At 61.9% G+C, this 230686-nt stretch carries 210 protein-coding genes, 3 tRNA genes, 3 pseudogenes and 2 riboswitches (1 of these 218 cut by a window edge); of the genes and pseudogenes, 128 read left to right on the forward strand and 88 right to left on the reverse strand.

What is annotated here, in order from left to right:
• Positions 1-142: 142 nt before the first annotated feature.
• The 18 genes from R4P64_RS15705 to R4P64_RS15790 all read left to right on the forward strand — a co-directional run bounded on the left by R4P64_RS15705 (position 143) and on the right by R4P64_RS15790 (position 18117).
• Positions 143-1039: a hypothetical protein gene (locus R4P64_RS15705; RefSeq protein WP_230590016.1), complete on the forward strand. Its 897-nt coding sequence runs from the start codon at positions 143-145 to the stop codon at positions 1037-1039.
• Entirely contained in the window at positions 1036-2019 is a 984-nt protein-coding gene (locus R4P64_RS15710) for an HAD-IIA family hydrolase (RefSeq protein ID WP_045067875.1), read from the forward strand. Before R4P64_RS15705 ends, R4P64_RS15710 begins: the two co-directional genes overlap by 4 nt.
• Positions 2020-2094: 75 nt before the next feature.
• Positions 2095-2337: a hypothetical protein gene (locus tag R4P64_RS15715; RefSeq protein WP_033231881.1), complete on the forward strand. Its 243-nt coding sequence runs from the start codon at positions 2095-2097 to the stop codon at positions 2335-2337.
• A 1-nt stretch (position 2338) separates the two neighbouring features.
• Positions 2339-3169 carry a TlyA family RNA methyltransferase gene (locus tag R4P64_RS15720; protein ID WP_045067874.1) on the forward strand — a complete coding sequence of 277 codons (831 nt, stop codon included), beginning with the start codon at positions 2339-2341 and terminating at the stop codon, positions 3167-3169.
• Positions 3166-4113, forward strand: a complete 948-nt coding sequence (locus tag R4P64_RS15725; RefSeq protein WP_317821640.1) for an NAD kinase — start codon at positions 3166-3168, stop codon at positions 4111-4113. Before R4P64_RS15720 ends, R4P64_RS15725 begins: the two co-directional genes overlap by 4 nt.
• Positions 4114-4116: 3 nt before the next feature.
• Positions 4117-5892 carry a DNA repair protein RecN gene (recN, locus tag R4P64_RS15730; RefSeq protein WP_045067873.1) on the forward strand — a complete coding sequence of 592 codons (1776 nt, stop codon included), beginning with the start codon at positions 4117-4119 and terminating at the stop codon, positions 5890-5892.
• A gap of 88 nt (positions 5893-5980) precedes the next feature.
• Positions 5981-7165 (forward strand): putative cytokinetic ring protein SteA, encoded by a 1185-nt coding sequence (steA, locus tag R4P64_RS15735; protein WP_033232172.1) that lies wholly within the window; start codon positions 5981-5983, stop codon positions 7163-7165.
• Positions 7162-8109, forward strand: a complete 948-nt coding sequence (locus R4P64_RS15740) for a copper transporter (RefSeq protein WP_033231885.1) — start codon at positions 7162-7164, stop codon at positions 8107-8109. The genes steA and R4P64_RS15740 overlap by 4 nt, the downstream gene beginning before the upstream one ends.
• 143 nt (positions 8110-8252) lie before the next feature.
• Positions 8253-10013, forward strand: a complete 1761-nt coding sequence (locus R4P64_RS15745) for a CTP synthase (protein ID WP_045067871.1) — start codon at positions 8253-8255, stop codon at positions 10011-10013.
• 7 nt (positions 10014-10020) lie between these two features.
• Complete coding sequence (locus R4P64_RS15750; RefSeq protein WP_317821644.1) at positions 10021-10653, forward strand: NUDIX hydrolase; 633 nt, start codon at positions 10021-10023, stop codon at positions 10651-10653.
• 1 nt (position 10654) lies between these two features.
• Complete coding sequence (gene xerD, locus R4P64_RS15755; protein ID WP_033231888.1) at positions 10655-11578, forward strand: site-specific tyrosine recombinase XerD; 924 nt, start codon at positions 10655-10657, stop codon at positions 11576-11578.
• 277 nt (positions 11579-11855) lie between these two features.
• Positions 11856-12734 (forward strand): ParA family protein, encoded by an 879-nt coding sequence (locus R4P64_RS15760; RefSeq protein WP_374700925.1) that lies wholly within the window; start codon positions 11856-11858, stop codon positions 12732-12734.
• Positions 12734-13549 carry a segregation and condensation protein A gene (locus tag R4P64_RS15765; RefSeq protein WP_051730308.1) on the forward strand — a complete coding sequence of 272 codons (816 nt, stop codon included), beginning with the start codon at positions 12734-12736 and terminating at the stop codon, positions 13547-13549. The genes R4P64_RS15760 and R4P64_RS15765 overlap by 1 nt, the downstream gene beginning before the upstream one ends.
• Entirely contained in the window at positions 13546-14253 is a 708-nt protein-coding gene (scpB, locus tag R4P64_RS15770; protein WP_033231890.1) for an SMC-Scp complex subunit ScpB, read from the forward strand. Before R4P64_RS15765 ends, scpB begins: the two co-directional genes overlap by 4 nt.
• A 79-nt stretch (positions 14254-14332) precedes the next feature.
• Positions 14333-15826: a pseudouridine synthase gene (locus tag R4P64_RS15775; protein ID WP_317821651.1), complete on the forward strand. Its 1494-nt coding sequence runs from the start codon at positions 14333-14335 to the stop codon at positions 15824-15826.
• Between the two features lie 11 nt (positions 15827-15837).
• Positions 15838-16518: a (d)CMP kinase gene (gene cmk, locus R4P64_RS15780; RefSeq protein ID WP_317822068.1), complete on the forward strand. Its 681-nt coding sequence runs from the start codon at positions 15838-15840 to the stop codon at positions 16516-16518.
• Complete coding sequence (gene der, locus R4P64_RS15785; RefSeq protein WP_033231894.1) at positions 16515-17942, forward strand: ribosome biogenesis GTPase Der; 1428 nt, start codon at positions 16515-16517, stop codon at positions 17940-17942. Before cmk ends, der begins: the two co-directional genes overlap by 4 nt.
• A 101-nt stretch (positions 17943-18043) precedes the next feature.
• A tRNA-Pro gene (locus R4P64_RS15790) sits at positions 18044-18117 on the forward strand.
• 84 nt (positions 18118-18201) lie between these two features.
• Here R4P64_RS15790 and R4P64_RS15795 read toward each other — a convergent pair.
• Positions 18202-19032 carry a class II glutamine amidotransferase gene (locus R4P64_RS15795; protein ID WP_317821654.1) on the reverse strand — a complete coding sequence of 277 codons (831 nt, stop codon included), beginning with the start codon at positions 19030-19032 and terminating at the stop codon, positions 18202-18204.
• Positions 19033-19165: 133 nt separating this feature from the next.
• On the opposite strand from R4P64_RS15795, the gene R4P64_RS15800 reads away from it, so the two are divergent.
• The 3 genes from R4P64_RS15800 to R4P64_RS15810 all read left to right on the forward strand — a co-directional run bounded on the left by R4P64_RS15800 (position 19166) and on the right by R4P64_RS15810 (position 23419).
• Entirely contained in the window at positions 19166-22441 is a 3276-nt protein-coding gene (locus R4P64_RS15800) for a protein kinase domain-containing protein (protein ID WP_317821656.1), read from the forward strand.
• A 114-nt stretch (positions 22442-22555) separates the two neighbouring features.
• Entirely contained in the window at positions 22556-22999 is a 444-nt protein-coding gene (locus R4P64_RS15805) for a DUF6389 family protein (RefSeq protein ID WP_116103424.1), read from the forward strand.
• A gap of 21 nt (positions 23000-23020) precedes the next feature.
• Positions 23021-23419, forward strand: coding sequence for a hypothetical protein (locus tag R4P64_RS15810; protein WP_033231896.1), 399 nt, complete (start codon positions 23021-23023; stop codon positions 23417-23419).
• A 94-nt stretch (positions 23420-23513) separates the two neighbouring features.
• Here R4P64_RS15810 and R4P64_RS15815 read toward each other — a convergent pair whose 3' ends face one another.
• The 4 genes from R4P64_RS15815 to R4P64_RS15830 all read right to left on the reverse strand — a co-directional run bounded on the left by R4P64_RS15815 (position 23514) and on the right by R4P64_RS15830 (position 26457).
• Positions 23514-23969, reverse strand: coding sequence for a hypothetical protein (locus R4P64_RS15815; RefSeq protein ID WP_411742685.1), 456 nt, complete (start codon positions 23967-23969; stop codon positions 23514-23516).
• Between the two features lie 176 nt (positions 23970-24145).
• On the reverse strand, positions 24146-24856 hold the full coding sequence (locus R4P64_RS15820; RefSeq protein ID WP_317821660.1) for a GAF and ANTAR domain-containing protein: 711 nt from the start codon (positions 24854-24856) through the stop codon (positions 24146-24148).
• Positions 24857-24985: 129 nt separating this feature from the next.
• Positions 24986-25315: a hypothetical protein gene (locus R4P64_RS15825; protein WP_051730309.1), complete on the reverse strand. Its 330-nt coding sequence runs from the start codon at positions 25313-25315 to the stop codon at positions 24986-24988.
• Positions 25312-26457: an alkane 1-monooxygenase gene (locus R4P64_RS15830; RefSeq protein ID WP_095886384.1), complete on the reverse strand. Its 1146-nt coding sequence runs from the start codon at positions 26455-26457 to the stop codon at positions 25312-25314. The genes R4P64_RS15825 and R4P64_RS15830 overlap by 4 nt, the downstream gene beginning before the upstream one ends.
• 804 nt (positions 26458-27261) lie before the next feature.
• Here R4P64_RS15830 and R4P64_RS15835 point away from each other — a divergent pair.
• Positions 27262-27573, forward strand: a complete 312-nt coding sequence (locus tag R4P64_RS15835) for a MerR family transcriptional regulator (RefSeq protein ID WP_033231898.1) — start codon at positions 27262-27264, stop codon at positions 27571-27573.
• Positions 27574-27709: 136 nt separating this feature from the next.
• Here R4P64_RS15835 and R4P64_RS15840 read toward each other — a convergent pair whose 3' ends face one another.
• Complete coding sequence (locus R4P64_RS15840) at positions 27710-27931, reverse strand: CDGSH iron-sulfur domain-containing protein (protein WP_116103480.1); 222 nt, start codon at positions 27929-27931, stop codon at positions 27710-27712.
• A 5-nt stretch (positions 27932-27936) separates the two neighbouring features.
• On the reverse strand, positions 27937-28608 hold the full coding sequence (locus tag R4P64_RS15845) for a HemK2/MTQ2 family protein methyltransferase (protein ID WP_172935587.1): 672 nt from the start codon (positions 28606-28608) through the stop codon (positions 27937-27939).
• 301 nt (positions 28609-28909) lie between these two features.
• On the opposite strand from R4P64_RS15845, the gene R4P64_RS15850 reads away from it, so the two are divergent.
• Complete coding sequence (locus R4P64_RS15850; RefSeq protein WP_095886383.1) at positions 28910-29266, forward strand: hypothetical protein; 357 nt, start codon at positions 28910-28912, stop codon at positions 29264-29266.
• 38 nt (positions 29267-29304) lie between these two features.
• Here R4P64_RS15850 and R4P64_RS15855 read toward each other — a convergent pair whose 3' ends face one another.
• Positions 29305-30804, reverse strand: coding sequence for a UDP-N-acetylmuramoyl-L-alanyl-D-glutamate--2,6-diaminopimelate ligase (locus R4P64_RS15855; protein WP_411742680.1), 1500 nt, complete (start codon positions 30802-30804; stop codon positions 29305-29307).
• 358 nt (positions 30805-31162) lie between these two features.
• On the opposite strand from R4P64_RS15855, the gene R4P64_RS15860 reads away from it, so the two are divergent.
• From R4P64_RS15860 to pepN, 5 genes are all read left to right on the forward strand, one after another.
• Entirely contained in the window at positions 31163-31876 is a 714-nt protein-coding gene (locus tag R4P64_RS15860) for a hypothetical protein (RefSeq protein ID WP_317544171.1), read from the forward strand.
• Positions 31873-32493, forward strand: a complete 621-nt coding sequence (locus R4P64_RS15865) for a class F sortase (RefSeq protein ID WP_317544169.1) — start codon at positions 31873-31875, stop codon at positions 32491-32493. The genes R4P64_RS15860 and R4P64_RS15865 overlap by 4 nt, the downstream gene beginning before the upstream one ends.
• Positions 32494-32581: 88 nt before the next feature.
• Complete coding sequence (locus R4P64_RS15870) at positions 32582-33892, forward strand: DUF1254 domain-containing protein (RefSeq protein ID WP_317821669.1); 1311 nt, start codon at positions 32582-32584, stop codon at positions 33890-33892.
• A gap of 97 nt (positions 33893-33989) precedes the next feature.
• On the forward strand, positions 33990-34790 hold the full coding sequence (gene thiD / locus R4P64_RS15875) for a bifunctional hydroxymethylpyrimidine kinase/phosphomethylpyrimidine kinase (RefSeq protein WP_317821671.1): 801 nt from the start codon (positions 33990-33992) through the stop codon (positions 34788-34790).
• Positions 34791-34828: 38 nt separating this feature from the next.
• On the forward strand, positions 34829-37315 hold the full coding sequence (gene pepN / locus R4P64_RS15880) for an aminopeptidase N (protein ID WP_317821673.1): 2487 nt from the start codon (positions 34829-34831) through the stop codon (positions 37313-37315).
• Between the two features lies 1 nt (position 37316).
• Here the strand turns inward: pepN and R4P64_RS15885 are convergent, their stop codons facing one another.
• Entirely contained in the window at positions 37317-39533 is a 2217-nt protein-coding gene (locus tag R4P64_RS15885) for a DUF2254 domain-containing protein (protein WP_317821675.1), read from the reverse strand.
• 101 nt (positions 39534-39634) lie between these two features.
• Between R4P64_RS15885 and R4P64_RS15890 the strand changes: the two genes are divergently transcribed.
• The 11 genes from R4P64_RS15890 to gcvP all read left to right on the forward strand — a co-directional run bounded on the left by R4P64_RS15890 (position 39635) and on the right by gcvP (position 49633).
• Entirely contained in the window at positions 39635-40249 is a 615-nt protein-coding gene (locus R4P64_RS15890) for an NUDIX hydrolase (RefSeq protein WP_033231907.1), read from the forward strand.
• A 212-nt stretch (positions 40250-40461) separates the two neighbouring features.
• A complete protein-coding gene (locus tag R4P64_RS15895) occupies positions 40462-40995 on the forward strand; it encodes a CDP-alcohol phosphatidyltransferase family protein (RefSeq protein WP_371851319.1) in 534 nt (177 codons plus the stop codon).
• Positions 40992-41858, forward strand: coding sequence for a DUF881 domain-containing protein (locus R4P64_RS15900; protein ID WP_092807691.1), 867 nt, complete (start codon positions 40992-40994; stop codon positions 41856-41858). Before R4P64_RS15895 ends, R4P64_RS15900 begins: the two co-directional genes overlap by 4 nt.
• 14 nt (positions 41859-41872) lie before the next feature.
• Entirely contained in the window at positions 41873-42223 is a 351-nt protein-coding gene (locus R4P64_RS15905; protein ID WP_033231909.1) for a small basic family protein, read from the forward strand.
• Between the two features lie 3 nt (positions 42224-42226).
• A complete protein-coding gene (locus tag R4P64_RS15910) occupies positions 42227-42979 on the forward strand; it encodes a DUF881 domain-containing protein (protein WP_317821678.1) in 753 nt (250 codons plus the stop codon).
• A gap of 46 nt (positions 42980-43025) precedes the next feature.
• Positions 43026-43430 carry a glycine cleavage system protein GcvH gene (gcvH, locus tag R4P64_RS15915; RefSeq protein WP_033231911.1) on the forward strand — a complete coding sequence of 135 codons (405 nt, stop codon included), beginning with the start codon at positions 43026-43028 and terminating at the stop codon, positions 43428-43430.
• Between the two features lie 199 nt (positions 43431-43629).
• The gene (garA, locus tag R4P64_RS15920) at positions 43630-44121 is read left to right on the forward strand and encodes a glycogen accumulation regulator GarA (protein ID WP_033231912.1); all 492 of its coding nucleotides are present in this window, start codon (positions 43630-43632) and stop codon (positions 44119-44121) included.
• A complete protein-coding gene (locus R4P64_RS15925) occupies positions 44121-44858 on the forward strand; it encodes a MerR family transcriptional regulator (RefSeq protein ID WP_033231913.1) in 738 nt (245 codons plus the stop codon). Before garA ends, R4P64_RS15925 begins: the two co-directional genes overlap by 1 nt.
• 89 nt (positions 44859-44947) lie before the next feature.
• Complete coding sequence (locus R4P64_RS15930; RefSeq protein WP_033231914.1) at positions 44948-45421, forward strand: bifunctional nuclease family protein; 474 nt, start codon at positions 44948-44950, stop codon at positions 45419-45421.
• A 407-nt stretch (positions 45422-45828) separates the two neighbouring features.
• On the forward strand, positions 45829-46380 hold the full coding sequence (locus R4P64_RS15935) for a MerR family transcriptional regulator (protein WP_230590041.1): 552 nt from the start codon (positions 45829-45831) through the stop codon (positions 46378-46380).
• A gap of 213 nt (positions 46381-46593) precedes the next feature.
• Positions 46594-46722: riboswitch (glycine riboswitch) on the forward strand.
• Between the two features lie 52 nt (positions 46723-46774).
• Positions 46775-49633, forward strand: a complete 2859-nt coding sequence (gene gcvP / locus R4P64_RS15940; protein ID WP_317544155.1) for an aminomethyl-transferring glycine dehydrogenase — start codon at positions 46775-46777, stop codon at positions 49631-49633.
• A 22-nt stretch (positions 49634-49655) separates the two neighbouring features.
• Here gcvP and R4P64_RS15945 read toward each other — a convergent pair whose 3' ends face one another.
• The 9 genes from R4P64_RS15945 to R4P64_RS15985 form a co-directional block, all read right to left on the reverse strand.
• Positions 49656-50801, reverse strand: a complete 1146-nt coding sequence (locus tag R4P64_RS15945) for a metallophosphoesterase (protein WP_317821682.1) — start codon at positions 50799-50801, stop codon at positions 49656-49658.
• On the reverse strand, positions 50801-52462 hold the full coding sequence (locus R4P64_RS15950) for a hypothetical protein (RefSeq protein WP_317821684.1): 1662 nt from the start codon (positions 52460-52462) through the stop codon (positions 50801-50803). The genes R4P64_RS15945 and R4P64_RS15950 overlap by 1 nt, the downstream gene beginning before the upstream one ends.
• A gap of 131 nt (positions 52463-52593) precedes the next feature.
• Positions 52594-54777, reverse strand: coding sequence for a malate synthase G (locus R4P64_RS15955; protein WP_045067852.1), 2184 nt, complete (start codon positions 54775-54777; stop codon positions 52594-52596).
• A gap of 106 nt (positions 54778-54883) precedes the next feature.
• On the reverse strand, positions 54884-56176 hold the full coding sequence (locus R4P64_RS15960) for a saccharopine dehydrogenase family protein (RefSeq protein ID WP_045067851.1): 1293 nt from the start codon (positions 56174-56176) through the stop codon (positions 54884-54886).
• A 44-nt stretch (positions 56177-56220) separates the two neighbouring features.
• The gene (locus tag R4P64_RS15965) at positions 56221-56634 is read right to left on the reverse strand and encodes a universal stress protein (RefSeq protein ID WP_033232182.1); all 414 of its coding nucleotides are present in this window, start codon (positions 56632-56634) and stop codon (positions 56221-56223) included.
• 144 nt (positions 56635-56778) lie between these two features.
• A complete protein-coding gene (locus R4P64_RS15970; RefSeq protein ID WP_084702887.1) occupies positions 56779-58221 on the reverse strand; it encodes an SDR family oxidoreductase in 1443 nt (480 codons plus the stop codon).
• Between the two features lie 181 nt (positions 58222-58402).
• Positions 58403-58488, reverse strand: a tRNA-Leu gene (locus R4P64_RS15975).
• A gap of 97 nt (positions 58489-58585) precedes the next feature.
• Positions 58586-59107, reverse strand: coding sequence for a hypothetical protein (locus R4P64_RS15980; RefSeq protein ID WP_072782541.1), 522 nt, complete (start codon positions 59105-59107; stop codon positions 58586-58588).
• Positions 59108-59212: 105 nt separating this feature from the next.
• Positions 59213-59298: transfer RNA gene (locus R4P64_RS15985), tRNA-Leu, on the reverse strand.
• Positions 59299-59415: 117 nt separating this feature from the next.
• Between R4P64_RS15985 and R4P64_RS15990 the strand changes: the two genes are divergently transcribed.
• Entirely contained in the window at positions 59416-60768 is a 1353-nt protein-coding gene (locus tag R4P64_RS15990; protein ID WP_045067849.1) for a M20/M25/M40 family metallo-hydrolase, read from the forward strand.
• 43 nt (positions 60769-60811) lie between these two features.
• Positions 60812-61348 carry a YbhB/YbcL family Raf kinase inhibitor-like protein gene (locus R4P64_RS15995; RefSeq protein WP_045067848.1) on the forward strand — a complete coding sequence of 179 codons (537 nt, stop codon included), beginning with the start codon at positions 60812-60814 and terminating at the stop codon, positions 61346-61348.
• A gap of 51 nt (positions 61349-61399) precedes the next feature.
• Here the strand turns inward: R4P64_RS15995 and R4P64_RS16000 are convergent, their stop codons facing one another.
• Genes R4P64_RS16000 through R4P64_RS16010 form a run of 3 tightly spaced genes read right to left on the reverse strand, consistent with a single transcriptional unit; the run spans position 61400 to position 63812 of the window.
• A complete protein-coding gene (locus R4P64_RS16000; RefSeq protein ID WP_317821689.1) occupies positions 61400-62470 on the reverse strand; it encodes a quinone-dependent dihydroorotate dehydrogenase in 1071 nt (356 codons plus the stop codon).
• Between the two features lie 44 nt (positions 62471-62514).
• Positions 62515-62784: a DUF5703 family protein gene (locus R4P64_RS16005; RefSeq protein ID WP_033231923.1), complete on the reverse strand. Its 270-nt coding sequence runs from the start codon at positions 62782-62784 to the stop codon at positions 62515-62517.
• A 2-nt stretch (positions 62785-62786) separates the two neighbouring features.
• On the reverse strand, positions 62787-63812 hold the full coding sequence (locus tag R4P64_RS16010) for a hypothetical protein (RefSeq protein ID WP_317821691.1): 1026 nt from the start codon (positions 63810-63812) through the stop codon (positions 62787-62789).
• A 187-nt stretch (positions 63813-63999) separates the two neighbouring features.
• Between R4P64_RS16010 and R4P64_RS16015 the strand changes: the two genes are divergently transcribed.
• On the forward strand, positions 64000-64401 hold the full coding sequence (locus R4P64_RS16015; RefSeq protein WP_033232184.1) for a hypothetical protein: 402 nt from the start codon (positions 64000-64002) through the stop codon (positions 64399-64401).
• On the opposite strand, the gene R4P64_RS16020 is transcribed toward R4P64_RS16015, so the two are convergent.
• The 5 genes from R4P64_RS16020 to R4P64_RS16040 all read right to left on the reverse strand — a co-directional run bounded on the left by R4P64_RS16020 (position 64382) and on the right by R4P64_RS16040 (position 69074).
• Positions 64382-65275: a heme ABC transporter ATP-binding protein gene (locus R4P64_RS16020; protein ID WP_051730311.1), complete on the reverse strand. Its 894-nt coding sequence runs from the start codon at positions 65273-65275 to the stop codon at positions 64382-64384. The genes R4P64_RS16015 and R4P64_RS16020 overlap by 20 nt on opposite strands.
• Complete coding sequence (locus R4P64_RS16025; RefSeq protein ID WP_033231925.1) at positions 65272-66357, reverse strand: FecCD family ABC transporter permease; 1086 nt, start codon at positions 66355-66357, stop codon at positions 65272-65274. Before R4P64_RS16025 ends, R4P64_RS16020 begins: the two co-directional genes overlap by 4 nt.
• Positions 66354-67364 (reverse strand): hemin ABC transporter substrate-binding protein, encoded by a 1011-nt coding sequence (locus R4P64_RS16030; protein WP_317821694.1) that lies wholly within the window; start codon positions 67362-67364, stop codon positions 66354-66356. Before R4P64_RS16030 ends, R4P64_RS16025 begins: the two co-directional genes overlap by 4 nt.
• Positions 67361-68044 carry a heme oxygenase (biliverdin-producing) gene (locus R4P64_RS16035; RefSeq protein ID WP_045067844.1) on the reverse strand — a complete coding sequence of 228 codons (684 nt, stop codon included), beginning with the start codon at positions 68042-68044 and terminating at the stop codon, positions 67361-67363. The genes R4P64_RS16030 and R4P64_RS16035 overlap by 4 nt, the downstream gene beginning before the upstream one ends.
• Before the next feature lie 94 nt (positions 68045-68138).
• Positions 68139-69074, reverse strand: coding sequence for an aldo/keto reductase (locus tag R4P64_RS16040; protein ID WP_033231928.1), 936 nt, complete (start codon positions 69072-69074; stop codon positions 68139-68141).
• A gap of 242 nt (positions 69075-69316) precedes the next feature.
• On the opposite strand from R4P64_RS16040, the gene R4P64_RS16045 reads away from it, so the two are divergent.
• The 4 genes from R4P64_RS16045 to R4P64_RS16060 are packed head-to-tail and all read left to right on the forward strand — an operon-like array spanning position 69317 to position 72380.
• Positions 69317-70162, forward strand: coding sequence for an undecaprenyl-diphosphate phosphatase (locus R4P64_RS16045; protein ID WP_317544140.1), 846 nt, complete (start codon positions 69317-69319; stop codon positions 70160-70162).
• 58 nt (positions 70163-70220) lie between these two features.
• Positions 70221-70916, forward strand: a complete 696-nt coding sequence (locus tag R4P64_RS16050; protein WP_033231929.1) for a histidine phosphatase family protein — start codon at positions 70221-70223, stop codon at positions 70914-70916.
• Positions 70917-70970: 54 nt separating this feature from the next.
• On the forward strand, positions 70971-71570 hold the full coding sequence (locus tag R4P64_RS16055; protein WP_033231930.1) for a DUF3090 domain-containing protein: 600 nt from the start codon (positions 70971-70973) through the stop codon (positions 71568-71570).
• Positions 71571-71573: 3 nt separating this feature from the next.
• Positions 71574-72380: an SCO1664 family protein gene (locus R4P64_RS16060; protein WP_233365588.1), complete on the forward strand. Its 807-nt coding sequence runs from the start codon at positions 71574-71576 to the stop codon at positions 72378-72380.
• Here the strand turns inward: R4P64_RS16060 and R4P64_RS16065 are convergent.
• Positions 72377-72820: a MarR family winged helix-turn-helix transcriptional regulator gene (locus tag R4P64_RS16065; protein WP_317544135.1), complete on the reverse strand. Its 444-nt coding sequence runs from the start codon at positions 72818-72820 to the stop codon at positions 72377-72379. The two genes, R4P64_RS16060 and R4P64_RS16065, sit on opposite strands and share 4 nt — an antisense overlap.
• Before the next feature lie 87 nt (positions 72821-72907).
• Between R4P64_RS16065 and R4P64_RS16070 the strand changes: the two genes are divergently transcribed.
• Both R4P64_RS16070 and mshC read left to right on the forward strand, forming a co-directional pair.
• Entirely contained in the window at positions 72908-75037 is a 2130-nt protein-coding gene (locus R4P64_RS16070; protein WP_317821698.1) for an MMPL family transporter, read from the forward strand.
• Between the two features lie 10 nt (positions 75038-75047).
• Positions 75048-76289: a cysteine--1-D-myo-inosityl 2-amino-2-deoxy-alpha-D-glucopyranoside ligase gene (gene mshC, locus R4P64_RS16075; protein WP_045067841.1), complete on the forward strand. Its 1242-nt coding sequence runs from the start codon at positions 75048-75050 to the stop codon at positions 76287-76289.
• A 57-nt stretch (positions 76290-76346) separates the two neighbouring features.
• Here mshC and R4P64_RS16080 read toward each other — a convergent pair whose 3' ends face one another.
• The 7 genes from R4P64_RS16080 to R4P64_RS16110 all read right to left on the reverse strand — a co-directional run bounded on the left by R4P64_RS16080 (position 76347) and on the right by R4P64_RS16110 (position 87355).
• A complete protein-coding gene (locus R4P64_RS16080; RefSeq protein ID WP_095887865.1) occupies positions 76347-76751 on the reverse strand; it encodes a hypothetical protein in 405 nt (134 codons plus the stop codon).
• A 104-nt stretch (positions 76752-76855) separates the two neighbouring features.
• Complete coding sequence (locus tag R4P64_RS16085) at positions 76856-81031, reverse strand: TIGR02680 family protein (protein ID WP_317821701.1); 4176 nt, start codon at positions 81029-81031, stop codon at positions 76856-76858.
• Positions 81028-82458, reverse strand: coding sequence for a DUF2398 family protein (locus R4P64_RS16090; RefSeq protein WP_317544126.1), 1431 nt, complete (start codon positions 82456-82458; stop codon positions 81028-81030). The genes R4P64_RS16085 and R4P64_RS16090 overlap by 4 nt, the downstream gene beginning before the upstream one ends.
• A complete protein-coding gene (locus R4P64_RS16095) occupies positions 82455-83963 on the reverse strand; it encodes a TIGR02677 family protein (protein ID WP_411742681.1) in 1509 nt (502 codons plus the stop codon). The genes R4P64_RS16090 and R4P64_RS16095 overlap by 4 nt, the downstream gene beginning before the upstream one ends.
• Before the next feature lie 33 nt (positions 83964-83996).
• Entirely contained in the window at positions 83997-85082 is a 1086-nt protein-coding gene (locus R4P64_RS16100; protein ID WP_317821705.1) for a helix-turn-helix domain-containing protein, read from the reverse strand.
• 147 nt (positions 85083-85229) lie between these two features.
• Positions 85230-86411: an MFS transporter gene (locus R4P64_RS16105; RefSeq protein ID WP_411742682.1), complete on the reverse strand. Its 1182-nt coding sequence runs from the start codon at positions 86409-86411 to the stop codon at positions 85230-85232.
• A complete protein-coding gene (locus R4P64_RS16110; protein ID WP_033231939.1) occupies positions 86408-87355 on the reverse strand; it encodes a PAC2 family protein in 948 nt (315 codons plus the stop codon). The genes R4P64_RS16105 and R4P64_RS16110 overlap by 4 nt, the downstream gene beginning before the upstream one ends.
• A 51-nt stretch (positions 87356-87406) precedes the next feature.
• On the opposite strand from R4P64_RS16110, the gene metH reads away from it, so the two are divergent.
• From metH to R4P64_RS16165, 11 genes are all read left to right on the forward strand, one after another.
• The gene (gene metH, locus R4P64_RS16115) at positions 87407-90976 is read left to right on the forward strand and encodes a methionine synthase (RefSeq protein WP_045067836.1); all 3570 of its coding nucleotides are present in this window, start codon (positions 87407-87409) and stop codon (positions 90974-90976) included.
• Entirely contained in the window at positions 90969-91667 is a 699-nt protein-coding gene (locus tag R4P64_RS16120) for an HAD family phosphatase (RefSeq protein ID WP_317821707.1), read from the forward strand. The genes metH and R4P64_RS16120 overlap by 8 nt, the downstream gene beginning before the upstream one ends.
• 15 nt (positions 91668-91682) lie before the next feature.
• Positions 91683-92543 carry a rhodanese-related sulfurtransferase gene (locus R4P64_RS16125; protein WP_045067834.1) on the forward strand — a complete coding sequence of 287 codons (861 nt, stop codon included), beginning with the start codon at positions 91683-91685 and terminating at the stop codon, positions 92541-92543.
• A 4-nt stretch (positions 92544-92547) separates the two neighbouring features.
• Entirely contained in the window at positions 92548-93462 is a 915-nt protein-coding gene (locus tag R4P64_RS16130; protein WP_317821709.1) for a pseudouridine synthase, read from the forward strand.
• Between the two features lie 58 nt (positions 93463-93520).
• On the forward strand, positions 93521-93784 hold the full coding sequence (locus tag R4P64_RS16135; RefSeq protein WP_003944933.1) for a phosphoribosyl-ATP diphosphatase: 264 nt from the start codon (positions 93521-93523) through the stop codon (positions 93782-93784).
• Positions 93785-93856: 72 nt separating this feature from the next.
• Entirely contained in the window at positions 93857-94708 is an 852-nt protein-coding gene (hisG, locus tag R4P64_RS16140; RefSeq protein WP_033231943.1) for an ATP phosphoribosyltransferase, read from the forward strand.
• A gap of 994 nt (positions 94709-95702) precedes the next feature.
• Complete coding sequence (locus R4P64_RS16145; protein WP_033231944.1) at positions 95703-96497, forward strand: MHYT domain-containing protein; 795 nt, start codon at positions 95703-95705, stop codon at positions 96495-96497.
• Positions 96498-96837: 340 nt separating this feature from the next.
• Positions 96838-99630: an ATP-binding protein gene (locus tag R4P64_RS16150; protein ID WP_317821713.1), complete on the forward strand. Its 2793-nt coding sequence runs from the start codon at positions 96838-96840 to the stop codon at positions 99628-99630.
• Positions 99627-100043, forward strand: a complete 417-nt coding sequence (locus R4P64_RS16155) for a roadblock/LC7 domain-containing protein (RefSeq protein WP_033231946.1) — start codon at positions 99627-99629, stop codon at positions 100041-100043. The genes R4P64_RS16150 and R4P64_RS16155 overlap by 4 nt, the downstream gene beginning before the upstream one ends.
• 5 nt (positions 100044-100048) lie before the next feature.
• Positions 100049-100423, forward strand: coding sequence for a DUF742 domain-containing protein (locus R4P64_RS16160; protein ID WP_033231947.1), 375 nt, complete (start codon positions 100049-100051; stop codon positions 100421-100423).
• Positions 100404-100991, forward strand: a complete 588-nt coding sequence (locus R4P64_RS16165; RefSeq protein ID WP_317821716.1) for an ATP/GTP-binding protein — start codon at positions 100404-100406, stop codon at positions 100989-100991. Before R4P64_RS16160 ends, R4P64_RS16165 begins: the two co-directional genes overlap by 20 nt.
• Before the next feature lie 208 nt (positions 100992-101199).
• Here R4P64_RS16165 and R4P64_RS16170 read toward each other — a convergent pair whose 3' ends face one another.
• Complete coding sequence (locus tag R4P64_RS16170) at positions 101200-102009, reverse strand: thioesterase family protein (protein WP_317821718.1); 810 nt, start codon at positions 102007-102009, stop codon at positions 101200-101202.
• Positions 102009-102899 (reverse strand): RecB family exonuclease, encoded by an 891-nt coding sequence (locus R4P64_RS16175; RefSeq protein WP_106939799.1) that lies wholly within the window; start codon positions 102897-102899, stop codon positions 102009-102011. Before R4P64_RS16175 ends, R4P64_RS16170 begins: the two co-directional genes overlap by 1 nt.
• Positions 102900-102986: 87 nt before the next feature.
• Between R4P64_RS16175 and R4P64_RS16180 the strand changes: the two genes are divergently transcribed.
• A complete protein-coding gene (locus R4P64_RS16180; RefSeq protein WP_317821720.1) occupies positions 102987-104000 on the forward strand; it encodes a tRNA (adenine-N1)-methyltransferase in 1014 nt (337 codons plus the stop codon).
• 71 nt (positions 104001-104071) lie between these two features.
• Here R4P64_RS16180 and R4P64_RS16185 read toward each other — a convergent pair whose 3' ends face one another.
• Entirely contained in the window at positions 104072-104590 is a 519-nt protein-coding gene (locus R4P64_RS16185; protein ID WP_172935570.1) for a hypothetical protein, read from the reverse strand.
• A gap of 192 nt (positions 104591-104782) precedes the next feature.
• Here R4P64_RS16185 and arc point away from each other — a divergent pair, with 192 nt between their 5' ends.
• A complete protein-coding gene (arc, locus tag R4P64_RS16190) occupies positions 104783-106558 on the forward strand; it encodes a proteasome ATPase (protein WP_033231951.1) in 1776 nt (591 codons plus the stop codon).
• A 169-nt stretch (positions 106559-106727) separates the two neighbouring features.
• Here the strand turns inward: arc and R4P64_RS16195 are convergent, their stop codons facing one another.
• Positions 106728-107300, reverse strand: coding sequence for an NUDIX hydrolase (locus tag R4P64_RS16195; protein ID WP_033231952.1), 573 nt, complete (start codon positions 107298-107300; stop codon positions 106728-106730).
• A 57-nt stretch (positions 107301-107357) separates the two neighbouring features.
• On the opposite strand from R4P64_RS16195, the gene dop reads away from it, so the two are divergent.
• From dop to prcA, 4 genes are all read left to right on the forward strand, one after another.
• Positions 107358-108857: a depupylase/deamidase Dop gene (gene dop, locus R4P64_RS16200; protein ID WP_033231953.1), complete on the forward strand. Its 1500-nt coding sequence runs from the start codon at positions 107358-107360 to the stop codon at positions 108855-108857.
• 144 nt (positions 108858-109001) lie between these two features.
• Positions 109002-109196: a ubiquitin-like protein Pup gene (locus R4P64_RS16205; RefSeq protein ID WP_033231954.1), complete on the forward strand. Its 195-nt coding sequence runs from the start codon at positions 109002-109004 to the stop codon at positions 109194-109196.
• A complete protein-coding gene (prcB, locus tag R4P64_RS16210; protein ID WP_317821725.1) occupies positions 109193-110071 on the forward strand; it encodes a proteasome subunit beta in 879 nt (292 codons plus the stop codon). Before R4P64_RS16205 ends, prcB begins: the two co-directional genes overlap by 4 nt.
• Positions 110068-110856: a proteasome subunit alpha gene (gene prcA, locus R4P64_RS16215; RefSeq protein WP_116103385.1), complete on the forward strand. Its 789-nt coding sequence runs from the start codon at positions 110068-110070 to the stop codon at positions 110854-110856. The genes prcB and prcA overlap by 4 nt, the downstream gene beginning before the upstream one ends.
• A gap of 10 nt (positions 110857-110866) precedes the next feature.
• On the opposite strand, the gene R4P64_RS16220 is transcribed toward prcA, so the two are convergent.
• Positions 110867-112288, reverse strand: coding sequence for a phosphatase PAP2 family protein (locus R4P64_RS16220; protein WP_317822074.1), 1422 nt, complete (start codon positions 112286-112288; stop codon positions 110867-110869).
• Positions 112289-112431: 143 nt separating this feature from the next.
• On the opposite strand from R4P64_RS16220, the gene pafA reads away from it, so the two are divergent.
• The 7 genes from pafA (at position 112432) to R4P64_RS16255 (ending at position 121017) form a co-directional block, all read left to right on the forward strand.
• Complete coding sequence (gene pafA / locus R4P64_RS16225; RefSeq protein ID WP_181317503.1) at positions 112432-113790, forward strand: Pup--protein ligase; 1359 nt, start codon at positions 112432-112434, stop codon at positions 113788-113790.
• A gap of 43 nt (positions 113791-113833) precedes the next feature.
• The gene (locus R4P64_RS16230; protein ID WP_033231959.1) at positions 113834-114844 is read left to right on the forward strand and encodes a helix-turn-helix transcriptional regulator; all 1011 of its coding nucleotides are present in this window, start codon (positions 113834-113836) and stop codon (positions 114842-114844) included.
• Positions 114844-115821 (forward strand): helix-turn-helix transcriptional regulator, encoded by a 978-nt coding sequence (locus R4P64_RS16235; RefSeq protein WP_033231960.1) that lies wholly within the window; start codon positions 114844-114846, stop codon positions 115819-115821. Before R4P64_RS16230 ends, R4P64_RS16235 begins: the two co-directional genes overlap by 1 nt.
• A 123-nt stretch (positions 115822-115944) precedes the next feature.
• On the forward strand, positions 115945-116211 hold the full coding sequence (gene tatA / locus R4P64_RS16240) for a Sec-independent protein translocase subunit TatA (RefSeq protein WP_033231961.1): 267 nt from the start codon (positions 115945-115947) through the stop codon (positions 116209-116211).
• A gap of 89 nt (positions 116212-116300) precedes the next feature.
• Positions 116301-117332 (forward strand): twin-arginine translocase subunit TatC, encoded by a 1032-nt coding sequence (tatC, locus tag R4P64_RS16245; RefSeq protein WP_033231962.1) that lies wholly within the window; start codon positions 116301-116303, stop codon positions 117330-117332.
• A gap of 85 nt (positions 117333-117417) precedes the next feature.
• Complete coding sequence (locus tag R4P64_RS16250) at positions 117418-120144, forward strand: RNA helicase (protein WP_317821731.1); 2727 nt, start codon at positions 117418-117420, stop codon at positions 120142-120144.
• Positions 120145-120249: 105 nt separating this feature from the next.
• Entirely contained in the window at positions 120250-121017 is a 768-nt protein-coding gene (locus R4P64_RS16255; protein WP_033232191.1) for a DUF4333 domain-containing protein, read from the forward strand.
• 4 nt (positions 121018-121021) lie between these two features.
• Here the strand turns inward: R4P64_RS16255 and R4P64_RS16260 are convergent, their stop codons facing one another.
• Positions 121022-121987, reverse strand: a complete 966-nt coding sequence (locus R4P64_RS16260) for a 5'-3' exonuclease (RefSeq protein WP_033231964.1) — start codon at positions 121985-121987, stop codon at positions 121022-121024.
• Between the two features lie 37 nt (positions 121988-122024).
• Here R4P64_RS16260 and R4P64_RS16265 point away from each other — a divergent pair, with 37 nt between their 5' ends.
• Positions 122025-123158 (forward strand): M24 family metallopeptidase, encoded by a 1134-nt coding sequence (locus R4P64_RS16265; RefSeq protein WP_141485642.1) that lies wholly within the window; start codon positions 122025-122027, stop codon positions 123156-123158.
• Here the strand turns inward: R4P64_RS16265 and R4P64_RS16270 are convergent.
• Positions 123155-123586, reverse strand: a complete 432-nt coding sequence (locus R4P64_RS16270; protein ID WP_116103382.1) for a PPOX class F420-dependent oxidoreductase — start codon at positions 123584-123586, stop codon at positions 123155-123157. The genes R4P64_RS16265 and R4P64_RS16270 overlap by 4 nt on opposite strands.
• 30 nt (positions 123587-123616) lie before the next feature.
• On the opposite strand from R4P64_RS16270, the gene R4P64_RS16275 reads away from it, so the two are divergent.
• The 7 genes from R4P64_RS16275 (at position 123617) to R4P64_RS16305 (ending at position 129541) form a co-directional block, all read left to right on the forward strand.
• Positions 123617-124378: an SDR family NAD(P)-dependent oxidoreductase gene (locus tag R4P64_RS16275; protein ID WP_317821735.1), complete on the forward strand. Its 762-nt coding sequence runs from the start codon at positions 123617-123619 to the stop codon at positions 124376-124378.
• Positions 124375-125652, forward strand: coding sequence for a precorrin-6y C5,15-methyltransferase (decarboxylating) subunit CbiE (gene cbiE, locus R4P64_RS16280; RefSeq protein ID WP_317821737.1), 1278 nt, complete (start codon positions 124375-124377; stop codon positions 125650-125652). Before R4P64_RS16275 ends, cbiE begins: the two co-directional genes overlap by 4 nt.
• Entirely contained in the window at positions 125649-126398 is a 750-nt protein-coding gene (cobM, locus tag R4P64_RS16285; protein ID WP_092807761.1) for a precorrin-4 C(11)-methyltransferase, read from the forward strand. Before cbiE ends, cobM begins: the two co-directional genes overlap by 4 nt.
• A gap of 2 nt (positions 126399-126400) precedes the next feature.
• Positions 126401-127156, forward strand: coding sequence for a cobalt-precorrin-6A reductase (locus tag R4P64_RS16290; RefSeq protein ID WP_317544086.1), 756 nt, complete (start codon positions 126401-126403; stop codon positions 127154-127156).
• Positions 127157-127319: 163 nt separating this feature from the next.
• Positions 127320-128222: a HAMP domain-containing protein gene (locus R4P64_RS16295; RefSeq protein ID WP_257013015.1), complete on the forward strand. Its 903-nt coding sequence runs from the start codon at positions 127320-127322 to the stop codon at positions 128220-128222.
• A 155-nt stretch (positions 128223-128377) separates the two neighbouring features.
• Positions 128378-129019, forward strand: coding sequence for a ScbR family autoregulator-binding transcription factor (locus R4P64_RS16300; protein ID WP_033231970.1), 642 nt, complete (start codon positions 128378-128380; stop codon positions 129017-129019).
• Between the two features lie 18 nt (positions 129020-129037).
• Positions 129038-129541, forward strand: coding sequence for a DUF1990 domain-containing protein (locus R4P64_RS16305; RefSeq protein WP_317821741.1), 504 nt, complete (start codon positions 129038-129040; stop codon positions 129539-129541).
• Positions 129542-129566: 25 nt separating this feature from the next.
• On the opposite strand, the gene cobJ is transcribed toward R4P64_RS16305, so the two are convergent.
• From cobJ to cobG, 3 genes are read right to left on the reverse strand one after another with little or no spacing between them, the layout of a single operon-like run.
• Positions 129567-131051 carry a precorrin-3B C(17)-methyltransferase gene (gene cobJ / locus R4P64_RS16310; protein ID WP_317821743.1) on the reverse strand — a complete coding sequence of 495 codons (1485 nt, stop codon included), beginning with the start codon at positions 131049-131051 and terminating at the stop codon, positions 129567-129569.
• On the reverse strand, positions 131048-131674 hold the full coding sequence (locus R4P64_RS16315; RefSeq protein ID WP_317821745.1) for a precorrin-8X methylmutase: 627 nt from the start codon (positions 131672-131674) through the stop codon (positions 131048-131050). The genes cobJ and R4P64_RS16315 overlap by 4 nt, the downstream gene beginning before the upstream one ends.
• A gap of 19 nt (positions 131675-131693) precedes the next feature.
• Complete coding sequence (gene cobG, locus R4P64_RS16320; RefSeq protein ID WP_317821746.1) at positions 131694-132836, reverse strand: precorrin-3B synthase; 1143 nt, start codon at positions 132834-132836, stop codon at positions 131694-131696.
• A gap of 74 nt (positions 132837-132910) precedes the next feature.
• Positions 132911-132994: riboswitch (cobalamin riboswitch) on the forward strand.
• A gap of 63 nt (positions 132995-133057) precedes the next feature.
• Here cobG and cobN point away from each other — a divergent pair.
• Both cobN and R4P64_RS16330 read left to right on the forward strand, forming a co-directional pair.
• The gene (cobN, locus tag R4P64_RS16325) at positions 133058-136678 is read left to right on the forward strand and encodes a cobaltochelatase subunit CobN (protein WP_317821747.1); all 3621 of its coding nucleotides are present in this window, start codon (positions 133058-133060) and stop codon (positions 136676-136678) included.
• Positions 136679-136717: 39 nt separating this feature from the next.
• On the forward strand, positions 136718-137518 hold the full coding sequence (locus tag R4P64_RS16330; protein WP_141485652.1) for a hypothetical protein: 801 nt from the start codon (positions 136718-136720) through the stop codon (positions 137516-137518).
• A gap of 6 nt (positions 137519-137524) precedes the next feature.
• Here R4P64_RS16330 and R4P64_RS16335 read toward each other — a convergent pair whose 3' ends face one another.
• The gene (locus tag R4P64_RS16335; RefSeq protein ID WP_317821748.1) at positions 137525-139159 is read right to left on the reverse strand and encodes a GMC oxidoreductase; all 1635 of its coding nucleotides are present in this window, start codon (positions 139157-139159) and stop codon (positions 137525-137527) included.
• 191 nt (positions 139160-139350) lie between these two features.
• Between R4P64_RS16335 and R4P64_RS16340 the strand changes: the two genes are divergently transcribed.
• The 3 genes from R4P64_RS16340 to R4P64_RS16350 all read left to right on the forward strand — a co-directional run bounded on the left by R4P64_RS16340 (position 139351) and on the right by R4P64_RS16350 (position 143262).
• Complete coding sequence (locus R4P64_RS16340; RefSeq protein WP_092807777.1) at positions 139351-139731, forward strand: PPOX class F420-dependent oxidoreductase; 381 nt, start codon at positions 139351-139353, stop codon at positions 139729-139731.
• Positions 139732-139975: 244 nt separating this feature from the next.
• Positions 139976-141385: an aldehyde dehydrogenase family protein gene (locus R4P64_RS16345; RefSeq protein WP_317821749.1), complete on the forward strand. Its 1410-nt coding sequence runs from the start codon at positions 139976-139978 to the stop codon at positions 141383-141385.
• Positions 141386-141432: 47 nt separating this feature from the next.
• A complete protein-coding gene (locus R4P64_RS16350) occupies positions 141433-143262 on the forward strand; it encodes an AMP-dependent synthetase/ligase (protein WP_411742686.1) in 1830 nt (609 codons plus the stop codon).
• Here the strand turns inward: R4P64_RS16350 and R4P64_RS16355 are convergent, their stop codons facing one another.
• The 3 genes from R4P64_RS16355 to R4P64_RS16365 all read right to left on the reverse strand — a co-directional run bounded on the left by R4P64_RS16355 (position 143263) and on the right by R4P64_RS16365 (position 148540).
• Positions 143263-144117, reverse strand: coding sequence for a DUF1206 domain-containing protein (locus R4P64_RS16355; RefSeq protein ID WP_116103364.1), 855 nt, complete (start codon positions 144115-144117; stop codon positions 143263-143265).
• A 13-nt stretch (positions 144118-144130) separates the two neighbouring features.
• Positions 144131-147355 (reverse strand): HAD-IA family hydrolase, encoded by a 3225-nt coding sequence (locus tag R4P64_RS16360; RefSeq protein WP_317821751.1) that lies wholly within the window; start codon positions 147353-147355, stop codon positions 144131-144133.
• Positions 147356-148066: 711 nt separating this feature from the next.
• Positions 148067-148540: a carboxymuconolactone decarboxylase family protein gene (locus R4P64_RS16365; RefSeq protein ID WP_317821752.1), complete on the reverse strand. Its 474-nt coding sequence runs from the start codon at positions 148538-148540 to the stop codon at positions 148067-148069.
• Positions 148541-148711: 171 nt separating this feature from the next.
• Between R4P64_RS16365 and R4P64_RS16370 the strand changes: the two genes are divergently transcribed.
• On the forward strand, positions 148712-149266 hold the full coding sequence (locus R4P64_RS16370) for a hypothetical protein (protein ID WP_317821754.1): 555 nt from the start codon (positions 148712-148714) through the stop codon (positions 149264-149266).
• A gap of 7 nt (positions 149267-149273) precedes the next feature.
• Here R4P64_RS16370 and R4P64_RS16375 read toward each other — a convergent pair whose 3' ends face one another.
• From R4P64_RS16375 to R4P64_RS16385, 3 genes are all read right to left on the reverse strand, one after another.
• On the reverse strand, positions 149274-150146 hold the full coding sequence (locus tag R4P64_RS16375) for a TIGR03620 family F420-dependent LLM class oxidoreductase (protein ID WP_317821756.1): 873 nt from the start codon (positions 150144-150146) through the stop codon (positions 149274-149276).
• 654 nt (positions 150147-150800) lie between these two features.
• On the reverse strand, positions 150801-150950 hold the full coding sequence (locus R4P64_RS16380) for a hypothetical protein (protein ID WP_179300728.1): 150 nt from the start codon (positions 150948-150950) through the stop codon (positions 150801-150803).
• A gap of 4 nt (positions 150951-150954) precedes the next feature.
• On the reverse strand, positions 150955-151446 hold the full coding sequence (locus tag R4P64_RS16385) for a hypothetical protein (protein WP_095886341.1): 492 nt from the start codon (positions 151444-151446) through the stop codon (positions 150955-150957).
• A gap of 278 nt (positions 151447-151724) precedes the next feature.
• Here R4P64_RS16385 and R4P64_RS16390 point away from each other — a divergent pair, with 278 nt between their 5' ends.
• Together R4P64_RS16390 and R4P64_RS16395 are read left to right on the forward strand one after the other, a co-directional pair.
• A complete protein-coding gene (locus tag R4P64_RS16390; protein ID WP_045067809.1) occupies positions 151725-152519 on the forward strand; it encodes a PD40 domain-containing protein in 795 nt (264 codons plus the stop codon).
• A gap of 141 nt (positions 152520-152660) precedes the next feature.
• Complete coding sequence (locus R4P64_RS16395) at positions 152661-154151, forward strand: hypothetical protein (protein WP_317821760.1); 1491 nt, start codon at positions 152661-152663, stop codon at positions 154149-154151.
• 390 nt (positions 154152-154541) lie between these two features.
• On the opposite strand, the gene R4P64_RS16400 is transcribed toward R4P64_RS16395, so the two are convergent.
• From R4P64_RS16400 to R4P64_RS16410, 3 genes are read right to left on the reverse strand one after another with little or no spacing between them, the layout of a single operon-like run.
• Positions 154542-155903 (reverse strand): metallopeptidase TldD-related protein, encoded by a 1362-nt coding sequence (locus tag R4P64_RS16400; protein WP_317821762.1) that lies wholly within the window; start codon positions 155901-155903, stop codon positions 154542-154544.
• Positions 155900-157426, reverse strand: coding sequence for a TldD/PmbA family protein (locus R4P64_RS16405; protein ID WP_317821763.1), 1527 nt, complete (start codon positions 157424-157426; stop codon positions 155900-155902). Before R4P64_RS16405 ends, R4P64_RS16400 begins: the two co-directional genes overlap by 4 nt.
• Positions 157427-157430: 4 nt before the next feature.
• Positions 157431-158171: a TSUP family transporter gene (locus tag R4P64_RS16410; protein ID WP_267951586.1), complete on the reverse strand. Its 741-nt coding sequence runs from the start codon at positions 158169-158171 to the stop codon at positions 157431-157433.
• A gap of 87 nt (positions 158172-158258) precedes the next feature.
• On the opposite strand from R4P64_RS16410, the gene R4P64_RS16415 reads away from it, so the two are divergent.
• The 8 genes from R4P64_RS16415 to R4P64_RS16450 all read left to right on the forward strand — a co-directional run bounded on the left by R4P64_RS16415 (position 158259) and on the right by R4P64_RS16450 (position 164968).
• Positions 158259-159422, forward strand: a complete 1164-nt coding sequence (locus R4P64_RS16415) for a sensor histidine kinase (RefSeq protein WP_317544043.1) — start codon at positions 158259-158261, stop codon at positions 159420-159422.
• 285 nt (positions 159423-159707) lie between these two features.
• On the forward strand, positions 159708-161135 hold the full coding sequence (locus R4P64_RS16420; protein WP_051730317.1) for an aromatic ring-hydroxylating oxygenase subunit alpha: 1428 nt from the start codon (positions 159708-159710) through the stop codon (positions 161133-161135).
• A gap of 3 nt (positions 161136-161138) precedes the next feature.
• Positions 161139-161726 (forward strand): 3-phenylpropionate/cinnamic acid dioxygenase subunit beta, encoded by a 588-nt coding sequence (locus R4P64_RS16425; protein WP_095886337.1) that lies wholly within the window; start codon positions 161139-161141, stop codon positions 161724-161726.
• Entirely contained in the window at positions 161723-162034 is a 312-nt protein-coding gene (locus R4P64_RS16430; protein ID WP_317821768.1) for a hypothetical protein, read from the forward strand. The genes R4P64_RS16425 and R4P64_RS16430 overlap by 4 nt, the downstream gene beginning before the upstream one ends.
• Entirely contained in the window at positions 162031-162813 is a 783-nt protein-coding gene (gene hcaB / locus R4P64_RS16435) for a 3-(cis-5,6-dihydroxycyclohexa-1,3-dien-1-yl)propanoate dehydrogenase (RefSeq protein WP_092807799.1), read from the forward strand. Before R4P64_RS16430 ends, hcaB begins: the two co-directional genes overlap by 4 nt.
• A 39-nt stretch (positions 162814-162852) precedes the next feature.
• Entirely contained in the window at positions 162853-163050 is a 198-nt protein-coding gene (locus tag R4P64_RS16440; RefSeq protein ID WP_033231992.1) for a ferredoxin, read from the forward strand.
• Positions 163047-164249: an NAD(P)/FAD-dependent oxidoreductase gene (locus R4P64_RS16445; protein ID WP_317821771.1), complete on the forward strand. Its 1203-nt coding sequence runs from the start codon at positions 163047-163049 to the stop codon at positions 164247-164249. Before R4P64_RS16440 ends, R4P64_RS16445 begins: the two co-directional genes overlap by 4 nt.
• Positions 164249-164968, forward strand: coding sequence for a class II aldolase/adducin family protein (locus R4P64_RS16450; protein WP_220376721.1), 720 nt, complete (start codon positions 164249-164251; stop codon positions 164966-164968). Before R4P64_RS16445 ends, R4P64_RS16450 begins: the two co-directional genes overlap by 1 nt.
• A 99-nt stretch (positions 164969-165067) precedes the next feature.
• Here R4P64_RS16450 and R4P64_RS16455 read toward each other — a convergent pair whose 3' ends face one another.
• The 7 genes from R4P64_RS16455 to R4P64_RS16485 form a co-directional block, all read right to left on the reverse strand.
• Complete coding sequence (locus R4P64_RS16455) at positions 165068-165628, reverse strand: VOC family protein (RefSeq protein ID WP_317821774.1); 561 nt, start codon at positions 165626-165628, stop codon at positions 165068-165070.
• A gap of 68 nt (positions 165629-165696) precedes the next feature.
• Entirely contained in the window at positions 165697-166164 is a 468-nt protein-coding gene (locus R4P64_RS16460) for a nuclear transport factor 2 family protein (RefSeq protein ID WP_233364948.1), read from the reverse strand.
• The gene (locus R4P64_RS16465; protein ID WP_317821777.1) at positions 166161-167312 is read right to left on the reverse strand and encodes a CaiB/BaiF CoA-transferase family protein; all 1152 of its coding nucleotides are present in this window, start codon (positions 167310-167312) and stop codon (positions 166161-166163) included. Before R4P64_RS16465 ends, R4P64_RS16460 begins: the two co-directional genes overlap by 4 nt.
• Positions 167309-167911 (reverse strand): NADPH-dependent FMN reductase, encoded by a 603-nt coding sequence (locus R4P64_RS16470; protein ID WP_317821778.1) that lies wholly within the window; start codon positions 167909-167911, stop codon positions 167309-167311. The genes R4P64_RS16465 and R4P64_RS16470 overlap by 4 nt, the downstream gene beginning before the upstream one ends.
• A gap of 27 nt (positions 167912-167938) precedes the next feature.
• The gene (locus tag R4P64_RS16475; RefSeq protein ID WP_317821779.1) at positions 167939-169111 is read right to left on the reverse strand and encodes an acyl-CoA dehydrogenase family protein; all 1173 of its coding nucleotides are present in this window, start codon (positions 169109-169111) and stop codon (positions 167939-167941) included.
• Positions 169112-169119: 8 nt separating this feature from the next.
• The gene (locus R4P64_RS16480) at positions 169120-170229 is read right to left on the reverse strand and encodes an acyl-CoA dehydrogenase family protein (protein WP_287162248.1); all 1110 of its coding nucleotides are present in this window, start codon (positions 170227-170229) and stop codon (positions 169120-169122) included.
• Between the two features lie 10 nt (positions 170230-170239).
• Positions 170240-171244: an LLM class F420-dependent oxidoreductase gene (locus tag R4P64_RS16485; protein WP_317821781.1), complete on the reverse strand. Its 1005-nt coding sequence runs from the start codon at positions 171242-171244 to the stop codon at positions 170240-170242.
• A 331-nt stretch (positions 171245-171575) separates the two neighbouring features.
• On the opposite strand from R4P64_RS16485, the gene R4P64_RS16490 reads away from it, so the two are divergent.
• The 6 genes from R4P64_RS16490 (at position 171576) to R4P64_RS16515 (ending at position 179324) form a co-directional block, all read left to right on the forward strand.
• A complete protein-coding gene (locus R4P64_RS16490) occupies positions 171576-172394 on the forward strand; it encodes an enoyl-CoA hydratase/isomerase family protein (protein WP_233364943.1) in 819 nt (272 codons plus the stop codon).
• Positions 172395-172404: 10 nt separating this feature from the next.
• A complete protein-coding gene (locus R4P64_RS16495) occupies positions 172405-174027 on the forward strand; it encodes a hypothetical protein (RefSeq protein ID WP_317821784.1) in 1623 nt (540 codons plus the stop codon).
• An 18-nt stretch (positions 174028-174045) separates the two neighbouring features.
• Positions 174046-175587 carry a class I adenylate-forming enzyme family protein gene (locus tag R4P64_RS16500; protein ID WP_116103334.1) on the forward strand — a complete coding sequence of 514 codons (1542 nt, stop codon included), beginning with the start codon at positions 174046-174048 and terminating at the stop codon, positions 175585-175587.
• A complete protein-coding gene (locus R4P64_RS16505) occupies positions 175584-176498 on the forward strand; it encodes a VOC family protein (protein WP_116103333.1) in 915 nt (304 codons plus the stop codon). The genes R4P64_RS16500 and R4P64_RS16505 overlap by 4 nt, the downstream gene beginning before the upstream one ends.
• Positions 176499-176543: 45 nt before the next feature.
• On the forward strand, positions 176544-177647 hold the full coding sequence (locus R4P64_RS16510; RefSeq protein WP_116103470.1) for an alpha/beta hydrolase family protein: 1104 nt from the start codon (positions 176544-176546) through the stop codon (positions 177645-177647).
• Between the two features lie 96 nt (positions 177648-177743).
• Positions 177744-179324, forward strand: a complete 1581-nt coding sequence (locus tag R4P64_RS16515; RefSeq protein WP_317821786.1) for an ABC transporter substrate-binding protein — start codon at positions 177744-177746, stop codon at positions 179322-179324.
• A 201-nt stretch (positions 179325-179525) separates the two neighbouring features.
• On the opposite strand, the gene R4P64_RS16520 is transcribed toward R4P64_RS16515, so the two are convergent.
• From R4P64_RS16520 to R4P64_RS16535, 4 genes are read right to left on the reverse strand one after another with little or no spacing between them, the layout of a single operon-like run.
• Positions 179526-180449, reverse strand: a complete 924-nt coding sequence (locus R4P64_RS16520; RefSeq protein WP_317821788.1) for an ABC transporter permease — start codon at positions 180447-180449, stop codon at positions 179526-179528.
• Between the two features lie 13 nt (positions 180450-180462).
• Positions 180463-181404, reverse strand: a complete 942-nt coding sequence (locus tag R4P64_RS16525) for an ABC transporter permease (protein ID WP_116103328.1) — start codon at positions 181402-181404, stop codon at positions 180463-180465.
• Positions 181404-182261 carry an ABC transporter ATP-binding protein gene (locus R4P64_RS16530; protein ID WP_317821791.1) on the reverse strand — a complete coding sequence of 286 codons (858 nt, stop codon included), beginning with the start codon at positions 182259-182261 and terminating at the stop codon, positions 181404-181406. Before R4P64_RS16530 ends, R4P64_RS16525 begins: the two co-directional genes overlap by 1 nt.
• Positions 182258-183298, reverse strand: coding sequence for an ABC transporter ATP-binding protein (locus R4P64_RS16535; protein WP_233364936.1), 1041 nt, complete (start codon positions 183296-183298; stop codon positions 182258-182260). Before R4P64_RS16535 ends, R4P64_RS16530 begins: the two co-directional genes overlap by 4 nt.
• 805 nt (positions 183299-184103) lie before the next feature.
• On the opposite strand from R4P64_RS16535, the gene R4P64_RS16540 reads away from it, so the two are divergent.
• From R4P64_RS16540 to R4P64_RS16580, 9 genes are all read left to right on the forward strand, one after another.
• Entirely contained in the window at positions 184104-185351 is a 1248-nt protein-coding gene (locus R4P64_RS16540) for an ABC transporter substrate-binding protein (RefSeq protein WP_181933055.1), read from the forward strand.
• 93 nt (positions 185352-185444) lie between these two features.
• The gene (locus tag R4P64_RS16545) at positions 185445-186326 is read left to right on the forward strand and encodes a branched-chain amino acid ABC transporter permease (RefSeq protein ID WP_317821794.1); all 882 of its coding nucleotides are present in this window, start codon (positions 185445-185447) and stop codon (positions 186324-186326) included.
• 3 nt (positions 186327-186329) lie between these two features.
• A complete protein-coding gene (locus tag R4P64_RS16550) occupies positions 186330-187454 on the forward strand; it encodes a branched-chain amino acid ABC transporter permease (RefSeq protein WP_317821796.1) in 1125 nt (374 codons plus the stop codon).
• On the forward strand, positions 187451-188254 hold the full coding sequence (locus R4P64_RS16555; protein ID WP_317821798.1) for an ABC transporter ATP-binding protein: 804 nt from the start codon (positions 187451-187453) through the stop codon (positions 188252-188254). The genes R4P64_RS16550 and R4P64_RS16555 overlap by 4 nt, the downstream gene beginning before the upstream one ends.
• Positions 188247-189023: an ABC transporter ATP-binding protein gene (locus R4P64_RS16560; RefSeq protein WP_151531432.1), complete on the forward strand. Its 777-nt coding sequence runs from the start codon at positions 188247-188249 to the stop codon at positions 189021-189023. Before R4P64_RS16555 ends, R4P64_RS16560 begins: the two co-directional genes overlap by 8 nt.
• Positions 189023-189595, forward strand: a complete 573-nt coding sequence (locus R4P64_RS16565; protein WP_172935546.1) for an NADPH-dependent FMN reductase — start codon at positions 189023-189025, stop codon at positions 189593-189595. Before R4P64_RS16560 ends, R4P64_RS16565 begins: the two co-directional genes overlap by 1 nt.
• Before the next feature lie 2 nt (positions 189596-189597).
• On the forward strand, positions 189598-190740 hold the full coding sequence (locus R4P64_RS16570) for an alpha/beta hydrolase (RefSeq protein ID WP_116103320.1): 1143 nt from the start codon (positions 189598-189600) through the stop codon (positions 190738-190740).
• 14 nt (positions 190741-190754) lie between these two features.
• A complete protein-coding gene (locus R4P64_RS16575; protein WP_317822076.1) occupies positions 190755-192320 on the forward strand; it encodes a long-chain-fatty-acid--CoA ligase in 1566 nt (521 codons plus the stop codon).
• On the forward strand, positions 192317-193096 hold the full coding sequence (locus R4P64_RS16580) for an IclR family transcriptional regulator (RefSeq protein WP_033232001.1): 780 nt from the start codon (positions 192317-192319) through the stop codon (positions 193094-193096). The genes R4P64_RS16575 and R4P64_RS16580 overlap by 4 nt, the downstream gene beginning before the upstream one ends.
• Before the next feature lie 160 nt (positions 193097-193256).
• On the opposite strand, the gene R4P64_RS16585 is transcribed toward R4P64_RS16580, so the two are convergent.
• From R4P64_RS16585 to R4P64_RS16600, 4 genes are all read right to left on the reverse strand, one after another.
• Positions 193257-194729, reverse strand: coding sequence for an ABC transporter substrate-binding protein (locus R4P64_RS16585; protein ID WP_317821801.1), 1473 nt, complete (start codon positions 194727-194729; stop codon positions 193257-193259).
• Between the two features lie 116 nt (positions 194730-194845).
• Complete coding sequence (locus tag R4P64_RS16590; protein WP_095886327.1) at positions 194846-195214, reverse strand: nuclear transport factor 2 family protein; 369 nt, start codon at positions 195212-195214, stop codon at positions 194846-194848.
• Positions 195211-195780 (reverse strand): VOC family protein, encoded by a 570-nt coding sequence (locus R4P64_RS16595; protein ID WP_151531434.1) that lies wholly within the window; start codon positions 195778-195780, stop codon positions 195211-195213. Before R4P64_RS16595 ends, R4P64_RS16590 begins: the two co-directional genes overlap by 4 nt.
• Before the next feature lie 167 nt (positions 195781-195947).
• The gene (locus R4P64_RS16600) at positions 195948-196316 is read right to left on the reverse strand and encodes a ketosteroid isomerase (RefSeq protein WP_317821803.1); all 369 of its coding nucleotides are present in this window, start codon (positions 196314-196316) and stop codon (positions 195948-195950) included.
• 309 nt (positions 196317-196625) lie between these two features.
• On the opposite strand from R4P64_RS16600, the gene R4P64_RS16605 reads away from it, so the two are divergent.
• The 3 genes from R4P64_RS16605 (at position 196626) to R4P64_RS16615 (ending at position 200405) form a co-directional block, all read left to right on the forward strand.
• Complete coding sequence (locus R4P64_RS16605) at positions 196626-197420, forward strand: TetR family transcriptional regulator (protein WP_045068136.1); 795 nt, start codon at positions 196626-196628, stop codon at positions 197418-197420.
• A 280-nt stretch (positions 197421-197700) separates the two neighbouring features.
• Positions 197701-199359, forward strand: a complete 1659-nt coding sequence (locus R4P64_RS16610) for a long-chain-fatty-acid--CoA ligase (RefSeq protein WP_317821806.1) — start codon at positions 197701-197703, stop codon at positions 199357-199359.
• Positions 199360-199547: 188 nt separating this feature from the next.
• On the forward strand, positions 199548-200405 hold the full coding sequence (locus R4P64_RS16615; protein WP_317821808.1) for an aspartate/glutamate racemase family protein: 858 nt from the start codon (positions 199548-199550) through the stop codon (positions 200403-200405).
• 631 nt (positions 200406-201036) lie between these two features.
• Here the strand turns inward: R4P64_RS16615 and R4P64_RS16620 are convergent.
• Positions 201037-201975, reverse strand: a complete 939-nt coding sequence (locus R4P64_RS16620; RefSeq protein WP_045067785.1) for an SMP-30/gluconolactonase/LRE family protein — start codon at positions 201973-201975, stop codon at positions 201037-201039.
• 56 nt (positions 201976-202031) lie between these two features.
• Positions 202032-203567 carry a long-chain fatty acid--CoA ligase gene (locus tag R4P64_RS16625; protein ID WP_317821811.1) on the reverse strand — a complete coding sequence of 512 codons (1536 nt, stop codon included), beginning with the start codon at positions 203565-203567 and terminating at the stop codon, positions 202032-202034.
• A 347-nt stretch (positions 203568-203914) separates the two neighbouring features.
• On the opposite strand from R4P64_RS16625, the gene R4P64_RS16630 reads away from it, so the two are divergent.
• Positions 203915-204799, forward strand: a complete 885-nt coding sequence (locus R4P64_RS16630; RefSeq protein WP_317821813.1) for a hydroxymethylglutaryl-CoA lyase — start codon at positions 203915-203917, stop codon at positions 204797-204799.
• Here R4P64_RS16630 and R4P64_RS16635 read toward each other — a convergent pair.
• On the reverse strand, positions 204725-205498 hold the full coding sequence (locus R4P64_RS16635; protein ID WP_052683547.1) for a GntR family transcriptional regulator: 774 nt from the start codon (positions 205496-205498) through the stop codon (positions 204725-204727). The genes R4P64_RS16630 and R4P64_RS16635 overlap by 75 nt on opposite strands.
• Positions 205499-205631: 133 nt before the next feature.
• On the opposite strand from R4P64_RS16635, the gene R4P64_RS16640 reads away from it, so the two are divergent.
• Positions 205632-206846 carry a CaiB/BaiF CoA-transferase family protein gene (locus tag R4P64_RS16640; protein ID WP_317821817.1) on the forward strand — a complete coding sequence of 405 codons (1215 nt, stop codon included), beginning with the start codon at positions 205632-205634 and terminating at the stop codon, positions 206844-206846.
• An 84-nt stretch (positions 206847-206930) separates the two neighbouring features.
• Here the strand turns inward: R4P64_RS16640 and R4P64_RS16645 are convergent, their stop codons facing one another.
• From R4P64_RS16645 to R4P64_RS16665, 6 genes and pseudogenes are all read right to left on the reverse strand, one after another.
• Positions 206931-207095 carry a hypothetical protein gene (locus R4P64_RS16645; protein ID WP_317821819.1) on the reverse strand — a complete coding sequence of 55 codons (165 nt, stop codon included), beginning with the start codon at positions 207093-207095 and terminating at the stop codon, positions 206931-206933.
• Positions 207096-207101: 6 nt separating this feature from the next.
• Positions 207102-207218, reverse strand: a pseudogene (locus R4P64_RS34010) (hypothetical protein); the annotation flags it as partial.
• Positions 207215-207775, reverse strand: coding sequence for a TerD family protein (locus tag R4P64_RS16650; RefSeq protein ID WP_317821821.1), 561 nt, complete (start codon positions 207773-207775; stop codon positions 207215-207217). The pseudogene R4P64_RS34010 and the gene R4P64_RS16650, both read right to left, overlap by 4 nt.
• A gap of 102 nt (positions 207776-207877) precedes the next feature.
• Positions 207878-208174, reverse strand: a complete 297-nt coding sequence (locus R4P64_RS16655) for a putative quinol monooxygenase (RefSeq protein ID WP_317821823.1) — start codon at positions 208172-208174, stop codon at positions 207878-207880.
• Positions 208175-208218: 44 nt separating this feature from the next.
• On the reverse strand, positions 208219-208857 hold the full coding sequence (locus R4P64_RS16660; RefSeq protein ID WP_317821824.1) for a carboxymuconolactone decarboxylase family protein: 639 nt from the start codon (positions 208855-208857) through the stop codon (positions 208219-208221).
• 21 nt (positions 208858-208878) lie between these two features.
• Positions 208879-209445 (reverse strand): VOC family protein, encoded by a 567-nt coding sequence (locus tag R4P64_RS16665; RefSeq protein ID WP_033232013.1) that lies wholly within the window; start codon positions 209443-209445, stop codon positions 208879-208881.
• A gap of 201 nt (positions 209446-209646) precedes the next feature.
• Between R4P64_RS16665 and R4P64_RS16670 the strand changes: the two genes are divergently transcribed.
• The 4 genes from R4P64_RS16670 to R4P64_RS16685 all read left to right on the forward strand — a co-directional run bounded on the left by R4P64_RS16670 (position 209647) and on the right by R4P64_RS16685 (position 213341).
• A complete protein-coding gene (locus tag R4P64_RS16670; protein WP_317821826.1) occupies positions 209647-210033 on the forward strand; it encodes a nuclear transport factor 2 family protein in 387 nt (128 codons plus the stop codon).
• Positions 210030-211214 (forward strand): acyl-CoA dehydrogenase family protein, encoded by a 1185-nt coding sequence (locus tag R4P64_RS16675; protein WP_179300724.1) that lies wholly within the window; start codon positions 210030-210032, stop codon positions 211212-211214. The genes R4P64_RS16670 and R4P64_RS16675 overlap by 4 nt, the downstream gene beginning before the upstream one ends.
• Positions 211205-212581 (forward strand): phosphotransferase family protein, encoded by a 1377-nt coding sequence (locus R4P64_RS16680; protein WP_317821827.1) that lies wholly within the window; start codon positions 211205-211207, stop codon positions 212579-212581. The genes R4P64_RS16675 and R4P64_RS16680 overlap by 10 nt, the downstream gene beginning before the upstream one ends.
• 118 nt (positions 212582-212699) lie before the next feature.
• A complete protein-coding gene (locus tag R4P64_RS16685; RefSeq protein ID WP_095886317.1) occupies positions 212700-213341 on the forward strand; it encodes a TetR/AcrR family transcriptional regulator in 642 nt (213 codons plus the stop codon).
• Positions 213342-213454: 113 nt separating this feature from the next.
• On the opposite strand, the gene R4P64_RS16690 is transcribed toward R4P64_RS16685, so the two are convergent.
• Both R4P64_RS16690 and R4P64_RS16695 read right to left on the reverse strand, forming a co-directional pair.
• Positions 213455-214612 carry an acyl-CoA dehydrogenase family protein gene (locus R4P64_RS16690; RefSeq protein ID WP_033232017.1) on the reverse strand — a complete coding sequence of 386 codons (1158 nt, stop codon included), beginning with the start codon at positions 214610-214612 and terminating at the stop codon, positions 213455-213457.
• A gap of 418 nt (positions 214613-215030) precedes the next feature.
• A pseudogene (locus tag R4P64_RS16695) lies at positions 215031-215357 on the reverse strand (transglycosylase family protein); the annotation flags it as partial.
• 870 nt (positions 215358-216227) lie between these two features.
• Between R4P64_RS16695 and R4P64_RS16700 the strand changes: the two are divergent.
• Together R4P64_RS16700 and R4P64_RS16705 are read left to right on the forward strand one after the other, a co-directional pair.
• Positions 216228-216650 (forward strand): hypothetical protein, encoded by a 423-nt coding sequence (locus R4P64_RS16700; protein WP_317821831.1) that lies wholly within the window; start codon positions 216228-216230, stop codon positions 216648-216650.
• Positions 216651-216915: 265 nt separating this feature from the next.
• Positions 216916-218565, forward strand: a complete 1650-nt coding sequence (locus R4P64_RS16705) for an NAD-dependent malic enzyme (protein ID WP_317821833.1) — start codon at positions 216916-216918, stop codon at positions 218563-218565.
• 197 nt (positions 218566-218762) lie between these two features.
• Here R4P64_RS16705 and R4P64_RS16710 read toward each other — a convergent pair whose 3' ends face one another.
• The gene (locus tag R4P64_RS16710; RefSeq protein ID WP_317821835.1) at positions 218763-219428 is read right to left on the reverse strand and encodes a TetR/AcrR family transcriptional regulator; all 666 of its coding nucleotides are present in this window, start codon (positions 219426-219428) and stop codon (positions 218763-218765) included.
• A 119-nt stretch (positions 219429-219547) separates the two neighbouring features.
• On the opposite strand from R4P64_RS16710, the gene R4P64_RS16715 reads away from it, so the two are divergent.
• Complete coding sequence (locus R4P64_RS16715) at positions 219548-220942, forward strand: MFS transporter (RefSeq protein ID WP_317821837.1); 1395 nt, start codon at positions 219548-219550, stop codon at positions 220940-220942.
• Positions 220943-221198: 256 nt separating this feature from the next.
• Here R4P64_RS16715 and R4P64_RS16720 read toward each other — a convergent pair whose 3' ends face one another.
• On the reverse strand, positions 221199-221648 hold the full coding sequence (locus R4P64_RS16720) for a hypothetical protein (protein WP_317821839.1): 450 nt from the start codon (positions 221646-221648) through the stop codon (positions 221199-221201).
• An 877-nt stretch (positions 221649-222525) separates the two neighbouring features.
• A complete protein-coding gene (locus R4P64_RS16725; RefSeq protein ID WP_317821841.1) occupies positions 222526-222984 on the reverse strand; it encodes a hypothetical protein in 459 nt (152 codons plus the stop codon).
• 114 nt (positions 222985-223098) lie between these two features.
• Between R4P64_RS16725 and R4P64_RS16730 the strand changes: the two are divergent.
• Positions 223099-223721 (forward strand): annotated as a pseudogene (locus R4P64_RS16730) (recombinase family protein).
• On the opposite strand, the gene R4P64_RS16735 reads toward R4P64_RS16730, so the two are convergent.
• The 4 genes from R4P64_RS16735 to R4P64_RS16750 form a co-directional block, all read right to left on the reverse strand.
• A complete protein-coding gene (locus tag R4P64_RS16735; RefSeq protein WP_245006013.1) occupies positions 223649-223957 on the reverse strand; it encodes a hypothetical protein in 309 nt (102 codons plus the stop codon). The pseudogene R4P64_RS16730 and the gene R4P64_RS16735 sit on opposite strands and share 73 nt — an antisense overlap.
• Positions 223958-224441: 484 nt before the next feature.
• Positions 224442-225026, reverse strand: a complete 585-nt coding sequence (locus R4P64_RS16740; protein ID WP_317821843.1) for a hypothetical protein — start codon at positions 225024-225026, stop codon at positions 224442-224444.
• Between the two features lie 134 nt (positions 225027-225160).
• Positions 225161-225523 carry a hypothetical protein gene (locus R4P64_RS16745; protein WP_317821845.1) on the reverse strand — a complete coding sequence of 121 codons (363 nt, stop codon included), beginning with the start codon at positions 225521-225523 and terminating at the stop codon, positions 225161-225163.
• 384 nt (positions 225524-225907) lie between these two features.
• Positions 225908-226849 carry an alpha/beta fold hydrolase gene (locus tag R4P64_RS16750; protein WP_045068098.1) on the reverse strand — a complete coding sequence of 314 codons (942 nt, stop codon included), beginning with the start codon at positions 226847-226849 and terminating at the stop codon, positions 225908-225910.
• A gap of 110 nt (positions 226850-226959) precedes the next feature.
• On the opposite strand from R4P64_RS16750, the gene R4P64_RS16755 reads away from it, so the two are divergent.
• Entirely contained in the window at positions 226960-227982 is a 1023-nt protein-coding gene (locus tag R4P64_RS16755; RefSeq protein WP_317821848.1) for a YafY family protein, read from the forward strand.
• The gene (locus tag R4P64_RS16760; RefSeq protein WP_317821850.1) at positions 227983-228603 is read left to right on the forward strand and encodes a YdeI/OmpD-associated family protein; all 621 of its coding nucleotides are present in this window, start codon (positions 227983-227985) and stop codon (positions 228601-228603) included.
• Between the two features lie 99 nt (positions 228604-228702).
• On the opposite strand, the gene R4P64_RS16765 is transcribed toward R4P64_RS16760, so the two are convergent.
• Positions 228703-229323 carry a class I SAM-dependent methyltransferase gene (locus R4P64_RS16765; protein ID WP_317821852.1) on the reverse strand — a complete coding sequence of 207 codons (621 nt, stop codon included), beginning with the start codon at positions 229321-229323 and terminating at the stop codon, positions 228703-228705.
• 143 nt (positions 229324-229466) lie between these two features.
• Between R4P64_RS16765 and R4P64_RS16770 the strand changes: the two genes are divergently transcribed.
• A complete protein-coding gene (locus R4P64_RS16770) occupies positions 229467-230189 on the forward strand; it encodes a hypothetical protein (protein ID WP_317821854.1) in 723 nt (240 codons plus the stop codon).
• Positions 230190-230225: 36 nt separating this feature from the next.
• Positions 230226-230686 carry the 5' portion of a response regulator gene (locus R4P64_RS16775; RefSeq protein ID WP_033232028.1) on the forward strand. Its footprint extends 199 nt past the window's final position, so the window shows 461 of its 660 coding nt (coding positions 1-461); its start codon is at positions 230226-230228; its stop codon lies beyond the right edge, outside the window.

The following is a 230686-nucleotide window of genomic DNA, read 5'->3' on the forward strand; positions in this document are numbered from 1 at the left end:
AACCCGGAAGCTAAGCCCTTCAGCGCCGATGGTACTGCACTCGACAGGGTGTGGGAGAGTAGGACACCGCCGAACACCCGTTAACCGAAAGGGGACCCAACATACTGGGTCCCCTTTCGTGCGTTGTATGAAAGGAAAGACTGTGTCGGAGAATGGCGACGAGCGTCGGTCCTTCCGTGGGGGAGGAGCGCCTCGTTCAGGTGGCCCCCGTCGTGACAACGACGGGCGTGGTCCCCGAAGCAGCGGTGGCGGCGACCGCCGCAGCGGCGGAGGAGACAGAAGCGGCGGATCGCGTCGTGGCGGCGAGGGTGGATTTACCCCTCGTGGACGCGACGGTGACCGCAATCAGCGTCAGGCAGCACGCCCTGACGAACCCGATCTACCAGACAACGTAGAACCGACCGAACTTGATCCGGCTGTTCGTCGTGATCTGCTGAGCTTGGACAAGGACAACGCCAACACAGTTGCGCGTCACCTCGTCATGGCCGGCAAGTTGGTCGACGAAGATCCGGAACTTGCACTGCTCCATGCCCGTGCTGCCCGTCAGCGCGCCGGCCGAATCGCGGTTGTTCGTGAAGCTGCCGGAATCACTGCGTATCACGCCGGTGAATGGGCTGAAGCATTGTCCGAGCTGCGTGCAGCTCGTCGTATGGCCGGCGGTCCTGGACTTATTGCAGTGATGGCTGACTGCGAACGCGGATTGGGTCGCCCCGAGCGGGCGATCGAACTCGGTCGTAGTGACGAAGCCAAACTGCTGTCGGGTGATGAAGCGTCGGAGCTTCGGATGGTCGTAGCAGGCGCCCGGATGGATCTCGGCCAGTTCGATCAGGCCGTTGTCACCTTGCAGACTGCCGATCTTGATGCAAAGCGCACCGGTGCGTCTGCTGCCAGGCTGTTCTACGCCTACGCCGACGCACTTGTTGCGGCTGGCCGCGTCGAAGACGGTCTGAAGTGGTTCCTCAATGCTGCAGCAGCAGATCTCGAGGGCGATACGGATGCAGAAGAGCGGGTGGCGGAGCTGTCCGGAGAAGATCTGTGACGGTTCTTCGCAGCCAGTACGACGTACTTCTGCTCGATCTCGACGGGACGCTTTACGCGGGCGCTCACGCGATTCCTGGTACCCAGAGTGCTCTGGGCCAGGGATCGCAAGCGCTCTACTACGTGACGAACAATGCAAGCCGGTCACCGTCGGATGTGTCTGCGCATCTGACCGAACTCGGCTTCGATTCTGTCGACGACCGGGTTGTGACAAGTTCACAGACGGCTGCCCGTTTGCTTGCCGAACGGGTCGCTCCCGGGTCTGCGGTGCTTGTTGTCGGCACCGAAGCGCTTGCCGACGAGGTGACTCGGGTCGGACTGCGTCCGGTTCGTGAGTTTGCCGAATCTCCAGTTGCCGTCGTACAGGGGCATTCGACCGCAACCGATTGGTCGATCCTCGCCGAGGCCTGCCTCGCAATTCGCGCAGGCGCACTGTGGGTGGCGGCCAATCTCGACACCACGCTGCCTTCCGAGCGTGGTTTGGTGCTCGGAAACGGTTCGATGGTCGCGGCGCTGCGAGCAGCGACCAAGGTAGAACCATTGGTGGCCGGCAAGCCCGCGGCCCCGCTCATGAACGATGCATTGCTCCGCAGCGGTTGCACCAAACCGTTGGTCGTCGGCGATCGCCTCGATACGGATATTGAAGGCGCGCATGCTGTTTCGATTGATTCACTGCTTGTTCTGACCGGTGTCAGCACGCCCGCTGATGTTCTGCGCGCTCCACTCGAACAGCACCCCACCTACATTGCTGCAACCCTGGACGCACTGAACCAGCCTGCCGCATTGTCGAAGGTCGGCACCGACTCGAAGTGGACCATCTCCGCGTCCGGGACGGCACTGGTCGTGGACGGACCCATGGTGGGGGACGAGACGTCGCTGCTGCGCGCACTCGCTCCCGTGGCATGGGAACATCCGGCATTCGAAAACGTCGAGGCATCGAACGCCGATGTGCAACGCGTCGTAGATTCGTGGTTGGCGTAAATTCTCGCAAGAGTGTTCGACTCGCGGGGTGGGGATGTGTGCGCAACCAATGGTCATGCACTAGCGTTGTGCGCGATGAGCACCCCGATATCGAACAACAAAAACACGAGCCCCGGCACCGGTGTGCCTGGGCCGTCGCGAGGTGTTGACCCGGAGCGTATTCGGTCCGACGTCGACGCTTTGCTCGTGAGTCTCGGGCAACTCGATCAGGATCCGAACGATCAGCACGGAGCAGGCGTGATTCCACACAAGGCGCAATTACTGGAACAAGCACACGAGGTGCTGGTCCAAGCACTGGCGTCTGTGGACAGGGTCTGACATGGCACGTAGAGCACGCGTCGACGCTGAACTCGTTCGTCGTGGATTGGCACGTTCACGCGATCATGCACAAGAGTTGATCTCGGCCGGCCGGGTCCTCATCTCGGGTGCCGTTGCCACCAAACCGGCTACGGCCATCGAAGCCGGAACACCGCTGCGCGTGGTCGAGGTCGAGCAGGAAGTCTCTTGGGCCTCCCGCGGAGCACACAAACTGATTGGCGCTCTTGACACTTTCGGTGAATCAGGGCTGAGCGTCGAGGGGCGTCGCTGCCTGGACGCCGGTGCCTCGACCGGTGGATTTACCGACGTTCTGTTGACCCGCGGTGCCAAAGAAGTGGTTGCTGTCGACGTCGGATACGGCCAATTGGTGTGGCGACTGCAGTCGGACGAGCGGGTTCACGTCATCGACCGCACCAATGTCCGCGCCATCGACGCCGAAACCATCGGTGGGACCGTCGACATGGTTGTTGCCGACCTCTCGTTCATCTCTCTCAAGCTTGTGCTCCCGGCATTTGTCGCGTGCACTGCAGACGGCGCCGATCTTGTTCCTATGGTGAAGCCGCAGTTCGAGGTCGGCAAGGATCGAGTCGGGGCAGGTGGGGTTGTTCGTGACCCTGAGCTTCGGATTTCCGCTGTCCTCGAAGTGTCCGAAGCTGCCGCCAAGGTGGGCCTGCGTACCGCCGGTGTTGTTGCGAGTCCGCTGCCCGGCCCGTCCGGAAACGTCGAGTACTTCCTGTGGCTCAAGAAGGAAACCGAGCCGCAGGAGCAGGCTGACGATGCGCCGTCGGTCGAGGATCTGATCCGCAGAGCTGTAGAGGAAGGTCCGCAGTGAATGCAACTGCCGGAGGTGAGTCACGCGAAATTCTCCTGGTGGCACACCCGGGTCGCCGTGATATCGCCGAAACTGCCCGACGAGTCGGAAAGATCTTCGAGAGCGCGGGCATTGGCCTGCGGGTGCTGGTCGACGAAGCTGACAGCTCGCGTATCGAGGCAATGACTGCGCCTGAGGGATTCTCGGCGCCGGATCTTGATGTGACAGTTGTTCACCCAGGTCCTGAAGCGGCAGTCGGATGCGAGATGGTTCTGGTTCTCGGCGGCGACGGCACCTTTCTCCGTGCCGCGGAGTTGGCTCAGGAAGCGTCGATTCCGGTTCTCGGAATCAACCTCGGACGCATCGGGTTCCTGGCGGAGACCGAGGCCGAGCATCTCGAAGAGGCTCTCGCGCAGGTAGTCCGCAAGGAATACCGCGTGGAACACCGGATGACGTTGGACGTTGTGGTTCGCGTCGATGACGAGATAATCGATCGCGGGTGGGCTCTCAACGAGGCGAGTATCGAAAACCGCTCGCGTCTGGGTGTTCTCGAAGTGGTTCTCGAAGTTGACGGGCGGCCGGTGTCGGCATTCGGCTGCGATGGTGTGCTGGTGTCCACGCCGACGGGATCGACGGCCTATGCGTTTTCTGCCGGTGGTCCGGTGGTGTGGCCCGAACTCGAAGCGCTACTTGTGGTTCCGAGCAACGCTCACGCACTGTTCGCGCGTCCACTCGTCACCAGTCCGGAGTCTCTGATTGCGGTGGAGACCGTTGCCGGCAGTCACGACGGGTTGGTGTTCTGCGACGGTCGCCGCACGCTGGAACTGCCTGCGGGCGGACGCGTCGAGATTGTTCGGGGTGCGACTCCGGTCAAGTGGGTACGACTGGATTCGGCGCCGTTTGCCGATCGGATGGTGCGAAAGTTTGAATTGCCGGTGACCGGGTGGCGGGGAAGGAAGCCTTAAAACGTGCTCGCAGAGATCCGAATCGACAGCCTGGGTGTGATCTCCGAGGCGTCAGCGCAATTCCACGAGGGATTGACCGTCCTGACCGGTGAGACCGGTGCGGGTAAGACGATGGTTGTCACCAGCCTGCACTTGCTCAGTGGTGCCCGAGCCGATGCCGGGCGGGTGCGTCTGGGCGCCTCCCGCGCAGTTGTCGAGGGCAGGTTCGTCACGGACTTGTCGCCGGCGTCGGAACGAGAGATCGCGCGGATCCTCGAGTCGTCCGGAGCCGAGCGTGACGAGGACGGCAGCATCATCGCGGTCCGGACCGTCGGTAGCGACGGACGATCGCGAGCGCATCTCGGTGGTCGCAGCGTTCCGGCCGGTGTGCTCTCGGAGTTCACCGACCCGTTGTTGACGGTGCACGGTCAGAACGATCAGCTCCGACTGCTTCGTCCCGACCAGCAGCGTAATGCTCTGGATCGCTTCGGCGACAAGACAATCGGAACGCTCCTGACGCGCTACCGGAAGCATCGCCGTGAATGGCTTGACGCTCGTTCGGAACTGATCGAACGCACGTCGAAGGCCCGCGAACTGGCGCAGGAAGCGGATCAGCTGACCTTCGCACTCAACGAAATCGACGGTGTTGCACCGGAACCGGGCGAGGACGCCACCATCGTGGCAGAGGTTCGGCGTCTCAGTGATCTGGATTCGCTGCGCTCGGCAGCCGAGGAAGCGCATGCGGCACTCGCCGGTAGCGACGACATGGCCAGTGCTGATGTCGGAGTCTCGCCCGCACTGGATCTGATGTCGGAGGCCAGGGCGCGGATCGAGTCCGTCGTCGATTCTGATCTGGACGGATTGGGTGCGCGGCTGGCCGATGCCATCGCGGTTGTCACCGATGTAGCCGGCGATCTCAATACCTACCTCGCTGGATTACCGTCTGATCCGGGTGCTCTGAACACACTGCTGTCACGTCAATCCGAACTGAAGACGCTGACGCGGAAGTATGCCGCTGACGTCGACGGAGTTCTGGAATGGGCCGACACTGCTCGTACTCGACTGTCCAAACTCGACGTATCGTCGGATGCTCTCGGATTGTTGAGCAAGCAGGTCGAGGAATCCGCCGCGCTGACAGCAGATGCGGCCACCAAACTCAGCGCGGCGCGAGTGAAGGCGGCTGCAAAGTTGTCGAAAGCCGTCAGTGCGGAACTGGCCGGACTGGCGATGGGCCGGGCCGGTTTGGAAGTCAGCGTCCGGCAGCAGGTCGCCGGTCCTCAGGATTCGGCTCCGCTGAACGTCGGGGGAGTGGAATTGCATGCCGGTTCCGGAGGCGTAGACGAGGTGGAGTTCCGGTTGTCGGCGCACAGCGGCGCTCCGTCATTGCCGATCAGTAAAAGCGCGTCGGGCGGTGAACTCTCGCGAGTGATGCTGGCCTTGGAAGTTGTTCTTGCCGGTAGTGACACCGGCGCGACGATGGTGTTCGACGAAGTGGACGCCGGAGTCGGTGGTCGTGCGGCAGTCGAGATCGGTCGCCGATTGGCCAAACTTGCTCGGACACATCAGGTGATTGTGGTGACGCACCTTCCGCAAGTGGCGGCATTCGCTGATACCCATCTCGTAGTCGACAAAGTCGACGACAAGGGCGGCGTCGTCAGCAGTGGTGTTCGGACACTCTCGGACAGCGATCGAGTCGTGGAACTGGCCCGGATGTTGGCCGGCTTGGACGATACTGAAACGGGTCGTGCGCACGCCGAGGAACTGTTGGAAATTGCCAATGCGGCACGCGTCACAGATTGAACAATACGTGGTGCAGTTGTGGTTGATGTGGTAGTTGGTTCGGCGCGCCTCCACCGATAGCGGCAGGTTCGGGTTCATCATCGAAGCCATGAAGATGCCCGCATTGCTCTCCCGTAACACCACGTCGTTGCCAGGGATCAGCGGCATCGCCAGGGTCGATCGGAATACGGCCAAGCTTTTACGCCGTGTCGGTCCCGGGGATATCGTCGTCCTGGACGAACTCGACATCGACAGGCGAACAGCCGACGCTCTGGTGAAAGCCGGAGTGCTCGCGGTTGTCAACGCATCGCCGTCCATCTCCGGTAGATACCCGAACCTCGGCCCGGAGGTGATCGTCGCCAACGGCATCGTCCTGATCGACGCGCCGGACGGCGAGGTATTCAAGTCGATCAAGGACGGCAGCAAGATTCGCCTGCACGAAGGCGAGGTCTTCAACGGAACAAAGAGCCTCCTCAAGGGTGAGGAACAGTCCGAGGCCGAGATCTCCGACCGGATGATCGAGGCAAAAACCGGACTCGTCGACCACCTCGAAGCGTTCTCCGGCAACACAATCGAGTTCATCCGAACCGAGAGTCCGCTCCTCATCGACGGCATCGGCGTGCCAGACGTCGACATCAATCTCAAGGACCGCCATGTCGTGGTGGTGTCCGACGGGCCCGATCACGAGGCGGATCTCAAGAACCTCAAGCCGTTCATCAAGGAGTACTCGCCGATCATGATCGGCGTCGGTGCGGGCGCCGATGTACTGAGCAAAGCCGGCTACCGCCCCGACCTCATCGTGGGCGACCCGGAAGAAATCACAAGCGCCACTCTGAAGTCCGGCGCCGAGGTGGTTCTGCCTGCCGACCAGGACGGTCATGCTGCCGGCCTTTCGCGCATCCAGGATCTCGGTATCGGAGCTATGACGTTCCCGGCAACGGGTTCACCGACGGATCTGGCTTTGTTGCTTGCGGACCATCATGGCGCATCGCTGATCGTGACGGTCGGTAACGTCGTCTCGCTCGACGAATTCTTCGATCGTGCTCGCCGCGAAAGCAATCCGTCGGCGTTCATGACCAGACTCAAGGTCGGTCCGAAACTTGTCGACGCCAAAGCCGTCGCAACGCTGTATCGCAGTCGGGTATCCGGGGGAGCTATTGCTCTTCTGGTGCTCGCCGCACTGGTCGCGGTGATCGTCGCGCTGGTCGTATCCAATGCCGGTAGTGAAGTTCTCGACTGGGCAATCGCAACATGGAACAGCTTTGCGCTGTGGGTTCAGGGGCTCTTCAAGTGATTTCTATGCGTCAACACGCAATTTCGATTGCGGCTATTTTCTTGGCACTCGCCATCGGCGTCGTTCTGGGATCCGGAATGTTGTCGAGTGGGCTGCTCTCCGGCCTGCGCGACGACAAGGCTGATCTGCAGAACGAGATCGAAAATCTTAACGAACAGAACAATCATCTCGAAGAGCAACTCAACTCCGCCGACGGTTTCGACTCGGCAGTGGGCGGACGCGTCGTACGTGATTCTCTCGCCGGTCGGACCGTTGTGCTGGTGACCGCACCCGACGCTGATCCGAGCGATCTGGACGGTGTCACGCGATTGATCGCGGCATCGGGCGGCGCGGTGACCGGTCGCGTGTCGTTGACGGATTCGTTTGCCGATGCCAGCGGCGGTGACCGTCTGCGGACGGTCGTGAACAACGTGATCCCCGCGGGCATCACTCTCAAGACGGGAGCGGTCGACCAGGGAAGCCTCGCCGGTGACTTGCTCGGATCAGTCCTCTTGCTCAACGGATCGACCAGTGAGCCGCAGAGCACGCCGGACGAGCTGAATCTGGCTCTCGACACGTTGCGCAGCGCAGGTTTCGTCACGTACGACGGTGTCGTCAAGCCGGCTCAGCTCGCGGTGGTCCTCACGGGCGACAACGCATCGGACGACGGGGCCTCCGGTAATCGCGGCGCCGTGATCGCCCGCTTTGCCGGTGCGCTGGACGGACGCGGCGCAGGAACGGTCCTGGCGGGTCGACCGGGCTCGGCCGATGGCAATGGTCCGATTGCGGTTGTACGGGCCGATGCGGCGCTCTCAGCGGGTCTGACGACCATCGACAACGTTGATCGTGAAGCCGGGAAGATCACTACCTCGCTGGCTTTGCAAGAGCAGTTGAACGGCGGAGCAGGACGGTACGGAACCGGCCCGGGAGCCGCGGCGATCACCGTCGGTGCACCCGCGAGTTGATACCCCGGTCACATCGTGGGGCGAAACTCGGCGCGTAGTAGGCGTCGGGGCCCCATAGGTGTTACCGTGAAATCCCGTGGGTCGGCAGGCCCCAGCATTGCTTCAACAGACCAAGCCCTGCACAGTCGTCACGGGAGCCCCTTTTGCCACAGTCACGCAACACCACGCGTACCGCCACCAAGCACATCTTCGTCAGCGGAGGTGTTGCTTCTTCGCTCGGTAAAGGTTTGACCGCCTCGAGTTTGGGACAGTTGCTCACCGCGCGGGGCATGCGCGTGACCATGCAGAAACTCGATCCCTATCTCAATGTGGATCCGGGCACCATGAATCCGTTCCAGCACGGTGAAGTGTTTGTCACCGAAGACGGCGCAGAGACCGACCTCGACGTCGGACACTACGAGCGCTTCCTCGATCGCGATCTCTCGGGTCAGGCCAATGTCACCACCGGCCAGGTGTATTCGACGGTTATCGCCAAGGAGCGACGCGGCGAGTACCTGGGCGACACCGTTCAGGTCATCCCGCACATCACCGACGAAATCAAGCGACGCATCCTCGAGATGAGCGGCCCGGATCTGCAGGGCGTGCGCCCCGACGTCGTCATCACCGAAATCGGTGGAACTGTCGGCGACATCGAATCGCAGCCGTTCCTCGAAGCTGCCCGTCAGGTCCGCCACGACGTCGGCCGCGACAACGTATTCTTCCTGCACGTCTCCCTCGTGCCGTTCCTCGGCCCATCCGGAGAACTCAAGACCAAGCCGACGCAGCACTCGGTTGCGTCGTTGCGCAGCATCGGCATTCAGCCCGACGCGCTCATCCTTCGTTGCGATCGTGACGTTCCGCAGGGCCTCAAGAACAAGATCGCCCTGATGTGCGACGTCGACGTCGACGCCTGCATCTCCACTCCCGACGCGCCGTCGATTTACGACATCCCGAAGGTTCTGCACCGCGAGGGCCTCGACGCGTACGTCGTGCGTCAGTTGGGTCTGCCCTTCCGTGACGTCGATTGGACCGTATGGGGCGATCTGCTCGATCGGGTTCACCAGCCGCGTGAGACCGTCCGAGTTGCGTTGGTCGGCAAGTATGTCGACCTGCCGGACGCGTACCTGTCGGTGACAGAGGCTCTGCGTGCGGGCGGCTTCGCCAATCGTTCCAAGGTCGAGATCTCGTGGGTTGCTTCCGACGAGTGCGAGACCGAAGCAGGTGCTCAGGCCGCCCTCGGCGACGTCGACGCCATTCTGATCCCCGGCGGCTTCGGCATCCGCGGTATCGAAGGCAAACTCGGCGCGATCCGGTACTCCCGCGCACGCAAACTCCCGCTGCTCGGTATCTGCCTCGGTCTGCAGTGTGTTGTCATCGAAGCCGCACGCAGCGTGGGTTTGACGGACGCCAACTCGGCTGAATTCGAACCGGACACCAAGTACCCCGTCATCTCCACGATGGCCGATCAGGAAGACGTGATCGCCGGCGAGGCCGACCTCGGTGGCACGATGCGTCTGGGTGCGTACCCGGCAGTGCTGACCAAGGGTTCGGTTGCGGCGCAGGCTTACGGAACCGAAAACGTGTCCGAGCGTCACCGTCACCGCTTCGAGGTCAACAACACCTACCGTGAGCGGATTGCCAAGTCCGGCTTGCAGTTCAGCGGTACGTCGCCCGACGGCCATCTCGTCGAGTTCGTCGAGTACCCGCGCGAGCAGCACCCGTTCTTCGTTGCAACGCAGGCACACCCGGAACTCAAGAGCCGCCCGACGCGTCCGCACCCGCTGTTCTCAGCGTTCATCGATGCGGCGTTGAAGTACAAGCTCGAAGAGCGTCTGCCCGTTGACGTTCACGCCGAGAAGACCATCGACACCGCAGCAACCGAGACCGAACTCGACGCCGTCACCGAATCCTCGGAAAAGGTCTAGCAATCACATGAGCGACCCCGGTCGGCACGAATTCGACACCCTCGACTCCACCACGATCTACACCGGCGCGATCATCGCGCTGCGTAAGGACTCCGTGGTGATGCCAGGAGGTCAGCGCGCCGACCGGGAGGTCGTCGAACACCACGGCGCTGTTGCGGTGGTGGCGATCGACGCCGACGACAATCTTGTTCTGATTCATCAGTACCGGCATCCGCTCGGTCATCGGCTGTGGGAGATCCCGGCCGGTCTTCTCGACGCACCTGGCGAGAGCCCGTTGGACGCTGCTGCGCGCGAGTTGGGCGAAGAAACCGGACTCGGCGCGGATCGTTGGTCCGTGCTTGTCGACGTTGCGCTCTCGCCGGGGTTCACCGACGAAGCTGTGCGAATTTTCCTCGCCGAGGGGTTGCACGACGTGGACCGGGAAGATCCCGAACACGAAGAGGCGGACCTGCAGATTGCGCGGGTGCCGTTGGCGCAGGCCGTCGACATGGCCTTGCGCGGCGATCTGGTGAACGCCACCGCGGTGTCCGGCATCATGGCGCTGGCGGCAGCACGCGCTGTCGGCACAGAGTTGCGACCAGCCGACGCTCCGTGGCCGGACCGTCCGACCGCCTTCGGAGAACGCAAGTCCAGGGCCTGAAATGCTTGCCAGACAGGTGGATTCATTTCTGGACCACCTAGCGGTCGAGCGGGGATCCGCTCGCAATACTCTTCTCTCGTACCGCCGGGATCTGTATCGATACGTCGAATTCCTCAATGCCAGGGGCATCGACAATGTCTCTCGAGTTGCTGAAAACGACATCACGGAATTCGTGACGAATTTGCGGCTGGGGGACAAGGACGCCGGAATTGTCGCGTTGGCGCCGAGTTCTGCCGCGCGGACCCTGATCGCGGTACGCGGTTTCCACAAGTTCTCGACCGCCGAAGGACTCACAACGGTCGACGTGGCCCGGGCAGTCAAACCGCCGACCCCCGGACGCAAACTCCCCAAAGCGCTCCCGCTCGACCAGATCATTGCGCTATTGGAAGCGTCCGGTGGTGGCGCAGCCGGAGACGGTCCCCGGGATCTGAGGGATCGCGCACTCCTGGAACTGCTTTACTCCACCGGAGCTCGTATCTCGGAAGCCATCGACCTCGATGTCGACGACATCGACACCCACTCTCGATCCGTTGTGCTCCACGGCAAGGGCGGAAAGCAACGCGTGGTGCCCATCGGTCGGCCCGCAATCGAGGCCGTCGACGCTTATCTTGTGCGTGGCCGGCCCGCGCTGGCTACCAGGGGCTTGCCTGCCCTGTTCCTCAACGCGCGAGGTGGACGGTTGTCCCGGCAAAGTGCCTGGCAGATCCTTCAGGATTCGGCGGCATCGGCAGGAATCACGGCTGACGTTTCGCCCCACACGCTGCGACATTCCTTTGCCACACACCTGCTGGACGGCGGTGCCGACGTTCGTGTTGTGCAGGAACTTCTGGGCCACGCGTCGGTCACCACAACCCAGATCTACACCTTGGTCACCGTCACAGCGCTGCGTGAAGTGTGGGCGCAAGCACACCCCCGGGCGCGCTAGCCGGCTGCGTGTAATGCGTGTTGCGTGAGAAATCGGAGAAATAAGCGGTAGCGTTCAAGGCGCGCGAGCGACTCTTGTGAGTATTCGGCCTGTCGGAATTCGGTATTGCCGGGTATTCCACGGGTTGCCGGCGCCGAGAGCAACCGTCGAAAGAACAGGGGAGCATCGGACCGTGTCGACATCGCAGCGAGCAGCGGCGGAGTCAGCGCCGCCGTATGTCACAACCCAGTACCTCGACCCCTCTACCGAACCTGCCCCAGCCACCGATTCCGAGGCGATATTCGACCTACCGACCTCGTCGGATGCTCCGTCAGTTGAAGAACTCGGACCAACCGGTAGACCGGTACGAGAAGTCCCGATGCCGACCCCGTTGCCGCACCACGGTCCCGCGATGATCATCGCAATGTGTAACCAGAAGGGTGGCGTCGGCAAGACGACGTCCACGATCAATCTGGGGGCCGCATTGGCGGAGTACGGCCGCCGCGTGCTGTTGGTCGATCTGGACCCGCAGGGCGCACTGTCCGCAGGGTTGGGCGTGCAGCACCACGATCTGGAACTGACGGTTCACAACCTGCTCGTCGAACCGCGTGTGTCCATCGACGACGTACTGATGCGCACCCGGATCGACGGACTGGATCTGCTGCCGAGCAATATCGATCTATCGGCGGCCGAGATTCAGCTGGTTACCGAAGTGGGACGTGAACAGACGCTGGGTCGCGTTTTGCATCCGGTTCTGGATCGATACGACTACGTTCTGATCGACTGCCAACCGTCGCTCGGTCTGCTGACGGTCAATGCCTTGGCCTGCGCTGATTCCGTGATCATTCCGATGGAATGCGAATACTTCAGCCTGCGCGGTCTGGCGCTGCTCAACGACACCGTCGAAAAGGTTCACGACCGGCTCAATTCCAAACTCGAGTTGGCCGGTATCGTCGTCACGATGTTCGACTCGCGCACACTCCACGCCCGTGAGGTGATGGCGCGCGTCGTCGAGGTGTTCGGCGACGTTGTCTACGACACCGTGATCAACCGCACAGTGCGTTTCCCCGAAACCAGCGTGGCCGGCGAGCCGATCACCACCTGGGCACCCAAATCTGCCGGAGCCGAGGCGTATCGGGCGCTGGCCCGCGAAGTAATCCACCGGTCTGGTCGTTAGTGAAACTGATTCCACCGCAAGAAGATTCATCCCCAGCAGTTGCAGAGTTCCGCGTAACACTTCGAAACTTCGAAGGGCCGTTCGATCTGCTGCTTTCCCTGATCAACCAACGCCAACTCGACGTCACCGAGATAGCGCTGCACACCGTCACCGACGATTTCATCGCGTACACCCGGCAACTCGGCAGTGCGATGGGGCTCGATCAGACGACGGAGTTTCTTGTTGTCGCCGCGACACTTCTCGATCTGAAAGCCGCCAGGCTCCTGCCGGCAGGCGAAGTCGAGGACGCCGAGGATCTTGCTCTGCTCGAAGCCCGTGACCTTCTTTTTGCCAGGCTCCTTCAGTACCGCGCCTACAAGCAAGTTGCGACGCTGTTCGGTGAACTCGAGGAAGCAGCATTGCGGCGATACCCCCGCTCCGTTGCCGTCGAGGACCAGTTCGCCGATCTCCTTCCCGAAGTGCTGCTCGGAGTGGATTCGCACAAGTTCGCCGAGATCGCCGCAGCCGTTTTCGCACCCCGGCCGGTGCCCACAGTCAGCCTCGATCACCTGCATGTGTCCAATATCTCGATCCCCGAACAAGCGGAGTTCATCCTCGAACTACTGCGTGCCCGCGGCACAGGGGAGTGGGTACCGTTTCCGGACCTGATCGAGGACTGTGACGACGCCGCCCCGATTGTCGCCCGCTTCCTGGCGCTGCTCGAGCTGTACCGTCGGCGCACCATTGCCTTTGACCAACCCGAGCCGCTCGGGCCACTGCTCGTTACCTGGACCGGCGAGGAATCAACCCCCGTCACCGAGGAGGACTACCGATGAGTCTCAATCCGGCCGCGACGGAATCTGTGCAGGTAGATGACTCCGGTGAGGGTGATTCGGCTCTGGCTTTCGAGCTGGACGACACTCAACTCGACGCTGTGCTCGAGTCGTTGCTGCTCGTAGTCGATTCACCGGCAGAGGTGGCGCAACTTGCCTCCGTGACCGGTACCGATCCGGCTCGCGTCGAGCAGCGACTGCAACTGATGTCGGCTGCACTTACCGCCCGTGGCAGCGGCATAGACCTGCGATACGCAGGCGACGGATGGCGTTTCTACACGCGGCAAGAATTCGCCCCCTACGTCGAACGGCTGTTGCTGGACGGCGCACGTACCAAACTGACCCGCGCAGCATTGGAAACTTTGGCGATAGTCGCATACCGTGGACCGTTGACTCGTGCGCGGATCAGTGCAGTACGAGGCGTCAACGTGGACGGGGTGGTACGCACACTCCTCGCCCGCGGACTGATCGCGGAAGCCGGGCCAGACCCGGACACCAACGCGACACGGTACTCCACAACCGAACTGTTCCTCGAACGGCTCGGATTGAGCTCGCTGAGCGATCTCCCGGAGTTGGCACCGCTTTTGCCTGATGTCGACCTGATCGACGACATCAGCGAAAGCCTCGAATCCGATCCGCGATTTGCGAGAATGAACAAGGCCGACGTGCCCACCGACGTGGTGGACACCGAAGTCGACGACGACTGACGGGGAAATCCCGCCGTCGTCAGCAGAAAGAAAAGACCCGACCACAGTCGGGAAACAGCTGAAAACTGACAGGAAAAAAGTGAACAATCCCGCTCGCCGAGATGGCACACCGGACCGTAACAACTCCCGCGACACCCGCGGCGCACGCAGCGATGCCCCCCGTGGTGGTCGTAGCGACAGCCCCCGTGGTGGACGCAGTGACGCCCCCCGTGGCGCACGCAGCGAAGCCCCCCGTGGTGGACGCAGCAACACTTCCCGCAGTACTTCCGGATACGACCGCAATGCCGGATCCGACCGCCCCCGCACGGATGACCGTCGCAGTGGATTCAATGACGATCGGCGCCCCCCGCGCAGTGATGATCGTCGTCCCGCACGTAGTGATGACCGTCGTCCCGCACGGACCGACGACCGTCGTGGTGGTTACAACGACGACCGTCGTCCGGCACGCACCGACGACCGTCGTGGTGGCTACAACGATGACCGCCGCGGCCCGCGCAATGACGACCGTCGCGGCCCCCGCAGCGATGACCGTCGTACACCCCACGTTGATGCCCGTCGCGCACCGCGCGGTGGCGCTGACCGTCGCAGCGACGATCAGCGCGGCGCACGCCCCGAGGCTCCTCGCGGCACTGCCTGGGCAAACGCTCCTCGCGGATCCAAGTTCGACGGACCTCCGCGCAAGCGCCCGGCAGCCCCGACACCGGCGGCAACCAACAAGCGTGGCAAGCCGAAGACGGAGAAGCCGCAGCGCGTCGTCTCCCAGAACCCGTTGGTGTCCAACGCCAAGCCGGCGCGTCATCAGCACGCCGAGGTCACCAAGCACGACGGCCCGCCGAAGGGCGACGGCGTCCGCTTGCAGAAGGTGCTGGCTCAGGCCGGCGTCGCATCACGTCGTGCAGCAGAAGAACTGATCGACCAGGGTCGCGTCGAGGTCGACGGCCGCATCGTGGTGGAGCAGGGTCTGCGTGTTGATCCCGAGAACGCAGTAGTCCGCGTCGACGGCGTTCGTGTTGTCGTGCAGAAGGACCTCGTCTACTTGGCAATGAACAAGCCGCGTGGATGGCAGTGCACGATGTCTGACGACCTCGGTCGCCCGTGTGTCGGTGACATCGTCTCCGAGCGCGTTCAGTCCGGTCAGCGACTGTTCCACGTCGGCCGTCTCGACGCCGACACCGAGGGCTTGCTCCTCTTCACCAACGACGGCGATCTGGCTCACCGCCTGATGCACCCGTCGTTCGAGGTTCCGAAGACGTACCTCGCCACCGTTCACGGCGTTGTCGAGCGCAGCACCGGTAAGCAGTTGCGTGACGGTGTCACCCTCGACGACGGTCCGGCCAAGGTGGACGCGTTCACCGTGCTCGAGATCAACGAGGGCAAGACGCTCGTCAAGCTCGTTCTGCACGAAGGCCGCAAGCACATCGTGCGTCGCCTCCTCGATGCGGTCGGTCACCCCGTTGTCCGTCTGGTTCGCACCAACGTCGGCGTTGTCGCGCTCGGCGATCAGCGTCCGGGAACGCAGCGCGTACTCGGTCGTAGCGAGGTCGGTGGACTGTACGAGGCGGTCGGCCTGTGACCGATTCGTCCATGCCGCTGGTGGTCGCGATGGACGGACCGTCCGGAACCGGCAAGTCCAGCGTCTCCCGTGCGTTGGCGGAGCGTTTGGGCGCCCGCTACCTCGACACCGGAGCTATCTACCGGATCGCGACCCTGCACGTGCTGCGTCAGGGAATCGATCTGACTGACGCTGCGGCGATCACCGCTGCGGTTGCGGCGTTGCCCTGGTCCATCGGTACCGATCCGAGCAGCGAGCAGGTGCATCTCGACGGCGACGACGTCGGCGAAGAGATCCGCGGCGACGCGGTGACCAAGGCTGTCTCCGCTGTGTCCGCCGTGCCCGAGGTTCGGGACCTGCTCGTTGCGACACAGCGTGAGTTGGCGGCGGGCGCAGACCGGATCGTCGTCGAAGGACGCGACATCGGAACCGTCGTGCTCCCTGCTGCGGACGTCAAGATCTTCTTGACCGCATCGGCGGAAACCCGTGCGGCACGGCGCAATACGCAGAACGTCGGCCAAGGCCGCGAAGACAATTACGAAGCGGTGCTGGCTGATGTGCAGCGCCGTGACCATCTCGATTCGACTCGGGCAGTGTCGCCGTTGCGCCCTGCCGAGGATTCCATCCTGGTGGATACGAGCGAATTGGGCATTGAAGATGTGATCGCCAAGCTGCTGTTGGTGGTCAGCGACAGAACTGGAGCAGTGCAGTGAGCGACGATCTGGTAACCGAATTTGCCGGCGACGGAACCTGGTCCGAGGAATCGGAGTGGGACTACGCCGATCTCGAAGCGGACGGCGAAGGCGAAGCGCACATTGCCGTCCCGACCTTGGCTGTTGTCGGTCGACCGAACGTCGGCAAGTCGACGCTCGTCAACCGCATCATCGGCCGTCGTGAAGCGGTAGTCGAGGACATCCCCGGCGTTACCCGTGACCGCGTCTCGTACGAGGCGAACTGGGCCGGACGACGCTTCCTCGTCCAGGACACCGGAGGATGGGAGCCCGACGCAAAGGGTCTTCAGCAGGCGGTTGCCCGCCAGGCCGAGTTGGCCATGGGAACGGCTGACGCCATTCTCCTGGTTGTCGACGCTGTTGTCGGGGCCACCGCGACGGATGAAGCTGTGGCTCGGGTGCTGCGTCGTTCCAAGACTCCGGTCATCCTCGTTGCCAACAAGGTGGACGACGGACGCACCGAATCCGAGGTTGCCGCACTGTGGTCCTTGGGCCTCGGTCAGCCGTACTCCGTGAGTGCGACGCACGGCCGCGGTACCGGCGACCTGCTCGACGAGGTTCTGGAGAAGCTTCCGGAAACCCCGCGTGAAGGCATCCCCGGCGGCGGCCCGCGTCGTGTTGCTCTGGTCGGAAAGCCGAACGTCGGAAAGTCCAGCTTGCTCAACAAGCTGTCCGGCGACGAGCGGTCCGTCGTGCACAACGTTGCCGGCACCACCGTCGACCCGGTCGACTCGATCGTCGAACTCGGCGGGCGCCCTTGGCGTTTCGTCGACACGGCTGGTCTGCGCAAGCGCGTCAGCCATGCCAGCGGCGCCGAGTTCTATGCGTCGTTGCGCACGAAGAGCGCGATCGAGGCCGCTGAGGTCGCGATCCTGCTCATCGACGCACACGAGCCGATCACCGAGCAGGACCTGCGTGTTCTGAGCATGGTGGCTGACACGGGTCGCGCATTGGTGATCGCATTCAACAAGTGGGACCTCGTGGACGAGGACCGTCGACTCATGCTGGACAAGGAAGTGGACCGCGATCTAGTCCGCGTTCCGTGGGCTCAGCGAGTCAACATCTCCGCCCACACCGGTCGCGCCGTGGCGAAGCTCGTGCCGGCTCTCGACACGGCTCTGGAGTCCTGGGACAAGCGCATCCCCACGGGTCGCCTGAACACCTGGCTCAAGGAAGTTGTGGCAGCAACACCGCCGCCGATGCGCGGTGGCCGACTGCCTCGCATCATGTTCGCGACGCAGGCAAGCACGCGTCCGCCGACCTTCGTTCTCTTCACCACAGGCTTCCTCGAGGCCGGCTACCGCCGGTTCATCGAGCGGCGTCTGCGTGAAGAGTTCAACTTCGACGGCAGCCCGATCCGCGTTTCCGTGCGAGTGCGCGAGAAGCGCGACCGTAAGAGCCGCTAGTTTCTGCGTCCAAACAGTACTAAAAAGGCTCTGACCAGCCGATTGGTACTTCAGCCCGTCTCTGATGTAATCTTTCCAAGCGCCCGAAACAAGGGCGCGGACGGGCTGTGGCGCAGCTTGGTAGCGCACTTGACTGGGGGTCAAGTGGTCGCAGGTTCAAATCCTGTCAGCCCGACCGAAGAACAAAAATGCGGTTTCCGGAGAAATCCGGAGCCGCATTTTTTGTTTGTCTGAGTGGATGTCGATGTCGAACCGGCACTCACGTAGGGATTGGCTCGAACTCCCGCATTTCGTCCCGTCCCGCTTGAACCACACCCGCAGCAGATTCCGGCACCTCGTTCCAGGCTCCCGGAAGGTCGCGCAGTGGTTCGGAAACGACGATTCGTGCTTCCTCACCAAGGTGGTGCAGTGCTTCCACTTCGGGATGGAGTTTCCGCAGCGTGGAGATCTCGGTGGAGAAGAAGAGCGATCTTGATTGTCTTTCAGTCGAATAGCGGAAGATCCAGGTTGATGTTCCGTCCGTCGTAGCGACCGTCATCTGTACTGGATTGTCGATTCCGTGGGCACGGGCTGTCTGCTCGACAAACCCGACCGCTCTGGCAACCGCGTCGAATGGATCATCGGTCAAGCCGAAGGTGAGCGCGAGAAAGAACAGAGTTTCCGAGTCCGTGGAGCCCTCCAAGTCGGGGAAGAGCGATGGATCGATGGCGGTCACCAATTCGCGTTTGATCTCATGAAACCCGTGCAGGGAACCGTTGTGCATCCACATCCAATTCCCGTGCCGAAATGGGTGACAGTTGCTGCGCTGCACCGGAGTACCGGTTGATGCGCGGACGTGAGCGAAGAGCAACGGAGTGCGCAATTGGCTGGTGACCTCGCGGAGGTTCGAGTCGTTCCACGCGGGTTCAATGCTCTTGAACAGGGCAGGCTCGCTGCCCTCTCCGTACCAACCGATTCCGAAGCCGTCACCGTTGGTTGTTGTCGCGCCGAGACGAGAATGCAGGCTCTGGTCGATTAGCGAGTGTTTCGGCCGGAACAAGAGGTCATGCGCGAGGATCGGTTCACCTGAATATGCCAGCCACCTGCACATCTTTCCATTGAATCAGATCGAGGCAGTGATGACGATCCTCTAGGAGTGGTGAGGGCTAAGGTGAAAGTGCACTGGTCGTGCCGTCGGGACCAGTGCAGGACTTACGCGCCCGACGGAGTGAGTAGACCGTCCGATGGGTGAAGGTGATTCGCTCGGCACTCAGCGCTACCCGCCGTCGTCGGCCGCAGAGCTGGGAGGTGCCGGCTTCGATGATGCCGAGGAGATCGGCCGCGGCGGTTTCGGCGTCGTCTACCGTTGCACGCAGGCAGATTTGGATCGCACGGTTGCGGTGAAGGTGCTCACCGTTGATCTCGACGAGGAGAACCGGTCTCGCTTCTTCCGGGAACAGCAAGCGATGGGCCGGTTGACCGGACACCCGAACATCGTCAACATTTTGCAGGTCGGTGCCACCGACAGCGGCCGTCCGTACATCGTGATGCCGTATCACCCGCAGGATTCCCTCGACGCAAAGATCCGCCGCGACGGTCCACTGCTTTTGAATGAGGCGTTGCGACTGGGGGTGAAACTGGCGGGTGCGGTGGAGTCGGCGCACAGGCTCGGCATCGTGCACCGGGACATCAAACCCGCGAACATCCTGCTCACCGATTACGGCGAGCCGGAGTTGGCCGACTTCGGCATCGCGCACATCACCGGAGGGTTCGAGACCGCCACCGGTGTCGTTACCGGTTCGCCGGCATACACGGCGCCGGAGGTGTTGGGGGGAGATCCACCGAGTCCAGCGGCCGACATCTATGGGCTTGGCGCAGTCCTGTTCAGCGCTCTCACCGGTCACGCCGCGTTCGAGCGTCGTAGCGGTGAGCAGGTTGTCGCGCAGTTTCTGCGGATCACCAAGCAGGCGGTGCCCGATTTGCGTGACCACGGGATCCCCGAAGACGTGGCGGAGGCAATCTCCCGCGCGATGTCCAGGACGCCCGGAGCGCGCCCAGCCACCGCCGCAGAATTCGGCGAGGAACTGCGGCAACTGCAACGGCGCCACGGGTTTCCGGTCGATGAGATGCCCCTGCGCGATGAACCCGGCACACAGGGCAATGACTTGCGCCCTGGAACAGAAGGTCGGCTGGGACGTTCAGGTGCCTTTACTCCGAGGAGGACGGGGGAGCTTCCGCTGGAATTGACCAGCTTTGTGGGCCGTCGACGCGAGCTGACCGAGGCAAAAAGGCTGCTCGCCTCTGGCCCGTTGGTGACATTGACCGGGATCGGAGGTGTCGGTAAGACCCGGCTGGCGATGCGGCTCGCGGCGGGAGTGCAACCGGAGTACGCCGACGGTGCGCGGCTCGTGGAGTTAGGCGAGTTGCGTGACGAGTCGTTGCTGGTCGAGACGGTGGCCGGTGTACTGGGACTGCAGGACCAGTCAGCGAGACCGGTGACGGAGATTCTGATCGAGTTCCTGGAACCGCGGGAATTGCTGTTGGTTCTCGACAACTGTGAACACCTGGTCGATGCCGCTGCAGAATTGGCCGCGACATTGGTGCGCGTCTGTCCGTCGTTGCGGATTCTGGCCACCAGTCGCGAACCCCTTGGTGTCAGCGGGGAGGCGGTGCTGCGGGTTCCGCCGCTTGGCGTACCCGATCCGGAGGGGAAGCTGTCGCTCCGGGGGTTGCCTAAATACGATGCGGTGTCGTTGTTTGCCGACCGCGCGGCGGCGGCCGTTCCGGGATTTGTGCTCACCGAGGAGAATGCGGAGGCGGTGGCTGGGATCTGCCGCAGGCTCGACGGGTTGCCGTTGCCTATCGAGTTGGCGGCGGCGCGGTTGCGGGCGATGTCACTCGAGCAGATCCGGGAGCGGTTGACCGACCGATACGCGCTGCTGACTCGTGGCAGCCGGGGTGCGCCGTCGCGGCAGCAGACGTTGCGGTTGTGTATCGACTGGAGCTTCGAGTTGTGCACTGCGAGTGAGCAACTGGCGTGGGGTCGAGTGGCGGTATTCGCGGGTAGTTTCGAACTCGATGCTGCGGAGCAGGTGTGCGGCGCGGACCAGGATCCGGGTGAGCTCTTGGATACTTTGACGTCATTGGTGGACAAGTCGATTCTGATTCGCGAGGACCTTGGGTCGGTGGTGCGGTTCCGGATGCTCGGGACGTTGCGGGAGTATGGGTACGAGAAGCTCGAGCAGTCAGGCGATCTAACGGAACTGCGGCGCCGTCATCGGGACTGGTACGAGCGGTTGGCGTCCGATGCGGAGTCCGAGTGGATCAGCGACCGTCAACTCGACTGGATTGCTCGTCTGAATCGCGAACAGCGGAACCTGCGAGAGGCGCTCGAATTCAGCGTTGCCGACAATCCTGCCGCCGGACTGCGGACCGCTGTCGCACTGTCTTTCTTCTGGAGCTCCCAAGGCGCCTACAACGAGTGCCGGCATTGGATCGGCCAGTTACTTGCCCTACAGAGCGGCCCACCCACTCTCGACTGGGTCAAGGGCCTCTACTTCGCCGCTCTGATGGCGAGTGTGCAGGGTGACGTGAAGGTGGGGACGGTGCTCGTCGACGAGGCGCGGAGTCTCACCGCTCACATGCGTGACCCGATGATGCGGATAATGGTCGCCCTTGCCGACGGAATGCATGCCCTTTACAGTGGTGACCCCACTCGAGCCTCCTCACTTCTCGAAGCCGCCGTCGCCGGATTCAGCGGCCGTGAGGAATCTGCACTGGAGATAGGTGCTCTGTATCCGTTGGGGTTGGCCTATGGACTGCGTGGCTCGACAGACCAAGCGATCGAATGCCACGAGCGAGCGATCTCGATCACGGAAGCACGCGGAGAGACGATGGCTCGGTCGTATTCGATATGGGCACTCGCAGTTGAAGTGTGGCGAAAGGACGATACCGATCGTGCGGTGCGACTACTCGAGCAATCGCTGAACCTGTCGCGGCAAACGCGAAGCCCTCGTGTTGCCGCAGCCTGCCTCGGGACGATGGCCTGGATCGAGTGTAGGCGGCGCGACGCCACCAGAGCCGCAGTGTTGACAGGAGCGGCAGAGGGGGTGGCGCACTCGATGGGCAGCACCACGATTATTCATTCCAATTTGCTTGCTTACCAACAGGAATGCGAGCGGAGGGCGCGTCAGATGCTCGGAGACAAAGCATTCGCGGCGGCTTACCGGAAGGGCAAAGGTTTTGGATTCGACGTGGCAATTTCCTACGCCCTTCGTGAACCACTTTCCGACACTTCCAGATCCGATGCCGACGCGTCGACGCGACTGACCAAGCGGGAACGCCAAGTCGCCGATCTCATCGCCCAAGGTCTGACCAACCAGGCCATCGCCGATCGGCTGGTGATCTCACCGCGCACCGCCCAGGGGCATGTGGAGCACATACTGACAAAACTGGGGTTCACCTCGCGGGCGCAGGTTGCAGCCTGGATTGTGGAGAGGGACCGTGATCGGACATCTTGACACGATCTCGCGAGATCCGTTGCCGATCAATAGATTTAGTGTTCTCCTGCTGTAGGGGCATGCTGTTGCTCCGAGGGTGAACTGCTCCGGGAACGGCACGGATATGCTGAGTCCGTGGAAGCAACTGAGTACCGCGCCGCACTGAGAGCCGTCCTCGACACCGCGTCGCCGGTCGTGGCCGCTCGGCTCGAAACGATACGCAACACAGCGTCTGCCCGAATTGATGGCGTGATCATCGAGGTATTCGTCGACCAGGACGCGCACGGCACGTTCGATGTCTGGGCGCGATTCGACGGCCCTGATGCGTTCACGTTGGATAGGCAGCTCGGTGATGAGCGGGAACTGTTCGGGGTCATCTGGGGTGAGGACGGCTGGGAGCCTGCGGTTCCGGTCCGGCCGCGGATTTGGTCACGAGAGGAACTCGAGGACGTCATCGTCGAGGTCGTTGCCGAGTGGGTCGACCCACTCATCTTGGTCGGGCCATCCAACCTGTACTGGGAGGTCGCCACGCCGGACGGTGCTGTCGACCCGCGCCCCGTCGGAGCGAACCGTGAGTGAGCCTTCGATCGGTGTGGCCGGATGACGCATCGGCTCAGGTTCAGATCGGTGTTCGGCGGCCCGTCGATACCGCTGACCTACTTCGAAGAGTTGAGTCGGATCAAGTGGCAGCTGCGGAACGTGGAGTTCCAGTACGACTTCGACCTGTTTGTCATCGTCGGTGGCGACATCACGACGGTTACTGATCCGACCGGTGTCCGGTCCCCGCGTGTTTTTCTGGCGCGGCGCACGATCACTGCGCAGATCCAGATGAACAGTGCCGACGTCCTGGGAGATTCCGACCCACGCGGATTCTTGCGACAGACGATCCACGCTGCGGTGACGGAGCTGATCGCGCGCATCGCCGCCCGCGACGCCGACTTCGACGTGGATGTGGAACGGCAGAAGGTCGCGTTCTTGGTGGGGGAAGCGCTCGGCTGACATTCACATTGCTGGAATGCGGCAAAGCGCGTGGTTCGGAGCAACGGCTATAGCGACACAGTTTCGATCTGGTTCGTATTCGATCGAGTGAGACTTATTCCTGCAGAGCAGATCCCTCAGTCGTGCAACGCAGCCGAGGGGCCGGGGTGATCTGTGAGTGCACCGATATCACGTGTGTTGGCGGCTTCAGGAGGCTGACGTCTCCGAAGTCCGCGTCCGCGAAGATCTTCTTTCCGTCGGCTTCGAGGTGCGTGAGAACGGAATCGAATGCGTCGATAAGCCATTCATCGGTGGCGTCGGCGAGTAGTTCGTCTGGGAGGCCGCCGATTTGAGATTGGAAGATACGAACCAACCACGAGCCGGCGGGATAGGTTTCGTCCGACAGACCCTCGGCAGTGTTGGTGGCCAGTACGTAGCGGCTGTACTCGAGATCGACACGGATGGCGTAATCGCCGGCGAGGTTGACAACATTGGCCGGACGCTGGGTTGCAGCGGCCAGCGCGATCAATGCGTCGTTATATGTTTCCGAGTGCTTCGACGTAAGGGGAATGATTGACCTACCTGTTCGAGGTGGCCGTTGCAGGGCAGCACGGCATGGGAATTAAACGTCCGTTGCCGATGCTTGACGAAGAACTGAAACAGATCCTATCCCAGCGGGCCAGACATGATGCTGCCGGCTGCAAGGCAACCGTCTCGCGCCAACTTTCTCAGGAGGCAGCGAGCCGGTCAGTCGAGAGTAGATCGATGCCGGACGATGACGTCGCGAGCGAGGTCTGCGACCTTGACATTCATGTTCTGCGAAGTCTTCTGCAGAATCTCGAATGCTGCGTCGCTCGATACCCCGTGTAATCCCATCAGCAAACCGACGGCCTGGCCGATCTCACGGCTACCGGTCAGACCTCGCCGCAGCGATTCGGCATCCTCTCCTCGCGACAACGCAGTGACTGCCACAGACGCGAAGGAGACGAGAACAATAGCCACGTCGGCTATGTCCTGCGTGAACGCTCCCGGTGTATCGGAGAAGAGGTTGAGAGCACCGATTTTGCGTCGGTCGACGAGTAGGCGGAACCCCATGCTTCCACGGATCGGAGTCTTCGAGAGAGCTTGCCGCGCAAATTCAGGCCACTGGTTCGGAGTGCGCAGATCCGACTCGAGCTGTGGTGTTTCGGTTTCGAGAGCGTCAAGGCACGGACCTTCTCCGGTGGCGCGCTCCAAATCATCTGCAAAAGCGGCCATCTCATCACTCGCAGCGACGGTGACGGTGGTGTTCCCACGGCGCAGCATCAAACTGGCATGATCACAACCGGGAATCAAGTCGACCGCGGCGGAACAGATCGCGTTGTACACGTCGGCATCGTCTGTCGCGGAGTAAAGAATCTGGGCCAACGCCGCAAAAACAGCTGCGGGTTCTGTCAGGGCATTGTCTGGCCAAGACATCGTTTGTGCACCTCGGGGTCTGCTGTTAAGTCCTACCTGCATCGAACGGTACTAGATCCTACTTTCCCGTCGTCAGAAGCTTTTTGCGGCTCGACGCTTCCCGGATCTCGACGGTTGAAATGCTGTGAATCATCTTCCGTCGGTGTCGTCCTGCTTCGTGAAACCTTGCTCTCCGGAACCCTGCTCTGCGCGGGAACCGAGGCGTACTTGTCGTTTGTATCGTGCAGCGGTCGCGAGGAGGTAGCGCTCAGCGGCGGTGTAGTCGATGGTGGTGCCGTCACGCTCGTTGCCTGGTGTTATCAGTTCAAGATATCGGCGCCGGATGCTTGCTGCGTCAGGTTGCGTGCGGAGGAATTCCACCGCTGCGATGATCTCCGGGGCGGGCGGTATTTTACTGCGGTCCGTCGTTCCTGCAGGGGGAGTGGAGCCCTGCCTTTCCTCACCGGTGTGCGCGTTCATCGTGAAGTCGCTTTCGTGTTGACGAGGGTGAGATCACCGTCGTAGTAGGCGAGAACACGGCGATCCATGAGCCACCTCCACAACGGGGGTATCCAAGCGCAGACGATCATTACCGCGTATCCCGCCGGCAGTTGCGGTGCCGCCGGGCTACTTCGCAATGATTGGTATCTCAGGCGTGGGTTGGCGTGATGATCGCTGTGACGTTGAAGTTGATAAAGGAACACATTGCTGACGATGTGATCACTGTTCCAACTGTCCTCCGGTCGGACTTTCGTAAAACTGCCGTCGGATCTGCGCTTGCGTAGCAGTCCGTAGTGTTCGATGTAATTTGCCGCCTCCAAAAATGAGATCCCGGCGATTGCTTGGAGTGCTAGCCAAGGTGCGATCTGCCAGCCGAACACTGCGATCAGTCCACCGAATAAGACGATGCTCATCACCCATGTCTGAACGATGCTGTTCTGCGCACCCCAGCTGAGTTTTCCGCGTCGGCGCGCACGCGCTGTTTCGATCGCCCAACTCGATTTCAATCCGCCGATTACACTGCGTGACAAAAACATCCAGAATGATTCGCCGAACCGAGCGCTGGCTGGATCGTCAGGTGTTGCCACTCGGACATGGTGCCCGTGATTGTGTTCGACGAAGAAATGCCCGTAGAACGATTGTGCGAGAACAATTTTTGCCAACCATCGCTCGACGGCTTCGCTTTTGTGTCCGAGCTCGTGTGCGGCATTGATTCCTACGCCGGCTACGACTCCGACTGTCATGGAGAGGGCGATCTTCTCACCCATCGCCATGGGGGCGTTCACCCAGCACCAGCACGCAAACATCAACCCGGCATACTGTAGTGGCACGAAAAGGTAGGTGCACCAACGATAATAGCGATCCTTTTGCAGCGGCAGAATTGCATGATCCGGCGGGCTCTGGCCGTCTCTACCTGAAATCAAGTCGATGATCGGAATGATCAGTACCAGAATCCATGCCCCGGTCGCCCAGAACAATCCCAAGCTCAGACGATCGACGAGCAACCAGGACAGGAATGGGCTCAGTGGGATCAACAAGGCCACGGGCCACCAATACCGTTTTCGATCCCGCCACCTGGGTAGATCAACTGTCTCGGTAGCGATATCTTTGTCGGTCGTCATGGTGTCTCCAACATGTGCTGCACAGTCGTGGGTGTTCCGGTCGTTTGCTGAGCATGCAACCTATGTATCCCTTTCCGTCGCAATAAGTTACAAGGATATTCGTGCGACTGATGGGTGGTTCCCGAGCATTCTCGGCGCTGTGTCTATCGACAGAGTCTCGTGTTGCGGCGTCTTGTGTCACGCCATTTGGGACGTGTCCGTACACGAATGTTCACAGAGGTAAATGGTGCCGCGAGGAAATGTGCGGTCACGCGCCGAGCATGCAGGAAATCAAGCAGAAACTTCAGGATCTGGACGACACTTCTCTGGACTGGACAGCAAAATAACTAGTGCTGTTCAGTTTGCTTGTAGCACTGCGCTTATCGCACCGCCCATCTTCGGACCACGTTACAGTGTCAGGCAGGTCGGTTTGGAGTTGGTGTCCGTGTTTCGAAACCCGATCAACGCAGGCTCTCTCGACACTGTCGGATAAGCCTTGGTCCGGTTTCCCTCGTGATTGATCATTGGGCCTCCTGGAGTTGCGTGGTTAACACTGCCTGAGGCGTCGTTCTGCAGATGTGACACTAGATCTGCCTGTTCATTCAGATCTGTCTGTTCATTCGACGGTTGCGCCCATCGCCTTCCCTCAAAATCTATACCAGCAGCTGCAGATAATTGGCAACAGCTGAGGTGGAAAATTGACGGGACAAATGCGCGCTCGCATTGCACACTGCTGGACTCATGAAATCTGTGCTGGCGACGTTAGATTGAAATGCAGAGAATGTTAAGGTTGCACGGTCAATGAAGACGCCTAGGAGGTATACCGTGACGTCAGAGACCCAGGCGCGCGCGCTTCGAGGCGTTTACGGAATCTCGGTGATGGCCGAACTTTCCGGAGTCGGGCCGCAAACGTTGAGATTGTATGAGCGACGAGGGTTGTTGACACCGACCCGCACCGGAGGCGGAACCCGCCGATACAGCGAATCGGACCTGGAGACGCTGGCCCGTATCACTGCGCTGATCGACGACGGTGTCAACTTGGTCGGCATCCGGTTAATACTGTCGCTCGAGGCCGAGAATTCAATTCTGGCGGCGAGGGTTGCACAGTTGAGCGAACAAACTGGAGTTCGAGTCTGACCGGCGAGTTGGTTCCGGTTTCCTCTGCAGGCCCACCGCGAATCATGATGGCTCGCTACAACTCTCGAACCTCACGTCCTCTGGTCGACTAGGCCGCGCCGAGGGCTCACATGGCTTTGCCACATCACGTCCACATTCAGCGCTGGTCACGAGGGATGGACTTCCTTTTCTTGTGTGTGCCGTCGCAGAACGGAGAGATACTCGTACCACCGCATCGGCACAGCGCGACCGTTGCCCGTTTTCGTTCGATCGGATTGCCCGCGCCATCGATCAGGGTTGCAGGACCACGAACAAGTATCGGTCCGTCCGGGCACACGGTGACGGTGACCGTGCTCATGTCGCGTTCGGTATCGGACATGGAATTCACATGACCTCCTTGTCGAGACTTGGTTTCGCGGCCCGAAGGACAACGATCTCTTCGGTGCGCTGGCCCGGAGCGATGAGGCCGCGGGCCTCGAACAGTGCCGCCCGCGCGGAGAGTACGCGCCCGAAAGGGATCTCCGCGCGAGCCACGACTTCCACAGATAATCCCTGTTCTTCCAGCATGGACTGAGTTTTCTCAATCCCGCTGAGCACAGACTGCGCGATCAAGAGAACACCTGACTCGGCAAGCACTCGGGGTGCGTGTGTACATATCCGATCCAGAAGCACCCGCCCGTCTACGCCCGCGTCCCACGCCCGCTCCACGCCGCGAGTGGGTAGGACGTCGTCGTGCGCAGGAACGTACGGGGGGTTGGAAATGACTACGTCGAAACGTTGGTCTTGAACGGGTGTAGTCAGATCGCCTTGAATCACTCGAATCGAATGCCGATGCAGGATGGCATTCAACTGGGTGGTGACGACTGCGCGACGAGATATGTCGACGGCGGTGACATATCTGGCTCCGATTGCAGCGGCGCGCAAGCTCAGCGCCCCTGTCCCGGTGCAGAGATCCAGTACCCGTGAGTCCCGTCCTAGTCTCTCTGCGGCCAGTGCGTCGGCCAGCAGCCACGTATCTTCCTGCGGAGGGTAAACACCTGGCAGACGCAAGAGCATCGGTGACTCCTCGGGGTTGTGCGTTCTGGTGTGACGCGGCCGTTTAACTGAAGCAATCCTATACGCCAAACGGTCAATTATCTGCATCCACTGATGTAGATAAGCTACATTTAGACTGGATGACAAGAGTCGATTTGAAATCAGGACAAGGCGAGTATGGCGGGAGGTATGACTGGTTACAGATCAATCATCACGACGGCGCGGTCGATTGGCCCACGAATGCCTCTGGGCGCCGAGCGTGAGCGAAACGCTACTGCGATACTGAATGGGTCGGCGTGAAATACAGCGGAGGGTTTCCTCGATGACTGAACAACCCGGTCTTGCCGCAGGGGCCGAGCGGGAAATCAATAGGAGGACAATCACTTACGCAGTCTCGATCGTCCTGGTTGTGATTGTGATGATAGTGGCACTTGTGGTGTTGGGTTCTCGACGGGGCGAGTGTTTCGACACCGACGTGCTGGTCTGCTCGCGTAAGGATCGACGCCTTTTGGTGTTCTTGCCGAGCGTGACGCTCTTGGTGGGCGCTGTAGGGGCATTCTTACGAGCGTCGCCGCGATGGCATCGCACTCGCAGGCTGTCCATCAGATCGTATGTCGGATGGATTCTCGTAGGGTTGGCCGTAGCGTACGGTGCTGCGTCGTTTTCCTTCTTGTTCTGACCGATCCGAAGGGTGAATGGACGACAGTGCGCTGACAACTATTTTGCATACTTGACGAGTGCGCGCTCGAGTACTTGGCGATCGTCGAACACTATCTCCGTACCGTCGTAGTTCATCACGTGGTCGTTCCCACGCCCCGCAACGACAACGATATCGCCTGCTTTTGCCAAGCATACGGCGGTCCGTATAGCATCACTCCGATCCGGAATGATAAGCACCTCTGCATGATTCGCGTGTCGCGCCCCCGCGGCCACGTCATTTCTGAGGGCTGTTGCGTCATCGTGGTACGGACCTTCGTCGGTGACGACAACGACGTCGGCATGACTGCCGGCAGTACGACCCAAAGGCTCGCGTTTGCCGGGGTCCCGGCCCCCAGTGGCGCCGATGACGACAATGATCTTTCCCTTCGACAACGAGCGCAGGTACGGAAACAAGCGGAGTTGCGCACCTGCGTTGTGTACGTAGTCGACGAATGCCAGGAAATTCTGTCCTATTTCCACATTTTCCAATCTCCCGGGGACGGTGTCGAGACTTTCGATACCGTCGAGCGCCGCCGCGATATCGACTCCTCCGATGCGAAGAGCGGCAATTGCCGCCAATGCGTTGTCAACTTGGTGACACCCCAGCAGGCGCAGCCGGATTTTCCTCTCCCAACTCCCATGGCGTGCGACAAAAGATGTTCCCGTTTGATCGGCCTCGATGTCAGTGGCGGTGACATCGGCGCTGGCACCATGCGATGAGAAGGTCAAACGAGGAACAGTGACGCGTTCAGCGAGGGCTTTGCCGTACAGATCGTCGACACTGATCGCCGCGCAGGCGCAACGTTCGGGTAAGAAAAGCTGCGCCTTCGAGTCGAAGTACGACGCCATAGTTTTGTGGAAATCCAGATGGTCACGCGAAAGGTTCGTGAAGGCAGCGACGCGAAAGAACGTCCCATTGACTCGGTGTAGTGCAAGACCATGACTCGACGCTTCCATAGCGACGGCGTCGACGCGGTTGTCGACGAAAGCGGACAACGTACGTTGCAACGTGCACGCTTCAGGTGTTGTTCGCTCCGCTTCCGATACGCCGTCTGGTCCCCGAACGCAGATTCCGCTGATGATGCCGGTGCGCAGTCCGGCCGCGGCTAGACCGGCTTCGAGCATGAATGTAGTGCTGGTCTTGCCGTTGGTGCCGGTAACGCCGTATACGTCGAGCGATGTGGAGGGATCGCCGTATATCCAAGCGGCCAAAGGGCCGAGGATCTTTCGGGGGTTCTTCACCACAAACGCCGGCAATATTTCAGTGGGTCGATCGCTGACCACAGCGACGGCACCCCTCTGCGCGGCTTCGGCGACGAACTCGCCACCATGGTGTTCGGTGCCTGGCAGCGCCGCGTAAATATCGCCAGGGCGAACCTGACGGGAGTCCTGACAGACGCCGGCAACAACCAGGGTTCCTTGCTCGTGCAGTAACTCGCCGTCCGCGCCGAGATATTCAGCCACCGCCTCGAGCGACCATTTCGGTTGTCTGCTGGGTCTATTCGACACGGTGCGCATGTCGGATCACGGCGTTTGTGCTCGAGGTGGCATGTCTCAGGTTTGACATTTGCGAGTTGCGCCAAACACGTCACGCGGCACTGCACACCGCAATCATTCCGCTGCCGCTCGCCGATTATGCACACGCGCGGATGATCAGGCCTGCGTGAGCACAATTGCCGCGCGGCGGTTACTCGGGTGAACTGTAACTTTTGAATCGCGCCGAAACGATGTACCCAATGTCGGGATCGGCTGCGGAATAATTGCCCGATGGCACCACAAGAATATTTTGTCAGTCCGATCGTGCCGATATATGCGATTGTACTGGTATTTTGACTGAATTGACCAGATTGTCAGACCGTAGGTGAGGGTAGCGGGAATGAGAACTTTTGGTACCGCAGGTGCGTGCGCAGCGATCTTTGCCACCGCAGCCCTGATCACTACGGCGCTGCCGGGAGTAGCCGGCGCCGCGCCCGTTTTGACGCAGACGTGCGTTCCCGAGATCAATGACAACTCCATGTCGCTCGATCCGGCCGTCGTCGACGGCTGGTACGACGTCTCGACCGGCACACCCGGCACGAAGATCAATTCCATCGAGTCCTGGCGCGCTGTCCCAGGCGACACTCTCGAGTTTCGAGCCTCAGTAACCATCCGCGCGCATGGCAGCCCGGTCAGCGGCACCTTGCGGATCGACGGCGCGGGACTCACCGGCGACCCAGAACTCCGCTCACGTATGACACTGACCCAGGATCTGGGGATGTCCGGAACGAAAGTCACGCATGCGGACAACGGACGAGTGATTCCGGTCCGAGCAACCCTCGCCTTTGATGCGTCGACTCCGAACCTCGTGGCGCAGAATCAATCCGTCGACCTCTCCGCGGTCAAGATCGTGCTGACGGGCGATACAACCGATCCGGGGGCCGACTGCCCAGACGGCGGCGGGAATGGCGGCAACCAGGGTGGCGGAAACGACGGCGGTGGTGGCGAAAATGGCGGAAACAACGGTGGCAACCAGAACGGTGAACTGCCCGGACGCGATGTAGGCAATCGAGTTCCGATTTCCCAGGTTCCGTCCGGGCCGATCTCGCGGTGACGCAATCGTCTGGCCAGACGCTTTGGCGTCTGTGCGGCGCAGCGGCGCTGACGGTGTTGTTGTGTGTCAGTGGGTGTTCGGACGACAGTGACCAACCGGTTCGGGTTCTCGCGACCGGGCAGGAGGATTTGCCACCTGCGTTGGAGGCGGCAGTCGACAATCCGGCAACACCGATGCAGTTGCGCATCGGCAGCGAGGCCGCCGTGGTTCTTGCGATCAAGACAACGTCGGGTGGTTCGCTGATTCCTCCGGAGGATGTGAGCAAGGTCGGCTGGTGGGCGGACTCAGCCTTTCCGGGTTCGGGTACGGGAACTGTTGTGATCACTGGCCACATCAATGACGTGTACGCCGGTGACGGTTTCGGAAAGAAATTCTCGTCGTTGACTCCGGGGTCGGTTGTGACGTTGACCGGGGAGGATGGCCACGAGTGGACCTATCGGATCGATGCGGTTGACGAGTACCGCAAGGACGGGGAACTACCGGTCGAGCGCCTGAACCGGATGGACGGACCGGAGACGCTGGCGTTGATCACGTGCGGGGGAGAGTTTGTGGGTCCGCCGCTGGGTTACGAGGACAACGACATCGCCTGGGCGACACGGATTCCCGATTTGTCGTAGTTCTACGCATTGTCGCGATTATCGATATCGTTGGCCGCACTAGCGTCTTCGCCGCACTGGTAACAGTGCCCGATTGAAGGACACGAGTGTGAGTGCACTGAAAGAGACCGCGGCCGCTGCGTATTTCTATTACTACCCGCTGGTGGAGAACCTCCGACAGGTGGAGCGTTATGTCACGACCGGCGTCGGCTCCAATCCTGCAACACCGTTCAACAGTTTCTCGCATGCCCGCAAACTTGCAGGGCCAGAGGACACGTTTGTCACGATCAACAACGACACCGTCTATTCGATGGCGCAGCTTGACCTTTCGGGTGGACCACTGCGATTGGACGTGCCCGCAACCGGGGATCGCTACTACGTACTCCAATTTGTCGACGCCTGGACGAACAACATCGCGTATGTCGGCACGCGGGCTACGGGCAATGAAGCCGGCAGTTTTCTGATCGTCCCACCGGGCTGGACCGGAGAATCGGAGCATCCGGTGGTCCAGGCCTCAACCGACATTGTGTCGATAGTCGGCCGATTTGCCTGCACCGGCCCAGGCGACATTCCCGCCGTGACGAAGCTGCAGGATTTGCTGATACTCGAGTCACTCGACCCGGCCGCGACAGTGAACGGTCTACCCGCGGTGGACGCGAACCTTACCGACGAACTGCTCTTCTGGCAGCAAGCACACCGCTGGTCACAGGCATTCCCCGCTCCGACCGCGGAATCTGCCCTGATCGAGCAGTTTTCCGGTTTGTGGTCTCCGGATGTCGACAGCGATGACCTGCGCGCCTGGTATGCGGACGGCGTCGCCAAGCTCGAGGACGCCACCAAACACGGCCAGGCACCGGTCTTCAACGGATGGACAGTGGGCCTGCATCTCTTCGACTACAACCTCTACAACCTCGGCCTCGGCCTCGGAACGATCGACGACGACCGGTGGAAGATCCTCGACGAGAAGGTGCGCATTGTCGAAAGGGCGATCGCGTGCCGCCTGGGGCTGTGGGGAAATCACGCCTACGAAGCGGTGTATGCACAAGCGTTCACTGACGTGACCGGAGCGCCTCTGATCGGCGAAAACACCTATCTCATCAACTTCCCGGAGAAACCGCCCGTTGGCGCATTCTGGTCGATCACGCTCTACGACATTCCGCGCTACTACCTGGTTGACAACCCGATAGACCGGTACTCGATCGGCGACCGCACCGCCGGAATCCGCTACGAAACAGATGGGTCTCTCCGGATCACCATCTCGAAGGACGCGCCGACCGACGCCACCGCGCGAGCAAACTGGCTGCCGTCGCCCGATGCAGCATTCAGGCTGGTGCTTCGGCTCTATATGCCAGGGGAGGCCATCCTCGACGAAACCTATTCGTACCCTCCGGTGGAGCGGGTGAGTAACCAGGACACGTAGTCGCGGAGAAGCGCCGGGGTCAACGTTGATAAACTTCGACCTCCGGCGTTCGCGGGTATCCGTGGATGGTGTCGAAGCCTCAAAAGGAGTTTGTACCGTGGTTGACCTCGCCTATGTCATCGCTGGATCCGAATCCACCGGTGGTGCCGGCTTACAGGTCGACCTCAAGACCTTCCAGGCCCGCGGCGTCTACGGCATCGCGACCACGACGTGCATCGTGTCCTTCGACCCGAAGAACAACTGGGGCCACCGCTTTGTCCCCATCGCGCCCGAGGTGATCGCAGACCAGATCGAGGCAGCAACGTCGGCGCACGATCTCGACGTCGTGAAGATCGGCATGCTGGGAACTCCCGCGACGATCGAGGTTGTTGCGGAGGGGCTGCGTCGTCAGTCGTGGCGGCACGTGGTTCTCGATCCGGTTTTGATCTGCAAGGGTCAGGAGCCCGGAGCGGCACTCGATACGGATACGGCACTTCGTGATTCGATCCTGCCCCTCGCAACGGTTATCACCCCGAATCTCTTCGAGGCGCGCACCTTGGCCGGAATGGACGCGATCTCGAGCGTCGACGAACTGATCGAAGCAGCGCGTCGTATCCACGATCTCGGACCGAAGTACGTTCTGGCCAAGGGTGGCGTGGAACTGGCCGGCGACGACGCCGTCGACGTGCTGTTCGACGGAACCGACGTGACGGTACTTTCTGCTCCCAAGGTTGGCCAGGAGCGCGTCTCCGGTGCCGGTTGCACCCTTGCCGCTGCGGTGACCGCAGAACTCGCAAAGGGTGCTGACGTGGGAGAAGCTGTGGCACTGGCAAAGAAGTTTGTCACCGCGGGTATCGAGGCCCGGGTCTCGGCGCACACGCCGTTCGACACCGTGTGGCAGGGAGCTTTCACCGGATAGGGGACCTGATGTTCGCCCGGCCTGGCAGGATCAGACGGGTGAGCACAGCAAACCTGAACCGAACTGAAGTCACTCTCCGATCGTCCGCGGTATCGGTCACCGGTTATCGAGTGGAGTTGGACCTCCGCTCGGCGGTCGACCCTGCTGTGGCGACGTTCAAGACCGTCACCACGATCGAGATGACATCGACCGTGGATTCGACGTGGCTCGATTTCATCGGTAGGGCGGTCGAATCGGTGGAGGTGAACGGCCGTCGTGTCGCTGTCGAGTACGACGGTGCGCGGATCGCGCTGAACGGGCTCTCGGATGTGAACGTCGTGCAGGTTGTTGCGCTCGCGGAGTACAGCCGCTCCGGAGAGGGTCTGCACAGATTTGTCGACGACGCCGACGGGCAGGCGTACCTCTACACACAATACGAACCAGCGGATGCGCGTCGGGTGTTTGCGTGCTTCGAGCAGCCGGACATGAAGGCGCCATTCACTTTTGTGGTCACGGCACCGCAGTCCTGGGAAGTGCTGTCGAATCAGGTTCCCGTGCAGACAGATTCGAATTCCACCGGCAGCAAGACCGTCACTTTTGCTCCGACACTGCCTATTTCGACGTACATCACGGCAGTGGCGGCCGGTCCGTACCATCGAGTGAGCTCGGGGTGGAGTCGCGGCGACCTCACCGTCGAACTGGGTGTTCTGTGCCGAGCGTCGCTGGCCCAGTACCTCGATGCCGACGACGTGTTCGAGGTGACTCGGCAAGGTCTCGACTTTTATGCCGATGCCTTCGACTACCCGTATCCGTTCGGCAAGTACGACCAGATCTTCGTTCCCGAATACAACCTCGGCGCAATGGAGAATCCGGGCCTCGTCACCTTCACCGAGTCCTACGTGTTTCGCGGCAAAGCCACTGCCGAGCAGTACCAACGCCGCGCGAACACGATCCTGCACGAGATGGCACACATGTGGTTCGGCGACCTCGTGACCATGGTGTGGTGGGACGATCTGTGGCTCAAGGAATCGTTCGCCGATTTCATGGGATCGCTTGTCAGCGTCGAGGCAACGCGGTTCACCGACGCCTGGGTGGCGTTTGCGATCAAGCGAAAAGCCTGGGCGTACGTGCAGGATCAGTTGCCGACCACGCATCCGATCGTCGCCGACATCGTCGATCTGGAAGCTGCGAAGCTGAACTTCGACGGCATTACCTACGCCAAAGGTGCGAGTGTCCTCAAACAACTGGTGGCCTTTGTCGGGCGTGACGCGTTTTTCGAGGCGTCACGGAAGTACTTCCGGGCGAACGCTTTCGGTAACACTCGGTTAGTCGATTTCCTCGACGCGCTGAGCGCGACGTCCGGGCGAGACATGCGCGATTGGTCACGTGCCTGGCTCGAGACAACGGGAGTGTCGACGTTGACGTTCGAGGGCGGGGAATTGGTGCAAACCGATCCACGTCCGCATCGTCTGGCAGTCGGGGTCTACAACTACGGCGATACCGGCGACCTGGTTCGCACGGCACGCGTCGAGGTCGACATTTCGGCGGAGCGCACACCGATCGACGTTCCCGCGGGACCACTGATTCTGCTCAACGACGACGACCTGACATACGCAAAGATTCGGCTCGACGCCGCGTCGCTCGCCACCGTCGAATCGTCGCTCGCGCGTGTTGTCGATCCACTCGCGCGTGGATTGATTCTGTCCTCGCTGTGGAACTCCGTACGTGACGGTGAGCTGCCGGTATTCCGGTACCTCGCGGTGGCCGAACAAAGTGGCCCTTCAGAACCGGACCTGGCGATTCTCAGTTCGATCACTGCTGACGCGCAGTTCGCAATCGCGCACTATGTTCCGCGCGAGCTGCGCTCCAGCGCGGCGGCTGGGTGGTTGGCGACGGCATGGAAGGCGATGTTCGAGAGCGAACCGGAATCGGGCCGTCAGTTGGCGTGGGCCCGAGCCTGTGCCGCCGCGGCGGCGCTCGACGATTCGCGGGCTGACGCGTTGCGTGCCATCCTGCTCGGCGAGAGCCCCGGCCCGATCGGGCTCGCTCTCGACCCCGATCTTCGGTGGTCGATGTGGATTGCCCTGGCTGCCACAGGCTTTGCCGAACCGAGTGACCTCGACCACGAGTTGCGCAGCGACGGGACATCGGCCGGCCGGATCGCCCACGCTCGCGCACTCGCGTCGTTGCCCACCGCAGCGACCAAGCAACGCGTCTGGCAGGCCGCAACCACAGACTTCACACTGTCGAACGATCATCTCGATGCCATGATCGGCGGCTTCAAAGCCGGCGTCGACGCGTCCCTGATCGAGGGCTACGCGGCGGACTATTTTGCCTCGTTGCGCACGTGGTGGTCAGGGCGCAGCATCGAGATTGCGCGGCGCCTGGTGAATGGCTTGTTCCCGGCGTCCGGGGATCTGATTGCGGTCGATCGGTGGCTCGACGCCAATGCCGATGCGCCGGCGTCGTTGCGGCGGTTGGTGCTCGAGAAGCGCGACAACCTGGCTCGGGATCTGAAGGTTCAGGCGTTCAACTCGGCGCTCTGAATTACTTCGCTCCTGGTCGTCCGACGATCAGGGGATGGACACGGCCGCTTGCACCTGCCTCGGATCCGAGACCCTGAGGATCGGCGACACCGGCCAGGCGTATGTCCAGTTCGCCGGTCCACTCGCGGGTCAGTTCGGCGTCCATGGCGTCGAGGCGTTCGAGGAGCGGAGCGTGCTGATCCACCGGGCACGCTGCCAGCAAGGTAGTGAACACGGCGCGCAAGCGGCGCTGCACCTGAGCGGAATTGGTACTGAAGTGCCGAATTTCGTCGGTCGCGATGGACACGTAGTCCGTCCAGGTTCTCTGCTGCCCGCGGATTCGGGTCAACGTGGACGTCGCGGAGTCGGCATGCACCCGCGGTGCCAGCAGAACGAGCAGATCCTCGATGTGGTCGAGAGCTTGGACCGCGCGGCCAGGATCGTTGATAGCCGGCGACAGTGCCTTGAGCGCAATATCGACAATGGATTGGATTGCCGCGGCCGGACCGACTACGGGACCGTGAGTGTCACCGAAAACCAGGCACGACATCAGAGAATCCGGACGGATCGCCATCGAGGTGCCACGGACTTCGAACAGCGGCGCGTTCTGGGCGACAAATTCTCCGATGCCGGGCACGACTGCGATGCTGACCCCCCACTTCGATGCCAACCGCTCCAGTCGCGGCAGGTTGATCGCCAGCAGTATGCGCCCGTTGGGGGAGAGGTGTCGCAGTCGGACGATCAAGAGGTCTGCGGAGTCGTCGTCGGCCAGTGCGGGATTGGCGACTACGGGTGCAGCAGTTGCGTCCTGCGTCGACTCGTCGTAATGCGGGTACGAGCGAACGATTGCGCTTCGTCCTTCGGCTGCGATCCACCGCAGAAGGCGACTGGAATTGAGAATCGAGCCAACTCGGGACACCAGTGCAATAAACAGAATGGCGCTGATGATCGCAAGAAACAGCGCCGTGTACGTGGATATCTGGGGAGCTGAATGTTGGGTGTTGAGAGCAAGATCGAGGGCAACGATGATCGAGTAGACAAATGTCGCGAGAAACATCCCGATGGACCATCGCATGACTCGCTGCTGAGCCAGCATCGGCACCACTCGCACCGATATCTGCGAAGCGCCGAATTGCATGGCCAGTGTGATCGCAGTGAACACCAGACCGGTGAGGGTGATCATTCCACCGGCAATCACGCTCAGCAGAGTTGCTGTAGCTCCCGGATCCACGGCATATTCGAGCGAATCAGAACCGAAGCCGTCGAATACCGAACTGTCGAGATCGATAAGCGTGTCGGCCAAGAAGAATGCCGCGACGACAAGCAGAACGGGTAACCGCCACACGGGGACGGTGCGAAGCCGTCTGCGGGTACGACGCCACCGCAGTGCGTCGGATAGCCGCCACTTCGGAGTCGTAGCCGGGGGCTCGGGTGTCGACACCGTGGTCGGTTCAGCTGCTGCTGAAGGGATTGGTTCCGGTACCCCGAAACTCCCCGAGACGCTTTCCTGGAATCGAATTTTGGCTTTGATCAGTGGTTCCCTGACGCGTTGCTCGCGAGCGACCGCGCGAGACATCTTCGCCGGCTTGTCGCGATACCGGGATCTGGCCCACGGCGCACCCGGTCGGCTCAGCCGGATTGCGCCGACGATGAGGAGCGGCGGGAAAAACAATCCGATCAAACCGGTCCACAACTTGCCTTTGAGAAGTGTGATCATCGCGAGTGCCAATTGGAGTATCAGCGCGACAACAATTGCAATGAGGGTTGCGATACTGCGATCTTCCTCGTACGGGTCGAACTCGCCGGCAAACCCGATCGGATGGACGCCGAACAAGAAAAGAAAGGAAATGGCGATCGCCACGAAGACCGCATCTATCGACGACCGACCTTCTTCGGCCCAATAGACATCACGCAAATGCAGAACCAGCGCATATTCGTCGAGAACCAAGGCGCTACCGATTCCGAACACCGACGCGAGCACACAATTGGCGACCGGGGTGTGGAAATCCGCCAATGCGATAAAGGCAAACCCGGAGACGAGCATCATCATCAGCCCGAACACCATGTGATGGATATGCATGCCGCCCGGCGTGACATTGCCCGGCCACCACGACACCTCGGCGCGGATCATGCGCACACTGAATCTGATGAACAGAAAGGTAAGCAGGAACGCGACCAGCAGGAAGAACAACGGTAGTCGTCCGGTATCGACGACCGTGTGCTCGAACCATGCCTTCACTACGTCAGCATGACAGGGTTTTCCGCAGGTATTCTCGCAAAACGCTCAATTGGAAACTGGCCTGTGTCTGAATCTTGCCGGGGCCGCGCTACTGTCGAGAAATGGTGAACGCGGATTTACTGGATCGGGCCCATGTCGAATCAGCCTTTTCGACCTTCGAACCGCGGTCTGTCGACCTCGACGGGCGCAGGTTGGCATCTGTGGTCTTTGCCCTGATGCGAGATGCCGACGGCACATCGGTGTTCCCGCTGACCAAGCGGCCGAGCAAAATGCGCGCGCACCCCGGTCAATTCGCCCTGCCAGGCGGGAGCGTCGACGCCGGTGAAACACCCGAAGAAGGCGCCCTGCGCGAACTCTCCGAAGAACTGGGGCTGACCGCCGCGACGTCCGACATCATCGGCCGCCTCGACGATTACGTCACACGCTCAGGCTTCGTGATCCGCCCGTTTGTCGTGTGGTCGGGCGCCGAGATCGAAAAATTGGTACCCAACCCGGACGAGGTTGCGTCGTTGTACGCGGTCACATCAGCCGAACTCGATGTGGACCCGCGTTTCGTGTCGATCGAGGAGTCTCCGAATCCTGTGGTGCAGTGGCCGTTTCGAACCAGCCTCGTGCATGCTCCGACCGGTGCCGTCGTCTACCAACTCCGGGAAGTTCTCAGTGGGCGGCACACCCGGATCGACAACCTCGAACAACCCGTCTTCGCCTGGCGGTAACAACACCCGCACGGCGCGAGCGACCCTGGGCACGCACGAGGGGCGGCCATGAGCAAAATGTCGCAAGTGCTGTGGAAAGCTGGCACCACGGCGCCGCAACGGCGGGCAGTTCGATGCGGAGTGCGGAACAATACGAGGTGTGTGCAGTGACATCAGGTGAACAGGAACTTGTCGTGACAGATCGAGTTCTGACGGTTCCCAACATTCTCAGCATGGCTCGCCTGCTGCTGCTCCCGGTGTTCGCTTACCTGCTCTTGGTGACACATTCTGACGGGTGGGCGCTGGCGCTGCTGATGCTCACCGGATTCACGGACTGGCTCGACGGCAAACTGGCGCGGATTCTCGATCAGAGCTCGAAATTGGGCGCTGTTCTCGATCCATTGGTCGACCGCTTGTACGTCGTGACGACGCTCGTGACGTTTGTGGCCCGCGACTTCATCCCCTGGTGGGTCGCAGCGATCCTGATCGGCCGGGACTTGATCCTTGCTCTCACTCTTCCGATCTACCGCAGACGCGGCCTCCCGCCGCCCGAGGTCATCTATCTCGGCAAAGCCGCGACATTCCTGCTGATGTTTGCGTTGCCGCTGATACTGGCCGGCCACGGAGATTGGCCGATCGCCGGATTCACTCACGCTTTCGGTTTTGCCTTCCTGATCTGGGGAACAGTCCTGTACGTGTGGACCGCCGTGATCTACGTGCTCAAAGCTGCCCGGATTGCGCGGACCTACGAGGTTGTACCCCGATGAAAAGAACGGGGGAGGACGTGCGCCGCAACCCGGTGCCGTCACTGCTCCGGTCGCTGATGACCGAACACCTCGATCCCGGATACGAGGCTGCAGCACTCGAACGAGAACATGAACACAGCAAGAACTCCATGCCCCGAACCGGGCCGTGGCTGGCTCTGGGCGGACTCCTGCTCGGTTTTGTCCTGACAGTCTCAGCGGTCTCGGCAGCTGGGCAGGTGTCCGGCACCGAAGATCTCCGTTCCGATCTCGTTGCGAAGGTACGTGCGACCGAAGATCAGATCGACGATCTGGACGCGACTCGGGACTCCCTCACCGAGCAGGTCGACGCCGCCCGAGCCACCGCATTGGCCGGAGACACCGAAGGCAACCAAATTCTCGGGGAACTGCGCGGCGTCGAATCCGAAGCGGGCGCCGAAGCCGTACACGGCGAAGGCATCACCGTCACCCTCACCGACCCGGCTGGGCGCCCCAATCTTTCCGACGCATCGCAACGCAGCGTCGGGGGAAAGAGCGTCGTACTCGATCGAGATATACAGAGTGTGGTCAACGCACTGTGGGCCGGCGGCGCCGAGGCCGTTGCCGTGGGCGGCGTGCGCATCGGCCCGACGGTGACGATCCGTCAGGCCGGCGGCGCGATGCTGGTCGACAATCAGCCCGTCTTCTCGCCGTACGTCGTCGAGGCGATCGGTGACTCTCGTGCGTTGCAGCGAGAATTTGTCGTGAGCGATGCCTACCTGCGGATGTCCAGCATCGCGCAGCTGTACGGCGTCGGTTTTGCTGTGGCCGAGGATAATTCGATGAGCCTTCCGCCCGCCGCAACGCGCCCGGTGCGCGTTGCGACTGAACCGATAGGACCTAGATAGATGGAGCGAGTTCGATGAAGGCCGGTTCCGCCCTGTACGGACTCGCCGCGTTGGTGATCGGCATCGTCCTGGGTGTTGTCTTCAGCCCACAGGTGCCCGACGCATTCGCGCCGTATCTTCCGATTGCCGTTGTAGCCGCACTCGATGCGGTATTCGGTGGCTTGCGGGCGTACTTGGACGAGATCTTCGACGCCAAGGTATTTGTCGTCTCGTTTGTCTTCAACGTTCTTGTCGCCTCGCTGATCGTCTGGCTGGGTGATCAGCTCGGAGTCGGCACGCAACTCTCGACGGCCATCGTAGTGGTCCTGGGGATTCGAATCTTCGGCAATGCAGCGGCACTGCGTCGCCGGCTGTTCGGAGCGTGAGACATGGCTGACGCGGTCAGGAAGCACGACGAGGGACGACACGAGTTGCGACCGGTGAACAAGCACCGAAGCAACGTGGTGTTCGCAATTCTTGCGACAGTTCTGCTCGGTGTTCTGGGAGTGGCAATCGCAACTCAGGTGCGCAGCACCGTTGCGGGGGACTCGCTCGATTCTGCGCGCCCCGCCGATCTCCTTGTGGTTCTCGACAACCTGAATCGGCGCGAAGCCGCGCTGCGACAGGAAGTCTCGGAGCTCGAGGATTCTCTGGCGACATTGCGGCGCAGCGGAAGCACCGACGCGGCTCTCGGTGAAGCGCAGGCCCGATTGAATGCCCTCTCCGTCCAGGTGGGGACAGCGCCGGCGAGCGGTCCTGGCGTCACCATGACGTTGACCGATCCGACGGGTGGTGTCGGGCCGGAGGTGATTCTCGATCTGATCCAGGAACTACGTGCCGCCGGAGCCGAGGCTATTCAGATTGCCGGAGCCACAGGCGAACCGATCCGGATCGGCGTGAACTCGTGGGTCGGTGGCCGCGGCGGTGACATCGAAGTGGACGGAACCAAGATCGCAGCGCCGTACACTGTGAGCGCGATCGGCGATCCGCCGACTTTGGCAGCGGCATTGAACATTCCGGGCGGAGTGTTCGACAACGTGTCACGGGGCGGCGGAAGTTCCACCGTCGAGCAATCACAGCAGGTCACGATCTCCGCCTTGCGACAATTGAATCCGCGCCAATACGCTCAACCCGGAAATTGAATTTTTGCGTCCGGAACTTTCGGGCGGCATGTGAAAGGAAGCCACTGTGAGTGAGCTCGATACACCTACCGATCTGCGTTACACCGCGGAGCACGAGTGGGTGAAGCGAACCGGCCCGACATCTGTTCGAGTGGGTATTACCGACTTCGCTCAGTCACAGCTCGGAGATGTGGTGTTCGTTCAGCTCCCCGCCGCGGGAGAAGACGTCACCGCTGGCGAATCGCTCGGTGAGGTCGAATCGACCAAGAGCGTATCCGACATCTTTGCGCCGTTCACCGCGAAAGTTATTGCGGCTAACAGCGAATTGGACGGTGCTCCCGAACTCGTGAACACCGATCCGTACAACAACGGTTGGCTCGTCGATCTCGAGGTTGCCGACGAAGCCACTTTGGACAGTGCGATTTCGGAGACCTTGGATGCTGCGGGATACACCGCACTGACGTCCAGCTAGGGCTTGACTGCCGACCCGTTGTGTCGCGGCCAGTCTCGCTGCACACAAGGGTGCGCGCAGGGTACGGTCGTGGGGTACGCATGTGCCAAGTCGGGGTACAGGTCGTATCTGTAAGTGACTGTGAAAGATGCTCGAGAAAAAAGTGCACTGCGTAGTCCAGTGATTTCTGATCTGGACGATTGATCGAGGAGGAGAAACAGTGAGCGAGAACGGTAACGACGCGGGCTACGGGGAGACGCCGGCGGAGACCACATCGGTATTCCGTGCAGATTTTCTCAACGAGCTCGACAACTCCTCAGCAGCACCGGCCGCCGAGCAGCCGGTTTCAGGTGTCGAAGGTCTACCTGCCGGCGCGGCTCTGCTCGTCGTCAAACGAGGACCAAACGCGGGATCGCGTTTCTTGCTGGATCAGCCGACCACGTCGGCAGGTCGCCACCCGGACAGTGACATCTTCCTCGACGATGTGACGGTCAGCCGCCGCCACGCCGAGTTCCGGCAGGAAGAAGCCGAATTCCACGTCGTCGACGTCGGAAGCCTCAACGGCACGTACGTCAACCGTGAGCCTGTCGATTCGGCAGTGCTGGCCAACGGCGACGAGGTGCAGATCGGTAAGTTCCGTCTGGTTTTCCTCACCGGCCCGCGTTCCGGCGGTTCGCAGGTGGGCGAGGCGTCAGCAGGTGCTGGTAGCTAATGACGGCATTGCGGCAGCAGAGCCAGCCGGGGATGTCTATCGGCTCCGTGCTGGATCGGTTGCGTCCAGATTTTCCCGACGTGACGATTTCGAAGATTCGTTTCCTCGAGTCCGAGGGCTTGATCAGCCCACAACGGACGCCGTCGGGATACCGCAGGTTCTCCATCGAGGACTGCGAGCGTCTTCGCTACGTACTGACCGCTCAACGTGATCAGTACCTGCCGCTGAAAGTCATCAAGGAACAACTCGAGGCGATCGACAGTGGTGCCGCGACGGTCAGCGCAGACAACTCTGCGCCGCGACGTCCGCGCGTCCTGTCGATCGCTCCGGGAGAAGTATCGCCCGAGGTTTTCCGGGTGGATCGAGAAGTCCGAGTGGGTCGGGCGGATCTTCTCGCTCGCGCGGACATCGACGATCGATTCCTGACCGACCTCATTCGCACCGGCCTGATCGTGCCAGGCGCTGCCGGATTCTTCGACGAAGACGCAGTGACGTTGGCCCGGACAGCCAAGGCGATGGCGGAATACGGTTTGGAAGTACGACATCTACGTGCGTTCAAGTTGGCTGCGGATCGTGAAGCCGGGTTGGTTACCCAGATCGCCGGACCGGTAGCCAAGGGACGTGATGCGGGTGCCCGTGATCGAGCCGAGGAAATGGTTCGAGAACTGGCAGCATTGTCGTTGACATTGCATACATGCCTGGTCAAATCAGCAGTCCGCGGAAGTCTTGATCGCTGAGTTCTCGATCATCTCGTTCCACGCGAATAGAATCTCAGTACGGTCGTGAATTCGGCCACCAGGGTCATTTCAGGTTGGAGGCAAGCTCGATGGGCGAAATGCGTGTGATCGGAGTTCGTGTCGAGCAGCCCCAGAATCAGCCGGTTTTATTGCTCCGCGAGTCAGATGGTGATCGGTACCTTCCGATCTGGATCGGGCAGACGGAAGCCACGGCGATCGTTCTGGAGCAACAGGGAGTCGAGCCGGCGAGGCCGCTCACACACGACCTGATCAAAATACTGATCGAATCCTTCGGCCGCAGTCTGCAGGAAGTCCGCATCGTGGATCTGCAAGAAGGCACGTTCTATGCCGACCTGGTTTTCGACGAGCAAACTACGGTCTCCGCTCGTCCGTCGGATTCCATCGCGTTGGCACTTCGGATCGGGGTCCCGATCTTTGCCTCAGAATCAGTCCTTGCCGAGGCGGGATTGGTCATTCCTGACGAGCGTGAAGACGAGGTGGAGAAATTCAAGGAATTCCTGGACACGATCTCGCCGGATGATTTCAAGGCAACTGACGGTTAGCCGAACGTTTCCGAGACTGGCTTGAGGCTTCAACTCTCAAGTAGAGGTTTAGTCTCGTTCGGCGTGTTGCGTTGACCAAAATCGCGCCGGGGTCTTACCGTTGCGAGCGGTGAAGATCGTTGAGCCTTGAAATAGAGTCTGGTCTTGGTGCTCTGTCGGGGCGTACTCTAGGTAAGTCCACTCGTGGAATTACGTGCCTCGGATTCACTGCTTCGAAATGTTCGGTGGTTCGAGATCGGCTGACGCGGGTATCCGTTTCTGTTCGGGTATCAGACTCTGCCGCATAGCACAGCGTGATGACACGATGGCGTATCGAGAAGGAGACGGCAGTGGAAGAACAGTCGAACGTAGGCAAGGCGGAGAATTCCGGCGTCGCTGAACTGACTGCAGATCCGGCTGCCCAACCCATGTCGGAAGAGTTGCAGCCGGGATTGTTCCCGGACGACTCCATTCCTGACGATCTTGTCGGCTACCGCGTTCCCATCGCATGCCAGATCGCCGGCATCACCTACCGTCAGCTCGATTACTGGGCACGGACCGCACTGGTCGTCCCGTCCATCCGTGGCGCGGCCGGCTCCGGCAGCCAGCGTTTGTACTCGTTCAAGGACATTCTGGTTCTCAAGATCGTCAAGCGATTGCTCGACACCGGAATCTCTTTGCAGAACATCCGGGTGGCCGTCGATCACCTGCGTCACCGCGGCGTTCGCGATCTCGCCAACATCACTCTGTTCTCCGACGGGACCACCGTCTACGAGTGCACGTCCCCCGAAGAGGTCGTAGACCTGCTCCAAGGTGGGCAGGGAGTATTCGGTATCGCCGTCAGCGGCGCGATGCGTGAACTCACCGGAACCATCGCCGACTTCCCGGCCGAGCGTGCGGACGGCGGCGAAAGTGATCCGAATCCCGAAGACGAATTGGCGTCGCGCCGCAAGAATCGCGTGAGCCGCAAGACCGGATAGTGTTCCGGGCGTCACACCCGCTCGGTCGATGTGGTGGCGACGGAAGGTCGGCCGGTCAACTAGACTGGTCCACGCGTCGCCGGCGTACGGGAGAGCCTCGGGTAGTGCTTCACACACCAGTCTTCGATTTGCGGACTTGTCGTGAGCGTTATCAGGGCGCCGAAGGAGCAATACCTCCCCGTCAATCTCTCAGGCACCAAGGACCGTACGGGCTCCGACGCCTCTGGAAAGCGGTGGGATAACCCACCCGCCGACGGGGAAAGGCTGTGGTTCCGCCGGCATGGTGGATCACTACCGAATCTCTCAGGCGCTCGTTGTCGAGCAGGCGACAGAGGGGGAGGAACACACCGCAGTCGGTGTGTGTCCTGATCCTCCGATCTGCCTGGGAGTTGTCGTGATCGACGCTGCAAGCCGTAATTTTGCCGACCGCCATGTCGGTCCGAACGCCGCGGAACTCGCGCGCATCCTCGAACTCATCGGGGTCGACTCCCTCGACGATCTCGCAACCAAGGCCGTCCCGTCGGTCATTCTCGACGCCGCACCCGGTGGAATCGCTGCCGGACTCGACGCATTGCCGTTGCCGGTCGGAGAGCACGAAGCGCTCGCGGAACTGTCCGCCCTCGCTGCCCAGAACACTGTCGCCACGTCGATGATCGGCCTCGGCTACTTCGATACGTTGACACCGCCGGTGTTGTTGCGCAACATCATCGAGAACCCGGCCTGGTACACCGCGTACACGCCGTACCAGCCCGAGATCAGCCAGGGCCGCCTCGAAGCCCTCCTCAATTTCCAGACCATGGTCGCCGATCTTTCCGGCATGGAGCTCGCCAACTCGTCCATGCTCGACGAGGCCACCGCCGCTGCCGAAGCCATGACGCTCCTGCGCCGCGCGAACCGCAGCAAGTCCCCACGCTGTGTCGTCGACGAGGACCTGTACCCGCAGACCCTTGCTGTCATCGAGACGCGCGCCGAGCCGCTCGGCATCGAGATCGTCTCCGCTGACCTCACTGCCGGACTGCCCGAGGGCGATTTCTTCGGTGTCATCGCCCAGATCCCGGGCGCTTCTGGACGCGTTGTCGACTACACCTCGATCATTGCGGAAGCTCATGAGCGCGGCGCACTGGTTGCCGTCGGTGCCGACCTACTTGCGATGACGCTCATCACCTCGCCCGGTGAGCTCGGTGCGGACGCGTGCTTCGGCACCACCCAGCGCTTCGGTGTTCCCATGGGTTACGGCGGACCGCACGCCGGTTACCTGGCGGTGCACTCCAAGCTCGCGCGTCAGCTGCCCGGCCGTTTGGTCGGCGTGTCCATCGACGCGGACGGAGACAAGGCGTATCGCCTGGCGCTGCAGACGCGTGAGCAGCACATTCGCCGTGAGAAGGCGACGTCCAACATCTGCACCGCTCAGGTGCTCCTCGCCATCCTGGCCGCGATGTATGCGAGCTACCACGGCGCCGAGGGACTCAAGGCGATTGCCTTGCGCGTCGCTGCCCGGGCGCACGCGTTGGCAAACGGTTTGCGTGAGGGCGGCGTGACCGTTGTCCACGATTCGTTCTTCGACACCGTGCTGGCTCAGGTTCCGGGCAAGGCGGCCGACGTTGTCGCTGCCGCAAAGGAATCCGGAATCAACCTGCGTCTGGTCGACGCCGATCATGTCGGCATCTCCTGCGACGAGGCCACCACCGCCGATCACGTTCTCGCGGTGCTCGACGCTTTCGGTATCGACGACGCTGTTGTTGCCATCGAAGCAGAGGGCAACTCGGTTCCGGCTGATCAGGAGCGTACGTCCGACTACCTGCAGCACGAAGCCTTCACCCGTTACCGTACGGAAACAGCGATGCTTCGCTACCTGCGCGCGCTGTCCGACAAGGACATTGCGCTCGATCGCAGCATGATCCCGCTGGGTTCGTGCACCATGAAGCTCAACGCGACCGCCGAGATGGAATCCATCACGTGGCCCGCGTTCAACGCAATCCACCCGTTTGCGCCGACGTCCGACGCACCCGGATTGCTCAAGATCATCAAGGACCTCGAGGACTGGCTGGTCGCGGTCACCGGCTACGACAACGTCAGCCTCCAGCCCAACGCCGGAAGTCAGGGGGAGTACGCGGGCCTGCTCGCGATCCGTAACTACCACCTCAGCCGCGGCGACGATCACCGCGACACCTGCCTCATCCCGTCGAGTGCTCACGGCACCAACGCGGCTTCGGCCGTCATGGCCGGGATGCGCGTCGAGGTTGTTGCGTGCCGCCCCAACGGTGACGTCGACGTCGACGATCTGCGCGCGAAGATCGCCGATCATGCCGAGCGTCTCGCCGCGATCATGATCACCTACCCGTCCACCCACGGTGTCTACGAGCACGAGATCTCCGACATCTGCGCAGCAGTTCACGACGCCGGTGGCCAGGTGTACGTCGACGGCGCCAACCTCAACGCGCTTGTCGGCCTTGCTCGTCCGGGCCGATTCGGCGGCGACGTCAGCCACCTGAATCTGCACAAGACCTTCTGCATCCCGCACGGCGGCGGGGGACCCGGCGTCGGCCCGATCGGTGTTCGCTCGCACCTGACGCCATTTTTGCCCGGACACCCGATGGCCCCCGAACTCGGTGGTAGAGGCACGATCTCGGCAGCGCCGTACGGCAGTGCGTCCATCCTGCCCATCACCTGGACCTACATCCGGATGATGGGTGCTCAGGGCCTGCGCCGCGCCAGCCTGACCGCCATCGCGTCGGCAAACTACATCGCGCGTCGACTCGACGAGTACTTCCCGGTTCTCTACACCGGCGAGAACGGCATGGTCGCGCACGAGTGCATCCTCGACCTGCGCGGTCTGACCAAGGACACCGGCGTGACCGTCGACGACGTCGCAAAGCGTCTCGCCGACTACGGTTTCCACGCTCCGACCATGAGCTTCCCCGTGGTCGGCACCTTGATGGTCGAGCCGACCGAGAGTGAAAACCTCGAGGAAATCGACGAGTTCTGCGACGCGATGATCGCCATTCGCGGCGAGATCGATCGCGTGGGAGCCGGTGAGTGGACTGTGGAGGACAACCCGCTTCGCGGCGCTCCCCACACTGCCGGAAGCATCGCGGCGCAGTGGGATCACCCGTACTCGCGTGAGATCGCAGTGTTCCCGCGCGGTAAGGCTCGTCCCAAGGTGTGGCCGTCCGTGCGTCGTATCGACGGTGCACACGGCGACCGCAACCTGATCTGCTCGTGCCCGCCGATCGAAGCGTTCGCAGGCAACTAAGGCGTGTGCCCGCCGGAGACCATCAGTTCTCGCGAACGAGTTCGAGGACGGTGATCTCCGGCGGCGCGCCGACGCGCACCGGCGGACCCCACGCTCCGGCGCCGCGCGTTGTGTACAGAACGGTATTGCCGATCGTGTCCAGGCCCTGCACCGAAGGTTGTTGCAGCGGGACGAGATAGCGCAGCGGCCACATCTGTCCGCCGTGCGTGTGCCCGGACAGTTGCAGATCGATGCCCATCTCCGACGCTTCGAGCGCTTGGCGGGGTTCGTGGGCGAGCAGCAACGCAAACGTGTTCGGATCGTGCCCGTTCAGTGCTGCTGTCAGATCCGGCTCGTACGGGGCCGGTGACGTGTAGTCGTGGATACCCACGATGTCGATGGTGTCGCCGCCACGCTCGATCGACGCTCGGCTGTTACGAAGCGTGGTGATCCCCAAGGTTTCCCACACGTCGAGCCACTTGCCGCCGTCGTCGGCGTAGAACTCGTGATTGCCACTGACCCCGAAGATCCCGTCCGGCGCATGAAGATCGGCGAGCGGCCCAAGATCGGGAGCAACCTTCGCGACTGTGCCGTCCACGAGGTCACCGCCGATCGCAATCAGATCGACATTCTGCGAGTTCACGATCTCGACCACCTTGCGGGTGAAGTCGACTCCGCGGGCCGGGCCAACATGCAAGTCGGTGATCAAGGCAATCCGGTAGCCGTTGAAGCCTTCGGGCAGGCGGGCCAACGGCACCCGAATCCGGGAGACCTTCGGGTTCGACGCCTCGTACACCCCGTATGCGGCAGTGCCCAACGCCGCAACCGTGACTGCAGCGGTTGCCAACTGCAAAGTACGACGCTTCGCCGGATCCACCTCAGGTTCCTCACGGCGTCTACGCGCCAGACGATTGACCCCGGCGCACACTCCGATGATCAGCAGCCCCGGAATCAGATACAACCACGAAGCCAACCAGACCCACCCGAGAAACCCGACCGGGCGGGCCCACGACGTGGCGAAGACCTCGCCGCTGCCCATGCCGATGAGCGTCAGAACGGCCAACAGCACCAATGCGGTGTCGGTGATGCGGGCCCACCGCGTCGGCATGCCGGTTGCCCGGACCAGCCTGCGGCGTAGAAACCAGGTGAGAAGCGCGAGAACAACGGCAAATACTGCGATCCGCGCCATCAGGACAGCAGTTCCGCGACTGCAGCCGACATCGCGGCGGAGTCATCCGGGTTCACGCGAATCAATGTTCCACCAGTTCTGTCGGAGACATCTTGCAGCGTGGCGGCATCGCCACTGGAACCGATAACCAGAATGTCGACCCGCACCGGGCGAGCTGGATCGGTTGCCGAAGCGATGGCGCTGAGGAGTTCGGCGCGTGTCATCGTCGACTCGTCGGTGGCAGCAGAGGTGACCAGCAGAACGGAGTTGGTTCGATCGGCGTCGTATCCGGTTGCCGCGTCTTTGTACGCTGCGGCCAGCGCGGGGTACTTCGATGATTTTCCTTCAGCGCTGAGACTGCTCATAGCGGCGGTGAGTTTGGTTCGTTGATCAGCATTGAGGGGTGCGCCGGGAACGATTACACGCTCCGCTGCCGCGGCGTCGGAACCGGGGAACGCGTGCACCGCGACGTCGGAGGCGTCCGGGCTGCGGACCAACTGAGACTCGATCGCCGCACCGGCTGCGGACAAGTTGGCGCTCATCGACGTCGAGGTATCCAGCAGGATGGTTGCGCTGCGAACGGAAACAGGGTTGGCGACAACAGCGTTCAGAGCAGTGGCAGTTTCCGCCGATGCGGGCGTCAGGGTTGAGGTGATCTGCGCAGGTTCGAGTGCACCCAGATCTGGGACACTCTTACCCTCGACGCGGAATCCGGCGTCGACGAAGATCTGGGACTGCTCCGCGTCGCGCATGAACTCGGAGAACTGTGCGGCGGCGCGTGCGGCGGTTTCGTCGATTCCGCCGCCCGCGACGATCACCGCCGGATAGTCCGCGAGCGGAGTTGCGCCGCTCGGGGAAAATGCCGTCATGTCAGCGTTGGCAGACTGGGCGATCGACTGTTCGATGGCCGGGACGGCGGTGACAGTGGCAGGGGCGCCGCTGGTGAGGGCGGCTAGTGCGTCGGCGGTGGTGGCGGGCGGCGTCGGGAGGGATTGAAACTGTGACGCGAGAGGGCTCAATGCCGATGTGACTTGGCTGGACTGAGCCTGTTCGAGGGTGACCGGTCCGGAACCCGCGCCGGCCACGGCCGCGGCAATTGCCTGCGTTGCCATGACGGTCTGCGGGCTGCCAACCGGAAGTGCGAGTGTTGTGTCACTGAGGGACTGCCATCCCGCGTTCGCGGACTCCAGCGAAGTTGCTGTCTCCGGCGCAACCGCCAGCACAACCGGCGAGTTCGCGATCGACCGTGGCTCTCCGTTGATCACGGCTTTACCGGACAGTGGGGCGAGTTCGAAAGAACTGGTCGGAATCCACAGATTTGGGCGCGGTCCGAGCGCGGCGGAATCCCATTCGGCGCCTGCTGCCAGGGCATTTGCCATTAATGGCGATGGAACCGCATTGATTGCAGTGGTGATGCAATGATCTCGGATCACCGGTGAAGTGTCGGTGAATCGCTTGGCCAACTGCTCGACCTGCGGGGCAATCGACGGATCAACCGTGATGTCGAGCGTCCGGTTGCCCTCGACGCACGTCCCCGCTGCTTGCTGACCTTGATCGTCGATGCGATTACCGAGGGCCTTCCACCCGAAGAATCCGGCCACGATCAGGACGACCGCCACGACAACAAGGATCGGCCCCTTACTGATACCTCTGGCGCCTGACCCGCCGCGATGTTCGCCCACGTACGCTGCCCTACCTTGCTCACTCGACGATCTCTGCCGAGAGCCAGTCTAGTGACGAATCTTCGGGGCCAACGCGAACAGCCTCGACACCGGGAGCGGCGTCGAGGCTGTTCGAGTTGAGCGAGGTGAAATCAGGCGTTGGCGGCCTTGTACTCGCGGCGGCGGCGATGCAGGATCGGCTCCGTGTATCCGCTGGGCTGCTTCGCGCCTTCGAGGATCAGTTCCTTCGCGGCCTGGAAGGCGATGTTGGAATCGAAATCAGGTGCCATGTTCCGGTATTCCGCGTCGCCCTCGTTCTGGCGGTCGACAACCGGTGCCATGCGCTCGAGCGCGCTCACGACATCGGTCTCGCTGACGATGCCGTGACGCAGCCAGTTGGCGAGCAGCTGGCTCGAGATGCGTAGCGTTGCGCGGTCCTCCATGAGGGCGACATCGTGGATGTCGGGAACCTTGGAGCAGCCGACGCCCGCGTCGATCCACCGGACGACGTAGCCGAGGATGGACTGGCAGTTGTTGTCGAGTTCTTCCTTCTTCTCCGCGTCCGTCCAGTCGGTGCTGGGGGCGAGCGGAATGGTCAGGATGTCGTCGACGCTCGCGCGCGGCTTACCCTTCAGGCCGTCCTGAACCGCGAACACGTCGACGCGGTGGTAGTGCGTCGCGTGCAGGGTGGCGCCGGTGGGCGAAGGCACCCAGGCGGTGTTGGCGCCGGCCTTGGGGTGGCCGATCTTCTGCTCGAGCATGTCCGCCATCAGTTCGGTCATGGCCCACATGCCCTTGCCGATCTGAGCCTTGCCCTGCAGACCGCAGGCCAGGCCGGTGTCGACGTTCCAGTCCTCGTACGCGCCGATCCACTTCTGCTTCTTCATCTCGGCCTTGCGCACCATCGCGCCGGCTTCCATGGAGGTGTGGATCTCGTCGCCGGTGCGGTCGAGGAAGCCGGTGTTGATGAAGACAACGCGGTCGACGGCTTCCTTGATGCAGGCAGCGAGGTTGACCGTCGTACGACGCTCTTCGTCCATGATGCCGACCTTGAGCGTGTTCGCCGGAAGACCGAGGACCTGCTCGACACGGCCGAACAGTTCGGTGGTGAAGGCAACTTCCTCGGGACCGTGCTGCTTGGGCTTGACGATGTAGATCGAGCCGGTGCGGCTGTTGTCGAGCGGGCCGTTGGCGTCGCTGATCGACAAGCCGTGGACAGCACAGGCGCTGGTGATCAACGCGTCGAGAATGCCCTCGGGAACCTCGTTGCCGTCGGCGTCGAGGATCGCCGGGTTGGTCATGAGGTGACCGACGTTGCGGACGAACAGGAGTGAACGACCGTGCAGGCTGAGTTCGCTGCCGTCGACGGCCGTGTACTTACGGTCGCCGTTGAGCGTGCGGGTGAAGGACTTGGCGCCCTTCTTGATCTCCTCGGACAGATCGCCGCGGTTCAGGCCCAACCAGTTGCGGTAACCGACGACCTTGTCGTCGGCATCGACAGCGGCGACCGAATCCTCGAAGTCCATGATCGTGGTGACCGCGGATTCGAGAACGACGTCCTTGACGCCGGCCGCGTCGGTGCTGCCGATCGGGGAGGACGCGTCGATCTGGATCTCCGCGTGCAGTCCGTTGTTGCGCAGCAGGATGCTCGTCGGTGCGTTCTTGTCGCCGAGGTAGCCGACAAACTTTTCCGGCTGGGCGAGCGTGGTGACAGTGCCGTCCGCGAGGGTGACCTTGACGTCAGTGCCCTCGATCGAGTACTTGGTCGAATCGGCGTGCGATCCCGACGCGAGAGGTGCTGCCGCGTCGAGGAACTCACGAGCCCAGGCGATGACCTTGTCGCCGCGGACCTTGTTGTAGCCCGAACCCTTTTCGGCGCCGTTCTCCTCGGAGATGGCGTTTGTGCCGTAGAGCGCGTCGTACAACGAACCCCAGCGAGCATTGGAGGCGTTGAGCGCGAAGCGGGCATTGAGGATCGGGACGACCAACTGCGGGCCCGCGGTTGAGGTGATCTCGGTGTCGACGTTGGTGGTCGTCACGGAGAACTCGGCGGGGGTGGGCAGGAGGTATCCGATTTCCTGCAGGAACGCCTTGTATGCGGCGGCGTCGATGGGAGCGCCGGCCTGGTTGCGATGCCACTGATCGATCTGCGCCTGCAGATCGTCGCGCTTGGCAAGCAGGGCGCGGTTCTTCGGCGCGAGCTCGGTGATGACCTTGTCAGCGCCGGCCCAGAAGGTCTCGGCATCTACACCGGTGCCTGGCAGAGCCTCCTCGACCACGAAGTCGTAGAGAACCTTGGCAACCTGCAGACTGCCGACCTGAACGCGCTCAGTCATGAATAGCCTCACTTTTCCGAAATCGGAGCACCACGACGGGTGCCATGAACCACAATCAATGTTACTCGTGAGTATCTCGCAGGTGGACAGAGCCTCGATGGATACATCACAACCGGCCTGCGGAGATCTCGAAACCGCTACGACGCAGACGTTCGACCAGGACATCCCCCAAGGCTGTGGCCGGGGTGAGGACGCCTGCAGCGTTGGGTAATGCTGCGTTATCGGGCAATTCTGCGTTGCTGACAGCAAGACTCAGCGCTGATTCGCCGAGCATCACTGCGGTAGCACTATATCCCGGGTCGCCTTTGGCCCGGACACGCGAGGTGTAGCGCGCGCCCGTTGTGGTCACCGTGAATACGTCGAGGGTGAAGTGGCCTTTGCTCTGAGTTTCCTCGCTTGGTCCCTCGCCCGGGGACGGCAGAACCTTGTCGAGGAGGAAACGCGTCGGCGGCAGTGCGAGGCCTGCGATCAAGGCGCCAAGTCCCACGGCAACGCCGCCGGCGATCACCGGTGAGACCACCGACGAACCGACGTTCATCACCTCGGTGTACTTGAACTTTCGGCCGTAGGCCCACTCGCGAAGGGCATTGCTGCGTCGCACGACTCGGGTGTTGTAGGACGCCATGAAGAAGGGCGCCTTCCAGCCGTGCAGCGACGGATCGATCTTTCGGCCGTCGACCACCGTGGCGTCACTCTGCTTTCCCAGATCGGGTTCGCTGGCGCGATCGGGGCTCAGCGAGTACGGCGAGGCCGCGAGTTTCCGCAACCGTGCATCGTGTTTCGACACGTCGATCTGCGTGCGGAGTGAATCGATGGTCCCGCCGCTGACGCCGCCGCGCAGTGACGTGACCACCAGCGTGGTGTCCGTCAACTCCCCGGCGCCGTCCGCTTCGATCAGCTTGTGAAGAACATGGACCCCAAGATCGGAAGGGACGGAATCGAAGCCGCACGAATGGACGATGCGGGCACCTGTCGACACGGCAAGTTCGTGATTGGCGTCGATGCTCTCGCGGTGGAAGAGAACCTCACCGGTGAGGTCGACGTAATGGGTTCCCGCGGCGGCGCATTCGTGAACCAACTGATGGCCGTACTTGGCATACGGACCGACCGTCGTAGCTACGACGCGCGTTCGTTCGGCAAGCGCCTTCAAGGCGGTCGAATCATCGGCGTCGGCGACAACGAGGGGGAGTTCGGCTGCCGCAGCACCCAATCCGGCCCGCACGGCGGTCAGCTTCTCGAGGGAACGCCCGCCGAGGCCGATCTTCGTTCCGGCGGGTGCATGCTGAACGAGGTATTCGGCAAGGAGTTTGCCGACGAAGCCGGTAGCTCCGTAGACGATGATGTCGAGTTCGCGCTCGGGTCGACTGTCGATATTGCGGTCACTCACGGGTCCGGTCATGTAGTCAGCCTACAAATGCGGGACCCGAATGCGTGTGAGTGAGCTCACTCCGCAGGTAGTGGTTCCTTCACGACGAGGATCGGAACCTCGACTTCGAGCAGTAGCCGCTGCAGCGGGCGCTCGAGTAGGAACTTGCCGATCGGGGACATACGACGCGTTCCCACGATCAACAGATCGGCTTCGACGGCATCGACCAACTCGACCAGCGCGGTCACCGGATCGCCGTCGTGTTCTGTGGTGCGGAGCTCCCACGGAGTCTGCGCGAATCCTCCGGCGTCCAGTGCCGATTGGATCTCGCCGCGCAAAGCCGCGCTGTCTTCGTCAGTGTCCGGGACATTGACGTCGTCGAGTACGTGCAGCACGACAAGTTGCTCACGCCGATTCACAGATTCTCGTGCTCCGTGGACAATTGCCGCGCGGCCCTCCGGGCTGTCCTTGTGTACGACGGCAATCGTCATGGTTCCTCCGAGGCAGTGGGCAGTGTCGGGGTCCATTATCGCGCGGTATCGCCGGGCACTACCTCAAATGCGGTACTCGACACGGCGTATACGGGGTGTCGAGATCGCCACATCGAGACGGTGAGGTGTGTGCGGTCACCTCTCTCACCAGGGTGAGGGCTTGTAGTCCTTGAGGAAGCAGCCATGGATGTCGACGCCCAGTTCGCCCTGAACGATGGGGTCGTAGACGCGGGCGGCGCCGTCGACAAGGTCGAGCGGAGCGTGGAAACCCTCGTCGGCGAGGCGCATCTTGGTGAAGTGGGGGCGCTCGTCGGTGATCCACCCGGTGTCGACGGCAGTCATGAGGATGCCGTCCTCGAGCATTTCCTTGGAGCTGGTGCGAGTGAGCATGTTCAGTGCTGCTTTCGCCATGTTGGTGTGCGGGTGACCAGGACCCTTGTACGCGCGGCTGAACTGGCCTTCCATCGCGGAGACGTTCACGACGTACTTACGACGCGCTGCTGCTGCCGCCATCGACGGGCGCAGGCGCGAGACCAGAATGAACGGAGCAACCGAATTGCAGAGTTGCACTTCGAGAAGCTCGATCGGATCAACTTCCTCGACGGTCTGAACCCAGCTGTTGGTGTGTGCGAGGTCGGGGAGGAGTCCGCCGGCATCGATGGCGATGCCCTGCTCGATGCGATCGGGTGACGCGGATTTCGCGACCAGCGCGAGCGAGCTGACTGCGTCAGCGGAGAGATTTCCGGACGTGATGGCTGCGACGTCGGACAGTGAGCCTGCGAGCGCTGCGGGATGCGCGTCGCTGGTTTTGCCGAAGGTCACGACATCGGGGAGTTCGCCCGCCGGCAGTGCGCCGGATTCGGCGTCGACCAGAGCGCCGTACGCGCCGGGGGAGCGGCGCACGGTCTGGGCGGCGTTGTTGATCAGGATGTCGAGAGGGCCTTGTGCTGCAACGGAATCGGCAAGGGCGACTACCTGCGCAGGGTCGCGGAGATCGATGCCGACGATGCGAAGGCGATGAATCCAGTCGGCGCTGTCTTCCATCGCTTTGAAGCGCCGGATCGCGTCGTTGGGGAATCGCGTGGTGATCGTCAGGTGGGCGCCGTCGCGCAGGAGGCGAAGCGCGATGTACATGCCGATCTTGGCGCGGCCACCGGTCAGGAGTGCGCGGCGTCCGGTCAGGTCTGTGCTGGCGTCACGCTTGGCGCGGGAAGTTGCGGCGCAGTCCGGGCACAACTGGTGATAGAACGCGTCGACCTGGGTGTAGCGCTGCTTGCAGATGTAGCAGGGACGCGCCTTGATAAGGGTGCCCGCGATTGCCCCGGCAGTGTTGGACGTGATGGGGATGCCGGCGGTTTCGTCGTCGATTCGATCCGGTGATCCCGTCGCTGTTGCGGCGACGACACTGCGGTCGGCTTCGTTGACCGCCGCACGCGAGGCGAGGCGACGCTTCTTCTTGAGTCGTTTGAACAGATGGCCGACGGCACGCTGCATGATGATCGAGTCGGGATGCTCGTCGTCGAGTTCGGCTGCTTCGCGCAGAACCTTCAAGCAGATTTCGAGTTCTGCGGGGTCGAGTCCGGCCAGTTCTGCTCCCGCAGATTCTGTATCCGTTACGTCGAACTGCCGTGTGTCTGTATCCACGTGAACTTCTGTTCCATCTCGATCGCCGCTCGCGCGGTCTGTTCCCGGTGTGGGAACTTGGCCTTTTACGAGAAAAGCTCCGGTTCAATGAACCGGAGCTTTTCCTGTCTGTCTCAACACAGAGTGTCCGAGGGGGGACTTGAACCCCCACGTCCGTTAATAGGACACTAGCACCTCAAGCTAGCGCGTCTGCCATTCCGCCACTCGGACTCGGCCCCGATTTCTCGGTGCTGGGAAAGAGTATCCGATGCTGTCCCGCTCTCCCAAATCGCGTCGGCGGTGTGGACGTTTGTCCTGTTCAGGCGTGTCAGCTGCCGCTGCCGAATGGTCCCGGATTCGGAGCGACGGGGTAGGCCGCGACGTCCATGATCACCGAACCGTCGCAGGGCCCGCCGTAGATGTCGGTGCGCCACGAACCGACCAGGGTGCCGTCTGGCTGCGGCGTGTAATAGGCCAAGGAATGAGCCGGCGCCATCACTTTGGGTACACCCTCACCCTGATAGCAGTCCCATTCCCAGTCGTACGGATGAACCCAACTGGTGCCGTCCCACGTGTATTGCGCAGGCTGAGGCAAAGTCGGATTAGCCGGCGCCGGCCCGGCGATCACGGTGGCGACACAGGGTTCGGCGGAGCAATCGGTTTCGAAAGTGTAGATATCGGAGAAGTCCGGTTCCCACTGACTCGCCGCGAGACTGGTGCCCGTTTTCGAGGCTGCGAACCGCTTGACCGAGTAGTCACCGTCCCAGGTCTGCGTAGCGGCTCCCGCCGGCATTGCCGTGACAATCACGGACGTACCGAGCAACGCTGCGACCAGCAGTGATTTGCGCATAAACGAGTCAAGCACACGGAATGTCCGGATTTCCGGCATTCGGTACATAGTGAACAAAAAATGACCCCAGCTTCATCAGCTGGAGTCATTGGTTGTTTATTCGAGTGTCCGAGGGGGGACTTGAACCCCCACGTCCGTTAATAGGACACTAGCACCTCAAGCTAGCGCGTCTGCCATTCCGCCACTCGGACTCGGCCCCGATTTCTCGGTGCTGGGAAAGAGTATCCGATTCGGTGAGGTTGCCCAAATCGCCAGGTCGGACCACGTCCATGCCGCCGCGGCGGGTGTTTCGGTGGTAGGAAAGTGACATGTCCTTATCGCCGAATAACTCAGGTCCTTCTCGCGCTGAAAGCGAAGTTGTCGAACTTGTCAGCTCACTGATCCGGTTCGACACATCCAATACGGGAGAACTCGAAACAACCAAGGGTGAACGGGCGTGCGCGGAATGGGTCGCCGCCCAACTTCAGGAAGTGGGATACGAGACCGAGTACGTCGAATCCGGCGCGCCCGGACGCGGCAATGTGTTTGCCCGCTTGAAAGGCGCCGAGTCCGGCCGTGGGGCTCTCATGCTGCACGGGCACTTGGACGTCGTCCCGGCCGAGCCCGCCGACTGGAGTGTTCACCCCTTCTCCGGCACCGTGCAGGACGGTTACATCTGGGGACGTGGCGCCGTCGACATGAAGGACATGGTCGGGATGATCCTGGCCCTGGCGCGGCAGTTCAAGGCAGAGGGAACAGTGCCGCCGCGTGATCTTGTGTTTGCCTTTGTCGCCGATGAAGAGGCAGGCGGCAAGTACGGCTGCCAGTGGCTTGTGGAGCACCGTCCGGATCTGTTCGAGGGCGTCACCGAAGCAGTCGGTGAAGTGGGCGGATTCTCGCTGACCGTTCCGCGTCCGGACGGAACCGACCGTCGGCTGTATGTCGTGGAGACCGCGGAAAAGGGACTTGGCTGGATGCGGCTCACCGCAAAAGGCCGAGCCGGACACGGCTCCTTCCTGCACGACGACAACGCAGTGGCAACGTTGGCCGGTGCGGTGGCCCGCCTGAGCGCGCATGAATTCCCGATCGTGATCTCCGATTCGGTCGCGGAGTTCCTGACCGCGGTCGGCGAGGAAACCGGGCTCGACTTCGACCCGACGTCACCGGACATCGACGGGACACTCGCGAAGCTGGGGAGCATCTCCAACATCATCGGTGCAACGTTCCGCGACACCGCCAATCCGACCATGCTCAAAGCCGGTTACAAGGCGAATGTCATTCCTCAGACAGCCGAGGCTGTCTTCGACTGCCGTGTGCTTCCCGGCCGTCAAGCCGAGTTCGAGCGCACCGTCGACGCCCTGATCGGACCCGACGTCACCCGAGAGTGGATCACGAAACTCGACTCGTACGAGACAACGTTCGACGGTCATCTTGTCGACGCGATGAACGACGCAATCCTGGCCCATGACCCAGGCGCGCGCACTGTGCCGTACATGCTCTCCGCGGGCACCGACGCAAAGGCCTTCGCGAAGCTCGGGATTCGGTGCTTCGGGTTTGCGCCGCTGCAGTTGCCGCCGGAACTCGATTTCACCGCGCTGTTCCACGGCGTCGACGAGCGGGTGCCGGTGGACGCACTACTGTTCGGAACACGCGTGCTGGAACATTTTCTCCGCAATTCCTGAACGCGTGGACAGTCACCGAGTACAAGAAACAGAGAGGATTCGCATGGCTTACGATCCGTACGAACCATTGCCGAAGCTCCCGAGCTTCGAGCTGACCAGTGAAGACATCACGGCCGGTGAGCCGCTGAAACTTGCGCAGGCGAGTGGCGCTTTCGGCGTCCCCGGTGGGCAGGACATCTCGCCGCAGCTCTCCTGGTCGGGTTTCCCCGCTGAGACGAAGAGCTTTGTGGTCACCGTGTTCGATCCGGATGCTCCGACGGCGTCGGGATTCTGGCATTGGGCCGTAGCGAACATTCCCGCTTCGGTCACCGAACTGCCTGCCGGTATCGGCAGTGCGGACAGCACTGACCTTCCCGCGGGAACCGTGACTCTGCGCCACGACGGCGGCGGATTCGGTTTCATCGGTGCAGGCCCGCCTCCCGGGCACGGCCCGCATCGCTACATCGTCGCGGTACACGCGCTCGACGTGGACAAGCTCGACGGAGTCACGGCTGATTCCTCGCCGGCATTCCTCGGGTTCAACGTGTTCCAACACGCAATTGCGCGTGCAACGCTGACCGGGACGTTCGAGGTCGCATAACGCACTGTGCGCCTTTGTTAACCGCCCGCGGTTAACAAAGGCGCACAGCGTTCAGCGGGGGTTTTCCGCCCCGACGGCCTGGCTGATCGACGAGAAACCAGCCGCGCGAACACGCTTCGCGATTCCCTTGTGAATGCTGCGCGCCCAGAACGGGCCGCCGTAGATGAAGCCGGTGTAGCCCTGCACCAAGGTTGCACCCGCCAGAATCCGCTCCCACGCCTGATCAGCTGTTTCGATACCGCCGACAGAGATGATGGTGAGCTTGTCGCCAACCCGCGCGTACAGCCGGCGAAGTACCTCGAGTGAACGGTCCGCGACGGGAGCGCCCGAGAGTCCACCGGCGCCGATCGCGGCTACCTCCGCGTCCGGGGTTTTCAAACCGTCACGGCGAATTGTGGTGTTCGTGGCCACGATGCCGGCCAACCCGAGTTCGATAGCCAGGTCTGCGACGGCGTCGACGTCCTCGTCGGACAGATCAGGCGCGATCTTCACCAGCACCGGGATATGGACCGTATCGAGTACGGCCTGCAGGAGCGGGCGCAGCGACTCGACGGCTTGCAGGTCACGCAACCCGGGGGTGTTCGGTGAGCTGACATTGACGACCATGAAATCGGCGAGCGGCCCGAGCAATTGGGCGCTGGCGGTGTAATCGGCGGGCGCGTCCGCGGCGTCGACGATCTTGGTCTTGCCGATGTTCGCGCCGATCGGCACAGTGACTCGGCGCTGACGGAGGAAGTTCGCGGCATGTCCGGCGCCGTGATTGTTGAATCCCATCCGGTTGATCAGTGCACGGTCGGCAGGCAGGCGGAACAGTCGTGGCTGCGGATTGCCGGGCTGAGCCTGCGCGGTGACGGTGCCGATTTCAGCGAATCCGAAACCGAGCGGACCCCAGGCGTCGACGCCGGTTGCATCCTTGTCGAAGCCCGCGGCCAAACCGAGTGGGGCGGGAAATGTCAGTCCGAATGCCTCACTACGTAGTACCGGATCGTCGAGAACAAGAACCTTCGCCACGAGCCACCGGATCGGTGCAAACCGAGTCACCAGTTTCATCGCGGTGAAGGCCAGGTGGTGGATGCGCTCCGGGGGTAGCCGAAACATCAGGCTCAAGAGCAGTTGGTACACGATTCTCCTGCTTGTCTGGTGAGATCTTCGATGAAGCGGGCGGCTCAGTGAGCAATGCCGTCCGGGTTGTCCACGTGCAACGGTGTCTTCTTGCGCCGCAGAAGGACCCGACGGCTGCCGTCGGGATAGAGCCGCACCTGCGAGAGTTCCCAACCGCCGAACTCCGCGGAAATTGCCAGGCGCATCGACGCCGTCACTCGTGAGACGTGGGGCGGAAGTTGCAGCGGCAGATAGTCGAACACATCGTCGGACATGTCCCACTGTGGTGACGGAGTGCGTCGCAGATGTGGCGATCCACCGTTGTGCCGCTGCATCGTCAGCCGTTCCGAGTGGGGATGACCTGCACGCCGTCCCCGGTTGCGGAACCGACGACGAGAGTTCCGGTGCTCGAATCGACCGCGAGAGAGTTGGGCTGACGAACGGTGTTGAATCGGTTCGTTTCGACCGGGATGCCCGACGAGAGGTCGAGTCCGACAACTTCGTTGGTCCCGGTCAAGCTCACCCACACACGATCGGCGGTCTCGTCGTATGCCACTGCGTACGGCGAATCGCCGACCGGGAATCGCTGGCGCAGGATGAGAGAATCGGCGGTGAAGACCAGCAGTTCGTCGCCGGTGGTGTCGGTGACGAGAATGCGACCGAAATGGTCGGTCACGAGGTGCGTCGCACCTTCTCCGGCGCGCAGGGCTGCGCCGAGTCGGTCTTCGTCGAGGTTGATGTCCGTCAGTGAGGTCTGACGATGATCGAGGGCGCTCAGGTTGTCGCCGGTGACGGCAAGTTCGTCGACCGATGCAAGGCCTGAAATAGTTTGTGACTTATCAGAACTCGGATCGACAACGTGAACTGTGCCTCGCTCGGTTCCGATCGCGATGCGGCCGTCGGGCAACTCGACAGCGGAGTTGGCCGGGTCGGGGGAGGCGAAGGACGTCTGTTCGCCGGACGTCAGATTCAGCTTCACAACCTGGTTGTCCATGGACAGCAGTGCGTTTCCGTCGGACGCGATCGACACGTCCCGGATGTTGCCGTCGATGCTGATGTCGCGGCCGGCCGCAGCCGCGCCCACGGACTCGACGTCGTCGGCCGCGACGATCCGAACGGCGGGCGGATCCTGCGATACGAGAAGTACGTTGCGCGTAACCGGATCAAATGTGATGGAATCGATCCGACCCGAATACGGATGAACGACGCCGTCCAGAGAACTTGTCGTGGCAGGCGATACGACGGCGGTGGCCGGATCAATTGTCTGGAGCTTGGTGCCGTCGCTTTCGGAAGAACATCCTGTCACCAGCATCAACGCCGCCCCCATCGCTGCTGTGGTGGTGCGGAGCCCAATGCGAGTCATGGTGTTGAATCCTCGTTTTCTACTCGAGACGGTGTTTCAGCGGAACGCGCCTGCACTCGATCATCCCTGATCGCTGCGAATCGGTTTTCATTGCATCGAAGTGCAACGGTCATTCCGTCTGCTGTTCGCACGCGATACCGTACAAATACGGATTTCCGCCCACGCGGTAATCCTCGAGGAGATCACTGTGATTCCTGTCGAACCCACCGAATCCGCTGCGGAACGACCCGGCGGATCTTTCGGCGATTTCGAGATCGAAGATATTTCGGTAGGACCATATGCCCACGGTTTCGGCAGGTCAGAGGGGAGAACTTTTGCGTTTCGTGTCCGCAAGAGTGTGCTGTACGTCGAGGTGTATCGCGATTATTGCGAGCGCACCGTGCCGAGTTCTGACGACGTGATTGCCACGGCTAATCGTTCGGTGACCGATATCGACCTGACCGATGAACGCAGCATTTCTGCTGTGGTGCGTGACGCAGTACATTCTGCTGAGTCGGATTCGTCACATTCTCCGGCTCGTGGTTCCGGTGTGACCACGTTGCGCGGAGTGCTCGATCGGCTCGGTTCGATCATCGATTCCGTTCGTTGACGCCGGCTTGCTGATGCTGCGCGCTGCGGGAATCGCGCCGCGGGATCACCAGCGTCGCGCCGCTCCGTGGGTGGGCGAACACTTCGACGGGATAGCCGTAGACGCGGGTGAGCAGATCTTCACGTAGAACCGACGCAGGTGGACCGTCGGCGGCAATGCGGCCGTTCTCGAGGACGACTATCCGGTCTGCGTAGGCGGCGGCCAACGCCAGATCGTGGAGAACGACAACGACGGCGTCACCGTCGGCCGCGCGGCTGCGTGCAACGGACATGACGGCTTCCTGATGCCCGAGATCAAGTGCGGCCGTGGGCTCGTCGAGCAGAACCGTCGACGTTTCCTGCGCCAGAACGCGGGCGAGTGCAACCCTCGCCTGTTCGCCGCCGGACAGCGCCGCAAACGGCCGATGGGCAAACGCTTCGACGTCACAGGTTTTCATTGCCGCCGCGATGGCGTCGCCGTCGCGTTCCTCGCGGGCGGTGCCGGCCCACGGCGCCCTGCCCATCGTGACAACCTGCGCAGCGGTGAACGAGAAGCCAATGGTGTGTTTCTGGGGGAGTACGGCGCGTCGCCTGGCCATGTCCAAGGGTGTCCAGTGATTCAGGTCGGTTCCATCGACGTCGACGCGGCCGGCGACGACGGGCTGATCGCCCGACAGTGCCGCGAGGAGCGTCGACTTGCCTGCGCCGTTCGGGCCCACGAGAACAACTACCTCGCCGGCGCGAACGTCGACGCTGACGCCTTCGAGGATGTTCCTGCCACCGCGCTCGACAGTGATGTCCCGCGCTTGCAGCGTGATGTCACCGCTCTGCGGACTCGACGGTTCGGGTGACGTTCGTCCGAACAGTTCGCGCCAGTTCCGGGCGATGCTGCTCATGCCCACCCACCTTGTTGTGAACGGGTGCGTCGGAGGAGCCAGAAGAAGAAGGGTCCGCCGACCAGTGCCGTGAGCATGCCGAGCGGAAGGTCGGCGTTGTCGATCAGGGACCGGGATCCGAGGTCGGCAAGTAGGAGAACCAACGCGCCGGTCAGTGCGCTTGCCGGGATGAGCGCGCGGTGACCTGGACCGACGACGATGCGCATGAGGTGGGGGACAACCAGTCCGACAAACAGGATGATGCCGGTGAAGGCAACGCTCGCCGACACCAGAAGGGCGACGATCAAGACCGCCAGCTGCCGCAGCCGTTCGACGTTGACGCCCAGGTGCCTGGCGGCATGTTCGCCGAGGGCGAGGAGATCGAGACGCGATGCGATCGCCATAGTCGCGGCGATTCCGACAACGGTCATCGGTGCGACCACCAAGACCGAATTCCATGTGGCGCCGTTGAGGCTGCCGAGTTGCCAGAACACGATCTGATCGCGTGCCGACGGGCTGGCGATGAAGGTGAAGAAGGCGATGAGTCCGCCGGCAAACGCGTTGACCGCCACACCGGTCAGGACCAGGGTGACCACTTCGGTCCGGCCTTCGTGGCGCGCGAACAGGTAGACGATTGCCGTGGTCAGGAGTCCGCAGACAAACGCTGCGGCTGCAATGGCCCAGCCTGCGACGAAATTGCCGCCGACCACGATGACCGCGCTGGCGCCTACCGCTGCGCCAGAGGACACGCCGATCACACCTGGTTCGGCCAGTGGATTGGCAAAGACGCCTTGAAGCAGGGCGCCGGAACATCCGAGAGCTGCGCCGACGCAAATAGCCAGAACGACGCGAGGGAAGCGCACTTCCCAGAGCGTGACTTCACCGCTGGGGTGGGCGGGCATCGGGCCGATGTCCAGACCGATGCGGTGCATGATGCTGCCGAGGACCTCGAGCGGTGAGGTCGGCACCTGACCGATACACGCGGAGAGCACGGCGACGATAACCAAAGCGACTGTGAGCCCGATCAACACCCCGCTCACTCGTGAACGCGATGTCGGTCGTGGTGCCGATTTCTCGACTGCTTTATCTGTTTCTGTACTCACGAATCAGCGGGTCCGTAGATTGCTTCGGCGAGCGATTGCATCACTCGCCCGGTGTTGGGGCCGAAGCTGAGCAGCACGCCGTCTTCCATGTCGACGACCCGCTGGTTCTTTCCGGCCGGGGTCTGGGCGATGCCCGGGATCTTCTCGAGACCGTCGATCCCGCCGATGGACGCGAGACCGTCGGTCATCATCAAGAACGCGTCGGGCGCTGCCGCGATGAGTGCTTCGCTGGTGATGGGAGCAAATTTCTGCGTGATGCCCGATGCTGTTCCGGCGTCGACGGCGCCGAGTGCTTCGATGAGTGAATCGGCTCCGGATCCGTCACCGCCGATCATGGTGATAGCCGATCCGCGGAGGTAGAGGAACGCGATCTTCAGGGGATCTCTGTCATCGGGGACCAGGTCGCGCGCAGCGGCGATTTCGCCTTCGGTCCGGTTGACCAAGGCCTTGCCCTGTTCCGGTACACCGAGGGCGTCGGCGACTGCCTGGATTTGTGCCGGGACACCTTCGAGGGTGCGGGTGGGATCGAAGAAGACGACCGGAATCCCGGCTGTCCGCAGTTGGTCCTGCACACTCTGTGGGCCGATGCTGGTATCGGTGAGAATGACGGTCGGGTTGAGATCGAGGATCGCTTCGGCGCTGAGCGACGAACCGCCCACCGTCACGACCGGTACGTCTTCGACAGCCGGGAACTTGGCGGACGTGTCACGCCCGACCAGGTTGTCCCCGAGTCCGAGTGCGACCGTGGTTGCGGCAAAGGTTCCGTACCTGTCGGCAGCGATGATTCGACTGTTGTCCGTGATCGTGACGGGGAGGCCGTCGAAGCCGGTGACTGTGGTGGGCAACGCGGCGACCGGATTTTCACTTACCGGTGTGGGACTGGAATCCTCGAGTACCGCAGTGCGGGCCTGCGTCGAGCCGCCCCCGTCGTTCTCCGCCGACCCACATGCGACCAATCCGAAACCGGCAACCGCAACCAGTGCGGCAGCGGCCCACCGCTTGCTCATTTGACGAGGTAGCTCTCGATGTTGCCCTCGAGGTCGGCAAACAGATCACCGTTGAGGCGGTAGGCCAGGTTGACCTCGTCGATGAACTTCTGCTGGTCTTCGGGAGAAATCGAGAGCGCGTCGAGATTTGCGCGGTACGCGTCCTTGAACGGCTTGGGCTTGGGGATGCCGTCGAAGATGTAGAAACGCAGGCCGTCGGTCTCGAAACCGTACGCACGCTCGAGCATGCGGCGGATGATCTGGCCGCCGGACAGGTCGCCCATGTACCGGAGGTAGTGGTGCGCGACGAAGTCGGCCGGCGAGTCGAAGGCAACTTCCTGCAAACGCGCCACGTAACGCTGCGTTGCCGGCAGGGCCTCCAGGCTCTCACGCCAGTTCGGTCCGCTCAGGAACTCGAGATCGGCTTCGAGCGCCGCGACGCGGAGAAGATCGTCGGAGAGGAACGGGTTGACCAGCGCGTTGTCCGCGTGTGCACGACCGGCTTCTTCGAGGCTTGTGTAGACCAGGTACGTCTGTCCCAGTAGCGCCGCGTATCCGGCGGTGGTCAGTTCGCCGCCGAGGAGAGCGCCGACAAACCGTGACTGCTCGGTTTCGCGGTGCGCTGCATCGGTCTCCGCCTTGATGCGTTCGGAGAAGGCCGACGCGTCGGCGGGACTGTGGTCTACGTCAAGCGTGGTCATAGGTTCTCCTCTAGCTAAGGAACGTGTTATCTACTAGGTTAGCCTGTCCTCGCTAAATGGGTAATTCGGGTATTTCGTCGAGTGAGACCGCAAGTTACGCGCTCACGTCGTCGAGTGCAGCAGCGATCGCCGCAGGCAACTCCAACTCCTCGGCTACCAGTACGCCCGTCAGTTGCGCGAGATCCCGAGTGCCGACGACGGCGCTGGCAACTCCGGGGCGATCGCGAGCCCAGGCGAGAGCAACAGCCAACGGTGAGGTACCCAGACCGTCCGCGGCTGTAACGACGGCGTCGACAACCCGGACCGACGAATCCGTGAGGTAGCTCTGCACGTGGTGGGAATGAGCGTCGTCGGCGCCGCGGGAATCGACGGGAATCCCGCCGCGGTATTTACCGGTGAGGACACCGCCGGCGAGGGGGACAGCGGCAAAGACTCCGACGCCGTGGTGTGATGCGGCAGCAAACAATTCCTCTTCGACGCCTCGCGCCAACAGGGAGTACTCCGCCTGAGTGGCGGTGAGAGATGTTGTGCCACAAGCGCCGACGGCCGTAGCCAACTGCCACCCGAGGTAGCCGCGCACGCCGACATAGCGCACTTTGCCGCTCGAGACCGCGTAGTCGAGAGTTGCAGCGACCTCGTCGACCGGGGTCAGCGGATCCCAAGTCGCGACTTGCCACATGTCGAGGTAGTCGGTGCCGAGTTCGCGCAGTGTGGCGTCCAATTGGCGGAGCAGGCCTCGCCGCGAGCAGTCGACGCGATCCGTGCCGATCGGGTTGGGATGGATCCCCGCGCTCGAGCTGACGATCAGTTCGTCGCGGGGGACGACGTCGTCGAGAAGTTCGGAGAGGAGTCGTTGAGCCGCGCCGTCACCGTACGCGGGGGAGCTGTCCACCAGGGTTCCGCCGGCTTCCGCAAAAGCCAGAAGTTGTGCGGCGGCCTCGTCCCCGTCGGTGTCGCGTCCCCAGGTGAGCGTGCCGAGTCCAAGTCGCGACACCCGAAGTCCGCTCGTTCCGACTGATCTGTGTTTCATCAATGCCGTCCATCTCACGCCCGACCCGGGAGCGTACGTCGCACCCGGGAGTTCTCACCACGTGCAGACTAGTGGTCACCCGACCGAACTCGGGGGATTCGGGCATCAGCGTGCCGGGCGCGGCACGTCTGGCGGTGCACCGGTAGCGTGACGCCAGTGAAAAGTGAACTCGCCCCACGAAACTGTTGTGTAGTAATCCCATTCGAATCAGTGCAGTTCGCATCAGTCCGGGCGGTTCTCTGATGGGTGAGGCGATGACATGGCTACAGGCCATGGTCCTGGGGCTCGTGCAGGGATTGACCGAATTTCTTCCCGTCTCGTCGTCGGGGCATCTGCGCATCGTCTCGGAGATCTTCTTCGGAAGTGATGCCGGTGCGTCCTTCACCGCGGTGACTCAGCTCGGCACCGAACTCGCGGTCCTGATCTATTTTGCGCGCGATATCGTGAGGATCATCACCGCGTGGTTCCGAGGGTTGTTCCACGCCGAGCATCGCGGCGACCTCGACTACCGGATGGGCTGGTACGTCATCATCGGCACGCTGCCCGTCGGTATTCTCGGGTTCCTGTTCAAGGACCAAATCCGTACCGGCGCACGAAATCTGTGGCTGATCGCCACAATGCTGATCGTGTTTGCGCTCGTGATCGCCGCCGCCGAGTACTACGGACGTAAGTCCCGACCCATCGAGTCCCTCACAGCGCGTGACGGCATCATCATGGGTTCGGCGCAGGCGCTCGCCCTCATCCCCGGAGTGTCGCGTTCGGGTGGAACCATCAGCGCCGGTCTGTTTCTCGGACTGACACGTGAGGCCGCCGCACGCTATTCGTTCCTGCTGGCGATCCCGGCGGTGCTGGCGTCGGGACTGTTCAGCCTTCCCGATGCCTTCGAACCTGCGGGTGAGGGACTGAACGCCAGTGGCCCCCAGCTGCTCGTCGCGACGGTGATCGCGTTTGCGGTCGGCTATGCGGCCATCGCGTGGTTGCTCAAGTTTGTGGTCAATCATTCGATGTACTGGTTTGTCGGCTACAGAATCGCTCTCGGCGTAGTCGTCCTTGCGTTGCTGGCCACAGGGGTTGTGTCCGCGACATAACGCCGGTTTCGACGTCGACCGCCCGCCGCGCTCTGCGCCGCCCCATTAGGGTTATGGCATGACAGTTGTCCTTCTGCGGCACGGGCGGTCGACGTCCAACACGGCCCACACACTTGCCGGTCGCACGCCGGGCGTCGAACTCGACGATCACGGCCGGAAACAGGCTGCGGCCGTCGTAGACAGGTTGGTGGGTCTCGACATTGCCGAGATCGTGCGGTCCCCGCTGCTGCGATGTGAGCAGACGGTGGGTCCCATCGCCGCGGACCGTGGATTGACTCCCGTTGTCGAGGAACGCCTCGTCGAGGTGGACTACGGGCAGTGGACGGGCCGCCCCCTCAAGGATTTGCTCGAGGAACCGCTGTGGAAAGTTGTGCAGCGGCACGCGTCAGGTGCGGTCTTCCCCGATGGTGAAGGGCTGGCGCAAGTGCAAGCGCGGGCCGTTGCCGCGATTCGTGAACACGACAGAAGGCTTGCCGAGGAGCACGGCAAAGACGTCGTGTGGATTGCCTGCACGCACGGCGACGTCATCAAATCCGTACTGGCGGACGCGTACGCGATGCATCTCGATTCGTTCCAGCGCATCGTTGCCGAACCGGCGTCGATGAGTGTGATCCGATATTCCGCGACCTCGCCCTTCGTGCTGCGGGTCAACGACACCGGAGATGCGCTGGCGGCGATCGGTCAGGCCAAGGCGTCGACCAATGGCTCCGCTCCCGAACAGGAATCCGTGCCTGGCGGCGAGGTCGGAGTGTGATCGTGACGGATAATGGGTACCCAGGGAAGTTCCGCTCGAATTCGAGGAGGTGCAATGTCGCGCGCGATTCACGTATTTCGCACCCCTGACCGATTTGTCGCAGGGACCGTGGGAGAACCCGGTGACAGGTCTTTTTATCTCCAAGCCGTGCACGAGGCGCGAGTAGTGAGCGTGCTGCTCGAAAAGCAGCAGGTTCAGGTACTGGCAGACCGGATGGGTCTACTCCTCGAAGAGGTACATCGCCGTTTCGGCACCGAGGTTCCGCCGGAAGCCGGTGATATCACCGACCTCAGTCCGCTTGTTACTCCGTTGGATGCCGAATTCCGGGTCGGGACGATGGGTTTGGGCTGGGATGCAGATGCCGGCGCCGTTGTGGTGGAACTTCTTGCAGTGAGCGAAACCGAGTTCGACGAGTCGGTCGTGCTCGACGATTCGGACGACGGACCCGACGCCGTACGGGTGTTCCTGACGCCGGAGCAGGCGCGGGAATTCTCACTGCGATCAGAGCGAGTGATTGCCGCCGGCCGTGCGCCATGTCCGCTGTGCGGCGAACCCCTCGCTCCGGACGGACATATCTGTGTCCGGACCAACGGATATCGCCGCGGTGATTCGTTCGGGTTCGCGATCGACGACGCCGACACCGACGAGGACTGAGCGGTGTCGAGCTCGCCTGGCCCTGATGTCCAGCTCGAAGGTGAGCTGACGGTGATCGGTCAGATCACCACTGCCAGCAACGCAACTTTGGTCTGCGACGCTGTTCTCGGTGACGAGTCGATGCGGGTCGTCTACAAGCCGGTGCGCGGCGAGCGCCCGTTGTGGGACTTCCCGGACGGCACCTTGGCGGGGCGCGAAGTGGCGTCGTACCGGGTGTCCGAGGCGCTGGGGTGGGGTGTCATCCCGCGAACAGTGTTGCGCGATGGACCTTTTGGGCCAGGAATGGTGCAGAAATGGATCGACACCGTCGACCGCCACGCTGACATGCTCGGCATGCCGGACATCGTCGACCTCTGCAGCCCGGACAATGTCCCGTCAGGATGGTTCGAGGTTCTTCAGGCGTTCGATTCTGCGGGGGAACCGGTTTCGCTCATTCACGCCGATGATCCCCGGCTTCAGCGGATGGCAGTGCTCGATGTCCTCATCAACAACGCGGATCGCAAAGGTGGTCATGCACTCGAAGGGATCGACGGCTCCGTCTACGGCGTGGATCACGGAATCTGCATGCACACGGACAACAAACTACGCACTGTCCTGTGGGGATGGGCAGGCCAACAAGTTCCGGGGCCCTTGATCGCGGATGTCGCGGAATTTGCGTCAACTGTCGACGGCAGTTTCGGTGATGAACTGTCGGAACTGGTTACCGACGACGAAATTGCGGCGCTGGCGCAGCGGGCGCGTGAGCTGACGTTGTCAGCAGTCATGCCTGTGCCGAACGGGCATCGAACGATCCCGTGGCCGGCTTTCTAGTTTTCGTTGTACTTGGGATTGAGTTCCGGGGACCGAACCAGCCGTAGTAGCTGTTCGCGCAATGCCGACACATCTCCGGTGCCGAAGGCCAGAGCGGCTTCGTCCTTTTCGAGTTCGAGTAGGCGTTCATAGGTCGCTTGCCCGGATGCCGTGATGGCTATGAGGCGTCGTCGTTCGTCGCGCGGATCGGTATCGCGGGTGACGTAGCCGGCACGCTCGAGGCGATCGACGGTCCGACTCATGGTCTGGTCGGTTACCCGAGCCTTCTTGGCGATGTCTCGCTGCGACGCGGGGGACATGGCGATGGAATGTAAGACGATAAGTCCGGCGTGCGTCATGTCCTGGCTGCGTAGGACCTGCTCCCACGAGTGTTCGACGAGGCGCGCCGCAGTCGACAGCAAGCGGCCTGTCGGCCAGTTTTCGAGCCCATCCTCGGTCACGCTCCTGCCTTCCGTTTGCAATTGTTCAGCTTGCTGAACAAAATAAGGGACCATCACGCATCAGCCAAACCGAACTCTGGAGAAACCGTGAGCACACCCACGAGTACGCGTCGTCGCCTGAGATGGATTGTGCCAGCTCTGCTGGTAATCGGCTGGTTGGCTATCGGCGGCTTCGGTGGACCGTTTGCCGGAAAACTGAGCACAGTGCAGCAGAACGACAACACGTCCTTCCTGCCCGCATCGGCGGAAGCGACCGAGGTCGGCAAGCTCCAGGAAGGTTTCATCGACACACGATTTGTTCCGGCGATCATCGTCGCAGAACGTTCGGGTGGGTTGCAGGGTGGCGACAGTGCCTTCCTGACGGACACGGTCGCAGAGTTTGTCGGAACCGAAGGATTCGGTGACGCGAGCTCGCCCGCGATTCCGTCGGCGGACGGTCAGGCGTTGCAGCTGTTCCTCCCGATCGACAGCACAGTCGAGGTCAAGACCTCGGTGAAGGAACTGCGTGCCGCGTTCGAATCCGCGCCGGAGGGACTGACTGTCCTGGTGACCGGTCCGGCCGGTCAGGTCGCCGACTTGTCCGCCGCTTTTGCGGGCATCGACGGTCTCTTGTTGCTGGTGGCCGGATCAGTGGTGATTCTGATCTTGATCGTGGTGTATCGCAGTCCCATCCTGCCGTTCGTGGTTATTTTCTCGGCGGTCTTTGCGCTCGGCTTGTCGAGTCTGTTGGTGTACGCGCTGGCCGACGCCGACGTCATCGCGTTGAACGGTCAGAGCCAGGGCATTTTGTTCATCTTGGTGTTTGGCGCCGCGACAGACTATGCGCTGCTTCTGGTCTCACGCTATCGCGAGGAACTGCGCATCGAGCAGGACAAATACTCGGCGATGCGGGTGGCGTGGCGTGCCACGCTGGAACCCGTCGCAGCGTCCGCCGGTACCGTGATCGCGGGCGTTCTGTGCCTGCTGTTGTCGGATCTGAACTCGAACCGCGGATTGGGACCCGTCGCGGCCATCGGTATCGCCGCATCGTTCCTCGCATCGATGACGTTCCTGCCTGCCATTCTCGTATTGTTCGGCCGTACCGCGTACTGGCCGACCAAGCCGAAATTCGACGCCGACGTCGCCCACCACGACGAGGCAGACGATCACCGTTTCTGGGCCGGACTTGCCGCTCGCATCGGGCGGCATCCGCGTCGTTTCTGGGTGGCGTCGACGCTGGTGCTGGTGATCTTCGCGCTGATGATGCCGCAGTTCAAGGCCAGCGGAGTGGCGTCGTCTGACGTCTTTCTGCTCGAGGTCGACTCGGTTGCGGGTCAGGAGATTCTCGGCGAGCATTTCGACGCCGGATCAGGTTCCCCGGCGATTGTGATCGCTGATGCAGACCAGATGGATGCCGTTGTCGCGGCAAGCCGAGTCGACGGCGTCAGTGACGTCACTGTTGTTCAGAACGGGGGAGCACCGCTTGTCGTCGACGGCCGTGTCTCGCTCGAGGCGACGCTGACCGATGCCTCTGATTCGATCGAGGCCGAAAACACGATTGTGCGACTACGTGATTCAGTCCACTCCGTCGAGGGTGCCAACGCCTTGGTCGGTGGTGTCACCGCAACGGATCTCGACACAAAGACCACGTCGACGCGCGACCGCACGCTGATCATCCCGGTGGTAGTGCTCGTGGTCTTCGCGATCCTCGCGCTGTTGCTTCGATCACTCCTTGCGCCGCTGCTGCTCATGGGCACCGTAGTGCTCTCTTTTGCTGCGACACTGGGTATTTCGTCGCTCGTATTCGAGCATGTCTTCGGATTCCCCGGCGCAGATCCGGTGGTGCCGTTGTTCGCGTTCGTGTTCCTCGTCGCACTCGGGATCGATTACAACATCTTCCTGATGACCCGGGTTCGGGAGGAGGCACAGAAGATCGGTACACGGGCAGGCGCGCTCCGGGGACTGACCGTCACCGGCGGCGTCATCACCTCAGCCGGAGTTGTTCTGGCAGCAACCTTCTCGGCGTTGGCTGTGATTCCGCTGTTGTTCCTCGCGCAGATTGCCTTCATCGTTGCGTTCGGTGTGCTGCTCGACGCGTTGATTGTCCGATCACTGCTGGTCCCGGCGTTGACGTACGACATCGGGCAGAAGATCTGGTGGCCGAGCAAGCTGGCGTCCACGCCGGAACCGACACCGGATCAGCCAGCACCTTCCGAGCCCTCGACCAGTCTCCACTAGGCTCGCCAGTATGCAGTCTTGGTCCGATACCGCACTCCCGTCCGTACCCGGTCAGGGGCCGCCGTTGCGGCTGTACGACACAGCCGACCGTCAGGTTCGTCCAGTCACCCCCGGGAAGACCGCCACGATGTACGTCTGTGGCATCACACCGTACGACGCGACCCACCTCGGGCACGCCGCCACGTACCTCACCTTCGACCTCGTGAACCGTATCTGGCGCGACGCCGGACACGACGTTCACTACGTCCAGAACGTGACCGACGTGGACGACCCGCTCTTCGAACGCGCCAACCGCGACGGTGAAGACTGGGTTGTTCTCGGAATGCGCGAGACGGCGCTCTTCCGGGAAGACATGGAGGCGCTGCGCGTGCTTCCTCCCAAGGACTACATCGGCGCTGTCGAATCGATCAACGAAGTTGTCGAACTCGTCGAGAAGTTCGTCGCATCCGGCGCGGCCTACATCGTCGACGACGCCGAGTTCCCCGACGTCTACTTCCGGGCCGACGCCACCGAACAGTTCGGTTACGAGTCCGGCTACGACCGCGAGACCATGGAGAAGTTCTTCGCCGAGCGCGGCGGCGATCCGGATCGCGCCGGCAAGCGCAATCCGCTCGACGCACTGGTGTGGCGGGCTGTCCGCCCGGGTGAGCCGTCCTGGCCGTCACCGTTCGGACCGGGCCGCCCCGGGTGGCACATCGAGTGCGCGGCCATTGCACTCAACCGCATCGGCTCCGGTTTCGACCTCCAGGGCGGCGGCAGCGACCTCATCTTCCCGCACCACGAGTTCTCGGCAGCGCACGCCGAATGTGCCACGGGTGACCGTCGTTTCGCGCGTCACTACGTTCACACCGGCATGATCGGTCTGGACGGCGAGAAGATGTCGAAGAGTCGCGGCAATCTCGTGTTCGTTTCGAAACTTCGTGGCGAAGGGGTCGACCCCGCAGCGATCCGTCTCGGACTGCTCTCGGGCCATTACCGTCAGGACCGAGCGTGGACCGAACAGGTCCTCGAGGACGCGCAGGATCGTCTGAAGGTGTGGCGTGCTGCCGCTGCCCTGAGTTCGGCTGCGTCCGTCACTGACACAGTTGCACGGTTGCGTCAGCATCTCGCCGACGACCTCGACACCCCGAAGGCTCTTGACGCCCTCGACGGTTGGGCGCGTCGTGCACTCGAAGGTGGCGGATCCGACGCACAGGCACCGGGCGAGTTCGCCGATGCCGTCGACGCGCTGTTGGGGATTTCGCTGCGCTGATGTATTAGCTGTGCGCCTTTGTCAACCGCGGGCGGTTGACAAAGGCGCACAGTGCTTTCACGGGCACGCCGGCGTCACCATGTCGTAGATCTCGTCGACCTGGGCTTGGGTCGGGACTACGCCGTTGTGTTCGGCCTGATCGCGGATTTCGTCGCTGACTTGTTGCTCCGAGGCACCCTCGGCGATGTCGTCGCACGTATCGAGCACGATCTCTTTGATGTCAGCATCGTCTCGATCCTGTGAAAGATCCGGGTAGCGGGTGCGAAATGCCACAACAAATGCAGTGAGTTTTCCCTGATCGACAGCGCTCATCTCGCCCGTCGACGTTCCGGCGGGCATTCGCATGGTTTCTTGACCGGTGGCGTGACCGCTGCCCTGGTTCTGGTCACCGTCGTCGTTTCCGCAGGCGCACATCATCGAAGCTGCGCCCGCGATCATGATTGTCGCGATGGCTTTCTTCATGTCGTCTCCGCTCGCAAGTTTCGGCCCATGGATGAAAAGCGCGGGTGGTGCGGTGGTACCCAACCCGGGCGCTTCCCATTCCATCGACCTCGAGGCGCACAGTGCTAGGCGTAGTCGAGCGCACCCTCGGCCGGGGTGGGTACCCTACGGCGCAGCGGAGATCCGAGCGCTCTGGCCAAGTCCGTACCGTCGTGTTCGGCGAGCAGTTCACCGTTCGACCACACCAGTAGCGCGGCGCTGACGGCTTGCTCGGCCGTCGAGTGAGCCAGGTCGTAGTGTGCGCACCCGGGGACGTCGGCATACGTGATCCAGAGGTCGTATCCCGTCATGAAGAGGTCGAGATCGAACTGGACGCTCAATCCCAACAACTCGCTTCGACCGTTGTCGTCGACGCCGGCAAATGCCTCGTCGAGTGCAAGTAGCCGCGGCGCATGCGGATCGGCCGAATCGAGCATGACGTGCGCTGCCGCGAAGAGTGGCAGATGCAGCGACACCGACTGCTCGCCGCCGGACAGCGCGCTGTGCCGAGCGACGGTGAGTCGATCTTCCTTGCCTTCGCCGCTGATGAGGGTGAAGGAGAAGAACCGCCACTGCCGGTAGTCGAGTGCCGACGACAGGATTTCCGGGTACGACCGCTCGGGATGTGCCGCCCGGGCAGTGCGAATCTGCGTCGCAAAATGTGCGCGCAGTGTCGCCAACTCGTCCACGCCCAGCGCCGACGCGTCTCGATCGAGCAGTTTGGAGATGGCGCGGGAGCTGTCGTCGAGGTTGTCGGCCAGAACCCAGTGGACGCCGATGGTGTTGCCGGACGACATGTGCCGCTCACGCATCTCGGTGCCCATCTGAGCGATGAGTTCGCGGGCGTCGACGGTACGCTCGTGGATCTGTTGGGCCAGTCCGGTGAGCAGTGCGTCTTCGAGAATGCGACGCTCGGATTCGGTGAGCAGCTGCTCCTGATCTCCGCGAGCTTCGTGGATGCGGGTTGCGAACTCGCCGATCGAGGAATGTCCCTGTTCGTCCTGCACGCGGACGACGGTGAGCCCGTCCGGTGCGTCCCACTGCAGGCGGTAATCCTGGCCGGCGGCAGCGAGTTGGGCGTCGAATTCCTGCAGCGCGGACGTCAGGGCCGTGCGGGTTGCCTTGCGCGCACCGTCGGTGACGCGAACCGTCGAGGTTGCCGCGTCGAGTGCCCGGTACAGCTTGTCCACGTCTTCGGGCAGTACCGGCGGGTGCGGGGCGTCGTCGGTGCGGTCCTCGTTCTGGATCCGGTAGACGAGTTGATCGGGGCTCATCCACGCCGCGGAACTGGCAGGCCAACTCAGCGGTTCGGTGATGCCGAGCAGCTCGAGCAGATCGGGTCGCGCGTACGGCGCGAGTTGCTCTGCGTCGCTACGCGTTTCGGTGAGGGTGTGCCGCAAGGTCTCGACGGCGGTGTTGTAGGCGCCTTCGGCGGTGCCGATGTGGAGTACGGCCGCGTCGTAGGCCTTACGGGCGGCGCGTTGGTCGACTTTGCATTCCTCGATCTTGGCGCGCGCCTTGGCGAGGTCGAGATCGATTTGCTCGGCACTCGCGCCGAGGGTGTCGCGCAGGGTTTCCAGGCGTTGGACCTGCTGGAGCAGGCTCTCCTCCGCGATGGCCGCTTCTTCGGCAAATTCCTCGGCGTTGGTGCGTGACTCGTCGAGGCGATCGATCGATTCGCGTTCGAGTTCCACCTCTTTGGCGTACTCGCGTCGGCATCGCAGGGCGACGTCGCCTTGCTTCTCGAAATGACGGATCGCCGCCGCCAACGAGTCGAGTTCCCGGCCGGCGTGCGGGGTGCGATGCGTCGACGCCGTCGCGCGCAACTGCTTTTCCTTGGCCGCGAGATCCGCTATCGCCGCGTCGAGTTCACGCTGCGCGCTGTCTGTTGCTTCGGACCGTGTGCGCAGAGCGCCCGCCGATTCGGCGACAGCTTTGAGCGCGCGCAGAATCGAGCCGGTCTTGGGGAGTTCTTTTGCGGCCGCGGCAAGTTGAGCCAACTGCTCGTTGGTCTGCGCCACGAGTGCTGTGCCGGTGTCGATTGCCGTGGCAAGTTCGTCGAGGGCAACGTCGATTTCGGCGATCCGGGCAGCGCGACGACGCGCGCGGGCCGTCGTGCCGATGTACTCGGCGTCGGTCTTAACGTGCCGTCCGTGGACAACACCCTGCCAGAATCGGCCGTCGACGCCGATAGCAACTGCGGCGGTGGTGGTGTCCGCGTTCTCGACCAGGCTGATCGAGGCGAGAATTCCCCTGACCTGTGCGTCGGGGACGTCGGAGTTGCCCTCGACCTCGAGAACATCGGCGAGGGTGCGTCCCTTGGGCCGCTGCTTTGTCGGGAGTGCTGTGAGGAATTGCTCGCTGACGAATTCAGGCAGCTGCTCGCCGGGCGCTACCCAGCCGTCCAACATGTTTGCCGCTTGTAGTGCGGATTCGATTCCCGTGGCCACGTCGGGTTCGACAGACTCGGCGAACCGAACAAGGCTCCAGAAGGGCGCACCTGGCAGGTCCTTGCGGCTGTCGGTGCGGGCGTGGAATGCGGGCGGAGCATCGTCGTGCTCGGCCGAGACTGCCTTGCGTTCGGCTTTCAGTGCGGTGACGGAGGCGCGGGCGGCTGAGATTTCCGCTTCCGCACTGCGTCGACGCTCCCGCAAGGCTTCGATTCCGGCCTCGGTGTGTTCGGCGAGTACGGCAGCCAGCGTCGGAGCGTCTTCGTCACCGACTACCGACAGTGCACCGTCCAGTGCCTCGAACAGTGAGGTATCGGCGCCGGCAGCGGCGTAGCGCTCCGAATGCCCGGTCCACCACGAGCGAAGGCCGGTCGCACATTCACCGCGAGCCAATTCGACGGCGGCTTCGCCCTCGAGGACCGCAGCTTTGGCTGATTCCAGCAGTTCTTGGCCACGACGCGACGAATTCTCGGCGCGGGTCCGCTCGGTGGTGGCTTTCTCCACGGTGGCGAGGGCGGCGCGCACAACACGAACGTCTCCGTCGCGCTCTTCGGCGTGGCCACGCACGGCGGCGGTGATCTGATCGCTGCGGGAACCGTCCGGCAGCGGTGTCCAGACGATACCGGCGTCTTCGGCGGCGACGCGCAGTTCGTCCTCGGCCCGCGAGAGTGCTTCGGCACCGCGGCGTACCGACGCGGTGGCCTTTTCGGCTTCGTCGCCGCGCTGCGCCAATGTTGCCTGCGCCTTGCGGGACTTGTCGGCCTGCTGCTCGGTGGACAGTTTCAGCGTTGCGACGGCCTGCGCGAGGTCGTCGAGCTGCTGCTTGCCTTCGTACGCGCTCGAGCGTTGCAGCGCTTCGACATTGGCGCGGGCGTGATCGAGTGCCTGTTCGGCGGCATTGAACCGTTCTTCGGCTGCTGTGCGCGCTTCTCGGCTCCGCAGCTGGGCAACAGCCGATTCGTCCATGGCGGCAACACCTTTGGTGACCGCGGCCAGGCGGGCCCCGACCTGTTCGATCTCGCCCCGCGACTGCTGGCGCAGATACTTGGTGTAGACGCCGATGAAAGTCTGGGCCGCGCCGTCGGCAGCGGCCAGCCCCTCGAGCGCGCGGCCCACTTCTTCCATGTCGCTGAACGAGCGGGCAGCTTCGAGCACCAATTGATCGTCGAGGGGGCGCAGTCCGTCGGTGAGCGCCTGCGAAAGACCCTTCGGGTCAAGGTTCTTCGCTAGCTGCGGACGGCGTAGCGTCAGGATCAGGTTGATCAGCTGGTCGTAACGCTGCACGCCGAGGCCGAACATGCGCGCGTCGATGGCGGTGCGGTAGTCGAGGGGACGGTCCGTGATCGCGTCACTGCCCAGTTGCTCGGCCAACTGCTTCTTTGTCAGCGGGCGATCGTCGGCGCCGATCAGCGAGAAGTCGACACCCACTCGGCCGTCGGCGACGAAGTACCAGCGTGTGACCTTGTCGTTGGTTCGGCTCGCACGCATGCCGATGCCGACGGTGACGGCTTCGGGGTCGTCGAGTGAGCCGCGGCAGAACTCCATCCACACATAGGAGTGTGCGGTGTCCTGCCCGCGATAGAGCAGGTTCGACTTCATGGTGCGTTCTTCGCCGGCAAACGGATTGAGGCGACGCGGTTCGATGCGGCCGTCGAAGACAAACGGGAACAGCACCTCGAGTGCCTTGGTCTTGCCGGATCCGTTGGGTCCGCGCAGGACCAGGCGGCCGTCGGCGAAAGAGAATTCCTGGTCGCGGTAGTCCCAGAGGTTGATGATGCCGGCCCGGGTAGGTCGGAAACGGGCGCTGTTCATGCGTTTTCTACCTCTGGTTCTTCTGTGCTGCCGGAAAATTCGGAACTGGGCTCGGGTGCGGAGTTGTCGACCGCAAAGTCGATGAGGGGATCGCGTTCGCGGACATTGACCACAACGTCGCGGTAGCGCGCGAGTACGGGCAGAACGAGCACTCCGCCGGGTACCGCGTGTGTCAGGCGCAGTCGCTGCAGCAGTCCGAGTGACTGTTTACGCAGTCCGTTGTGGTCTGCCTGCCACTGGGCCGCAAACGTTCGGCCGAACTGATCCACCAATTCGGTGATCTTGTCCGCCAGCCACGTGTCGTCGATCAGGGGATATGTCGCCGGTTCCTCGGGATCGGCAGGCTCCGAAGTAGGTTCGACGGGCTCGGCATCCTCGTCGGCAAGATCCTCGAAGATTCCGGCCTCGGGGATCGCTGCATCGAGTTGCTCGATGAGGTGGTCGTCGGACTCGGGAGGAAGCGGGAGTTTCGGCAGTTCCGGCGCGTCGACGTCGAGTATCCGGTCGGCGATTTCGCCGGCCAGCAGCAGTGCGACCTGGGCGATCGTGCCGGTGCTGGGAAAACGCACGTCAGACAGGCGCCCGGTGGGGTCGATCATCGCGATTCCCTCGGCTCGGCGCTCGGCAACGAGTCCGGTCAACATTTCGACGTCGGACGCGGTCTTGGGTTGGGCCAACGCGATCAGTTCATGCTGATCGAGTTCACCGGCCAACACCACTGGGCGTTCGACGAGAGCCCGACGCACTCGCCGCCCGATTGCCTTGGCGTCCACGGGAACCCCGTCTTCCTCAGCCGCCTGGGATGTTTCGGCAGCGAGGAGTCCGCGAATGGAATGCAGGTGCTGCAGCGCGCGCGGTGGGCGGAACAGTGCCACGACGACGGATCGGTCGATGTCGTAGAGCGCTTCTCCCGCTTCGGGATTGGATGCCCAGCCGTTGGCGTCACCGTCGGCGAGTGCGATGGCGCCGCGCACACCGAGCCAGCCGACGGCGTCGACAAACGCGTCGCGATCGGCGCCGCGATCGGTGGACAGTTCGACGCCGTCCACCTGTGCGGCGTCGGCGGCCACGTGATCTGCCAACTCCGACAACGTGATCTGGTTGCCGGCGCGGCCCAAGGCGGCGAGGCACAGGGCCAGGTACGAATAGCGGGTGCGGTCGAACGTGCGCTCGGTTGCCGTCTGGGCGGGTGCCGACGGGTTGAGGCGATCGGAGACCGTGAACAACCGAGCCGTTGTCTCGGTGACCTCGAGGCGGTAACCGAAGAGGTCGAGGAGGTCATCTCGCAGTTCGGTGGCCCACCGGCGTAGCAGTGGCAACGCCGCCCGATCCGGATACGACGTGGTGACCAGGTGATTCGACAGGATGACCCTTGCCGCGCGTTGATACGAATCGAGCGCAAGGGGAGTGATCTCGCGAGCTCTCATCGAACGCTGACCTCGATGCCGTCGAGGTGCATCCGGCCGCGCGCGGTGGTGATGGTGGTGGAACCGTCCGACGGGCTCAGCGTCAATTTCACCCCGTTCTCGCTACCGGTGGAACTCTTGACGCGGCCGACGACCGGCACGCGGGCCGTGAGTGCGGCATTGAGCAAACTCAGCAAAACTTCGGTCTCCTGCTCGTTGAGCTCACGTTGATACACACCGTTGGCGGCCAGGGATTGTGCTGCGGCACTACGGGTTCGCTGCGCCGCGAGCTGTTCTTCGCGCAGCCGTCGGATACTTCCGTCGTTGCGGGCGACCTTGCTGGGCAAGCCGGGCGACGGTGGGCGCCCTGTTTCCGCCAGGGTGCGGGCGATCTCGACGGGCGGTGCCTCCCACCAGGATCGGTGGTGGGAAATAATGTCGGCGTCTGGGTGAACCATCGACAGGTGGCGCGGGCGACCGAGGTCGAACACGGCCTGGAACAGTGCATGAGCCGCGTCCTCGGACGGTGTGGCGGCAAACCACCCGGCGAGATGGCGCAGCTGGCTTTCGCGGCTGACACCGCCCCGTCGGGTTTCGGTGACGCGGCGCAACAGCGCGAGCACTGCGGCAATCGCGCTCATCGTTCCTTCGCGCAGTCGCTCGGACTCACTGATTCCGGTCTCGGCGGAGACGAACCACGCGGTCAAGCCGCGCCAGCGGGCCATCCAGTCGTCTTCGCGTTCGGCGATCGGAACGAACACTCGCTCGTCGCTGGCGGCGGCGAGCCGGATCATCCGGTCGACACCCGTCGATTCGACGTGCTCGATGGCTTCCTTGAGTTTCGGGGCGTACCGCGCGAGGTCGGAGCTGAATTCGCGCATGTGCGTCAGCAGGGCGTCCTTGTGGTTCAGGAATGCCTGCGGCGTCACTTCCGTCGTCCGAACCAGATCGCCGAGCGTGAGATAGAAGTGCGCGGCACGATCGGCCATGTCGGACAGTGTCGAGTCGAGGCGTTTGAGTTTGCGGAAGATGAGGTCGCCGTCTGCCGTTCGATTGGCTTCGGCCAGTTCCGACATGTCGGCCAGAAGGTCCGCCAGCGCCAGTCGTGAGAGGGACGAATTGTCGAGCCTGGCGGCAAGTACGTCCTCGACGGACCGGTACACCTGATACCCGGCCTGGCCGAACTGGTACACAAAATGGCGGTTCCGATACTCGGCCAACGACGCGGCGCGTGTGCCGTCGTAGCTGCGTTCGAGAATCTCCCACACGTGCAACTGGTCCAGCAGCGGCGCAATCTCGGTCGACGACAGCTGAGCGGCGGGATCCGAGCCACCGATCTTCTCGAGGATCTGAGCGACCGTCCCCGCATGGAGCAGGACTGTGTAATTGGCGCGGGCGTGGTCGAATGCGCGAAGTACCCATAGGTACTCGGCGCGCTTCTCGGCGACCGTGAACGAAAACAATTTCAGTCGATGGGTATCCGCGTACGCCGTCGCTACGCCCGCGATATGCGTTTCATTCACCATGACAGCGTAGGCGAGAGTGTCGTCCGAATTTCCCTACGGTCGATCCTTGGCTGGGGAGGCGGCGCGTCGCCACTGCGATTCGTTCTCGATCATCCAGCCCATCAGGTGATCGGCCGCTGCTTCGTCGGCATCCGGACCGACGAGAAGATCGGCGTAGGCCTGACTCGGAGACACGATCCGGATGCCGTCGCGGGTGAGAATTCGGTCGAACACCGACGGCGACAGGGGAGCGGTGACCCACACATCGGCACCGGTCTCGACGCGCCGCAGGCCCAACGCGTCGGCAAATTGGTCGACGTTGTCGGCGTGGAAATGAGCCCGCTGAGTGGGCGCATACCGGGCGAACGGCGCGGCAGCGACGGATGCCGTTGCCGCATAGATGTGTCCGCTGAGTTGGCGGAGCTGATCGAAGAGCGCTTCAAGTCCGTCTGGAGCGTGAAAGCCGTGCGGTGTGGGTGCTTTGGCGATGGATTCCTGTGCCCACTCCCGGAGCATCTTCTGCCAGTTGGCGTCGGCGATGCCGCCCCGGGGGAGTCTGGTCACCAATTCCCGATCGGCGAGGGTTTGCACCACTCGATACGTTGCGCCCGTTGATGCCCCGGCCAAACGGACCAGAGCGGTGATCGCCAGGGGCGAAGCAAAATCTGCGAGCGCCCGCACGACCCGCGCCGACGGATCGCCGGCCAGCTGGCCCGACGGCCGGCCGGGGCCGCGCCACGGATCGGCGTCGGCGCCCCTGCCTCGCACCCAGACGGCAGGGCGATCGGCGGTGAGAGAGACGTTGCCCGTCGCATCGGCGTAGGAGAGTGCATGGGCGTCGAGTTGGCGGCGCACCGGTTCGGACAGATATTTGGCGCAGACGAATCCGGTTTGCCCGGTGGGGAAGCGGTCGGCGATACCGGGAACGTCGCTGCTGAGAACTCCATGTGCGGCGTAGACGCCGAACTTCGCGACCGACCCGTCAGGGGAGCGCAGGTCGAGGCGAATGGGTGCTTCGGACAGATCGGGGGAGCGTTGCGTCGACAGTGACCAGGTGGCGGGCAGATTTTCTTCGATGATCGCGACGGATCGCCGAAAAATGTCGATGGGGCGCTCGGGTTCCGACTCGGATTCGCTCATTGTTCCATTGTATCAATATCTGTCGCTGACGGAAACACCAAATTTTCCGAATATTTGTCGTCAGTTCTATCCGAACCAACGACCTCAATTCACCAAGTCGCCGCACTTCAGCAACCCAAAGGATCAGAAAATCATCGACGGAGGGGGCTAAGCCTCCGCGGTATTCGACGGTTTCTGCCGAGGCATGATCAGCGGAGCCACAACAGCAAGTAGAGCGGCGGGTATCAGGAAACTTGCGATGGACGAGGCGTCGTAGATCGGAGTGAGAGCGAGGGGAGCGAGTGCCGCGCCGCCGAAGCGCATTGCCTGGACGACGGATACCGCGCCGCCGCGATTCGGACCCTGCGAGCCGAGCACCGCCGCGTTGACGCCGACGAGTACGAACTGGCTGGACACACCGGCAATAAACCAGGCGATCGCAATCGCCGGGATAGCGGACGCGAGTCCTACGACTGCAACGAGTACAGCGCCGCTGATTGCGCCGATGGTCACTGCCTTCTGGGCGCCGATGCGGTCGATCAGGATTCCCGCTCGTCGGGCGGCGATAATGCCGGCCAAACCGAACAGCGTCAGCATCAGACCGCGGGCTGTGGGCGAGAGACCGAACTCGTCCTCGAACCGGAATGCCAGGAGGAAGCTCAGACCGCCGAGTGCGCCCCAACCGAGGAGGGCGGCAACGCCGATCCGCAGCACTTCCGGACGCAGTGCGTCACGGAGTCTGGCGGGCGCGGCAGACGGAGGCGCCGTGGTTTTGGGTAACCCGACGGCGCCCAGAACTCCAGCTACAACTGCGATTACGAGAAATGCAAGGCGCCAATCGAATTCGGCCGCGAGGCCGCCGATCAGGGGAGCGGACGACTGACCGGCGGCCTGAAACGCACCGAAGGCGCCCAGTGCGCGGCCCAGGCGGGCCTGTGGCGTCGCTGCTGCCAATGATGCAAGCAAGAGGGGAGTTGTGAAGGCATTGGCGCTACCTTGCAGGACCCGAGCTGCAAGGAAGATGTCCAGCGTCGGAGCCAGGAAACATGCCAACGACGCGGCCACGTACACGCCATACGCGATGCGGACGGTCCGCACTTTTCCCCACCGGGAGCCGAGAGTTCCCGACACCAACATCAATGCCGCAAAAGGTAGAAGGTACGCAGTGAGCGACGACGCGGCCGCGGACGCCCCGACCCCCAGGTCGTCGCCGATCTCGGGGAGAACGGACGCCACCACGCCGCCGCCGAACGGGCCGAGAAACCCGCCGGCGTACAGCGCGATCAACTGGAGGCGAAGGCGAAGCGGTCTGGGGTTGTGCGTGTTTTCGTCGGGAGAAGTGTTGCTCACAGCCCGAAGCTACCGGGGCCTCGCCGCCGCAGGTAACGCTCGAATTCGGCAGCGATCGCATCGCCGTCGATCTTGGCGATTGCTTCTGTGATGTCTGTCTCAGCGTCGCCGCGCTCTTCCAAAGTCCGTACGTATTCGCCGATCTCCTCGTCGTCTGCAGTCATTTCGTTGACCGCTTCCTCCCAGTCTTCGGATTGAGAGGGGAGTTCGCCCAGGGGAACCTCGATGTCGAGAACGTCTTCGACGCGCTGCAGCAGTGCCACCGTGGCTTTGGGGTTGGGCGGCTGAGACACGTAGTGCGGCACCGCTGCCCAGAACGAGATAGCTGGTACGCCGGCCCGGACGCACTCGTCCTGAAGAACTCCGGTGATACCGGTGGGGCCTTCGTAGCGAGTCTGCTCGAGGTTGAATCGAGCTGCGGATTCGCTGCTGTATGCGGTTCCGGTCACCGGTACCGGACGGGTGTGCGGTGTGTCCGCGAGAAGTGCTCCGAGGATGACCACCGTCTTGACGTTCAGTTGGTCGATCAGCTCGAGGAGATCCTCGCAGAAGCTGCGCCAACGCATGTTCGGCTCGATACCGTGAAGCAGAACGATGTCGCTCTCGCTGCCAGGCGGTGAGCAGACGGACAAACGTGTGGCAGGCCACACGATTTCTCGGGTGACGCCGTCGACCTGCCGTACGGTCGGGCGGTTGACCTGATAGTCGTAGTAGTCCTCCGAATCGAGTTCCGCGAGCGGTTGGGCATCCCAGATCAGTTCGAGGTGCTCGACGGCGCCGCTGGCGGCGTCACCTGCGTCGTTCCAGCCTTCGAAGGCTGCCACGAGAATGGGATCGCGGAGCACGGGGATATCGCCTTGGGGGCGATCAGGGCTCTCGAAGGCCGCGGAATCATCGAAATCGACCGGGCCGTCGGGAGTGACGGGGAACTCACTTGGACTCACCCACCCAGCCTACGGCCAGAGCATCGGAGAGCGCCCACTACTCTGGACGGCATGTCTGCCCCATTTAACTCTGCCCTGCTTGATGCGTTGAATCAGCGCGTTGTCATCGGCGACGGAGCGATGGGCACCATGTTGCAGGCCGCGGACCTCACACTAGATGATTTCCTCGGACTCGAGGGGTGCAATGAGATCCTCAACGACACCCGCCCCGACGTGCTCAAAGACATCCACCGCGCGTACTTTGCCGCCGGTGCCGATGCTGTCGAGACCAACACTTTCGGGTGCAACCTGCCCAACCTCGCCGACTACGACATCTCGCATCGAATCCGTGAGCTTTCCGAGAAGGGCACTGCCCTCGCTCGTGAGGTAGCTGACGAGATGGGGCCAGGCCGCGACGGTATGGCCCGCTTTGTTCTCGGCTCGATGGGCCCGGGAACCAAGCTGCCCAGCCTGGGCCACGCCCCGTTTGCGATCCTGCGGGACGCGTACACCGAATCCGCCCTCGGCATGATCGAAGGCGGCGCCGACGCCATCCTCGTCGAGACCTGCCAGGACCTCCTTCAGGTCAAGGCTGCGATTCTCGGCAGCCAGCGGGCGATGGAGCAGTTGGGCTTGCGGATTCCGATCATCACGCACGTGACGGTCGAGACCACCGGAACCATGCTTCTCGGCAGCGAGATCGGGGCCGCGTTGACGGCACTCGAGCCGCTCGGCATCGACATGATCGGACTCAACTGCGCAACCGGTCCGGCAGAGATGAGCGAGCACCTTCGCCATCTGTCCAAGTACTCGACGCTGCCGGTCTCCGTCATGCCGAACGCCGGCTTGCCGCAGCTCGGCCCCAATGGTGCCGAGTACCCGCTGACCGCAGACGAATTGGCCGAAGCCCTCAGCGGATTCGTCTCCGAATTCGGTCTCGGCATGGTGGGTGGCTGCTGCGGAACCACCCCAGACCACATCAGGGCAGTTGCCGACGCGGTTCGCCTCGTGGAGAAGGCGCAGCGCACCCCGATTCACGAGGCCAGCACGTCGTCGTTGTACTCGGCTGTTCCGTTCGAACAGGACGCCAGCATCCTGATGATCGGCGAGCGCACGAACTCCAACGGCTCCAAGGCTTTCCGTGAAGCAATGCTGTCCGAGGATTACCAGAAGTGCCTGGACATCGCGAAGGATCAGACTCGCGACGGCGCGCACATGCTCGACCTCAACGTCGACTACGTGGGCCGCGACGGCGCTGCCGACATGTCCGCACTCGCCAGCCGGTTGGCAACGGCGTCGACGCTGCCGATCATGCTCGACTCCACCGAACCTGCGGTTCTGCAGGCCGGACTCGAGCACCTCGGTGGACGTTGTGCCGTCAACTCCGTCAACTACGAGGACGGCGCCGGTCCCGAGTCTCGTTTCCACAAGATCATGACGCTGGTCAAGGAGCACGGCGCTGCCGTTGTCGCGTTGACCATCGACGAGGAGGGCCAGGCGCGCACGGCCGAGACCAAGGTCGCGATCGCCAAGCGCCTGATCGAGGACATCACAGGCAACTGGGGTCTCGCAGAGTCCGACATCATCGTCGACGCTCTCACCTTCCCGATCTCCACCGGTCAGGAAGAAGTGCGCCGCGACGGCATCGAGACCATCGAAGCGATCCGTCAGCTCAAGGCCGCGTACCCGGAACTGCACTTCACACTGGGTATTTCCAATATTTCCTTCGGCTTGAACCCCGCCGCTCGGCAGGTGCTCAACTCGGTGTTCCTGCACGAATGCACCGAGGCCGGCCTCGACACCGCGATCGTGCACGCCTCCAAGATCCTGCCGATGGCACGGATTCCGGAAGAACAGCGTGTAACCGCACTCGACCTGGTCTACGACCGTCGCAGCGAAGGGTACGACCCCCTGCAGAAGTTGATGGAACTGTTCGAGGGTGTCTCGGCAGCGTCGGCCCGTGAGTCACGCGCTCAGGAACTTGCCGGTCTGCCACTGTTCGATCGCCTCGAGCGTCGCATCGTCGACGGCGAGCGCAACGGCCTCGACGACGATCTCACCGAAGCGATGACGGTCAAGTCCCCGATCGAAATCATCAACGAGACACTGCTTTCGGGCATGAAGACCGTCGGTGAACTGTTCGGTTCCGGACAGATGCAGTTGCCGTTCGTTCTGCAGTCCGCCGAGGTCATGAAGGCGGCAGTTGCGTTCCTCGAGCCCCACATGGAAGCGACGGACGACGACGGCAAGGGCCGCCTCGTCATTGCGACGGTCAAGGGCGACGTCCACGATATCGGCAAGAACCTTGTCGACATCATCTTGAGTAACAACGGTTACGACGTCGTGAACCTCGGCATCAAGCAGCCCATCGCGACCATTCTCGATGCTGCGATCGAGCACAAGGCCGATGTCATCGGCATGTCCGGACTGCTCGTGAAGTCGACAGTGGTCATGAAGGACAACCTCAAGGAACTGAACTCTCGCGGTGTCTCGGAACAGTTCCCGGTGTTGCTGGGCGGTGCGGCGCTGACGCGTTCGTACGTCGAGAACGACCTTCAAGAGGTGTACGACGGAACCGTGAGTTACGCACGCGACGCTTTCGAGGGTCTGAATCTGATGGATCAGATCATGACCGAAAAGCGTGGCGGCGGACCCGCGCCGGACAGCCCTGAGGCGATCGCCGCGCGCGAGAAGGTTGCCGAGCGGAAGGCTCGTCATGAGCGTTCCAAGCGGATCGCCGAAAAGCGTAAGGCCGAAGCAGCTCCCGTCGTTCTGCCGGAACGGTCCGATGTTGCAGTCGACATCCCTGTCCCGACCCCGCCGTTCTGGGGCAGCCGCATCGTCAAGGGCGTGGCACTGTCCGAGTACGCCGGTCTGCTCGACGAGCGCGCACTGTTCCTGGGGCAGTGGGGACTTCGTGGTCAGCGTAAGGGCGACGGTCCGACGTACGAAGAGTTGGTCGAAACCGAAGGCAAGCCGCGATTGCGGTACTGGCTGGACCGGTTGACGGCCGAGGGCATTCTCGCGCACGCCGCCGTGGTCTACGGCTACTTCCCGGCGGTGTCCGAGGGTGATGATGTCATCGTGCTCACCGAGCCGAAACCAGATGCGCCGGAACGATTCCGGTTCACCTACCCGCGCCAGCACCGGGACCGTTTCCTGTGCATCGCGGACTTCGTGCGCTCACGCAAGGAAGCCGAGGCGACCGGCCAGGTCGACGTTCTCCCGTTCCAGTTGGTCACGATGGGGCAGCCGATCGCGGACTTCGCGAACGAGCTGTTCGCGTCGAATTCGTACCGTGACTACCTCGAAGTTCACGGCATTGGAGTTCAGCTGACGGAATCGCTTGCCGAGTACTGGCATCGCCGGGTCCGTGAAGAACTGGTTCTGCCTGGCGGCCATTCGGTTGCCGAGCAGGATCCCACCGACGTGTCCGGCTACTTCGACCTCGAATACCGCGGCGCGCGTTACTCCTTCGGATACGGGGCCTGCCCGGATCTCGAGGACCGCGCCAAGTTGGTCGCGTTGCTCGAGCCGGAGCGCATCGGCGTCCACCTCTCGGAGGAACTGCAGTTGCATCCGGAACAGTCCACCGACGCATTTGTCCTGCACCACCCGGAAGCCAAGTACTTCAATGTCTGAGTTGTTGACCGAGGTATCCGAGACGACGCTTGGTGGTGTCCTGTGGGACATGGACGGCACCTTGCTCGATTCGGAGAAGTTGTGGGACGTTGCGCTGCGTGAGCTGTCGCTGCGCCTGGGCGGGCCGATGACGGAGGCGACGCGCGTTGCCGTCATCGGCGCGTCGAGCCCGTTTGCCCTGGCAACGGTGTTCGATTCGCTGGGGCTCGAGCAGCACCCGGAGGCAGTCGCCGAGGCCAAGGACTGGATGTACGCCCGCGTCGGCGATCTGTTCGAGGACGGTGTGACCTGGCGTCCCGGCGCGCAGGATGCACTGGCGATTGTTCGCGACGGGGGACTTCTCTCGGCTCTGGTCACCAATACCGAGCGGGTACTGGTCGATCGCGCACTCGGGATGCTCGGACGAGAGTTCTTCGACCACAGCGTCTGCGGCGACGAGGTAGCCAACGGCAAGCCTGCCGCGGATCCGTATCTGAGGGGTGCTGCGCTTCTCGGTTTGCAACCGTCACAGTGTCTGGCGATCGAGGATTCGCCGACAGGCACGGCTGCGGCCACCGCTGCGGGCTGCGGCGTGCTTGTTGTTCCCTGTGAAGTCGATGTTCCGGCGGGGCCGGGACGTATCTTCCGGGAGTCGTTGACGGACTTGTCGATTCATGATCTCCACGACGTTCATGCGCGTGCGGCACGATAGGCTGGTGTAGCAAAAGTGTCCATTCCGAAAATTGTTCTGTTCTACCAGTTCACGCCGTTGGCCGATCCCGAAGCGATCAGGTTGTGGCAGCACAGCCTCGCTGAGTCGAACAATCTGACCGGCCGAATCCTGATCTCGCAGCACGGAATCAACGCGACGGTGGGCGGCGATATCGAGGACGTCAAGCGATATGTGCGTGGCACCCGCGGGTACGAACCGTTCCGCATGGCCGACATCAAGTGGTCGGACGGACTCGGCAACGATTTCCCGCGCCTGTCCGTCAAGGTGCGCAGCGAAATCGTGACTTTCGGTGCGCCCGACGAACTCGAGGTCGATGCCAAAGGTGTGGTGGGCGGCGGCGTCCACCTGGCGCCGAAGGAACTGCACGAACTGGTCGACAACCGCGGTGACGACGTTGTCTTCTTCGACGGCCGTAATGCCTTCGAGGCCGAAATCGGACGCTTCCGCGACGCCGTTGTTCCGGACGTGACGACAACACGGGACTTTGTCAGCGAACTCGACAGCGGCAAGTACGACCACCTCAAGGACAAGGCAGTGGTCACCTATTGCACTGGGGGAGTGCGCTGCGAAGTGTTGTCGTCGTTGATGCGCTCACGCGGTTTCGGTGAGGTGTACCAACTCGACGGCGGGATCGTGCGTTACGGCGAGACGTTCGGCGACAAGGGCCTGTGGGACGGATCGTTGTACGTCTTCGACAAGCGGATGAACATCGAATTCTCGCCCGAGGCAAAGGTTCTCGGTGTGTGTGTCGACTGTGGAACGCCGACGCCACGCTTCCGCAACAGAATCGACGGCGACGGACGCACCCTCGAATTGCTGTGCGAGAGTTGCTCACCCGATCTCGAACAGGTCTAGAGACGTGCCAAAGGCTCCGCTGCCGATCCGAGACGGGCTCGGGCCGGATCGGTTGCGGATGCCCCGGGAGTCCGACGCAGGTACCGTCCTCGAGTTTCTAGTCGGTGAGTTTCCCGGCGAGCATGAGCTGTGGAACGCCCTTGTCTCTGCTGGTGACGTCGTCGACGAGCACGGGCGGATCATTTCGAGCGAGACTCCGTATCAGCCCACCCGCTTCGTCTACTTCTACCGCGAACCACCACCCGAAATCCCGGTCCCGCACGAGATCGAGATCCTGTACCGCGACGAGCAGATCCTGGTCATCGACAAACCGCACTTCCTCGCGACCATCCCGCGCGGCGCGCACATCGTCGAAAGCGCGGTCGTCCGTCTACGTCGTGACCTTCATCTCCCTGATCTGGCGCCGGTACATCGACTGGACCGCATGACCGCCGGTGTCATCGTGTTCACCGTGACTCCGGACCTGCGACGGCCTTATCAGGAACTCTTCGCGGAGCAGAAGATCGTCAAGGAGTACGAAGCCATCGCGGGATTCGATCCGGAATTGACGTTTCCACGCATCGTCCGTAGCCGGATCAACAAGGTGCACGGGGAGATGACCGCCACCGAAGTCGAGGGCGAACCGAACAGTGAAACCCGAGTCGAGTTGGTCGAGCTACTCACTGATTCTGCTGGTAGCACGCTCGGTCGATACCGGCTGTTCCCGAAAACCGGGCGCACCCACCAACTACGACTGCATCTGAACTCGATGGGCATTCCCATCCTCGGTGACAACTACTACCCGCACTACCGTCCGGCGGTACCTGGCGACTTCTCCACACCGTTGCGACTCCTCGCCCGGGCACTGGAATACCCGGACCCGATCACCGGCCACACTCGCCGGTTCGTCAGCACACGCGCTCTCGATCAGGGCTTGTGACGGGCCAGCCTGTAGGCCTGTGAAAATCCGTTCCGCACTCGTGAAAGAATAGCTACCCGTGAAGACCTTCGAATCCTTGTTCGCCGAGTTGACCGAGCGTGCTGCCACCCGTCCCGAGGGGTCCGGCACCGTCGCCGCCCTCGATGCCGGTGTTCACGCACAGGGCAAAAAGGTCATCGAGGAAGCCGGTGAAGTGTGGATCGCTGCGGAGTACCAGAGCGATGAGCAGCTAGCCGAAGAAATTTCTCAGCTCTTGTACTGGACTCAGGTGTTGATGGTCGGCCGCGGGCTGACCCTCGAAGACGTGTACCGACATCTGTGAAGAGGATCTGACCCGACAATTCCGGTTCCCTTTTCCCACGTCTGACCACACCTTCCGAAAGGACGTTCACTGATGTTGCGCGTCGCAGTTCCCAACAAGGGTTCGCTGTCCGAGTCCGCCGCCGAAATCCTCAGCGAAGCGGGCTACCGTCGTCGCACCGATTCCCGCGACCTGACTGTTCTGGACCCCTCCAACCAGGTCGAGTTCTTCTTCCTGCGCCCCAAGGACATTGCCATCTACGTCGGATCGGGTGAACTCGATCTGGGCATCACCGGTCGTGACCTCGCCGGAGATTCCGGTGCACCGGTTTCGGAGCGTTTGGCGCTCGGTTTCGGCCGCTCGTCCTTCCGTTACGCCGCACCTGCCGGCAAGGACTGGACCGTCGAAGATCTTGCCGGCCTCCGTATTGCGACGTCGTACCCGAACCTGGTTCGCAGTGACCTCGCCGCTCGCGGCATCGACGCTTCCGTTATCCGCCTCGACGGCGCCGTGGAGATCTCGATCCAGCTCGGTGTCGCCGACGCCATCGCCGACGTGGTCGGTTCCGGCCGCACTCTGCGTCAGCACAACCTTGTTGCCTTCGGCGATTCTCTGTGCGACTCGGAAGGTGTCCTGATCGAGCGCACCGGCGCCCCGCAGGACGACGCGGCCCGTAACCAGTTGATCGAGCGTGTTCGCGGAATCGTGTTCGCTCAGCAGAACCTGATGATCGACTACGACTGCCCGCGCGGCATTCTCGACGAAGCAATCAAGATGACGCCGGGCATGGAATCTCCGACTCTGTCTCCGCTGGCCGATCCGGAATGGGTCGCCGTGCGCGCCATGGTTCCCATCAAGGGACACAACCAGGTAATGGATGCTCTCGCTGAACTTGGCGCCCGGGCCATTCTTGCGTCCAACATTCGTTCGGTACGCGCGTTCTGATCAGTTAGTTCTCGTGTATTCGCGCCCGTTCCGGAACATCGGGAACGGGCGCGAATCTGTATCGCCTGGACGCATACCGCCCTCGTCTGTAGCGCCTATGTGTGTCAGGTCATTCAACGCAGCAAACTGAGAGCGTCCATCTTGTCTACGAGAATGGTCTTACAACAAGCATGCAGTGCGTTGTCGCGTCGCGCGGCCGGGCGACGGGTCTTGTCGCCATTGGGCGTATCCGACTCGACCCGCAATCCTAGGCTTGCGATGTGGAGCAGGCGGTAACGCCACTCGAATCCGGAGGTCGCCGAGAGTCTGCATCGCCCACTGTTCGAGACTTGACGTGTTGCCGGGTCGATCGGTGGCTGTCTAACGGCCATCCGGTCTGTAGTCACGGCCACCCAGTGCCGGATGTGACCAACCAGACCAATGATCGGCGTCGAATCGCTATGGGGCTGAACGCAATTCAAGATCTTGATGGAAGGGTTGAGAAGCAAGGATCGAATTGGCCAATGTCATGTTCGAGCGTCCGATAGATGTGGTGGGCGTGTGGACGCAGTCTCTATCGTGGTCATCCCCAATTCTCTTCCGTCGTTCGAATTAGCCGCACCATCATGGCGGCGGTCGTTATCACAAATGGTCGTTGCTTTTCGTTTCAGTTGAGGAGAATCGGGCGTGAGTAATAGCCTTCGGGACGATTCGATATACGTGCAGAAATTGGAATTCGATAGCCACAACGGAATGTGGTGCCAATCACACTGAAGCATTCGAGCATTGAGTCCACGAGTATCGGGCGAATTCGCCGCAATTTGTCCGCGTGGGCTCGAAGTCGTCACGAAGCGGCATCGGTATTGCTCGTTTCTTCGAAAATCGTTTATCGAATCAGCACATCGTGATTGTCCTGCACGCTGCGCCTCGTCTGGTAGTGGTACTGCTGCCACCTGAAATCTCTGTGAGAGAGTGCATCAATTGAAAGTGTCAACAACAATCCTAAGGATCTGGCATGTCGGATGAAATGCACCACTTCTCGATGGGAATCTGGCTGCTCGCACTCGCCTTCGTTGTTTCCGTCGCCGGATCGGTTATCGGCTTGGCGTGCACGCGTCATTCCATGAATGCCACGACCCGCGAATCGCGGATGCGCTGGTTGTTCATGGCTGCACTGTCGATCGGTGGTGTCGCCATCTGGTTGATGCACTTCATCGCGATGCTCGGGTTCTCCGTGCCGGGAAGCCCCATTCGATACAGCCTGATGTGGACAGTGGTCTCGGCACTGATTTCCGTGACCGCGGTTTTCGTCGGATTGGTGATCATCGGCACCGAGTTCCGGTTGAGTCGACTCCTCGCCGGTGGCCTCGTCATGGGCGTCGCGGTCAATGTCATGCACTACACAGGTATGCGCGCCTTGCGCTTTCAGGGCGAGATCCACTACGACGTGTACTTTGTCGCACTCTCGCTCCTGATTGCCGTCGTTGCCGGCACCGTTGCGTTGTGGTTCACGATGATTGTGGAATCCACGGTGCTGCGTTTATTCGCCGGCGTGATCATGGGCGTTGCAGTAGTCAGCATGCACTACACGGGAATGGCCGCTGTAGAAGTTGTTCACGATCCGTCGGCAACTACTCCCGAGGGTCTCGAGGTGTTCTCGTTTCTGTTTCCCGTCTTCGTGCTCGGTCTCTTGGCACTGGCTATTCCGATTGTGGCAGTCTTGACCGCTCCGGATCCTGTGACCGCACATATGGATTCCGCGGCCGATGAATTGGCATCGGAAGCGCGGGAATTTGCAGTGAGAGACTGAACCGAAGGATTCAGGTCAGGGCCTCGCCGAACAGATTTTCGGATGTGACTTTTCTGGCCTCATCCATCTTTAGTCGGGCGGTGCTGACATGAGGTTGATTTCAATCTCAATGTCGGCGTCGCCCGCTGATCCCTATCGTCGTGCCTTGAAAATGGACATAAAACCTACATAGCAGACAAAAAATCTGGACAATAGGGACTATCGGCGCAATGCGATAAAGATCATTCTGTTACCGTTCAATCGCTTTCCTTCGATTGCACGTAGTCGAAGGAGCTCGGGCGATTCCCTGATCGGGGGGTTGACAGACTTTAATAGCAGACGCGAAGAGGCATTGGTCCGCATGAAACACGATGCACACACAACCTCGTGGTGGTCGATCGGCGAATGGCGCCTAGGTTGGAAGGTTGTCGCCGTCTTTGCAGTTCCGATGCTCGTTGCCATCCTGCTCGGCGCACTTCGGATCCAGGGCGAGCTTTCCACTGCTGCAAAACTGACGTCGTCCTCGGAACGCGTGCTTGCTTCCCCCGCGGCTCTCCGGCTCGAAGAGGCGCTCGACGACCTTGCAGTCGCGTCCTCCTCCGGCACCGAACTCGAGACCGCCACGGCAGCAACGACAGCGGCCATGGCAGAGTTCGCCGCGGCCGGTCGAATGTTCCACACTGACGGGGCAATCGGTGACCAGGTCACCCGCGCTCTGGAGAACAGCCAGTCGATCATCGACGAAGTTTCCGCCGGCGCAGTCGCACCCGCTCGACTGGTCACCCGCGTCAACGAAGCATCCATCGACATCTGGACCATATTCGCCGACATCATGCGCGATTCCCCGCAGCCGGTCATGCGTCAGAGTGGAGGCGAGTTCTCTGCCTTGTGGTCAGCTCGTCGAGCATTCGCCGACCAGCGCATTCTGTTCGGTTCCGGGCGCCTCGATCAGCAAGCTCGAACCGCTTTGGTTGGCGTTGCGGGCGCAGAACTCGCGGCCCTGCGCGGTGTAGTGCTCCCGCGCGATGAATCGGAGAGCTCTCTGAATACCGTCGCCGCTGTGAACGCACTTCGCACGTCCGCACAGGGGCGCGTCGACGAAATCGGTGCCACAGCATCGACGTCCCCGCTGAGCAGCCAGATCGACGTCGGGCTGCAGACAAGTCGTGATCATTACGACACGTTGGCCAACGCGGCATCAAGCAAGTTCGCCGCGACAGTGGGCACCGAAGCCAACTCAGCCCGATCCGCCGCCCTTCGAGACACCGCGCTCGTTCTCGGCGCTGTCCTCGCAGCCCTTGTTCTCGCGCTGATCATCAGCCGCTCGCTGGTCGAACCCATCCGACGCCTGAGATTCGCCGCTCTCCACGCAGCGCGACGGGGACTACCCGAGGCGATCGAAAGAATCCGCGCCGGCGAGAAGGTAAGCGACCTCGAAGTACCTCGAGTACCTGTTGACACCCACGAGGAAATCGGGCAACTCGCACGCGCTGTAGACGACATGCACGGGCAGGCCATCACTTTGGCCGGCGAGCAGGCAACACTCCGTCGCCAGGTCAACGACATGTTCGAAACGCTCTCCCGCCGCAACAAGTCCCTCGTCGAACAGCAACTCGGTCTCATCGAGCAACTTGAACAAGACGAAGACGACCCGAATCGCCTCGAGAATCTCTTTCGTCTCGACCACATTGCCGCCCGAATGCGACGCAACAGCGACAATCTCCTGATCCTGTCCGGCACCGAAGGGCGACGCGTACGAACCTCACCGATCGCTCTTGCCGACGCTCTACGCGCTTCGGTTTCCGGAGTCGAAGACTATCTGCGTGTCGAACTCGGACAGATTCTGTCTGCTGTTGTCAGTGGCCAGGCCAGTGCAGATGTCGTGCACCTCATCACCGAACTCCTCGATAATGCTCTGCGCTACTCGCCGCCCGAAACAACGGTGACGATCGACGCCGCACGCACGAACGACGGTTCCGTGCTGGTGGAGATTGCCGATCTCGGTATCGGAATGTCGTCGGCCGAACTACTCGATGCCAATAGGCGCCTGTCTTCGGGAGGCGAGATGAGCCCAGATACCGCCCGCCACATGGGACTTTTTGTCATCAGTCGTATCAGCCGTCGATACAATATTTCAGTGCGTCTACGCCCGTCTGGCAGCACATCCGAACACAGTGGCATTACCGCCATGGTTCACTTGCCGGTGGCACTGCTCGACGCACCACGCGACAATGTGGTTCGAACGCCGATGGCGCCGCGTGTTGCTCCGGTCCGCGCAGCTTCGCCGGTGCCTGTCGATCGCCCCGAAAGTCCGGCGGCTGATGCACCGGCAGTATCAGCGAGCGGGCTGCCGCAGCGCCAACCTCGAAACAGCCAACCTCGAAACATCAGTGCGGTCACCTTGCCGCCACCTGTTTCAGGCGCTCCCGCTGCAGTCGTTTCACAGCCGCACGCCAGTGCGCTTCCCGCGGGGAATACGCTTCCTCGCCGCACTCCAGGGAACAGTGGGGTACCCGGCATTGGTAGCACCCTCGCCACCGAACCGGCAGCTACAACGCCAGCCGACCCGGAAACTACTGCCACTCAACCGGATACCAGCGTGTCCGCCGACCGAAAACCTGCGCCGAGGCACCTGTTCGGCGCCCCCAATCCGACGAACACGGCGGCGTTCTTCTCCTCCCGCCCGCGCGATTCGACACCGCCGCGTGTGGGTGTATTCGGCGCGGATGCTCCCGACGCTACCTCCGAGACTCCACCGATTGCATCCCCGATCTTTGCCCGGATGGTGTCCGAGTGGCTGGTCGATCCCACAGACGACAACTCCAGTGCCGCAAGCGGAATCATCTGGACAACCGAAGCAGACGAGGGTTGGGTTGCTGCCCGCGCGTCAACGGACATGCCCGTCACCAGGATCTCCGATTCGGGTCTCCCGATGAGGGACCGCGGTGCGCGGTTGGTTCCCGGAACGGTTGGAACCACTACTGCCACTTTCCGTTCCGGATCCCACCGTCAGAGCACCGAGCCGGAGAACATCAGACGGGGATGGAGCGACTACCAATCCGGCGTCAGCCGCGGACGGCGGCACGCTAACAGTGAGAACACCACATCCCTGCACTCGACCACGCATGTGCAGGAAGACGAAGGAGAACAGTGAGTACTGTCGGAGCCCCAGAAACTCCTCGCGCACTCGACTGGTTGGTGTCGGGTTTCGCCCGAGACGTGCCGGGAGTGAGCCACGCGATCATCGTCTCGGCCGACGGATTGTTGAGTGCTGCGAGCACCCACCTTCCGCTCGATCGAGCTGATCAATTGGCCGCTGTGACTTCGGGACTCGCCAGCCTCTCCGCCGGTGCATCACGGTTGTTCGACGGCGGTGCCGTTCTGCAATCGGTGGTCGAGATGGAGAACGGGTATCTCCTCCTCATGGGCGTCGGTAGCGGCGCCTACCTCGCTGCACTTGCCGTCGCGGGATGTGACATCGGTCAGATCGGTTACGAAATGGCAACCCTGGTCGATCGCGTCGGAACAACCATGGACATCGCTCCCAGATCAGGTCGGGATATGTGAACTCGATGCCACATCATCACTCCGAGCACGTTGATCCTGAACCGAGTCTCGTTCGACCGTACGCACTCACCGAAGGCAGGACGAAGCCGTCCATCGACCTTCCGCTCGAAGCGATCGTCGCAACGGTAGAGGACGCCATCGCAAAAAGCCTTGCACCCGAGGACATTCGCGCGTCGATTGTCGCTCTCTGCGGGCAGCGAATCTCGATCGCGGAAATCGGGGCATACCTCGGGGTTCCGATCGGGGTGGCTCGGGTCCTGGTCGCAGATCTTGTTGTTGCCGGGGCATTGGAAGTGCAAGCCACTCTGCGAAGCGATGCGACTGCGGTCGAACGCCTCGACCTGATCGAAAGGACCCTCCGTGGACTTCGGGCACTCTGACGCGCCATCTCGCGTCACATCGACAAAAATAGTAGTTGCCGGAGGATTCGGCGTCGGAAAGACCACGCTTGTCGGGACGGTCTCCGAAATCGTCCCCCTGCGCACGGAAGCAATGGTGACCGACGCCAGTGACGGCATCGATCACCTCGGCGCGACACCGAACAAGAGCACTACAACTGTCGCAATGGATTTCGGACGCATCACGCTGGCCGACGACCTGGTTCTCTATCTGTTCGGCACACCGGGACAGCGGCGTTTCTGGTTCATGTGGGACGACCTGATCACCGGCGCCATCGGAGCTGTCATCCTCATCGACACACGCCGCCTCGAAGACAGCTTTGCCGCGGTCGACTTCTTCGAAGCCCGCGGATTGCCGTTCATCGTGGCAGTCAACCGTTTCGACGGAGCCCCGATTCACTCGGCACACGATCTTCGTCAGGCGCTGGCGTTATCCGACCAAATCCCCATGATCGAGATTGATGCCCGCGACCGCGCGTCCGCGGTGCAGGCATTGATCACCGTCACTGAATACTCGCTCGCACGTCTTGCTGCCACTGCGCCCGCTTAACTTTGCGCTATCGCTCCCGAACGGAGTGACCGGCGTCAGAGGTTACTGACCAGTTGGTTACCACATCGCAATGTTTACATGTATGATCGATGTGTAAGTGTCGATGTTGCAGTTGGCGTTTTGCCGGCGTCGTCGGTCCCCTAATTTGTGTGGCCGTCGAAGTCGACCGGCGTAGATAGTCGACGCGCTGCTGTCTCGCCTTCGGCAATCAGGAGCGGGCACGAATCTGCAAGGTCTGGGCGATGCGCCCGACTGCACCCTGCTCGTCGTAGAGCACTCCGGCGCACATTCCGACGCCATCGGGTCCGGTGGTGGTTTCCGCGGAAACCCCGACCCATTCGCCCTCGGGAACCCGGAAGATGTGCACCGTCAGATCGGTGTTCAGGAACGTCCAGTGCGCGGGGTCGAGTTTCGCTCCGACGCCGTTGGAGATGTCGGCAATCGCAAACAGCCTCTCCAGGGCTGTCATCTCTTCACCCTCGACCAATACGGGCTTCGGCCGTGCCCACACCTTTCCTGTTCCCTCGCAACCAATTTCGGCAATCCACGACCAATCGAGCGTCTCGAGATAGCCGATGTTCCACATGCCACCCAGTACACCCGGCGTGCCGGTTTCGCGCGGTTCCAGCGGTGGATCGACCACGTGGAGAACGTCGGTGGTGTCTGCGGTTTCCATGCGCCACGCCGTACCACGTGCCACGGCCCGTGACGATCCGTCGGGCGCGGTTGCCCACAATTCGGCGACGATCAATTCGATTCTGCGACCGGGTCGTTCGATCCACGAGCGAACCTCGATGTCCGCGATCGGGATCGGCCCGAGAATCTCCACGACCACCCGAGTCAGACGAGTTCCCTCGCGGGCGCCACAGCGCTCGAGTGCACGCACCAACAGTGCCGACGGGGGAGCGCCGTGTTGGAGCGTCGGACCCCAGATACTGACCGTTGCCTGCGTAGTCGCGAAGCGTTCGTGGCCTTCCGCGGTATTGCCCAAGAACTGGTAGTACGAAGTGTCTGCCATTACGTATTCTCCTTTGCCGCAACAACTTCTGCGTCCCGCAAGTCCGGCCACCCAGGATATGGCGGCGGTGTGCCGCCGAACGAGGGGCAGAGGGCCTTGTGATCGCACCAGTCGCACAGTTTGCCAGGCTTGGGTCGGAAGTCTCCCGTTGCACCTGCCGCCAGGATTGCCTTCCAGATAGCGGACAATGTCCGCTCGAAACGCACCAGTTCGTCGTGATCGGGGGTGTACGTGAGGATCGATCCCGACGCCAGGTAGATCAGCTTGAGTTGAGCCGGCACGATCTTGCGAGTACGCAGTAGGACCAGTGCGTAGAACTTCATCTGGAACAGCGCTTTGGACTCCGTGAATTCTCGCGGGGCCTTGCCGGTCTTGTAATCGACGACGCGCACTTCGCCGGTGGGGGCGACGTCGATGCGATCGACAAATCCGCGAAGTCGAACGCCGTTCTCGAGTTCGGTCTCGACGTACACCTCGCAGGCTTGTGCGTCGAACCGCGTCGGATCCTCGAGGCTGTAATACGTCTGAACCAGCTTGCCCACTTCGGAGAGAAAACCGTCGAGGTCCTCGTCGGGAATCAACTCGGCCGCGTCGGGGGAGTCGGCGCTCACCCGCTCCCAAGCGGGGCGAACCAACTCCGCAGCTCGATCCGGAACCCGTTGACCGGTGGGTAGCGCAAACAACGCTTCCAGGGCAGCATGGACAACAGTGCCTCTGACCTGTGCTCTTGTCGGTGTTTCCGGGATTCGATCGATGGCTCTGAACCGATAGAGCAGCGGACACTGTTTGTAGTCACCCGCACGAGAAGGCGACAGCGCCGGCCGACTACGCGGGCGATCGTGTGATGTTCCACCCGCTAACGAGGGGGCTGGCAGTTCTACAGAGCTCACACCTGGCAGGCTAGACGCTTGGCCCGACAACTCCGTCGGGGCCGGTGGCGAGGACGCCGGAGCAAAACGAACAGGGATTACTCACGCATGGTGAACGATACGCAACCCGAAGAAATCACGACCGAGTTGGATGAGGTTGCGCAGTCTGCTGTCACCGAACCGGAACTCGACGCTGTAGTAGCTGCAGCAGACGACCAGGCAGTAGCCGAGGTCGTTGCAGAGGCCGAGGAAACAGCACCCGGTAAGCGCCCCTCCGGGCCGTTCCGTGTCGGCGACCGCGTCCAGCTGACCGACGGCAAGGGACGGCACTACACGATCGTGCTCGAGGCCAACCGCGAGTACCACACCCACAAGGGTGGGATCGTGCACAACGACCTCATCGGCGCGGACGAGGGCAGCGTCGTCAAGTCCGTCAACGGGACGCCGTACCTCGCCTTGCGTCCACTGCTCGTCGACTACGTGCTGTCGATGCCACGAGGCGCGCAGGTTATCTACCCCAAGGACGCGGCGCAGATCGTCCACGAGGGCGACGTGTTTCCGGGTGCCCGGGTACTCGAGGCAGGCGCCGGTTCCGGCGCGTTGACGTGTTCACTGCTTCGTGCGGTCGGACCCGAAGGCAAGGTCATCTCGTACGAGGTGCGCGACGATCATGCCGAACACGCGGTTCGCAACGTCGAGACGTTCTTCGGTGAGCGTCCGCCGAACTGGGAACTGACGATCGCGGATCTCGCGGAGTTCGATCCGGAAGCGCACGGCGGCAAGGTCGACCGGGTGGTTCTCGACATGCTCGCGCCGTGGGATGTTCTGCCCGCCGTGTCGAGGGCATTGGTTCCCGGCGGCGTTCTGATCGTGTACGTCGCGACGGTGACGCAGCTGTCCAAGGTGGTCGAGGCGATGCGTGAGCAGGAATGCTGGACCGAGCCGCGCTCGTGGGAATCCATCGTCCGCGGCTGGCACGTCGTCGGATTGGCCGTTCGTCCCGAGCACCGCATGCAGGGGCACACCGCGTTCCTGATCAGTGCGCGTCGTCTGGCCGAGGGCACTGTGACCCCGAAGCCTCAGCGCCGCGCCGGCAAGGGCTCGAACACTGCCGCCAAGTAGCCACTGCCTCCAAACAAAACGAGCGGCGATCCGAAAAAATCGGATCGCCGCTCGTTTTGTTTGCGGAGAAATTATCCAGCGCAGGAAGCGCGGCCCATTTCCAGGAGCACGCATGCGGAGGTGTCGGACAGCTTCCAGGTGCCGTCTTCGAGTTCCCACGTCCACGGAGCGGCAGGCATCGCGCCGTGCGGGCTCACCACTGCAACGTCGGCGGTGGCCGTCTCGCCGTCGACCTTGACGTTCTCGACGGTGAAGGTGATCTTGTACGCCGGGTTGCCACCCAGAGCGGTACCCATGGTCTCGATGTTGGCCTGACGGTTCGTTCCGTCGACCACAAGGGCGGTCTTCTCGGCGATCGGCTTGGCCGGATCGATAAGCGCAACCAGCTGTGCATTCAGCTCGTCTGCCGTCGGAGTTGCTGCGGCCGCGGCTGCGGACGTCGTTGCACTCGAGGCGGCAGAAGCGCTCGACGTAGCGGCAACAGAGGTGGACGTGGCCGACGAATCGGAGCTGTCGTCCGAGCTGCAGGCTCCGAGAGCGAGGACAGCGGCGACGGCACAGGCGCTGACGAGTGTCTTGCGGATGATCACAGCGTGACCTTTCGTTGGGGGAGACAGGCACTGTCTCGGCATTGTAGGCAAGGCTAACATGGCTTACTTTTGGTTCAGGAGCGGTCTCGGTGTGGCAGTCGCGGCTGTGAAATCGAACTCGCGCACCGTGTCTGGCGACACTTGGGCCGCGATGCCGGTAGCGTTGATCTATCGCACTGGGAGGAGACGCATATGAGCTCGACAGAGAACCCGGATTCGGTTGCGGCAGCAGAAGAGCTTCACGCGTTACGAGTGGAATTGCAGGTTCTGCGGCGTCAACTCGCACAGTCGCCGGAGCAGGTGCGGGAGTTGGAGTCGAAACTTGACTCGCTCGCAATCCGAAACGGCAAGTTGATGGACACTCTCAAGGAGGCCCGTCAACAACTGATCGCTTTACGCGAAGAGGTCGACAGACTCGGTCAGCCGCCGAGTGGCTACGGCGTGCTGCTCGCAGTTCACGAAGACAAAACGGTGGACGTTTTCACGTCCGGCCGCAAAATGCGACTGACGTGTTCACCGAATATCGACACCGACACGCTCACTCAGGGTCAGACCGTGCGGCTCAACGAGGCCCTCACCATCGTGGAAGCCGGTGGTTACGAGCAGGTCGGCGAAATCAGCACTCTGCGTGAGGTACTCGACGACGGCTTGCGGGCGCTGGTAGTCGGGCACGCCGACGAAGAGCGAATCGTGTGGCTCGCTGCGCCCCTGGCAGCGGTGTTCGCCGATCCCCAGGCCGACATCATCGCCTATGACGCCGATTCCCCGACCAGGAAGCTGCGCCCGGGCGACTCCCTGCTGGTCGACGCCAAAGCCGGTTATGCGTTCGAGCGTATTCCCAAGGCCGAGGTCGAAGATCTGGTCCTCGAAGAGGTGCCGGACGTGCACTACGACGACATCGGTGGCCTCGGTCGGCAGATCGAACAGATCCGGGACGCCGTCGAACTGCCCTTCCTGCACAAGGACCTGTTCCACGAGTACTCACTGCGTCCACCGAAGGGTGTACTGCTTTACGGTCCGCCCGGTTGCGGTAAGACCCTGATCGCGAAGGCAGTCGCCAATTCGTTGGCGAAGAAGATCGCCGAAGCCCGCGGGCAGGACAGCAAGGACGCAAAGTCCTACTTCCTCAACATCAAGGGCCCCGAGCTTCTGAACAAGTTCGTCGGCGAAACCGAACGCCACATTCGGATGATTTTCCAGCGGGCCCGCGAAAAGGCGTCCGAAGGCACCCCGGTCATCGTGTTCTTCGACGAGATGGACTCCATTTTCCGTACCCGCGGTTCAGGAGTCTCCTCGGATGTGGAAACGACAGTGGTTCCGCAGTTGCTCAGTGAGATCGACGGAGTGGAAGGCCTAGAGAACGTCATCGTGATTGGTGCGTCCAACCGCGAGGACATGATCGACCCTGCCATTCTGCGGCCGGGCCGTCTGGACGTGAAGATCAAGATCGAGCGTCCCGACGCCGAATCCGCGCAGGACATCTTCTCGAAGTACCTGGTCGACGGTCTGCCGATCAATGCCGACGACCTCGCCGAGTTCGGTGGCGATCGCGCAGCATGCCTCAAGGCGATGATCGTTCGCGTTGTGGATCGCATGTACGCGGAGAGCGAGGAGAACCGTTTCCTCGAAGTCACCTACGCAAACGGTGACAAGGAAGTCCTGTTCTTCAAGGACTTCAACTCCGGTGCCATGATCCAGAACATCGTCGACCGGGCGAAGAAGTACGCCATCAAATCGGTACTCGATACCGGTGCACCGGGATTGCGGGTTCAGCATCTCTTCGATTCGATCGTTGACGAGTTCGCCGAGAACGAAGACCTGCCGAACACCACCAATCCTGATGACTGGGCCCGTATTTCGGGTAAGAAGGGTGAGCGGATCGTCTACATTCGCACCCTTGTCACCGGCAAGAACGCCAGTGCCAGCCGCGCTATCGACACCGAGTCCAACACGGGCCAGTACCTGTAGGACGCCGCAGCAGAATCGGGCCGGCACTCGCAAGAGTGCCGGCCCGATCTGTATTCGAGCGCATGCCAACTCGATACTGACTGCACACAACCGCGTCGAAAATGGCCAGATGCGACATTGCAGTGCTGGTTGTGTGCCGGTACGCACGCCCAACCCGAATCTGTCCCGATCATTCGCTGCTGAGTTGGCTCCATCGGTAGTCGGCCAACAACACCCGGGTATCGGGGACGAAGGGCCACGACGGGTCCTTCAGATGCGCGTCGAGCTCAGCCAGGGTCCACCACCCTCCGTCGGAAATTTCGCTCGGTTGATGGATGACGGGACCGTCGTAGCGGAGCTCGAAGGCAAACAAATGACATCGCAATGCGTGACCGCCCCATTCTCCGTCCCAGGAGATTCTGGCGATTTCCGTCAGCGCAAGTGGAGTGTCCTCGGTGCCGAAGATTCCGAGTTCTTCACCGACTTCACGCACAGCCGTGTCGAGTGGTGATTCACCGGGGTCGACGACGCCGCCGGCGATGCAGTCGTGATGGCCACCGAAGACCGCTTTGCTTGTAGTTCGGCGATGAACGTACACGCGCTCGCCGTCCGTGGAGCGCACGAGAACTCCTGAACTGGCGTGCCAGAGTCCGTCTCGATAGACAAGGCTGCGAGGCGCCTGGCCGATCGGTTTACCGAACTGATCGTACACCGCAACAACCTCATCTGATCGTTTTGTGTCGGTGTCAGGTGGATGCTGCATTCCTCCTACTGTGCCACCACTGCAAGTACTGACGCTCGATCGCATAGTCTCGAACGTATGCAGCGGATTATCGGTGTCGAGGTCGAGTACGGAATATCTTCACCCAGTGAGCCTTCGGCGAATCCGATACTCACATCAACCCAGGCGGTACTGGCGTACGCCGCCGCCGCGGGTGTACCCCGAGCGAGGCGTACACGCTGGGACTATGAGGTGGAATCGCCCCTGCGTGACGCCCGTGGGTTCGACCTAGGGCGACTCAGCGGGCCGGCTCCGGTGATCGACGCCGACGAAATCGGTGCGGCAAATATGATTCTCACCAACGGTGCCCGCTTGTACGTCGATCACGCACATCCCGAGTATTCGGCACCTGAAGTGGCCGATCCACTCGACGCGGTGATCTGGGACAAGGCCGGTGAGCGGGTCATGGAAGCAGCTGCTCGCCACGCCTCGAGTGTTCCCGGCGCGCCGCGCCTGCAGTTGTACAAGAACAACGTCGACGGCAAGGGTGCCTCGTACGGCACCCACGAGAACTACCTGTGCTCCCGGGCGACCCCGTTCACGGACATCGTTGCCGGTTTGACGCCCTTCTTCGCGTCACGCCAGGTCATTTGCGGTTCCGGTCGCGTGGGCATCGGCCAGTCCGGGGACGAGGCAGGTTTCCAGCTGTCGCAGCGAGCCGATTACATCGAGGTCGAGGTCGGGCTGGAGACGACTCTCAAACGCGGAATCATCAACACCCGCGACGAACCGCACGCCGACGCGGACAAGTACCGCCGTCTGCACGTCATTATCGGTGACGCGAACCTTGCGGAGATGTCCACGTACCTCAAGGTGGGGACCACGGCGCTGGTTCTCGATCTGATCGAAGCGGGCGTCGACCTGACGGATCTGCAGTTGGCGCGCCCCGTCACCGCGGTTCACCACATCAGCCATGATCCGACCCTGCGCAAGACCGTCGCCTTGTCCGACGGGCGCGAGTTGACTGGGCTTGCGCTGCAACGTATTTACCTCGAACGCGTCGCGAAGTTCCTCGATCGGGAAACTGATCGGGATGCGCGCGCCGACGACATCGTGTCCAAGTGGGCCATGGTTCTCGATCTTCTCGAACGCGATCCGATGGACTGCGCACACATCCTGGACTGGCCGGCAAAGCTGCGCCTGCTCGAAGGTTTCCGCAACCGCGAAGGTCTCGCGTGGTCGGCTCCGCGCCTGCATTTGGTCGATTTGCAGTATTCCGATGTCCGTTTGGACAAGGGTTTGTACAACCGATTGGTTGCTCGCGGATCGATGGAACGACTGGTCACCGAGCAACAGGTGCTCGACGCGGTGTCCAATCCGCCCACCGATACGCGTGCGTATTTCCGTGGTGAATGCCTACGGCGATTCGGTGGCGATATTGCTGCTGCCAGCTGGGATTCGGTGATATTCGACCTCGGTGGTGAATCGCTGATCCGGATACCGACCCTGGAACCACTGCGCGGCAGTAAGGCTCATGTGGGTGCTCTGCTCGACTCCGTCGACAGCGCTGCGGAGTTGGTGGATCAGCTGACACATTGATTTTGGTGCCGAATCGCGGCCGAGTCTCCCGGCGCGTGACGGTGTCGCTCGGTAGGGTAAAGGTCCGAGCGGATCAGTAACCGAGACTGCTGGGCAGAACAGGATGCTCGTGAGAGCTCCCTTCACACAAGGAGGTCGACGGCGATGGCTCAAGAACAGACGCAGCGTGCCGGTGGCGGCGAAGACGACGACACCACTGGCGGCGACGGTAGTGCCGGCCAGGAACGTCGCGAGAAGCTCGCTGCAGAAACCGACGACCTACTCGACGAAATCGACGACGTGCTGGAAGAGAACGCCGAGGACTTCGTCCGCGCTTACGTGCAGAAGGGCGGCCAGTGACGGTGGATCGCGCGCCCCGGATAACCGACGGGGACACACGGTTGAGCTTCGGCTCCAATCTGTCGTCATTCTCGGAATATCTTCGAGTGCACGCACCGGAGCATCTTCCGCAGAACCGATTCGCTGACAGGGGAGGTGTAACCATGGGCGGGGGTGATGTTGCTCCGCACGGGACCACCATCGTCGCGATCAGTTACGCCGGTGGCGTGTTGCTTGCCGGCGATCGCCGGGCGACCATGGGCAATCTTATCGCCAGCCGTGACGTGCAGAAGGTGTACATCACGGACGACTACTCGGCTGCGGGGATTGCCGGGACCGCCGGCATCGCGATCGAACTGGTGCGCCTGTTCGCGGTTGAACTCGAGCATTACGAGAAGATCGAAGGCGTTTCACTCACGTTCGACGGCAAGGCAAATCGTCTGTCGTCGATGGTGCGTGGCAATCTCGGCGCCGCAATGCAGGGACTCGCAGTTGTACCGCTGCTGGTCGGCTACGACGTGGACGCCGTCGACCCTACGACGGCGGGTCGCATCGTCTCGTACGACGTGGTGGGTGGGCGGTACGAGGAACGTGCCGGCTATCACGCTGTCGGATCGGGATCATTGTTCGCGAAGTCGGCGCTCAAGAAGTTGTATTCACCGGGCATCGACGAGGCCACTGCGCTTCGTTTGGCGGTAGAGGCTCTGTACGACGCCGCCGACGACGATTCGGCGACTGGTGGACCGGATGTTACGCGCGGAATTTATCCGACCGCAGTCACGATCACCGCAGCAGGAGCCTTGGAACTGTCCACGGAGCGGGCGGCCGAAATCGCCAGGGACATTGTTGCGGCGCGTACGGCGCTCGGTAATCCGGAAGGGGGTTCTGCGCTATGACGATGCCGTATTACGCATCAGCCGAACAGATCATGCGCGATCGTTCGGAATTGGCGCGCAAAGGAATTGCCCGTGGACGAAGCGTCGTCGTACTGACGTATCGCGACGGTGTGGTGTTTGTCGCGGAGAATCCGTCGACGGCGTTGCACAAGGTCAGTGAGTTGTACGACCGTCTCGGTTTTGCGGCCGTCGGCAAGTACAACGAATTCGAAAATCTCCGTCGTGCGGGCATTGTGCACGCGGATATGCGTGGGTACTCGTACGACCGTCGTGACGTCACAGGCCGTTCGCTCGCCAATGCGTACGCCCAGACTCTGGGCACAATTTTCACCGAGCAACCCAAACCGTACGAGGTCGAGATCTGCGTTGCGGAAATCGGCCGCTTCGGTAGCAACACGCCGGCTCAGCTGTATCGGATCACATACGACGGTTCGATTGCCGACGAGCAGGAATTTGTGGTCATGGGCGGCACCACAGAGCCCATCGTGACTGCGATGCGCGAGTCGTACCAGCGAGACCTCGATCTTGAGTCCGCTATACGTATCGCGGTCGGGGCCTTGCAGAAGGGCGGGCCGGCGCCCGTCGGAACAACCGAGGCCGAGCCCCGGGTGCTGACCGTCGAGGCACTGGAAGTTGCAGTTCTCGACAACAACCGTCCGCGCCGTGCGTTCAAGCGAATCTCGGGAGCAGCACTCGAAGCCATGCTGCCATCGGCAGCAGCGCCACAGAGTAAGGCTGAGAAGACTGAGGATGCGCCGCCGTCAAACGGCGACGCACCCCAATAGCAACTGTTTTTCAGTCCTTCGAAATTCTGTAGACGGCAACCGCGGCCGGTTCGGTGCTGAAATCGAACCGGCGCGCGTCTGCCACGACTTCACCGTCGGTGGCAATCGCTACAGACTCAGCATTCACCTGAACCGAGAGCGTCGGCGCCAGGGAGTGGATGTAGACCGGTGAGCTGCCCAATGTTCCTGTGGCAGCGGCAAACAGCAACCGGGCGCGGGAGAATTTCCGGTCGGCTCGCAAGTACCGGACATCGAGCAGCCCACGGTTGAGTTCGGGCCGCGACATCGGGACCTGGTCGCCGGGGGAGTACCGGCCGTTTCCGACGAAGAGCATCCAGATACTGGCCTTGGCGCCGTCGATGGTGACACTCATCGGCTCTGCGGCGGCTAGCACGCGGATCATCGCCGCGGCGGCCGCCGGCCACTTGCCGAATCGCGGTTCCCACTTTTCACGTAGCCGTACCGCATCCGGATAGCCGCCCAGACTGGCTGTGTTGAGAAAACGAGCGGTAACCCCGGTATCGGTTGTCACCACGGCATGATCGACAAACGCTGCTTGTCCGGACTCGACCGCCGTCACCGTTTCCGCGACGTCCGCGACACCGACGTCGCGGGCAAAGTGGTTGAGGGTTCCACCTGGGAAAACTGCGAGCGGAAGATTGTGTCGTGTTGCCGCGTCTGCGACCGTGACGACGGTGCCGTCGCCGCCGCACACACCTACCGCTCGTGGTTTCGACTCACGAAGCTTTGCTTCGATCTGCTTGTCGAAATCTATGTCCGGGTTGAATTCGATAATGACTGCTGCGGGCAGGGCTTCCCGGATCGTATCCACGATGCCGTCGTCTTCGCTGCCGGATCCGGGATTGGTGAAGACAACCAGTCCGTCGCCTCCAGGCAGCGCAGGTACCACACACTCTGGACCAAGATCCGCGGGTTCTTCGTCGCGTACTGCCCACCACCTGCGCGTTCCCGCTGCCACGGCACCTCCGACGGCTATTCCGGCGAACACGTCCGAAGGCCAGTGGACCCCGTTGTGCACGCGTGAATAGGCGACGGCCGCGGCCAGTGGAGCGAGTACTACGCCGGTTGCGGGTGATTCCATTGCCACTGCCGTGGTGAATGCGGCTGCGGAGGCGCTGTGACCGGACGGGAACGACGAGGACGTCGGGAACTCGACTCCGCGCTTCGGGTTGATCCACGCGCGAACAGGTGGGCGCCGACGGGGAAAAAGCGGTTTCAACACACCGTTAGCCAGTGCGCTCGATCCGGCCAATGCGAGCATTCCGCGGGCAGCCGCGCGGCGCGGTTGTCCGCCGATCAGCGCGAGGACACCGGCGATAGCCATCCACAGGAACCCGTGGTTGGCTGCCCGCGAGAGCCGCCGCATCACGGAATCGAGCGTGGAAGGCTTCAGTGCGCCAGTGCTTTCCATCCATTTGACGTCGGTTCGGACAAGTTTTCGGTGCAGGTAGCTCACCCCGCCACACTATGCCGACTCCAGATGTTGTCGAGTCGTGACGCCACGGGAGTTCGTCAACACGGGTGAAGCGGGCATTCTGGTTGTACTGTCGAAGTGTGCAGAGACGAATCATGGGTATCGAGACGGAATTCGGCGTTACCTGCACCTTTCACGGGCACAGGCGACTGAGCCCCGACGAGGTTGCTCGTTACCTCTTCCGTCGTGTCGTGTCGTGGGGTCGTAGTTCCAACGTCTTCCTCCGCAACGGAGCGCGCCTGTACTTGGATGTTGGTTCTCATCCGGAGTACGCAACCGCCGAGTGCGACAGCCTCATCCAACTGGTCAACCACGACCGGGCCGGTGAGCGAGTTCTCGAGGAACTGCTCATCGATGCGGAAGAGCGGTTGGCAGAAGAGGGAATCGGTGGCGACATCTACCTCTTCAAGAACAACACCGACTCCGCCGGAAACTCGTACGGTTGCCACGAGAACTTCCTGGTCGCGCGAGCTGGCGAGTTCTCCCGCATCTCCGACGTGCTGTTGCCGTTCCTCGTGACGCGTCAATTGATCTGCGGAGCCGGGAAGGTTCTGCAGACGCCGAAGGCAGCCACGTTCTGCCTTTCCCAGCGTGCCGAGCACATCTGGGAAGGCGTTTCGTCGGCCACCACACGTTCGCGTCCGATCATCAACACCCGCGACGAACCTCATGCCGACGCCGAGAAGTACCGTCGCCTGCACGTCATCGTGGGCGACTCCAACATGGCCGAGACCAGCACGATGCTGAAGGTCGGCTCGGCCGCCTTGGTGCTCGAGATGATCGAGGCTGGAGTTTCCTTCCGCGACTTCGCCCTCGACAATCCGATTCGTGCCATCCGAGAGGTCAGCCACGACGTCACCGGAAAGCGTCCGGTCCGGTTGGCCGGCGGCCGCCAGGCCAGTGCTCTCGACATCCAGCGTGAGTATCACTCGAAGGCTGTGGAGCACCTGCGCAATCGCGAACCGGATCCGCAGGTAGAACAAGTTGTCGATTTGTGGGGCCGCATGCTCGACGCCGTCGAAGCCCAGGATTTTGCGAAGGTCGACACCGAGATCGACTGGGTGATCAAGCGTAAGTTGTTCCAGCGCTACCAGGATCGTCACGGATTTGATCTGTCGGACCCGAAGATCGCGCAGCTCGATCTTGCGTATCACGACATCAAGCGTGGGCGCGGAGTGTTCGACGTGTTGCAGAAGAAGGGCTTGGTCAAGCGCGTCACGGAGGACGAAACGATCGACGACGCCGTCGACAACCCACCGCAGACGACACGCGCGAAACTTCGCGGCGATTTCATCACTGCAGCGCAGGCCGCGGGGCGTGACTTCACCGTCGACTGGGTGCATCTCAAGCTCAACGATCAAGCTCAGCGAACAGTCCTGTGCAAGGACCCGTTCCGTTCGGTCGACGAGAGAGTTGAGCGACTCATCGCGTCGATGTAGTGCGCTGACGTGTCGGCAACCGCAGAGCCACTAGGATTTCGGCGTGGCGACATCGAAAATCGAGCGGTTGATGAACTTGGTGATTGCATTGCTCTCCACCAGGCAGTTCCTCACTGCGGAGAAAATCCGTGATTCAGTAGCCGGTTACAGCGATTCCGCCAACTACGAGGCGTTCTCTCGGATGTTCGAGCGGGACAAGAACGAGCTTCGTGACCTCGGAGTTCCGTTGGAGACGGGACCGGCTGGGCGGTTTTCGACGGTCGAGGGATATCGGATCAATCGCAATGCGTATGAGCTTCCTGATGTCGATTTGACCAGCGAAGAGTCGGCGGCCGTTGCCGTTGCCGTGCAGCTGTGGGAATCGCCGGAGCTGATTTCCGCAGCACAGAGTGCCTTGCTCAAACTGCGTGCTGCCGGTGTGCAGGTCGACGGGGATGTTTCCGCCGCGCCGATTACCGCGATTCCGGCTCGCTCACGTGGTTCCGAACCGGCTCTCGGGAAGCTGCTCGCCGCAGTCGACGCGGGCCGGGCCGTTCATTTCCAGCATCGTGCTGCGCTCAACGAACCGTTCATCGAGCGGACAGTGGAGCCGTGGGGCGTGGTCACGCATAACGGCAAGTGGTATCTGGTCGGTCATGATGTCGATCGGGACGCTGTCCGCACGTTCCGCCTGTCCCGCATCGGTGACGATGTTCGCGAATTCGGCCCAGCCGGCGCGGTGCACAAACCGGAGGGTCTTGATCTTCGCGAGGTTGTGGACCGAGTAACCGGATCCGGTGTCGTGACCGGTACCGCGACTGTCTGGGTGGCGGCGAACCGCGCACACGAGCTGCGCAGGTTGGCGTCGTCGATGACGGATCGGACGCTGACCGAACGCGAGGGAAGCGTTCTGTCGATCCCGGTTCGATCGTGGGAGTGGACTGCCAGATTGATCGCCGGACACGGGGCAGATGCGTTGGTGCTTGATCCGCCGGACCTGCGGGCTGACGTGATCACCAAACTTCAAGGTGCTGCGGCACGCTCGGAGATTGCCGAGCAGAAGGAAACTCACTGATGAACAATCGCCTGTCGTCGAGGCTTGCTCGATTGCTGAATCTTGTTCCGTTTTTCATCGCGAACCCTGGAATGAGCGCCGCGGAGGCTGCCGCCGAACTCGGTGTCAGCACAACGCAGTTGATGAACGATCTCAATCAGTTGTGGGTGTGCGGGCTGCCCGGGTACGGCCCGGGCGATCTGATCGACCTGTCATTTTCCGAGGAGAGCATCGACGTCACGTTCTCCGCTGGTATCGACCGCCCCCTTCGGTTGACGTCGACCGAAGCGACCGCGTTGCTCATCGCGTTGCGCTCGCTGGTGGAGATGCCGGGCATGGTCGATCCGTCCGCGGCGCAACGAGCAATTGCCAAGATCGAAGCGGCAGCAGGTTCTGCGGCAGCGCGCGCCACGGGTAACGGGCATGAGGCCGAACCGGAAGACGACGTCGCCGAAGATCCGGTAACGGCGACGGTCCGGTCGGCGCTGGCTGATCGGCGCGCACTGAAGCTGACCTACTACTCGGCTTCGCGGGACGCGGTGTCCGAGCGGGTGGTCGATCCAGTGCGAATCGTGTTGGTCGACAATTTCAGCTATCTCCAGGGCTGGTGCCGCCAGGCCGAGGGTGTGCGGTTGTTCCGATTCGATCGGATCGATGCGGCAATCGAACTCGACGAGCCGTCCACTCCGCCACCGCACGCGCTCGACGAGGATTCCAGTCTGGAATTGTTCAGTGGCGACGGATCACTGCCCGAAGCCCGATTGTTCGTAGCTCAGAACTGTGTCTGGATGCTCGATTACTACCCGATGGACGTCCAGAAGGTGAACGACGACGGTTCCGTCGAGGCAACAATGAGTTTCGGGACACTCGAGTGGATGGCACGGTTGGTTCTCGGGTTCGGTGAGGGTGTTCGGGTGCTTGCACCGCCGGAACTGGTTGCCGAAGTGCATAATCGGGCGGTGACGGCGTTGGACGCCTACGACACGATCGGATCGTGAGCGGGCTTCACAGCAACCGCGCATGAAACAAACAGGTAAACGGTAGCTGAAGTAAGGACTTGGAAGCCTCCTTACGCCGGTTGTGTCCGGTAGCATCGAGGAATCTGATCATGGGAGGTCATTATGGGTGCAATGCAGCCGATGCATTGGCTGATTGTTGCTGTTGTCGTTGTCATTCTGTTCGGGTCGAAGAAACTGCCCGACGCAGCTCGAGGACTCGGCCGTTCACTGCGCATCTTCAAGAGTGAAGTCAAGGAAATGCAGAATGACGACGCGGCTCCTGCTGCGCCCGTCGTTGCTCAGGCCCCGGCTCAGCTGCCGACCGCACAGGTGACCGCTACCGGCGCTGCTGCTCCGATCGCGCAGCCGACCGAAGTTAAGCCGCTCTAGCTACATGCCGCTGTCCAACCGGGGTGAAATCTGTATTCACCCCGGTTGTGTGCTGACCAAAACCAGTTTGCCAAGAGCAGGATGTACCAGTGCGAATTCCGTTAGACCCGCGTAACCGCCAGCGGAAGGTCAACCCCGACGGCACCATGTCGTTGATCGACCACCTGTACGAATTACGAACTCGACTGCTGTTCGCGTTCCTCGGTGTCATCATTACCACCGCCTTCGGATTCTTCTGGTACTCCGCGTCGATCTTCGGGATCGAAAGCCTCGGCGACCTACTGCGCGGACCGTACTGTGAGCTTCCGGTCGAAAGCCGCGCAAACCTCAGCGTCGACGATGCGTGTCGTTTGCTCGCAACCGGTCCGTTCGAGCAGTTCATGCTGCGATTCAAGGTGGCCCTCACCGCGGGAATCGTGCTTGCCAGTCCGATCTGGTTGTACCAGTTGTGGGCATTCATCACTCCGGGCCTGTATTCGAAGGAACGCCGCTACGCCGTGGCGTTTGTCACCGCCGGTGCCGGCCTCTTCATCCTCGGTGCCGTTCTTGCGTACCTGGTCGTGTCGAAGGCTTTGCACTTCCTTCTCACCATCGGTGACAACGTTCAGATCACCGCGCTCAGTGGTTCCGAGTACTTCGGATTCATCATCAACCTGCTGCTGATTTTCGGCGTCAGTTTCGAGATTCCGCTACTGGTCGTCGTACTGAACTTTGCGGGAATCCTTACCTACGAGCGGCTCAAGGCGTGGCGTCGCGGCTTGATCTTCGGCTTGTTCGTGTTCGCGGCCATCGCAACTCCGGGTTCGGACCCGTTCTCGATGCTCGCGCTTGCGCTCTCGCTCACTCTGCTGTTCGAGTTCGCAGTGCAGATTGCGCGCATCAACGACAAGCGCAAGGCCAGGAAGTCCGGCGAAGACTGGGGCGCGCTGTCGGACGAGGAAGCGTCGTCGATCTCGGCGCCGACCGACTTGAACGAAGCTTTGGATGAACCCGCGAAGCCGAAGGCGGAGTCACGCGGATTGTTCGGCCGGAAGTCGAAGGCGAAGGCAACTGCCGCGACCGAAGCCGGTTCCGGTGCTGCCGGCAACACGTCGGGCCAGGACTTTACCGACACCCTGTGAGGCGTTCCCCGGTACCTTGTGAGGCGTGTCTCCAGGGTGCTGGGGTTCCCGTGTCGCCGGCGTGTGACACGCTGACGAGGTGGTTATGAGTAGTAGTGAAACGAGTTCTGATGTTGAGCTCAGCAAATTTGTTTCGGGGCTGAAGTTCGACCTCGATCCGTTCCAGATCAACGCCTGCCGGGCCCTCGAGGAGGGTCACGGTGTGCTGGTGTGCGCGCCGACAGGTGCGGGAAAGACTGTGGTCGGCGAATTTGCCGTCCACCTGGCCTTGGCTGCTGGGCGGAAGTGCTTCTACACCACGCCCATCAAAGCGCTGAGCAATCAGAAGTACGCCGAACTGAGCGAGCGATACGGCCCCAGTGAAGTCGGTTTGCTCACCGGAGACACCAGCATCAACTCCGACGCTCCTGTTGTTGTCATGACCACCGAAGTGCTTCGCAACATGCTGTACGCCAATTCGGAGGCGTTGCGCGGTCTGTCACACGTTGTCATGGACGAGGTTCACTACCTGGCCGACCGGTTCCGCGGCGCAGTGTGGGAAGAAGTGATCCTGCACCTGTCCGAGGACGTGCGGTTGGTGAGTTTGTCCGCCACCGTGAGCAATGCCGAGGAATTCGGCGCCTGGATGGAGACTGTCCGCGGCGACACCACCGTTGTGGTCGACGAGACGCGGCCGATTCCGTTGTGGCAGCACATCATGGTGGGGCGCCGGATCTTCGATCTCTTCGACAGCCGTAGCAATCCTTCGGCCGGACCCTCGAAGTTTGTTGTCAACCAGGATCTGGTTCGGCATGTCAAACAACGTCAGGCCCTCGACCGGGTGGAAAGCTGGCAGCCGCGCGGTCGTGGCCGTAGTCGCTACCAGAGTGCCAACGATTTCCGGCCGCTTCCCAGGCCGGACGTGATCGCACAACTGGACAAGGAAGGTTTGCTACCGGCAATCACCTTCATCTTCTCGCGCGCCGGGTGCGATGCCGCGCTGACTCAGTGCGTTCGCTCGAGGCTGGATCTGACGACTCCCGAACAGGTGCGCGAGATCGACACGATCATCGACAAACACATCGGTGGCCTCCCCAAAGAGGACTTGGAGGTGCTCGGTTACTGGGAGTGGCGTAAGGCGTTGCAGCGCGGTCTGGCAGCCCACCACGCCGGGATGCTGCCCGCTTTCCGGCAGACGGTCGAGGAGTTGTTCGTCAAGGGCCTCGTCCGCGCTGTATTCGCCACTGAAACTCTGGCACTGGGCATCAACATGCCGGCCCGCACCGTGGTTCTCGAACGGCTGGTCAAGTACAACGGCGAAACTCACGCCGAGCTGACGCCGGGTGAGTACACACAGCTCACCGGTAGAGCTGGCCGACGCGGCATCGATATCGAGGGGCATGCAGTCGTCCTGTGGCAGCCAGGTGTCGAACCGACCGACGTCGCCGGCTTGGCGTCCACCCGAACATTCCCGCTGCGCAGCTCTTTTCGGCCGTCATACAACATGTCGATCAATCTGGTGGATCGCATGGGCGTCAAGGAATCCCGCACGCTGCTCGAGCGTTCGTTCGCCCAATTCCAGGCGGACCGCTCCGTAGTAGGCGTGGTGCGGAGCATCGAACGCAACGAGACCGCGCTGAAAGCGTTGCAGGACAAGCTCGGTGGTCCAGACGGTGAGTACTACGAGTACGCGTCGTTGCGTGATCGACTGAGCGATCGGGAACGCAAACTCGAACGAGAAAGTCGTGAGGATCGCCGCGATCAGGCCGTCGCGTCGCTGCGGACGCTGCGACGCGGTGACGTCATCGCGATTCCGATCGGACGGCATTCGGGTACCGCCGTTGTGCTTGTGCCGGACAACGATCCGAAGGATCCACGGCCGTTGGTTCTCGCCGAAGATCAGTGGGCCGGAAAGCTGTCCGCCGCGGATTTCCCCGAAGCTGCCGAAACGCTCGGTGTGATGCGGTTGCCGAAGTTCGTCGATCACCACACCGGACGGTCGCGGCGCGATCTGGCGTCGGCGTTGCGCAGCACCGGATTCACCGCGCCGCGCCGGAAGAAGCGGTACAAGGGCGGCGCGTCCGAGGACGCCGAGGTGGCGTCGTTGCGTCGCGCGATTCGGTCGCACCCGTGCCACAGTTGGCCCGATCGTGACCATCTCGGTCGTATCGGGGAGAAGTACAACCGGCTGGCTCGGGAAACACAGGCACTGCGACAAAAAGCGGCAGCCACCACCAATTCCTTGGCGCGTACGTTCGACCGCATCGTGTCGTTGCTCAAGGAGCGCGGTTACATGAGCGCCGAGTCCGTGCCCCAAGTGACAGAAGCCGGGCAGCGTCTGAGCCGGATCTACAGCGAGAGCGACTTGCTGGTGGCCGAGTGCCTACGTACCGGTGCGTGGCAGGGTCTGACTCCGCCCGAACTTGCGGCGGTCGTGTCCTCGGTCGTGTACGAATCCCGTAGGGACGGCGACACGACGAGTCGAGTTCCGACGCAGGCGATCCGTCATGCGCTCACAGACACCCAGCGTCTGTGGAGTGAACTGCGAGCGGACGAAATTCGCCACAAATTGCCGCCGACGCGTGAGCCTGATCTGGGTTTTGTCACGGCGGTCTATCACTGGGCGAGCGACAATTCGCTGGTCGAAGCGTTGTTGGCTGCCGGTGTGCAGGGGCGCGCGTTGTCGGCGGGCGATTTTGTCCGCTGGTGCCGACAGGTAATCGATCTCCTCGATCAGGTGCGGCTGACGGCTACGGATCCCGTCGTCGCGAAGGTCGCGGCGAAGGCTGTGGGGTCGATTCGTCGCGGAGTGGTCGCTCTCGACGCAGCTTGAGCGCGGACTGTGTGGTTGGATTCCCAGGAGTTGCGTGTGCACGCGGCATCTGCCATGCGTGACGTACGCGGTAACTGAAGACTGGTGTTTCGAGTGGAGGCGAAGATGAGCGGGCCTTACGGACCGAATGATCCGAATGGGCAGTGGGGCAACGGTGAACAACCACCGCAGCAGCCGTGGGGACAGCCTGGATACGGGCAGCCGGGTCAGCCCCAGGGTCAGCCGGGTTACGGTCAGCCACAGGGCCAGCCCGCGTACGGGCAACCCGGATACGGCCAGCCAGGACAGCCCCAAGGCCAGCCCGCGTACGGGCAACCCGGATACGGCCAGCCAGGCCAGCCACAGGGGCAGCCCGGTCAGCCCGGATACGGTCAGCAGCCGTGGGGTCAGCCTCAGCAACCCGGTCAGCCGGGTCAGCAGCAGTGGGGTCAACAGCCAGGCGGCGACCAGACTCAGGTCTGGGGGCAGCCAACGGCCCAGCAACCACAACAGGCGTGGGGCGCGCAGCCCGGTGTTCAGCCCGGCGCGCCGGTTCAGTGGAATCAGGGACCGCCGCAAGGTGCAAAGTCCAAGAAGCCGCTGATCTTCGGTGCGATCGGTGTACTGGTCGTTCTGGCAGCCGTCGTCATCGGCCTCTTCGTATTCACGTCGAAGGACACGCTGGACGCAAATGCTGCGGCCAAGGGTGTCGAGAAAATCGTCACCGAGTCGTACGGCGCCAAGAACGTCAGCGACGTTTCATGCCCGTCGGGTCAGGAAATCAAGTCCGGTGCAAAGTTCACGTGCACCCTCTCCGTCTCGGGTGAGAAGAAGTCGGTGACGCTGACGTTTGTCGACGACACCGGAACCTACGAAGTCTCGCGCCCCAGCTGAGTTGTCAGTTGTCAGCCGGTCGGCTTGCCGCAGCTTTGAGTGCCGCGGCAAGACGGCCGGCCGATCGCTCGATTCTCAAGGTTTCAGCCAGTTCGTCGAAGCGGGCTTGATCGATCGGTGCGTCGGGAAGTACGTCGGACCTCGAGAACTGCACATCTGCGTCACGCACGACACGCACAACGGGTAACGCGGCGTCGAGGTATGCCTTCGCCTCGGGTGACGTCAGTTTCGCTCGCAGACCTTTGGCCATATCGGATTCGGGATCTTCGGCAGCCGTGCGGATGCCGTCGAGCGATCCATACCTGAGCATGAGCGTCGACGCGGTCTTTTCGCCGACCCCCTTGATGCCAGGAAGTCCGTCGGACGAATCTCCGCGCAGCGCAGCCAGTTCCGCGTAGGCGTCACCGGCGCGATCGGCGGGCACACCGTATTTCTCGGCTACCTCGGCCGGCCCGAAGAGTTCGGCCTTGGCCAACCCGCGGCCGACGTACAGAACGCGAACGGGAACGTAGTCGTCGGTGACAACCTGCAACAGGTCGCGATCTCCGCTGACCACGACGGTGAGATCATCGCGTTCCGTGGCGGCCAGCGTGCCCAGGACGTCGTCGGCTTCGAGACCGACCGCACCGGCGGTGGCGATTCCCGCTGCCGCGAGGACATCCATGATCATGTCGACCTGCGGGGTGAGGGTATCGGGCACTTCCTCGGACGAACCGTCGGATCCCTCGGCAACGCGGTGAGCTTTGTAGGTGGGGATGGCGTCGACGCGGAACTGCGGTCGCCAATCCAGATCCAGGCAGACAGCGAGGCGACTCGGTTGGTGCTTGGTGATCAGCGACGCGACCATGTCGGTGAATCCGCGGACAGCGTTGACGGGTCTGCCGTCATCGCCGACAAAGGACTCGGGTAGTGCGTGGAACGCACGAAACCACAGGCTGGCACCGTCAAGGAGAAGCAAAGGCCCACTCATGGTCACCATCCTGCCAGTCGGCACTAATCTGGAAGCCATGACCTCTCCCGCCGAATATGGTTCACGTTTCCCCTCAGCCGTCTACGAATCTCGTATTGCCCGCGCCGCAGAGTTGGCGAGCGCGGCTGGTCTGGACGGTCTTGTGGTCACGCCGGGGCCGGATTTGCGCTATCTGACGGGCTCCCGAGCGGATTCGTTCGAACGGTTGACGGCCCTGGTGATCGCTGCCGACGGAGCAAGGGCGTCGGTCGTCCTTCCTCGGCTGGAACTGGCGTCGTTGAAGGAATCGGCGGTCGGGGATCTTGGCCTCGACGTGCTGGACTGGGTGGACGGTGTTGATCCGTATGCCATTGTCGCTGGGCAATTGCCGACGGGCGCCAAGGTCGCGGTCACGGATGCGATGCCTGCGCTGCATTTGATTCCGTTGGCCGACGCTGTGGGTTCGTTGCCGATTCTGGCTACGGGCGTGCTGCGTGAGCTGCGGATGGTCAAGGACGCCGCGGAGGTCGACGCGCTCCGTCGCGCCGGTCAGGCCATCGACCGTGTGCATGCACGGATGGCCGAGTTTCTCGTTGTGGGACGGACGGAAGCCGAAGTCGGCGAGGCGATTTCAGCAGCGATTCTCGAGGAAGGTCACACCGAGGCGGCATTTGTCATCGTGGGGTCGGGTCCGCACGGCGCGGATCCGCATCACGAGGTGTCCGATCGGGTGATCGAGAGCGGCGACATTGTGGTGATCGACATCGGCGGGCCGGTGGAGCCCGGATACAACTCCGATTCCACTCGCACGTACAGCATGGGGAAGCCGTCAATCGAGGTTGCTGCCCAGTTTGCCGTGCTCGAAGCGGCTCAGCAGGCGGCTGTGGACTCTGTTCGCCCCGGCGTGTCGGCGGAATTCGTGGATGCCGCTGCGCGCGACGTGCTCGCTGCACAAGGGTTGGCCGACGTGTTCGTTCACCGCACAGGCCACGGGATCGGCTTGTCGGTCCACGAGGAGCCGTACATCGTGGAGGGCAACAGCATCGAACTGGCCGAGGGTATGGCTTTCAGCATCGAACCGGGAATCTATTTCCGGGGCAACTGGGGTGCCCGGATCGAGGACATCGTTGTTGTCACCGCGGACGGTTGCGAGTCGTTCAACAACCGTCCGCACGGTTTGACGATCCTTTAGCTGGTCAGCTCTTCGGCCGCGGGTTTGAATGCGGCCGTTCCCAGAATGCGGGTGACGTCGATTTCGATGACCACCCGCGCCGGATTGATCCGTGGCTGGCGGTACCGCTCGGCGTAGCGCTGAACGGCGTCGGCCACGGATTCAGGGTCGTCGAGCACGCGCGCCGGACCTTCGAGGGTGAGCCAGCGTCCACCGTCGACAGAACTGACGGCGCCGTAACCACCCCGGGCGGCGTTGATGGCTTTCTGTGATCCGCCGCTGGTGATGACACGTGCTTTTCCTGCTTCCTGATCCCACGTGAATCCCACGGCCACGACGTGCGGTGTGCCGTTCGGGCGCAGAGTTGTCAGGGTGGCGAGATGGTATTCGCGCACGAACGCCAGACCGTCGTCGGAGAGCGCGGCGGGTGCGGAGGGGGTGATGGTCATGCCACGACGGTAATCGAGGACACTGGTGCAGTGACTGCGGGTGCGAACACTGAAGATGCCGAGACGGTCCTCCTGCTGGGAGGGCGAAGCGAAATCGGTCTGGAGATTGCCGTCCGGTTGGCCCCCGGCGGAAGAATCGTGCTGGCGGCGCGGCGCAGCAACGACCTCGAACAGCAACGCACGATGTTGACGGACGCGGGCGCCCTAGCCGTGACAGCCGTCGAATTCGATGCCGATGCAACCGACACTCATGCAGACTTCCTCGCACAGGTTGCCCGAGCGCACGGCCGGATCGACGTCGCGGTGCTGGCGTTCGGAATCCTGGGTGATCAGGCCCGCGCGGAAACCGACGCCGCTCATGCCGTTGCAATTGTTCACACCGATTACGTGGCGCAGGTCAGCATCCTGACTCTTCTCGCGGACTTGATGAAACGACAAGGCCGCGGCAAGATCGCTGTCTTCTCGTCCGTGGCCGGTGTCCGGGTGCGCCGCGCAAATTACGTCTACGGTTCTGCAAAGGCCGGCCTGGACGGCTTTGCCAGCGGCCTCGGAGATGCGTTGCACGGCAGTGGAATTCAACTACTGCTTGTCCGGCCTGGTTTTGTGATCGGCTCGATGACCGAGGGCATGAAGCCGGCGCCGATGTCGAGCACACCGGCGCAGGTCGCCGACGCGGTAGTTCGGGGATTGCAGTCCGGCGCAACGCGGGTGTGGGTTCCGCGAATCCTCCAACCAGTTTTCTTCATGATGCGACTTCTCCCACAATCGATCTGGCGGCGGATGCCGCGATGACCGCCGACGAACCCGTTGTTGTCGTCGGTCTCGGCGCTGACGGTTGGGAGGGCTTGTCGGACTCGGCGAAGAGCGCTGTGCTCGGCGCTCAGGTGTTGATGGGTTCCTCGCGTCAACTGGACCTGATCCCATTGGTAGACGGCTCCTCGGCCGATCGGATCGCCTGGCCCACACCGATGCTCTCCGCGCTCCCCGGACTGTTCGACGCTCACGCGGGCCGCCGTATCTGCGTGCTGGCCAGCGGCGATCCGATGTTCCACGGGATCGGCGCCACACTCGTGCGTGTGCTGGGTGCTGACAAACTTCGGGTGATCTCGCACCCGTCGTCGATTGCTCTGGCGAGTGCTCGCATGGGATGGGCGTCGGCCGATGCGGAGTTGGTGAGCCTGGTCAACCGCGACGCCACCACCGTCTTGCCGTCCGTCACCGACGGTGCGCGGTTGTTGGTGCTGAGCAACGGCAGGGCCACACCCGGCGAGGTGGCAGAAATACTGACCTCCACCGGTTTCGGTCGGTCCACGATCACTGTCCTCGGACAGTTGGGTGGAGCGCACGAATCACGCACCGTTGCCCAGGCGGACGAGTGGGATGTCGATGCCGCAGATGTCGACCCGTTGAATGTTCTTGCCGTGGAATGTGTTGTGTCGGGCGCACCGCACCGTCTGACGCGCGTGCCCGGATTGCCCGACGCGGCATACAGCGGTGACGGTCAGATGACGAAGCAGGAGATCCGCGCGCTGACGATCTGTGCGCTGGCCCCGGCTCCCGGTGAATACTTGTGGGATGTCGGCGGCGGGTCTGGCACTGTCGCGATCGAATGGATGCGCACCCACCCACGTTGCACCGCAACGTCATTCGAGCAGGCGGCATCGCGGATCTCCCAAATCGATGGTAATGCGCGGGCCTTGGGTGTGCCGAGCCTCGATGTCCTCGGGCGCGCGCCCGAATCGTTTGCCGAGGTGACTCGCACACCCGATGCCATCTTTGTCGGCGGGGGTGTGACGCAACCCGGAATGCTCGACGCCTGCTGGGACCACCTCGAGGCCGGCGGCAGACTGGTGGCCAACGCCGTTACCGCAGAATCGGAAGCGTTGCTCCTGGAGTGGTTCACCCGATTCGGCGGCACGCTGCGTCGGTTGCAGATCCAGCGGGCCGAGCCCTTGGGAACATTCAACGTGTGGCGACCCCAACTGCCCGTCGTGCAGTGGTCGGTCACAAAAACAGAGGCAACTGCCGGTGCAGATGCCGATCACACAGAGGAAGACGCTCAATGACCGTTCATTTCATCGGTGCTGGTCCCGGTGCTGCCGACTTGATCACAGTGCGCGCGCAGCGCATCATCTCAGCAAGTTCGGTGTGCTTGTACGCGGGCAGCCTCGTCCCCGCGGAACTGCTCGAATACTGCCCGGCCGGCGCGCAGGTGGTCGATACCGCTCGATTGAGCCTCGACGAAATCACCGCGCTGCTCGTCGCAGCGGATTCGGCGGGACACGACGTAGCACGGTTGCATTCCGGTGACCCGTCGATCTTCAGTGCGGTAGCCGAGCAGGCGCGACGGCTGGATGCTGCCGGAGTCCGATACGACATGGTGCCGGGTGTTCCGGCGTTTACCGCGGCAGCGGCCGCACTGGGCCGTGAATTGACGGTTCCAGGCGTATCGCAGACCATCGTGCTGACCCGAGTGTCGACGCTGTCGACAGCGATGCCCGAAGGTGAGGATCTCCGGTCACTCGGACGCAGTGGTTCGACCATGGTGATTCATCTCGGCGCGCATCGCATCGAGCAGATCGCCGACGAGCTTGCCGAGAACTACGGTATCGACTGCCCGGTCGCGGTGGTCGCATTTGCGTCGCGCCCCGACGAGATCGTGGTGCGTGGAACGTTGAGTTCGATAGTGCGTCAGGTTCACGAGGCCGGCATCACCAAGACTGCCGTAGTCATCGTCGGACGCGTGCTCACGGCCGAGGGGTTCCCGGATAGTTACCTGTACTCGGCCGCACGTGAGCGGGTCACACACTGACCGTGCACAACGCCCGCCCCCGCGTTCTTGTGCTCGGAGGAACCGGCGAGGGACGCGAGATTGCCGCCCGCCTCGCGGATTCGGTGGACCTCGAGGTAGTCACGTCGCTCGCCGGCCGAGTCCGCGACCCGCGCTGGCCTGAAGGCGAGGTTCGCGTCGGGGGCTTCGGTGGCGCCGAAGGCCTCGCGGGGTGGTTAGCGGAAAACGATATTCGGGCGTTGCTCGACGCGACGCACCCCTTTGCGTCACGTATCACGGCTAATGCTCATCTGGCGGCTCGCACCTGCGAGATTCCGTTTGCTGTCTGCCAGCGGCCGTCGTGGGCGCAGCACCCACAGGACCGATGGTTTCCGGCTCGCGATCTCAGCCATGCTGCGGAATTGGTCCCTGTGTTGGGCACTAGAGCGTTCTTGACCATTGGTAGGCAAGGAGTTTCTGCGTTTGCCGAGGTCAGTGGCGTGAGTTTTCTCGTGCGGTCCATTGATCCGCCGACGGGCGCCATGCCTGCGCCCCACGAACTGATCCTGGCGCGCGGGCCGTTCGACGTCGAATCGGAGCGCGAACTCATGCGCCGCCGCGGTATCGACGTTGTAGTGACCAAGAGCAGCGGGGGTGACCAGACGTACGCCAAGATTGTTGCCGCTCGGCAACTGGGCTTGCCGGTGATCGTGGTGGAGCGCCCACCGGCACCGGAGGGCGTGGAAAGCTTCAACTCGCCTTCTGCCGCCGCAGCGTGGCTCGAATCGACAGTTACGTGAAAGTTCGGGGGCACGCGGTTCAGGTTCGTCTAAGGTTCGCGGAACATACTGGACCTATGTCAGGAACGGGTCCAACACGCCGAGGGTGCCTATGAGGGTGTCCGTCCCCGCACTCGGGCGTCGGAAGCGTTCGACAATTCGTGTCCGGACTCTCCACGCCCGCGTGAAAGTACTCACTGCAGGCTTGGTTGCGATTGCTGTGATCGCGTCTGCTGCTTCGGTGTATTTCGTATTCAACGCCTACCTTCAAGGCAACGTCGATCGTCAGTTGGAGCGAACAGCCGACGCAATTGCCGATACCGTCAACTTCGGTGGTGTCACACCGGTTTTGGGACTGACAGCCGGCGCCGATACCGCAGTGATCCAAGCTGTCGGATTGGTGACGACCGATGGAGCATTGGTGACGGCGACACCGGGATTGCCACCATTCAGTACCAGCGGTGAGGCAATCAAATCCCTGGCCCACAAAGCTTCCGGGTCCACCATTGCGACCTTGGATTCGTATCGGGTGTTGGTTACGCCGTCGGTCGCGGGTCAGACTTTGATCGTCGCGCAATCGCTCGGGCCGACAAATTCCGTCTTGAAGCGACTTGCGGTAGTGCTGGCTGCGCTCGGTGCCGCGGGTATCGCGTTGGCCTATGCCGCAGGAGATGCTGTGGCGCGCACAGGATTACGGCCGATCGCACGATTGACCGCGGCGACACAACGTGTTGCCGCAACGGACGATCTCACACCGATACCGGTCACGGGTGACGACGAGTTGGCCTCGCTGACTGTCAGTTTCAACCGAATGCTGGGCACCCTGTCGGAATCACGGGCGCGTCAGCGTAGATTGATCACTGATGCCGGACAGGATTTGCTGGCACCCCTGACGGCATTGCGAACGAATATCGAACTGTTGATGTCGATCGACACCGCCTCCGGAACTGTGTCGGAAGCCGAGACAGCACTACTGCGAGACGAGATTACACATCAGATGATGGAATTGACTGCCATGGTCGGCGAGCTTGTCGACCGTGCCCGGGTCGACGAAAGCGCCTCCGGACGAATCGAATCTCACCTGTGATTCATCCCTCACCTGGAGTTATGTATTTGCGAAATATTTTCTGACAATTCACTGCTGGTTAGTTGGGGGAGTTGAGATCATTCTGGGTATAGCCCGATTGGGGTGCAAACCGGAAGAGGGTTTGCGGGGGACCCTCGAGTGAGAGAGGAGTTCTCGTGGTCAAGCAAGCACGCGCCGAGCTGACGCGGCAGCAGATCGTCGCCGGCGCGGCAGCACAATTCGAAAAGACCGGGTACGGCAGCACAAGCATGAGTGACATCGTGGAGGGCGCCGGCACCACGAAGGGCGCCCTGTACTTCCACTTTGCATCGAAAGACGAACTGGCACAGTTTGTCATCGCAGAACAGCACCGCATGTCCATCGAGTCGGTCGAGGCGATATCCGCAACGTCGGCGACTCCGCTCGAAAAAACGGTCATGCTCACCCATGAGATGGCACGGCAGATCGTCGAGGAGCCCATCGTCCGAGCCGGAATTCGATTGACCTTGGAACTGAGCACATTCGAAGGTCCCGTCGAGCCGTACGCAGACTGGATCAATGCATGCACCGAACTCGTGCAGCAAGCGAAGGACAGCGGTCAGATCAAGCCGTCGGTGGACGTCGCCGCTTTGGGGCGATTCATTCCGGCTGCGTTCACCGGAGTTCAACTGGTGTCCAACGTGATCACCCGGCGCACTGATCTCACCGAACGTGTCGACGAGATGTGGCAGTTGCTCCTACCGGGAATCGTGTCCGGGCCGGCCGTTGGTGACATCGACCGACTCGTGAAGGCGCGATGGGAACCCGCTGCCGCCTAGCTGTGCCACACTGCTGACGTGGACCAGGAACCGCTGACCTACTCCGAAATCGGAGCAACAGGTGGCCTACTGCCCGTTGGCTATCACCACGTGCGCGAGCGTGCGGTGGTCGGTACTACCCGCGCCGATTTCGAGGCAGCGGCCAATACTGTCATGACGTGGGGGATGCATCGCGGCGCTGGATTGACGGTGAAAGCTGCCGGTGACACCGCCAGGACCGGCGAAGACGCAACTTTCGGTTTCGGACCGATATTGGTGCCCGTCCGCGTTGTTTACGTGGTCGACGAGCCGAACCGGGCCGGATTTGCGTACGGCACGCGCCGTGGTCATCCCGAGTGCGGTGAAGAGTCGTTCATTGTCCATTTCGACGAACTCGGCAATCAGGTTCGCCTCGAGATCACGGCATTCTCCAAGCCCGGTACTTGGTGGGTGCGCTTGGGTGCTCCGATTGGGCGTCTGGTGCAGGGATGGGTGACCCGGCGCTACATCCGCGCAGTGGTTGTGAAGGATTTTGCTCGCTGAGCGAACAAAATCCTTCACAATCAGGTTAGGGGTAGCGACGCGGCGTGAACACCTGTCGGCCGGAACCGGTATCCACAACCTTTGTCATGGACGATCCGACAATCAGCAACGTGCGCATATCGATTTCGGACGGTTCGAGATCGCCGAGCGTGACGATGCGCACCGATTCCTCCGCACTGGCAACATCTCGGCCGATGATGACCGGAGTTTCGGGGGAGCGGTGCTCGAGTACCAAATCCTTCATGGCCTGGACCTGCCACGTTCGGGATTTTGACGCCGGGTTGTAGACGGCAAAAGCCATATCTGCCGCGGCGACCGCTGAGATGCGACGCGACACCACTTCCCAGGGCTTGAGCCGATCCGACAGGGACAGCACAGCGTAATCGTGACCGAGCGGGGCTCCGACGCGACTGGCCACGGCATTTGCCGCTGTCATGCCGGGCAGGATGCGGACGGGAACGCCGCTCCACTGATCTTCGGCTGCCACCTCGAGTACCGCTGCAGCCATGGCAAATACACCGGGATCGCCGGACGAGACGACGGCCACGCGGGCGCCGTTCTTGGCGAGGTCGAGGGCCATCGCTGCCCGCTCCGATTCGACGCGATTGTCGCTGGAATGGCGGCGCTGTCCGGGGCGGGTTGGCACGCGGTCGACGTACGGGCCGTATCCCACAAGGTCTGTGGCCAGCGAAAGTTCATGCGCCACTTCAGGTGTGGTCCATGCGGTGTCACCGGGTCCGAGGCCGACGACAACCACTTCACCCGCGGTGTTTTCGCGCGTCGCTGCATTGTTCGACGGGCTGGGAACTATGGCGATGGAGAAGTACGGCACGCCCGCTGGATCGACGTCGGCGGCAGCGTCGACGCGCTGGCGAGGTGTGCTGGCTCGCTCGACATAGTGCGCTTCGCCGAGTCGGCCGGCGTCCTCGAGTGAGCGCAGAACCGGTGGGAAGGTGCGGCCCAACTTGAGGATCGCTGCGGCGTCTGTTTCCTTCAAGCGTCGCGTGAGCTCCGCTTGCGGCAAGGTTCCGGGCAGGATGGTGAGGATTTCGTCACCTTCGACCAGGGGTTTTCCGAGTGCGGCCGACGCGGCACTGACGGAGGTGACACCGGGGATGACCTCGGCCTCGAAACGATCCGCCAGGCGTTTGTGCATGTGCATGTACGAGCTGTAGAACAGTGGGTCGCCCGCGGCGAGTAGTGCCACAGTGCGTCCGGCGGCCAAGTGGACGGCCAACCTTTCGGCTGCGGCTTCGTAGAATTCGTCCATCGCACCCTGGTACCCACCCGGATGGTCGATGGTTTCGGTCGTGACGGGATAGACGAGGTGTTCCTCGATCTGGCCCTCGCGCATGTACGGAGCAGCAACCCCGCGGGAAATGCTCTTACCGTGCCGCGCGGAATGGAATGCGATGACGTCGGCCTCGCCGATCACTCGGGCAGCTTTGACGGTCACCAACTCCGGATCGCCGGGTCCGATGCCGACTCCCCACAACTTGCCTTCGCTCATTCTTGTTCGCTCGCAATCGCATTGACGACAGCCGCGGTGACGGCACTGCCGCCGCGTCGGCCTCTCAGTATCAAATGTTCTATGCCGCTGGGGTGTCCGATCAGCGCTTCTTTGGATTCTGCGGATCCGATGAATCCCACGGGTCCGCCGACGATAGCAGCAGGCCGCGGTCCGCCCCCCTCGATCAGGTTGAGGAGATGGAACAGCGCGGTCGGCGCATTGCCGATCGCGACCACGGCGCCTTCGAGTTTCGGGCCCCACAGTTCGATAGCCGCCGCAGAGCGTGTGTTGTCGATTGTGTTCGCCAGCAAGGGAACCTGCGGATCCCGCAGTGTGCAGATCACGTCGTTGTCGGCGGGCAGACGCTTACGGGTAATGCCGGCGGCGACCATGTTCGCATCACAGAAGATCGGCGCACCCGCCCGTAAGGCAGCCCTCGCGACGGTGACGACGTTCGGTGTGAACGCGATGTCGTCGACCAGGTCGACCTGACCACTCGCATGGATCATCCGCACTACGGCTTGCGAGACATCCGCCGGAAAACGGCTCAGGTCGGCTTCGGCCCGAATTGTGGCAAAGGACTGGCGATAAATTTCTGCGCCGTCACGGATGTACTCGATCATGGGGCACAGGATAGAGGTATCACCGATCGGTCTGATTCACCCGGTAACCGTCGGTCGTCGCAATCACGTCGGCTACTTTCGCGCGGGGGCGCCCGCAGGAACGGTCACAGCCCGCCCAGTGCTGCCGGCCTTCGATCGGTAGTGAGCCCCGCTCGACGGCTTCGATGGCGTCCGCCCGGACATCGGCGAGCGACTTCTCGCATCCAGGGCTTCCGGTGCAGGCTGTGACGTCGAGCCACGGCGAATTCTCGTCGAAGATCAAGCCCATCGGAGCGAGAACTCGCACCACCTGCTCGGCTGCGCCTTCGTCGAGATCGAAGATCATGATCGAGCGCCACGGCGTCACGACCACGGGTTTTTCGATGGCGGCGAGGAATTCGGCGAGCCGTGCGTCCAGGAGTCCGAAGCGGAGTCCGCCGCCCAACGCGACGGTTCCGTCGCGTTGTTCGAGCCATCCGATCGACGGCCCCGCATCCGGGGCGAGGTCGACGGCACCGGCAAATTCCGCTGAAAGGCCCAGATGATCGATCGTTCGAGCGATTCCGTCGGGGACTTCAGCCAGTCGCCAGTGCTTGTCTCGAAGATTCAGGAACGCGTGCGCAGCGCCGAGGAGCAACGGCACAGCGTCGTCGACGTGGACGAGGTGGTTCGTGCGATGCCCTGCGAGGACGAGTGAGTGCTCGGATTCGCTGTGGGCGTGTAGTCCGAAATCGCCGTGCAGACCGCTGATGTCGCCGCGGCCGTCGTCGAGTGTGAACAGTGTTCGTCCTGGTAGCTGCGCCAACGCGGGGTCCGACTGCACCGCCGCGTCAAGAGTGCGAACCAGCTCACGCACATCGGCGACACCCCCGATTCGGCCGGACAGCGGCGACGCCAGAATGTTGCGAACCCGCTCATGCGTTGCGGAGGGGAGCAAACCAGCGGACGCGATCCGTTCGGCAAATACGTGGGGGTCCTTGACGGCTCGGAGTTGAATATTCCCACGTGAGGTGAGTTCCATCTGGCCGTTGCCCACGTCGCGGGCAGCCTCGGCCAACGTCAGCAACTGGTGTGGAGCCAAAGCGCCGCCGGGTAGGCGCACGCGCGCCAACGGGCCGTCTGCGGCCTGGTGGACCTGCAGCGCTCCAGGGCACGCGTCTGGCTGAGAACGGTCTGTGGACATGGTTCAAGGGTACGACCGTGTAGAGCACGGACCCGCGACCGGTAGCATCACGGTCAACCAGTGACAGCAGGTGAGGAAACCGGTGAGATTCCGGTGCGGTCGCGCCACTGTGAGTGTGTACAAGCGGAAGTGTTTCCGTTCGTAAACACGAGTCAGACCCTCAACTGCTGTCCATGAAAGATCTTTTTCACGGGGCGCGAAACCCCAGGAAGGTTTCACCTGTGATTCTTCTGCTCTCGACGTCCGACACCGATCTGCTGAGCGCTCGCGCAAGCCAGGACAACGGAGACGGCGTTTCGTATCGCTGGGCAAACCCCTCCAGGCTGCTGGTTTCCGAGGATCTACCCGGCTTGCTCGACGGCGTCGATCTTGTGATCGTGCGCATCCTCGGCAGCCGTCGGAGCTGGGAAGACGGTCTGGACATGGTCCTGGCCAGTGGCCTGCCCGTCGTGGTGCTCGGCGGCGAACACGCGCCTGATGCCGACCTCATGGAGTGCTCGACTGTCTCCCCGGGCGTTGCGGCTGAAGCGCACAATTACCTGGCCGAGGGCGGCGCAGACAACCTGGCGCAGCTGCACCACTTCCTGTCCGACACGGTGCTGCTCACCGGTCACGGCTTCGAGGCCCCGACGCGGCTGCCGTCGTGGGGAATCGCTGAATTTGCCCCCGACATCAGCGACAACAGTGGTCCCGTCATCGCGGTTCTCTACTACCGCGCCCAGCACCTCGCCGGGAATACCCGCTACGTCCAGGCGCTCTGCGACGCGATTGCCGATGCCGGCGGCACCGCTCTCCCGATCTACTGCGCCTCGCTGCGCAGCGCCGAAGCCGAATTGCTGACCACACTTCGCCGCGCCGACGCCATGGTCGTGACGGTTCTCGCAGCCGGCGGAACCAAGCCGGCCACCGCATCGGCGGGCGGCGACGACGAAGCCTGGGATGTGGCAGCGCTCGCCGCTTTGGACGTTCCGATCTTGCAGGGACTGTGCCTGACCAGCAGCCGCGCCACCTGGGATGCCAACGACGACGGATTGTCGCCGCTCGATGTCGCGACGCAGGTTGCGGTCCCCGAATTCGACGGACGCATCATCACGGTGCCGTTCTCGTTCAAGGAAATCGATTCCGACGGACTGTCCACGTACATGCCTGATCCGGAGCGCGCAGCCCGCGTGGCCGGCATCGCGGTGCGTCACGGCAAGTTGCGTCATATTCCGACGCCGGAGCGCCGTGTTGCGTTGATGCTGTCGGCGTACCCCACCAAGCACGCTCGCATCGGCAATGCCGTAGGCCTCGATACACCAGCCAGCGCGATCGACCTGCTCACCGAAATGCGTAGCGCTGGTTACGATCTCGGACCCATTGACGGACCGGACTCGGTTCCCGGGTTGGCCGCCAAGGATGGCGACGCGCTGATTCACGCGTTGATCGCCGCGGGCGGGCAGGATCCCGACTGGCTCACGGCCGAGCAGCTCGAGGGCAACCCGATCCGCATTTCGGCGGCGCGATACCGCGAGTGGTTCGCCACCCTGCCCGAAGATCTGCGCAGCGGCGTCGAAGAACACTGGGGCGAAGCGCCCGGCGAGCTGTACGTCGATCGGTCGCAGGACCCGGACGGCGAAATCGTCATCGCGGCACTGCGATTCAACAACATCGTGCTCATGGTCCAGCCGCCACGGGGATTCGGTGAAAAGCCCGTCGCGATCTACCACGATCCCGATCTGCCACCGAGCCACCACTACCTCGCCGCGTACCGCTGGATCGCTGCAACCCCGGACAACGGCGGATTTGGTGCCGACGCGGTTGTTCACCTGGGCAAGCACGGAAACCTCGAATGGCTGCCAGGCAAGACGCTCGGCATGTCCAGCAACTGCGGCACCGACGCCGCTCTCGGTGACCTGCCCCTCATCTACCCCTTCCTGGTCAACGACCCGGGTGAAGGAACACAGGCAAAGCGTCGTGCCCACGCGACGCTCGTCGATCACCTGATCCCACCGATGGCCCGCGCCGAAAGCTACGGCGACATTTCCCGCCTCGAACAACTACTCGACGAGCACTCCAACATCTCCGCGCTGGACCCGTCCAAGCTGCCGGCCATCCGCCAGCAGATCTGGACCCTGATGCGGGCCGCCAAGATGGACCACGACCTCGGACTTGCCGAGCGTCCGGAAGAAGACGTGTTCGACGACATGCTCCTGCACGTCGACGGCTGGCTGTGCGAGATCAAGGACGTCCAGATCCGCGACGGTCTGCACATTCTCGGCCGCGCACCCGAGGGCGACGCCGAGATCGAACTGGTCCTCGCAATGCTGAGGGCACGACAGATGTGGGGCGGCGAGCAGAGCGTCCCAGGTCTGCGCGAGGCTCTCGGACTCAGCGAAGACGGCGACGAATCACGTAATCGCGTCGACGACATCGAAGAAAAGGCGCACGCTCTGGTCCGCGCGATGTCGGACGCCGAGTGGAATCCAGCTGCCGCAGAAGGACTCAGCGACGACCCCACCGTCGTGAAGATCCTTCAGTTCGCCGCCACTGAAGTGGTTCCGCGGCTGCGACAGACGAACAACGAGATCAAGCAGGTCCTGCACGCGCTCGACGGCGGTTTCATCGCGGCCGGTCCGAGTGGCTCACCGCTGCGCGGATTGATCAACGTGCTCCCCACTGGTCGCAACTTCTACTCGGTCGATCCCAAAGCAGTTCCCTCGCGACTGGCGTGGGAGACCGGCCAGGCAATGGCGGAGTCTCTCGCCGCGCGCTACCTGGCCGATCACGGCGAGTACCCGCGCTCGGTGGGGCTGTCCGTGTGGGGTACCGCCGCCATGCGTACCTCAGGCGACGACATCGCAGAAGTGTTTGCACTCCTCGGTGTTCGCCCCGTCTGGGACGAAGCCAGCCGACGCGTCGTCAACCTCGAGGTCATCGACCTCGAAGAACTCGGCCGCCCGCGCATCGATGTCACAGTCCGCATCTCCGGCTTCTTCCGCGACGCGTTCCCGCACGTCCTGGCGCTCCTCGACGACGCTGTCCAGTTGGTCGCAGCGCTGGACGAAACGGATGAACAGAACTACATCCGCGCCCACGCCCAGGCAGACCTCGCCGAACACGGAGACGCGCGACGTGCAACCACGCGTATTTTCGGCTCCAAGCCCGGAACCTACGGCGCTGGTCTGCTGCAACTCATCGACTCCAAGACGTGGCGCGGCGACGACGACCTGGCCGATGTGTACACCACGTGGGGCGGCTTTGCGTACGGCCGCGGCCTCGACGGGATCCCCGCCGCCGACGACATGCGCAGCGCGTACCGTCGAATCAACGTGGCGGCCAAGAACACTGACACGCGCGAGCATGACATCGCGGATTCAGACGACTATTTCCAGTACCACGGCGGCATGGTCGCAACCGTGCGTGCGCTGACCGGGAAATCGCCCGAGGCATACATCGGCGACAGCACTCGCCCGGAATCGGTTCGCACACGGACACTTTCGGAGGAAACGGCGCGCGTGTTCCGCGCTCGCGTTGTCAATCCGCGGTGGCTCGACGCGATGCGCCGTCACGGTTACAAGGGTGCGTTCGAAATGGCAGCTACCGTCGACTACCTCTTCGGTTACGACGCCACCACCAATGTTGTTGCGGACTGGATGTACGAGAAGCTGGCCGAAACCTACGTCCTGGACGAGCAGAACCAGAAGTTCATGACGCAGTCCAATCCGTGGGCATTGCACGGTATCGCCGAACGACTTCTCGAAGCTGCTGAGCGCAAGATGTGGGAGCACCCGGAGCAGAAGACGCTCGACGGTTTGCGTCAGGTGTATCTCGAAACTGAAGGTGAGCTCGAAGGGGAGTAGTTACCCGAGTTTGTCGGTCCTTCGACCCATAATGGCGGAATGTCAGTTTGCACACGTTTCCGACGGGACGGCGTCCGCTGCACCAACCAGACCGAGTACGTCGACGGTTGGTGCCGCGCGGATGAGTGTGACGGATTTCTGCGGGCCGAGCAGTCTGGCGCGCCTGAATCGGTCGGTGTTCCACACGGCACGGCCAAACACATCCGCATGTCTCGAGACTTGCCGGTCGGCGACATCTCGGTCGAGGATGTCCACGACGTGCGGGTTACGGTGCGCGCCACGGACAGCTTTCGCTACCACCACGGCGGAGACGAGCGGGCAGCGGAGTTTCAACTGCGCAACATGCTCGAGGATTTCCTGCTGAAGTCTGCCCGCAGACCGTCGAGTGGCGGTTACCTGCGGCTCTCGCGCAACGGTTTCGACGTCGTGCTCTCGCCCGATCGAGGCACGATTACGGGATATTCGACGATTCACCGTGAGCGGACGTGGGAGCAGGTCAAGAGCGGGGTCAAGTCGCGTTTCTCGGGTCGTAGTCATGGCGGTCCGGGAGTGCCACGCCCGGAAATCGGTCCGCCGGTGTTGGCGGAGGACTTTGCCAACACCTTCGACCCGGCTTCCGTGCATCTGACGGTGCGGGTCCGTCAGGCGTTTGCGCGTATCCATGCGCTGACTTCCGACGTCGACACCACAATTCGGCAGTCCCTCGCGCAATGGGACCCGCGGACGCTGGTCAGCATCGATGAAGGGCTGTTCGAAATCCAGGCTGACAACAATTTCTGGCTGGTCTCACCTGATTGCCGTGTGCTGATCGGGGTCCGGGACCATCCGTTCAGCAGGTAGATCGCCTCAGCGCTTCGAGTTGATGATCTCCGCGATGTTTCGCTCGGCCAGAGCTGTGATGGTCAACGACGGATTGACCGTGCCTGTGCTTCCGGGGATCGCCGCTCCGTCCATGACGTACAGACCGTCGTACCCCTTGACCCGGCCGTAACCGTCGGTGGCTTTGCCCAAGACTGCGCCGCCGAGTGGATGCGCGGTGAACGAGCAGTTGACGTCCTGCGCAAACGGCAATGCCGACGGCAGCGTCGAACCTGCAAAGGCCATTTTGTTCTGCACAGCACGCAAGGCCTCGATCGTGGCCGCGCTGCCATTTCGCGGCCAGTTGAGAACAACACGGTCTGCGTGCGCGTCGAAGCTGAAATCGGCGCGCTGCGGATCGAGGGTCATACCCAGGCTGGCAAGCATGCCGATGTTCACCGGAACTCCTGCCGCATGCCAGTTCTCGAGAGACAGAGGCAGTCCCGTTTCGTCGACGATGCGCGACGCGGAAGGTGCTGCCTGCGCTGAGCCGTCGCTGAACCCGAAGGATCGCACCATCGCGCCGTCGCCGTTGGTGCCCCACCCTTTACCGATGTGTTCGTTGAGCTTCGGCAGGGCGCCGGTCGCCTGAGCGCGGACAAGCAGTTCGGACGTTCCGATCGACCCAGCGCCGAGAAAAAGACGATCGCACGTAATGGTGCGCCTGGTCAGCACGGCGCCGGTGGGATCACTCGATTCGACGTCGACAACGTATCGTCCGTCCTTCTCGCGGCCGATGCTCAACACCTGATGCCCGAAGCACACCGTGGTCTTGCCCGTGGCTTCAGCGGCAGGAATGTAGTTCTGAGTGAGATCGAATTTTGCTCCGTTGGAATTGCCCATGTTGGTGTCGCCCACGGTTGCGGACGGGCGGGAGCCGCCGCTCAGTTCGGAGCGAACGACGTCCCAGTTCCAGATGCCGTCGATGCGATGCGGATCGAAGCCGGCACGGCGGGCATCCTGATCCCACCGACGCGAATGTCCGAAGTTCGTCGTTCGGTAGAGATCCTCGGGCAGCGGGCTCAGGCGCAACATCTGGCGGACCTTGGGGTACCAGGTAGCGGACATCTCGTCGTAGTTCAACGAGTTGCCGAACACGGCGTCGAAGAATCTACGTTCGGGTGCGATCATCACGCCGGTGAAGATGACGGACCCGCCGCCGACTGCGGCTCCGCGCCATACCGACATGTTTTCGTAATCGGTGGCGTCGAGAACTCCACTGAAGTAATCGCACGCAACGGGAATCCCGGTGAGGTTGGTGAACGACGTCCGGCGAAACACGCCTCGGCCGTCAGCGAGCAGGTCCGAGGTATGGATTTCGCGATACGGATCATGAGGCCATCGAAGTCCCCGTTCCAATACCGTGACCTGAGTCCCGCTCTGCGCGAGTCGAAGCGCGGTGGCACTGGCACCGAATCCGGAGCCGATGACAATGGCTTCCGAATGCTGCTGGGGGACTGGTGAGGGGTCAAATAGTTCGGGAACGAGGTTGCGGTAGTGGTCCATGCCCATCGGGAGGGTGTGCCGCGGCGTCGCGTGGCTCACGGCAGTGGACGTCACCGTTGTCGTGGCGGCAACCGCTGCGCCAACACCGGCCGCCTTCAAGAAACTTCGACGCTGCATGATGAAAAGCTCAACTCCCGATACCTCGAAGACATAGGTAACGACAGAATAGCTCGAGTGAGAATTCGGTTGGGGATCATGCATAGCTTGGAGCCCCTAAAGTGCGGCAATCCGGACATATTGATTGATCGCGGAACGGTGTCTGAAATGCCGGCCGCGTGATAACCACGATTCGCACCTATCCTCGACAGGTGACCCCAGACTTCAAGCGAGTGACAGAATCCAAGTACGTCCTGCTCACCACATTCCGTAAAGACGGCACACCCGTCGCAACGCCGCTATGGGCTGCCCTCGACGGTGAGCGGTTGCTGGTGTGGACGGTGACCGATTCCTACAAGGTGAAGCGGATCAGGCGGAACCCGTCCGTGACCGTTGCAGTGTGCGATGCTCGCGGAAACCCCAAGGGTGACCCGGTCGCCGCGAAGGCAGAAATCCTCGACGGGCCTGGAACCGATCATGCCCGCGATGCGATTGCTCGTCGCTACGGAATCATCGGCTGGCTCACCATGAAGGGCAGTCTCCTCCGTCGCGGCAAGACCGGAACTGTCGGAATCGCGATTTCCGAAACATAGTCGGGTGTCTATTCGATGAATAGTGTTTGTGGACAACATGATTGGATGAACTGATCAGTCGAGCTGACGACTAACGTGCCGCAGTGTAGCGAATGTGGAGATCCATTCCTAGCCATCGAATGGTGTGGCTCGGGTCGATACGCTGGACATGTCGGTGTGTGCGACGCACCAGCACAGACGCACCATCACAATGGGTGCTCGCCCTCATCGGCATGTCCAGATCTTCGATCTGACGGAGTTTCCCATGACGCTCACCAATCAATCACATTCCAAGGGTTCGTCCGCAGAATCTGATGTCGCGCCTATCGTGGCTCAGCTTCGGGAAGCGTATGCAGGTGGCCGGACCCGTAAAGCAGACTGGCGCAAAGGCCAGATCGGGGGAATCGAACGATTTCTCGACGAACGCGAGCAGGAGATAGCGGCGGCTCTTGCGGAAGATCTCGGACGCAGTGAGATGGAGGCGTGGCTCGCTGACGTCGCACTCGTCAAGGCAGAGGCGACCTACGCGCGAAAACGTCTGCGCTGGTGGATGCGTCGGCGACCACAACCGCTCCCGCTGAACCAACTGCCGGCAGTCGGCTGGGTCCAGTACGAGCCGCGCGGTGTCGTGCTCGTGATCGGAGCCTGGAACTATCCCGTCTATCTCACTCTCGTCCCACTTGTTGCAGCACTTGCTGCGGGCAACGTAGTCATCGTCAAACCGTCGGAAGGGGCTCCTGCGACGTCCGCACTGCTGGCTCATTGGCTGCCGCGGTACGTCGATCCAGAGGCCGTTGTGGTTGTCGAAGGCGATGCACAAGTGACGCAGGAACTATTGTCCCAAGGCCCTGACAAGGTGTTGTTCACGGGCGGTACCGAGATCGGGCGCAAGATCCTGGCAAGAGCGGCGCCGGACTTGACGCCGGTACTGCTCGAACTTGGTGGCAAGAGCCCGGTCGTCGTCGCTGCCGACGCCGAAATGGATGTCGTAGCCAGACGCGTTGCGTGGGCGAAGTTGTTCAACTCGGGACAGACATGCCTTGCGCCCGACTACGTGCTCGCGGAACGGTCGATCCACGAACAATTGGTGCGTCGCATCATCGACACTCTCACGCAGTTTCGCGCCGATCAGCAGGGCCAGGGATTGCAGATCGTCAACGAGCGGCAGTTCGACAGGCTCGCCGCAAGCCTGGCCGACACTTCCGGGCGGATCGTGTTCGGGGGTGGATCGAATCGTGATGCCCTCACGATAGAACCGACGGTGATCACCGACCCCGATCCTGACGACGCAGTGATGCAGGAGGAGATCTTCGGGCCGATTCTTCCTGTGCTCGCCGTGGATTCGATCGACGAGGCGATCACGTTCGTCAACGCGCGACCCAAACCACTTGCTGCGTATTACTTCACGAGTTCGCGAACCGTGGCGACAAAGCTGGTCAATGCGATCAGTTCTGGTGGGGCAGTGGTGAATCATGTGACCGTGCACGCGATGGTGCCGCAATTGCCGTTCGGTGGTGTCGGTGACAGCGGGATGGGCGCCTACCACGGAAAGTGGGGCTTTGAAGCGTTCAGTCATCGTAAGTCTGTGCTGGTCAAGCCATTCAAGCCTGATCTGAAGTTCGTCTATCCTCCGTATTCCGCGCGTTCCGTGAAGATCATGCGCAGAGTGTTCTGAATCCTCGACTTCGGCAATCGATTTCGATGTCGGCAGGAGAAGTGATGATCGATGGCACCGATGACATAGTTCTTGTCCATCCGTCGGGAAACGAAGTGCGTACCGCAGTAGAGGCGTTCCAGCACACCGCGCGGATGCACCCCGACAAAGTCGCGTTGCGGACTCCTGGCGGACATCAGGAGGTGACCTGGCGTGAATACGCGCGGCGTGTCGAGGCCATCGCCAGTGGACTGGCCGAACTAGGCGTTCGGCGCGGCGACACCGTCGGGCTCATGCTCACCAACCGGCCGGAATTCAATCTCGTGGATACTGCAATCACGCATCTAGGAGCTATTCCGTTTTCGGTGTACAACACCAGCGCGCCAGAACAACTCCAATTTCTGTTTACCGATGCGGGCAACAAGGTGGTCGTCACCGAGCAGGTGTTCCTGTCGCCGATCGCAGCATCTCGCGTGACATTCGAGCACATCGTCACCGTGGACGGCCCGGCGGATGGAGCACTCGAGTTGGCGGAGATCGAATCGAATCCAGCCGCGAACTTCGATTTCGAGGCGTCGTGGCGAGCGGTGACACCGGACGATTTGGTGACCCTTGTCTACACCTCGGGTACCACCGGTCCCCCTAAAGGTGTGGAGGTCACGCAGCGCAACGCAATCGCTGCCGCCAGGGCGATAGCCGGCTTCGACCTCGGATTCGAGGACCGGGCTATCTCGTACCTGCCGTCGGCGCACATTGCGGATCGGATTTCCACGCACGGCGCCAACCAGATCTTTGGTGTGCAAATCACGGCGGTCGGAGATCTGCGCGACTTGATGTCCGCGCTGTCCGATGTCCGGCCGACCATGTTCGTCGGTGTCCCACGGGTCTGGATGAAGATCAAGGCCGGAATTGAGGCAAAGCTGGCAGCGGAAACAAACCCGATCACGTCCAAGTTGGCGGCGTGGTCTTTCGCTGTGGGTGCGCGAGCGGCGAGAGCGACTCTGAACGGGACACCACGGGGGCGGGCGTTGCAACTGCAATACCGGGTCGCCGACACCTTGGTGTTTTCGAAGGTGCGGACCGCGTTGGGGTTCGATCAGCTCAGGTTGGCTTTCACAGGCGCAGCGGCTATTCCTGTCGAGATCCTCGAGTACTTCACCGGCTTGGGTATCCCGTTGCTCGAGATCTGGGGGATGTCGGAAACTATCGGCCTCGGTGCGATGACCACGGCCGACAATCTGAAGATCGGGACAGTGGGTAAACCCGTCACGGGCGTCGAAATCAGACTCGCAGCTGACGGTGAAGTTCTGGTACGAGGACCGATCGTGATGCGCGGATACCGCAATCAGCCCGAGAAGACCGCTGAAACAATCGATTCGGACGGCTGGATGGCGACTGGCGATATCGGAAAGTGCGATGACAACGGCAACCTGACCATCGTCGACCGCAAGAAAGAACTCATCGTCAATTCGTCGGGAAAGAACCTGGCGCCCAACAATATCGAGAATGCTGTCAAGGCATCCTCGTCGTTGATCGCTCAAGTTGTCGCGATCGGTAACAACCAGAGGTATGTCACCGCGCTGGTGACGCTGGATCCGGACGTCACTGATCTGCGAGCAGAGGCCCTAGGGGTGCCCGGAGCGCAACTCGCGGATTTGGCAGCACACCCGAAGATCGTGGAAGAGGCAACACTGGCAGTCAGGGCTGGAAACGCAAAACTATCCAGAGTTGAACAGGTGAAACGCTTTTCGATTATTCCATCGGCGTGGGTTCCAGGCGGTGATGAACTGACGCCGACGATGAAGTTGCGGCGCACACCGATCGCGAGTAAGTATGCCGACACGATCAAAGCGCTCTACGCAGAACGCAGGTATGACGGTGTCATCAACGTGGGTTGATCACATCTTGGCCGATCGGGCCATAGCGAAGGAGTAGAGACCGTAGGTGATGATGCCAAGTCCCGCGGCCACCAGGAGTGCGACTCCGTAAGGTTGGGCGCCGAGGGTTTTCAGGGCACCGTCGAGGCCGGAGGACTTATCGGGGGCCGATTGGATCACCGCAACGATCACAAGCACACCCACTGCCGCAATGGCCAATCCCTTGGCGATATACCCAACCGTGCCGAGGCGTCGAACCAGATCACTGGTGGGCCCATCGAGGTCGTCGAGGAAGTTCTGGCTGGCTCCCTTGTACACGTGGTAACCGCCGATCGCGACAATGACCAGAGCACCGACAACGAGTGCGACCGAACCGACACCGGATTGCATCAGACGCGCGGTGATCCCGGTGCTCTGGCTGCTGCTGGATTTGCCGATTCCGCGTGCAAAACCCCACGAGGTGAACGCAAATGCAAAGTAGACCGCGGCCAGGGAGAACGCCTTGATTCGATCGAATATCCGCGACAATTTCTTGTTGGCATCGGGCCTGGACGAACTGCCGAGTACACCTTCAACCACCCGCCACAGGCCCATAGCTGCAAATACGACGACGCCGATCCAGAGCGCCAAGCCGCCACCCGGCTTGTTCGCCAGTTCTGTCATCGCCCCGGACTGGTCTGCGGTTCCGCCGCCGCCCCCGAGAGCGAGGCGGATGGCGATGTAGCCGATGATCAGGTGAACGATGCCGCTCCCGACGAAGCCTGCTCGGGCAATACGCTCGAAGATGCTGTTCTGGGCGACTTGGCCGGCGGTAGAGGACGAGTTGTTGTATCCCGTCGACGCGGAATTTGGATCGTCCGGGTTGGTGTGAGGCATGTTGGATCTCCAGTTACTGGGCGGAAACGGTTACGGACGATCCTGGTAATACTATGTGACTGCTGCCGTCGATCGAAAGTTCGATCGGTGCAGCATCTTTCGTCTCCGACGATACGGTCACTGAAGAATGTGTGCATTGGATCTGCAATCGATGGCCACGGTAGTAGATCGTGAAGGCAAGTTCGCTCAGTTCGATCGGCAATTGCGGATGCAACCACACGACATCGTCACGGAAGTCGAGGCCGGTGTAACAGCGTTCGAGAATATCGATCGCGCCCGCCATCGCAGCGAGGTGAATGCCCTCTCGCGTACGGCCATGCTGGGAGTCCGAGAGATCCGACGCGAGCGCGCTGCGAAGCATGTCCCATGATTGCGAACGATTACCGCGGACGAGCACCCAGGTGTGCGCGATTCGGCTGAGAGTCGATCCGTGCGTGGTGCGGGACAGATAGTAATCGATCATGGACGGAATCGACGACGGATCGAAGTGGTAACCCAACCGTGTGATCAGATCGGTCAGTTCCTCCGCGGAAAATACATACAGCAGCATGAGTAAGTCTGCTTGCTTGGATGCCTTGTAGTGGACGGTCGAGTCGCCTTCAGCTTCGAGAATGAGATCGAGCCGACCGATATCGAGGTACCGGGATCGGTAGTCTGCCCAATCCAGTTCTTTGAGGGTATCGAAACCCTCGAATTGCGCGAGCAGGCCATTCGGAAGGAAGGTGAGGCGCAGACGACGACTCATCTTGTCCCAGGCCGCCAACTCGGATTCTGTGACCTCGAGGTCTTCGGTGATGGATCGGCTTGTGCGGCCGAGAATCTCGACGGCGTCGAGCGCTCGCATCAGTGACCACTCCGTCATGATGTTGACGTACGTATTGTTGTCGATGCCTTCGCCAGGGCGACCTGGATAGCCGTCATGAAATTCGTCCGGGCCCATGATGCCCCGGACGTCGTATCGGTCATCGGTGGCGTCGTAGTCAGCCCGGCTGATCCAAAAGCGCGCATTTTCGACTAGAAGTTCGACCGCGTGATTCCTGAGAAATTCGAGGTCGGTGGTTGTTTGCCAGTAGTGCCATACGTTGTATGCGACGGCGAGGTTCACGTGATGCTGACGTCGGGAATTGTCGGGCATCCAGCGCTTGGATCGCGGATTGAACAGTGCAGTCGGCGTTTCCTCGCGCCCATCGCTACCGCTCTGCCAGGGGAACAGTGCGCCATCGTGTCCTGTCTTTCCGGCATTGCTCTTTGCCTGTCGAAGTCGGCGACTTCGATACAGCAGCAATGATCGTGTCAATTCGGGTAGGCGCAGAGTAAGGATTGGCGTGACAAACAATTCGTCCCAGAACACGTGCCCGCGATAGGCCTCGCCGTGTAGTCCTCGCGCCGGAACGCCCACGTCGAGATCGATGGTGTGCGCGGACAGGGTCTGCAGTGCGTGAACGAGCTGGACGTTGGCGGCCAAAGATGTTGTGACATCGGAGCCCAGAGTGATGGCAAATTTGTGCCACAGAAGCTCCCACGCGATGCAATGCCGGCGGAACAATTCGCGGTGATCGGCCGCATCGATTGCGTGTTCCCGTGCAGCATGTTCGGGTTCCGCTATTGCGTGGTCACGAGATGTGAAGAGCGACATGGTTTTTTCGAAAACTACGGGCTGACCCGATGTTGCCGTGTATGTGACCAACTGTGCGACGGAATTTTCGCTGACGTCCACGCGCCGTGTGTGTTGCGGCGTCGACCCGTCATCGAACCGGACTCTCAACCGTTCACACTGCGACACACGGATATGTGAGGTCGACGTTTCGACTGTCGTCGAAACACGTTCGTGATCAACCGCTTCTGCGGAAATGACGGTGAGGTGGTGATTCGCCAGTAAGGAATATTCCGGGACGTTGTTGTTGGACACGGCTGCATTGATTCCTGAGCGCACATGGACAGTGCCGTCCCAGTTTTCGGGGATGATCGTCGTGCAGATTGCTGCGAGGTGGGGATCGTCCATCGATACGAATCGTTGTTGACGAATTCTGGTGACTCGGCCGGTGATGTCGCGGAAAGTCGTCTCACGCCGAACCGTCCCGCAGCGTAGATCGAGTTCTTCATGGTGATGATCGATCAGATGGGACCCGCTCCCAAGCCACTGGCCGTCGGGTCCGGCCACGGTGAATACCGTCCAATCCGGAATATTGACGGCACTTTCGTCGTCGCGAGACCTACCCGCTGCCTCCGAAGTCAATCTGTTGTAGCACCCGGCGATGTATGTGCCGGGGTAGTGCACGCCGTCGTCATGTGATTCCGGGAGCGCTCCGCGGGTGGCGAAATAGCCGTTCCCCTGTGTCAACAGTGTTTCCCGCAGCCCAGCGGTGTCGGGGCTGAGGCCGCGGTATTCGAGGGACCAGGACGGGTCGGCGCCGTCGGTACATAGTTCGCACGCAGCATCGTCGTTGTCGCCCTCTGCCGAGGCAGAGGTGACGAAGTGGTAATCGATTTCGCTGACGTCGGACACCACGAAGTCGGCTCCGCTGCCGATCAGGTCGGCAACGTTCTCCGCCGGGCCCAGTCCGATACTGAGGCCGAAGCCGCCGGAATTGGCAGCGCGGATTCCGGCGGTCGCGTCCTCGATGACAACACACTCAGATGGTGGGACTGACAGGCGCGCTGCAGCTTCCAGATAGGTGTCGGGGTTCGGTTTCCCTGCAAGGCCGCGCTTTGCGGCGTCGATGCCGTCACAGCGGATATCGAAGAGGTTTGCCAGGTGGGCGCTGTCGAGTACGAACTTCGCGTTTCTGCTTGCCGAGACAATCGCTGTGTGGACGCCGGCCGACCGCAACTGCTGAATCCACCGGACCGTGGGAACGATCACTTCGACACGATGTCGACCAAGCTCTTCGAGGAAGTACGTATTCTTGCGCCCGAGAAGGTCGGTGATGGTAACCGCATTCGGGGAGCCTTCCGAATTTTCCAGCGGGAGAACCACATCGCGCGACGTGAGATACGACTGCAGGCCCTGAGCTCGCGCTTTGCCGTCGATATATCGTCGGTAGTCGTTGTCGCTGAGTTCCACATCGCCGACCTCGCCTCGCTCGGTCAGGTAGTGGAAAAGTCGCCGCCAGGCCGCGAGATGAACTTTCGCGGTGTCGGTGACCACACCGTCCATGTCGAACAAGACGGCTCGGAAGACCTTGCCGTCGATGACGATCGACGCCCGAAGAGTTTCATCTGCCCGCCAAATCGTCATGGCAGTGGCGCTGGTGATCTGGGCGATTGGATCGAGGTAGGGAGGGCTTCGCTCGCGTCGAAACTAGAAGTGCCTACGTGGATTACCAATCTCGCTCCCTTCGGAAATGCGGCTCCCTTCACGGTATCGGATATTCCGGAGAGAGTGTCGATGCGCAGCATGCCATCGCGTGTTGGTGTGCAAAATATTTCGCCACGCGGGTTCCGATAACTTTTCCGAAGATTAGCTTGAATTTTTTCACCAGCATTTCAGGTGGGATTAATATGCGCATTACAGTCGGTTGAGCAGGCTGTATACGCGAAATTAACCCATGTCTTGCTGATTGTCGTATTTTCGACTCTTCGGTGGAGATGCTGTGCGCGATGACAAAACATGATCTACATTCGGTGTTGCAAGGATTGATTCAACCTCACCACGGAAGGGAAGATTGAAATGGGTAGTTTGGAAGATTTCGATATCTCGGCAGTGCTGCAAAAGTTGATCGCATTCGTGGATTCATTCTCATCGGACTCGCCGGAGACCGTGGAATAATGTAAGTGACGACAGGTGCTGCGTACGCCCTATTAAGGTGCGTACGCAGCACCAACTGTCGTTTGCGGAACGTGCAGCGCCGGCCATGTATTCGACTCTGATTGAATACGAAATCTATTTATTCATCAAATTATCTGCATCCCGGAATGCAGTCCCGTTCTATTCCTTGTCCGCATAGTGTTAAAGCGGGGCGAGCTCCTGATGGGTTGAGATGGCGAGCCGATTCCAAGTGTTGATCGCTGAGATTGCCATCAAGAGGCGAATGATCTGATTCTCGGAGTATGACGCCTTCACTCGCGCCCAGACTGCATCCGAAACGCCGCCTTTCCCGATGAGCGTCACTTCTTCCGTCAATTCCAAGACGGCCTGCTCGGCGTCGCTGAACCACGACGACGCTTCTCTCCAGGCCGCTAATACGTCCAGCCGGCGTTGATCCTCGCCGTCTTTTCGGGATTCGGTTGTGTGCATGTCCAGACAGTAGGCGCAGCCGTTGATCTGCGAGGCACGGATTTTCAGGAGATGGAGTGTTTTCGATTCGAGGTCGCCGGCGTGGACATATTTCTCGATGGCCAGCATGCCTTTGTACGCCTCGGGGTCTATGGCGGTGACAGACAGTCGTTGGGTGGCGTGGGGCCGACTTTCGATGGTGCTCACGTGGTCCTCCTTTTGCGTCTGCTGGGGGAGCGAGCCGTGATCGCTCCGAGTTCCACGGTGATCGCTCCGAGTTCCACGTTAGTGACGAGGAATTGCTTTTTACACCGCTGGCGCTCGAGTGGTGTGTCCTGTTTCGGCACCGTGCGCATCGTCGTATGCCAGAGTCGCCAGATGAGCGAAGCGGTGGGCCCTGAGGCTTGGTGGACTGTGCTCGTCGGGATCACATCGCTGCTCGTTGCCGGCGCTTGTGGTGTTGCCCTGTGGAGTGCTGTGCCACTCGCTTCGTACGTGTACTTCGCGCTCGCCATGGCCGTGCTCGCTGCCCTGGGTGCAGTGTGGTTGATACTCAGCCTGATTGGGTGGTTCAAATTTCGAGCCTTGCGCTGGAGTTTGATTGCGCCGGCGCTCGTTCTCCTCACATGTGCACTTGTAGCGCTGTCGGTGCCGTCGCGAATTGCGTTCATGGCGTCGAAGGACTCACTGGCTGCCGAGGCCCAGGAATGCTCGACGTCGTCGACTGACCGTCGAATAAGTGTGTATCAGGTCAGGCGGATCGAGTCAGTTGAGCACGGGTGTCTGTTCTTCATCGAAGGCGGGCTGATCAATTCGATCGGTCTGGCGTACCTGCCGGGCGGGGCGCCGTATCTCGGCGTTCCCAGACATGACGGCGACATCGGCTACCAGGAATTCGACGGTGATTGGTACACGTTCGTGCAAGTGTTCTAGGTGCCTGTCAGGCGATCAGTGCCGTGGCAAGATCCCGATATTCTGCCGCTGGGAAGGAAGTCGGGTCTGCAGTGAGCACTTGGATTGCTACTTCGTCGGCGCCCGCTTCGTAGTGCGCTTCGATGCCGGCACAGACACGTTCGAGGTCACCCCACGGAATCAGCGTGTCCATCAGAGCGTCGCTACCTCCGTCCAACAAATCCTTGTCGGTGTACCCCAGACGGCGGAGGTTGTCCGAGTAGTTCGGCAACGACAGGTAGCCGCGCATGTATTCGCGGGCGATCCCGCGGGCAATGGTTTCGTCCTCTTCAAGGACTACGGCAACTTCAGGTGCGAGCAGTGGCTCGGCTCCGAGAATCTCGCGGGCAAGCGCTGTGTGTTCTGGCGGGACAAAGTAGGGGTGTGCTCCGGCCGATCTGGCAGCCGACAGCTTCAGCATGCGAGGGCCGAGGGCTGCCAGGACTCGGCGATTGGCGGGGACCGGTACAGGTGCGGCGTCCAAAGCGTCCAGGTACTGGACCATGTGGGTGTAAGGCTTGGTGTAGGTGTGCTGCGCCTTCGCATCGACGATCGGTGCGTGGCTGGTTCCTACTCCCAGGAGAAAGCGGCCAGGGTAGTCGCGCTCGAGGGCGCTGACGGCTTGGGCGGTTTCGGTGGGGTCAGCATGCCAGATGCTGACAATGCCGCTGGCGACACCGATTCGCGTTGTCGCAGATAGCACTTCGCCGTACACGGCAGGCAGGCCTTCTCCGAAACCGCCTGACGTCCACAACCGCGTGTAACCCAACTCGTCGAGTTCGCGAGCTGCGTCGAGTGCTGCCTCGCGATGTTGCGGACTCAGCCAGAGCGCGCCACCCCATGCACTTACTTGTCGTGTCATAACGTGAGCCTAGCTATTGATCCACCTGAGGGTGATGAATCACCACGTTCAGTGTTGGGTCGGAGACGAGAGTTCCTTGGCGGTAGAGGACCGTCCAATCACGTTCGCGCCGTTGCCAAATAGTTGCCCTGCGGGTGAGCTTGGTGTCTTGCTGGAGTGTATTAGGTCAGTAGATAGGTAGCCGGGGCGATCTCGAGTAGGTGGAACTCTCTGGTGGCGGACACTGTCCTTGCAGCCTTGGTATTCCCAACTCGCCTTGCAGCAGTTTCGCAACACAGTGAACCGGCGTTTGATATCGAGAAGCTCGTTGACCTCGTTGTCGGCCCTCAGTCCAGACGATAGCGATGCCCATCCGCGTATTCCCCACGCCGTCTATCCGGTCGACTACGGGATACCTTGCCGGCACAAACGGCGGCGACGGTGACGGCATCGACGTATTTGTCGGCACCGACACCGGCGCAGCGCCGGGTCCGAGTCCAGCATCCAGGCCGTCACCGTTGGATACAGCTTTCCGGCGCGATACGAAAGTACAGATCACCCGGTCGACCGCCGCGTGGCAATTGTGCTCGCGCAGGCGGGATCATCCGCGCGTATGCATAATCGGCGAGCGAACTCGGCGACGTCACGACCTACTATGGGGCTGATACGCCTCTCTCACAGCAGAGAGAAGAAGCAGCTCGATTCCGAACTGATCGCCGGTAGGGCGAGCGGTCTGGGTGCTGCGTTGAGGTCTGACGTGTACAGCGACGGAACAACATAGAGCGGTATCAGTTCGCGCAAGCCGAACCGCGATCGAATCTGCATGCGCTCATTCTTTCCAGACGCCATCGGTGGCTTTGATCTCGCGGATCATCGAAGGTCCGCCTGTGGGCCAGGTCTGGATGAGGTAGTCCTCGGTGGGGGTGTCGACGTCGAGGTCCCAGTGCGATGCTCGTCCACGGGTGGCGATGCGGAAGTGCCGAGCACCTCGGTGGGAGGTGAGCTTCCCGAATTCTTCGACGATCTCGTTTGCCAAGGTGATGAAAAGCATGGGTTCGCGGCACACGACGGTGACTTCTTCGATGTTGTCCCATGCGTCGAGATCGATATAAGGTCCACCGTTTTCGAAAATGTGGTCTTCACCGGACAACAGTTCAAGTGTGACATTAACGGGACCGTAGGCGATTCCGGTGTGAACGGAGATGAGGTGGTTGCCGGCGTCGAAAACCTGGCCGGTGGTGTATGTGTCGGTGGGATCGGCGTCGGCCGCCGAGATGAGAAACGTGTGGTGCTCGACCTCTATCAATCCTGTGATCGTCATTGGTTGATTAGAGCAGTTGGCCCTGCGCGCGTCGTGACTGCGGCAAGAAATCGTAGGGTTGTCATTGCTGTCTGGGACTTGAGTGCCCGTCGGCCCTGGCACACTCGCAGTAATAGTTGGCCAGGTTCCTGGTCCTCACGGTTAGGGAGCTGAGGTCGATGATGAGAGTTCGCAGAAATTACGGTTGGCTTCGATCGAGCAAATCAAGAGTCATCGTTGTTGCGGCTCTTACCATGTTCTTCGTCGCGGCTTGTAGCAGCCCTGAACCCGAACATGACGTGGCGACAGAAATCATTGCCTTTGCAGATGGCGACGGTTCGATTTACACGATGAAGCCGGACGGGAGCGGCCTTCGCCAGCTCACCACCACCATCACTGACGACAACTACTCTGAATACGCGTCCGACCCTGCTGTCGCTCCGGATGGAAGCAAGATTGCTTACACCCGCGGATCTGGGATCGCGGTGATGAACGTCGACGGAACCGAGCAGACGACCGTGACCGACCGCGGCGGTTCCCCCAATTTCTCGCCGGATGGTTCGAAAATCGTATTCGGCTGCGTCGGCGGGATTTGCCTGATCAATGCTGACGGTTCCGATCGGCAACAACTCTCACCGGAGGTGAATGACGATCGCAGCATCCCGAGTAGGTCTTTTCCTTCGTTCTCCCCGGACGGAACGAAGATCATCTTCAACGAAAACGGCTACATCGCAGGGTTTTCGGCTGACGGCACCGGATGGTTCCAGGTGCTGCGTGACCAGTACTGGAACTCCGATCCCGCCTATTCGCCGGATGGGTCGACCATCGTCTTCTCAAGCAACCGTGGCGGGAAGAACCAATCCGAGACATATGTGATGACAGCCGACGGTAAGGACATTCGCGCACTTACGACGGAACATGATGTCGGAGCCGTGTATTCGCCAGACGGCTCGAAGATCGTCTACACGCACGGGGTAGCTGAACCTCGCACCCTGGTGGGTATCTGGGTCATGAACCCAGACGGCAGCGAACCACGGCTGTTGACCTCGAAATCGCTGATCGCTCAAGCCCCCAGTTGGGGCGGATATGCGTAACGACAACCTTTTGGGGTAATTGTCGCAATTTTTCGGGAATAGGCCTGGCCGCAAACAAATGTGTGGTCGACTCGAACCGCACATAGCGCGGGTCTCTGTCTGTCGTCCGCGAAAAACACTCCCACGGGGAACGGAGATGCGATGCAGAAAGTGCCGAGCGGGACGAGGGGCCGACTGGTTCTGACAGCTCTGACCGCGGTACTGATTGCAGCAGGCGGTGGCAACGCATCCGCTCAGTCCACATCCTGGGGTCCACTCGCCGCTCCCAACCCGTTCCTCGGACCCATGGGTACCTCGACGATGCACGGTGACGCCGGTTCCTCCGATGCGACACCGCTCAGTGGTCCGGGCACCGGGAAATTAGCCGTTGATCCGCTTCCCTTGGCTGCAGCATGCCCGACACTGCTCGAGGGATCCGATGGATTGGTTCTTGCGCTGTGTACCAGCATCCTCGGCCAGACTCCGACGGTGCACCTGATAGACACGTCGGCGCTCGGCACCGGATCGGCGGGTTCATCGGTCGAATCATTCTCACCTGCTGCTTCCGTTGCGCAACTTGAACTTGCGAAAGGCAGCTTGCTCGGCGGTGTCTATGCGTACCTGGACAACGACAACCGGCTTGTTGCGGTGGATGGTAACCGCATGCTGGTGCGGGTGCAGCACGAACAGAAGCCAAACGGCGGTTGGCGACTCTTCGTCGACCAATCAGTTGATCTGACCTCGTCAATTCCCGACGGCGACAATGTCACCGGCCTCGCACCGGACTGGCAAGGCAACGTGTGGTTTGCAACTGGTGCCGGTCGCGTCGGTAGCGTCGACGGGGGAGGAGTCGCCCGCACACTGCAATTGCCGGCCGGCGAGGAAGTGCAGAACAGCATCTCTACCTCGGCGTTCGGCACCGCCGTCGCGACTACTCACGCGCTGTACCAGCTCAGCGCCGCGCAGGACGGCACCCCGACAATAGATTGGCGTGCACCGTACGACCGTGGCAGTGCCCGCAAGCCAGGTCAACTCAGCTGGGGAACCGGTTCCACGCCAACCTATTTCGGCCCCAATGGGGACGACTACGTGACGATCGTCGACAATGCCGACACTCAGGTGCATCTCTTGGTCTACCGAGCTGCGACCGGTGAAATGGTCTGCAGTCAAAAAGTTCTCAGTACCGCAGGGCCAGGCAGCGAGAACTCGCCGATTGGTATCGGCAACTCGGTGTTCGTGGCCGGCACTTACGGCTATCCCTACCCGACGGTGCCCGAAGGCGCCGGGCCCGCGGTACCCGCGAGTGCACCGTTTGTCGGCGGCATGACGCGAGTCGATGTCGATAATGCTGGAACCGGATGCCACACAGTGTGGGACAACGACGCTCGTAGTTCTGCCGTGCCGCATCTGTCGACTGCCGACGGAAATTTGTACACCGTCGTTCGTCAAGGGCTTCCGCTTTCATCCGACAGCACCACCCCGCTCGACGGCTTTGCGTTCACGGTGATCGATCCAAACACCGGGGAGGTGCTTGCGTCGCGGGATCTACCCGGGACCATCGTCAACGACACCTTGCAGATGTCCGCGCTGATCAATTCGAGTGCTGACTACCTTCAAGGGACGATCACTGGAGTAATTCGAGTCGGCGGCTAACACAAACCGCCGACCTCGACGCACTCTGCACCACTATCGGCAAGCGCACAGCCGTGCATCTGTAACCGGCGTCTCGGCACCCAGTATCAGGCAATCTCACGCGTGCTGCGCGGAATTCGATGACCTTCGATGATTCTCTGCCTGAGGGGAGGAATCGCAATGCAGCATGGTCGGTATCAGTTTTCCGGTGTTGTCGATCCTCGATACCGAAACACTGTCGCTGCAACCGTGATTCAACTTCACTGCGTGGGCAATAGCATCCCGGTCGGATTCGAATTCACCAACTGTCGAGGTGCCTTCCGGGAGGGTGATCTTGTACTTCTCCATTACAAAACTTCTTCGTGTAGTCCTATCGACGGCCTACCCAGAGTGGGTGGGCGGGAAACGTTTCTACTGCGCCGCGCTGACCGACGACATGTGGAAATCGGGAATGCGCAGCGGTGGCATGGCGGTGCGGGTGAACCAGTCTTTCCATTCGCGAGGGAGCGTGATCTCGGTGCGTCCGGCTTCGGTGACACGGCGAAGGAGGTCCAGCGGGCTTTCGTTGAAGCGGAAATTGTTGACCGCGCCGACGATCGTGCCGTTCTCGATGAGGTACACACCGTCGCGGGTCAACCCGGTGAGCAGCAGCGTTGTCGGATCCACCTCGCGGATGTACCAGAGTGTGGTGAGGAGGAGACCGCGTTCGGTTTTCGCGATCATGTCCTCGATGCCGGTGTCATCGCCGCCGGTGAGGATCAGGTTGTCACCTGGCACGGCAACGGGTCGGTCGAATTCGCGGGCAGCGTGACGCGGATACGCAAGGGCTGAGATCGTGCCGTCTTTGATCCACTCGACACGATCGATGTCCATACCGTTGTCGAAGAGCGAGATGGATTCACTCGACGACGTGGTCACCACGAACGGCGCGGATTTCAAGCCGTCGGCGTCCGGGTCCGAGGTCAGAGTCAATCCCAGTGTTCCGAGGGTTTCGCCGATTCGCGTGCCACCTGTCCTCGACAGTGCGGTGTGGCCCTCCTCGGCTCCGCGGCCTTCCATGGTCCACATCAGGTAGATCATGAGGTCTGCAACCGCGGACGGCGGAAGAATTGTTTCGTACCGTCCAGCCGGCAAGGCGACCGAGTTTTTTGCCCAATCGAGACGAGTAGTCAACTGGGACAAGAGATCGGGTATGGAGATGTCGCTGAAGTCGACCGTCCCGGATCCGACCCAGGCGCTGGCGTCGCCGCGTTTGCCGTTGATCTCGACTGAGCCGGTGGGCTGAACGGTGCGGCGGCGAAGGCCGGTAGAGGTTCCGAGCCACGTGGTGTGCAGTTGATGATGCGCAAAGCCGAACAGTTGATCCTGTCCGTCGAAACCGGCGGAGAGGTCGGCAGCAAGGCGGCTGAAGACAGCGATGTCGGTCAGCGCAGGGCCGGATTCCCATTCAGAATCTGCTGGACCTGGCGGTACAAGGTCGGAGGCGTCGTCGGCGGGTGTTGCACTTCGGGCGGCGTCCTCGCTTGCTTTCACGACGGTATCGATCTGCGCGGGATCGACACTGCTGGAACTCACCGTCCCGACACGGGCGACGTCACCGTCCCGAACAATCGAGATGACGGTCCAGGTCCGTGACAGTGAGACACCGTTCGTGGTCATGGAGTTGTTGGCCCACCGCAACGACGCTTCGCTGGCGTCGGTGACGATGATGATCGACTCGTCGACAGTGCGCGCAGCCAACGCGCGTTCCACTACCTGCTGCGCCGTGATCACTGCTGGGCCTCCGAATGGGTGTTGAGGATATTGATACCGCGGAACAAAGCGGACGGGCATCCGTGACTGACGGCGGCGACCTGTCCAGGTTGGGCTTTACCGCAATTGAATGCGCCGCCGAGTTTCCACGTCGACGCTCCGCCGACAGCTTCCATCGAGCCCCAGAAGTCGGTGGTGGTGGCCTGGTAAGCGACGTCGCGGACCTGGCCGTCGAGTTTGCCGTCCCGGATTTTGAAGAACCGCTGACCCGTGAACTGGAAGTTGTAGCGCTGCATGTCGATTGACCACGACTTGTCTCCGACGATGTAGATGCCGTCCTCGACTCTCGAGATCAAGTCGGCCGTCGACGTGTCGGTCTCCGGATCGGCGGAGAGGGAAACGTTGGCCATGCGCTGAATGGGAACGTGGTGCGGCGAATCGGCGTACGAGCACCCGTTGGAGCGCTCCAGGCCCAGGCGAGGTGCAAACGCGCGGTCGAGTTGATATCCGACCAGCGTGCCGTCTGCGACCAGGTCCCAGCGCTGGGCGGCGACGCCGTCGTCGTCATAGCCGACGCTGGCCAGTCCGTGTGCGACGTTGCGGTCGGCCGTGACGTGCATGATGTCGGTGCCGTACTTCAGTGTGCCGAGCTTGTCGGGGGTCGCGAAGGAGGTGCCGGCATAGGCGGCTTCGTATCCGATTGCCCGATCGTATTCGGTTGCGTGCCCGATGGATTCGTGAATGGTGAGCCACAGGTTGGTCGGGTCGATCACGAGGTCTGTGGGGCCAGGTGTGACCGACGGCGCCTTGACCTTCTCGGTGAGCCACTGCGGGATCTGCGCCAGCTCCTCAGCCCAGTCCCACGTGCTACCGGTGCCGAGATACTCCCAACCCCGCGCGACCGGCGGTGCCAAAGTACGCATCGACTCGAAGCTGCCCGCTGATTTGTCGACGGCTGTTGCCTCGATTTCGGGATGCAGTCGCACCCGTTGCTGGACGATCGACGAGCCCGCCATATCGGCGTAGAACGTCTGCTCCTTGACCTGGAGAACCCCAGCGGTGACGTGGTCGACGCCGTCGGACGCCTGAAGTCGGCCCGAGTAGTCCAGGAGAAGATCGACCTTGTCGGACGTCGGAGTGGTGAACGGATCTATCTCGTACGGAGACACCCACGTGGCGTCGGCGTAGATCGGTTCGTCGGCAAGAGTCACCGGATCGCGATTGAGTGATCGCAACGCCCTCGCCACCTCGACGGCTTGCCGTGCCAACGACGACGCAACAGTGGGTGACACCTCCGCGTGGGAGGCAAACCCCCAGGTTCCGTCCACGATCACGCGGACAGCCACTCCCACTTCGTCGCTGTCCGAAACCGATTGAACTTTGCCGTCGCGCAACCGGATCGACTGAGTGAGCAACCGGTGCACACGTACATCCGCGTGCTCGGCTCCGGCGGCGCGCGCTGCGGACAGCGCGGCGTCCGCTACTGCCTTCAGAGGGAGGGCGAGGAAATCTGCATCGACATCTCGGGTGACGGTCACCGTCATGACGCTAGCCGAACTGCTGCCACCCCAGGCGAATCACCATGGCAATCACAACAACCAGCAGTGTGATCCGGACAAAACCGGAGCCTTTACTCAGTGCCATACGCGAACCGACGACCGCGCCGAGAACATTGCACACGGCCATCGCCAATCCCAAGCTCCACCACACATGGCCGGTGACGGCAAAGTACGTCAACGCGCCGAAATTGGAACCGAGATTGATGACCTTGGCCATCGCCGCGCTGCGGACGAACTCCGTTCCGAGGAACGTCGCGAAGCTGATGATCAGGAACGTGCCCGTGCCTGGGCCGAGTAAACCGTCGTAAAGCCCGATGAGTCCCGCCGACAGCAAGATCACCAGGGCCGACTTGCGTTGAGTCGGGCGGTGCGTGGCGAGCGTCGTACCCAGGCTCGGACGCATCGTGACGAACACGGCGACGGCCACCAGGACAACCATCACGATCGGAATGAAGTACTTTTTGTCGATCAACGACACTGCCGCCGCGCCACACGCTGCAGTAATCGCGGCCAAGATCGCCGCCGGGATCAACTGTCGCCATTGCATCGGAATTCGGCGTGAGAACGTCCACACCGCAGCGCTGGTCCCGGTGAACGCGGTGAGCTTGTTGGTAGCCAATGCGGCCTGCGGCGTCAACTGGGGTGCAACCAGGAACAGTGCCGGCAGCAGAATCAGCCCGCCGCCGCCGACAACGGCATCAACCCATCCGGCCGCCGTCGCCGCCGTCATGAGCAGGCCCCAGTCCGCAATATCCACGGCGGTGACTCTCTCACAGAGTGAGCGGTGATGCGGTGACGGTGTGGGAGTCTTGATCGCATGAGGAGGTTCAGCCTGTGGCTGCGAGGCAAGCCGATGATCGCCGACGGCGCGTTGGCGTTGCTGTTCTTTGCCCTGGAGATCGTCTCGTACATAAGCTCTGAGCGCGAGGAACATTGGCAACAGCTGGCGCTCGGATTCCTGATCTGCCTTCCCGTCCTGTGGCGTCGTAAGTACCCGCGAGTGTCTGCGGTGGCGATCCTCCTGATGTCGTTCACCAGTACTTTTCTCATGTGGATGAGCGGGAATGCATCAGTCGAACATCCCGGGTTGCTGGCGTTAGGCGTAGCTCTCTACACGCTGGTCGTGTACGTGGACCGGCGCACCGCCGCGATTTACCTCGGCTTTCTCCTCATCGACTCGACTCTGGCGATGCTTGTGGTGCGAACAGACATCGTCCTGGATCTCATCGTTACCGCAATGCTGTTTGCCCTGGCTTGGATCAGCGCCGAATTTGTCAGTGCCAGACGCGCGTATGACGAGGAGGTTGCGGCACGTCTGGAGGTGGCCGAATACGACCGCGACCGCCGGGCCGAGGAAGCCGTTGCCGCGGAGCGGACACGCATCGCGCGCGAATTGCACGACGTCGTTGCCCACGCGGTGAGCGTGATGATCGTCCAAGCCGACGGGGCGAGCTATGCCGTCGACACGAATCCGGCGCTAGCGAAGAAAGCGCTTGGCAACATCTCGAGCACAGGGCGAGACGCGCTGGCAGAACTACGACGCACGGTCTCGCTGTTGCGCACCGAAGTCAACAACGACGCGATGCCACAACACGGTTCTGCGGGCATCGCGAAGGTTGTGGAGATGATGCGTGCGACGGGTTTGAACGTACGACTGGAGTTGACGGGCGAACTCGACGACATCACGCCGTCCGTGAGTTTGGGTATTCACCGGATCGTTCAGGAGTCACTGACCAACGTGCTGCGTCACGGCGGCGACAGTCCGAAAGCGCGAGTTACCGTGCGCCGCACCGACACCGCAGTCCTGGTGGAAGTCATCGACAAGGGGACGGCGACGTCTGCTTTCACAGGTGGTTCCGGCAACGGCTTGGTCGGAATGCGTGAGCGAGTCGCAGTTCTGCAGGGAACTCTCGAGACCGGTCGACGCCCGGACGGCAGCTGGCGTGTGTACGCCGAGCTTCCCCTCGCGATCCAGGATTGACCGACCGGGCAGGCGCGGTTTCCGACTTCTGGCACCGGCTGAAGTTGTCCAGGCTCACCTGCACAACGTGACGCGACGGGTTTCGCATTCAACCGGCCTGGCCGCAGCATTTGTGCTGCTCGGGCACCTCAACGCCTCTGGTAAACAGACCATAATTCTTCTCTGCGGAGATTCGAGTCCGCGAAGCTGAACGAACCGTGCGGTGAATCGACGGTTGACATCGCCCCTTCCTGAAAGCAGAATAACTTTCTGTACATCAGAAAAACTATCGAAATGAGGCTTCTCATGCGCGACGCGGATGGCGTTATAGCGAACGTCCGACGAGGCATGCTCCCTGCGCACATCTACAACGACGCAGAGGTTTTCGAGGCTGAGAAGGAGCGGCTGTTCAGCCGCGCATGGATGTTTGTTGCGCACGAGTCGGAATTGCCGCAGGTTGGCGACTACGTTGTGCGCCGCGTCATGGAGAATTCGTTCATCGTCAGCCGTGACCAGTCCGGCGAGATCCACGCGATGTTCAACATGTGCCTGCACCGCGGTATGCAGGTGTGCCGCGCCGAGCAGGGCAATGCCTCGCACTTCCGCTGCCCGTACCACGGCTGGTCGTACAAGAACGACGGCCGCATCGTCGGTATGCCGTTCCACAAAGAGGCATACGGCGGCGAGGAGGGCTTCGCGCGTAAGGGGCAGCGACTGCTGCCGGCGCCCAGCCTGGGCATCTACAACGGGCTGATCTTCGTGTCGATGGACCCGGACGCCGAGCCGCTGGAGGACTTCCTCGGCGACTTCAAGTTCTACCTCGACTACTACACCAAGCAGAGCGCGAGCGGCGTCGAGGTTCGCGGACCCCAGCGCTGGCGAGTCAAGGCCAACTGGAAGATCGGCGCCGAGAACTTCGCCGGCGACATGTACCACACGCCGCAGACGCACACGAGCGTCGTCGAGATCGGCCTGTTCCGCGAGCCGAAGGCGGAAAAGCGTAAGGACGGCAACACATACTGGGCGGGCAAAGGCGGCGGCACCACGTACAAGCTGCCCCCGGGAACCTTCGAAGAGAAGATGAACTACGTGGGCTACCCCGACGAAATGGTCGAGCGCATGAAGGAGCAGTGGTCCCAGGAGCAGGTCGACGTCATCGGACGCGACGGCTTCATGATCTCGGCCGCTTCGGTCTTCCCGAACATCAGCCTGGTTCACAACTGGCCGAAGGTCGCTGAAGGCGACGACGTCCTGCCCTTCATCTCCATCCGGCAGTGGCAGCCGATCAGCGCCGACGAGACCGAGGTCCTGTCCTGGTTCGTCGTAGACAAGGAAGCCCCGGAGGAGTTCAAGAAGCTCTCCTACAAGGCCTACCTGATGTGCTTCGGCTCCAGCGGCATGTTCGAGCAGGATGACGTCGAGAACTGGGTTTCTCTGACCAACACTGCCGGTGGGTCGATGGCCCGCCGCCTGCTGCTCAACGGCCGCATGGGCATGCTGCACGACGACAGCCCGGTAGTGCAGCCATTGACGGAGGACGAGTTCTGCGGTCCCGGCGTGGCGCACGTCGGCTACGGCGAATACAACCAGCGGCACCTTCTCAACGAGTGGGCCGACTATCTGGAGAAGCCTGCGCCGGTGACGGAGAACATTCACGTCGGTGCTCCCAATGTCGATGGTGAGTGCAGCAGTGACACGGCAGCGCAGTGCAGCAGCGAGAAGGCGGAGGTATAACTCATGAGCACCTACATCCCCATCGACTCCGCCAGCTCCCCGCTGGGTCAGGCCGCGTCGAAGACCACCGCCGTTGGCTCCTCACTGGCATTCGACGATCCGCGGCACCTGACCGCGAATCGCTGGCTCGTGGAGGAGACCTACATTCTCGATCGACAGGACTACGACGCCTGGCTCGATACCCTCGCCGAGGACATCCATTACTTCATGCCGATCCGCGTCACCACGGCGCTGGGAACCGGCTATGACACGGCCAAGGACATGGCGCACTTCGACGAGGACAAGTACTCGTTGAGCCGTCGCGTCGCGCGTTTCGACACGGGCCACGCGTGGGCAGAGGATCCGCCCTCGCGACTGCGTCACCACCTGTCCAACGTCCGCACCTTCGCGACGGAGAACGAGAACGAACTCGTCGTCGAGTCGGCAGTCCTGTTGTTCCGCAGCCGCGGTGACGTGCTGGAGCCCTCGCTGCTCTCGGTTGGTCGCGTCGACCTGCTGCGTCTCGAGGGGGACGTCTGGCGCCTGGCCCGTCGGCACATCGCCGCCGACGAGTCCGTGCTGCGCATGCAGAACCTGGCGGTCTTCCTGTGAAGCTCGCCTGGGAGGGTGAAGCCGAGGACGCCGCAGCGGCAGCCCGGGCGAGTTCCCGGCTCGGCGTGCTGCAGGACCAGCGCGACGGTGAGACCATCATCGTCGCGAATGAGTTCGCCGACATGCGAATCTCGAAGGTCCACACCCGCAACGGCGTTCGGCTGCTCATCGAATCGCCGAAGTCCGGCCAGTGGATCACTCTCGACGCTCTCGAGCTCGAAGCGCTGACGTGGCAGAACGAAACCACGCTGTCTGCGATGGTCGGGAAACCGTTCCAGTCGCTCCTCGGCACCGAGGACGCCTCGTGACCGGCTGGCTCGACGGTAAGCGTGCGCTTGTCGTCGGGGCGGGCTCCGGCATCGGGCGCGGTGTGGTCGACGCTTTCCTCTCCGAGGGCGCCAAGGTCGGCGTCCTCGAACTCGACACTGCCAAGTGTGAGGCACTTGCGGCCGAGCACCCCGAGGTCGAAGTTGTGCAGGGCGACGCCACCAAGGCTGCCGCGAATCAGGCTGCAGTCTCTGCAGTCGTGGATCGCTTTGGCGGCCTGGATATTCTGGTGAACTGCGTCGGCGTCTTCGACTTCTACCGCAAGCTCGAGAGCATCGACGCCGACATGCTGGATCAGGCGTTCGACGAGATGTTCGCGATCAACGTCAAGTCGCACCTGCACAGCGTCAAGGCCGCGACGCCGGCGCTGCGTGAGTCGGGTGGGTCGATCGTGCTCACAGAGTCGACGTCGGCCTACTACCCAGGCCGCGGCGGAACCCTGTATGTCGCTTCCAAATTCGCCGTACGAGGATTGGTCACCACCCTCGCGTACGAGTTGGCACCGGACATTCGCGTCAACGGCGTCGCCCCTGGCGGCACCCTGGGCACCGATCTGAGCGGGCTTACGACGCTGGGACTGACCGAGAACCGACTCGACGGTCCGGACCGCGCCAAGGAACTCGCCGGCCGTAACCCGTTGGGAGTCGCACTCTCCGGCATCGACCACGCGTGGAGCTACGTCTTCCTCGCCTCCGACCGATCACGCGGCATTTCCGGCCGCGTCGTCCACTCGGATGGCGGCATGGGCATCAAAGTTTAAGAGTCGCACCGCGCGACCTACCGAAAGAAGAACTTGGAAATGGCAATCCTCAAAGCGAACCTCGAACTGTGCCAGGGCTATGCAAACTGCGTGGTCGCGGCGGACGACGTCTACGACATGGACGACGACGGCCTCGTGGTGCTGCTCAAAACCCGGGTGGACGAGTCCGACCGCCAGCGCGTCGAGACCGCAGCGAAGAGCTGCCCCGCCAACGCCCTCTGGCTGGAGGAAGAGTGAGCGGCGGGGTTCTCGTCGTCGGCGGCTCGGTCGGCGGTATCCGTACGGCCCGGGCGTTGCGCAATGAGGGCTACGCCGGGGCGGTAACAGTCGTGGAGGCCGAGCCGCACTTGCCGTACGACAAGCCGCCGCTGTCGAAGGTTCCGCTCGACGGCGACGCGCACGTGCCACTGCTCACCGCGGCGGAGGCACGAGAGCTCGACATCGAGCTCAGGTTAGGCGCTGTCGCAATCGAAGTGCGGGCGCAGGCCAACCAGCTGGCACTCGCCGACGGCACAGTTCTCGACTACGACGAGCTGGTGATCGCTACCGGTGCCGCGGCTCGGCCCTCGCCGTGGAGCGGCCCTGGTATCCATGTACTTCGCACTCTTGCCGACGCTCGCGCGCTGCGCGAGAGTCTGCGTGGCGCGAGCCGTCTCCTCGTCGTCGGTGCCGGGTTCATCGGTGCGGAAGTCGCGTCACTCGCGCGCAAGCAGGGCATCGACGTCACGATTGTCGATCCCGCCCCTGTCCCGATGGCCCGTATTGTCGGCACTGAACTGGGAGAACGACTGTCGGACCTGCATCGGGTGCATGGTGTGGAGGCTAAATTCGGCACCACCGTCAGCGCACTCGACTGCGTAGACGACAGTCTGCGCGCGACGCTTTCCGACGGCTCAGAATTTCCGGTCGACGCTGTCGTGGTGGGAATTGGTGCGGTTCTGGAACTCGGGTGGTTGGAGTCGTCAGGCCTGACGCTCGACGACGGTGTCGTGTGTGACGAATACGGCCGCACTCCCGACTTTGCGAACATCCACGCTGTCGGTGACATTTCGAAGTGGTACCAACCGCGGCTCGGCACGTCGGCGCGGGTTGAACACTGGACCAACGCTGTCGAGCAAGCAAACACGGTGGCCCACAACATTGTTCACTCGGATGATCTGCTCGCGCACGACCCGGTGGCCTATGTGTGGAGCGATCAGTACGACTGGAAGATTCAGTTGTTCGGAACCCGTGACGTTGCGGCAGACCCGCTAGTGGTGGAACAGTCCGACCCGCTACGTTTGGCAGCGATCTGGCAGGACTCCGAGGGCCGGGCAAGCGGCGGTTTTACCGTCAACTGGCCCAAGGCGTCGGTCCAGCTGCGGCGGACTATCGCTGCCGGCGGACCCGCCGATGCGGTGCACGCGCAGCTTTCGACTCCGGCGGTGAAGCGATGATGTCCGGGGAATTGGATGAACTACGGCATCTGGTGGCGGAGGGCTGCCGAGTTTTGGCGGCTCGTCAATTAGCGCCCGGCATTCTCGGGCACATCAGCTACCGGATCGACGAGACCAGGCTGCTGGTTCGGTGCCGCGGCGCCCAAGAGCGCGGGCTGGCGCACACGACGCCACAAGATATTCGGTTGGTCGAATTGACCGGTGAGCCAGGCGCTCCCGGCGAACTCGACGGCTATACCGTGCCGTACGAGCTGCCTCTTCACAGCCGGGTTCTCATGCGTCGCCCCGATGTCATGTCGGTAGTGCACGCGCATCCCGCCAACGTAGTGGCAGCCGATCTCGCCGGGCTGACTATCCTGCCGATTGTCGGCGCCTATGACATCCCCGGGGCCGTACTGGCGCACGGGGGAGTGCCTGTATTCCCCAGGGCCGCTTTGATTCACAACTCTGCGCTTGGCGACGATGTCGCTGATTCCCTGGGCGAGCGGCCAGTGGTCCTCATGCGCGGACACGGACTCACGTCCACCGGCACCTCCGTGCAGGAGGCGGTTCTTCGCGCAATCTCCGTCGACACGATCGCGTCACTGTCGTTGTCCATCGTCTCGGCGGGCGGCACGTTGAAACCGATAGGTGCCGAGGATCTGGCCGACTTGCCGAATCTTGGTGCCGGTCTCAATCTGGGTGCCGCGTGGCGCCACGAGGTATCCCGACTCGATTGAGAACGACCCTGGGTACAGATGCGGGTGGAGATCGAAGATAGACGATCTCCACCCGCAACTTTCTGGGCGCTCGAGGCGACTGGGCGTCGCTTACCTGGGTCAGTTCGCGGTGGTCGAGGCGATTCCGTACTTGTTGACGGGCGCGTGGGCGACATCGCCTTCGCGCAGCTCCCGAGTCCAGGCAGCGAACTCCAAGAGAATGCCGTCGGGATCGAAGAAGTAGATCGACCGAACGTAGGTCCCTTCGTGTACGTCCCGTGTGACGCCACGTTCACTGTCGTCGTGGTTCAGCAACGGACCGGTCACAATGCCCTTGGCCTCGAGTTTGGCCTTATACTCGTCGAATTTGTCGACTGGGATCTTGAACGACACATGATTCATCGACGCGTGGGCAGTTTCGAATTCGAAACTGAGTCCGGGAATGTTTGCCGCCGAGGCGATTCCGGGAGCGCGTTTCGGCGCGTTGCGGAACCAGAAGAATGCCAAGTACTGGCCGGCGCCCATGTCGAAGAAGAAATGCTGGCCGCCGTCGGGTAGGGCGACGGTCTTCGCCAGCTTCATGCCCAGGATGTTGGTGTAGAAGTCGACGGTGCGCTCCATGTCCTCACAGACAAGGGCAAGGTGACAGACTCCGCCGAGTTCGAATTCCTTGTTAGTCAACGCTTCTCTCCTTTACAGACGGTATGAGTGGGTCTCCGAGTTCGAGCTGTTATCCAGCTGAACCGCGCCTAGACGTCGAGTTTGCCCAGCCTCAGTACTTCGCGATTGCCAGTGCACCAGCGCTGAATCGCGCGCACCGCGCTGATCCGCCAACCGTCCTCACTCCGCTGTAGACGCATGTCGTACTGGCCGCCGGAGGTCCACATCGAATCGCCGGAGTTGTTGGGTTTGACGTGTACAGCCACCACCTGGGAGATGCAGCGGGCTTCGTCGCCGACGCCGCTCACCATGTGCCCGGACACCAGGTGCTGTGTTGCATCCAGGTTGCCGAGCAGGCGCTCGGCGTTCTTGATGTACACCGCGCGGGGAGTGTCGGTCGGCGGGCCACCGAAGAGGTCGCCGTAGTCGAGAGTGATGGATTCGGTGAACACGGTGTGGAGGTCAGCCCACTGGCGCTCGTCGATGAAATAGGTCATCTTCGTGCAGGTTTCGATGATTGCCGCGCGATCGTCGGCGGTGAAGGTCTTGTCGGTCATTTCGTGTTCTCCTTCATGTGCAGGTGCTCAGCGTGCTGGCTGGCAGCTCCGGTCGCGAGAAGGCGGTCGATCTCCGCAGCATCGAGGCCCCAATCGCTCAGAACTGCATGGGTATTCGTGCCGGGACCAACGCCTGGCGCCGGGATGTGGGAAGGCGTCCGGGAGAACCGGGGGGCCGGAGCCGGCTGGATGACACCGCCGACCTCGACGAAGACATCTCGCGCAACGTTTGCCGGATGCTTGGTCGCTTCTGTGGGTGTGAGCACCGGTGCGAAGCAGGCATCGGTGCCTTCGAGCAGATCGCACCACTCTTGCTGGGTGCGGCCGGCAAACAGTTCGGTGAACCCGGCGCGGGCAGATGCCTCGTCGGTGCGGTCGAGAACTACGCCCAGACGCGCGCACAGATCGTCGTAGAATCGAGACTCGAGAGCGCCGATCGTCACGAATCGGTGGTCGGCCGTCTCATAGACGTCGTAGTACGCGGCTCCACCGTCCAAGACGTTGGAGCCGCGTTCCTCCGACCACTCCCCGGAGCTGATCAGTTCATGCATCGCGGTGGTGAGGAGCGCGGCTCCGTCCACAATGGCAGCGTCGATCACCTGTCCCTGACCGGACGACTTCGTTTCGAGCAGGGCGCTGACCACGCCGAGGGCGAGTAGCATCCCGCCCCCGGCGAAATCGCCGACGACATTGCCAGGCGGGACCGGCCGATCGCGTGGACCGATGCCGTGGAGGGCGCCGGCGAGTGCGATGTAATTGATGTCGTGACCGGAGCTCTGGGCCAGTGGGCCCACTTGGCCCCAGCCCGTCATGCGTCCGTAGACCAGACGCGGGTTTCGTGCTGCGCAGGGCACCGGGCCGATGCCGAGGCGCTCCGCAACGCCGGGACGGAAGCCTTCGATCAACGCATCCGCACTCTCACACAGACGCAGGAGCGTTTCCACGCCCGCGGGATTCTTGAGATCGAGCGCTACCGAGCGTCGGCCTCGGGCAACAGGCTCGTGCTCGACCAGCGCGTCGGTGCGGGGTCCGACGCGATCGATGCGTACGACGTCCGCGCCGAGATCCGAGAGCAGCATGCCGACAAAAGGCAACGGACCCATGCCTTGTAGTTCCAGCACACGGATCCCGGCCAGTGGTCCGCTCAACGTGCGGTTACCTGCTCGGTGAGCCGCACGTCGGCGGGCTCGACCATACGAATCAGTTGCACAAGGTTATCGAGCAGGCGTCCAATGAGTTTCGTGGCACCAGGGTCGGTGAGAAGACCTTCGTCGAATCGGGTGTGCGCGCGGGTGACAAAGACCTCCGGGCTGTTCACCACATGGGAATCTGTGGCCACCAACGATTGGCGCAGCTGAGATTGCGCTCGCGCCGTACCCAAGATGCTCGGCGATGCGCCCACCAGGGCGATCGGCTTGCCCTCGAGTCCCGAGTTGCCCGGAGGCATCGAGATCCAGTCGAGAGCATTCTTGAGCACCCCGGGAACGCCGTAGTTGTACTCCGGGGTCGCAATGACGAGCGCGTCGGCAGCGCGAACTTCGGCCTGGAGCTCGGCCACGGCGTCGGGTGGGCCCGTGCGGGCGTGGTCCTCGTTGAACAACGGAATTTCCGCAAACCGGGGGAACTGGTAGATCTCCAGATCATCCGGGCTTAATCGGATGACGTTGTCCAGCAACAGCTGATTGTAAGAATCTGCCCGAAGGCTGCCCACGATTGCAACTGCACGGAACTTTTCGGTACTGGTCACATTACTGATCATTATCGAGTACCTCTCTCACTGCTGTTGGACTCGTGGTTCGCGGGGGAGCCCCAAAACTCGTTCTGCTATAGCGTTTTTCATTATTTCGTCGGTTCCGCCGCCGATGCGCATCCCCAGGGCGCCCGTGAGCAGTTCGGTCCACGGGTTCGCAAGGACACCGTCCGGACCGAGAGCACGGAGTGCGGTGTCTGCGGCGAGGTACTGTCCGTCCGTCGAGAGCAATTTCGTGATCGATCCCTCCGGTCCCGGTGCGCGACCTTCGGCAGCTGCAGTGCGCAGGCGGAGCTTCAGGATGCCGAGGATGTGCTGGATCGTGTATACGTCGGCAAACTGCCGGTGAATCGCCGGGTCGGCGGGGTAGTCGCTGGTGCGCAGAAGGTCCAGCAGTGGTTTCGCGCCCACCATATCCGGTTCGAGCGAGTAACGCTCGGCCATCAGGGTGCTCATCGCTACTTCCCACCCCTGGCCGGGCCGGCCGAGGACCGCGTCGTCCGAGACCACTGCGTCATCGAAGAAGACTTCGTTGAAGGTATGCGCGCCCGTTGCCTGCTTCAGCGGTCGAACTGTGACGCCCGGTTGCTTCAGGTCGATGAGGAACGCGGTCAGGCCATGATGCCGAGGAGCGTCTTCGCTGCGTGCGAGGAGGTAGCCGAAGGACGCGTACTGAGCGTAGGACGTCCAGATCTTCTGCCCGTTGATCAGCCAGCCGTCGGCGGTCTTGCGTGCGGTGGTTCGGATGGCGGCGAGGTCGGATCCGGCGTCCGGCTCGGAGAACAGCTGGCACGACAGTTGCCTGCCGGACAGGAGTGGCAGGAGGTGCCGCTCGCGCTGCTCGGAGGTGCCCCACTGCGCAAGGGTCGGCACGACCATTCCCATGGTGACCGATTGGGCGTCGAGTGGTAGCCGGTATCGACCCTCTTCCTCGGTGAACAAGAGCTTGTGGGGGATGCTTCCGCCGGAGCCGCCGTACTCCTTCGAGACGCCGATGCCTGCCCAGCCTTCCGCGTGCTTGTGGGCCTGCCATGCAAGTGACTGCTCTACGTGGGTAACGGATTCCACACTCGAGCGAAATCCGAACACGCTCAACCTTCCCGTGTCCGGCTCTTCGAAGGCAGGTGCGTTTTCAGCAAGCCACGCCGCGGCCCTATCCCGGTAGGCGACGTCATCCGGCGAATCAGATAAATCCATGGGTGCTCCTAGCGGGTCTCGGCGAGCAGAAGTCGGGCGGCAACCGCATCGCGGTGATCGTCGGAACTTCCGAGTGTCAGTGCGCGGCTGCGGGATCGACGGACATGCAGATGTGCATCGTGTTCCCACGTGAATCCGATACCTCCGTGGGTCAGGAGATTCGCCTCGGCGGCTTGCACGTAGGTATCCGAACACCAGGCCTTCGTCATCGACGCAGCCAGTGCGAGTTCTTCGGTCGCGCCTTGGTCGGCCAGCCAGGCAGCGTGGTACAGCAGTGAGCGCGCTCCCTCGACTTTGACGAGGACGTCGGCGCAGCGGTGCTTGACAGCCTGGAAAGACCCGATTGCCCGTCCGAATTGTGTTCTGGTCTTTGCGTATTCGACGCATTCGTCGAGGCAGGCCGCCGCGCCGCCTACCTGCTCGGCCGCCAGCGCGATGCTCGCGAGTGCGAACGCGCGCTCGACCTTCTCCGAGTTCGGAGTGCCCAGTCGAACGGCGGGCGTGTCGTCGAAACGGATTCGGCTCGATCGGGTGACCAGGTCGTAGGCCGGAGCCGCAGCGTCGGCAGGGATATCCAGATCGGCGCGCTGAACGGCGAACAGGTCGGTGCCGTCGGACGTGCGCGCCGGCACGATCAGAAGGTCCGCGGACTCGGCGTCGATGATTGCTTCGGCGACGCCGGTCAGTCGTGCGTCATCACTGGCTCGGATCGGAAGGTGTGCCATCGCATGGACGCCGACGGGCAGTGCGAACGTGGCGATCAGTTCGCCGCTGGCTATGCGGGGAAGGTATTCGGCGCAGGCCGTGCTGTCGCCGCTCGCGAGCAATGCAGTGGAGGCAAGGCCGACACTGGCGAGGAAGGGGGACCTGGTGAGACGTCGACCGAACTCTTCCAAGATGATAGAGAGTTCAACCATTCCTCCACCGGCGCCGTCGAATTCGGCGGGAATCGGTACGGACATCAAGCCGAGTTCATCCGCCGCACGGCGCCACATTGCTGTGTCGTAGGGGAGGTCGGAGTCGACCAGCAGGCGATTCTGCTGTCGATCGGAGGTGTCGAGGAAACGCCGTACGGCGTCGCCGAGGGCGGCTTGTTCTGGGGTGAAACCGAATTGCACGATTATCCTCCTAGGTGAGAAGGTCGGCCATGAGGCGAACCGCCTCGGGCTGTCGGGTCATGAGCGACATGGACGTAATCGGTGCCGACGTCCAGGGTTCGATCAGTTCCTTGATCCGTTCCGGTGGGCCGCACAGCGCGATTTCGTCGACGAGATCATCGGGGACCGCGGCGATCGCTTCTTCCTTGCGCCCTGCCAGATACAGGTCTTGAATCTTCTCTGCTGCCTCCGCGTAGCCGTACCGGCACGCCACGTCGTTGTAGAAGTTCTTTCCGCGAGCACCCATTCCGCCGACATAGAGCGCGATGCTCGGCTTGACTTGGGCTCGGCACTCGGCGGCGTTGTCTCCCACGACAACGTCGAGGATCGGGCACAGATCGAAGTCGGGTCGAGGAGTGAAGCCGGAGGGAAGGATGGCGTCGTACCGGCGAGGTGAGAAGAAGACGGGGAACCATCCGTCGGCGATGTCGCAGGCCAGTTCGATGTTGCGTGGTCCGATCGCCGCGAGATAGATCGGGAGGTTCTCGCGGTAGGGATGCAGGATCATCTTGAGCGGCTTGCCAAGGCCGGTGCCGTCGCTTCCCATGTAGGGAACGTCGTAGTACGTGCCATGGTGCTCGAGGGGCGTCTCGCGGCGCAGTGCCTGGCGGACCACATCGACGTACTCGCGGGTCCGCTTCAGCGGCTTGCCGTAGGGGATGCCGTGCCAGCCTTCGACGACCTGCGGTCCGGACATGCCGAGACCGAGGCGGAATCTGCCATCGGAGAGATGGTCCATGGTGGCGGCGGTCTGTGCGGTGAGCGCGGGGGATCGTCCGGCTATTCCGAGAACTGCTGTGCCAAGCCCGATTCGGGACGTTTGGCCCGCCAGCCAGGCGAGGGGAGTGACGCCGTCGGACCCGTAGGCCTCGCCAGACCAGACGCAGTCGAACCCGACGTCCTCCGCGAGTTGCACGAGTTCGAGGCAGTCGTCTCTTCCGGAACCCCAGTAGCCTAGGTTCAGGCCCAGTTTCATGACGTCCTCCAAAAAGCGGATGTGGGCAGCGATGATGTGCTGCCGGAGGGTGTGGGCACATCACAGATGCACCCTTGATGTGTATTGCATCACGAACGGTAGCAGATTCTGCTCTGCAGATTGAATTTCTGCGATCACTTGTGTCCTCTTCGAACTCGTGCGATGCTCAGGCGGTGCCGATCGCACCGATTCGGTGTTCTGATCGCACCGATCACACTGTGCCCCAACCGGAACCGGTGGGCCGGGTGGTCGCCATCCCAATTTCCCCTAGGTGACGAGCCGCAGCCGAATACCGGTTTCGAGGGCTCGTCGCCGTCTGAATGGAGTTCTCATGATGGCCGTGGATAGCCCGATTATCGTTTCTAGGCCTGCTCCGGGAGTTCAGCAGATCACGTTCAATCGCCCCAGCCGGCTGAACGCTCTCAATCCCGATCTGATCATCGAACTGACCAAGGAACTCGACGCCCTGGTTCGCGCGGACGACGTCAAGGTTGTCGTGCTTACCGGCTCGGGCCGTGGATTCTGTTCGGGCGCCGACTTGTCAGGAGAGGTGTTCCCGACGGGCGTCGAAGGTGACCCGAATCGGCACTGGACGGCCGTTCAGTCGTGGTACTCCGGCGTAGTGGCCAAGTTGCGCCGGATCCCCCAGCCGGTGATCGCGGCAGTCAACGGGCCCGCTGTCGGCGGCGGCTTCTCGATCGCGATGGCAAGTGACATCAGGCTGGCTGCTCCGGAGGCGTATTTCTCTGCGGCACAGATCAATATCGGCCAGTCGGTTTCGGAAATGGGTGCCAGCTATTTGCTCCCGCGAATCATCGGTGGCCGGGCGACCGAGATCTTGATGACCGGTCGGCGAGTGCAGGCGGACGAGGCCGAACGTATCGGCTTCGTCAGCCGGGTGTGCTTCGACGGCGTCGTTGATGCCGCGGTGGAGATGGCCGAGATCCTTGCTGCCAAAGCGCCGTTGGCCCTGCGGATGTCGAAGGAAGCACTCAATGCCTCGCAGGAGATCGGCAGCCTCGAAGCCGCATTGGCAATGGAGGACCGTACGCAGGTCGTCTGTGTTCTGAGCAAGGACCTGGCCGAGGGAGAGCTGGCCTTCCGCCAGAAGCGCAAGGCCGTGTTCTCCGACGCTACCGCCGTGGTCTAGGAGATGTCGGATGAGTGAATCTTCGAGCAACGCCGCGGTCTCTCGATTCGACATCTACCTGAACACCTCGCCGAGCGCGGCACCGGGGTGGTCGATGGAGACCGTCCGGGACCCTTCCCGACTATTCGGCGCGAATGGCGTGCGCCTCCATGCGGACGGCAGGTTGTGGATCTCGGAGCTTGTAGGAGAACATCTTTCAGCGTGGGATGCGGACAATGACGTCCTGACCAACGCCTCGCCGATGGGTTCCGAACTCCGAGGGCCTGACGACATAGCCTTCGACTCCGAAGGGACGGTGTACGCAGCTGAAACGATGAACGGGCGAATAACAGGTCTGCGCGCCGACGGCACGTATTTCGTGTTGGTCGACGAATGCCCGGCGGTGAATGGGATCACCGTCGATCCCGTGACCGACAAATTGTATGTCGACGAGATGCGCGAGGGTGGCCGGGTACTGGAAATCGACAAGCACGAGCGGAACAAGGTTCGCGTGATTGCCGAAGATCTGGATTGGCTCAATGCCTTGGAGATGGGTCCGGACCGGCGACTGTATATGCCGCAGGTGTTTGCGGGAACGGTGTTGGCCGTCGATCCGGAGTCCGGCGCGGTCGAGACCGTGGTCGAAGGCCTCGCTCATCCGACTGCGGTCAAATTTGCACCTGACGGGCGGCTTGTTGTCACCCAGGCCAGTATCGGTGAGGTCACTGCGGTGGATCTGAGCACCGGAGAACGACAGCGATTGGTCAGTCTCGCTCCGGGCGTGGACAACTTCGACATCGATGCGCGTGGATACATCTACGTCTCCAATTTCGTGGAGGCCAGTGTGGCGCGGTATTCGATGGAGACCGGCGAGCTCGACAAGGTTCTTTCGGCAGGTTCATTCCTGGGCCCGTATCAGATCGCTAGTTCCACTGAAGGTTTTGTCGTCGCCGACCACGGGAGTGTGTGCCGTGTCGATAGCGAGGGTAACCTCGCGCGAATCAGCCGGTTGCTTCTCGACCAGCCGTTTGTTGCCGTCGGTATCGCCGAGGTCGGGGGCACTCTGGTGGCGCTGACCCAGGCGGGCGAAGTGTTCCGCAGAATCGACGACTCGGGGGAGTGGGTCAAGATCTACGGTTCGCTCGACGGCGCTAACTCCGAGTACTTCGGCCAGGATTCCGACGGGGTCAACGCAGTCGGTGTCAGTGACGGTCAGCTATTGGTCGGGATGCGACACGGCGACGTCGTGGTCCTGGAACTGGATGGCACCGTCGTATCTCGACGGCCGTCGGGGCTCGCGACGATCACCGCGATTTCCGGAGACAACAGTGTAATTGTCGTCAGTGACGAGACCGCAGGATCGGTGCTCGTTCTCGGTGACGGAGAACCGCTGGCGCTGAACGGATTCAAGCGGCCGCAGGGCGTGGCGCTCACCAAAGACTATGTGGTGGTCGTAGATCAGGGTGAGCGCCAGATCGTCTGTGTGAGCCGCGACGGTGAGCGACGCGAAGCGGTTGCAGTGGATCTTCCACTCGGACTACCCCGCCTGCAGGCCGATGACGGTCGCCGTTCGTCGGTGACCATCGACAAGGACGGGTCGATCATCATCGGATGCGACGGTGACGGGAGCATCCGCCGCCTCGTCCGTCACTGAATTCCTTCAGGAGAACACATGAATCTGGCTGGACCACTGCGATACTGGGCGCAACGAGACCCGGATCGCATGGCGATTGCAATGGGCGATCGCGAACTCACGTGGGCAGGACTGGATGATCGCACCTCGAGGCTCGCGCAAGGACTGCGCGGCCTCGGGGTGGGGTTCGGCGATCGGGTGGCGACGCTGGTACCCAACTGCATCGAGTTCTGCGAAACGGTATTGGCGTGCTTCAAAATTGGCGCGACATTCGTGCCGCTCAACTACCGACTCGCTCCTGCGGAGCTAGCCGAGATAATCGAACGCAGCGGTACGACGGTGATCGTGGCAGACCGCTCGATGCTGGACGCGCTCCTCGGGTGTAACGAACAATCGGTCAATCAGCTTCGGCGAATCGTGACAACCTCGGCCCGAACCGACGAGGTCTTGTACGAGGATCTTGTCGCGGAATCGGCGCCCGAGGACCCGCAGGCACACTTTGCGGGCGAGCACCCCGCGTTCATCTGCTACACATCAGGAACGACCGGTGCACCCAAGGGCGCAGTGCTCAGTCACCGTAATGTGCTGGCGGCGTGCTCCGAGCGGATCGCGATCGATGCCTGGAACTGGACGGACAGCACGTACTTCCCCTACGCGCTCGCGTTCACCGGTGGATTGATCGGGATGTGGATGCCTCTGTACTCGGTGGGTGGTCAGACGGTGCTCGACGCCGAATTCGATCCGGCCCGGACACTCGAGGTCTTCGCGGAGCGGGCTATCACTACGTTCATCGCAGTGGGATCGATACTGGAATCGATCACGCAGGAAACAACTTTCGAGACGGCTGATCTGTCCAGCCTGCGGACGCTCGGTACCGGCGGGCAGGCCATCTCGGTGTCGATGCTGAAGGCGTTCGGGCGTCGAGGGCTGCACGTGTGCCAAGGCTACGGTCTGACCGAATGCGGCGGATTGAGTCTGGCTCTGCCTGGCGCAATGGCAGAAGCGAAGTTGGGTTCAACCGGTATCCCGACACCGCAGACGACCACGAGGGTGGTGGACGGGTTCGGTGAGGACGTGCCGGTGGGTGAGGTCGGCGAGTTGCTGTTGCGTGGGCCTCAGGTCATGGAGCGGTACTGGGACGATCCTGCGGCCACGAAAGATGCGTTTGTCGACGGCTGGCTGCACACCGGCGACCTCGTGAGGCAGGACGACGACGGGTACTTCTACGTCGTCGACCGTGCCAAGGACATGCTGATCTCGGGTGGAGTCAACATCTACCCGGCAGAGATCGAACGCGTGCTCGCCGGCTATCCCGGAATTCTGGAATTGGTGGTGATCGCGGCGCCGGACGAGAAGTGGGGAGAGGTGCCGGCGCTGATTGCGCGACGCGCCGAAGGGGGTCCGACGGCCGACGAGCTGATCGAGTACTGCCGTCAGCGCCTGGCTCGTTACAAAGCTCCCAGATACGTCCTGTTCCAGGATGATCCGCTCCCTCGCGGAATGTCCAACAAGGTTCACAAGAACGAGGTCCGTCAGCGGGCCCTACAGCTACTCGGCCTCAGCGCAGAGACAAAAGCATGACGGCCACCTCGATCATTGGGCGGTATGTCGGGGTGGCGATCGCTGTTCCCGACCTCACTTCGGCGGTGAAACAGTATTCACGCCTGGGTTTTGTGCTGTCCGACCGCTCGCATCGCATCGAATGGGGTGCCGAGGTGGCGACATTCGGGTTTGCCGACGGCAGTTACCTCGAGTTGATCAGCGGCGTGGACACCAGCAAACGCAACGGTGCCGCGATAGCAACGTTCGTCGAGCGCTTTGGTGCACGTACGTATCTGTCCTGCTTCGACGTGGACGACATCGGAGCCGCTTACGACCGCGCCCGAGCATCCAGGATCGATATCGTGGGCCCGCCGCAGCTCGCCCCCGAATCAGTGGGCGAACGCGCCGAGATGTTGTGGTTGAAACCAGCGGCGATGGGTGGTGCATTCACGCAACTCCTCCAACTTCACCACGGACCACGGAAATTCGAAAAGACGACGCCCGGTACCCGACCGTTCACTCAGGTGCTGGTTGCATCGGATGTCGACTCGACGCTCGTGACGCTGACCGCGCTCGGCGCGAGCGCGAACCCGTCGTACGACGTTCCGGACTGGGGACTTCGGGCGACGGTGTTCGAGCTGCCTGGCGACACCAACGTCGAGATCGTCGTCCCGACCGATACAGCGCGGCCTCGAGGGGCAGCGCTTCAGCGCGCCCTCGATTCGGGTCGGCCCGGCCACTACATGACCACGTTCGAAGTCGACGACGTCGATCTGCTGGCGGAGCGGTTTGCCGCCGATGGGGTTGAAACCCTCGGTCCGCCGACTGATTCCCCTGTGCAGTCTCCTTGGGGCAAGTGCCGTCAACTCTGGGTACACCCGGCCGAATCGCCGGGCACATTCGTTCAATTCCTGACCAGGCTCTCCCGTCCGGCAGAGCCGTATTCCTGAAGGAGGCATGAGAAACTCGTGACGCAGCTATCCGAGATCGAGACCATGTTCGTCGGTCTGGCCGCGCCGGGGGCGTCCCGGGCCGGGGCGGGTGGATGGCCCTGCCAAGGCGTCTACCACCGGCCCCGGGGTTCGCGGCCGAAGGTTGCCGTGATTGCAACCCACTACAACGTGGACTTCTCCCAGCATTACCTCGCTGAGCATCTGGCGGCACGCGGATACGGATTCCTAGGCTGGAATACCAGGTTCCGCAACGATCCGCTCCACTTCCTTCTCGATCGGGCGCTCGTCGATATCGGAGTCGGCGTCCGGTGGCTGAGGGAGGAGATGGGCGTCGAATCGGTGATCATCCTGGGAAACTCCGGAGGATGCTCGCTCATGGCGGCGTACCAGTCACATGCAACGACGCCGAATGTTGTTGCCCTGCCCGGCATGAGGCCGGCACCCGGGCTCGACGACCTCGTCGCGGGTGACGCATTCATCGCACTGGCGGCGCACCAGGGTCGCCCCGACGTGCTGACCAGTCAGCTCGACCCTTCCGTCATCGACGAGAACGACCCCACGCTCGTCGATCCTGAACTGGACCTGTGGAATCCGGACCTGGAGCGACCCTTCACTGCCGAATTCCTCACCCGCTATCGGGCCGCGCAGCGCGACCGCAATGCGCGGATCACCGCCTGGGCCAAGGCAGAACTGCGTCGCGTTGCGGCTGCCGGCCAACGCGATCGCGTTTTCACGGTTCCGCGGACGTGGGCAGATCCACGTTTTGTCGATCCGACCATCGACGCCAATGATCGCCGGCCGGACTGGTGCTACCACGGTGAGCCCAAGCAGTCGAACGGCTCGACGTGGGGCTTGGTGACGTCGTGCACCCTACGGACGTGGCTCTCGATGTGGAGCCAGGAAACCTCGCAGTGCAACGCCGGCCCCCACTTGGCAAACATCTCGGTGCCGAGTTTTGTCATCAACGGCGCAGCCGATACCGGAGTGTTTCCGAGTGACGCAGCGGCGCTCTTAGAAGGCCTCGCGTCGATGGACAAGTCTGCCGTCGAAATGCCCGGTGATCACTACTTCGACAAGCCAACCGACACTCGCTCGGAGGTCGCTGACGTGATTGCCGAATGGATCGAAAAGCGCTTTCAGCGCTAGCCCTGAGTGCTCGTAGGCATCTGTAGAGCAATTCCCTGCCGGCACCCGGTTCCTGGGTGCCGGCGTCGACATCACTTGTGTGAGAGGAACCAATCTATGAGATTTCCAGGCGTCAAAATGTGCGGTGCCGCTGTGGTAGTGGCAGTGGCAGTGACCGGATGCGGCGGTCAGAGTGTCGCGTCCAACGGCGACCTTGCCACCCTCGATGCTTCTGCCGCGAACCCATCCGGTCACCTGCGGGTGGGATACTTCCTTCCTCCCCGTCCGGTCGATCCATACACGGTGCCCTCGACTGTCGCGGCATTTCCTTACCTGACGCCGCTCTACGATCGTCTCACCCAAATCGTGAACGGGGAGAATGGGTCGGAGCTCGCCCCGATGGTTGCCACAGGATGGGAATTCGGGCCGGACGGACGCTCCCTGACTTTCAAGCTCCGCGACGACGTCACCTTCTCCGACGGCACGCTCCTCGATTCTGCGGCGGTGAAGGCGTCGCTCGAACGCGCGAGAAACTTACCGGGATCGACTGTCGCCAGCTATTTCTCGATGGTCTCGGACATCGAAACTCCGGACGCGTCGACGGTCACAATACGAACGAATCGTCCGGCATCGGATCTTCCGTACGTCTTGTCGGGCGTCGAAGGAATGCTCATCAGCCCGAAGGCTGTCGGCAACCCCGATCTCGATGTCCAGCCCGTCGGATCCGGCCCGTACGTACTCGACAGTCTGCGCGTCGGCGACTCGGTGTCGTATGTGCGACGGGACGGGTACTGGGACCCGTCCGCGCAACTCCCGGAACGGATTACCATCACGGGATTTGCGGACGGCAACGCACGCATGAACGCGTTGCGCTCCGGCCAGATCGACCTCGCGTACGCAATGCCCGGTGACTACACTCAGGCATCGAATCTGGGCCGTGGATTCGGTTTCTACTCGTACCCGCCGTCAACGGCCTACGTCGTCAATGTGAACACGAACTCCGCCAGCATGGCTCGGCCGGAGATTCGCCAGGCGATGAACTTCGCGATCGATCGGGACGGGATCAACAAGTCGATCCTGCACGGTCAGTGCGCGCCCAACCCGCAGGCCGCCACACCAGGACAGGTCGGCTTCCTCGAAGACCCGCCGATTCGGTACGACTTCGATCCCGAGCGTGCCAGGCAGATTCTGGCAACGGCAGGCGTCACCAACCTCGAAATCGACATGATGTCTCCTGCACGAGTTTCACCCGTGGTCGAAATCGCGACTGCAGTTCGCTCGCAGCTCGAGAACATCGGGATCAAAGTGAACTATCAAGAGGTCGATCAGGCAGAGATGAACACTCGATTCAGTCAAGGCGACGCCTACGACGCGGTACTCAACGGCCGCGTGCCTCGGCCGAGTTCGCTGCAGTCGTTCCAATACTGGTACCGTTCGCCGGCGCTGTTCCCCGGCCCCCGTCCGGCCGGTTTCGACGAGACCCTGGACCGCGCTTTCGACCCGGCCCTAACGGCGGATCAGCAGGCTGGGGCCCTCGAGGACGTAACCTCGATCGCAACCGAGCAGGCGATGAACGTCTTCATCTGTGCAACACCGACGCAGTTCGCGTACTCCGACAAGGTTATCGGTGCCACCGATATGGCAATGTCCCATATCCAGGGCGTCCCTGATCTGCGTCACGTCGGTATCGCGAAGTAGACCGCGCGCGCCGCTAGATGCGCTAGGTAATCGACCGCCGTTCACCAGCCACAGCGAACAGAACCTCGTGACAGTTCTGTTCGCTGTGGCATTTTCGTCCGCGGAAGTCCTGTCGATCGAAACGACAGTGGGGTCCACTCGACAACAAGCTCACGTGCGAACTTGTTGCCGAGTGGACCCCGGAAGCGCTAGCTTCGCAACTTACTTGTTGCGACTGAGCAACCTGGTCTTTCGAGTGGTTCCGGTACCTTCCAAGGCGTCACGAAGGCCGTCGCCGAACGTCGAGAATGCAAGAACGGTCGCGACGATCATGATCGCAGGAGCGATCAATGCGGTTGGTGCGGTGTAAACGTTGTCGAAGGCATCACGAAGCATGCTGCCCCAGGATGTCTGAGGCGACTGAACGCCGAGGCCGAGGAAGCTCAGCGACGCTTCGGCGACAATGGCAACGCCGGCAGAGAAGGTGAGCTGCACCAGAATTGGGGACGCGGCGTTGGGAAGTACGTGTCGCCACAGTAGCCGCCACTGCGAGCAACCCAACGCGCGGCAGGCTTCGATGTAGGTTTCGGTAGCCACAGACTCGGCGGCGCCGCGTGCGAGACGAAACAGTGAGGGCGCCAGCACAATACCGATGGCGAGCATCGCATTTGTCAGGCCCGGGCCCAGGATGCCGACAATCGCGATGGCCAGGATCAGGGGTGGAAGTGACTGCAACGCGTCGGAGATCCGTGACAGCACCGTGCCGACTGCGCCTCCGACCAGGCCGGCGAGCAATCCGAACGGGATTCCCAATACTGCGGCGACACCGACAGCCTGAACGATTGCGGTTAACGTCACCGACGCTGCATCCAATAGCCGACTGAGCATGTCGCGGCCGTAGATGTCGGTACCGAGCCAGTGCGATCCGCTCGCAGGGGCGAAGCTGTTCGACAGGTCTTGCACATTCGGATCGTATGGTGCGAGCATGCCACCGAACGCGGCCAGCAAGATGACGAAGACGAGGAACCCCAACGCGACCATCGCGAGTCGATTGCCTCGGAGCAAGCGAAGCGGGCGGCTGGTGGTCCAGAAGTGGACAAAGGGATTCGGTGGACGTGTCACACCGGTAACGGTCTTGTCGTGCATGATGATCGGCCTTTCAGACGCGGACGCGGGGATTGAGGTAGCCGTAGGTGGCATCGACGAGCACGTTGATCAGCACGATGAGCACCGCGCAGAGCATGACGATCCCAAGGATTACCGGGACATCGCGAGAGAAAACGGAGCTCACCGCAAGCGTTCCCAGCCCAGGAAGGGCGAAGACGAACTCCACTGTCACCGCTCCGGCCAGTACCCGTGAGACCTGCAGTCCCAGAACCGTGACAATCGGAACACCAGCGTTCTTGAGGGCGTGTTTGCCGATGATCGTGCTCCGCAGCAACCCTTTTGCGCGAGTGGTGCGAATGTAGTCCTTGCCCAATACATCGATGAGTGAGGCGCGTGTCTGCCGGGCAAGTTCTGCGGCCGAGATGGCCGCAATCGCGATCGCAGGGAGGATTAGATGCTGCAGCCACACGTCTGCTCCGTCGGCCAACGGCGCGTATCCGGTGGCAGGAAAGATCGGGCGCATGATTGCCAGGGGGATTACCAGTGCCAGCGCGACGATGAACGGCGGCACCGCCATTGCCACACTCGAGAGCACTGTCAGAGTCCGGTCCAACCACGAGTTCGGGTGCACCGCAGCAAAAATTCCCGCCGGAAGTCCGAGCGCTACAACGATCAGCATCGTGACGAGTGTCAGCGAGAGCGTGACGGGCAGTCGTTCCCCGAGTATGTGCACGACGCTCTGAGTGCTGTACAGGGATGTACCCAGGTCGCCGGTCAGCGCCCCGCCGAGCCAGTCGAGATACCGAACGATCAACGGTTGATCCAGCCCGAGTGCCTGCCGAGTCTGCTCGATCTGCTCGGGGGTGGCGTTGTCACCGGCCAGCACGGCCGCGGCATCACCGGGCACTAGGTCGACCAGTGCGTAGACGAAGAAGCTGACGAGCAACAGCATCGGGACAGCCGACGCGATTCGCTTGACGATCAGGTTCAGCATCACAGCTCCCTTGCAGCGCTGGAAATCGGTGGGCCTGCAACGGCGTCGGTTCGTAGATCGAGGAACTGTGCCCGTGGATCTGGGATCGCGTGCAACAACGTCTTGGTGTACGGGTGCTGGGGATCGGTGAACACCTGCTCGGTGGGGCCGGTCTCGACGATGACGCCCTTGAGCATCACCGCGACCCGGTGCGCCAAGAACCTGACCAGCGACAGGTCATGCGAGACAAACACATAGGCCAACCCGCGCTCGCGTTGCAGGTCGATGAGCAGGTTGAGGACCTGAGCCTGGATCGACACGTCCAGTGCGGCCACAGGTTCGTCGCAGACGATGAAGTCCGGTTCGGTGGACAGCGCGCGCGCAATGGCGATGCGCTGTAGCTGTCCGCCGGAGAACTCGCGAGGGTACTTGTCGAGTTGATCGGCCCGAAGTCCGACCCGCATCAACAGCGCAATGACGGCGGCGTCACGGTCCGCTCCCTTCAAGCCACGGTGGATCGTGAGCGGCTCTCCCACCGCGGCGCGGATCGTCATGTGCGGATCGAGGGACGAGAAGGGATCTTGGAAGATCATCTGCGCCCGTTGACGGAAGGTTCGCAACTCGGTCTTCGACAGTCCGAGTACGTCCTGGCCGTCGAACTTCACGGAACCTGAGTCCGGCTCGATCAATCGCAGTGCAAGTCGACCGACGGTGGATTTGCCGGCGCCGGATTCGCCGACGATCCCCAGAGTCTCGCCGCGCTCGACGGTGAAAGAGACATTATCGGTGACAGTCGTGCGTTCACGTACGCGTCCGAGGAGGTTTCGCTTCGACGGATAAGTTTTGACCAAATCCGACACTTCGAGTAGAGGGTTCATTCTGTGATTCCTTCCAACACCAGGTCATTCGCGCGCACGCACCGCACTGCACGCACGGATTCGGTCGACGCGATCTCCTCGAGCGGAATCGTTTCGGCCTCACATTCGGGCCCCGAGTGGGGGCACCTCGGCGCAAACCGGCACGACTGCGGCCAGTCCCATGGCGCCGGTACTGCTCCCGGAATCGCTTTGAGCGGGGCCGACCTGTCGCGGTGGTCGGGAATCGCGTCGAGCAAACCCTGTGTGTAGGGATGTTGTGGAGAAAGGAACAGGTCCCGGACCGGTGCGGACTCGATTACCTGGCCTGCGTACATGACGTTGACGGAGTCACACATCTGCGCGACGACGCCGAGGTCGTGGGTGATGAATAGAATGGAAACGTCGAACTGCTGCTGTACTTCTCGCATCAAGTCGAGCATCTGCGCTTGCACCGTCACGTCCAACGCGGTTGTCGGTTCGTCGGCGATCAGGAGCTTCGGCTTGCACACCATGGCGATCGCGAGCATCACCCGCTGGCACATGCCGCCGGAGAACTCGTGCGGGTAGGCGTGGGCGCGCGTCGCCGCGTTGTCGATTCCCACCGCATCGAGCATCTCTACCGCCCGTGCCCAGGCAGCTGTCCGTCCCACCCGGTCGTGCCTCCGCACGACCTCGGCGATCTGGGATCCGACCGAAAAGGCGGGATCCAGGCTGCGTCGTGGTTCCTGGAAAATCATCGACACTTCCGTACCGCGGACGTCCGCCAGTTCGCGATCGGTCAATCCGACGAGTTCCCGTCCGGCAACCCGGATCGACCCCGATACCCTCGACGTCGACGAAGGCAATAAGCCCATCGCCGCAAGAGAAGTCACGGTCTTGCCGGACCCGGATTCCCCGACGACACCGACAATCGACCCGGTGGGTATCGACAGGTCAATTCCATCGACAACGCGGATCCATCCATTGTCGGTGATGAAGTCCACCGACAGTCCATTCATGTGCAGCACCGGTTCCGTCTCGGTGCGCGCCGACATCAATTCATCGACATTGATTCTCATGCAACAACTCCCGAAGTTTGGGTCTGTGTGTCCATCGGTCACCACGGGCCAGTGCCTACGTGGGCTTGCTGTGGACTTGGGAATCGAAATGCGTAGCAGTGTGAGCTATTTCGCATCCGCACATCAAAGTAGTCAGGTGTCGTCTGGAACGTCAATAGCTGCGGAACGGAATGCGAAAGACGTTTTTCCCTATGGCGTTACGGTGCAAACGAATTCAAGGTTGCGGGGCGGGTTGGATGCCGGAAGGTCGGCACGCCAGTCGTCGCTCGCATTTCTCATGGGGCAGCGAAAGTGCCGAACATGTTTGGTGACAACCGGTTTCGGAGGAAGGGGTGGGGCAGTAGGGCCGTACGCGAGCGGATGGCCGGTTGTGAGGTGGAATGTTTCAGAATCCGGGAGAAGTCGACGGTCCACCGACCAACCGACAGGGGGAGGGCGTCGATGCAGTGGCCGGCTAGATCGAGACTTCTGCTCGAGGTGCGGCAGAGTTGAAACTTTGTATGCAGAAGAGCGATATTTCCCGCTGTATCTCGAATATTTACGATTGATTGTGTACAATTTGGCCAGGCGGGACTCGGGCTCAGTACTGATCCAGTCTCGGCGATTTAACGATCGACACCTGTGTGTTCGGCAGAATTGGTCTCTGCACAGAGAAACTTCTATCTATTAGTCCAGCTTAAGGCATTGCGTTTTTTGCTTAGCGATCGATAGATTGGTCTTGACTTGATGGCCTGTGTACCTGTTCAATGCTCAGGACCACAGTTTCGGTGTGGGTCAGGTCACAACCCGAAGGGACGTACTGAAGATGTTGAGGAAAGCTGCTCCAGCCCTCGCAATCGCCACGATGCTCACGTTGACTGCTTGCGGCGGGTCGGCCAGTGGAGACTCCGCAAGTGCGGATGGGGTCAAGACCGGAAAGGGCGTCAGCGACAGCGAGATCAATCTTGCGATCCTCACCGACTACTCCGGTCCACTTGCCCAGCCGGCAACCTCGGGTTCGATCGGCTTGGAAATCAAGCTGGACCAGGTCAACGCCGCGGGCGGGATCTGCGGGCGTCAACTCGTCCTGCACAAGATGGACACCAAATACGACCCTCAGGTCACCACCCAGCAGTATCGCGCCATCGCGAACAAGGTTGTGATGATCCCGCAGCTGATCGGTACGTCCTCGCTGATGGCGGTCAAGGACAGCATCGCGAAAGATGACCTGCCGACCTTCTCGGCATCGCTCAACACAGCAGCGCTCAAGCTCGAGGATGTCGCGATCTACACCCCGCCCTTCGAGGTCGAGCTGATCAACGGCCTGGTCTGGGCCGCGCAGAAGGCGGGTGCAAGCGCTACCAACCCGCTCAAGGTCGCCGTCGTCGCACCGGCGGACGAGTACGGCACGGGATACGCAGACTCCGTCAAGTTTGCCGCGGAACAGATCCCCGGCGTCGAGGTCGTCGCCAGCCCGACGTACAGCCCCGCTGACAACGACTTCACCGCTCAGGCCACCGAGTTGAAGAACTCCGGCGCCACGGTCGTGATCCTGGCCAACACCATGGCCCAGACCGCGGGGCTGGTGGGACAGTCCGCCCAGCTCGGTTATTCGCCGCAGTGGATCGGTTACTCGGGCGCCTGGAACGCCGCGCTGGCAAAGCCGCTGGCCGGCTTGACCGACAACTTCTACGTTTCGGCGAGCTACGGAGCGCTGAACGATGACGTTCAGGGCATCAAGGACATGAATGCCGCTCTGGCGCAGTACGCGCCGAACGAGAAGCCGAGCAACTTCCAGGTTGCCGGTTGGTTGAGCGGCACTGCCACCGCGGCGGTGCTGGAAAAGGCCTGCGAGAACAAGGATCTCACCCGTGAAGGTGTTCTGGCCGCGATGCAGGATCTCGACATCGACTTCGGCGGCATCCTGCCGACAGTCAACCTCGGTACCGGCGACTCGATCGTCAGCTACCAGAGCCGGATGAACACCGTAAATGCCGAGGGTCTGCTGATCCCCACCACTGACTGGGCCGAGACCGATCAGGCTCGCGCCTGGGGCGAGGCAAACGGTTTCTGATCGACGCACTTCGGCGCCCGTCACAGGACGGCGGCGGGCGCCTTGGCGGCGCAACAGGACAAATACTGTTCGACTAAAGGAGTAGAAGGGGCTATGGCGCTCTTCTTGCAGCTCGGCTTCCAGGGGATAGCCCTAGGAATGGTCTACGGACTGATCGCCCTCGGGTTCGTGATCATGTACAAGGGCTCACACACATTCAACTTTGCCCACGGAGAGATCGTGGCGCTCGGCGCCTACACGGTGCTGGCCTTGATGGCCTTCATGCCCTGGGGGCTGGCGTTCCTCTTCGCGGTCGTCATCATGGTGGTTCTCGCGGTCCTGATCGAGGCGGTCTTCTTGCGCCGCATGGTCGGAAAATCTGTTACCACCGTCGTTCTCGCGACGCTGGGTATCTCGATCATGCTTCACCAGGCGATCTTGATGATCTGGGGCGTCGGCACACATGGCTCGGCCGGTCCCGTCGGCTCAGGCACGGTGACTGTCGGCTCGGTAGTGCTGCCGTGGAGTGGCATTGCGACAATCGGCACCTCCGTGGTGGTTCTCGCGGGGCTGGCCTATTTTTTCCAGAAGACACCGTACGGTCTGGCGCTTCGTGCGACCGCCAGTCACCAGGAAGCGGCACTGGCGCAGGGAATCGATGTGCGACGGATGTTCGCACTCTCGTGGGGACTTGCGGCATTCCTTGCCGTGGTGGCCGGTGTCTTCTTGGCGTCGTTCCCTCGGGTTGTGTCTCCGGCATTGGGTATCGTTGCGCTGCTTGCTATTCCCGCGATCGTGATCGGCGGAATGGACTCGCTGGTAGGTGCGATTATCGGCGGCCTGATCGTCGGACTGATTCAGGTGATGGGTTCTTACTACCTGTCGGACATCGGGGGCGGCCGACTCCATGAGGTCTTGCCCTACATCGTCATGTTTGCCGTGCTGGTGGTCCGGCCCTACGGACTCTTCGGCAGTAAAAGCATTGAAAGGGTCTGACCGATGACAACAACTCTCGAACCCGCACCCATCGACGACGACACCGCAGGTGTTCCCGCCGAAGTCGTGCGGACCAAGAAGCGAAGCACGCGGGTGTGGGTTGCCGTGTGGGTCGTGGCGATGCTCGTTGTGCCGTGGGTGGTGCAGTCCGATCTCTGGATGGGCGTGGGAATCTTTGCGCTGATCGCGGCGGTCGGCGCACTCGGCATGCAGGTCATCACCGGATTTGCCGGTCAGATCTCGATGGGCCACGCGGTATTCATGGCGATCGGCGCTTACACCTCGGCCTGGCTCGGAGTCGACGAGGGACTCCCAGTCTGGGTGTGGTTGCCCGCAGCCGCTGTAGTTGCCGGACTCGCCGGTGGGGTGGTCGCTCCGGCGGCAGTCCGAATCCGCGGGCTCTACCTGGCGGTTGCGACGTTGGCCCTGATTTTCATCGGCACCTATGTCTGGGAAACCTGGACCAGCCTGAGCGGCGGAGTCAATGGTCGGACGGCCCCTGCGGTGGAGATCAACGGGCAAGACCTGCTGGACGGCTACTGGTCGTCGGGAGGCGAGGAGATCCTGACCTCGTTCCAGGCGTGGTGGTATTTCGCCCTGGCAGTGCTGCTCATCGTCACTGCGCTGACGTGGAACCTCAAGCGTTCGCGCCTAGGACGCGCCTTCATGGCGGTCCGTGACCGGGACATCGCCGCGGGCGTTGCCGGCATACCTGTGACCAGAACCAAGGTCGTGGCCTTTGTCATCTCTTCGGCGTTCGCCGGTGTCTCCGGTGCGCTGCTCGTGTCCTACATGGGCTACTTCACGCCGAGCCAGTGGACGATGATGGTCTCCGTCGACTTCATCGCGATGGTTGTCATCGGTGGTATGGGCACGGTCGCAGGCGCGATCCTCGGCGCATTCTTCATCAAGGCGATGCCTGAGATGGTGAATGTGCTGTCGCCGTACCTTCCGTTTGTCTCGAAGGACGCGAGCGCCGACGGCGGCGTTACCGCGCCTCTGCTCTCACAGTTCTTGTACGGCCTTGTGATCGTGCTGGTCCTCATCTTCGAGCCCAAAGGATTGCTCGCGCTCTTCAAGCGGCCCATCGACTGGATCCGAGCCCGAATCTCCGGAGGTAGCAAATGAACTCGCTGGTCATCGACAGCCTCAGTGTCCGCTACGGCGCAGCCTCGCTGGCCCTCGAGGATGTGAGCCTGACGGTTCCCCAAGGCCAGATCGTCAGCCTCCTCGGGCCGAACGGTGCGGGCAAGTCGACGTTGATGCGGGCGGTGTCGGGTCTGCTCGGCGTGCACGGCGGCACCGTTGCCGCGGGCAGGGTCGAACTGCTGGGCAACGACGTCACCAACGAGCGCTCGTCGAAGCGCGTGAAACTCGGCCTCGCGCAGGCCCTCGAGGGTCGACAGGTGTTCCCTGGACTCACCGTTGCCGAGAATCTCGCGAGCGGCGCTTTCGTCCGTCGCTATCGCAAGGCCCAGGAACTCGAAGCGCGTGAGCGGGTGCTGCACCACTTCCCGCGTCTGGGTGACCTGATGCAGCGCAAAGCCGGTTACCTCTCGGGCGGAGAGCAGCAGATGCTCGCGATCGGTCGGGCGATGATGTCCCAGCCGAAGGTGCTTCTGCTCGACGAGCCGAGCCTCGGCCTGGCACCGAAAATCGTTGCTGATGTCCGAGACGTGATCGTCGACATCAACAAGGAAGGGACCTCCATCCTGTTGGTGGAACAGAACGCGGCAATGGCGATGGCAATTGCGCAGTACGGATATGTCCTCGAAGGTGGCTGCGTCGTCAAGGAGGGCAAGGCGGAGGACCTGCGCGGCGACGCAGAAATCGCAGAGCTGTACCTGGGTGCTTCGGCAGTGGGCGCAGCTGAGCGGCCGGCACAGGCCACGGGAATCGATACCGAAGGGGTGATCCAGCATGTCTGATCCGCGTGCCGATCTGTTGGAGATCAACGATCTGTCCCTGAGCTTCGCCGGGGTAAAAGCCATTGACGGCGTGAGCTTTTCGATCGCCGAGGGCGAACTGTTCTCCGTCATCGGCCCGAACGGTGCGGGCAAGTCCTCGCTGTTCAACTGCATCTCCGGTGTCTACGCACCACAGTCCGGTTCCGTGCGCTTCGCGGGAGCCGAAATCCTGGGCTTGCCGGCGCACAAGATCGCGAAAAAGGGCATCGCCCGGACCTTCCAGAACGTGGAGGTCTTTCCCGCGATGACGGTGCTGGACAACCTCTTGCTTTCGCGGCACAACGCGATGCGCGCGGGAGCCTTGGAGAACATGCTGTGGCTGGGCCGCGCAGCGCGGGAGGAGAAGGCCGCGGTGGAAAAGGTTCGCGGGGTCGCTGCGCTGATGAACATCGAGCACCTGGCAGACACCCCTGTCGGATCACTACCGCACGGCACGCAGAAGCGCATCGAGTTGGCGCGAGCACTTGCAATGGAACCGCGGCTGATCATGCTCGACGAGCCCGTCGCCGGCATGAATCACGACGAGTCCGCCGAGATGACGGAAACCATTGTGCAGGTGAACCGAGATCTCGGCGTTGCCATTTTGCTCGTCGAGCACGACATGAAGATGGTCATGGGCATCTCGAACCGCGTCTGTGTTCTCAACTTCGGTCAACGAATCGCCCTCGGCAAGCCCGCCGACGTTATCCGCGACGACGCTGTCGTCGCGGCCTATCTGGGAGCTGCATGATGAAAGACGGAAAATTTGTAATCTGCGCGATTGCAGGCAGTCTCCGCGCAGACTCGTGGAATCGCAAACTTCTCGAGGCGACGGCGGCAATGGCGCCGGACGACGTCGAGGTGCGGATCACGAAGCTGCTGGGCGAGATCCCGATGCTCAACGAAGACGATTTCGGTAACGAGGCGAACAGCGTCCATGCGCTGCGCGCCGAGGTCGAAGCCGCTGATGCCCTGCTCATCGCGACACCCGAATACAACGGCGGCATCCCTGGTGTTCTGAAGAACGCACTCGACTGGCTCTCACTTCCACTCGGACGCTCGGTGCTCGAGCGTAAGCCGGTGGCGCTGATGGGCGCGACGCCTGGCCGCCTCGGCACAGCGCGCAGCCAGTTCGAATTGCGTCACACCTTCGTCTTCTCGCGGTCCCCAGTGTTGCCCGGGCCGGAGATTCTCCTCAGCTTTGCCCCCAATCACTTTGACGAGCAAGGCAGATTGACGGATCCCATCGTTCTCGAGCGGGTCGAGTTGATGTTCACGCACCTGAAGAAATACGCAAGTCTCAACGAATACGAGGTTGTCTAACCATGACCGGCACCACCAGCCCGACCGTCCACAAGGAATTTGTCAGCAGCGAGTCACCAGGCGCTAAGCGCGCGGGTGCCGGCGGCTACCCGTGTCAGGGCATTTACTACACGCCGGCCGGTAAGAAGCCGCGCATCGCAATGATCGCTACGCATTACCAGATCGATTTCTCGGAGCACTACATCGCCGAGTTCATGGCTGCGCGAGGTATTGGATTCCTGGGTTGGAATACTCGCTACCGCGGTTACGAGGAACTGTTCAATCTCGACCAGGCTTTGGTCGACATCGGGGTGGGCGTGCGCTGGCTCGAGGAGCACGCAGGTGTGGATCAGGTTATCCTGCTCGGCAATTCCGGAGGCGGCTCGCTGATGGCGGCCTACCAGGCGCAAGCGACCTCGCCGTGCATCCGTCCCGCCCGCGACATGGAACCCGCAGTGGGAATCAACGACCTCATCCCCGGAGCTGCCTACATCTCCCTCGCCGCGCACGGCGGTCGGCCCGACGTGCTGACCGCGTGGCTGGACGCAGCAGTCGTCGACGAAAACGACCCGACTCTGACCGACCCCGAACTTGATCTGTTCAACCCCGAGAACGGTCCGCCGTACTCCGCGGAGTTCATCGAGCGGTACCGCGCCGCGCAGGTTGCCCGCAACCACCGGATCACCGCATGGGCGCAGGAAGAGCTGGCCCGGATTACCGCCGCGGGTTACAACGACCGGCACTTCGGAGTCCCGCGTACGTGGGCTGACCCCCGGATGGTGGACGCGACGCTCGAGCCCAGCAGTCGGCCGGCAGGCGAGTGCTACCGCGGCCCGACTTCGGTGGCCAACCGCGAGGACCGCGGCATCGGTGCCGGGAGCACGCTGCGGAATTGGCTACACATGTGGAGTCTCGAAGAATCGCAGTGCCGTGCGGAAATGCACATGGAGAAAATCACGGTGCCTTCGCTTGTCATCAACCCTGACGGGGACTCGGGTGTGTTCCCGAGCGACGCGGACGCGCTGTTCAATGCCCTCGCGAGCGAGGACAAGTCGCGCAAGGACCTGCCCGGTGATCACTATTTCCAGGAGCCCGGGGCCCGCGCCGCCGTTGCCGAGGTGATGTGCGAGTGGATTGCGGACCGTTTCCCCAAGGCGCAGTGGTGAATACGAGCGTGGACATGGACGACCTGACGCGTGCCCGCCAGCAGCACTGGGTCAGTCAGGTTGCGCGGCATGCATTTGAGCGCGGTGAACAGACGGCCGTCGTCTTCGGCGACCGCCGGATTACCTGGGCAGAGCTTCAGCAGCGAGTGGATTCCGTCTCCGCCGCCCTCGCCGAGCGCGGCGTGGCGCACGGGGACCGCGTTGCTTTGCTGATGGGCAACCAGGCCGAGTACATCGAGATCATGATCGCCGCCAACCGGATCGGCGCTATCGCCGTGCCGATCAACTTCCGGCTGAGCGTCGGCGAGGTGGCGTTCACGCTCGACAACAGCGGAGCCGTCGTTCTTTTCGTGGACGAGCAGGCAAGCGCCACCGGGATCGCTGCGGTCGCGCAGGCCGCGGGTCCGGTTCAGGTCTTCCAGGTCGGCAGCGAGGGCTCTGACGGCGCATCGGCGTACGACGTTCTCCTCGCACATTCCGGTTCGGGCGGACTGGTCGCGGCGATCGACGAGTGCGAACCAGCGCTGCTCATGTACACGTCGGGAACCACCGGACGGCCCAAGGGCGCCGTGCTGACGCATCGCAACTTGGCGGCGCAGTCGGCCACGAATGTGATGGCGTTCCGGTTCGAGATGTACGACGAGGTAAGCCTGTGCGCCGCACCGCTGTTCCACATCGGGACACTCGGCCTGGTGGCGCCGGCAATCCTGATGGGCGCCACCATGGTTGTCCTTCCGAGTGTCTCGTTCAACGCGGGGGCACTCCTCGACGTCGCGGAATGCGAGCAGGTCACTTCGACATTCCTCGTACCGACTCAGTGGCAGGCGGTCTGCGACGAGCAGGAGCGGTCGCCGCGCGATCTGTCTCGGCTTCGCGTCAGTTCCTGGGGCGCAGCGCCTGCCACCGATTCGCTGCTTCGCAAGATGAGCGAGGTGCTTCCCGGTGCGTCGAGCATTGCGCTGTTCGGGCAGACCGAGATGTCCCCAGTGACATGTGTGCTCGAGGCCAAGGATTCTCGCCGTAAGTTGGGTTCCGTCGGACGCCCGGTACCCGGTGTCTGGGCACGCATAGTCGACGAAAACATGGTGGATGTGCAACCCGGTGAGGTCGGCGAGATCGTCTACCGTGGGCCGGGACTGATGACCGAGTACTGGAACAACCCGGAGGCAACGGCCCAGGCCTTCGCCGGAGGCTGGTTTCACTCCGGTGACCTGGTACGCAAGGACGCCGAGGGCTTCATCTACGTCGTAGATCGTGCGAAGGACATGATCATCTCCGGCGGTGAGAACATATATTGCGCCGAGGTAGAGAATGCGCTGGCCGGTCACCCCGGCATCGCCGAGGTTGCAGTGATCGGCCAGGCTCACGAAACATGGGGCGAGACCCCGGTCGCGGTGGTCGCACTGAAACCGGGTGCGGCGGAGTTGACCATCGAGTCGCTGCGCGCCTGGGCAGGGGAGAGGTTGGCGCGCTACAAGCTTCCGACCAGCCTCGTGCTGGTCGATATGCTGCCGCGAAACGCGTCCGGCAAGGTCACCAAGAATGTTCTGCGCGCTCCTGCCGTTACGCTACCTGCGTGACCGCAAAGGAAGATACAACTGCGAACCGACCGCAGTACCCGATCGAGTCTGTCGACAACGCCCTGCGAATCCTGCTGCTGCTGGGCGAGCGTCGCAGTATCCGGCTGACCGAGGTGAGCGAGTACCTTTCGGTTGCCTCGTCGACCGCGCACCGACTGCTGGCGATGCTTCAGTACCGCGGATTCGTCCGTCAGGTCGAGGGTTCACGGGCTTACGAACCGGGCCCCGCCCTGACGACGATCGCGTTCGCGGTCCTGCGCCAAACAGACGTCAGGGCCCGTGTACATCCAGTGCTCGAACGGCTTTCGGCCAGCCTGGGTGAGACGGTCCATCTGGCTCGCCTCGACGGGAACACGGTGACCTTTGTGGACTCGGTCGAGAGTGCACGAGCGGTGCGCGTGGGGTCCCGCATGGGGATGACCATGCCGGCGCACTGCACATCGTCCGGTAAGGCGCTGCTCGCTACGCTCGATGACCGTGCGGTACGCGAGCTGTACCCCGATGAGAAGCTGAAGGGCCTTACGTCACACTCGATTACCAAGCGGTCGGCGCTTCTGCGCCAGCTCGCGGAGGTCCGCCGGGTCGGGTTTGCCACTAGCAACGAAGAGTCCGAGGATGAAGTTACGTCGGTGTCGGTCTCGCTCGGCGAGTACGGTGGGGCGCGCTACACGTTGAACGTGTCCACGCCCAAGAGCCGGATGTCCGACGTGACCCGTGAAGAGATCGCCGCCGCCCTGGCCCAAGCAGTAGACGAGGTTGCAGCGTTCTTCCTGTGATCTCTGCACGGAGCGAATCTTCCTGCGCAGCAGGGTAGACCAAGGAGTGCAGCCCCGCCGATCCAATCGATCGGCGGGGCTATTTCTTGTGATCATGACCAACCCGGCCCTGCCACTTTGCTTTTCGGCAAAGGTGACAGGGCCCGCGAAAGGTTACGGCCTAGTCCGAGATCCAGACCTTGTCGAAGAGCGTCAATCCATCCATGCCCGACTTTGCGTCGTGGACGTTAGGTGCCCAGGTAATGAAGTTTGCGCCCGAACCCAAAGGCAGGATCGGCACATCCTCGTTGAGGATCGCCTGCATCTTCTCGAATCCAGCCCGGCGCTCGTCTTCTGTGCCGGCAGTTTGAATCTGAAAGATCACTTCATCCATAGTGGGATTGCTGTAGCCACTGACGTTTTGACTGGATCCAGTCGTGAGCAGGCCTTGAAGGCGCAGGAGCGGGGCGGAGTCGGGCACCGCTGTGCCGGCGACGCTCACGTCGAAGTCATGAGTGACATAAAAAACTTTGGCGATGTCGTTCTTTGTTGCATTGGGCTGGATTTCGACTTCGAAGCCGACATTTTGGAGCAGCGACTGCATCGCCAACGCCAGGTCGGTCGATGCTGGATCTGACAGCGCGGCGAACGTCAGTTTTCCGTCGTATCCGTCTGCTTTTGCCTCATCGACGAGCTTGCGAGCGGCCTCGATGTCCGGAGTAGGACCCGGGATCGACCCATGCATAGTGGACCACTCCTGGAACATTTCGAGCCCCGGCGAGTTCAGGCCCTTCCTGGACCGTTCATTGATCACGGTGGGGTCGATCGCTTTCGCAATTGCCTGTCGGACCCGGATATCGTGCGCCGCACGACCTTCCCTGATATTGAGAAGTCCGTTGTCGACCATGCTTACCGGCTCGTAGTAACCGGGGAAATCGGCCCGCATCGTGTCGATGGCCTCGCCTCCCCTCAGATACGCCATCTGCACCTCACCAGCCTTGAGCGCGTCGACCATCGGCTGCTCGCCTTGAAGGTCTACAAACTTGAGTTCGCCAATTCGCGGCTTCCCGCCCCAATAGTCTTCGCGTGGCGCAAGAACGAGTTCAAATCCGGGATTGACGGACTCAACAGTGAATGGACCAGCTCCGATCGGTTCGACAAATTTCCCGTCTCTGAACGAGTCGGAGTGGGTAATCATGCCAAAACCTGAGGTCAGGAGGGTCGGGAAGTCACTCCACGGATTCTTCAGGTTATACGTCACGGTACTGGGGTCGGGCGCCTCGACAGACCGCACGTTCGCCCGGAACTGATCGCTGTTCGTGGCATTGCCCTCGGTCATACGATTGGTGCTGGCAATAACGGCCGACGCGTCCAGAGTGTCGCCATTGCTGAACGTGACCCCGTCACGAAGTCTGACGGTCCAGGAGAGTCGATCGGGAGCCTCTGTGATCGACTCGGCTAGCTGAGGCACAATTTCTGCGGATTCTGGATCCCATCGCACCAGGACGTCGTAAATGGCAGCCATTTCCGTACCTCCGAGCCAGGCAGACGTCCTGCCCTTGATCGGGTCAAGGGTATTGGTCAGCGAATGCGATGCATAAGTCAAAGTCGCACTTTCCATAGCGCGTCCCTCATCCGACTGCTCGCCAATCACCCCAGCCCTCACGAGCTTTGGCGCGCCAGTGCCATCCGATGAGCCGGCGGAGGACACGAAACAGCCCCGCCGAGGGGATTGGATCGGCGGGGCTGTTTCGTGTGATCACGTTCTTTTCAGGCAAAGACCTTGCGGAGTTGGCCTGCGTCCAAATACTCCTCGATACGGCGAACCTTTCCGCTGTCGACAAATACCCGGAAGATGGTGGGGACGTTGACGGTCTTGTCCCCGATAGTCGCCCGGATGACGTGTTGACGCAGGAAGCCGTCCTCGAGGACAGTGCAGCGCGGGTTGTCATAGTGGAACTCGTCGTAGCGCGTGGGAATGCCGGAGAGGATGCGCAGATTGTCCTCACGGGACTGCTCGGCATTGTCCCAGTTGTGCCAGATTTTCACGTCCGTGTGATAGATCTTGTCGAGGACGGCGACATTGCCGAGAACCAGGGCTCCGAACATCTTCTCGGCAAGATCGAGCATCTCGCTCATTTGGCGGCGCCAGCCGGGGCGCCGAGGCCGCCGTCGGCGGTCCGGGGCGCGTGCTTGACGTCGTCCTCGCGCAATTCGCGAGTCCAGGCCGCGAATTCGAGCAAGATCCCGTCCGGGTCGAAGAAATAGATCGACCGCACGAAGGTCGAGTCGCTCTCTCCGAAACTGATCCCACGCTCGGACATGTCGTGGTTGAGCATCGGTCCGGTCTGGACGCCCTTGGCTTCGAGCTTGGCCTTGTACTCGTCGAACTTGTCGAGCGGGATCTTGAACGAGACGTGATTCATCGAGCCGTGCGCCGACGCGATTTCCTTGCCGATGCCGGGAATGGCCGCGGGCGCCGCGATGCCGGGAGCGTGGGGGGCGGCGTCGGCGAACCAGAAGAACGCGATGAACTGGCCGCCGCCCATGTCGAAGAAGAAATGCTGGCCACCACCAGGCAGGGAGAGCGTCATGGACAGCTTCATGCCCAGGACGTTGGTGTAAAAGTCGACGGTGCGCTCCATGTCCTGGCACACCAGTGCCAAGTGACATACGCCGCCGAGTTCAAATTCTGTATTTGTCATTTCACACTCTCTTTGCTTTGTGACGCGCATCGCGCCGCTGCCTCGATTCGACAGTATTCCCAAGTGTTCGGTTCGTCAAGATCTATCGATCGCTAGATGACGAACAGATGGCTGATCGTGATCAACGCTTGCGTGATATTCCTTCGAAGGCCTTGTCGCGGTTCGCATCAGCTGAAGACGACGTCAAGCTGGCCACGGTCGAAGTACTCCTCGATGCGGTGGATCTGCCCGCCCTCGACGTACACGCGTAGGACCGCGGGGACCTTGACGGTCTTCTTGCCGACAGTCGCCTTGATGACGTGTTGGCGGAGAAATCCGTCTTCGACAGCGGTGTGGCGGACGTCCACATAGGCAAAAGCGTCGTAGCGGCCGGAGATTCCGGCGAGGGTTGCGAGGTTGTCGTCCCGGGATTGGTCCAGGTTGTCGAAGTTGTGCCAGACGGTCACGTCGTCGCGATAGAAGCCGGCCACCACGTCGATGTCACCACCCTCGACGGCGTTGAAGAACCGGTCTGCGAACTCGAGGATGTCGCTCATTGCGGTGCTCCTGACTGGACGCCACCGAAGGCGTCGAACTTGCGAACAGGGGAAGGGGGGACTGTGACGTACATCGCTTATGCGTCCCAGGAGGACCGTATTACCAGCTGTTCGGTTCGTCAAGATCTACCGATCGCTAAATTTCGAACGTCAGCTGACGGATGCGTGCGACAGTGGTTCTATCTCCATGTCATGACAGATCGTCGTCCGCCATAACGGCCGTCCAGCCAGGTGGTCGAGTGTCGGCGGGATAGCGTGGTACTCATGGTGCAGGCGGGACGAATCGTTGGAGACGGGCTCGGAGCCAGGATGCGCGCGGCGAGAATCGAGCGCAAGGTCGGGCTCCGTCAGCTAGCTCAACAAATAGGCATGAGTGCGTCCTCACTGAGCGAGTTCGAGAACGGGAAGAGCCTGCCGGGTGCGGAGCGTCTGGAGGCACTCGCGAAGGCGCTCGGGGTAGAGCTTGATCTGCGTCCACCTGAGCCCACCGGACCGCGGTTCGAGGACTGGCGAGACTTTGAACGGTTGGACCTCACCCCGGTCTTTCGGGCGGCGCTGGATGTCTTTGTGGAAGTGGGCTACCACGCTGCGACAGTCAGGATGATTGCCGACCGGTGTGGCTTGTCGATGGCTGGCGTCTACTACCACGTGGAAAGCAAGGACGCTCTGCTCACCGAACTGCTGCAGGGCGCGATGGCAGAGCTCATAAGCCGATGCGTGGCTGCAGATGCCGAAGCAGAATCGCCTGATCAGCGTGTGGCCAATCTTGTCGAGTGCGTAATCCTGTTCCACACCCACCGACAGGCCTCGGCCGTGCTCGCGTCCACAGAACTCCGTTCGCTCGACGAGCCTGGCAGGTTGATGCATCTGCAGTTACGACGGCAAGTTCGGGAGATCGTCCAGTCGGCCGTGGAGGCGTGCCGTGATGCGGGGCGAGCCGGAACCGTCCCGGCGACGTCAACCGCCACAGCGATCGTCACGATGTGCGTTGCCGTTGCGGATTGGTACCAACCGGGGATCAGCCCGTCGCCGGTCGAAATCGCGAGGGAGTACGCCGATCTTGCACTGGCCATGGTTGATGCAAGATCTACCGGTGCTCGATGACGCATTCGCTCGCCACCTGACGAGATGGTTGAGAGTGTCGTAGCTGCTTCAGGTTTCGGGCTCATTCCTTGACTAACGCACTTGGCCTATGCAATTCTAGGTGCAGAGAGAGCTTCTGCATTGCAGAATAATGCAACTGATGGGCGTTAAGCCTCACCAAATATCAAGTCCAGGCGGCACGTTCAGGGCTCACGACAACCCGGGATGCGGTTCGCGCATGGAGTCAGCATCCGGACCCTCCTAGGTCGCCCGCACTAGCACTGGACCCGAGGAGTGAATAATGACCACAATTGTCAAGGGACACCCGTCGACGAATGACGACTCGTATCAGCTCAACACGACTACGCTGATCCGCCACTCGGCACGTAACTATCCTGAGCGGGAGATCGTCTACCGCACCGGCGACGGCGGATGGGATCGCTACACATACGCCGACGCCTATGCGCGTATCAAGCGGATTGCGAACGCCCTGACCAATCTGGGTGTAGCACCCGGCGATGTGGTGGGGATCCTGGACTGGAACACCAAGCGGCACTTCGAGCTTTACTGGGCCATTCCTGGCACCGGAGCGGTGATGCTGCAGATGAACCTGCGCCTGGCTCCCGAAGATGTGGGTTACGTCGCGACGCACGGCGGCGCGTCTGTCGTCCTGGTTGACGAGAGTCTGCTGAGCGTCGCGGAGTCGGTGGCACCGTTCGCGCCGGAGATTACCTGGGTGGTGATGTCCGACAAGCCTCTCGCAGAGGTTGTCACCACGTTGCCGAATGTGCGCCATTTCGAAGACCTGGTAGCGACTGCGTCGCCGGAGATCGACTGGCCGATGATCGACGAGAGCTCCGCCTACAGCGCCTGCTACACGACCGGGACCACCGGTCGGCCAAAGGGCGTCTACTACTCGCATCGAGCGATCTACCTACACACTCTGACGCAGGCCTCGTCCTACGGGATGAGCGCCGCTGACGCGGTCATGCTGATCACGCCGATGTTCCACAGCCAGTCCTGGGGTCTGCCGCAGTCCGCCGTCTACGTCGCAGCCAAAATTGTTCTCCCCGGACGCTATTCGGCAGGGGACACCGACATGCTGGCGGACGTGATGATCGCCGAAGGTGTGACCGTCGCGAACGGTGCGCCGGCGATCTTCCAGCCGATGCTCGACTACATCAAGACGCTTGACGTCAAACCGGACTTCAGCCGGACCCGTCTGCTGTCCGGCGCTACCGAGCCGGCGCTCACACTCATGCGCGGGTTCTACGACTTGACCGGTGCCGACTTCATTCATGCGTACGGGGCTACCGAGACTGCCCCGATGGCTTTCGTGAACTACGGCCGTAAGGTCACCTTGCAGGGCAAGGTCACGGAAGACGAATGGTGGAACATCAAGCGCTATCAGGGTCTTCCCGCGGGTGGTGTCGATGTGCGAATCGTCGATCCCGAAGACAACGACTTGCCGCACGACGGCAACAGTCAGGGCGAGGTCCTGCTGCGGGGACCGTGGATCACCGCGCGATACCACAAGCTCGATGACGACGCCGACCGATTCCTGGACGGTTATTGGCGAAGCGGCGACATCGGGACTATCGATGAAAACGGCTACCTCAAGCTAGCTGACCGGCTCAAAGATGTCATCAAGAGTGGCGGCGAATGGATTTCGTCGATCGATATGGAAAACGCGATCATTGCCCACCCCCGGGTCGCCGAGGCCGCAGTGATCGGTGTCGAGCATCCGAAATGGCAGGAACGTCCAGTCGTCATCATGGTGACCACCGACGGTGAGGACGTCGCGCTGGGCGAGGTCCACGCGCTGCTCGAAGGCGCATTCGCCAAGTGGCAACTTCCCGACACGGTCCTGTACGTCGACCAACTCCCACGGACCAGTGTCGGCAAGCTGGACAAGAAGGTCATGCGCGTTCAGCACGGTGACCTCTATCGGAGCGTCTAGACGCTGTTGAAACCCGGGCAGTGCGATTTTTGCACTGCCCGGGCTTTGTTGTATCTGTCTGTTACGCAATCTTTTTCGCTGTTCTGGAATATCGGAGTCTATTCTTCACAGTAGAAATGCCTTCTGATAGCCTCGTCACACGAGTCGCCGGTAGTGCCTCACATCACCCATGAATCAAGGAGCGTCAGTTGACCAAGCGGATTGCCTACGTGGAGTTGAAGACCAGTCAGCAGACGAGTCCGGTCCCCGAGCATCTGATCGCGCCCGGCTACGCCGTCGACTTGGTGCAGACGGAAATCCGGGTAACCCCCGTTGACGCAGCAGACCTGCTGCTCTCCGATGTCGCCTACGGGGAGGCCGCGATGCGGGCCGCTCGCAACGGGTACGACGGCGTGCTGATCGGCGGCGTACCGGACTACGGTCTGGCTGCAGTACGCGCGACCACCGACATTCCGGTGGTCGGCAGCGGCGAAGCCAGCCTCCTGGCAGCAGCGGCGCTCGGCGAAAAGTTCAGCATCGTCACGATCTGGCCGGAAACGATGGACTTCGTTTACGATCGCCTCCTTCGTGATAATCCCATTGGGCGGCAGTGCATCTCGGTACGTTACGTCTCGACGCACGCCGAGCAGAGCACTCTGGCCGAGGAAGACAACTTCCTCACCCAGATGAAGGCCGGGCGCGAGCACATGATCGAGCGCATCCTTGCCGAAATCGAGCTTGCGGTGAAGGACGGCGCCAAGTCGGTCATCCTGGGCTGCAACTGCATGAGCCCGGTCGCCGAAATCCTCGCTGCCCGCTCGAGTGTCCCCATCGTGGACCCGACCACGGCCGGCTACCGGCAACTCGAGACGATGATCGCGCTCGGCTTGCGCCCGGCACGGGACCCACGGGTGTCACTATCGGAGCGAGCGGATCTCTTCGCCGAGATGGTGCAGGCTGCGGACCTCTCGCTCGGGGCAGAGCAGGAAGACTGCCCCGTGTGTGTCCTTCACGACGATGGCACCGCGTCGTGTGACCTGCCGGCAAGCGTGCCCGCCGAAGTGTAGGGCGGAACCTGAATTCGACGCGGCTTTCCTCGCAGCGGACCACCTGCGGTCATCTTCGACCGCAGGTCTTCCGTGGTTCGGGCACACATCGAGGTCCCGCACACCGAGTTCGACTGACAGGTCGACGGTCGGGTGCCTGTGCGAGGATCGGTGAGATGACTCAATTCAGGCGAGCGTGCATGGTGCGGCGGGCGGTGGGCGCGGAGCACCAACCGTCGCCCCGGTCCGTCCTCATCCGGGGGTAGCGGTCGGGGCGCACGAACGTGAAAGGCACTGCCTTGTCCCGAACTGATTCACACGCACCGCTGTGGGTTCGCCTGACTCGCCGTGAGTTGGGTGTCGAACCCGCCCACGATCACCGCGATGGAGTCTGCGATCTGCCGCCTACCCCTTCATCCGATTGGTCGCCGGGCACTTGCTATTGCACATTCGCATACACCGGAATCCGGATCTGCTCTTGTTCACTCTGCTACGACAGCGCCGGCCGCCGGAATGATCTCCAGCGGGAACGGCGCAGCGCGGCATGTCGAATCTCAGCTGATCTGCGGCGTTGGCGGATCGGAGATAGCGCAGCATTCGACGACATCTCCACGCCTCGTCGCCGCCGCGATTGGTGGTGACGGTGCAACCGTCAGACCAGTGAACCCTGGTTGTTGAGAACCAGACCAGCTCGGGGCCAGTCGAATCGGAGCAATTTTCCGGTACTCGACGCGGTCACGAATGCCGTGCGCATGTCCTCTCCGCCCCAGCAGATGTTGGTGATGCCCGGGTCGCCGTCGGTGTCGATGCTGAGGAACTCGACCAACTCGCCGTCCGGACTGATCACGCAAATGCCGGGCGTGGCGAGAGATGCGACGCAGATATTGCCATTGGCCTCGACTCCGAGCGAGTCGAAGTAACGGAAGTCGGGTGATCCCCAGAGGAAGTTGCCCCCGCCGGAGCCGGCGAGCGTACGGCCACCGACGATCTCGCCGGGAGCGGTAACGTCCCACCACCAGACCCGCGCGGTGAACGTCTCACTGACGTAGAGGCGTGTGCCGTCGGGGGAGAGGCCGATTCCGTTGGGGCCATGCATTTCTGAAGCAACGAGGCGGATCGACGAACCGTCGCTCGTGCCGTAGAAGAGACGGCCGTGATCGTTGCCTCGGTCGTTGCTCTTGCCGTGGTCCGTGAAGTAGAAGCCGCCATGCGCGTCGAAGACGATGTCGTTGGGGCCGCGGAGTGGGATGCCGTCGCACTCGGTGTACAGGGTCTCGACCTCGCCGGTTTCGAGATCGACAGCTTGAATGCTGCCGCCCGTGTAGTTCTCGGGGGTGCCGCCCGCGAAGACGTAACCATACGCCTCCGTGGCGATCATCCCTCCGCAGTTGGCGATGTATGCGCGGCCGTCGGGGCCGATAGCGGTGCCGTTGGGGCCGCCGCCGACCTCCGCGACCACAGTGTTGGTGCCGTCCGGGGTTACTCGCGTGAGTGTTCCGCGGTGAATCTCGACGACTAGTGCGTCGCCGTTCGGCAGTGCAACCGGGCCCTCCGGAAATTTCAGTCCGGTGGTGACAACTGTGAAAGACATCGGGTGCTCCTCGGTTCGTGTACTGCGGGAGTTGTTGTGCTGCTGGGGTGTTGGCGTCAGTTGGATGCGAACTGATCGCGCAGGACGTTCTTGCGGATCTTGCCGCTGACGGTTTGCGGCATTTCGTCGATGAAGATGACCTTGCGGGGCTGCTTGAAGGCGGCGAGTTGCGAGCGGCAGCTGCTGACTACGTCGTCCTCGGTCAGCTTGGTGCCGGGCTTGCGGACAACGACGGCAGTGACAACTTCGCCCCACTTGTCGTCGGGAGTTCCGATGACCGCGGCCCCGAGCACATCGGGGTTGGTGTAGATCGCGTTCTCGACCTCGCTCGAGTACACGTTCTCACCGCCGGAGATGATCATGTCCTTGGCTCGATCGACGATGTAGAGGAACCCCTCGTCGTCCTGACGGGCGAGGTCGCCGGTGTGGAACCAGCCGCCCTCGAATGTCTGCGCGTTCGCCTCGGGATTACCGAAGTAGCCCTTGGTTACCTGGTCGCCCTTGACGACGATCTCACCGATCGTGCCTGTGGAGCAGTCGTTTCCGAGCGGATCGACGACGCGTACATCTACCAGGGACATCGGCTTGCCGACGGCGTCGAGCAGGTGCTCTTCCCCGTGTGCCGCCCTGATGTGTGCAGCCTTGTCGAGCGTGAGCATATTGCCGCCGAGTTCTGTCATGCCCATGCCGGCGTAGACGACGGGCCCGAACCGGTCGATGGTCTGGCGCAACACATCTGCCGGGATTTTCGACGCCCCGTACCCCATCCACTCCAGGCTGCTCAGGTCGTAGTCGTTGATCTTCGGGTGTGTGAGCAGCATTTGCATCATGGTCGGAGCGAATCCGCCACTGGTGACGCGGTTGTCCTGCACCAACTGCATCCATCGCTCCGGGTCCCAGCCCGACATCATCACTACCGAGCCGCCACGGAACTGGTGCAGCGGGGTCAGGTAGCCCGCGATGTGGCACAGGGGCATGGCGTTGAGGAAGCAGGTTTCGGGCTTCGGGTCGTATTCGATCGCCGACTGGATCAACGCGGTGTTGAGGTTGCGATGGCTCAGCCGGGCCCCCTTGGGCTTACCCGTTGTTCCGCTTGTGTACAGGATCCACGCATCATCGTCTTCGATGATCTGCAATTGCGGGGCAATGGTCGACGCGGACCGGAGGACGTTCTCGTAGGCCGTGAAGCCTGTGGCGGGCTCGCCGATCACGATAATGTGCTCGACGCTCGTGAGCTCGGATCGATAGTCGGCAATTACCTCGAGATACTTCGACTCCACCATCAGCACACGGGCCCCGGAGTCGTTGAGGATCCAGACCCACTCTTTTGGGTGCAGGCGGTAGTTGAGCAGAGTCAGGACCATGCCTGCAGTCGGGACGCCGTAGTAGGCCTCGATGTACTCGAGATTGTTTTCGGACAGCAGCGCAACTCGATCGCCAGGGGCTGCGAGGCCGCTCAAACCGTTCGCCAGGCGCAGGGCGCGCTTGTGGAGCTCGCCATAGGTCCGGCTATCGGATCCGTCGTCCATCGCGAGTGCAGTCTTGTGGGGAAAGCGAGCGGCGTTCCGCCGTAGAAGATCGCTGTACAGCATGTGGGGCTCCAGTCGAAACGAGGCCAAGCGGCCAGGAATTGCACACAATCTAACTTAAGAGTGCCACAGATCACAAGTATGTGCATCATGCGGTCGATTCAAGATGTCCGATTGTCGACAAGTTGAGCGAAGGGCCGACTTGAGTGATGATTCCCGAGTTCCGCCACTTGAACAGGCATAGCCGCGCAAGCACATTGCTGCGACTGTCAGCCACGACGGATTGCTTGTGGGTGACGTTCCGGTTAGGTGCCGATCCGTCACCTAACGATCACAGACACTTGTTTGTATACAATAATCGGGGTCGGTGCAGATTTTGCCGAGCAGCGTTCAGACGAAAGGGATTTGCCGTGGAGATCGTGGAGGTGAGCCCGCGCGACGGGCTGCAGAACGAGGCGGTGCACGTTTCGACTGCGGACAAGATTGCGCTGATCGAGCGCTCCATCGCTTCCGGTCTGCGGCGCATCGAGGCCACCAGCTTTGTGCATCCGGCTGCTGTACCGCAGATGGCCGATGCGGAGGCTGTCATGACAGGGGTGCCGCGTCGTGCCGATGTCTCGTACAGCGGCCTCGTACTCAATCGCCGGGGCTTCGATCGTGCCGTGGCCGCGGGCGTGAACGAGGTGAACTGCGTCGTGGTGGCGTCGGAGACTTTCAGCGAGCGCAATCAGCGAATGTCGGTCGCGGACTCGGTGCATATTGTGCGCGATCTTGTCGACGATGCCCGCGTCGCTGGTGTCGGGGTATCGGTCACCATCGCAACCGCATTCGGTTGTCCGTTCGAGGGTGAAGTTTCCGAATCTGCAGTTCTTGCCCTGGTCGAGCAGATAGCTGAGTTGGGAGTAGACGAGATCGCGTTGGCCGACACGATCGGGGTGGGTGTACCCGCCCAAGTCGCCCGACTGTTTTCAGAGACCGCGGCGATCGCGCCGGGAATTCGGTTGCGCGCCCATTTTCACAACACTCGCAACACCGGATATGCCAACGCTGTCGCAGCTATCGACTCGGGGGTGACGGTGCTGGATTCCTCGATCGGCGGGATTGGCGGATGCCCCTTCGCGCCGGACGCCACCGGCAACATTGCGACCGAGGATCTGGTTTATCTCCTCGATCGCAGTGGTATTGCCACGGGCGCTCTGCTGCCCGAGTTGATCGAGGCGTCAGACTGGCTCGGCGGGGTACTCGGCGCTCAGGTTCCCGGCCAGCTCGCCCGGGCCGGCGGTTTCCCAGGCTGAGACGCCGAACAGCTCGTCCACCTCGTCACTACTGGTTGCTGCGAGGTGGGCGAGAAGTACGTCGCGCCCCTGGAGGACGTGTTCGTGCATCAAGGCGGACGCCCGGGGGCCATCGCCGGCCACAATCGCGTCGCGTATGAGCTGATGGAACAAATGTGACCGCTCGGTCTGGGCGCGATCGTATTGGCGGAACGCCTGGAAGACCAACGGAACGTCAGTGGTTCGTTCAAGCAGGCGGCTTAGCCGCTCATGTTTTGCCGCGGCCATGATGGCCCGGTGGATTTGGCTGTTTGCCGTATCCACCGCTCGAACCCGTTCAACGGCGTCGACCGAAGTGAGTGTCAGTGCGAGTGCAAAATCCTCGATGCCCGCGTCGAGAATCTTCTGCGTGGCAGGGTCGATGCGCTCGGCCGCCAATTCAGCGGCGTATGCCTCGAGGCGGGCGCGAAGTCCGTACAAGTCAGACACATCTTCCATCGACAGGGTTCGCACGATGGCTCCCCGGTTTGGCTCGCTGAGCACAAGCCCTTCGGCTTCGAGTCTGCGAAGTGCCTCGCGGACAGGTGTGCGGGACAGCGAGAACTGCTCGGCGATCCGCTGTTCGATCAGGCGCTGGCCGGGCTTGTAGCGTCCTTCGACGATCGCCTGGCGGATTTGAGAGTAGGCGGCCTGACCCGGTGCCTGCGGTGTGGTTGCCACGGTGCCTCTTCGTTGTATGTGGGGTTGATGCACAGCAAAGCCTATCCCGTCGACAATACGATTTTTGTATGCAGGAATGGCGAGTTCCGGGATGATTACCGATTGAATGTCGCAGATTGTGTACAATTTTGCCATGACTACAACTTCCGGGCCGCTCAGCGGCCTGCGCGTGCTCGAACTGGGAAACTTCATCGCCGGTCCCTTTGCCGGGCAACTCATGGGGGACTACGGGGCTGAGGTACTCAAGATCGAAGCGCCCGGGTCCGGCGACTCGATGCGGCGGTGGGGTGTCACGATGGAAGGCGAAAGCCTGTGGTGGCCTTCGATTGCGCGGAACAAGAAGTCGGTTGCAATCGACCTCCGTCAGCCCGACGGTCGCGAGTTGGTGCGCAAACTGGTCGCCGAGGCCGACATCGTCCTCGAGAACTTCAGGCCGGGCACGCTTGCGAAGTGGGGGATGGACTACCAGTCACTCGCGGAAATCAACTCACGCATCATCCTTGTTCACGTCTCGGGGTTCGGTCAGAACGGGCCACGCTCGACGGACGCCGGTTTCGGCAGCGTCGGTGAAGCGATGGGCGGAATCCGCCATACGACGGGCAATCCCGGACTACCCCCGACCCGCGTGGGCATCAGCCTCGGCGACTCGTTGGCGGCACTGTTCGCGGTGATCGGGACCCTTGCCGCAGTCCACGAGCGCTCGGCCAGTGGCCGAGGTCAGGAAGTGGACGTAGCGATCTACGAGGCAGTGGCTGCCCTGATGGAATCGACAATGGCTGACCATGAAATCGGTGGCATCACCCGTGGACGCACCGGATCGGTTCTGCCGCGCGTTGCACCGTCGAATGTGTATCCCACGTCGGACGGAGCCGAGGTGATCATTGCCGCCAATGCCGACACCGTTTTCCGCAGGCTTTGCACTGCAATGGACCGCGCCGAGTTGGCCGATGATCCGAAGTTCGCGGAACACGGGCCGCGAGGCGAGAACATGGCCGAGATCGACGCCATCATCGGTGCTTGGACATCGACGATGAGCGGCGATGTGTTGTTGAAGACCATGGAAGACAGCGGAGTTCCGGCCGGCCGGATCTACACGGCCCCGGACATGCTCGCCGATCCGCACTATGCCGCGCGAGAGATGGTAGTCCGCCTCGTCAACCAGTTCGGTGTTGCAGTTCCCGCCGCAGGCGTTGTACCCAAGTTTTCCCGGTCACAGACTGCAACTCCCGAGCCCGGGCCGGGTTTGGGCGAACATACCCGCGAAGTTCTCGCCGCACTGGCCGGTATCGATGACGGCGAATGGGCCGACTTGCAGTCGGCTGGTACCGCTGTTCAGGCGCGCAGCTGACATGAAGTTCTCGTCCACGCCGTAGACGAATGGGTGGGCCTCGATAGTAAGCGCTCGAGGCCCACCATCTATCAGTCCATCCGGCTAGGGCAGCGCTGCGAGCGCTTCCTGCAGGCCCGGGTAGGTGGGGTCTTCGGCGAGAACTTTCTCGATGCTCTTGCGCGCGGCGGCTTTCCGATTCTGGGAGAGATCGACTTGCGCTCGTTCGAGCAGCGCACGGTGCCGTACTTCGGAAGCGCGGGAGCGCACCCGCAGTGCTTCCTTGAAGCTTTCGCGTGCGGCCTCGTTGTATCCGAGTTGTGCGAATGCTCGCCCGCGCAGCGCGAACAGCAGTGCGGTGGCGTCGTGTTCGTTGGTGACGCCGTTGGTCAGATCGACGACGAGGTTTGGGCGTCGATGTTGTCGTCGACGGTGACACCGAAATCGCGAGCCAAACCGGCGAGCCCGTCGTGGTAGCCCTGACCGACCGCACGGACCTTCCAGCGGTGGTCACGGCGATAGATTTCGACGGTGACAGCGGCGGTTTCGCTGCTCCAGTCGTCGATGGTGAACGCGGCCAGTGCGCTGCCGACTGCGTCGTAGACGGCGATGTCGGCCTGTCCGATGTCGGCGAGGGTTGCCGGCGCCGCCGCATCGAGACTGAGGACGATCGCGATGCGCTCGATCTCCGGATCGAGGCGGTGCAGGTCCACGGTGATGCAATCCTCGACGGAAGTTCCCCCACTTCGTTTGCCGACGTGGTGGGTGGAATCGTCTCGCGACTCGGCCTGGTTGTAGAACACGAAATCGAAGTCACCACGCACCTTCCCGTCGGAGGTGAGCAGGAGAGCTGACAAGTCGGCGTCGATCGTCGGGCTTTGGCGCCATGAGCAGTGCACAGTGATGTCGGCCTGATCGAGTGGCGCATTCTGTCCCTTGCTCAACTGCACGTGATGCGCTCCCTGGTCGTACCGGCTTCAGCTACATCAAATCAGGGGGACCGTCATGATTGCTAACGGGTCGTCGTCCGGCAATCTGAGCCCGAGTTTCGATCACACCTGCGGGTCGACGGTTCCCGTCGTCAATGACGGTGCACCTGCGAGCAGCGGGCCGAGATCAGTGATCGCTCCATCGCCGGCACGGAACTTGCGGTACTCGGCGTCATGATCGGCCGATTCCCAGGTTTCGATAAATCGCCACGTGGTGGGACTCTTGCTGTCGACGACTGTCTTCACGGAAATGCAACCGGGGAATGCTCGCGTTTCCTCGAGCACTCGCGTCATCACCGTACGTGCGGAGTCGAGGGAATCCGGCTTGAATGAAAGTTCCAGGATGGCAACAAGTTCCATGTTCAGTCCTTACCTAGTAGATGTCCTTGATGAAGACTAGCGGGTCATTCTCCGGCAAGGTCGGCAGAGAGGTCGGCGACTACGACGCCCTCGGGTATTCGGACTTCTTCGATGAGTTCGGGGCGGTCGTCGAATTCGAGTTTCAGAGCCCGGCAGATGGTGGCGTGCAAGTCGTACATGCAGGTGATGTACGTCAGTTCCATGATTTGCTTGTCGGACAGGTGCGCCTTGAGGACGGCAAAGACCTCGTCGGGTACGCGGCCGCCGTCGTAGACGAGTCCGTCGGTGTAGGCGAGGACGGCGCGTTCGATGTCGGTGAACAGGTCGCTGATCTGCCAGTGAGGTAGGGCCGAGATTTTCTCTTCGGTCATGCCGAGTGAGCGCATCTGCTTGCAGTGCTGAGAGAAGACGAACTGGCTGCCCCGTGCGTATCCGGCGCGGGCCTGACCTAGTTCGCGCAGGAGCGGGTCGAGGTCTGCGTTGCGATACAGGGCGAATCCTCGTACCGCGTGGCGGAAGACGTCGGGGGATTGGGCGAAGACGGTCCACCAGTCGCCTGGGGTGGCGTGGATGGTGCCGTGATCGACCGCGGGGTCTTTGTCGGCGCCGAACAGGCGGTCGTAGAAGAAGAGGATCTTCTCGTCGGTAACCTCGGCGCGGGGGATTTCACGAAGGCGGGGCATGAGTGGATCCTTTCGGGATGATCAGGAAGCGCTGGGAACGTTGCGGTCTGCGGCAGTCTTCGGCGTGTGTGCGACGTCAGATTCGGTGAATTCCTTGGTCCAGCAAGCGAATTCGAGAAGTACACCATCGGGGTCCTGGAAATAGAATGACCGGACGAAGGTGCCTTCATGGATCTCTCGCGACGCACCCTCCGGGCTGTCGTCGTGGTTGAGCGTGATGCTCAGTGGCACGCCGTCAGCCTTGAGCCGCTTGCGATACTCGTCGAACTTCTCCGGTGGGACGGCAAACGCGACGTGATTCATCGACCCGACAGCGCTGACGAGCTCGTCCCGGTCAGGCAGTCCGGCGGGGGCGGAGATTCCGGGAACTGCGTCGGGTGCATCCGCCAGCCAGAAGAACGCCAGCGTGTCGCCGTTTCCACAATCGAAGAAGAAATGCTGTCCGAGGTTGCCGGGAAGATCGAGCGTCTTGACCAGCGGCATGCCCAGAGTTCCCGAGTAGAAGTCGACGGTGCGCTGCATGTCCGAGCACACAAGCGCGAGATGGTTGATTCCGCGGAATTCGAACTTCGGATTGGTGACGGTCATTGCGGGCCTTTCTGGGGTGAATCGGTGAGAGCGGGACCATAAAGTGACTTGACAGTCATGTCATGTTCTTGGATAGTTTGTCCATGAGTAAGTCATCTGTCAACACCTCACTCAGGGCGGGCGAGGTGGGAGACCGTACGGATTTCTCCGTCCCGGTTATGGCTTGTGTGTTGTAACTGCCTCGAGGAGAATCATTTTCGCATGAAAGACTTCGCAGATCGGTTCTTCGCCGCAGTCTCCGGTGGCGATGAAGCGACACTCACCGAACTGTATGCGCCGGACGCGCGCATCTGGCAAAACGACGACGGACAGGAGCAGACCGTCGAGGAGAACCTCCGTACGTTGCGGTGGCTCTCCCGCACTCTCGCAGACTTTCGCTACGAGGACGTCCGACGCTACGTACTGCCAGACGGATTCGCGCAACAGCACGTCGTACGCGGCACCCTCCCCGGACACGGCCCCCTCGAGGTGCCGGCCAGTCTGTTCGTCCGCGTCGAGAATGGGCGGATCTCTCGGATCGACGAGTACGTCGACTCGGCCGCCACCCGGCCCCTGCAACTCGCTGCTGCCACAAGGAGGCACCCATGACTGTGAACCAACCCGAAGGCGATATCGCCGAACTGCGCACTCGGTTGCGCGCATTCATCGACGACGAGGTGATCCCCGCAGAACCCGTCCTCGCGAAAGAGGACGAGGTTGCACACAAAACACTCGGTCAACTGCGCTCGCGCGCAAAGGAACTGGGCCTGTGGGCGCTCGGGCACCCGGCAGACGTCGGCGGTGGGGGAGTTCCCTTCCTCGACTTCGTGTTCCTCAACGAAGTCATCGGCAGATCCGAATTCGGCCAGCTGGCAGTCGGCTCGGTGTCGATGCAGGACACCTTGATGTTGCACAAGCATGGAACCGAAGAACAGAAGCAGCGATGGATCCCGCCGATCGTCGCGGGGGAGTTCCTGCCGTCGGTCGGTTTGACCGAACCGGACACAGCTGGCTCCGATCCAACACTGATCGAAACCCGCGCGGAACTCGACGGCGACACGTGGGTCATCAACGGGCACAAGTGGTTCACCACCGGGGTGGCAGATGCGGGGTACTGCTCGGTATTCGCTCGAACCGAGCCGGATTCGACGCCGCGGCATTCCCGGATCAGCGCGATCATCGTGCCGACCGACACGCCAGGATTCGAGATCGTCCGCTCGATACCGACCATGGGGCACGATCCCAGTGATCACTACGAGGTTCGTCTCACTGATGTCCGCGTTCCGTCGGCCAACCTCCTCGGTGAACGGGGTAAGGGCTTTGTCGTCGCTCAGGACCGACTGGGCCCCGGCCGGATCTTCCACTGCATGCGCTGGCTCGGCCAGGCGCAGCGTGCATTCGAATTGATGTGTGAGCGCGCGAACACCCGCTACGTACACGGGTCGCTGCTCGCCGAGAAGGGCGAGATTCACCGGTACATCGCGGAATCCGCAGCGCAGATACACGCAGCCCGCCTGATGACCCTCGACGCGGCCCGTGTGATGGATGCCGGCGAGGATGCTCGCATCCAGATCGGTCTGGTGAAGTTCTGGGGTGCTCGGATGCTGCACGACGTCGTCGATCGCGCGATCCAGGTGCATGGCGCACTCGGACTGACCTCCGACACCCCGCTCGAACGGATGTACCGACAAGCACGTTACGCGCGCGTCTACGACGGTCCGGACGAGGTGCACCGCATGTCGACCGCACGTCGACTGCTGCGCGATCCAGGCGCAGCGCCATGGCTGTGACTCATGCCGCCATCAGCCTTGGTGACGGAATCCGCGTCGCACTGAGCGACTCCTTCGGCGACGAGATCACTGTCGGGGAACCCCGACAGTTGACCGGCGGTGCGAGCCGTCAGATCTGGGCGGTCGACGTTCGGGGCGTAGATGGTCAATCGCAGGACGTTGTGCTGCGCCGGGACCCACCCGGGCACGGCGACGCAGACCGGATGCGGGCAGAGGTGGCATGCCTGCGGGCGGCCTCCGCAGTCGGGGTTCCGGTTCCCACCGTCCTCGCATCAGGGGACACGGCACCGGGCATCGATGCTCCGTATCTGGTGATGGACATGATCGTCGGTGAGTCGATCCCGCGGAAATTGCAGCGGGATTCCGAGTTCGACGAGGTGCGGTCTCATCTCGCTGAGGACATGGGTTACGTGCTCGGACAAATTCACCGTGCGGACACCGGCACTCTCGGGATGCTCGACGCCGGCGACCCGCTGGACGCGATCGAGGCCGTGTACCGGGATTTGGAACAACCTCGCCCAGCCGTTGAGGTCGGACTGCGCTGGCTTCGGGAGAATAGGCCTGCCAGGCGCCCGAATGCTCTGGTACACGGCGACTTTCGACTCGGGAACGTGCTTGTCGACGGCGGGGGAATCCGCGGCGTGCTGGACTGGGAACTCGCCCATCTGGGTGATCCGATCGAAGACCTCGGCTGGCTCTGCGTGCGTGCGTGGCGGTTCGGCGCGGAGCCGCCGGTTGCGGGCATCGGTACGCGCGAACAGTTGCTCGACGGTTATGAACGCGCCGCGGGAATCCGGCCGTCCGAAGCTGAACTGCACTGGTGGGAGGCGTACGGCACGCTGCGGTGGTTGGTGCTGAGTCAGTTTCAGTCGCAGAGGCATCTGAGCGGCGCCGAGAACTCGATCGAACTGGCCGCGATCGGGCGGCGAGTGTGTGAGTCGGAGTACGACCTGCTCCTGATTCTCGGTCTGCTCGACAACATCGAATCGCTACCGGACGACACGGCGCCATCGGTGCACGACCGTCCGAGCATGTCGGAGATCCTCGAACTGGTCACCGGCACTCTTCGCGATGATGTCGCCCCAGTGCTTGACGGGGCGCATGAACGGGAGCGGTACCTGCTCCGCATCTGCGTCAACCTGCTGGGGATAGCGGGACGGGAGCTCAGTGCCGGAGATCGCACAGGCGAGGTGACGGAATTGCTTGCAGCACTCGATTGCACATCGGAAGCAGATCTTGCCGATCGAATTCGTACCGGCGCCGTCTCGTACGCGGATACTGCCGTCCGCCAGTTGATCTCGACTGCCGTGCTCACTCGGCTGCGGGTGGCGAACCCCCGCCACGTGCTCCGTCCGTCGCAGACCTGATCCCGGACCAGGCTCACCCCCTCCAGTGCTACGTGGCTACGCTGGAGGGGTCGAGCGGGTGTGTCCACCGAGGGAACATGACTTGACAGTCATGTCAGTTTATTGGACACTCACGAGGGTGAGCAAGTCATCTGCCAGTACACCTTCCGTACCGCCACCCGCTGACACCCTGACCGCGCGGGGCCGAAAGACGCGCGACGGTTTGCTCGATGCAGCGCGCAAGGTCTTCGAGGAGGTCGGGTTTCTCGACACTCGAGTCGAGCAGATAGTCCAGGAAGCCTCCGTCTCCTACGGGACGTTCTACCGGTACTTCGAGTCGAAAGACGATGTGTTCCAGGAGCTGAGCATCCGGCTCTTCGAGGACGTACACCGCCGTGAACCTCTCGACTCCGACCTGTCGCCGGCCGCCAGGCTCATCGCAACCAACCGGTTGTACTACCAGGCATATCGCAGAAACGCGAAGTTGATGGCCATCGTCGAGCAGGTCGCGACCTTCAATGCCGAATTTCGCGCACTTCGGCACGAGCATCGTCGACAACTGATCGAGCGAACATCCCGTGCAATCGCTCGGTGGCAGGACCAAGGCCACGTTCGTGAGTCACTCGATCCGGTGATGGCAGCCCGCGCCATGTCCGCGATGGTCGACCACACGCTGTATTTGTGGCTCGTTCAGGGCGACGAAGCAGATGAGGAGATCTTGCTCGATACCCTCGATCAGATGTGCATCGGGGCGCTCGGCCTCGACGTTGCCTCCACATAGCCCTCCACATAGCCCTCGCGCATCGATCCTCACGGTGTGGATTCACCGTGAGGATCGATCCGTGGTCACGTGAGCGTCGTGCGCATCAGTCGATCTCGTTGCGGGACAAGGTGTCACCGAAACTCTGCGGCGATGTCCCGGCCGATGATTTCCTTCATGATCTCGGTAGTGCCGCCGTAGATGGTCTGGATCCTGGAGTCGACGTAGGCGCGGCCGATCGGGTACTCCATCATGTACCCGTACCCACCATGCAACTGCACGCAGCGGTCGACAACACGCTTCTGAAGTTCGGTCGCCCACCACTTGCTCATCGACGCGTCCACTGCCGTGAGCTCACCGGCATTCAGTGCGAGAACGGCGCGGTCGATGTGCGATTCGGTGACCTCGATCTCCGTGCGCATCTCCGCAAGGGCAAACCGGGTGTTCTGCAGATCGCCGATCGGCTTTCCGAATGCCTTTCGCTCGAACACGTAGTTCTTGGTCCACTCGTAGGCAGCGCGGGCAGCCACGATTGCAGACACTGCAATGGAGATCCGCTCGAGCGGCAGGTTCTCCATCAGATGAAGGAATCCCTTTCCTTCGGTACCGAGCAGGTTGTCGGCGCGAACGCGCACGTTCTCGAAGACCAGTTCTGCAGTGTCCTGAGCAGCCAGTCCGACCTTGTGGAGCTTGCGCCCGCGGGTGAATCCGGGAGTGTCACGTTCAACGGCAATCAGAGAGAAGCCCCTCGACCCCGCCTCGGGGTCGGTCCGGCACACGACGATCACAAAATCGGAGTGGATCCCATTGGTAATGAACGTCTTCTGGCCGTTGATCACCCACTCGTCGCCGTCCCGTACCGCAGAAGTCCGAACTCCTTGCAGATCCGACCCAGCGCCGGGTTCGGTCATCGCGATTGCGCCGATCACCTCACCACTCGCCATCCGGGGCAGCCAGCGGGCCTTCTGCTCTTCCGTGCCCAGATGCAGGACGTACGGGATGACGATGTCGTCGTGCACGCTCAACCCGGAGCCGAACGATGTAGTGGCCGTGCGGGCGATCTCCTCGAAAACAACATTCCGGAACCGATAGTCGGTGACGCCCGCACCGCCGTACTCTTCGGGAACACTGAGGCCGAGGATGCCGGACGCGCCGGCGGCGAGCCACGCACTGCGGTCGATGAGCCGATCCTCTTCCCACCTCGCGTAGTGAGGTTCGATCTCACGGGCCAGGAATTCGCGGACGGTTGCGCGGTAGTCCTCATGATCGGCTTCGTAGTGCTTGCGTTGCATCGGGTATCTGCCTCAGTCTCGGTGTTGACACGTAGGGTGTTTCTGAAACCCGGCCTGGGCCGGGTGATTGCGTTGTAGCGGAAGGTAACTCGAACAAGGTGGTACGGACGGCAAACCGAACCCCCGTTTAAAGTTCGGGCCGACTGATCGGCACATCCTTACCTGGGGTCGGCCATGAATCTCATCCAGTCACGGCCACCCTATCTAGCGCACGCTAAGTGATTCTAGCGTGCGTTGAATTACTCCGTCGACGCAGTCGGTGGCCCGTCGGCAATCGGACAGTGTCGACGCGCCACGACGCTGAATATCACTTGCGACTCTCCCGAGACGAGATGTCGGTAGAACGAAACTGCCCGGTGACCGTCGAATTCGACGGTCACCGGGCAGCGACGCAATACGTAAGGGGTGGGGATCAGCGCAGGTACTGTCCGCACACCGGCCATGCGCCGGCACCCTGACCTGCGAGGACGTTTTCCGCGACACGTTCCTGTTCTGCCTGGCTGGCGGTGTGTGCACTGCCCGAACCGCCGTAGGCCTGCCACGTGCTCTCACTGAACTGGAGTCCGCCGTAGTAGCCATTGCCGGTGTTCGCGCCCCAGTTGCCCGACGATTCGCATTCTGCGACGCCCGACCAGTCGTGGCCGGCAGCAGATGCGGTGCCGGTGCTCAGGCCGAAGACTCCGGCAGTGAGTGCGCCGGCGGTAGCGACGGAAGCAAGGACGCGAGTAACAGTGTTGTTCTTCATGTAAATGAATTCCTTTCAATTTCCGCCAGCGGAGGACGGTGACCGTCTCAGCTCCCACCACAAAGGGATGTTGTCGAATCCGAATCACGGGGTGGGGCTGGCGGTGGCGATCCGGTAATGCCCGGTTGCTTGGGCTCACTCCAAGGTAGGGGACTGTCACGGATTGGTCACGGGTAGGCGTGTCGGTGCCTGTTTGTGCAACGTATGTGCATCAGAAGGTGTTATTGCAGGTCGATCGCCGTTATTCGGGCCCGCAGAGCGTTACAGAATTGACCTGAAATGTGATGTATGTCATAACGATGACGGTCTTCAATGGCCCGAAATATGCCCGTTGAGGGTGAAAAATGACGCGGAATCGACTGTTTCGAGGTTCAAATTTAGTCGACCGACCGACCAGATTTTCGTTGCAGGACAGAAGAATTGGCGTGGATCGATCACGTGCGTCCGCAGACGCTTTGGTGCGAAGTGTCGCGGCGGCGGAGATTCTCTCGCGGCGACAGGGTCGTGTCCTCGACAGCCGACACGGCTAGAGTTCGTCGCGATTGGTCGATCCGGTCTACCCGTCGACACATCTTCTCGCTGACCTGGACGTGCCGGGGCACACATTGTCCGGTACGAACAATGCCTTAGCGGACATCTCTGTCGGACACTAAATCGGACAGATGTGCTGAAATATCCCCAAGGCATGTTGTCAGTTTCAGAAGACGACTGCACGCTCGGCGAAAGCGTGATCACCGAGTCGTTCCCCTGTCTGACTGCTGAACCTGGAGTCCGGGAATTGATCGGTGTTCCTTTCGAAGCCACTGCGTCCATTAATCGTTTCTTCCTGAGGCACTTAGTGTTGAGACACTTCGTTGATGTTGTGCGGGGATGACCAAGGGGGATGAAGTGTCGAAGATCGTGCGGTTGCTCGACAGTGAGGTCGTTCAGCGATGGGCAGCTACGGTCGCCACAATCGGATTCTCCCTCGCTGTTCTTCCTTCCCGCGTGGGTCAGGCTGCCGAACACCCCTCAGTGTGGAACTGGGTTGTCGTCGTAGTCGTAGTGGGAGGCATCGTTTCCTTCGCGGTTAATGCCGTCGCTATGTGGCGCAAGCGTTTGGCCCGAGGAACCAAGCCTGATCACACGTTTGTTGCACCCGAGGATGTTCCGTTCTTGGATGTGGAGTCGGCGATCGAATCGACAACGGACCGGATCTCGGCGATCAAGGCGTTGCGTGAACAACATCGGGGTCTCGGATTGAAAGCCGCTGCGGATCTCGTCGACGCAGCTCTCGATGAACGAAGCGAATGACCGGAGCAGCACTCGGCAGCTGCCCGCTGGGCGGATCCGTCCCAGATTCGCTCGGTTCTGGTGCAGTGATCGGCGAGACAGCGAATCCGAAGAGGTGGCGTTCACACTGCGAGCAACCCTGATACGCCAGCCGGGACAGTTCAGTCAACCTGTGGGCAGCGCAGCGACTGCGGGGTTAGATTTGACTCCAATTGAGGTCAGTCATTGGCGCCGGACTGTCACCTGAAGGGTCCACTGGCGGTCCTCCCGACGGATGGGGGAGAGCATGGATGAAGCAAAGAAGATTCTTCGCGACGATGCGGTGAACCGGGGAACTGCATTCACGCAAGACGAGCGTGCATCACTTGGCCTGGTAGGGCGGTTGCCATCAGCGGTCGAGACCCTTGATCAGCAGGCGAGACGCTCATACGCACAGTTGCAAAAGCAGTCAACGGATCTCGCGAAGTACATCTACCTCGATTCGCTCCACGAGCGCAACGAAGTCTTGTACTACCGCGTGATTGCGGATCACCTCTCGGAATTGTTACCCGTCGTGTACGACCCGACCATCGGGGACGCGATTGAGCAGTGGTCACAAGACTACCGCCAGTCGCGTGCAGTGTACCTGTCGATCGATCACGTCGACGACATCGAAATTGCCTTCGCCACACTGGAATTGGGTCCGGAGGATGTGGACCTGATCGTCTGCTCCGACGCTGAGGAGATCCTCGGGATTGGGGACTGGGGCGTCAACGGTACCGACATCGCCGTGGGGAAACTGGCGATCTACACCGCCGCAGCCGGCATCAACCCCAGTCGCGTCATCGCGGTGAATCTAGATGTGGGGACAAGCAACGAAGCGCTCCTCAACGACCCGTTCTACCTTGGGAACCGACACAGTCGCGTCCGGGGGGAGAAGTACGACAAGTTCATCGGAACCTACCTCGAGACAGTGGAGAAGCTCTTCCCGAAGGCACTGCTGCATTTTGAGGACTTCGGCCCCTCCAATGCCCGCCGTATCCTCGTAGACCACGCCGACAAGTACCGCATTTTCAACGACGATCTTCAGGGAACCGGCGCCATCGTCATGGCGGCGGTCATCTCGGGGCTGAAGGTCACCAAACAGACGTTCGCGGATCAACGACTTGTCATCTTTGGCGCTGGCACCGCCGGCACGGGCATGGCCGACCAGATCTCCGCCGCGATGAGCCGCGCCGGGCTCAGCGATGACGAGGCCCGCGCTCGAGTGTGGCTTATCGACCGCGACGGCTTGGTCACCGACGATATGCAGGACCTGCCCGACTACCAGCAAGCCTATGCCCGGCCAGCACACGAAGTCGCCGATTGGGGCGGGCGCCCTATCGACCTTCTGACGGTGGTCCAGCACGTCAAACCCACCATCCTGATCGGCACTTCGACCGCGCACGGAGCTTTCACGCAGGACGTCGTAGAAGCGCTCAGTGGCGGGGTTGAACGCCCCATCTTGCTGCCGCTCTCGAACCCGACCAGTCGTATAGAGGTCATGCCCCAGGACGCCATCTTGTGGTCCAAAGGGCAGGCGTTGATGGCGACCGGGATACCGATCGAACCGGTCGAATACAACGGCGTCACTTATCGGATCGGTCAATGCAATAACGCTCTGCTCTATCCAGGCCTAGGCCTTGGCACGATCGTGTCCGGTTCTCGTCACGTAACCGATGGCATGCTCCTTGCAGCTGCGGTCGCGGTCGCCGGTCAGGTGGATGTCTCGGAGCGGGGAGCGTCCCTCCTCCCCGACGTCGAAAACCTTCGTGCCTCGTCCGCGACGGTGGCTGTGGCGGTCGCGAAGGCAGCAGCCGATGACGGCGTCGCCACCGTGACCCACGACGACTTGGTGCAGGCCGTTCAGGATGCGATGTGGCTGCCTGTGTATCCGGCCACCCCTCAAAACAGCTGATCCTGGACAACTCAGATAGGCAGGTTGCCGATTTCTCCTAATGGCGAAACAACGCGTCGAGATGCTGCGTTGATCGGTTGGCTATGGGAGGTGAAGTTGCATCCGGGTGGCGGCCACACCGCCTCTCGGCGCGAGGCTCGGCGTGTTGACTACCTGGCACGTTGTCGCTGTTGAGGCATGGCCTGGTGTCAGTGCCGTTAGGCCGGGCTACGCAGGTATCCGTCGATCAGTATGTCGAGACCTTCGAGATAACCATCGGTCGTCGTCCCGGCCGGCCAGTCTTCGAGCACCTCGTTGAGTACGGGTAGTTCCGCGGGCCCGATTTCTCGGATCTTGATCGCAAGAGGTGACACGCTGCCTTCGGGTCGCGCGCTGTCGTCATAGATGTTGAGCAGTGCGCCGAGCGTGTAGTTCCACAGCGCTCGGTAGACCAACAGTGCGCGGCGTGGAGACATACCCAGTTCGACACACGCGGCCATGGCTCGATCGACCAGGACGACGGCGCCGCTCCCGCCGCGCCCGCCGCGCTGAAGCAACTCGATGATCCAGCGCTCCGATGCCAGCGTTTCGAAGATTGCGGTGAAGATCAAGCGAATCCGCCCGACCTGATCCTGTGGCAGGACCAGCGAACCGAGGTCTTGTGAGTACGCATCGAGAACCGCGCTGATCAGCTGTTCCTTGTCGCCCACGTGCCGGTACAGCGCCATCGGTGTGGTGCCGAGCGACTTCGCCAACGCTCGCATGCTCAATGCGTCGGCGCCGCCGGACTGAAGTTGCCGTTTCGCCTCTTCGACTATCTGCTCCGACGTGATCGTCGGGGGACGTCCGAGCCGCGGCGATCTCGGTTCCATCTTTTCGGCCATGCATCGATTGTGCGCGCCCCTGCTACGGCGCTCTCGCCCGGGGAACCTCTTGCATCTCGGTCGACAGCAAGGTAAACCTAACTACTTATGAGAACATGTATACAAATGAGGTGCCTGCAATGACAACATCAACACGGGCGGTAGCCGCGCCTGCCCTGGTCCTCACAGCCGCCGCGGCAGCACAGTTCCTGGTCGCCTTCGACATGTCGGTCATCAACGTCGCGTTACCCGACATCCAGGAATCACTGAACTTCTCCGACGCCGGGCTGTCCTGGGTCGTCAACGCGTACGCCCTCGCCTTCGGCGGATTGCTGCTTCTCGGCGGCCGACTGTGCGATGTGATGGGCACTCGCCGGGTTCTGGTCGCCGGACTTCTGCTGTTCGCCCTCGTCAGCATCGTCGGCACCTTCTCGGTGTCCGCCGAGATGCTTGTCGGCGCTCGGGCACTTCAAGGCGTCGGCGCTGCGATGATCGCGCCGGCCGGGCTCGCCGCCCTCAGCCAGGCCTTTCCCACCGGACGCGCCAGGGCCAAGGCATTCGGCATCGGCGCAATGTCATCAGCACTGGGCGGTGCACTCGGTGTAGTACTGAGCGGCATTTTGACCGAAGGACTCAGTTGGCGATGGGTGATGTTCGCCGGCGCACCGGTGGCCCTGATCGCCGCAGTTGCCGGTCCCCGCGGCCTGCCTGCCGGCCAAGCCGCTAGAGGCGGCTCCCTAGATCTCCCCGGCGCCATCTTGGCGACGGCCGGAATCACCGCCCTTGTCGGCACCGTCATCGCCACTGAATCACATTCCTGGACTTCGGGTTACGTGCTGGGCGGATTCGCGCTCACGATCGTCCTGCTGACCGCCTTCGTCACGGTCGAAAGCCGCTGCGCCACACCACTGGTACGACTGTCCACCCTCCTTCGACCCCGAATCGGACTGGCCAACGCCATCATGTGCCTGGTGTGCGCGGCACAGTTCAGCGCGTTCTTCTTCGTCTCGCTATTCTTGCAACGCGGACTGGGCTATTCGCCGACCACCACCGGTCTGGCGTTCCTGCCCTTCTGTTTCGGCCTGGTCATAGGCATCCTCGCATCCACCAAACTCCTTCCACGCTACGGAGTTCGGCCGCTACTCGTAGTCGGAACAGCGGTCGCAGCAATCGGGACTTTCATCTTCTCGACCATGAACCTCGACAGTCCCTTCTGGGCTGTCATCCTGGTGCCTTCGCTTCTGGCGAGCATCGGCATCGGCCTGTCGTTCATGCCGCTCAGCAACGTCGCCACCGCCGACGCTCCTCCCGAAGAAGTCGGCATGGCATCCGGGCTGCTGAGCACGTCGCGTCAGATCGGCGGTTCACTCGGACTAGCCGTTCTCGTGAGCGTCGCCGCGTCCTCGACGGCACGCTCGGACAGCGCGCCGACCGAAGCACTGGTTTCCGGATACTCCCAAGCCCTCTTCGTCTGCTCCGGCCTACTGCTGGCCGGCACCCTCCTGTCCTTCTTCTTCCCACGAATGGATCGTTGACCTCAGATGTTCACCACCCGAACCGCATTCGGCATCGTCTCGGCACTTCTCCTCACCGGCGCCGGTGCAAGCGCGTGCAGCAGCTACTGAGAACTTGATCGACGACGACCTGAGGCTCGAGAACTGACTTCACTTCCCGGCGAGTGATCGAACATGGCGTGGGAACCGATCAACAGTAAGTCCGAGGTATCCCAGCGCGGGGACGCAACTGAACGTTGTGTTGACGAATTTATGAAGATTATGTCCTGCGGTGCGGTCAGGAAGAGGGTGTTGGTTGCTTTGAGGATTGTTGGAGGAAGGGGCGCGGCCAGGCACCTAGAGCGAGCACGGCGAGGGTTGTCTGAATGATGCCGGTGGCGAAGTAGATGCCGTGCAGCGGCGACCAGACGAGGATGATGGCGATTTCGACGAAGACCCAGATCATCATGATTAGGCCGGCCGCGGCGTGTAGACCCCACGCCAGTGCGAACCTGCCGTACTGAGCAACGAGCGTGGTTGCCTGGCTTCCGCCGACGATCACGCCGAGGATAATGCCTGGCCAGAAGTAGGAAGTGAAGATGGTTCCTTGGATCCATTCCGGAGGGAGGCCGAACCCGCCACCAATGGTTAGTCCAGCCATTCCGAGGAGGGCGGAGAGCAGGTTGAACCATGCGACGACGGACAGGCTGATTCGGAGCGGGCGCGGAGGGAGCGGCGCTGGTTTCATGACTGTCACGATAGAATAATGCCGCTCATGCGACGCATCCGCTATTTAGTGGGTTGGTTAAGTTGCCGTGGCTGTAGCTCATGTTCCGATTATCCCAGGGTTTCTACTGCTGCTCAGGGCATTTCGGGTGTCCGGCAGGAGAAACTATCCAGTTTGTCGATGGTCAAAACGAACACCCAAACCCGTAGAAATGATCTGAGAGCGATCCGGTTAAACAGGCCAAAACGTGGCGTGCCGTGGCTGTGGCTTCACAATGTTCGGGGCAGATTGTGCGCTTGCTCGTCCGGCATCGTCAGATTCGTGATTGCCACGTAGGTGTCGGGAGCGGAGGTGTCGGGCAGCGGGTTTCCGCACGTCCCGTCAACGGGAAGATCGGCCCTTGCTGAGTTTCCTGCGTCATCGACCAGCCACATAACGGGAGTGGGAATTGTGCCGTCGGTAGGGCATTCGCCGAACCACGGTCATTTGGTCGAAGCGCGACTAAGTTAAGTTGCTCGACTACCGCGACGAAGTTGCTGAGCCCGCTGGTCTGGCGCATAAGTGCGCAGCCGCAATCGTCGGTGTACCCGCTGAATTCGCACACCACTGCCGACGTCGGGCTCAGCGAGGACAACACTGCGGATGCCATGCATATGGGCTGTCCGATCGCCACTCCAAGCGGTACTGGTGCCGGATTTCGTCGTTCGTCGAGCACTCCGAAAAACATTGCTCCAAGAGCAAGGAGAGTTGCACAGGTCCCGGGCGCTCTCAACCACGTACGCAATCGCCGCATAGCTCACACTATGGGCAACTACTGGCATTGAACTGATATCCCGAACGCCACACCAGGGGAGTGTTAATGGCTGAGACGGTAGGGGATTCGGCTATGTGCCGAATCCTATTTTCCAGCTGATGCAACGTCATCGTGAGCGAGGTCCTCATGTGTGGCCGCGGGGTAGTACACGGATGCTGCGCCGAAGGAAATGGCTGAGATTGTCAACGCAGGCCAGGCGATACTCCACCCATCGGCTCCTGCAACGGAGAGCGCAGCAGTGACGATCATCGCGACAACCACAGCCGTCGACGTTGCGAATGCGAGCCGCCACGTCGTCGGCGCCGCGGCGCGGACGTGTCGCTCGCCGACCGCGAGGACGCCCTTCCCCGTCAGGATTGCTGCCATTCCCAAAAGCGCGCCGGCAGGAAGCGAGCACAGCGACCCGAGGCAGATCGCGGTGAGAACACCACTGACATCGCTGGAATCTGCGAAGAGAAGCGCGAAGTAACTTCCGAATACAGTTCCCACGACCAGCGGCCACGCCATCGCTCGGCTCTGCCAGGAAACGTCGGAACGAGTCATACCGCGACGATACCGATCGGGTGGCAACGTCCACCTCGAATCACCTGACGATCAAGCCGCGTGCCAAATAATTCGGTAAAAAACGTGCCAAATAATTTCGGGAGTCACAGGTAAATGGGGGTTTCCGGGACCGATCACGTCCTCGATTTGCAGAGTGACGCTCTGGCGGCCATTCGATGTGATCGAGGGTGGGAAGAAGCGGCGAGTGGCGCCAAGGACGATCGCCCGGTCCTGCTCGATCTACTCAGTCACCTTCGGGCCGGTGACACCCTCGTCGTCTGGCGACTGGACAGGCTAGGTCGGTCACTCAAGCATCTGGGCGAAACTGTCGAGGACTTGCAGCGGCGCGGCGCTGCTTTCCGCTCGTTGACGGAGTCGACTGACACGTCATCGGCCGGCGGAATGCTCATCTTCCAAATCTTGGGCGCCTTAGCACAATTCGAGAGGACGCTGATCCGGGCGCGCACGGCGCAGGTTTGGCGCCGGCTCGCGCTCGTGGTCGTATCGGCGGGCAGCCCAAGCGAATTGACCCAGCGAAAGCTCGTATCATTCGTCAGGTGATCTGGATTGGCACACCCAGGATGGAGATCGCGAAGGTCCTTGAGGAACGCGACCGCGTCAGGGTCGGCGTTGCCGGGGTTGGCCAGGTTGGTGCTCACTCAGCTCACTTGGTGGTCCCGTCGCCTCCACACTGTCGACCCCTATCAGGGTTGATGTGGAGCCGAACGCCCTTATAGGCGACTGTGTACGGCACATCGTCGTCGTTGTCCGGGTCGCCGGAGCCCGCAGGGTCAGGCAGTTCCGCGATCTGCTCGATGACGATCTGTGCTCGCGCCGCACCGGGATCGAACATCTCCTGAAACGGCCCGACGAACGACCCCCCAAGGCCGCGGCTCTTCGCCCGGACCGCCGCCCACCAGAGCAACGGCAACGGGCCGAACATGGCAAACAGCAGTAAAAACCCCAGTCCCATGTCCACGAGCGTACCGACCGACCGCTATCAAACGGGCTCACGTCAGTGCGACAATCCCGGTACGGTTCGGTGTCCGCATGGTGTCAGGAGGAATGTTTCACGTTTCGAATACTGCACACCGCCAATCGACCTCCTAAGTCGTCACTGATCGGTTCAGCCTGGAAGTAATGACTGATGATCGCAGGTCGCTGGATCTGGTTCTTCCGTTGCCGTGGGAATGGCGAATAGCGTTGTCGAAAGCAATCCCTTGCGAACTCGTCGGCGTACAGCGCCATCGGGTTCTCTCTGACTGGTACACGACGAAGCCCGCCGACACCCGGAGATATCGAGTGGCTTCCAAAGAGTCGGTGGCCGTCTTGCGCCTCTCGGCACCCCGTCGAGGTGCCGCTATTCGATACAGATGCATCAATGTTGTATCTGACTGAACGGGAACCGAGTCGGGTTAACGGCACACTCGATAGACGGTTTTGCGCGTCGATGTTGGTCAGATTGATTCTGCGCTGTTTGCTGACTCGACGAACCGCGACCAGTACGGGACGCTGATAGTTCGGGGGGAGAGTGTCTTTCGGCCCTGTCCGGACAGTAACTCATTGGTGAGGTATTCGAGTAGGTTGGCCCCGTAGTAGATGATGTCGGTCTGCCACACGGAGAACACCGGTGATTCTGACGGTGAGGGCGCGGCGGGGGTGAAGCGGTGCGCGTAGATCGGGATTAGGCGCGGCCACCCCCTGAGTTCTCGGCGCACCGTTGTGGCTATGTCCTCGGTTGAGGAGGGCAATGTGCCCCACGATGGCGGCCAGAACGGCGGACTCTGATGCAGTGCATCCCATATGAATCCTTCGGCAACACTATCTAGCCATGTCTCCAGCTCGAGGTCGTCGCCGTTTCGCCAGTCCGGCCAGCGGTCACCGAGCGGTAAGGCAGTGGCGAGAAGGCTGCGGTGATCCGGATTGAAGTGAAATCCGAAGCGTTCGTGGACAGAGTCGAATTCAGCTTCGGTCAATCCGGGGCCGAGTTCGATTCCGGCGTCGTTGAGCAGTGCTGCTGCTTCGCGCCCGATGAGTGCCATCCGTGGAGTTTCGCAGATTCTTACGAAGACCGGGAATACTGCACGTTTCGAATGTGGCACCTCCTCCAGTCACAGTGGAGGTAGTCCGCTCTATAACAAGTCAGTCATCCTCGACAGACGGTTGATCTGCTTCCTCAGTGATGCGGGTACTCGCGGACAAGTTCTGGATGTTTGGCACGCAGATAGTGGCGGCTCAGTGTGACGCGTTCTGCTGCCAACCACGCCCATGCCGATCTGTCCCACTTGGCCAGTTCGGTAACAATGTCCGCGACAGTGACTGTGCCACTCTCACTTTCGCGCAGAACGACAGTGGGATCGGCCCAGTCGATTTCTGCGGCCTCATTGTCCAGTGTCCCGTGCGCTGCGATGACGGCGAGGTCCATATCTTCCGAAAACGTTCCGAATTGGACTTGGCGCTGAAAGTCGTTGTCCGCGACCATATCAAAGTCCAGTGCCGCGACTAACCAGCGGCGAGGATGGAAGAGCTTGGTTCTCACGAAGACTTGATCGCAAGAGATGGAAAGTATTCGAATCTGTGGTCCGAGCGCTGCGGCGCGGTGGGATGGCGGATCAACACGGCTCGACCGAACAACGGCAAGCCGACGTCAGAACAACGTCGATCCTCGGGGAATCCCGCGCGACGATCGATGAATTTCGTGTCGATCACGTCACGCCCTGGCGCGAGGGCAGTTCGGCGACCGTGACTGTGCGCGGGCGATCGTCGATCGGCTCCCGTTCGGCGGCAACATCATCGAAACCGACTCGCGCATGGCCGAGCTCAGCAATCCGCCTGATCCATGCACCAAGGGGTCCAGATCAAGCCGCCTTACCGGATCTGAATGAGATTGACATATTTCCTGAGGCGCCACCTAGCGTTGAAGCTATGTTGCATCCTGCCGTTCCAGCCAGTTCAAGATTGCTTGGTTAGTTTCCTTGGGCCTTTCTTGTTGGATCCAATGACCGCAGTCAAGATTGACTACTTCTACGTTGGGCACGAACTCTGTCAGTTTTTCAGACTTCGCGATGGCGTCGCGGTCGCCGTAGATCATGAGTGTGGGCTGTTGGATGATTGGGTTCACGTCTGCCAACACATGCCAGTTGCGGTCCAAGTTTCGGTACCAATTGATACTGGCCGTGAATCCTGTCGATTCGAAGGCGGAGACGAAAACGGCCAATTCGCTATCGCTCATCAGAGGCTCACCGAGCGGCGTCTCTGCTCTGGCGAGATCGATCAGCGCCATACCCGGCTGAGGCTCCCTGAGGGGTTCGTTCTTCCGGTACATGTTGCGGAGGAACCGGAAGGTGTTGTCTTCGAACACGGCGTCCGCGACGCCCGGCTGTCGATTGAAGTGGACGAAGTAGAAGTCACCGCCAAGCACGGCTTCCATGAACTCAATCCAGGGCTGCTCTCCGCGATCCTGGTAGGGCAAGCTCAGGTTGATCACTTTGTTTACCCGGTCCGGGTGCAACAGGGTCAGGCCCCACACGACAAAGGCGCCCCAATCGTGACCGACAAAGGTGGCATCTTCGTAGCCGTAGTGATCGAGAAGTGCGATGAGATCACCCGCCAAATGTTCAATGTCATAGTCCGTCACTTCGATCGGACGTGATGAATTGCCGTAGCCGCGCTGGTTCGGGACGATGACGTGGTAGCCCGCCTCGACAAGGGCGGGCACCTGGTATCGCCAAGAATAGGCGTGCTCTGGCCATCCGTGACACAGCACGATGGGTTTCCCGGCATTGTGTCGCCCTGCTTCGAAGACTTCGAGTTCCACGCCGTTGACTGGGATAAGGACGGGCTTGGGGAAGTCGGATGGATTCACGGATTCTCCTTTGGGTTGATTACCGATCGTGTGTGTGGAATGACCGGTTGCCCCGACGATAGGGAACATTGCGGACACATCGCGTCCTCGATTGTTGGCACACTGAAGAAATGCGGAACGATCCAACAGGTAGAGCGCTGCAGCTGCTGTCGCTCCTGCAGACTCATCGTTTCTGGCGCAGCGCCGAGCTCTCCGCACGACTCGAGGTCACGGAGCGAACGGTGCGCCGCGACGTTGATCGCCTCCGCGACCTCGGCTATCCGGTCGATTCCACGTCGGGAAAATATGGGGGCTACCGACTTGCAACAGGAGCACACGTGCCGCCCCTGGTTCTCGACGATGACGAGGCCGTCGCGGTAGCCGTCGGGCTACGCTACGCCGCTGAGGCAGCCATCGACGGCATCGAAGAAACGTCGCTGCGCGCGCTGACGAAAATCGAAACACTCCTGCCTCATCGCCTGCGCCGACGTGTGTCGGCGCTACATTCGAGCGTCATTTCGATGCGGCGGGCGGACGACAACGACATCGTTGATCCCGAAGCACTCAGTGTGCTCGCCGCGGCATGTCGCGACCATGAGCATGTGCGTTTCGACTATCGGAGAGGTGATGGCGAGAGCAGCAGACGGTTGGTCGAACCGCACCAACTTGTCACCGCAGGACGACGTTGGTACCTCCTGGCATGGGACCAACATCGTGGTGACTGGCGAACTTTTCGGCTGGACCGACTCTGGGAGCCCCAGCTGGCGGGCAGTCATTTCACACCACGCGAGATTCCGGGTGGTGATGCGGCGGGCTTCGTCGCGAGCGCACTCGGCTCGTCGCCCCGTCACCTCGATGCGAAACTCGTCATCGAAGCCACGTTCTCCGAACTCGAGGGTGTGCTCCGATGGATTGACCACACACCAATCGAGTTGGGGCCGAACTTCAGTGTGGTCGAGATCCGCGGTGAAGATCTCGGCCGGCTCGCCATGACGGTTGCTCGCATTGCGCTCACCGCTCCAGTGACAGTCATCGAACCAGCCGAGCTCGCCGACACCGTAAGGCAGCTCGCCATTCACCTCAGAATCTCGCCACCATGCCGGTCCCTCGTCCATCGAGATACGTGTCCGTTTCGCTCTGAACTAGGAGAATAAATGACCACTTCGGAATCGCCGCCACCGGTCTCCGCCCACCCCCCAACGTGGAAATTCGACTACCCGATCATCCATGCCGAGACTCGGGAACAGTGGCGAACTTGGCTGACGCACAACCACAAATCGGCCCGAGGCGTGTGGTTGTGCTCCTGGCGCAACACCGCCGGCCGTCAACGCTGCCCGTACCCCGAGGCCGTCGAGGAAGCCATCTGCTTTGGTTGGATCGACTCCACCAACACCATCCTCGACGAAGAGCGCGGCTTGCAACTGTTCACGCCGCGCAGACCCAAGAGTTCTTGGACCCGGCTCAACCGCGAACGCGCAGCCGATATGGAGGCGCGCGGCCTCATGACCGACGCTGGGCGCCACGCCATTGCTGCCGCGAAAGGCAACGGCTGGTGGACGATTTCCGACCAAGTAGAAGACCTCGAGGAACCGTCTGACTTGAAAGCGGCGCTGGATCGAGACCCGCGAGCTCGAAGCAACTGGGACGGTTTTCCGCCCAGCGCCCGTAAACAGATGCTGTGGTGGATCGTCAGTGCCGCTCGAGACGCGACACGGGCAAGTCGAATCGCCCATATCGTCTCCGAAGCGGCCATCGGTCAACGTGCCCGCGGCTGATCCGCAATTCGCTCGCGCCCGGCATGAAGCCGTCGCGAGCTTCGGATCACTCGGCGCCGCAACAGGTAGCGCCGCACAAGTCCTAGTGCCCGGAGTCAGTCAACCTGTGGGCCTGGCAACGCCGAGGGACAGCGCGCCCATGATTCTTGGTACACCCTTCTGATAGAAGGTGTCGAGGTTGTGGATCTCGAAGCCCGCGGTTTGCACGAGCGTCGGGATCTTGCGCGTGAGATGGCAGCCGCCTGCGACTGCTTTCTGGATCGGTTCGAAGCGGTGCTGCCAGCGTTGCACTTTCTCGTCCGGGGCAAGACCGTGTTCAACGAAATGCAGGGTTCCGCCGGGCTTGAGAACCCGTCGCACCTCGCGCAGCGCGGCGCCCGCGTCGGGGATAGTGCACATCGTCCACGTGGAGAGAGCGGCGTCGAAGGTGTTGTCGGGGAAGGGAAGTGACTGCCCGTCGAGTCCGGAGCGCTCGACGGGCACGGGTGACGCCGCGAGCCGTGTGCCCGCTAGTTTCCAGCCGAGGTCGGCGGGTTCGACGGCGCTGACCGAATCGATGGAGTCTGGGTAGAACGGGACGTTGAGACCGGATCCGAACCCGATCTCGACAACACGACCGTGCAGGTCGGCGCAGACTCGCTTGCGCGAGGGTTCGGTCAGCGACATCCCGCAGGTTGCGTTCACCAGTCGCGGAACGATGTGATCCTCGTAAAACCTCATGTCAGCCTCCCCGTTGTGTGGTTGCTGTACATCCAGCATTCCAGAATCCCGACGAATGTTGCACTGGCGACTTTGCAACGCGCTGGTGCCGATGTTGAAACGGGGTAACCGTCGAACGGGGACGGATTCGGAGAGGACAGATGATGACTGACAATCCACGATCAATTGCTGAACGCACCAGAGAGGTTCCCCCGGGTGACGGACAAGAACGATTCGCCGGCTACGGGGTGATGGGACAACCATTCGCTAGTGCCCACTACTTGGCGATGCGGCACTTTCCCGCCAGCTCGGTCGGTGCCGGGTACGACTCGGTGTGGCATCGAGACCCCGACGGACGTTGGATCATTTACAGCAGCAACTCGCCCGAGAACAGTTGCGCCCGATACTTCGGCTCGGATCTCGCCGACGCGCGAACAGCGGACGTCAAGGTGACGTGGACGGGCCCGTCCGCCTTCACGGTCAGGGTGGACGAGACACTCGTGTGGGAACTCGACGTGGGCCGATCTGCGGCGACCGCCGCGATGACCGGCATGGGCAAGCTGATGCCTGGCGCAATGTGGCGCAGCAATGGCGTGATGTCCGCGATGGGACGCGCCGCCGGACCCGCGCTGGGTGTCGGCCGGGTGAAACTGACCGGGACCACCTCGAACGGTCAATGGTATCGAGCGAATCCTCGAATGTTGTGGACCGTCGACCGGAGTCGGGCGAGTATTGACGGGGTCGATATCGGACCGCCAGGTCCGCTTCCTGTGCAGGCACGTCTCGGAGATTTCTGGCTGCCACAGAAGGGGATGTTCGTCGTGGGCGAATCCTACTTCGAGCCCTACGACGCCACCCGACATCTGCCGGCCCATCCGAAAGGCTGAGTCGCATCAGCCCGGTCGGCCCGATAGGTTTACGCGGTGCCTATCTCCGTGCTTATTGTCGATGACCAGGAACTCATGCGTATGGGCCTCAATATGGTCCTCGCGGCACACGAAGATATTTCAGTGGTCGGTGAAGCCGGAGACGGAGCGGCTGCGCTTGCCTCGGCGATCGCGCTGAAGCCGGATGTCGTGCTGATGGACGTCCGAATGCCGATTGTCGACGGCGTCAGTGCAACCGAGCAGATTCTGGCGTCGGGGATCGAATCGCGTGTTCTTGTGATGACGACGTTCGATCTCGATGAACATGCACTCGGTGCGTTGCGGGCAGGTGCCAGTGGGTTCCTGCTCAAGGACACTCCACCCGAGGACCTCGTGTCCGCAATCCGCAGTGTTGCGGCCGGCGATGCTGTTGTGTCACCCAAGGTGACGCGAAGATTGTTGTCTCGCTTCATCGTCGACGGTCCGGCGCCACGGCGAGATCCGATCGTTCTGGACGT

The sequence above is a fragment of the Rhodococcus sp. IEGM 1366 genome (assembly GCF_033142425.1).
In the GTDB taxonomy this organism is placed as follows: Bacteria; Actinomycetota; Actinomycetes; order Mycobacteriales; family Mycobacteriaceae; genus Rhodococcus_F; species Rhodococcus_F globerula.

What these genes read in the sequence shown, in the direction of transcription:
- R4P64_RS15715 (WP_033231881.1), top strand. Translation starts at nt 2,095, where the DNA reads ATGAGCACCCCGATATCGAACAACAAAAACACGAGCCCCGGCACCGGT.
- R4P64_RS15720 (WP_045067874.1), top strand. Translation starts at nt 2,339, where the DNA reads ATGGCACGTAGAGCACGCGTCGACGCTGAACTCGTTCGTCGTGGATTG.
- steA (WP_033232172.1), top strand. Translation starts at nt 5,981, where the DNA reads ATGAAGATGCCCGCATTGCTCTCCCGTAACACCACGTCGTTGCCAGGG.
- R4P64_RS15750 (WP_317821644.1), top strand. Translation starts at nt 10,021, where the DNA reads ATGAGCGACCCCGGTCGGCACGAATTCGACACCCTCGACTCCACCACG.
- xerD (WP_033231888.1), top strand. Translation starts at nt 10,655, where the DNA reads ATGCTTGCCAGACAGGTGGATTCATTTCTGGACCACCTAGCGGTCGAG.
- scpB (WP_033231890.1), top strand. Translation starts at nt 13,546, where the DNA reads ATGAGTCTCAATCCGGCCGCGACGGAATCTGTGCAGGTAGATGACTCC.
- cmk (WP_317822068.1), top strand. Translation starts at nt 15,838, where the DNA reads ATGCCGCTGGTGGTCGCGATGGACGGACCGTCCGGAACCGGCAAGTCC.
- R4P64_RS15795 (WP_317821654.1), bottom strand. Translation starts at nt 19,032, where the DNA reads ATGTGCAGGTGGCTGGCATATTCAGGTGAACCGATCCTCGCGCATGAC.
- R4P64_RS15800 (WP_317821656.1), top strand. Translation starts at nt 19,166, where the DNA reads ATGGGTGAAGGTGATTCGCTCGGCACTCAGCGCTACCCGCCGTCGTCG.
- R4P64_RS15810 (WP_033231896.1), top strand. Translation starts at nt 23,021, where the DNA reads ATGACGCATCGGCTCAGGTTCAGATCGGTGTTCGGCGGCCCGTCGATA.
- R4P64_RS15820 (WP_317821660.1), bottom strand. Translation starts at nt 24,856, where the DNA reads ATGTCTTGGCCAGACAATGCCCTGACAGAACCCGCAGCTGTTTTTGCG.
- R4P64_RS15825 (WP_051730309.1), bottom strand. Translation starts at nt 25,315, where the DNA reads ATGAACGCGCACACCGGTGAGGAAAGGCAGGGCTCCACTCCCCCTGCA.
- R4P64_RS15830 (WP_095886384.1), bottom strand. Translation starts at nt 26,457, where the DNA reads ATGACGACCGACAAAGATATCGCTACCGAGACAGTTGATCTACCCAGG.
- R4P64_RS15840 (WP_116103480.1), bottom strand. Translation starts at nt 27,931, where the DNA reads ATGTCCGATACCGAACGCGACATGAGCACGGTCACCGTCACCGTGTGC.
- R4P64_RS15845 (WP_172935587.1), bottom strand. Translation starts at nt 28,608, where the DNA reads ATGCTCTTGCGTCTGCCAGGTGTTTACCCTCCGCAGGAAGATACGTGG.
- R4P64_RS15850 (WP_095886383.1), top strand. Translation starts at nt 28,910, where the DNA reads ATGACTGAACAACCCGGTCTTGCCGCAGGGGCCGAGCGGGAAATCAAT.
- R4P64_RS15855 (WP_411742680.1), bottom strand. Translation starts at nt 30,804, where the DNA reads ATGCGCACCGTGTCGAATAGACCCAGCAGACAACCGAAATGGTCGCTC.
- R4P64_RS15860 (WP_317544171.1), top strand. Translation starts at nt 31,163, where the DNA reads ATGAGAACTTTTGGTACCGCAGGTGCGTGCGCAGCGATCTTTGCCACC.
- R4P64_RS15890 (WP_033231907.1), top strand. Translation starts at nt 39,635, where the DNA reads ATGGTGAACGCGGATTTACTGGATCGGGCCCATGTCGAATCAGCCTTT.
- R4P64_RS15895 (WP_371851319.1), top strand. Translation starts at nt 40,462, where the DNA reads ATGGCTCGCCTGCTGCTGCTCCCGGTGTTCGCTTACCTGCTCTTGGTG.
- R4P64_RS15900 (WP_092807691.1), top strand. Translation starts at nt 40,992, where the DNA reads ATGAAAAGAACGGGGGAGGACGTGCGCCGCAACCCGGTGCCGTCACTG.
- R4P64_RS15905 (WP_033231909.1), top strand. Translation starts at nt 41,873, where the DNA reads ATGAAGGCCGGTTCCGCCCTGTACGGACTCGCCGCGTTGGTGATCGGC.
- R4P64_RS15910 (WP_317821678.1), top strand. Translation starts at nt 42,227, where the DNA reads ATGGCTGACGCGGTCAGGAAGCACGACGAGGGACGACACGAGTTGCGA.
- R4P64_RS15925 (WP_033231913.1), top strand. Translation starts at nt 44,121, where the DNA reads ATGACGGCATTGCGGCAGCAGAGCCAGCCGGGGATGTCTATCGGCTCC.
- R4P64_RS15930 (WP_033231914.1), top strand. Translation starts at nt 44,948, where the DNA reads ATGGGCGAAATGCGTGTGATCGGAGTTCGTGTCGAGCAGCCCCAGAAT.
- R4P64_RS15935 (WP_230590041.1), top strand. Translation starts at nt 45,829, where the DNA reads ATGTCGGAAGAGTTGCAGCCGGGATTGTTCCCGGACGACTCCATTCCT.
- R4P64_RS15945 (WP_317821682.1), bottom strand. Translation starts at nt 50,801, where the DNA reads ATGGCGCGGATCGCAGTATTTGCCGTTGTTCTCGCGCTTCTCACCTGG.
- R4P64_RS15955 (WP_045067852.1), bottom strand. Translation starts at nt 54,777, where the DNA reads ATGACTGAGCGCGTTCAGGTCGGCAGTCTGCAGGTTGCCAAGGTTCTC.
- R4P64_RS15960 (WP_045067851.1), bottom strand. Translation starts at nt 56,176, where the DNA reads ATGACCGGACCCGTGAGTGACCGCAATATCGACAGTCGACCCGAGCGC.
- R4P64_RS15965 (WP_033232182.1), bottom strand. Translation starts at nt 56,634, where the DNA reads ATGACGATTGCCGTCGTACACAAGGACAGCCCGGAGGGCCGCGCGGCA.
- R4P64_RS15980 (WP_072782541.1), bottom strand. Translation starts at nt 59,107, where the DNA reads ATGCGCAAATCACTGCTGGTCGCAGCGTTGCTCGGTACGTCCGTGATT.
- R4P64_RS15990 (WP_045067849.1), top strand. Translation starts at nt 59,416, where the DNA reads ATGTCCTTATCGCCGAATAACTCAGGTCCTTCTCGCGCTGAAAGCGAA.
- R4P64_RS15995 (WP_045067848.1), top strand. Translation starts at nt 60,812, where the DNA reads ATGGCTTACGATCCGTACGAACCATTGCCGAAGCTCCCGAGCTTCGAG.
- R4P64_RS16005 (WP_033231923.1), bottom strand. Translation starts at nt 62,784, where the DNA reads ATGCAGCGGCACAACGGTGGATCGCCACATCTGCGACGCACTCCGTCA.
- R4P64_RS16010 (WP_317821691.1), bottom strand. Translation starts at nt 63,812, where the DNA reads ATGACTCGCATTGGGCTCCGCACCACCACAGCAGCGATGGGGGCGGCG.
- R4P64_RS16020 (WP_051730311.1), bottom strand. Translation starts at nt 65,275, where the DNA reads ATGAGCAGCATCGCCCGGAACTGGCGCGAACTGTTCGGACGAACGTCA.
- R4P64_RS16030 (WP_317821694.1), bottom strand. Translation starts at nt 67,364, where the DNA reads ATGAGCAAGCGGTGGGCCGCTGCCGCACTGGTTGCGGTTGCCGGTTTC.
- R4P64_RS16035 (WP_045067844.1), bottom strand. Translation starts at nt 68,044, where the DNA reads ATGACCACGCTTGACGTAGACCACAGTCCCGCCGACGCGTCGGCCTTC.
- R4P64_RS16040 (WP_033231928.1), bottom strand. Translation starts at nt 69,074, where the DNA reads ATGAAACACAGATCAGTCGGAACGAGCGGACTTCGGGTGTCGCGACTT.
- R4P64_RS16045 (WP_317544140.1), top strand. Translation starts at nt 69,317, where the DNA reads ATGGGTGAGGCGATGACATGGCTACAGGCCATGGTCCTGGGGCTCGTG.
- R4P64_RS16050 (WP_033231929.1), top strand. Translation starts at nt 70,221, where the DNA reads ATGACAGTTGTCCTTCTGCGGCACGGGCGGTCGACGTCCAACACGGCC.
- R4P64_RS16055 (WP_033231930.1), top strand. Translation starts at nt 70,971, where the DNA reads ATGTCGCGCGCGATTCACGTATTTCGCACCCCTGACCGATTTGTCGCA.
- mshC (WP_045067841.1), top strand. Translation starts at nt 75,048, where the DNA reads ATGCAGTCTTGGTCCGATACCGCACTCCCGTCCGTACCCGGTCAGGGG.
- R4P64_RS16080 (WP_095887865.1), bottom strand. Translation starts at nt 76,751, where the DNA reads ATGAAGAAAGCCATCGCGACAATCATGATCGCGGGCGCAGCTTCGATG.
- R4P64_RS16085 (WP_317821701.1), bottom strand. Translation starts at nt 81,031, where the DNA reads ATGAACAGCGCCCGTTTCCGACCTACCCGGGCCGGCATCATCAACCTC.
- R4P64_RS16090 (WP_317544126.1), bottom strand. Translation starts at nt 82,458, where the DNA reads ATGAGAGCTCGCGAGATCACTCCCCTTGCGCTCGATTCGTATCAACGC.
- R4P64_RS16095 (WP_411742681.1), bottom strand. Translation starts at nt 83,963, where the DNA reads ATGGTGAATGAAACGCATATCGCGGGCGTAGCGACGGCGTACGCGGAT.
- R4P64_RS16100 (WP_317821705.1), bottom strand. Translation starts at nt 85,082, where the DNA reads ATGAGCGAATCCGAGTCGGAACCCGAGCGCCCCATCGACATTTTTCGG.
- metH (WP_045067836.1), top strand. Translation starts at nt 87,407, where the DNA reads ATGTCTGCCCCATTTAACTCTGCCCTGCTTGATGCGTTGAATCAGCGC.
- R4P64_RS16120 (WP_317821707.1), top strand. Translation starts at nt 90,969, where the DNA reads ATGTCTGAGTTGTTGACCGAGGTATCCGAGACGACGCTTGGTGGTGTC.
- hisG (WP_033231943.1), top strand. Translation starts at nt 93,857, where the DNA reads ATGTTGCGCGTCGCAGTTCCCAACAAGGGTTCGCTGTCCGAGTCCGCC.
- R4P64_RS16145 (WP_033231944.1), top strand. Translation starts at nt 95,703, where the DNA reads ATGTCGGATGAAATGCACCACTTCTCGATGGGAATCTGGCTGCTCGCA.
- R4P64_RS16150 (WP_317821713.1), top strand. Translation starts at nt 96,838, where the DNA reads ATGAAACACGATGCACACACAACCTCGTGGTGGTCGATCGGCGAATGG.
- R4P64_RS16160 (WP_033231947.1), top strand. Translation starts at nt 100,049, where the DNA reads ATGCCACATCATCACTCCGAGCACGTTGATCCTGAACCGAGTCTCGTT.
- R4P64_RS16170 (WP_317821718.1), bottom strand. Translation starts at nt 102,009, where the DNA reads ATGGCAGACACTTCGTACTACCAGTTCTTGGGCAATACCGCGGAAGGC.
- R4P64_RS16180 (WP_317821720.1), top strand. Translation starts at nt 102,987, where the DNA reads ATGGTGAACGATACGCAACCCGAAGAAATCACGACCGAGTTGGATGAG.
- arc (WP_033231951.1), top strand. Translation starts at nt 104,783, where the DNA reads ATGAGCTCGACAGAGAACCCGGATTCGGTTGCGGCAGCAGAAGAGCTT.
- R4P64_RS16195 (WP_033231952.1), bottom strand. Translation starts at nt 107,300, where the DNA reads ATGCAGCATCCACCTGACACCGACACAAAACGATCAGATGAGGTTGTT.
- dop (WP_033231953.1), top strand. Translation starts at nt 107,358, where the DNA reads ATGCAGCGGATTATCGGTGTCGAGGTCGAGTACGGAATATCTTCACCC.
- R4P64_RS16205 (WP_033231954.1), top strand. Translation starts at nt 109,002, where the DNA reads ATGGCTCAAGAACAGACGCAGCGTGCCGGTGGCGGCGAAGACGACGAC.
- prcA (WP_116103385.1), top strand. Translation starts at nt 110,068, where the DNA reads ATGACGATGCCGTATTACGCATCAGCCGAACAGATCATGCGCGATCGT.
- R4P64_RS16220 (WP_317822074.1), bottom strand. Translation starts at nt 112,288, where the DNA reads ATGGAAAGCACTGGCGCACTGAAGCCTTCCACGCTCGATTCCGTGATG.
- R4P64_RS16235 (WP_033231960.1), top strand. Translation starts at nt 114,844, where the DNA reads ATGAACAATCGCCTGTCGTCGAGGCTTGCTCGATTGCTGAATCTTGTT.
- tatA (WP_033231961.1), top strand. Translation starts at nt 115,945, where the DNA reads ATGGGTGCAATGCAGCCGATGCATTGGCTGATTGTTGCTGTTGTCGTT.
- R4P64_RS16250 (WP_317821731.1), top strand. Translation starts at nt 117,418, where the DNA reads ATGAGTAGTAGTGAAACGAGTTCTGATGTTGAGCTCAGCAAATTTGTT.
- R4P64_RS16255 (WP_033232191.1), top strand. Translation starts at nt 120,250, where the DNA reads ATGAGCGGGCCTTACGGACCGAATGATCCGAATGGGCAGTGGGGCAAC.
- R4P64_RS16260 (WP_033231964.1), bottom strand. Translation starts at nt 121,987, where the DNA reads ATGAGTGGGCCTTTGCTTCTCCTTGACGGTGCCAGCCTGTGGTTTCGT.
- R4P64_RS16265 (WP_141485642.1), top strand. Translation starts at nt 122,025, where the DNA reads ATGACCTCTCCCGCCGAATATGGTTCACGTTTCCCCTCAGCCGTCTAC.
- R4P64_RS16270 (WP_116103382.1), bottom strand. Translation starts at nt 123,586, where the DNA reads ATGACCATCACCCCCTCCGCACCCGCCGCGCTCTCCGACGACGGTCTG.
- cbiE (WP_317821737.1), top strand. Translation starts at nt 124,375, where the DNA reads ATGACCGCCGACGAACCCGTTGTTGTCGTCGGTCTCGGCGCTGACGGT.
- cobM (WP_092807761.1), top strand. Translation starts at nt 125,649, where the DNA reads ATGACCGTTCATTTCATCGGTGCTGGTCCCGGTGCTGCCGACTTGATC.
- cobJ (WP_317821743.1), bottom strand. Translation starts at nt 131,051, where the DNA reads ATGAGCGAAGGCAAGTTGTGGGGAGTCGGCATCGGACCCGGCGATCCG.
- R4P64_RS16315 (WP_317821745.1), bottom strand. Translation starts at nt 131,674, where the DNA reads ATGATCGAGTACATCCGTGACGGCGCAGAAATTTATCGCCAGTCCTTT.
- cobG (WP_317821746.1), bottom strand. Translation starts at nt 132,836, where the DNA reads ATGTCCACAGACCGTTCTCAGCCAGACGCGTGCCCTGGAGCGCTGCAG.
- R4P64_RS16330 (WP_141485652.1), top strand. Translation starts at nt 136,718, where the DNA reads ATGTCAGTTTGCACACGTTTCCGACGGGACGGCGTCCGCTGCACCAAC.
- R4P64_RS16335 (WP_317821748.1), bottom strand. Translation starts at nt 139,159, where the DNA reads ATGCAGCGTCGAAGTTTCTTGAAGGCGGCCGGTGTTGGCGCAGCGGTT.
- R4P64_RS16345 (WP_317821749.1), top strand. Translation starts at nt 139,976, where the DNA reads ATGACGCTCACCAATCAATCACATTCCAAGGGTTCGTCCGCAGAATCT.
- R4P64_RS16355 (WP_116103364.1), bottom strand. Translation starts at nt 144,117, where the DNA reads ATGCCTCACACCAACCCGGACGATCCAAATTCCGCGTCGACGGGATAC.
- R4P64_RS16360 (WP_317821751.1), bottom strand. Translation starts at nt 147,355, where the DNA reads ATGACGATTTGGCGGGCAGATGAAACTCTTCGGGCGTCGATCGTCATC.
- R4P64_RS16370 (WP_317821754.1), top strand. Translation starts at nt 148,712, where the DNA reads ATGAGCGAAGCGGTGGGCCCTGAGGCTTGGTGGACTGTGCTCGTCGGG.
- R4P64_RS16375 (WP_317821756.1), bottom strand. Translation starts at nt 150,146, where the DNA reads ATGACACGACAAGTAAGTGCATGGGGTGGCGCGCTCTGGCTGAGTCCG.
- R4P64_RS16380 (WP_179300728.1), bottom strand. Translation starts at nt 150,950, where the DNA reads ATGCAGATTCGATCGCGGTTCGGCTTGCGCGAACTGATACCGCTCTAT.
- R4P64_RS16385 (WP_095886341.1), bottom strand. Translation starts at nt 151,446, where the DNA reads ATGACGATCACAGGATTGATAGAGGTCGAGCACCACACGTTTCTCATC.
- R4P64_RS16395 (WP_317821760.1), top strand. Translation starts at nt 152,661, where the DNA reads ATGCAGAAAGTGCCGAGCGGGACGAGGGGCCGACTGGTTCTGACAGCT.
- R4P64_RS16405 (WP_317821763.1), bottom strand. Translation starts at nt 157,426, where the DNA reads ATGACGGTGACCGTCACCCGAGATGTCGATGCAGATTTCCTCGCCCTC.
- R4P64_RS16410 (WP_267951586.1), bottom strand. Translation starts at nt 158,171, where the DNA reads ATGACGGCGGCGACGGCGGCCGGATGGGTTGATGCCGTTGTCGGCGGC.
- R4P64_RS16415 (WP_317544043.1), top strand. Translation starts at nt 158,259, where the DNA reads ATGAGGAGGTTCAGCCTGTGGCTGCGAGGCAAGCCGATGATCGCCGAC.
- R4P64_RS16420 (WP_051730317.1), top strand. Translation starts at nt 159,708, where the DNA reads ATGCGCGACGCGGATGGCGTTATAGCGAACGTCCGACGAGGCATGCTC.
- R4P64_RS16425 (WP_095886337.1), top strand. Translation starts at nt 161,139, where the DNA reads ATGAGCACCTACATCCCCATCGACTCCGCCAGCTCCCCGCTGGGTCAG.
- R4P64_RS16440 (WP_033231992.1), top strand. Translation starts at nt 162,853, where the DNA reads ATGGCAATCCTCAAAGCGAACCTCGAACTGTGCCAGGGCTATGCAAAC.
- R4P64_RS16450 (WP_220376721.1), top strand. Translation starts at nt 164,249, where the DNA reads ATGTCCGGGGAATTGGATGAACTACGGCATCTGGTGGCGGAGGGCTGC.
- R4P64_RS16460 (WP_233364948.1), bottom strand. Translation starts at nt 166,164, where the DNA reads ATGACCGACAAGACCTTCACCGCCGACGATCGCGCGGCAATCATCGAA.
- R4P64_RS16475 (WP_317821779.1), bottom strand. Translation starts at nt 169,111, where the DNA reads ATGGATTTATCTGATTCGCCGGATGACGTCGCCTACCGGGATAGGGCC.
- R4P64_RS16485 (WP_317821781.1), bottom strand. Translation starts at nt 171,244, where the DNA reads ATGAAACTGGGCCTGAACCTAGGCTACTGGGGTTCCGGAAGAGACGAC.
- R4P64_RS16490 (WP_233364943.1), top strand. Translation starts at nt 171,576, where the DNA reads ATGATGGCCGTGGATAGCCCGATTATCGTTTCTAGGCCTGCTCCGGGA.
- R4P64_RS16495 (WP_317821784.1), top strand. Translation starts at nt 172,405, where the DNA reads ATGAGTGAATCTTCGAGCAACGCCGCGGTCTCTCGATTCGACATCTAC.
- R4P64_RS16500 (WP_116103334.1), top strand. Translation starts at nt 174,046, where the DNA reads ATGAATCTGGCTGGACCACTGCGATACTGGGCGCAACGAGACCCGGAT.
- R4P64_RS16505 (WP_116103333.1), top strand. Translation starts at nt 175,584, where the DNA reads ATGACGGCCACCTCGATCATTGGGCGGTATGTCGGGGTGGCGATCGCT.
- R4P64_RS16510 (WP_116103470.1), top strand. Translation starts at nt 176,544, where the DNA reads ATGTTCGTCGGTCTGGCCGCGCCGGGGGCGTCCCGGGCCGGGGCGGGT.
- R4P64_RS16515 (WP_317821786.1), top strand. Translation starts at nt 177,744, where the DNA reads ATGAGATTTCCAGGCGTCAAAATGTGCGGTGCCGCTGTGGTAGTGGCA.
- R4P64_RS16520 (WP_317821788.1), bottom strand. Translation starts at nt 180,449, where the DNA reads ATGCACGACAAGACCGTTACCGGTGTGACACGTCCACCGAATCCCTTT.
- R4P64_RS16525 (WP_116103328.1), bottom strand. Translation starts at nt 181,404, where the DNA reads ATGCTGAACCTGATCGTCAAGCGAATCGCGTCGGCTGTCCCGATGCTG.
- R4P64_RS16530 (WP_317821791.1), bottom strand. Translation starts at nt 182,261, where the DNA reads ATGAACCCTCTACTCGAAGTGTCGGATTTGGTCAAAACTTATCCGTCG.
- R4P64_RS16535 (WP_233364936.1), bottom strand. Translation starts at nt 183,298, where the DNA reads ATGAGAATCAATGTCGATGAATTGATGTCGGCGCGCACCGAGACGGAA.
- R4P64_RS16540 (WP_181933055.1), top strand. Translation starts at nt 184,104, where the DNA reads ATGTTGAGGAAAGCTGCTCCAGCCCTCGCAATCGCCACGATGCTCACG.
- R4P64_RS16545 (WP_317821794.1), top strand. Translation starts at nt 185,445, where the DNA reads ATGGCGCTCTTCTTGCAGCTCGGCTTCCAGGGGATAGCCCTAGGAATG.
- R4P64_RS16550 (WP_317821796.1), top strand. Translation starts at nt 186,330, where the DNA reads ATGACAACAACTCTCGAACCCGCACCCATCGACGACGACACCGCAGGT.
- R4P64_RS16555 (WP_317821798.1), top strand. Translation starts at nt 187,451, where the DNA reads ATGAACTCGCTGGTCATCGACAGCCTCAGTGTCCGCTACGGCGCAGCC.
- R4P64_RS16560 (WP_151531432.1), top strand. Translation starts at nt 188,247, where the DNA reads ATGTCTGATCCGCGTGCCGATCTGTTGGAGATCAACGATCTGTCCCTG.
- R4P64_RS16565 (WP_172935546.1), top strand. Translation starts at nt 189,023, where the DNA reads ATGAAAGACGGAAAATTTGTAATCTGCGCGATTGCAGGCAGTCTCCGC.
- R4P64_RS16570 (WP_116103320.1), top strand. Translation starts at nt 189,598, where the DNA reads ATGACCGGCACCACCAGCCCGACCGTCCACAAGGAATTTGTCAGCAGC.
- R4P64_RS16575 (WP_317822076.1), top strand. Translation starts at nt 190,755, where the DNA reads ATGGACGACCTGACGCGTGCCCGCCAGCAGCACTGGGTCAGTCAGGTT.
- R4P64_RS16590 (WP_095886327.1), bottom strand. Translation starts at nt 195,214, where the DNA reads ATGAGCGAGATGCTCGATCTTGCCGAGAAGATGTTCGGAGCCCTGGTT.
- R4P64_RS16595 (WP_151531434.1), bottom strand. Translation starts at nt 195,780, where the DNA reads ATGACAAATACAGAATTTGAACTCGGCGGCGTATGTCACTTGGCACTG.
- R4P64_RS16600 (WP_317821803.1), bottom strand. Translation starts at nt 196,316, where the DNA reads ATGAGCGACATCCTCGAGTTCGCAGACCGGTTCTTCAACGCCGTCGAG.
- R4P64_RS16605 (WP_045068136.1), top strand. Translation starts at nt 196,626, where the DNA reads ATGCGCGCGGCGAGAATCGAGCGCAAGGTCGGGCTCCGTCAGCTAGCT.
- R4P64_RS16610 (WP_317821806.1), top strand. Translation starts at nt 197,701, where the DNA reads ATGACCACAATTGTCAAGGGACACCCGTCGACGAATGACGACTCGTAT.
- R4P64_RS16620 (WP_045067785.1), bottom strand. Translation starts at nt 201,975, where the DNA reads ATGTCTTTCACAGTTGTCACCACCGGACTGAAATTTCCGGAGGGCCCG.
- R4P64_RS16625 (WP_317821811.1), bottom strand. Translation starts at nt 203,567, where the DNA reads ATGCTGTACAGCGATCTTCTACGGCGGAACGCCGCTCGCTTTCCCCAC.
- R4P64_RS16640 (WP_317821817.1), top strand. Translation starts at nt 205,632, where the DNA reads ATGACTACAACTTCCGGGCCGCTCAGCGGCCTGCGCGTGCTCGAACTG.
- R4P64_RS16655 (WP_317821823.1), bottom strand. Translation starts at nt 208,174, where the DNA reads ATGGAACTTGTTGCCATCCTGGAACTTTCATTCAAGCCGGATTCCCTC.
- R4P64_RS16660 (WP_317821824.1), bottom strand. Translation starts at nt 208,857, where the DNA reads ATGCCCCGCCTTCGTGAAATCCCCCGCGCCGAGGTTACCGACGAGAAG.
- R4P64_RS16665 (WP_033232013.1), bottom strand. Translation starts at nt 209,445, where the DNA reads ATGACCGTCACCAATCCGAAGTTCGAATTCCGCGGAATCAACCATCTC.
- R4P64_RS16670 (WP_317821826.1), top strand. Translation starts at nt 209,647, where the DNA reads ATGAAAGACTTCGCAGATCGGTTCTTCGCCGCAGTCTCCGGTGGCGAT.
- R4P64_RS16675 (WP_179300724.1), top strand. Translation starts at nt 210,030, where the DNA reads ATGACTGTGAACCAACCCGAAGGCGATATCGCCGAACTGCGCACTCGG.
- R4P64_RS16680 (WP_317821827.1), top strand. Translation starts at nt 211,205, where the DNA reads ATGGCTGTGACTCATGCCGCCATCAGCCTTGGTGACGGAATCCGCGTC.
- R4P64_RS16690 (WP_033232017.1), bottom strand. Translation starts at nt 214,612, where the DNA reads ATGCAACGCAAGCACTACGAAGCCGATCATGAGGACTACCGCGCAACC.
- R4P64_RS16700 (WP_317821831.1), top strand. Translation starts at nt 216,228, where the DNA reads ATGACCAAGGGGGATGAAGTGTCGAAGATCGTGCGGTTGCTCGACAGT.
- R4P64_RS16705 (WP_317821833.1), top strand. Translation starts at nt 216,916, where the DNA reads ATGGATGAAGCAAAGAAGATTCTTCGCGACGATGCGGTGAACCGGGGA.
- R4P64_RS16710 (WP_317821835.1), bottom strand. Translation starts at nt 219,428, where the DNA reads ATGGCCGAAAAGATGGAACCGAGATCGCCGCGGCTCGGACGTCCCCCG.
- R4P64_RS16715 (WP_317821837.1), top strand. Translation starts at nt 219,548, where the DNA reads ATGACAACATCAACACGGGCGGTAGCCGCGCCTGCCCTGGTCCTCACA.
- R4P64_RS16720 (WP_317821839.1), bottom strand. Translation starts at nt 221,648, where the DNA reads ATGAAACCAGCGCCGCTCCCTCCGCGCCCGCTCCGAATCAGCCTGTCC.
- R4P64_RS16725 (WP_317821841.1), bottom strand. Translation starts at nt 222,984, where the DNA reads ATGACTCGTTCCGACGTTTCCTGGCAGAGCCGAGCGATGGCGTGGCCG.
- R4P64_RS16735 (WP_245006013.1), bottom strand. Translation starts at nt 223,957, where the DNA reads ATGGGACTGGGGTTTTTACTGCTGTTTGCCATGTTCGGCCCGTTGCCG.
- R4P64_RS16740 (WP_317821843.1), bottom strand. Translation starts at nt 225,026, where the DNA reads ATGGCACTCATCGGGCGCGAAGCAGCAGCACTGCTCAACGACGCCGGA.
- R4P64_RS16755 (WP_317821848.1), top strand. Translation starts at nt 226,960, where the DNA reads ATGCGGAACGATCCAACAGGTAGAGCGCTGCAGCTGCTGTCGCTCCTG.
- R4P64_RS16760 (WP_317821850.1), top strand. Translation starts at nt 227,983, where the DNA reads ATGACCACTTCGGAATCGCCGCCACCGGTCTCCGCCCACCCCCCAACG.
- R4P64_RS16765 (WP_317821852.1), bottom strand. Translation starts at nt 229,323, where the DNA reads ATGAGGTTTTACGAGGATCACATCGTTCCGCGACTGGTGAACGCAACC.
- R4P64_RS16770 (WP_317821854.1), top strand. Translation starts at nt 229,467, where the DNA reads ATGACTGACAATCCACGATCAATTGCTGAACGCACCAGAGAGGTTCCC.